This is a genomic window from Bacillus sp. EB106-08-02-XG196 (assembly GCF_013396335.1).
GTDB lineage: Bacteria > Bacillota > Bacilli > Bacillales > Cytobacillaceae > Neobacillus.
Genome location: NZ_JABWSY010000002.1, coordinates 296 through 230981, shown reverse-complemented (window position 1 = coordinate 230981; position 230686 = coordinate 296). Strand labels below are relative to the sequence as shown.

General features: G+C 38.0%; 254 protein-coding genes, 1 other RNA gene, 1 pseudogene, 1 riboswitch and 1 other annotated feature (1 of these 258 only partly in view). Of the genes and pseudogenes, 210 read left to right on the top strand and 46 right to left on the bottom strand.

All coding sequences use genetic code 11. The annotated features are described in order from the left end of the window. From MLOOGBEN_RS04690 to MLOOGBEN_RS04680, 3 genes and pseudogenes are all read left to right on the top strand, one after another. Positions 1-2213: the 3' portion of a vitamin B12-dependent ribonucleotide reductase gene (locus MLOOGBEN_RS04690; RefSeq protein WP_179157104.1), read on the top strand. Its footprint begins 337 nt before the window's first position; the window shows 2213 of its 2550 coding nt (coding positions 338-2550); its start codon lies beyond the left edge, outside the window; it ends in the stop codon at positions 2211-2213. Positions 2214-2342: 129 nt separating this feature from the next. Next, positions 2343-2786, top strand: a pseudogene (locus MLOOGBEN_RS04685) (TnsA endonuclease N-terminal domain-containing protein); the annotation flags it as partial. Positions 2787-3266: 480 nt separating this feature from the next. Next, entirely contained in the window at positions 3267-3500 is a 234-nt protein-coding gene (locus tag MLOOGBEN_RS04680; RefSeq protein WP_179157102.1) for a hypothetical protein, read from the top strand. Positions 3501-3545: 45 nt separating this feature from the next. Here the strand turns inward: MLOOGBEN_RS04680 and MLOOGBEN_RS04675 are convergent, their stop codons facing one another. Next, positions 3546-4796, bottom strand: coding sequence for a hypothetical protein (locus MLOOGBEN_RS04675; RefSeq protein ID WP_218781036.1), 1251 nt, complete (start codon positions 4794-4796; stop codon positions 3546-3548). Between the two features lie 774 nt (positions 4797-5570). On the opposite strand from MLOOGBEN_RS04675, the gene MLOOGBEN_RS28885 reads away from it, so the two are divergent. Further along, the gene (locus MLOOGBEN_RS28885; RefSeq protein WP_218781035.1) at positions 5571-6386 is read left to right on the top strand and encodes a hypothetical protein; all 816 of its coding nucleotides are present in this window, start codon (positions 5571-5573) and stop codon (positions 6384-6386) included. 27 nt (positions 6387-6413) lie between these two features. Further along, positions 6414-6929: a CBO0543 family protein gene (locus tag MLOOGBEN_RS04670; protein WP_179157100.1), complete on the top strand. Its 516-nt coding sequence runs from the start codon at positions 6414-6416 to the stop codon at positions 6927-6929. A 492-nt stretch (positions 6930-7421) separates the two neighbouring features. Here the strand turns inward: MLOOGBEN_RS04670 and MLOOGBEN_RS04665 are convergent, their stop codons facing one another. After that, positions 7422-7775, bottom strand: coding sequence for a hypothetical protein (locus MLOOGBEN_RS04665; protein ID WP_179157099.1), 354 nt, complete (start codon positions 7773-7775; stop codon positions 7422-7424). Positions 7776-7799: 24 nt separating this feature from the next. On the opposite strand from MLOOGBEN_RS04665, the gene MLOOGBEN_RS04660 reads away from it, so the two are divergent. After that, the gene (locus MLOOGBEN_RS04660) at positions 7800-8102 is read left to right on the top strand and encodes a hypothetical protein (protein ID WP_218781034.1); all 303 of its coding nucleotides are present in this window, start codon (positions 7800-7802) and stop codon (positions 8100-8102) included. Between the two features lie 235 nt (positions 8103-8337). Here the strand turns inward: MLOOGBEN_RS04660 and MLOOGBEN_RS29575 are convergent, their stop codons facing one another. The 3 genes from MLOOGBEN_RS29575 to MLOOGBEN_RS04645 form a co-directional block, all read right to left on the bottom strand. Next, entirely contained in the window at positions 8338-8982 is a 645-nt protein-coding gene (locus tag MLOOGBEN_RS29575) for a collagen-like protein (protein WP_218781033.1), read from the bottom strand. A 334-nt stretch (positions 8983-9316) separates the two neighbouring features. Beyond that, positions 9317-9691: a competence protein ComK gene (locus MLOOGBEN_RS04650; protein WP_368737761.1), complete on the bottom strand. Its 375-nt coding sequence runs from the start codon at positions 9689-9691 to the stop codon at positions 9317-9319. A gap of 830 nt (positions 9692-10521) precedes the next feature. Further along, positions 10522-11700: a chromate transporter gene (locus MLOOGBEN_RS04645; RefSeq protein ID WP_179157097.1), complete on the bottom strand. Its 1179-nt coding sequence runs from the start codon at positions 11698-11700 to the stop codon at positions 10522-10524. Between the two features lie 270 nt (positions 11701-11970). Between MLOOGBEN_RS04645 and MLOOGBEN_RS04640 the strand changes: the two genes are divergently transcribed. The 6 genes from MLOOGBEN_RS04640 (at position 11971) to MLOOGBEN_RS04615 (ending at position 18725) form a co-directional block, all read left to right on the top strand. Further along, positions 11971-12705: an urease accessory protein UreH domain-containing protein gene (locus MLOOGBEN_RS04640; RefSeq protein WP_179157096.1), complete on the top strand. Its 735-nt coding sequence runs from the start codon at positions 11971-11973 to the stop codon at positions 12703-12705. A 175-nt stretch (positions 12706-12880) separates the two neighbouring features. Then, entirely contained in the window at positions 12881-13087 is a 207-nt protein-coding gene (copZ, locus tag MLOOGBEN_RS04635) for a copper chaperone CopZ (RefSeq protein WP_179157095.1), read from the top strand. A 232-nt stretch (positions 13088-13319) separates the two neighbouring features. After that, positions 13320-14006, top strand: coding sequence for a response regulator transcription factor (locus tag MLOOGBEN_RS04630; protein ID WP_179157094.1), 687 nt, complete (start codon positions 13320-13322; stop codon positions 14004-14006). Then, positions 14007-15377 carry a HAMP domain-containing sensor histidine kinase gene (locus MLOOGBEN_RS04625; RefSeq protein WP_179157093.1) on the top strand — a complete coding sequence of 457 codons (1371 nt, stop codon included), beginning with the start codon at positions 14007-14009 and terminating at the stop codon, positions 15375-15377. A gap of 105 nt (positions 15378-15482) precedes the next feature. Next, entirely contained in the window at positions 15483-16196 is a 714-nt protein-coding gene (locus tag MLOOGBEN_RS04620) for a hypothetical protein (protein WP_179157092.1), read from the top strand. A 39-nt stretch (positions 16197-16235) separates the two neighbouring features. Continuing rightward, positions 16236-18725, top strand: coding sequence for a heavy metal translocating P-type ATPase (locus tag MLOOGBEN_RS04615; protein ID WP_483296376.1), 2490 nt, complete (start codon positions 16236-16238; stop codon positions 18723-18725). An 85-nt stretch (positions 18726-18810) separates the two neighbouring features. Here MLOOGBEN_RS04615 and MLOOGBEN_RS04610 read toward each other — a convergent pair whose 3' ends face one another. Then, positions 18811-20562 carry an urease accessory protein UreH domain-containing protein gene (locus MLOOGBEN_RS04610; protein WP_218781032.1) on the bottom strand — a complete coding sequence of 584 codons (1752 nt, stop codon included), beginning with the start codon at positions 20560-20562 and terminating at the stop codon, positions 18811-18813. A gap of 196 nt (positions 20563-20758) precedes the next feature. On the opposite strand from MLOOGBEN_RS04610, the gene splB reads away from it, so the two are divergent. Further along, positions 20759-21784: a spore photoproduct lyase gene (gene splB / locus MLOOGBEN_RS04605; RefSeq protein WP_179157091.1), complete on the top strand. Its 1026-nt coding sequence runs from the start codon at positions 20759-20761 to the stop codon at positions 21782-21784. Between the two features lie 89 nt (positions 21785-21873). Continuing rightward, positions 21874-22758 carry a patatin-like phospholipase family protein gene (locus tag MLOOGBEN_RS04600; RefSeq protein ID WP_179157090.1) on the top strand — a complete coding sequence of 295 codons (885 nt, stop codon included), beginning with the start codon at positions 21874-21876 and terminating at the stop codon, positions 22756-22758. Positions 22759-22784: 26 nt separating this feature from the next. Here MLOOGBEN_RS04600 and MLOOGBEN_RS04595 read toward each other — a convergent pair whose 3' ends face one another. After that, positions 22785-23177: an SA1362 family protein gene (locus tag MLOOGBEN_RS04595; protein WP_368737757.1), complete on the bottom strand. Its 393-nt coding sequence runs from the start codon at positions 23175-23177 to the stop codon at positions 22785-22787. Positions 23178-23504: 327 nt separating this feature from the next. Here MLOOGBEN_RS04595 and MLOOGBEN_RS04590 point away from each other — a divergent pair, with 327 nt between their 5' ends. The 16 genes from MLOOGBEN_RS04590 to MLOOGBEN_RS04510 all read left to right on the top strand — a co-directional run bounded on the left by MLOOGBEN_RS04590 (position 23505) and on the right by MLOOGBEN_RS04510 (position 35629). Beyond that, complete coding sequence (locus tag MLOOGBEN_RS04590) at positions 23505-24002, top strand: YqhR family membrane protein (protein WP_179157088.1); 498 nt, start codon at positions 23505-23507, stop codon at positions 24000-24002. Positions 24003-24104: 102 nt separating this feature from the next. Continuing rightward, the gene (gene pepQ, locus MLOOGBEN_RS04585) at positions 24105-25166 is read left to right on the top strand and encodes a Xaa-Pro dipeptidase (RefSeq protein ID WP_179157087.1); all 1062 of its coding nucleotides are present in this window, start codon (positions 24105-24107) and stop codon (positions 25164-25166) included. 20 nt (positions 25167-25186) lie between these two features. Next, entirely contained in the window at positions 25187-25747 is a 561-nt protein-coding gene (gene efp, locus MLOOGBEN_RS04580; RefSeq protein ID WP_179157086.1) for an elongation factor P, read from the top strand. 192 nt (positions 25748-25939) lie between these two features. Further along, positions 25940-26389, top strand: coding sequence for a PCYCGC motif-containing (lipo)protein (locus MLOOGBEN_RS29570; protein WP_306430722.1), 450 nt, complete (start codon positions 25940-25942; stop codon positions 26387-26389). 10 nt (positions 26390-26399) lie between these two features. Next, the gene (locus MLOOGBEN_RS04565) at positions 26400-27053 is read left to right on the top strand and encodes a c-type cytochrome (RefSeq protein WP_179157084.1); all 654 of its coding nucleotides are present in this window, start codon (positions 26400-26402) and stop codon (positions 27051-27053) included. 309 nt (positions 27054-27362) lie between these two features. After that, a complete protein-coding gene (locus tag MLOOGBEN_RS04560) occupies positions 27363-28427 on the top strand; it encodes a hypothetical protein (protein WP_179157083.1) in 1065 nt (354 codons plus the stop codon). A 14-nt stretch (positions 28428-28441) separates the two neighbouring features. Continuing rightward, positions 28442-28906 carry a cytochrome c maturation protein CcmE gene (locus tag MLOOGBEN_RS04555; protein WP_179157082.1) on the top strand — a complete coding sequence of 155 codons (465 nt, stop codon included), beginning with the start codon at positions 28442-28444 and terminating at the stop codon, positions 28904-28906. 15 nt (positions 28907-28921) lie between these two features. Continuing rightward, complete coding sequence (locus tag MLOOGBEN_RS04550; RefSeq protein WP_179157081.1) at positions 28922-30904, top strand: heme lyase CcmF/NrfE family subunit; 1983 nt, start codon at positions 28922-28924, stop codon at positions 30902-30904. Between the two features lies 1 nt (position 30905). Next, positions 30906-31409, top strand: a complete 504-nt coding sequence (locus tag MLOOGBEN_RS04545) for a cytochrome c-type biogenesis protein CcmH (RefSeq protein WP_179157080.1) — start codon at positions 30906-30908, stop codon at positions 31407-31409. 12 nt (positions 31410-31421) lie between these two features. Then, on the top strand, positions 31422-31799 hold the full coding sequence (locus MLOOGBEN_RS04540) for a hypothetical protein (protein WP_179157079.1): 378 nt from the start codon (positions 31422-31424) through the stop codon (positions 31797-31799). Then, positions 31796-32791, top strand: a complete 996-nt coding sequence (locus MLOOGBEN_RS04535) for a hypothetical protein (protein ID WP_179157078.1) — start codon at positions 31796-31798, stop codon at positions 32789-32791. The genes MLOOGBEN_RS04540 and MLOOGBEN_RS04535 overlap by 4 nt, the downstream gene beginning before the upstream one ends. 23 nt (positions 32792-32814) lie before the next feature. Continuing rightward, positions 32815-33519, top strand: a complete 705-nt coding sequence (locus MLOOGBEN_RS04530) for an ABC transporter ATP-binding protein (protein ID WP_179157077.1) — start codon at positions 32815-32817, stop codon at positions 33517-33519. Further along, positions 33519-34193 carry a heme exporter protein CcmB gene (locus MLOOGBEN_RS04525; RefSeq protein WP_218781028.1) on the top strand — a complete coding sequence of 225 codons (675 nt, stop codon included), beginning with the start codon at positions 33519-33521 and terminating at the stop codon, positions 34191-34193. Before MLOOGBEN_RS04530 ends, MLOOGBEN_RS04525 begins: the two co-directional genes overlap by 1 nt. Positions 34194-34196: 3 nt before the next feature. Beyond that, positions 34197-34958, top strand: a complete 762-nt coding sequence (locus tag MLOOGBEN_RS04520; RefSeq protein WP_179157076.1) for a cytochrome c biogenesis protein — start codon at positions 34197-34199, stop codon at positions 34956-34958. A 13-nt stretch (positions 34959-34971) separates the two neighbouring features. Then, entirely contained in the window at positions 34972-35097 is a 126-nt protein-coding gene (locus tag MLOOGBEN_RS04515) for a CcmD family protein (protein WP_095247147.1), read from the top strand. A 22-nt stretch (positions 35098-35119) separates the two neighbouring features. Further along, positions 35120-35629 (top strand): TlpA family protein disulfide reductase, encoded by a 510-nt coding sequence (locus tag MLOOGBEN_RS04510; RefSeq protein WP_179157075.1) that lies wholly within the window; start codon positions 35120-35122, stop codon positions 35627-35629. A 49-nt stretch (positions 35630-35678) separates the two neighbouring features. Here MLOOGBEN_RS04510 and MLOOGBEN_RS04505 read toward each other — a convergent pair whose 3' ends face one another. Next, entirely contained in the window at positions 35679-36353 is a 675-nt protein-coding gene (locus MLOOGBEN_RS04505; RefSeq protein WP_179157074.1) for an SIMPL domain-containing protein, read from the bottom strand. A 141-nt stretch (positions 36354-36494) separates the two neighbouring features. Between MLOOGBEN_RS04505 and spoIIIAA the strand changes: the two genes are divergently transcribed. The 22 genes from spoIIIAA to spo0A all read left to right on the top strand — a co-directional run bounded on the left by spoIIIAA (position 36495) and on the right by spo0A (position 55940). Next, positions 36495-37418: a stage III sporulation protein AA gene (spoIIIAA, locus tag MLOOGBEN_RS04500; RefSeq protein ID WP_179157073.1), complete on the top strand. Its 924-nt coding sequence runs from the start codon at positions 36495-36497 to the stop codon at positions 37416-37418. After that, positions 37419-37934: a stage III sporulation protein SpoIIIAB gene (spoIIIAB, locus tag MLOOGBEN_RS04495; RefSeq protein ID WP_179157072.1), complete on the top strand. Its 516-nt coding sequence runs from the start codon at positions 37419-37421 to the stop codon at positions 37932-37934. It begins immediately after the preceding gene. An 11-nt stretch (positions 37935-37945) separates the two neighbouring features. Then, positions 37946-38149 carry a stage III sporulation protein AC gene (gene spoIIIAC / locus MLOOGBEN_RS04490; RefSeq protein WP_007084610.1) on the top strand — a complete coding sequence of 68 codons (204 nt, stop codon included), beginning with the start codon at positions 37946-37948 and terminating at the stop codon, positions 38147-38149. A 16-nt stretch (positions 38150-38165) separates the two neighbouring features. Then, positions 38166-38555, top strand: a complete 390-nt coding sequence (spoIIIAD, locus tag MLOOGBEN_RS04485) for a stage III sporulation protein AD (RefSeq protein ID WP_095247152.1) — start codon at positions 38166-38168, stop codon at positions 38553-38555. Positions 38556-38593: 38 nt separating this feature from the next. Further along, entirely contained in the window at positions 38594-39793 is a 1200-nt protein-coding gene (gene spoIIIAE, locus MLOOGBEN_RS04480; protein ID WP_179157321.1) for a stage III sporulation protein AE, read from the top strand. A gap of 11 nt (positions 39794-39804) precedes the next feature. After that, positions 39805-40422 carry a stage III sporulation protein AF gene (spoIIIAF, locus tag MLOOGBEN_RS04475; RefSeq protein ID WP_179157071.1) on the top strand — a complete coding sequence of 206 codons (618 nt, stop codon included), beginning with the start codon at positions 39805-39807 and terminating at the stop codon, positions 40420-40422. A 4-nt stretch (positions 40423-40426) separates the two neighbouring features. Continuing rightward, entirely contained in the window at positions 40427-41077 is a 651-nt protein-coding gene (gene spoIIIAG / locus MLOOGBEN_RS04470; protein ID WP_179157070.1) for a stage III sporulation protein AG, read from the top strand. Positions 41078-41092: 15 nt separating this feature from the next. Beyond that, the gene (locus MLOOGBEN_RS04465) at positions 41093-41653 is read left to right on the top strand and encodes a SpoIIIAH-like family protein (RefSeq protein ID WP_179157069.1); all 561 of its coding nucleotides are present in this window, start codon (positions 41093-41095) and stop codon (positions 41651-41653) included. Between the two features lie 131 nt (positions 41654-41784). Beyond that, on the top strand, positions 41785-42297 hold the full coding sequence (gene accB, locus MLOOGBEN_RS04460) for an acetyl-CoA carboxylase biotin carboxyl carrier protein (RefSeq protein ID WP_179157068.1): 513 nt from the start codon (positions 41785-41787) through the stop codon (positions 42295-42297). A gap of 14 nt (positions 42298-42311) precedes the next feature. After that, positions 42312-43667 (top strand): acetyl-CoA carboxylase biotin carboxylase subunit, encoded by a 1356-nt coding sequence (gene accC / locus MLOOGBEN_RS04455; protein WP_179157067.1) that lies wholly within the window; start codon positions 42312-42314, stop codon positions 43665-43667. Positions 43668-43684: 17 nt separating this feature from the next. Further along, positions 43685-44092 (top strand): Asp23/Gls24 family envelope stress response protein, encoded by a 408-nt coding sequence (locus tag MLOOGBEN_RS04450; RefSeq protein ID WP_179157066.1) that lies wholly within the window; start codon positions 43685-43687, stop codon positions 44090-44092. Positions 44093-44489: 397 nt separating this feature from the next. Continuing rightward, complete coding sequence (nusB, locus tag MLOOGBEN_RS04445; RefSeq protein WP_179157065.1) at positions 44490-44888, top strand: transcription antitermination factor NusB; 399 nt, start codon at positions 44490-44492, stop codon at positions 44886-44888. Positions 44889-44919: 31 nt separating this feature from the next. Further along, positions 44920-45774 (top strand): bifunctional methylenetetrahydrofolate dehydrogenase/methenyltetrahydrofolate cyclohydrolase FolD, encoded by an 855-nt coding sequence (gene folD, locus MLOOGBEN_RS04440; RefSeq protein ID WP_179157064.1) that lies wholly within the window; start codon positions 44920-44922, stop codon positions 45772-45774. A gap of 13 nt (positions 45775-45787) precedes the next feature. Further along, positions 45788-47146, top strand: a complete 1359-nt coding sequence (xseA, locus tag MLOOGBEN_RS04435) for an exodeoxyribonuclease VII large subunit (RefSeq protein ID WP_179157063.1) — start codon at positions 45788-45790, stop codon at positions 47144-47146. Beyond that, positions 47136-47369 carry an exodeoxyribonuclease VII small subunit gene (locus MLOOGBEN_RS04430; RefSeq protein ID WP_179157062.1) on the top strand — a complete coding sequence of 78 codons (234 nt, stop codon included), beginning with the start codon at positions 47136-47138 and terminating at the stop codon, positions 47367-47369. Before xseA ends, MLOOGBEN_RS04430 begins: the two co-directional genes overlap by 11 nt. 3 nt (positions 47370-47372) lie before the next feature. Then, a complete protein-coding gene (locus MLOOGBEN_RS04425) occupies positions 47373-48266 on the top strand; it encodes a polyprenyl synthetase family protein (protein ID WP_179157061.1) in 894 nt (297 codons plus the stop codon). A gap of 147 nt (positions 48267-48413) precedes the next feature. Further along, positions 48414-50306: a 1-deoxy-D-xylulose-5-phosphate synthase gene (gene dxs, locus MLOOGBEN_RS04420; protein ID WP_179157060.1), complete on the top strand. Its 1893-nt coding sequence runs from the start codon at positions 48414-48416 to the stop codon at positions 50304-50306. 3 nt (positions 50307-50309) lie between these two features. Further along, complete coding sequence (locus tag MLOOGBEN_RS04415) at positions 50310-51149, top strand: TlyA family RNA methyltransferase (protein ID WP_179157059.1); 840 nt, start codon at positions 50310-50312, stop codon at positions 51147-51149. Positions 51150-51296: 147 nt separating this feature from the next. Then, a complete protein-coding gene (ahrC, locus tag MLOOGBEN_RS04410) occupies positions 51297-51746 on the top strand; it encodes a transcriptional regulator AhrC/ArgR (RefSeq protein WP_179157058.1) in 450 nt (149 codons plus the stop codon). A gap of 14 nt (positions 51747-51760) precedes the next feature. Continuing rightward, positions 51761-53461 carry a DNA repair protein RecN gene (gene recN, locus MLOOGBEN_RS04405; protein ID WP_179157057.1) on the top strand — a complete coding sequence of 567 codons (1701 nt, stop codon included), beginning with the start codon at positions 51761-51763 and terminating at the stop codon, positions 53459-53461. A 99-nt stretch (positions 53462-53560) separates the two neighbouring features. After that, complete coding sequence (gene spoIVB, locus MLOOGBEN_RS04400) at positions 53561-54859, top strand: SpoIVB peptidase (protein WP_483296375.1); 1299 nt, start codon at positions 53561-53563, stop codon at positions 54857-54859. Positions 54860-55148: 289 nt separating this feature from the next. Beyond that, complete coding sequence (gene spo0A / locus MLOOGBEN_RS04395; protein WP_179157055.1) at positions 55149-55940, top strand: sporulation transcription factor Spo0A; 792 nt, start codon at positions 55149-55151, stop codon at positions 55938-55940. A 69-nt stretch (positions 55941-56009) separates the two neighbouring features. Here the strand turns inward: spo0A and MLOOGBEN_RS04390 are convergent, their stop codons facing one another. Continuing rightward, positions 56010-56144 (bottom strand): YycC family protein, encoded by a 135-nt coding sequence (locus MLOOGBEN_RS04390; protein ID WP_179157054.1) that lies wholly within the window; start codon positions 56142-56144, stop codon positions 56010-56012. A 36-nt stretch (positions 56145-56180) separates the two neighbouring features. On the opposite strand from MLOOGBEN_RS04390, the gene MLOOGBEN_RS04385 reads away from it, so the two are divergent. Next, positions 56181-56909, top strand: coding sequence for a glycerophosphodiester phosphodiesterase (locus tag MLOOGBEN_RS04385; RefSeq protein WP_179157053.1), 729 nt, complete (start codon positions 56181-56183; stop codon positions 56907-56909). A gap of 11 nt (positions 56910-56920) precedes the next feature. Here the strand turns inward: MLOOGBEN_RS04385 and MLOOGBEN_RS04380 are convergent, their stop codons facing one another. Continuing rightward, entirely contained in the window at positions 56921-57154 is a 234-nt protein-coding gene (locus MLOOGBEN_RS04380) for a DUF2627 domain-containing protein (protein WP_179157052.1), read from the bottom strand. A gap of 184 nt (positions 57155-57338) precedes the next feature. Between MLOOGBEN_RS04380 and MLOOGBEN_RS04375 the strand changes: the two genes are divergently transcribed. The 17 genes from MLOOGBEN_RS04375 to MLOOGBEN_RS04295 all read left to right on the top strand — a co-directional run bounded on the left by MLOOGBEN_RS04375 (position 57339) and on the right by MLOOGBEN_RS04295 (position 77553). Then, positions 57339-59414, top strand: coding sequence for a sigma 54-interacting transcriptional regulator (locus tag MLOOGBEN_RS04375; RefSeq protein ID WP_179157051.1), 2076 nt, complete (start codon positions 57339-57341; stop codon positions 59412-59414). 130 nt (positions 59415-59544) lie between these two features. Continuing rightward, positions 59545-60453, top strand: a complete 909-nt coding sequence (gene yqiS, locus MLOOGBEN_RS04370) for a phosphate butyryltransferase (RefSeq protein ID WP_179157050.1) — start codon at positions 59545-59547, stop codon at positions 60451-60453. Between the two features lie 38 nt (positions 60454-60491). Further along, positions 60492-61586, top strand: a complete 1095-nt coding sequence (gene bcd, locus MLOOGBEN_RS04365; RefSeq protein WP_179157049.1) for a branched-chain amino acid dehydrogenase — start codon at positions 60492-60494, stop codon at positions 61584-61586. 99 nt (positions 61587-61685) lie between these two features. Further along, positions 61686-62789, top strand: a complete 1104-nt coding sequence (gene buk / locus MLOOGBEN_RS04360) for a butyrate kinase (protein ID WP_179157048.1) — start codon at positions 61686-61688, stop codon at positions 62787-62789. Positions 62790-62809: 20 nt separating this feature from the next. After that, a complete protein-coding gene (gene lpdA / locus MLOOGBEN_RS04355; protein ID WP_179157047.1) occupies positions 62810-64231 on the top strand; it encodes a dihydrolipoyl dehydrogenase in 1422 nt (473 codons plus the stop codon). A gap of 39 nt (positions 64232-64270) precedes the next feature. Continuing rightward, on the top strand, positions 64271-65266 hold the full coding sequence (locus MLOOGBEN_RS04350) for a thiamine pyrophosphate-dependent dehydrogenase E1 component subunit alpha (protein WP_179157046.1): 996 nt from the start codon (positions 64271-64273) through the stop codon (positions 65264-65266). Between the two features lie 12 nt (positions 65267-65278). Then, positions 65279-66262 (top strand): alpha-ketoacid dehydrogenase subunit beta, encoded by a 984-nt coding sequence (locus MLOOGBEN_RS04345; protein ID WP_179157045.1) that lies wholly within the window; start codon positions 65279-65281, stop codon positions 66260-66262. 168 nt (positions 66263-66430) lie between these two features. Continuing rightward, entirely contained in the window at positions 66431-67726 is a 1296-nt protein-coding gene (locus MLOOGBEN_RS04340) for a dihydrolipoamide acetyltransferase family protein (RefSeq protein WP_179157044.1), read from the top strand. 126 nt (positions 67727-67852) lie between these two features. Further along, positions 67853-69736, top strand: coding sequence for a methylmalonyl-CoA mutase subunit beta (locus MLOOGBEN_RS04335; protein WP_483296374.1), 1884 nt, complete (start codon positions 67853-67855; stop codon positions 69734-69736). Then, the gene (gene scpA / locus MLOOGBEN_RS04330; protein WP_179157042.1) at positions 69717-71915 is read left to right on the top strand and encodes a methylmalonyl-CoA mutase; all 2199 of its coding nucleotides are present in this window, start codon (positions 69717-69719) and stop codon (positions 71913-71915) included. The genes MLOOGBEN_RS04335 and scpA overlap by 20 nt, the downstream gene beginning before the upstream one ends. After that, the gene (gene meaB / locus MLOOGBEN_RS04325; RefSeq protein WP_179157041.1) at positions 71916-73037 is read left to right on the top strand and encodes a methylmalonyl Co-A mutase-associated GTPase MeaB; all 1122 of its coding nucleotides are present in this window, start codon (positions 71916-71918) and stop codon (positions 73035-73037) included. 75 nt (positions 73038-73112) lie between these two features. After that, positions 73113-73550 carry a BrxA/BrxB family bacilliredoxin gene (locus tag MLOOGBEN_RS04320; protein WP_179157040.1) on the top strand — a complete coding sequence of 146 codons (438 nt, stop codon included), beginning with the start codon at positions 73113-73115 and terminating at the stop codon, positions 73548-73550. 195 nt (positions 73551-73745) lie between these two features. Next, positions 73746-74522 (top strand): transporter substrate-binding domain-containing protein, encoded by a 777-nt coding sequence (locus tag MLOOGBEN_RS04315; protein ID WP_179157039.1) that lies wholly within the window; start codon positions 73746-73748, stop codon positions 74520-74522. Between the two features lie 74 nt (positions 74523-74596). Further along, on the top strand, positions 74597-75256 hold the full coding sequence (locus MLOOGBEN_RS04310; protein ID WP_179157038.1) for an amino acid ABC transporter permease: 660 nt from the start codon (positions 74597-74599) through the stop codon (positions 75254-75256). Next, on the top strand, positions 75249-75971 hold the full coding sequence (locus MLOOGBEN_RS04305; RefSeq protein ID WP_179157037.1) for an amino acid ABC transporter ATP-binding protein: 723 nt from the start codon (positions 75249-75251) through the stop codon (positions 75969-75971). The genes MLOOGBEN_RS04310 and MLOOGBEN_RS04305 overlap by 8 nt, the downstream gene beginning before the upstream one ends. 59 nt (positions 75972-76030) lie before the next feature. After that, positions 76031-77014, top strand: a complete 984-nt coding sequence (locus MLOOGBEN_RS04300; RefSeq protein ID WP_179157036.1) for an aromatic acid exporter family protein — start codon at positions 76031-76033, stop codon at positions 77012-77014. Positions 77015-77037: 23 nt separating this feature from the next. Continuing rightward, positions 77038-77553 carry a L,D-transpeptidase gene (locus MLOOGBEN_RS04295; RefSeq protein ID WP_179157035.1) on the top strand — a complete coding sequence of 172 codons (516 nt, stop codon included), beginning with the start codon at positions 77038-77040 and terminating at the stop codon, positions 77551-77553. A gap of 44 nt (positions 77554-77597) precedes the next feature. Here the strand turns inward: MLOOGBEN_RS04295 and prli42 are convergent, their stop codons facing one another. Beyond that, positions 77598-77693 carry a stressosome-associated protein Prli42 gene (gene prli42, locus MLOOGBEN_RS04290; protein ID WP_179157034.1) on the bottom strand — a complete coding sequence of 32 codons (96 nt, stop codon included), beginning with the start codon at positions 77691-77693 and terminating at the stop codon, positions 77598-77600. Positions 77694-77855: 162 nt separating this feature from the next. Here prli42 and mce point away from each other — a divergent pair, with 162 nt between their 5' ends. From mce to MLOOGBEN_RS04265, 6 genes are all read left to right on the top strand, one after another. Next, positions 77856-78260: a methylmalonyl-CoA epimerase gene (gene mce, locus MLOOGBEN_RS04285; protein ID WP_179157033.1), complete on the top strand. Its 405-nt coding sequence runs from the start codon at positions 77856-77858 to the stop codon at positions 78258-78260. Between the two features lie 6 nt (positions 78261-78266). Further along, on the top strand, positions 78267-79817 hold the full coding sequence (locus MLOOGBEN_RS04280) for an acyl-CoA carboxylase subunit beta (RefSeq protein ID WP_179157032.1): 1551 nt from the start codon (positions 78267-78269) through the stop codon (positions 79815-79817). A 72-nt stretch (positions 79818-79889) separates the two neighbouring features. Beyond that, the gene (locus tag MLOOGBEN_RS04275) at positions 79890-81011 is read left to right on the top strand and encodes a tripeptidase T (RefSeq protein ID WP_179157031.1); all 1122 of its coding nucleotides are present in this window, start codon (positions 79890-79892) and stop codon (positions 81009-81011) included. Between the two features lie 271 nt (positions 81012-81282). Further along, positions 81283-81582: a hypothetical protein gene (locus MLOOGBEN_RS28875; protein WP_218781027.1), complete on the top strand. Its 300-nt coding sequence runs from the start codon at positions 81283-81285 to the stop codon at positions 81580-81582. Beyond that, a complete protein-coding gene (locus MLOOGBEN_RS04270; RefSeq protein ID WP_218781026.1) occupies positions 81548-82450 on the top strand; it encodes an aryl-sulfate sulfotransferase in 903 nt (300 codons plus the stop codon). The genes MLOOGBEN_RS28875 and MLOOGBEN_RS04270 overlap by 35 nt, the downstream gene beginning before the upstream one ends. A 70-nt stretch (positions 82451-82520) precedes the next feature. Next, positions 82521-83798 carry a DNA polymerase IV gene (locus MLOOGBEN_RS04265; RefSeq protein ID WP_179157029.1) on the top strand — a complete coding sequence of 426 codons (1278 nt, stop codon included), beginning with the start codon at positions 82521-82523 and terminating at the stop codon, positions 83796-83798. Positions 83799-83840: 42 nt separating this feature from the next. Here the strand turns inward: MLOOGBEN_RS04265 and zwf are convergent, their stop codons facing one another. Continuing rightward, complete coding sequence (zwf, locus tag MLOOGBEN_RS04260) at positions 83841-85310, bottom strand: glucose-6-phosphate dehydrogenase (protein ID WP_218781050.1); 1470 nt, start codon at positions 85308-85310, stop codon at positions 83841-83843. A 198-nt stretch (positions 85311-85508) separates the two neighbouring features. Between zwf and rnz the strand changes: the two genes are divergently transcribed. Further along, entirely contained in the window at positions 85509-86432 is a 924-nt protein-coding gene (gene rnz / locus MLOOGBEN_RS04255; protein ID WP_179157028.1) for a ribonuclease Z, read from the top strand. Between the two features lie 30 nt (positions 86433-86462). Here the strand turns inward: rnz and namA are convergent, their stop codons facing one another. Genes namA through proC form a run of 3 tightly spaced genes read right to left on the bottom strand, consistent with a single transcriptional unit; the run spans position 86463 to position 89549 of the window. Continuing rightward, on the bottom strand, positions 86463-87482 hold the full coding sequence (gene namA, locus MLOOGBEN_RS04250; protein ID WP_179157027.1) for an NADPH dehydrogenase NamA: 1020 nt from the start codon (positions 87480-87482) through the stop codon (positions 86463-86465). Positions 87483-87510: 28 nt separating this feature from the next. Further along, positions 87511-88650, bottom strand: a complete 1140-nt coding sequence (locus MLOOGBEN_RS04245) for a glycosyltransferase family 2 protein (protein ID WP_179157026.1) — start codon at positions 88648-88650, stop codon at positions 87511-87513. Positions 88651-88703: 53 nt separating this feature from the next. Beyond that, positions 88704-89549: a pyrroline-5-carboxylate reductase gene (gene proC / locus MLOOGBEN_RS04240; RefSeq protein ID WP_179157025.1), complete on the bottom strand. Its 846-nt coding sequence runs from the start codon at positions 89547-89549 to the stop codon at positions 88704-88706. A gap of 51 nt (positions 89550-89600) precedes the next feature. Further along, positions 89601-89826 (bottom strand) — a binding site (T-box leader). A gap of 196 nt (positions 89827-90022) precedes the next feature. Here proC and MLOOGBEN_RS04235 point away from each other — a divergent pair. Together MLOOGBEN_RS04235 and MLOOGBEN_RS04230 are read left to right on the top strand one after the other, a co-directional pair. After that, positions 90023-90982, top strand: a complete 960-nt coding sequence (locus MLOOGBEN_RS04235; protein ID WP_179157024.1) for an MBL fold metallo-hydrolase — start codon at positions 90023-90025, stop codon at positions 90980-90982. A gap of 9 nt (positions 90983-90991) precedes the next feature. After that, complete coding sequence (locus MLOOGBEN_RS04230; protein WP_179157023.1) at positions 90992-91789, top strand: SDR family NAD(P)-dependent oxidoreductase; 798 nt, start codon at positions 90992-90994, stop codon at positions 91787-91789. A 38-nt stretch (positions 91790-91827) separates the two neighbouring features. On the opposite strand, the gene MLOOGBEN_RS04225 is transcribed toward MLOOGBEN_RS04230, so the two are convergent. Continuing rightward, positions 91828-92022 carry a YqzH family protein gene (locus MLOOGBEN_RS04225; protein ID WP_179157022.1) on the bottom strand — a complete coding sequence of 65 codons (195 nt, stop codon included), beginning with the start codon at positions 92020-92022 and terminating at the stop codon, positions 91828-91830. A 167-nt stretch (positions 92023-92189) separates the two neighbouring features. Here MLOOGBEN_RS04225 and MLOOGBEN_RS04220 point away from each other — a divergent pair, with 167 nt between their 5' ends. Both MLOOGBEN_RS04220 and MLOOGBEN_RS04215 read left to right on the top strand, forming a co-directional pair. Further along, on the top strand, positions 92190-93449 hold the full coding sequence (locus MLOOGBEN_RS04220) for a Y-family DNA polymerase (protein WP_179157021.1): 1260 nt from the start codon (positions 92190-92192) through the stop codon (positions 93447-93449). A 58-nt stretch (positions 93450-93507) separates the two neighbouring features. After that, the gene (locus tag MLOOGBEN_RS04215; RefSeq protein WP_179157020.1) at positions 93508-93843 is read left to right on the top strand and encodes a YolD-like family protein; all 336 of its coding nucleotides are present in this window, start codon (positions 93508-93510) and stop codon (positions 93841-93843) included. Positions 93844-93901: 58 nt separating this feature from the next. Here MLOOGBEN_RS04215 and MLOOGBEN_RS04210 read toward each other — a convergent pair whose 3' ends face one another. Beyond that, a complete protein-coding gene (locus MLOOGBEN_RS04210) occupies positions 93902-95026 on the bottom strand; it encodes a cupin domain-containing protein (RefSeq protein WP_179157019.1) in 1125 nt (374 codons plus the stop codon). Positions 95027-95107: 81 nt separating this feature from the next. Beyond that, on the bottom strand, positions 95108-96058 hold the full coding sequence (locus MLOOGBEN_RS04205) for a fumarylacetoacetate hydrolase family protein (protein WP_179157018.1): 951 nt from the start codon (positions 96056-96058) through the stop codon (positions 95108-95110). 212 nt (positions 96059-96270) lie between these two features. Between MLOOGBEN_RS04205 and MLOOGBEN_RS04200 the strand changes: the two genes are divergently transcribed. Both MLOOGBEN_RS04200 and MLOOGBEN_RS04195 read left to right on the top strand, forming a co-directional pair. Beyond that, positions 96271-97464 (top strand): FAD-dependent monooxygenase, encoded by a 1194-nt coding sequence (locus tag MLOOGBEN_RS04200; RefSeq protein ID WP_179157017.1) that lies wholly within the window; start codon positions 96271-96273, stop codon positions 97462-97464. 79 nt (positions 97465-97543) lie between these two features. After that, positions 97544-98038 (top strand): DinB family protein, encoded by a 495-nt coding sequence (locus tag MLOOGBEN_RS04195; RefSeq protein ID WP_179157016.1) that lies wholly within the window; start codon positions 97544-97546, stop codon positions 98036-98038. 62 nt (positions 98039-98100) lie between these two features. On the opposite strand, the gene MLOOGBEN_RS04190 is transcribed toward MLOOGBEN_RS04195, so the two are convergent. Beyond that, positions 98101-98307: a CDGSH iron-sulfur domain-containing protein gene (locus tag MLOOGBEN_RS04190; protein ID WP_179157015.1), complete on the bottom strand. Its 207-nt coding sequence runs from the start codon at positions 98305-98307 to the stop codon at positions 98101-98103. Between the two features lie 133 nt (positions 98308-98440). Here MLOOGBEN_RS04190 and MLOOGBEN_RS04185 point away from each other — a divergent pair, with 133 nt between their 5' ends. Next, complete coding sequence (locus tag MLOOGBEN_RS04185; protein WP_179157014.1) at positions 98441-98773, top strand: iron-sulfur cluster biosynthesis family protein; 333 nt, start codon at positions 98441-98443, stop codon at positions 98771-98773. A 57-nt stretch (positions 98774-98830) separates the two neighbouring features. Here MLOOGBEN_RS04185 and MLOOGBEN_RS04180 read toward each other — a convergent pair whose 3' ends face one another. From MLOOGBEN_RS04180 to MLOOGBEN_RS04170, 3 genes are all read right to left on the bottom strand, one after another. After that, positions 98831-99742 carry an alpha/beta hydrolase gene (locus MLOOGBEN_RS04180; protein ID WP_179157013.1) on the bottom strand — a complete coding sequence of 304 codons (912 nt, stop codon included), beginning with the start codon at positions 99740-99742 and terminating at the stop codon, positions 98831-98833. Positions 99743-99774: 32 nt separating this feature from the next. Further along, complete coding sequence (locus tag MLOOGBEN_RS04175) at positions 99775-99924, bottom strand: hypothetical protein (protein WP_179157012.1); 150 nt, start codon at positions 99922-99924, stop codon at positions 99775-99777. A gap of 173 nt (positions 99925-100097) precedes the next feature. Continuing rightward, on the bottom strand, positions 100098-100238 hold the full coding sequence (locus MLOOGBEN_RS04170; protein WP_179157011.1) for a hypothetical protein: 141 nt from the start codon (positions 100236-100238) through the stop codon (positions 100098-100100). Between the two features lie 279 nt (positions 100239-100517). Between MLOOGBEN_RS04170 and MLOOGBEN_RS04165 the strand changes: the two genes are divergently transcribed. The 4 genes from MLOOGBEN_RS04165 (at position 100518) to MLOOGBEN_RS04150 (ending at position 103499) form a co-directional block, all read left to right on the top strand. Beyond that, the gene (locus MLOOGBEN_RS04165) at positions 100518-101705 is read left to right on the top strand and encodes an acetyl-CoA C-acetyltransferase (RefSeq protein ID WP_179157010.1); all 1188 of its coding nucleotides are present in this window, start codon (positions 100518-100520) and stop codon (positions 101703-101705) included. 29 nt (positions 101706-101734) lie between these two features. Further along, positions 101735-102424, top strand: coding sequence for a CoA transferase subunit A (locus tag MLOOGBEN_RS04160; protein ID WP_179157009.1), 690 nt, complete (start codon positions 101735-101737; stop codon positions 102422-102424). A 23-nt stretch (positions 102425-102447) separates the two neighbouring features. Next, positions 102448-103104: a CoA transferase subunit B gene (locus MLOOGBEN_RS04155; protein ID WP_179157008.1), complete on the top strand. Its 657-nt coding sequence runs from the start codon at positions 102448-102450 to the stop codon at positions 103102-103104. A gap of 140 nt (positions 103105-103244) precedes the next feature. Continuing rightward, positions 103245-103499, top strand: a complete 255-nt coding sequence (locus MLOOGBEN_RS04150; protein ID WP_179157007.1) for a YqkE family protein — start codon at positions 103245-103247, stop codon at positions 103497-103499. 21 nt (positions 103500-103520) lie between these two features. Here MLOOGBEN_RS04150 and MLOOGBEN_RS04145 read toward each other — a convergent pair whose 3' ends face one another. Together MLOOGBEN_RS04145 and mciZ are read right to left on the bottom strand one after the other, a co-directional pair. Beyond that, positions 103521-104432 (bottom strand): aldo/keto reductase, encoded by a 912-nt coding sequence (locus tag MLOOGBEN_RS04145; protein ID WP_179157006.1) that lies wholly within the window; start codon positions 104430-104432, stop codon positions 103521-103523. Positions 104433-104494: 62 nt separating this feature from the next. Further along, the gene (mciZ, locus tag MLOOGBEN_RS04140) at positions 104495-104626 is read right to left on the bottom strand and encodes a Z-ring formation inhibitor MciZ (RefSeq protein WP_179157005.1); all 132 of its coding nucleotides are present in this window, start codon (positions 104624-104626) and stop codon (positions 104495-104497) included. Between the two features lie 74 nt (positions 104627-104700). On the opposite strand from mciZ, the gene MLOOGBEN_RS04135 reads away from it, so the two are divergent. The 19 genes from MLOOGBEN_RS04135 to MLOOGBEN_RS04045 all read left to right on the top strand — a co-directional run bounded on the left by MLOOGBEN_RS04135 (position 104701) and on the right by MLOOGBEN_RS04045 (position 121035). After that, positions 104701-105255 carry an NUDIX hydrolase gene (locus MLOOGBEN_RS04135; protein WP_179157004.1) on the top strand — a complete coding sequence of 185 codons (555 nt, stop codon included), beginning with the start codon at positions 104701-104703 and terminating at the stop codon, positions 105253-105255. Further along, positions 105252-106415 (top strand): endonuclease Q family protein, encoded by a 1164-nt coding sequence (locus MLOOGBEN_RS04130; RefSeq protein ID WP_179157003.1) that lies wholly within the window; start codon positions 105252-105254, stop codon positions 106413-106415. Before MLOOGBEN_RS04135 ends, MLOOGBEN_RS04130 begins: the two co-directional genes overlap by 4 nt. A 162-nt stretch (positions 106416-106577) precedes the next feature. Next, positions 106578-107222, top strand: coding sequence for a stage II sporulation protein M (gene spoIIM / locus MLOOGBEN_RS04125; protein ID WP_179157002.1), 645 nt, complete (start codon positions 106578-106580; stop codon positions 107220-107222). A gap of 110 nt (positions 107223-107332) precedes the next feature. Beyond that, positions 107333-107809, top strand: coding sequence for a ferric iron uptake transcriptional regulator (fur, locus tag MLOOGBEN_RS04120; protein ID WP_179157001.1), 477 nt, complete (start codon positions 107333-107335; stop codon positions 107807-107809). Between the two features lie 150 nt (positions 107810-107959). Next, positions 107960-108187 carry a YqzK family protein gene (locus MLOOGBEN_RS04115; protein ID WP_179157000.1) on the top strand — a complete coding sequence of 76 codons (228 nt, stop codon included), beginning with the start codon at positions 107960-107962 and terminating at the stop codon, positions 108185-108187. A gap of 6 nt (positions 108188-108193) precedes the next feature. After that, the gene (gene xerD / locus MLOOGBEN_RS04110) at positions 108194-109087 is read left to right on the top strand and encodes a site-specific tyrosine recombinase XerD (protein WP_179156999.1); all 894 of its coding nucleotides are present in this window, start codon (positions 108194-108196) and stop codon (positions 109085-109087) included. 210 nt (positions 109088-109297) lie between these two features. Next, positions 109298-110482: a phosphopentomutase gene (gene deoB / locus MLOOGBEN_RS04105; protein ID WP_179156998.1), complete on the top strand. Its 1185-nt coding sequence runs from the start codon at positions 109298-109300 to the stop codon at positions 110480-110482. Positions 110483-110495: 13 nt separating this feature from the next. After that, complete coding sequence (locus tag MLOOGBEN_RS04100; RefSeq protein WP_179156997.1) at positions 110496-111317, top strand: purine-nucleoside phosphorylase; 822 nt, start codon at positions 110496-110498, stop codon at positions 111315-111317. Positions 111318-111339: 22 nt separating this feature from the next. Further along, positions 111340-112644, top strand: a complete 1305-nt coding sequence (locus tag MLOOGBEN_RS04095) for a pyrimidine-nucleoside phosphorylase (RefSeq protein ID WP_179156996.1) — start codon at positions 111340-111342, stop codon at positions 112642-112644. Positions 112645-112768: 124 nt separating this feature from the next. Then, a complete protein-coding gene (locus tag MLOOGBEN_RS04090; RefSeq protein ID WP_179156995.1) occupies positions 112769-113938 on the top strand; it encodes a D-alanyl-D-alanine carboxypeptidase family protein in 1170 nt (389 codons plus the stop codon). A gap of 123 nt (positions 113939-114061) precedes the next feature. Beyond that, positions 114062-114412 (top strand): anti-sigma F factor antagonist, encoded by a 351-nt coding sequence (spoIIAA, locus tag MLOOGBEN_RS04085; RefSeq protein ID WP_045517427.1) that lies wholly within the window; start codon positions 114062-114064, stop codon positions 114410-114412. Next, entirely contained in the window at positions 114413-114853 is a 441-nt protein-coding gene (spoIIAB, locus tag MLOOGBEN_RS04080; protein ID WP_179156994.1) for an anti-sigma F factor, read from the top strand. A gap of 12 nt (positions 114854-114865) precedes the next feature. After that, positions 114866-115624 carry an RNA polymerase sporulation sigma factor SigF gene (gene sigF, locus MLOOGBEN_RS04075; RefSeq protein WP_179156993.1) on the top strand — a complete coding sequence of 253 codons (759 nt, stop codon included), beginning with the start codon at positions 114866-114868 and terminating at the stop codon, positions 115622-115624. An 86-nt stretch (positions 115625-115710) separates the two neighbouring features. After that, complete coding sequence (locus tag MLOOGBEN_RS04070; RefSeq protein WP_179156992.1) at positions 115711-116331, top strand: stage V sporulation protein AA; 621 nt, start codon at positions 115711-115713, stop codon at positions 116329-116331. Beyond that, positions 116321-116743 carry a stage V sporulation protein AB gene (locus MLOOGBEN_RS04065; protein ID WP_179156991.1) on the top strand — a complete coding sequence of 141 codons (423 nt, stop codon included), beginning with the start codon at positions 116321-116323 and terminating at the stop codon, positions 116741-116743. Before MLOOGBEN_RS04070 ends, MLOOGBEN_RS04065 begins: the two co-directional genes overlap by 11 nt. A gap of 60 nt (positions 116744-116803) precedes the next feature. Continuing rightward, positions 116804-117403 (top strand): stage V sporulation protein SpoVABEA, encoded by a 600-nt coding sequence (spoVAEA, locus tag MLOOGBEN_RS04060; protein ID WP_179156990.1) that lies wholly within the window; start codon positions 116804-116806, stop codon positions 117401-117403. Beyond that, a complete protein-coding gene (locus MLOOGBEN_RS04055; RefSeq protein WP_368737756.1) occupies positions 117366-118850 on the top strand; it encodes a spore germination protein in 1485 nt (494 codons plus the stop codon). The genes spoVAEA and MLOOGBEN_RS04055 overlap by 38 nt, the downstream gene beginning before the upstream one ends. A gap of 157 nt (positions 118851-119007) precedes the next feature. Beyond that, on the top strand, positions 119008-120312 hold the full coding sequence (lysA, locus tag MLOOGBEN_RS04050; RefSeq protein WP_179156989.1) for a diaminopimelate decarboxylase: 1305 nt from the start codon (positions 119008-119010) through the stop codon (positions 120310-120312). A gap of 372 nt (positions 120313-120684) precedes the next feature. Further along, entirely contained in the window at positions 120685-121035 is a 351-nt protein-coding gene (locus MLOOGBEN_RS04045; RefSeq protein ID WP_179156988.1) for a GNAT family N-acetyltransferase, read from the top strand. A gap of 26 nt (positions 121036-121061) precedes the next feature. On the opposite strand, the gene MLOOGBEN_RS04040 is transcribed toward MLOOGBEN_RS04045, so the two are convergent. Beyond that, on the bottom strand, positions 121062-121583 hold the full coding sequence (locus MLOOGBEN_RS04040) for a DUF309 domain-containing protein (protein WP_179156987.1): 522 nt from the start codon (positions 121581-121583) through the stop codon (positions 121062-121064). A gap of 129 nt (positions 121584-121712) precedes the next feature. Further along, positions 121713-121802, bottom strand: coding sequence for a YjcZ family sporulation protein (locus MLOOGBEN_RS04035; protein ID WP_179156986.1), 90 nt, complete (start codon positions 121800-121802; stop codon positions 121713-121715). 198 nt (positions 121803-122000) lie between these two features. Here MLOOGBEN_RS04035 and MLOOGBEN_RS04030 point away from each other — a divergent pair, with 198 nt between their 5' ends. From MLOOGBEN_RS04030 to MLOOGBEN_RS03945, 18 genes are all read left to right on the top strand, one after another. Then, complete coding sequence (locus MLOOGBEN_RS04030) at positions 122001-122756, top strand: segregation/condensation protein A (RefSeq protein WP_179156985.1); 756 nt, start codon at positions 122001-122003, stop codon at positions 122754-122756. A gap of 5 nt (positions 122757-122761) precedes the next feature. Further along, complete coding sequence (gene scpB / locus MLOOGBEN_RS04025; RefSeq protein ID WP_179156984.1) at positions 122762-123349, top strand: SMC-Scp complex subunit ScpB; 588 nt, start codon at positions 122762-122764, stop codon at positions 123347-123349. A 99-nt stretch (positions 123350-123448) separates the two neighbouring features. Then, positions 123449-123868 (top strand): hypothetical protein, encoded by a 420-nt coding sequence (locus MLOOGBEN_RS04020; protein WP_179156983.1) that lies wholly within the window; start codon positions 123449-123451, stop codon positions 123866-123868. A 31-nt stretch (positions 123869-123899) separates the two neighbouring features. Beyond that, positions 123900-124388: a YpuI family protein gene (locus MLOOGBEN_RS04015; protein ID WP_179156982.1), complete on the top strand. Its 489-nt coding sequence runs from the start codon at positions 123900-123902 to the stop codon at positions 124386-124388. Between the two features lie 131 nt (positions 124389-124519). After that, a complete protein-coding gene (locus tag MLOOGBEN_RS04010; protein WP_179156981.1) occupies positions 124520-125410 on the top strand; it encodes a superoxide dismutase in 891 nt (296 codons plus the stop codon). A 139-nt stretch (positions 125411-125549) separates the two neighbouring features. Beyond that, entirely contained in the window at positions 125550-126695 is a 1146-nt protein-coding gene (locus MLOOGBEN_RS04005) for a D-alanyl-D-alanine carboxypeptidase family protein (RefSeq protein ID WP_179156980.1), read from the top strand. Next, a complete protein-coding gene (locus tag MLOOGBEN_RS04000; RefSeq protein ID WP_179156979.1) occupies positions 126688-127275 on the top strand; it encodes a nucleoside recognition domain-containing protein in 588 nt (195 codons plus the stop codon). Before MLOOGBEN_RS04005 ends, MLOOGBEN_RS04000 begins: the two co-directional genes overlap by 8 nt. A 7-nt stretch (positions 127276-127282) precedes the next feature. Continuing rightward, on the top strand, positions 127283-127819 hold the full coding sequence (locus MLOOGBEN_RS03995) for a spore maturation protein (RefSeq protein WP_179156978.1): 537 nt from the start codon (positions 127283-127285) through the stop codon (positions 127817-127819). Positions 127820-128047: 228 nt separating this feature from the next. Then, positions 128048-128785, top strand: a complete 738-nt coding sequence (gene rluB / locus MLOOGBEN_RS03990) for a 23S rRNA pseudouridine(2605) synthase RluB (protein ID WP_179156977.1) — start codon at positions 128048-128050, stop codon at positions 128783-128785. Between the two features lie 104 nt (positions 128786-128889). Next, on the top strand, positions 128890-129414 hold the full coding sequence (gene resA, locus MLOOGBEN_RS03985) for a thiol-disulfide oxidoreductase ResA (protein WP_179156976.1): 525 nt from the start codon (positions 128890-128892) through the stop codon (positions 129412-129414). A 23-nt stretch (positions 129415-129437) separates the two neighbouring features. Beyond that, positions 129438-131069 (top strand): cytochrome c biogenesis protein ResB, encoded by a 1632-nt coding sequence (gene resB / locus MLOOGBEN_RS03980; protein WP_179156975.1) that lies wholly within the window; start codon positions 129438-129440, stop codon positions 131067-131069. Then, positions 131070-132254: a c-type cytochrome biogenesis protein CcsB gene (gene ccsB / locus MLOOGBEN_RS03975; RefSeq protein ID WP_179156974.1), complete on the top strand. Its 1185-nt coding sequence runs from the start codon at positions 131070-131072 to the stop codon at positions 132252-132254. A 171-nt stretch (positions 132255-132425) separates the two neighbouring features. Further along, positions 132426-133142 (top strand): response regulator transcription factor, encoded by a 717-nt coding sequence (locus MLOOGBEN_RS03970; protein ID WP_179156973.1) that lies wholly within the window; start codon positions 132426-132428, stop codon positions 133140-133142. Continuing rightward, on the top strand, positions 133139-134920 hold the full coding sequence (locus MLOOGBEN_RS03965; RefSeq protein WP_179156972.1) for an ATP-binding protein: 1782 nt from the start codon (positions 133139-133141) through the stop codon (positions 134918-134920). Before MLOOGBEN_RS03970 ends, MLOOGBEN_RS03965 begins: the two co-directional genes overlap by 4 nt. 215 nt (positions 134921-135135) lie before the next feature. Beyond that, positions 135136-135687, top strand: a complete 552-nt coding sequence (sigX, locus tag MLOOGBEN_RS03960) for an RNA polymerase sigma factor SigX (RefSeq protein ID WP_179156971.1) — start codon at positions 135136-135138, stop codon at positions 135685-135687. Then, complete coding sequence (locus tag MLOOGBEN_RS03955; RefSeq protein ID WP_179156970.1) at positions 135662-136828, top strand: hypothetical protein; 1167 nt, start codon at positions 135662-135664, stop codon at positions 136826-136828. The genes sigX and MLOOGBEN_RS03955 overlap by 26 nt, the downstream gene beginning before the upstream one ends. Before the next feature lie 613 nt (positions 136829-137441). Next, on the top strand, positions 137442-138164 hold the full coding sequence (locus MLOOGBEN_RS03950; RefSeq protein ID WP_179156969.1) for a peptidoglycan DD-metalloendopeptidase family protein: 723 nt from the start codon (positions 137442-137444) through the stop codon (positions 138162-138164). Between the two features lie 91 nt (positions 138165-138255). Next, positions 138256-138387: riboswitch (FMN riboswitch) on the top strand. A 168-nt stretch (positions 138388-138555) separates the two neighbouring features. Beyond that, positions 138556-139125, top strand: coding sequence for an ECF transporter S component (locus MLOOGBEN_RS03945; RefSeq protein WP_306430720.1), 570 nt, complete (start codon positions 138556-138558; stop codon positions 139123-139125). 111 nt (positions 139126-139236) lie between these two features. Here the strand turns inward: MLOOGBEN_RS03945 and MLOOGBEN_RS03940 are convergent, their stop codons facing one another. Further along, the gene (locus tag MLOOGBEN_RS03940) at positions 139237-139485 is read right to left on the bottom strand and encodes a ferredoxin (RefSeq protein ID WP_024030326.1); all 249 of its coding nucleotides are present in this window, start codon (positions 139483-139485) and stop codon (positions 139237-139239) included. A 232-nt stretch (positions 139486-139717) separates the two neighbouring features. Between MLOOGBEN_RS03940 and MLOOGBEN_RS03935 the strand changes: the two genes are divergently transcribed. From MLOOGBEN_RS03935 to MLOOGBEN_RS03915, 5 genes are all read left to right on the top strand, one after another. Then, entirely contained in the window at positions 139718-140764 is a 1047-nt protein-coding gene (locus MLOOGBEN_RS03935) for a YpbB family protein (RefSeq protein ID WP_179156968.1), read from the top strand. Then, on the top strand, positions 140755-142263 hold the full coding sequence (locus tag MLOOGBEN_RS03930; protein ID WP_179156967.1) for a RecQ family ATP-dependent DNA helicase: 1509 nt from the start codon (positions 140755-140757) through the stop codon (positions 142261-142263). The genes MLOOGBEN_RS03935 and MLOOGBEN_RS03930 overlap by 10 nt, the downstream gene beginning before the upstream one ends. Beyond that, positions 142260-142868, top strand: a complete 609-nt coding sequence (locus MLOOGBEN_RS03925) for a CPBP family intramembrane glutamic endopeptidase (RefSeq protein ID WP_179156966.1) — start codon at positions 142260-142262, stop codon at positions 142866-142868. Before MLOOGBEN_RS03930 ends, MLOOGBEN_RS03925 begins: the two co-directional genes overlap by 4 nt. Beyond that, positions 142861-143517: a LysM peptidoglycan-binding domain-containing protein gene (locus MLOOGBEN_RS03920; RefSeq protein WP_179156965.1), complete on the top strand. Its 657-nt coding sequence runs from the start codon at positions 142861-142863 to the stop codon at positions 143515-143517. The genes MLOOGBEN_RS03925 and MLOOGBEN_RS03920 overlap by 8 nt, the downstream gene beginning before the upstream one ends. An 87-nt stretch (positions 143518-143604) precedes the next feature. Further along, the gene (locus MLOOGBEN_RS03915) at positions 143605-144060 is read left to right on the top strand and encodes a DUF2663 family protein (RefSeq protein ID WP_179156964.1); all 456 of its coding nucleotides are present in this window, start codon (positions 143605-143607) and stop codon (positions 144058-144060) included. A 30-nt stretch (positions 144061-144090) separates the two neighbouring features. Here MLOOGBEN_RS03915 and MLOOGBEN_RS03910 read toward each other — a convergent pair whose 3' ends face one another. The 3 genes from MLOOGBEN_RS03910 to MLOOGBEN_RS03900 are packed head-to-tail and all read right to left on the bottom strand — an operon-like array spanning position 144091 to position 145180. Then, complete coding sequence (locus tag MLOOGBEN_RS03910) at positions 144091-144660, bottom strand: manganese catalase family protein (RefSeq protein ID WP_179156963.1); 570 nt, start codon at positions 144658-144660, stop codon at positions 144091-144093. 32 nt (positions 144661-144692) lie between these two features. Further along, on the bottom strand, positions 144693-144953 hold the full coding sequence (locus MLOOGBEN_RS03905; protein ID WP_179156962.1) for a spore coat protein CotJB: 261 nt from the start codon (positions 144951-144953) through the stop codon (positions 144693-144695). Continuing rightward, positions 144950-145180 carry a spore coat associated protein CotJA gene (locus MLOOGBEN_RS03900; RefSeq protein ID WP_179156961.1) on the bottom strand — a complete coding sequence of 77 codons (231 nt, stop codon included), beginning with the start codon at positions 145178-145180 and terminating at the stop codon, positions 144950-144952. The genes MLOOGBEN_RS03905 and MLOOGBEN_RS03900 overlap by 4 nt, the downstream gene beginning before the upstream one ends. A gap of 140 nt (positions 145181-145320) precedes the next feature. On the opposite strand from MLOOGBEN_RS03900, the gene MLOOGBEN_RS03895 reads away from it, so the two are divergent. The 16 genes from MLOOGBEN_RS03895 to fni all read left to right on the top strand — a co-directional run bounded on the left by MLOOGBEN_RS03895 (position 145321) and on the right by fni (position 159418). Continuing rightward, positions 145321-145953 carry a CBS domain-containing protein gene (locus MLOOGBEN_RS03895; protein WP_179156960.1) on the top strand — a complete coding sequence of 211 codons (633 nt, stop codon included), beginning with the start codon at positions 145321-145323 and terminating at the stop codon, positions 145951-145953. 57 nt (positions 145954-146010) lie between these two features. Beyond that, positions 146011-146253 (top strand): hypothetical protein, encoded by a 243-nt coding sequence (locus MLOOGBEN_RS03890; RefSeq protein ID WP_179156959.1) that lies wholly within the window; start codon positions 146011-146013, stop codon positions 146251-146253. Positions 146254-146323: 70 nt separating this feature from the next. Continuing rightward, on the top strand, positions 146324-147094 hold the full coding sequence (locus MLOOGBEN_RS03885; RefSeq protein WP_179156958.1) for a metallophosphoesterase: 771 nt from the start codon (positions 146324-146326) through the stop codon (positions 147092-147094). 42 nt (positions 147095-147136) lie between these two features. Beyond that, positions 147137-148057, top strand: coding sequence for a MerR family transcriptional regulator (locus MLOOGBEN_RS03880; RefSeq protein ID WP_179156957.1), 921 nt, complete (start codon positions 147137-147139; stop codon positions 148055-148057). 70 nt (positions 148058-148127) lie between these two features. Continuing rightward, positions 148128-148706, top strand: a complete 579-nt coding sequence (locus MLOOGBEN_RS03875) for a genetic competence negative regulator (RefSeq protein ID WP_179156956.1) — start codon at positions 148128-148130, stop codon at positions 148704-148706. Between the two features lie 214 nt (positions 148707-148920). After that, on the top strand, positions 148921-150198 hold the full coding sequence (locus MLOOGBEN_RS03870) for a Glu/Leu/Phe/Val family dehydrogenase (protein ID WP_179156955.1): 1278 nt from the start codon (positions 148921-148923) through the stop codon (positions 150196-150198). 86 nt (positions 150199-150284) lie between these two features. Further along, complete coding sequence (locus MLOOGBEN_RS03865; RefSeq protein ID WP_179156954.1) at positions 150285-151265, top strand: YpdA family putative bacillithiol disulfide reductase; 981 nt, start codon at positions 150285-150287, stop codon at positions 151263-151265. Positions 151266-151274: 9 nt separating this feature from the next. Next, complete coding sequence (locus MLOOGBEN_RS03860) at positions 151275-152231, top strand: asparaginase (RefSeq protein WP_179156953.1); 957 nt, start codon at positions 151275-151277, stop codon at positions 152229-152231. Positions 152232-152325: 94 nt separating this feature from the next. Then, the gene (gene prsW / locus MLOOGBEN_RS03855) at positions 152326-153015 is read left to right on the top strand and encodes a glutamic-type intramembrane protease PrsW (RefSeq protein ID WP_179156952.1); all 690 of its coding nucleotides are present in this window, start codon (positions 152326-152328) and stop codon (positions 153013-153015) included. A gap of 111 nt (positions 153016-153126) precedes the next feature. Next, positions 153127-154050, top strand: a complete 924-nt coding sequence (sleB, locus tag MLOOGBEN_RS03850) for a spore cortex-lytic enzyme (protein ID WP_179156951.1) — start codon at positions 153127-153129, stop codon at positions 154048-154050. Between the two features lie 13 nt (positions 154051-154063). Then, entirely contained in the window at positions 154064-155413 is a 1350-nt protein-coding gene (ypeB, locus tag MLOOGBEN_RS03845) for a germination protein YpeB (RefSeq protein WP_179156950.1), read from the top strand. A gap of 64 nt (positions 155414-155477) precedes the next feature. Further along, complete coding sequence (locus MLOOGBEN_RS03840) at positions 155478-155657, top strand: YpfB family protein (RefSeq protein WP_179156949.1); 180 nt, start codon at positions 155478-155480, stop codon at positions 155655-155657. A 160-nt stretch (positions 155658-155817) separates the two neighbouring features. Further along, a complete protein-coding gene (cmk, locus tag MLOOGBEN_RS03835) occupies positions 155818-156492 on the top strand; it encodes a (d)CMP kinase (RefSeq protein ID WP_179156948.1) in 675 nt (224 codons plus the stop codon). Positions 156493-156494: 2 nt separating this feature from the next. Next, complete coding sequence (locus tag MLOOGBEN_RS03830; RefSeq protein ID WP_179156947.1) at positions 156495-157076, top strand: lysophospholipid acyltransferase family protein; 582 nt, start codon at positions 156495-156497, stop codon at positions 157074-157076. Between the two features lie 131 nt (positions 157077-157207). Continuing rightward, positions 157208-158347 carry a 30S ribosomal protein S1 gene (rpsA, locus tag MLOOGBEN_RS03825; RefSeq protein ID WP_179156946.1) on the top strand — a complete coding sequence of 380 codons (1140 nt, stop codon included), beginning with the start codon at positions 157208-157210 and terminating at the stop codon, positions 158345-158347. 12 nt (positions 158348-158359) lie between these two features. Further along, on the top strand, positions 158360-159418 hold the full coding sequence (gene fni, locus MLOOGBEN_RS03820) for a type 2 isopentenyl-diphosphate Delta-isomerase (RefSeq protein ID WP_179156945.1): 1059 nt from the start codon (positions 158360-158362) through the stop codon (positions 159416-159418). A 31-nt stretch (positions 159419-159449) separates the two neighbouring features. Here fni and MLOOGBEN_RS03815 read toward each other — a convergent pair whose 3' ends face one another. After that, on the bottom strand, positions 159450-159593 hold the full coding sequence (locus MLOOGBEN_RS03815; protein ID WP_095247280.1) for a YpzI family protein: 144 nt from the start codon (positions 159591-159593) through the stop codon (positions 159450-159452). Positions 159594-159703: 110 nt separating this feature from the next. Here MLOOGBEN_RS03815 and MLOOGBEN_RS03810 point away from each other — a divergent pair, with 110 nt between their 5' ends. The 28 genes from MLOOGBEN_RS03810 (at position 159704) to ypjB (ending at position 184907) form a co-directional block, all read left to right on the top strand. After that, complete coding sequence (locus tag MLOOGBEN_RS03810; protein WP_179156944.1) at positions 159704-160312, top strand: YphA family membrane protein; 609 nt, start codon at positions 159704-159706, stop codon at positions 160310-160312. Positions 160313-160545: 233 nt separating this feature from the next. Further along, positions 160546-161856 carry a ribosome biogenesis GTPase Der gene (der, locus tag MLOOGBEN_RS03805; protein WP_179156943.1) on the top strand — a complete coding sequence of 437 codons (1311 nt, stop codon included), beginning with the start codon at positions 160546-160548 and terminating at the stop codon, positions 161854-161856. Between the two features lie 22 nt (positions 161857-161878). Continuing rightward, positions 161879-162934, top strand: a complete 1056-nt coding sequence (locus MLOOGBEN_RS03800; protein WP_179156942.1) for an NAD(P)H-dependent glycerol-3-phosphate dehydrogenase — start codon at positions 161879-161881, stop codon at positions 162932-162934. A 522-nt stretch (positions 162935-163456) separates the two neighbouring features. Beyond that, a complete protein-coding gene (locus MLOOGBEN_RS03795) occupies positions 163457-163642 on the top strand; it encodes a DUF2768 domain-containing protein (protein ID WP_179156941.1) in 186 nt (61 codons plus the stop codon). A gap of 21 nt (positions 163643-163663) precedes the next feature. Beyond that, positions 163664-164374: a hypothetical protein gene (locus tag MLOOGBEN_RS03790; RefSeq protein WP_179156940.1), complete on the top strand. Its 711-nt coding sequence runs from the start codon at positions 163664-163666 to the stop codon at positions 164372-164374. 285 nt (positions 164375-164659) lie between these two features. Beyond that, complete coding sequence (gene spoIVA, locus MLOOGBEN_RS03785) at positions 164660-166138, top strand: stage IV sporulation protein A (protein ID WP_045517337.1); 1479 nt, start codon at positions 164660-164662, stop codon at positions 166136-166138. 362 nt (positions 166139-166500) lie between these two features. After that, on the top strand, positions 166501-166773 hold the full coding sequence (gene hbs / locus MLOOGBEN_RS03780; protein ID WP_066060959.1) for a non-specific DNA-binding protein Hbs: 273 nt from the start codon (positions 166501-166503) through the stop codon (positions 166771-166773). Positions 166774-166920: 147 nt separating this feature from the next. After that, entirely contained in the window at positions 166921-167487 is a 567-nt protein-coding gene (gene folE / locus MLOOGBEN_RS03775) for a GTP cyclohydrolase I FolE (RefSeq protein WP_133367205.1), read from the top strand. Between the two features lie 12 nt (positions 167488-167499). Next, a complete protein-coding gene (gene mtrB / locus MLOOGBEN_RS03770; protein ID WP_179156939.1) occupies positions 167500-167736 on the top strand; it encodes a trp RNA-binding attenuation protein MtrB in 237 nt (78 codons plus the stop codon). A 151-nt stretch (positions 167737-167887) separates the two neighbouring features. After that, a complete protein-coding gene (locus MLOOGBEN_RS03765) occupies positions 167888-168709 on the top strand; it encodes a heptaprenyl diphosphate synthase component 1 (RefSeq protein WP_368737755.1) in 822 nt (273 codons plus the stop codon). Positions 168710-168713: 4 nt separating this feature from the next. Next, positions 168714-169418, top strand: coding sequence for a demethylmenaquinone methyltransferase (locus MLOOGBEN_RS03760; protein WP_179156937.1), 705 nt, complete (start codon positions 168714-168716; stop codon positions 169416-169418). Positions 169419-169462: 44 nt separating this feature from the next. Next, positions 169463-170425, top strand: a complete 963-nt coding sequence (gene hepT, locus MLOOGBEN_RS03755; protein WP_179156936.1) for a heptaprenyl diphosphate synthase component II — start codon at positions 169463-169465, stop codon at positions 170423-170425. Between the two features lie 191 nt (positions 170426-170616). Continuing rightward, positions 170617-171063 (top strand): nucleoside-diphosphate kinase, encoded by a 447-nt coding sequence (ndk, locus tag MLOOGBEN_RS03750; RefSeq protein WP_179156935.1) that lies wholly within the window; start codon positions 170617-170619, stop codon positions 171061-171063. Positions 171064-171303: 240 nt separating this feature from the next. Next, a complete protein-coding gene (gene aroC, locus MLOOGBEN_RS03745) occupies positions 171304-172476 on the top strand; it encodes a chorismate synthase (RefSeq protein WP_179157317.1) in 1173 nt (390 codons plus the stop codon). Further along, entirely contained in the window at positions 172476-173546 is a 1071-nt protein-coding gene (gene aroB / locus MLOOGBEN_RS03740) for a 3-dehydroquinate synthase (RefSeq protein ID WP_179156934.1), read from the top strand. The genes aroC and aroB overlap by 1 nt, the downstream gene beginning before the upstream one ends. A gap of 211 nt (positions 173547-173757) precedes the next feature. Continuing rightward, positions 173758-174132 carry a chorismate mutase gene (gene aroH, locus MLOOGBEN_RS03735; RefSeq protein WP_179156933.1) on the top strand — a complete coding sequence of 125 codons (375 nt, stop codon included), beginning with the start codon at positions 173758-173760 and terminating at the stop codon, positions 174130-174132. A gap of 42 nt (positions 174133-174174) precedes the next feature. Continuing rightward, the gene (gene hisC / locus MLOOGBEN_RS03730; protein ID WP_179156932.1) at positions 174175-175287 is read left to right on the top strand and encodes a histidinol-phosphate transaminase; all 1113 of its coding nucleotides are present in this window, start codon (positions 174175-174177) and stop codon (positions 175285-175287) included. Positions 175288-175298: 11 nt separating this feature from the next. After that, complete coding sequence (locus tag MLOOGBEN_RS03725) at positions 175299-176408, top strand: prephenate dehydrogenase (RefSeq protein ID WP_179156931.1); 1110 nt, start codon at positions 175299-175301, stop codon at positions 176406-176408. Between the two features lie 25 nt (positions 176409-176433). After that, entirely contained in the window at positions 176434-177723 is a 1290-nt protein-coding gene (aroA, locus tag MLOOGBEN_RS03720) for a 3-phosphoshikimate 1-carboxyvinyltransferase (protein ID WP_179156930.1), read from the top strand. A gap of 106 nt (positions 177724-177829) precedes the next feature. After that, entirely contained in the window at positions 177830-178729 is a 900-nt protein-coding gene (locus tag MLOOGBEN_RS03715; RefSeq protein WP_179156929.1) for a hypothetical protein, read from the top strand. Positions 178730-178759: 30 nt separating this feature from the next. Beyond that, the gene (locus MLOOGBEN_RS03710; RefSeq protein WP_179156928.1) at positions 178760-180025 is read left to right on the top strand and encodes a tetratricopeptide repeat protein; all 1266 of its coding nucleotides are present in this window, start codon (positions 178760-178762) and stop codon (positions 180023-180025) included. Positions 180026-180060: 35 nt separating this feature from the next. Continuing rightward, the gene (locus MLOOGBEN_RS03705; protein ID WP_179156927.1) at positions 180061-180627 is read left to right on the top strand and encodes a ReoY family proteolytic degradation factor; all 567 of its coding nucleotides are present in this window, start codon (positions 180061-180063) and stop codon (positions 180625-180627) included. 108 nt (positions 180628-180735) lie between these two features. After that, positions 180736-181200 carry a YpiF family protein gene (locus MLOOGBEN_RS03700; RefSeq protein WP_179156926.1) on the top strand — a complete coding sequence of 155 codons (465 nt, stop codon included), beginning with the start codon at positions 180736-180738 and terminating at the stop codon, positions 181198-181200. Positions 181201-181340: 140 nt separating this feature from the next. Beyond that, entirely contained in the window at positions 181341-181847 is a 507-nt protein-coding gene (locus tag MLOOGBEN_RS03695) for a QcrA and Rieske domain-containing protein (protein WP_218781025.1), read from the top strand. 3 nt (positions 181848-181850) lie between these two features. Next, entirely contained in the window at positions 181851-182525 is a 675-nt protein-coding gene (gene qcrB / locus MLOOGBEN_RS03690; protein WP_179156925.1) for a menaquinol-cytochrome c reductase cytochrome b subunit, read from the top strand. A gap of 65 nt (positions 182526-182590) precedes the next feature. Next, positions 182591-183364, top strand: a complete 774-nt coding sequence (locus tag MLOOGBEN_RS03685) for a menaquinol-cytochrome c reductase cytochrome b/c subunit (RefSeq protein ID WP_179156924.1) — start codon at positions 182591-182593, stop codon at positions 183362-183364. A gap of 75 nt (positions 183365-183439) precedes the next feature. Beyond that, positions 183440-184033: a lipoprotein heptaprenylglyceryl N-acetyltransferase LhaT gene (gene lhaT / locus MLOOGBEN_RS03680; RefSeq protein WP_179157315.1), complete on the top strand. Its 594-nt coding sequence runs from the start codon at positions 183440-183442 to the stop codon at positions 184031-184033. A 79-nt stretch (positions 184034-184112) separates the two neighbouring features. Beyond that, positions 184113-184907, top strand: a complete 795-nt coding sequence (ypjB, locus tag MLOOGBEN_RS03675; protein WP_256988858.1) for a sporulation protein YpjB — start codon at positions 184113-184115, stop codon at positions 184905-184907. Positions 184908-185064: 157 nt separating this feature from the next. Here ypjB and MLOOGBEN_RS03670 read toward each other — a convergent pair whose 3' ends face one another. Continuing rightward, on the bottom strand, positions 185065-185937 hold the full coding sequence (locus tag MLOOGBEN_RS03670) for a YitT family protein (protein WP_179156923.1): 873 nt from the start codon (positions 185935-185937) through the stop codon (positions 185065-185067). A 182-nt stretch (positions 185938-186119) separates the two neighbouring features. Between MLOOGBEN_RS03670 and MLOOGBEN_RS03665 the strand changes: the two genes are divergently transcribed. From MLOOGBEN_RS03665 to MLOOGBEN_RS03580, 18 genes are all read left to right on the top strand, one after another. Beyond that, positions 186120-186464 carry a nucleotide pyrophosphohydrolase gene (locus MLOOGBEN_RS03665; protein ID WP_179156922.1) on the top strand — a complete coding sequence of 115 codons (345 nt, stop codon included), beginning with the start codon at positions 186120-186122 and terminating at the stop codon, positions 186462-186464. 6 nt (positions 186465-186470) lie between these two features. Beyond that, on the top strand, positions 186471-187274 hold the full coding sequence (gene dapB / locus MLOOGBEN_RS03660; protein WP_179156921.1) for a 4-hydroxy-tetrahydrodipicolinate reductase: 804 nt from the start codon (positions 186471-186473) through the stop codon (positions 187272-187274). 10 nt (positions 187275-187284) lie between these two features. Further along, positions 187285-187704, top strand: a complete 420-nt coding sequence (gene mgsA / locus MLOOGBEN_RS03655) for a methylglyoxal synthase (protein ID WP_179156920.1) — start codon at positions 187285-187287, stop codon at positions 187702-187704. Further along, a complete protein-coding gene (gene bshB1, locus MLOOGBEN_RS03650; RefSeq protein ID WP_179157313.1) occupies positions 187694-188410 on the top strand; it encodes a bacillithiol biosynthesis deacetylase BshB1 in 717 nt (238 codons plus the stop codon). Before mgsA ends, bshB1 begins: the two co-directional genes overlap by 11 nt. Next, entirely contained in the window at positions 188407-189534 is a 1128-nt protein-coding gene (bshA, locus tag MLOOGBEN_RS03645; RefSeq protein WP_179156919.1) for an N-acetyl-alpha-D-glucosaminyl L-malate synthase BshA, read from the top strand. Before bshB1 ends, bshA begins: the two co-directional genes overlap by 4 nt. Positions 189535-189545: 11 nt before the next feature. After that, positions 189546-190745 carry a CCA tRNA nucleotidyltransferase gene (locus tag MLOOGBEN_RS03640; RefSeq protein ID WP_179156918.1) on the top strand — a complete coding sequence of 400 codons (1200 nt, stop codon included), beginning with the start codon at positions 189546-189548 and terminating at the stop codon, positions 190743-190745. Further along, positions 190730-191707: a biotin--[acetyl-CoA-carboxylase] ligase gene (locus MLOOGBEN_RS03635; RefSeq protein WP_179156917.1), complete on the top strand. Its 978-nt coding sequence runs from the start codon at positions 190730-190732 to the stop codon at positions 191705-191707. Before MLOOGBEN_RS03640 ends, MLOOGBEN_RS03635 begins: the two co-directional genes overlap by 16 nt. Before the next feature lie 258 nt (positions 191708-191965). Then, positions 191966-192802 carry a 3-methyl-2-oxobutanoate hydroxymethyltransferase gene (gene panB / locus MLOOGBEN_RS03630; RefSeq protein WP_179156916.1) on the top strand — a complete coding sequence of 279 codons (837 nt, stop codon included), beginning with the start codon at positions 191966-191968 and terminating at the stop codon, positions 192800-192802. Beyond that, a complete protein-coding gene (panC, locus tag MLOOGBEN_RS03625) occupies positions 192799-193668 on the top strand; it encodes a pantoate--beta-alanine ligase (protein ID WP_179156915.1) in 870 nt (289 codons plus the stop codon). Before panB ends, panC begins: the two co-directional genes overlap by 4 nt. Next, the gene (gene panD, locus MLOOGBEN_RS03620; RefSeq protein ID WP_179156914.1) at positions 193668-194051 is read left to right on the top strand and encodes an aspartate 1-decarboxylase; all 384 of its coding nucleotides are present in this window, start codon (positions 193668-193670) and stop codon (positions 194049-194051) included. The genes panC and panD overlap by 1 nt, the downstream gene beginning before the upstream one ends. A 125-nt stretch (positions 194052-194176) precedes the next feature. Then, the gene (dinG, locus tag MLOOGBEN_RS03615) at positions 194177-196984 is read left to right on the top strand and encodes an ATP-dependent DNA helicase DinG (protein WP_179156913.1); all 2808 of its coding nucleotides are present in this window, start codon (positions 194177-194179) and stop codon (positions 196982-196984) included. A gap of 47 nt (positions 196985-197031) precedes the next feature. Further along, the gene (locus tag MLOOGBEN_RS03610; RefSeq protein WP_179156912.1) at positions 197032-197886 is read left to right on the top strand and encodes a ComEC/Rec2 family competence protein; all 855 of its coding nucleotides are present in this window, start codon (positions 197032-197034) and stop codon (positions 197884-197886) included. A gap of 34 nt (positions 197887-197920) precedes the next feature. Then, the gene (locus MLOOGBEN_RS03605; protein WP_179156911.1) at positions 197921-198091 is read left to right on the top strand and encodes a YpmA family protein; all 171 of its coding nucleotides are present in this window, start codon (positions 197921-197923) and stop codon (positions 198089-198091) included. 138 nt (positions 198092-198229) lie between these two features. Further along, entirely contained in the window at positions 198230-198703 is a 474-nt protein-coding gene (locus MLOOGBEN_RS03600; protein WP_179156910.1) for a cell wall elongation regulator TseB-like domain-containing protein, read from the top strand. A 32-nt stretch (positions 198704-198735) separates the two neighbouring features. After that, the gene (locus MLOOGBEN_RS03595; protein ID WP_179157312.1) at positions 198736-199923 is read left to right on the top strand and encodes a pyridoxal phosphate-dependent aminotransferase; all 1188 of its coding nucleotides are present in this window, start codon (positions 198736-198738) and stop codon (positions 199921-199923) included. A 127-nt stretch (positions 199924-200050) separates the two neighbouring features. After that, positions 200051-200755: a DnaD domain-containing protein gene (locus MLOOGBEN_RS03590; protein WP_179156909.1), complete on the top strand. Its 705-nt coding sequence runs from the start codon at positions 200051-200053 to the stop codon at positions 200753-200755. A gap of 72 nt (positions 200756-200827) precedes the next feature. Continuing rightward, positions 200828-201490 carry an endonuclease III gene (gene nth / locus MLOOGBEN_RS03585; protein WP_179156908.1) on the top strand — a complete coding sequence of 221 codons (663 nt, stop codon included), beginning with the start codon at positions 200828-200830 and terminating at the stop codon, positions 201488-201490. Next, a complete protein-coding gene (locus tag MLOOGBEN_RS03580) occupies positions 201483-201899 on the top strand; it encodes a YpoC family protein (protein WP_179156907.1) in 417 nt (138 codons plus the stop codon). Before nth ends, MLOOGBEN_RS03580 begins: the two co-directional genes overlap by 8 nt. Before the next feature lie 21 nt (positions 201900-201920). Here MLOOGBEN_RS03580 and MLOOGBEN_RS03575 read toward each other — a convergent pair whose 3' ends face one another. Beyond that, the gene (locus MLOOGBEN_RS03575; RefSeq protein ID WP_179156906.1) at positions 201921-204452 is read right to left on the bottom strand and encodes a penicillin-binding protein 1A; all 2532 of its coding nucleotides are present in this window, start codon (positions 204450-204452) and stop codon (positions 201921-201923) included. 42 nt (positions 204453-204494) lie between these two features. Then, positions 204495-205106: a Holliday junction resolvase RecU gene (recU, locus tag MLOOGBEN_RS03570; RefSeq protein ID WP_179156905.1), complete on the bottom strand. Its 612-nt coding sequence runs from the start codon at positions 205104-205106 to the stop codon at positions 204495-204497. A 182-nt stretch (positions 205107-205288) separates the two neighbouring features. Here recU and MLOOGBEN_RS03565 point away from each other — a divergent pair, with 182 nt between their 5' ends. The 3 genes from MLOOGBEN_RS03565 (at position 205289) to MLOOGBEN_RS03555 (ending at position 207307) form a co-directional block, all read left to right on the top strand. Further along, positions 205289-206263: a DUF2515 family protein gene (locus MLOOGBEN_RS03565; RefSeq protein ID WP_179156904.1), complete on the top strand. Its 975-nt coding sequence runs from the start codon at positions 205289-205291 to the stop codon at positions 206261-206263. 214 nt (positions 206264-206477) lie between these two features. Further along, the gene (locus tag MLOOGBEN_RS03560) at positions 206478-206864 is read left to right on the top strand and encodes a hypothetical protein (RefSeq protein ID WP_179156903.1); all 387 of its coding nucleotides are present in this window, start codon (positions 206478-206480) and stop codon (positions 206862-206864) included. A gap of 86 nt (positions 206865-206950) precedes the next feature. After that, positions 206951-207307, top strand: a complete 357-nt coding sequence (locus tag MLOOGBEN_RS03555; RefSeq protein WP_179156902.1) for a DUF1798 family protein — start codon at positions 206951-206953, stop codon at positions 207305-207307. A 48-nt stretch (positions 207308-207355) separates the two neighbouring features. Here MLOOGBEN_RS03555 and yppF read toward each other — a convergent pair whose 3' ends face one another. Then, on the bottom strand, positions 207356-207565 hold the full coding sequence (yppF, locus tag MLOOGBEN_RS03550; RefSeq protein ID WP_179156901.1) for a YppF family protein: 210 nt from the start codon (positions 207563-207565) through the stop codon (positions 207356-207358). A gap of 186 nt (positions 207566-207751) precedes the next feature. Between yppF and MLOOGBEN_RS03545 the strand changes: the two genes are divergently transcribed. After that, positions 207752-208327 (top strand): YppG family protein, encoded by a 576-nt coding sequence (locus tag MLOOGBEN_RS03545; protein WP_179156900.1) that lies wholly within the window; start codon positions 207752-207754, stop codon positions 208325-208327. Positions 208328-208410: 83 nt separating this feature from the next. Here the strand turns inward: MLOOGBEN_RS03545 and MLOOGBEN_RS03540 are convergent, their stop codons facing one another. Both MLOOGBEN_RS03540 and MLOOGBEN_RS03535 read right to left on the bottom strand, forming a co-directional pair. After that, positions 208411-208890 (bottom strand): Hsp20/alpha crystallin family protein, encoded by a 480-nt coding sequence (locus MLOOGBEN_RS03540; RefSeq protein ID WP_179156899.1) that lies wholly within the window; start codon positions 208888-208890, stop codon positions 208411-208413. Between the two features lie 114 nt (positions 208891-209004). Then, positions 209005-209703: a Crp/Fnr family transcriptional regulator gene (locus MLOOGBEN_RS03535; RefSeq protein ID WP_179156898.1), complete on the bottom strand. Its 699-nt coding sequence runs from the start codon at positions 209701-209703 to the stop codon at positions 209005-209007. A 120-nt stretch (positions 209704-209823) separates the two neighbouring features. Here MLOOGBEN_RS03535 and MLOOGBEN_RS03530 point away from each other — a divergent pair, with 120 nt between their 5' ends. The 8 genes from MLOOGBEN_RS03530 (at position 209824) to MLOOGBEN_RS03495 (ending at position 219135) form a co-directional block, all read left to right on the top strand. Then, positions 209824-212100, top strand: coding sequence for a DEAD/DEAH box helicase (locus MLOOGBEN_RS03530; RefSeq protein ID WP_179156897.1), 2277 nt, complete (start codon positions 209824-209826; stop codon positions 212098-212100). A 68-nt stretch (positions 212101-212168) separates the two neighbouring features. Beyond that, positions 212169-213419: a ribonuclease H-like domain-containing protein gene (locus MLOOGBEN_RS03525; protein WP_179156896.1), complete on the top strand. Its 1251-nt coding sequence runs from the start codon at positions 212169-212171 to the stop codon at positions 213417-213419. Positions 213420-213852: 433 nt separating this feature from the next. Then, entirely contained in the window at positions 213853-214266 is a 414-nt protein-coding gene (locus MLOOGBEN_RS03520; RefSeq protein ID WP_179156895.1) for a CotD family spore coat protein, read from the top strand. Between the two features lie 98 nt (positions 214267-214364). Then, positions 214365-214925, top strand: a complete 561-nt coding sequence (locus tag MLOOGBEN_RS03515) for an SLOG family protein (protein WP_179157311.1) — start codon at positions 214365-214367, stop codon at positions 214923-214925. A gap of 113 nt (positions 214926-215038) precedes the next feature. Then, positions 215039-215341 (top strand): cell division regulator GpsB, encoded by a 303-nt coding sequence (gene gpsB, locus MLOOGBEN_RS03510; protein ID WP_179156894.1) that lies wholly within the window; start codon positions 215039-215041, stop codon positions 215339-215341. 80 nt (positions 215342-215421) lie between these two features. After that, positions 215422-215816, top strand: an RNA gene (rnpB, locus tag MLOOGBEN_RS03505) — RNase P RNA component class B. A gap of 182 nt (positions 215817-215998) precedes the next feature. After that, on the top strand, positions 215999-217141 hold the full coding sequence (locus tag MLOOGBEN_RS03500; protein WP_095247340.1) for a THUMP domain-containing class I SAM-dependent RNA methyltransferase: 1143 nt from the start codon (positions 215999-216001) through the stop codon (positions 217139-217141). 68 nt (positions 217142-217209) lie between these two features. Continuing rightward, positions 217210-219135, top strand: coding sequence for an ATP-dependent DNA helicase (locus MLOOGBEN_RS03495; protein WP_095247341.1), 1926 nt, complete (start codon positions 217210-217212; stop codon positions 219133-219135). A gap of 34 nt (positions 219136-219169) precedes the next feature. Here MLOOGBEN_RS03495 and MLOOGBEN_RS03490 read toward each other — a convergent pair whose 3' ends face one another. From MLOOGBEN_RS03490 to MLOOGBEN_RS03465, 6 genes are all read right to left on the bottom strand, one after another. Continuing rightward, entirely contained in the window at positions 219170-219469 is a 300-nt protein-coding gene (locus tag MLOOGBEN_RS03490; RefSeq protein WP_095247342.1) for a metal-sulfur cluster assembly factor, read from the bottom strand. A gap of 13 nt (positions 219470-219482) precedes the next feature. Further along, complete coding sequence (locus MLOOGBEN_RS03485; protein WP_179156893.1) at positions 219483-220727, bottom strand: hypothetical protein; 1245 nt, start codon at positions 220725-220727, stop codon at positions 219483-219485. A gap of 14 nt (positions 220728-220741) precedes the next feature. Beyond that, on the bottom strand, positions 220742-220948 hold the full coding sequence (locus MLOOGBEN_RS03480) for a DUF2249 domain-containing protein (protein ID WP_132089388.1): 207 nt from the start codon (positions 220946-220948) through the stop codon (positions 220742-220744). A 24-nt stretch (positions 220949-220972) separates the two neighbouring features. Then, entirely contained in the window at positions 220973-221206 is a 234-nt protein-coding gene (locus tag MLOOGBEN_RS03475) for a DUF2249 domain-containing protein (RefSeq protein WP_179156892.1), read from the bottom strand. A 28-nt stretch (positions 221207-221234) separates the two neighbouring features. Then, positions 221235-221927, bottom strand: a complete 693-nt coding sequence (locus MLOOGBEN_RS03470) for a Crp/Fnr family transcriptional regulator (protein ID WP_179156891.1) — start codon at positions 221925-221927, stop codon at positions 221235-221237. A 130-nt stretch (positions 221928-222057) separates the two neighbouring features. After that, the gene (locus MLOOGBEN_RS03465; protein ID WP_179156890.1) at positions 222058-222207 is read right to left on the bottom strand and encodes a hypothetical protein; all 150 of its coding nucleotides are present in this window, start codon (positions 222205-222207) and stop codon (positions 222058-222060) included. Between the two features lie 124 nt (positions 222208-222331). On the opposite strand from MLOOGBEN_RS03465, the gene MLOOGBEN_RS03460 reads away from it, so the two are divergent. From MLOOGBEN_RS03460 to MLOOGBEN_RS03450, 3 genes are all read left to right on the top strand, one after another. Further along, on the top strand, positions 222332-222565 hold the full coding sequence (locus MLOOGBEN_RS03460) for a DUF2249 domain-containing protein (RefSeq protein ID WP_179156889.1): 234 nt from the start codon (positions 222332-222334) through the stop codon (positions 222563-222565). Between the two features lie 197 nt (positions 222566-222762). After that, positions 222763-224271: a carboxypeptidase M32 gene (locus MLOOGBEN_RS03455; RefSeq protein ID WP_179156888.1), complete on the top strand. Its 1509-nt coding sequence runs from the start codon at positions 222763-222765 to the stop codon at positions 224269-224271. Positions 224272-224335: 64 nt separating this feature from the next. Further along, complete coding sequence (locus tag MLOOGBEN_RS03450) at positions 224336-225244, top strand: DMT family transporter (RefSeq protein WP_179156887.1); 909 nt, start codon at positions 224336-224338, stop codon at positions 225242-225244. A 19-nt stretch (positions 225245-225263) separates the two neighbouring features. On the opposite strand, the gene MLOOGBEN_RS03445 is transcribed toward MLOOGBEN_RS03450, so the two are convergent. The 3 genes from MLOOGBEN_RS03445 to MLOOGBEN_RS03435 are packed head-to-tail and all read right to left on the bottom strand — an operon-like array spanning position 225264 to position 227575. Next, positions 225264-226928 (bottom strand): b(o/a)3-type cytochrome-c oxidase subunit 1, encoded by a 1665-nt coding sequence (locus tag MLOOGBEN_RS03445; protein WP_179156886.1) that lies wholly within the window; start codon positions 226926-226928, stop codon positions 225264-225266. Continuing rightward, positions 226928-227404 (bottom strand): cytochrome c oxidase subunit II, encoded by a 477-nt coding sequence (locus tag MLOOGBEN_RS03440; RefSeq protein WP_179156885.1) that lies wholly within the window; start codon positions 227402-227404, stop codon positions 226928-226930. Before MLOOGBEN_RS03440 ends, MLOOGBEN_RS03445 begins: the two co-directional genes overlap by 1 nt. Positions 227405-227425: 21 nt before the next feature. Then, positions 227426-227575 (bottom strand): cytochrome c oxidase subunit 2A, encoded by a 150-nt coding sequence (locus MLOOGBEN_RS03435; protein WP_063251174.1) that lies wholly within the window; start codon positions 227573-227575, stop codon positions 227426-227428. Between the two features lie 675 nt (positions 227576-228250). On the opposite strand from MLOOGBEN_RS03435, the gene MLOOGBEN_RS03430 reads away from it, so the two are divergent. The 3 genes from MLOOGBEN_RS03430 (at position 228251) to MLOOGBEN_RS03420 (ending at position 230422) form a co-directional block, all read left to right on the top strand. Further along, on the top strand, positions 228251-229339 hold the full coding sequence (locus MLOOGBEN_RS03430; RefSeq protein ID WP_179156884.1) for a type III polyketide synthase: 1089 nt from the start codon (positions 228251-228253) through the stop codon (positions 229337-229339). Positions 229340-229342: 3 nt separating this feature from the next. Continuing rightward, on the top strand, positions 229343-229915 hold the full coding sequence (locus tag MLOOGBEN_RS03425) for an isoprenylcysteine carboxyl methyltransferase family protein (protein ID WP_179156883.1): 573 nt from the start codon (positions 229343-229345) through the stop codon (positions 229913-229915). Between the two features lie 360 nt (positions 229916-230275). Continuing rightward, positions 230276-230422, top strand: coding sequence for a hypothetical protein (locus MLOOGBEN_RS03420; protein ID WP_179156882.1), 147 nt, complete (start codon positions 230276-230278; stop codon positions 230420-230422). Positions 230423-230686 lie beyond the last annotated feature (264 nt).

Genomic DNA, 230686 nt, shown 5'->3' with positions numbered 1-230686 from the left:
CAGGAGCGATTTGGCGATCTCTAGATGTAATTGAAAAGCCTCTAGAGCTGTTTTATGAGCAAATTGCAAAAAGAAATGCAACTGGACTTGCCTCTGTTGAAGAAACAGAAGAGAAGCGAATTGAGTGGTTTGAAAAGTTTTACAATGAGCTCGTTTCGATGAACTTCATTCCTGCAGGCCGTGTTCTTTATGGAGCAGGAGCTGAAACAGATGTTACATTTTTTAACTGTTATGTAATGCCGTTCGTCCCAGACTCACGTGAAGGGATTTCTGATCATCGTAAGCAAGTTATGGAAATTATGAGCCGCGGCGGCGGTGTAGGAACAAATGGTTCAACACTACGACCTAGAAATACCTTGGCAAGAGGCGTAAATGGTAAATCATCTGGTTCCGTATCGTGGTTAGATGACATTGCGAAATTGACACATTTAGTTGAGCAAGGTGGATCACGGCGCGGAGCTCAGATGATAATGTTAGCCGACTGGCATCCAGATGTTATTGAATTTATTATTTCAAAGATGCAAAACCCTAGAATTCTACGGTTTTTAATAGAAAATACAAATGATGAAACAATTAAGAAACATGCTAAGGACAAACTTAAATTCACTCCATTAACTGCCCAAGAGAAGGCGATGTATCAAGGCATTGTGAATTATAAACATATTCCAGGCACTGGTGGTTTTGGTGAAGAAATTATTGCTGAGGCCGAAGAGAAGCTTCAAACAGGTGGTAACTACACCGTTCATAATTCGGAATTCTTAACAGGAGCGAATATCTCAATATGTTTAACGAAGGAATTTATGGACGCGGTTGAAAAAGATAGTGAGTATGAGCTTCGTTTTCCATATGTTGAACATTATAGTAAAGAGGAAATGAAGTTTTACAATGAAGAATGGCATAAAGTTGGAGACGTACGCGAATGGGAGAGACTCGGTCACAAAGTACGGGTTTATAAGAAAATTCAAGCGAAAGAGCTATGGAATCTAATTAACATTTGTGCAACTTACTCAGCAGAACCAGGAATATTCTTCATCGATAATGCAAACGACATGACAAATGCAAAAGCATACGGACAGCAAGTTGTGGCAACTAACCCTTGTGGAGAGCAGCCTCTCGCACCATTTTCTGTTTGTAACCTTGCAGCTGTTAACCTTGCGGAAATGGCTGATAAGGAAACGAAAACTGTAGACTTTGAGAAGTTAAAGAAAACAGTAGCTGTTGGCGTTAGAATGCAGGATAACGTTATTAATGCTACACCATACTTCCTCGAAGAAAATAAAAAGCAAGCTCTTGGTGAGCGCCGCGTAGGTCTTGGTGTAATGGGCTTACACGATATGCTTATTTACTGTGAAACAGTGTACGGTTCAGAAAAGGGAAATAAACTTGTTGATCAAGTTTTTGAAGTAATTGCAACAACAGCTTACAAAACATCAGTAGAATTAGCAAAGGAAAAAGGAAGCTTCCCATTCTTAAATGGTGAAACACGCGAAGATACAAACCGTTTACGTCAAGCATTCATTGATACAGGATATATGAAAAAAATGCCTGAAGATGTTCGTCAATCTATATTAGAAAATGGAATAAGGAATTCACATCTGTTAACTGTTGCTCCTACAGGGTCCACTGGAACAATGGTTGGTGTATCAACTGGATTAGAACCTTATTTCTCATTCTCTTATTTCCGAAGTGGACGTCTGGGTAAATTTATCGAAGTGAAAGCGGATATCGTTCAAGAATACCTAGATAGCCACCCAGAAGCAGATGCTGATAATCTTCCAAGCTGGTTTGTTGCAGCGATGGAACTGGCACCTGAAGCCCATGCAGATGTTCAATGTGTCATCCAGCGTTGGATTGATAGTTCTATAAGTAAAACTGTTAATGCACCTCAAGGATATAGTGTGGAACAAGTTGAAAAAGTTTACGAACGTCTTTACAAAGGTGGAGCAAAGGGTGGTACTGTATACGTAGATGGATCACGTGATTCACAAGTCCTGACCCTTAAAGCAGAAGAAAACGAAATTCCAACATTCAAAGAAAAAACGAAACAGCACGTGGTACTTGTTGATACCATCAGTGACCTGCGTTCAACAGATGTAACGATTGGTTCTGAAGTAGGCAACACATGTCCAGTTTGCCGAAAAGGTAAAGTAAAAGAAATCGGCGGCTGTAATACATGTTCAAACTGTGGTACCCAGCTTAAGTGTGGTTTATAAAAACAAGAAACGAGGATGTCCTGTAGTTTTGAAATAATGTTGCGATGTTTGTAAAAAAGTCGCGATGTTTATAAAAAAGTTGAGAAGAAATGCCTCTTTGGATATTATTGTCTAAAGGGGTGTTTTTTTATGTCTAAAAGAACAAGAACATCTAAAATCGACAAATGGATTAAAGAAGGTCGTGGATCTGGGAGTGGCTCAGATTATAAACCGTGGTTGAATATTCAAGATGTCTCTTCGTTAGGTCGCTCAACTCGATTGAAAGGAATCAAAACAGGAAGGCAGCACGAATTTTTGTCCGATTTGGAACGAAATTACTTTTATTTAACTGAATACTCGGATTTTGTTATTGATATAAGAGAACAATTTCCTTTATTTCCGTTGGAAGAAACAATTGTCATTGCAGATGAGTTAGGTATTAAACATCCTACAGATCCTAAAACGAATGAACCAATTGTGATGACAACGGATTTTTTATTAACTTTAGATAAAGGACAAGGTGTGTCTGAGGTTGCCCGAACAATCAAAATGAAAGAAGAACTATTAAATGAGCGGGTTCAATACGGTTTTCAGAATTATTTTTTAGAGTAACATTTGAATTATTCGGAGTATGCAGGTTATCACGTTGTGAAGGGAAATTGACATCAAGCCATTCTCTATCATGATTATATAAATAAGTAAAAGTTTTCTTTAACTCCGTTATGGTAATGCGTGGGAAGAGAAGTTTGAAAAGTTAATGAATGAGAATATAAGTCGTAAAGAAATTGCGTCAGAATTAGATGTAAGTCTAAAGACAATTTATAATCTAATTGATCTTCAAATAACATCCCCAGAACTCACTAAAAAATATCGTGCAGAATTATTAGAGTGGAGAGAGAAATTCCCGAATGCTAACCGAAAGCAATTTCAAAATTGGGAAAAATCTAAAAACTGTCGAGATGTACTTTCTTACCAATATCTATATATATAATAAAATATGGTAAAATTATAAATATCCAAATTAATGGTAATGATTATCTTTAAGTTATTAATACAATTTGTAAGGAGGAAGATATGAGAAAATATATCGTATTATTAGGGGCTCTTTTAATGGTATTGTCATCATTTTATATCATGTATAAAATAAACCAACCCGTTGTAGGAGCTATTGGGAACGGAACGATTGCTCCTATGGTTTGGGTGACTCTGATTTTTACAGCAATTGGGGGAGTTTTTTTATTAGTTTTTGGCATATTGTTGTTTTTAAAAGAAAATAAACAAAAAATAAATAGAGAAATTAAACGGTAATATAAAACGAGCTTGGAATTCCAAGCTCGTTTTATATTGATTATCTTAAAATCCTGAAACAACTGTTGCAGTAGTGCCACTCCAATTTGTATAGTACAATAAATCCCTTGCAGTTTGACAATACTGAGCAGCTGATTTACTTAAACTTAAACGTGAATAAGTTGCATATGATGTTGACGTTAAACCTGCAAAAGTTGCAAGTGCTCCACCATAGTAAAGTGAAATAGCTACCCATCCAACAGGTCCAGTACCATATCCAGCTACGATGGTTACTAGTCCCATTAAAACGCCAAACCAACCAGCTACTTCAGTCCATGTAGCGTATTCCATTCTTTGAATAACATAACTTTCATAAGAAGTAATAGCAGATTTAAATTTAACCATGGTATTAGCATTTTTAGTGTTATTATAAGTTGTTCCTGTAATTTTTACATATTTATGCCCAGTACCACTCAGAGCTTGAGCAACAAATGCTCCTGTAGATAAATTGTGATTATAATAATTATCAAATGCTCCACGAGCTTCTACAGTAGCTAGTGTTGTTATTGGAGAATTAGAAGTATTTTCTTGTATAACTCCGCTTAATGCTTCATGATCAATTTGAATTGAACCATTTTTAAATTTAAGTACTCCTGCTTCTTGGAGCTTCTTACTCATCTCTCTCATTTCTTTCATTTTTTCAAATGTTATTCCATCAATATCTTTTTCAGTCACTTTAAAATGGTTGTTTTTTATTAATTTCTTAAGATGGGTAGTTACGGTATTTTTCTCGGTATCTGTTAAAGTTTTTATTTTTGGCTCAGTTATCTTGGTGGATTTAGTTACATTCTCTATGGTTTGAGGTGTATCAAATTCTTTGACTTGGAATTTATGTTTAGCTTTTCCTGTAGAGTAGTCATTAGTAAAAACATCAATCTTAAATACAGATTTTTGAAATTCACCTTCTAAGTCATAAAAATCCTCTAGAGCAGTAATTTTTGTTTGAATTGAATTTTTCCCTTCAGTAATTTCTGTAATAGAATTAACTTTTTTACTTCCGATGTTCTCGTATAAACCATCGTTATTTTGCTCAGATGATAAATTCTCCATCTCAAAACTTTCTACAGTTATGTGGCTTGTTGTTTCATCTGATGTTTGAGCAGGGCTAATACTGGGTGCAGTAATACCAAAGAATAGTACAAACGTAAAAACTAGTTTTAATAACTTCATTTCCTCCACTTCTTTTTCTATTTTTTTCAAATCTGCCCAATATATGGGAACTAAAATGAATGATAACACATAAACTTGAATTAACATGTTGGGAAATTTTTGCTAAATTTTTGTCGAAGACGGTACAACTGTGAAAAAATTTATCAAGTACCAGGCGGGTATGATTTAATATCAATTTCAATCATTTGTCTTCTTTGTGCCTTCTCCTTTAAATCTCTCAATACCATCCCCTCCAAATAAAAAAAGAAACACCTAAATCAACTAAAAAAAATAGTTGGCTGGGGTGCTTTCCACTAAAAATATACTCTTTCTGATTACGGCCATTGAAATGTACCAAAGAATGACAGACTGTTTACCACTGCAATCCATCTGATGATAAAAGATATAAAACCATAGTTTTGAGAATCAAAATGTTACAAAAAATTGATTGACTTTCAATAAGATTAGTCTTCTGCAAACGGTCCAGATTAACTCATGTATAACGTAGTAGACTTATACTGCGTAATACATATGTTCAGTTTTAAGTGGCTTTGTGAAAGAATGTACTTAAGCTAACGGTCAGATTACTTCAGTAAGGATTATTGTAACTGGATTGGACAAACTATTCCTAAATATATTTTAGGTTGATGAAAATGACCAAAATTGTTCCTTTTTTTTTGTGTTTAATTAGAGTCTACATTTCTGGGACAAATAATGAAACAGTATATGTTAGTCCGAATGATATGTCCACGCCCTCTTGAGGAATTGGAAAAAGCTATCCCTTTTGTAAATACTACTATTCATTCAAGGGAAAATAAGGAAAATTATTTAGACTTATTTATTTAAGGAGATAATATGCTATATTTTTTTCAAATTTTTATCATGGTGGTTATTGTAGGATGGTTATTAAAAACAAAAAGAGTGAGTTGGAATTCGTTTTGGACAATATTCACTATTGCATTGATAACTGTAGATATAATAGAAATTTTTATTAATTTGATCTTTAATCTTTATAAATTTCCAACTAATATTTTATCTGATCCTGATAAAGACAATTTTTTGGGGATACTTTGTGCTGATTCTATAATTTTACCTTTAACAGCGATTTTATTTTGTTATTGTGTTAAAAGTCATCCTTTTAAAACGAGTATTATTTTCACGATAGTTTACACATTTCTGGAGTGGATATATCTTAAACTTGAGTATCTTATATATCTAAATTGGAAACTTCATTATTCAGCATTGGCATACATAATTGGATTTTCATTTTTTTCGAAATATGCGAACAAACTTATCGATAGACCCTATAAAGTTCCATATTATATATCAATTACATGCTTCGCCTACTTTATCCTTGTTATACCTGGAGCTATTCCTGACGTACTACTCAATATGTATAATTTTAGACCGGGACTTGTACAAGACTTTTGGGTAGATGATAGAATTTCGGATTTAGGTTCTTGTCTCGTAATAGCTAACATAGTTGGATTCATTATTCCAAGGGTGCCAGTAAAGTACAAAAAACTTTCTTTTATTGTTTTAGCAATATTATCAGTATCATTCGGTTTGATTTCTTATTTTAATGGATGGCTTATCTATAATAAGTGGAATCATTTCTTAACTATTATTCGTTATTGTTTTCCTTTTCTTATTCTATATTTTTATGACAAATGGCAAATAAAGCTTCGTTATACCTAATAATTTCTTACAAAGTGGGAAGCAAATATGATACATCTTACGATTAAGTTTCTTTTTGTATTAGCCGCAATTAAGTGGGGAGATTTAAGGGGATGGAAAAAGTATTACCCTACGATTCAGTTTTTTATAATTGGTGATTTATTTTATAACCTGATATTCCATGATTATCGATTATGGAGGTTTGAAGAAATAATACCTTTATTTAAGTATGATATATTTCTTATTCTATCTTTTATGTTCTTAAGATACCCTGCAACTGTATTTATTTACTTAGGTAGGTTCCCAAAAGAAAAAGGAAAACCAATATTGTGGTACTTGTTCTGGGTGTTAATATATATTGGATTAGAAACTATTGACTTGAAAATAGGTTTAATAAAACATTATAACTCTTGGAACATTTGGTGGTCGCTTGTTTTTGATATGCTATTATTTGCATTACTAAAAATTCACCTTCATAAACCTCTATTAGCATGGGGACTTGCAATATTAAGTAGTATAGTATTATGGAACCTATTAGGAGTACCCTTTCATATTTTAAAGTAATATTTATGTATTTTTCTTATAATAATTTAAAAAATTGTTAAATATTGTGCTTAATGTAATGGATGCGGTGCTTAAATAAGAGTATCACCTTTTTTAATTCAATTATATTTTAAAGTGATCGTCTTTTCATATTAGACGACATACTGCGTAACAAAGGATGGTATATAAACTAACTGACCAGGTTAGTTAAAAAAGGTGGGGTTAAGTAAATTGTTATGCGATAAGTCCTACGGTATTTCAGTCCCTATGGTAAATATGCAAGGGAAGTCTAAGGGGGTATAATGAATCTATTTTGTGCAGAAGAAAATTTCCTGTGGAGAAATATAAAAGAAAATGGAACATGAATTTGTTAAATACTAGGCGGTCGAAGTTGGAATTAATAAATAATGGGTACTTAAAAATATAAGCCTTTCTGGCTTCGGCCTCGTGGTTCTTAGCAAATAAAAAAGCAGCAGAAACTAGAGATGTATCTACTGCTAATAAATTTTTTGATTATGAGTTGGTAATCGCTTCTAATCTTTTAGAAGCGTATCGGTATTGTTCTTTATAGTGGTTAACTACTGTTTCGAGTGCATTTTCTGATTTATCTTGTATATTGTTTTCTGGAACCCTTACTGGATTAGTGGTATTAAGTTCCTTAGGTAATGTAAGTAACCGATTCATTATTCCATTTATTAAATGATATTTATCTTTTAATAGTTTAAAAGTAATATCCGCCGGAACATATTCTGTAGAAATATATTTTTCAAAATCTTTTTTAGATACTTTGTATGATTCTATGTAACCTGATACCAATACCATAATAGACATGTTCTTAGCAAAAGACCTCTTTGCCACATACAGCACCAGCCTAACACCTGAACAAGCCGTATGGCTAACCAAAGCAATACTAGAACAAAAAACAGTCGGATAAATCGCAGCCGACCTAAACGTCCCAGTCGAAAGAGTGAAGTCGTGGAGGAAGGAGGCGATAAAGAAGATAAGGAGGAAGTGGTAAAGGTGGCTGACGCTACAGAAGAATTTCTAGAAAGATTAGGTACACCTCTAGAAGATTACTTGTCACAATATATGCCATATATAGAGGCTAAGCGTTATAGTGAGCAATATATTGAAAGTTGGACCTTTATTTCGGAGGGGGTAAAATCTTTACAATTTCAACTAATGTCCCACTAATGTTTAATTTTATAGAGTTAAAGTCATTAGAATTATAGTTTAATATAATCACCTCGTGGTTCTTGGATCACATCCATGCACATAGATGCTGAATTAGACGATAGGAGAGTTATTCACAGTACCGAGTGAATAACTCCCTCTTTTTTTGTTAAATATCCTTATTTTGATAGACCAGAAACTGTCCCCCTGGTTCTTCTTTAAAGTGTTACCGCACTGGGGGTCAGGGCCAAGTTTACTATCTACAGAACAGTACAGTTGGAGAACCGGATGGTAATATAGTTCCTATACCGGTTCCTGTGCTTCCTCCACCGACTGGCAATGATGGAATATTTACTTTATCACCGGCTCCAGATACGGGAGTACATGACCCATTAAGTGTTATTAAAGAGCCTTTTATTTCAGTCTTTACCATACTGTTTATTTTTACATTTGATGAGCCGTTTATGTTTATAGATGTACCCGTCAAATCAATAGCTCCTCCGGGTCCTTGTAGGGATAAGCCATTATCTGTCACTTCGATAGAATATAGACCATTTGGACTTTCAAACTTCCCGTTAAAAACACCTGTTTCCCCTTGCGGTCCCTGTAGGCCAGTTGGACCTTGTGGACCTATTGCCCCAGTATCTCCTATTTCACCCTTAACACCGGGATCACCTTTTGGGCCAACCTGGTTCCAACTAATCTTAACTTCATGATTTTGACATTCCTTAGCCTCATCAACCATTTTAAGAAGACCGTTATTCTGGTTAACACAGGCATAGTAAACAGTATTGCTATCTTCAGCAAATACTTCCACCATCGAAAAAGCAAGAACTACGGATAATGCAATGAAAAACATACGTACAAACGAGTTGTCAAAACTCTTCTTCATTTGATTCATTAGACCCATCTCCTTGTTGGTAGTTATAAAGTCCTTTTCTTGCTTTGATACAATTGCAAGCTGTGCTGCTCAAATAAGTAATTAGTACGATTTACGTTATTGCTATTACTACAGGTGGTGGAAATTAACTTACATAATAATGTAATTCACAAGTCCTAAATTTAGAACTGGTGGTTTAATAGGGGGTGGTTCGTGAACACATCCATGCACATAGATGCTGAATTGAACAATAGGGGAGTTAATCACGGTTAAAGGTGGTTAACTCCCCTATTTTTTACGTCTAAATATAATTATATGAGTTAGCCCAATGCCTTCCGTGATGCATCGCTATTATTCACACCAACATATCATGCTTCATATCACCAAGTGTGTTATTCGGATAATGATGTGAAAACCTGATAACGCAATAGGCAGCGTGGTGCATTTGTTTTTTCATGGTATGATGTGAAACAACTAATGTTAGTGTTAGATTGTTTTTAAAGGTGATAATTGACTTGTTTGGATTTTTTGGATGTGGTTCGAAGGTTCTGCCGTGGTGATAGAATATCCAATTGCATTCATGGACTTTGGGTGAGTGGGTTGGGAATGCATAGATTCCCTCAAGTGGGTTAATTGGGATTAGGACTTTGTTATGTGCACCGGTTTGGTGGCAGACTGCTAGTCGTCTACCGTCATATGTAGAACCGCCTTCGAGACATGCTGGTTTAATTAGCTGCAGCGGAGTTTTTTTACATAAAGCTGTTGATTCATTTCAACAACGATTTTTGCATAATCAATATGGTTAGCAGGTAAAAGGATTATTGCCAATCATTACAACATACCATTCAAGTTACCCAAACGATGCAAACAGAAATGAACACGCTTAGTGAGAAAGATATTCAACTCCTCGAAAAGATGTTGAGGTAATGGTATGAAAGAAGTAGCGTATCAAAAAAACATGTTACTAAGCTCTCTGTTAAACGAGTCATTAGAACAGCAAATAGACCGTTTTTAAGGAGAGAATACTGTCAAAGCTCAATTAGCTTTTCTCTTACTAACTCGGAATGAAAAAAAGGAAGAGTTTGAAGAGATTCATGATTGTATCAATGCAGAAAAAGGAATATCGCTAGTGGAAATTATCGAATGGGGTTACGTATTTTGGCTTTAACACAAAAAAAAATTAATCGTTTTCATACGTAAGTTGTTTGGAGAAGTCCCCTTCTAAAGAGAGGGGCTTTTTGTTTTTTTATCGTATAGCCAAGTTGAACAAGAGCGACAAATACAATGAGCTATTTGCTGCGTAGTACAACGATACTGTTCAAGAAACAGGATATTCAGCAATCGGGCGCTTTTCTTGAGGTTCGGATTTCTGAAAATGATCAAACTTTTTTACAAAAAATGCGCAATGCTTCACAAATCAAGAACCCGTTTTGATCAATCTTTTTTTCAAAACGGGTTCTTTTAAGTTAACGTAAAATGTGGGTTTGTAAGATGTTTTTGATCAAACTTTATTTTAAAGCTACAATGTCCTTTTGGGGCATCCTCGTTTTTTTACAATGATTATCCGATCAAATTTAGTAAGTAACCTCCGATAATTCCAGTAACAACAATCACCCAAGGTGGCAGTTTCCAATAGGCAAGCATGCTAAACAATAGGGCTGCAAAAGCAAAATCAATTGGGTTTAGGATTGTACTCGTCCAAATAGGATCATAAAAGGCAGAAATTAATATACCCACAACGGCTGCATTTACCCCCATTAATGCCCCTTTGATTTTTGGATTATGGCTTAAACTATTCCAAAACGGTAATGTACCTAAAACCAGCAAAAACGCAGGGAGGAAGATCGCAATGGTTGCTAGCAATCCGCCTGCCCAGCCACCCATTACGGCACCTATATAGGCAGCAAAGGTAAACAATGGTCCTGGTACAGCCTGGGCAGCACCATATCCAGCTAGGAAGGCTTCTTTACTGAGCCATCCGCTAGGAACAAATTCGCGCTCCAATAATGGTAAAACCACATGACCGCCGCCAAAGACCAAAGAACCGGAGCGGTAAAAGCTATCAAACATTGCAACCCAGCTTGAGGCACTCAACTCTCTTAAGATAGGAAGCAAAATCAATAATCCAAAAAATAAACCTAAACAAACAGATGCAAACTTTCGAGAAATCGGAAACTGTATATTCGCAGAGGAATCTTCAATCTGCCCCTTGTAAATAAAGTATCCAACAGCCGCTGCTAGTAGAATGATCCCTACCTGTGTGAGAGCTGTTTGCCATAGGAGAGTACCTATCAATGCAAACAGGGCAATTGTTTTACGGGAAAGATCAGGGGTTAGTTTTTGCGCCATACCCATAATGGCATGGGCAACAACACCAACTGCCACTATTTTCAATCCATGAATCCATCCCGTATTACCAATTTCCATCCCTTGTAGAATAAGAGCAAAAAGGATTAGTACAATGACTGAAGGAATGGTAAAACCAATAAATGCTAGTATCCCCCCTAATAACCCGCCGCGCATTACGCCAATTCCAATTCCAACTTGACTGCTGGCTGGACCAGGCAAGAATTGACATAATGCGACTAAGTTGGCATATCCCTGTTCGTCTAACCACTTTCTCTTTCGAACATACTCTTCATGAAAATATCCTAAATGAGCAACTGGACCCCCAAACGATGTTAAACCAAGCTTGGTAGAAACAAACAGGATTTCAAGTAAAAGATTATTTTTTTTCATAAAAGACCCCTTTATAGTTTCAATTAAAGCTAATATGCTTATTTGGCACACACGAATTATAATCAATCCATATTTAATTATATCTCCTTATCTTAGTGTCTTATGTTTTTTGTTCGTAAAAAATATTAAAGATTCATTACAAAGTAGAAATGAAAAAGAGAAGTTGTTGAAAAATTGTCGAAATCTCTACATACAGTCTTCATATAATCTGAGTACTATTGAAATAGTAGTAATTAGTAAATCCCCCATTACTAGAATTCAGGTGACCCAATGTATAATCTAATGAGTCAATTTAGTTCATTTGTAAGCAAACCGTTTTTTATCATAGCTAATAACTTGGAATCGTTACCAATTATATTTGCGCTGCTTTTGGGAATGGTCGGTGCACTTGCACCCTGTCAACTGACTGGAAACATCAGTGCTTTAACACTGTATGGCAACCGATCCTTTCAACAGAAAATTGTGTGGAAGGATGTCATCTTTTTCACTTTAGGAAAAGTAGCCGCCTTTTCATTATTAGGAGGACTTGTATGGATTTTAGGAAGAGAAATTCAAGATAGCCTTATATCGTATTTTCCATGGATCCGCAAAATTATGGGACCATTACTCATTATTGTTGGGTTATATATGTTAGGATTTATCAAACTAAAAGGGACAATTAATTTATTTAAAGGAAATAAAGATTACAAACAAGAAACTCCATTTGGTTCATTTATGTTAGGTTTTAGTTTTTCGCTAGCATTTTGTCCAACGATGTTTATCCTGTTTTTTGTTACCTTAATGCCGATTGTTTTGTCCAGCACATACGGATTTATCCTTCCTTCCATATTTGCATTAGGGACTGCTTTGCCGCTAATCATTTTTATTTTTATTATATGGTACCTAGGCGGGGGCGGGGTATTAATGAAAAAGGGAAGAAAGTTTGGGAATTCCATACAAAAAGTTTCAGGAATACTGATTATACTGTTAGGAATATTTGACGCCATTACCTATTGGTCTTTGTAACTACTTTTGGATAAAAATAAGGCTGTATGAACAAAGTGTGAAAGTTGGAAAATAATAAAATGAACGTATAAAAAACACTTTACATAGGGTAGGGGGGTATGGTTAAATATAGTTAAGAACCTTACCTATATTACAAAATAAACAAAAGTGTTAATTGCGAAAGGGTGTAAATAAAATGGAAAAAGTTACTTTAAACGTACTAGGAATGTCTTGCAATCATTGTGTAAAAGCTGTTGAAGGCAGTGTTGGTGAACTTAACGGAGTAAGCTCTGTAAAAGTTAACTTAAAAGCTAATACAGTTGATGTAGAATATAACAACCAAGAGGTATCACTAGATAAAATCAAAGAAGCAATTGATGATCAAGGTTACGACGTAGAGTAAAAATAGGAAAAGACACGTTCTAGGAAAGAATTATTAATTGGTACAAGAAAATTAATGAATAAGTACAACGTGGAGGCCGCTTCTGCTTTTGAAAAAATGAATGAAAGTAAAACTATAGTAATCCTTCAAAAAGGCTGACACATAATTGTCAGCCTTTTTCACATTTTTCACTATCTTTAACTATTATACTTATTTTACAAGCAATCAAATTTAATAAGCCGGGTGAAATCATATGAATCATATTTTACTAATTGAAGATGAGGAAAGTGTGTCAACTGTCATAAAAGGATATTTAGACAAAGAAGGTTATACGGTTCATTGTTCATCCACTGGGCTAAAAGGGTTGGATCTTTTAAAAACAGCAGATTTTAAATTAATTATTCTAGATTTAATGCTGCCTGATATCAGCGGTGAAGAAGTTTGTAAAATCATACGTCAATCATCTGATGTGCATATCTTTATGCTGACTGCAAAAGGATCATTAAATGACAAAATAGAGGGATTAAATATGGGTGCTGATGAGTATTTAATAAAACCATTCAGCCCAAGAGAATTAACTGCCAGAGTAAATGCTTTATTTAGGAGAATAAGCTCCAAGTTCCCTTCATCTAAGATTATTTTCGACGATGGTTATTTATCGATTGATTGTGATAAAAGAACAGTCCGAATTTTGGGGCAAGAGGTTCCGTTTACACCTAATGAGTTTGATATTATTTGTGCACTAGTTTCAGCAAAAGGAAGTGTGTTATCGAGAGAACAGTTGATTGATAAAATCTTTGGTGCAGATTTTAGCGGTTATGATCGGACCATTGATGTGCATATAAAAAATATTCGTAAAAAGATAGAAATAGATACCAAGAACCCAAAATATGTCCTTACGGTTATGAAAGCAGGATATAAGTTTGGCGGTGAGAGGTAAGTGCAATCTATCAGCAGAAGATTAAGTATTTTATTGGTATTATCGGCGGTTGCTGCTATCCTGCTGGTTACTATTTTTGTTAATATGACAGTTTCCAATAAATTTAACGAATACATGATTGAAATCCAGAACAAGAGGTATGAAAGAATTGTTTCCTATTTCGAAGAAGCCTACAAAAGGGAAGGTAAATGGTCCTCAGATACAGGTGTAGAATTAATGCATGAGGCATATATGGGAAATTATTGTTTGACACTTTTAGATAGCCGTAAACAGGCAGTCTGGGGAATGGACCCTGACGACTTAAATACTCAAATCCATATTGGGGAAATGTCAGGACATGATAGTGGTGTGTATTCTACCAAAACGTTTGACATTAAAGTGGATGGAAACGTAGTTGGTTTTGTCGATATTGGACAATATTCTTCTGTGCTTTTATCAGAAGAGGATCTAACCTTTAAATCTTCTATAAACAAAAGCATTTTTGCCAGTGGTGCACTTACCCTCATTATCATTATTAGCTTAAGTCTATATTTTTCAAAACAATTTTCAACACCGATTCGGGAAGTAGCCAAAATGTCTGTTAGCTTATCTCAAGGTAACTTTGATACAGTTTCAAATAGTAAAAGTAATATTGAAGAATTAGAGGATTTAAGAAAGAGTGTGAACATCCTTGCAGGAAAATTAAAGTATCAGGACGCGCTTCGAAAAAGGTTAGTATCGGATATTACGCATGAGATTAGGACGCCTTTGAATGTCCTTCAAAATAATCTTGAGGCCATGATTGACGGCGTAGTTCCAGTAACAAAAGAGGGATTAAATTATCTAAATGAGGAAGTCATTCGGTTTGGAAAATTAGTAAATAACTTAAACCTGTTAAAAGAGTTTGAATCGGAGAGCATCAAGCTTAATTATGAAACGATTCACCTAGAGGATTTAATTACAGAGATGAGTAAAGATTTTTTCATCGGTTCTGATTGTAAAAATATTTCTATCGAATATGATATTCAACCAGATGAAACCTATCAAATGATTTGTGACAAAGATAAGATAAAACAAGTAATAATTAATTTATTTTCAAACTCTATAAAATTCACTGAAAGCAATGGAAAAGTACTGATTAAACTATATAAAGAAAATAAAAAGATCATCTTAGAAATAATGGATAACGGAATTGGTATTAAACCGGAAGATTTACCCTTTATTTTTGAAAGGCTGTATAGAGGTGATAAAAGCAGGAATCAAATTGAAGGAAATGGGATTGGATTAACGATTGTTAAGAATATCCTTGAGCTTCACAATTCGTTAATTGAGGTAGAAAGTGAAGAAGGAGTAGGAACTTCAGTGAAGGTCTATTTTAATTCAACAAATTAACGCATATCTGTGACCAAAATTTGACACTCTTATATTCTTCATATTGTCTTCATAACACTTTACTATTCTAATGTTGTTAGCATTAAACATGAGGAGTTGTAGAGAATGAAAAAGAAGATAGTTACCTTGCTAGTTTCGAGCGCAATATTAACAGCCTTCACGGGTTGCAGCAGACCAGTAACAGGAGATAAAGAGGCAGATAATGCTCTTCTTGCCTTTAACAAAATTGTTAAGGCTTACCCTGATAAAAAAGGGTTCCATGAAGCTCTAAAACATTGGGGCTTTGAGCTTCCAACAGGTGAAAAGTTTGAATGGAGTAAAGATATGTCAGCTAATAAGGCGGATTTTGCTATGGTTATGCTAGCGGATCCTCTTGTAGAAGCAGGACTTGATATTAAAAAACTTGATGAAAACGAATGGCTTTATGAACCTGCTGCTAAGGACGATAAAGGAAATGATTTACCTAATCGTCTTATTAAACCCTACAATGTATCAGATAAAAAACAAGCTTCAAATGGTTCAGAAGATTCCATGAGAAGACTCTTAAAGGCTGATACAGACAATGTTAAGTATCATAAGGATGTACAACATTTTGATCTTAGCCTTGGAGAAGGCAACCAAGTTCAGTGGACAGAAAAGCTAGGTACAAATGATGCTGATATGATCTTTGTGTTAAATGCGGAGCCCCTTGTAGAAGCAGGAATAGATATCAATAAACTTGAAGACAGCGGTTGGGTCTTTAAAGAAGCAAGTGAGGATGATATGGGAATGGGAGCAAGTCCAGACCAAATCGTTAAAATCTACGATATTAAAAAATAATAAATAAACCACCCCTGATATCTTGGGTGGTTGTCATATTTGATAGAAAAGATTGGAGTGAGTGGGTTGGAACAGAGTCTTAAAATAGGTGGAATGACCTGTGCTGCTTGTGCCAAGCGAATTGAAAAAGTAACAAAAAAGCTTGAGGGAGTTCAAGATTCAAACGTGAATTATGCAACCGAGAAACTTAGCATTCAGTATGATGAAAACATCGTATCGCTCCCAGCTATTCGTGCAACGATTGAGAAGGCGGGGTATGAGGCTATTATTGAGTGTGCTAATAGGGTACTGCAAATAGAAGGAATGACCTGTGCAGCATGTGCCAAACGAATTGAAAAGGTTACTAGTAAGCTTGATGGCGTGCTGGAATCAAGTGTTAATTATGCAACGGAAAAATTATCAATAAGCTTTGAGCCTTCTAAGGTGAGAGTTTCAGATATTAAACAAGCAATTGAGAAGGCAGGATATAATGCAACTGAAGAGGAAACAACAGTTGATAGTGATAAAGAGAGAAAAGAAAAGGAAATCAAGCTGCTATGGAAGAAGTTTGTGATTTCTGCAGTCTTCACCGTGCCACTGCTTGTTATCACAATGGGCCATATGTTTTTTGAACCGCTTGGTTTTAAACTTCCAGCGATTATTGATCCAATGGTGAATCCGCTATACTTTGGCCTCATTCAATTATTATTGGTACTTCCAGTGTTATTTGCTGGCAATAGGTTCTTTACGGTTGGCTTTAGCTCTTTGATCAGTAGAAGCCCCAATATGGACTCTTTAATTGCTATGGGTACTTCTGCAGCATTCCTTTATGGAATCTTTGCTATTTTTCAGATATATGGCGGGAATATCGATTATGCTTACGATTTATATTTTGAAGCGGCCGGCGTTATTATAACCTTAATCCTGCTAGGTAAATATTTAGAAGCCGTTACAAAAGGAAAGACCTCTGAGGCAATAAAGAAACTAATGGGACTAGCCCCTAAAACAGCAATTATTATTCGTAATGGTAAAGAAGTAGAAATCGCAATTGAGGAAGTAGAAGTTGGTGATATCATTGTCGTTAAACCAGGAGAAAAAATGCCTGTAGATGGCGAAGTAATCGAAGGGATGACGTCTGTTGATGAATCAATGCTGACTGGTGAAAGTATGCCAGTAGAAAAAAATATAGGCGATGCTATAATCGGAGCAAGTATCAATAAAAATGGATTGATAAAATATAAAGCTACTAGAGTTGGGAAAGATACTGCATTAGCACAGATTATTAAATTAGTAGAAGATGCGCAAGGTTCAAAGGCCCCGATTGCAAAGATGGCAGATATTATTTCTGGATATTTTGTTCCTGCGGTAATTGGAATCGCGATTGCGGCGGCATTGGCTTGGTATTTCTTTGCGGGTGAAACGGGAGTATTCTCTTTAACAATTTTTATCTCTGTTCTTGTTATTGCCTGCCCATGTGCATTAGGATTGGCAACCCCAACAGCTATTATGGTAGGTACTGGAAAGGGAGCTGAATATGGGGTATTAATTAAAAGCGGTGTTGCCTTAGAGACTGCTCATAAAATTAAAACCATTGTCTTTGATAAAACTGGGACAATAACTGAGGGCAAGCCAAAGGTTACGGATGTTGTTATGAAGAGTGAGAGTGAAATTACAGAGGAATACCTGCTCCAATTGGCCGCTTCTGCTGAAAAAGGTTCAGAGCATCCATTAGGTGAAGCGATTGTGAAAGATGCTGAGGAAAGAGGCATAGAATTTAAAAACTTAGACTTTTTCAAAGCAATTCCTGGTCATGGAATTGAGGTTGAAATGGATGGTAAGAACATTTTACTCGGAAATCGAAAGCTTATGGTTGAAAGTGAGATTTCGCTAAAAGACCTTGAGGTAACATCTGATAGGCTTGCTGGCGAGGGTAAGACTCCAATGTATGTGGCAATAGATGGTCAGATGGCTGGAATTATCGCAGTAGCAGATACCGTTAAAGAAAATAGTAAAAAAGCAATTGAACAGCTTCATAAGATGGGCATTGAAGTTGCCATGATTACCGGCGATAACAGAAGGACGGCAGAGGCGATTGCCAAACAGGTTGGGATTGACAGAGTGTTAGCGGAAGTCCTGCCTGAAGACAAAGCAAACGAGGTTAAAAAGATTCAGGCAGAAGATAGAAAAGTAGCAATGGTGGGCGATGGTATAAACGATGCTCCTGCTCTTGCACAGGCGGATATCGGTATTGCCATTGGTTCTGGTACAGATGTTGCTATGGAATCAGCAGATATTGTTCTTATGAGAAGTGATCTAATGGATGTACCAACTGCCATCCAATTAAGTAAAAAAACAATCTCAAACATAAAACAAAACTTATTTTGGGCATTCGGTTACAACACCTTAGGAATACCAATCGCGATGGGAGTACTCTACTTATTTGGAGGACCGCTGCTAAACCCAATCATCGCAGCCGCTGCCATGAGCTTAAGCTCAGTATCTGTTCTACTAAATGCTTTAAGACTAAAAGGATTTAAACCAGCTAAATAATAAAAAATGGCAGCGAATATGAATCGCTGCCATTTTTTATTGGGTAACTATTGTAGGTATTTAGCTCTAATTTCCTCTAGGTCGACTATATTGATATCATCACCACTTCTATCATTCCAAGTATTTCTTTTTCATTTAGGTAGATACCATAGGAACCACTATTACTAATAGTAAATTCAATATTATTGACCCCTTTTGTACCGGTAAAATCGGTAATAATTTGCATTGTTGATGAATTCAGAATCATAAAGTACCCTTCTGCATTATCAAAGGATGAGAGATCTAAAGTCACTTTTGTATTGATCCCTTTATTAACCACCATAATAAGCGGCTCAAATTCATATCCAGTTCCTTTTATTGAAATTGTCTGCTCATTACCAGCCACTTCAGCTTTTTTAACTAATCGTTCTGTTGCTACCTTACTAAAATCGTCACCGTAGATACTAGGCTGAGCAGGTTCCGCTGGGAGTGCCTTAACAGCAGAATCAAGCCCCTCCCCGTCGCTGCCGGAAGCTGTAATAGCTTCTAAATCATCTACAACTTTAATTACTCCACGCTTCATTCCCATCCAGCAGCTGAAATTAAGCTCTTCACTCCCTGGTGTGAATTCAATTAGATTATTTCCACTTTGCAGCTTCTGTTGAATATCCATACCAGGCACTACAATCGTATTATTACAGCTAGTAATTTCTTCACCATTTATAACCCATTTAAGCGGCATTCCCTTTTGCACATAAAGAGTTTTTGGAGTATAGCCATAAACATTAGCAGTCATATTCAAGACCTGAACTCCATCTTTAATTGTTGCTTTAATCTCATCGGTCGAGGATGAGGAGGCGTTTGCATCGCCGAAGGCTCCCACACTGGACATAATAGCCATTGGGCTGATATTCATGCCTGCCAAGGCAAGCCCTCTGTTACTCATAATAAGGCCGAGCATAATTATTAACATACCGCTAAACTTTAGTATTTTTTTTGTATACCCTTTGCTCAACAACCCTGATAATACTCCAAATGTCAGCATGAGCGGGACTGTTCCAATAGAGAACATAAACATCGATAAGGCACCTGCAACAGCACTGCCTGTTCCTAAAGCAAAAATTTGCATGGTTTGTAAGGGTCCACAGGGCATTAATCCGTTTAGAAGCCCGACATAAAATGGTGCTCTTGGTTTACTCATTGCTCTACAAGCAACATTTGGCAATTTAATTTGGAATTTTCTAAAGGCCTTAAAACCAGCCATATTAAAGCCCATCATAATCATGAAAACACCAGCAAATAACTGCAAACCGGCTTTAGCGGTTAGGGACAGAGCGAAAACTGAACCAATAGCACCAATGACCCCGCCAAGTACCGTATATGCGACCACTCTTCCGGCGTTATATAAAAGTGCTGGCTTTATTGCTTCAAATTTATTCTTGCTTTCTTTTCCAATACTTTGCGAAAGCATGATTCCACCGCACATACCTACACAATGGATTGAAGTAATCACTCCAACTACAAATAATACAGCATAGGAAGCATTATTTAGTTGTGATTCCATATCGTAATTCCCAGAGTTGATTCCTAGTAACACAACGGCTGCTACTGCAATCATGATGCCAATAAACTTAAAGTCTTTAGGACTTTCAGTGCTATAACCTACACTCTCAATAGCGTTTTTAATTTTTTTTAAATCACAGAAATGATCATCATATTCAATTTCCGCAAATTGACCGCTAAAACTAGCTTTTACATCGAGGACCCCATCTAATTTTCTTACGGTCCTCTCAACCCGCTTCTCGCAGGATGTACAGGTCATTTCATATACCTTTATACGTTCTTTTATTACACTCATAAATTTCCCTGCCTTTACTAATTAATGAAACCAACTAAAAGATAGGTAAAGTATAGAGAATTTTTATGTTGATGATATGAAGAAAGAGAGTAGTATAGTGAACAATTTGTAGACAAAATATATCCAAATTTTGAACCATGTTAAAAATTATTAAAAGACCATACTATAAAAAAATAGTTGGAAAAGAGGATGGAATTTGGAACCTTTTATGCCGCAATTAGTTTATTTTGAACCAAGGGCCCTAGAATACCCTCTTGGAAGAGAATTAAAAGAGAAATTTGAAAAATTGAATCTTGAAATTCGTGAGACGACCTCTCATAATCAAATTCGTGATTTGCCGGGTGATAATGAAAATCAAAAATACCGAAATGCAAAATCAACCCTTGTGGTCGGAATCAGAAAGACATTGAAATTTGATACTTCTAAGCCTTCAGCAGAATTTGCTATACCTTTAGCCACTGGCTGCATGGGGCATTGCCATTATTGCTATTTACAAACAACTCTTGGCAGCAAACCATATATTAGAACCTATGTAAATCTAGAGGATATCTTTGAACAAGCTCAAAAATACATGGATGAGCGTAAGCCTGAGATAACCCGATTTGAAGCCGCTTGTACCTCGGACATTGTTGGAATAGATCATTTAACACATTCATTAAAGAAGACGATTGAATTCATTGGACAATCAGAATTTGGGCTGCTCCGCTTTGTAACGAAATTTCATCATGTAGACCATCTTCTAGATGCCAATCATAATGGAAAAACAAGGTTTCGTTTTAGTGTGAATTCGCGGTATGTGATAAAGAATTTTGAACCAGGTACATCTTCCTTTGAAGATCGGTTGTCAGCAGCAAGGAAGGTAGCAAAGGCAAATTACCCATTAGGGTTTATTATCGCCCCCATATATTTGCATGAAGATTGGAAGGAAGGCTATCGTGAATTGTTTGAGAGGTTAAGTGACGAGCTTTCAGGCATAGAAATACCAGATTTAACGTTTGAACTCATTCAACATCGCTTTACAAAACCGGCAAAGAATGTAATTGCAAAGAGGTACCCGAAAACCAAACTAGAAATGGATGAAGAAAAGCGTAAATATAAATGGGGCCGCTATGGAATTGGAAAATACGTCTATCCAACAGAAGAGGCCAATGAATTGGAAACCACCATTCGCCAATATATTAATGAATATTTTCCAAATGCAGTTGTTGAATATTTTACATGAATAAATTATTTTTTTACTTGTACACCGTACTATTTCATGAACCTCCAGCTTAAAGATGTAACAATGAGTTACCTTTAGGAGTGGCTGCCATGAAAATAGACGGTGTTTTTTCTGGAGGAGGAATAAAAGGATTTGCCCTTATTGGGGCTATTCAAGAAATTGAGAAAAGAGGTTTTCAATTCGAAAGAGTTGCAGGGACCAGCGCTGGGTCGATTGTGGCCGCATTAATTGCAGCAGGCTATGGAAGTAGTGAGATAGAACAACTTCTTGATGAATTGGATTTAACAAAATTTCTCGATGCCCGAAAAATGATTATTCCGTTTCCACTTGCTAAATGGCTTTTTGTTTATTGGAGGTTAGGCTTGTATAAAGGGAATGAATTAGAAAAATGGATTGAAGAAAAATTAGCAGCTAGGGGAGTAAAAACTTTTTCAGATTTACCGCCACAAAATTTAAGAATCATTGCATCAGACCTTTCTAATGGCAGGTTGATGGTTCTTCCAGATGATTTGGCTAAATATGGGATTCCTCCTGAGTCATTTTCAATTGCAAAAGCAGTAAGAATGAGCTGCAGTATTCCATATTTTTTCGAACCGGTGAAATTGAAATCGATGGATGGAGTAAATGTGATCGTTGATGGCGGGGTATTAAGCAACTTTCCAATGTGGCTTTTCGACCGTGAAAATATCCAAAAGGTGAGGCCGGTAATCGGAATTAAATTAAGTGCAGATGAATACGAACATGAAAAACATAAGATTAAAAATGCTATTCAATTGTTTGCTGCTCTGTTTGAAACGATGAAAGATGCACATGATTCACGTTATATATCAAAAAAACATGCAAAAAACATTATTTTTATTCCCTCGGAGGGGGGAATGTCTATCGAGTTCCATATAACAGATGAAAAGAAACAGGAATTGTTTAAGATAGGCAGAGAGGCTGCTATAAAGTTCTTTAAATCTTGGTGTTACTAAGAAAGGATATAAAAAAAATCGAGCGCTTATAAGGACGCTCGATTTTTCTTTTTGCCTTTTTTACCATCGATAACTGTTAAGTGAACAGGGGATTTCTTTTTAGTCATTTTGCTTCTCTTTAAAGAAGTTAGTGATCCAAAAGATGTACCTTTTGCAGGCTGTTCGCCGCCTTTAGTCAGTAAACGTTTTTTCGACTTCTTAGCTGCTTTGATAAAGGCCTGCTGCTCTTTATTCCTAGGATTTGACCTGCGAATTAGTCTGAAAACAAAATAAATGGCTAAACCAACCAATGCGAACACTACGATATTCTTAAGGAAACCAATAGGGTCACTTGTAAATGCTGCAATAATGCCAATTATTCCTAAAACAATAACACTACCAACCAAAGGAACGGAAATCCGATTTTTCAAGAAAGCCACCTCCCTAACAGCATCATAATCATTTTCTTAATTTTTTAAACTCAAAAATAATAATGTTTTCAATATTTTATTCAGCATGAAGCTGTAATATAAACACTACTCGACTAGTTCTTTCGTATTGCATTCAAAAAATAAGATTGTAGGTTATAAAAAATTGTATTTACTTATATTTAATTCTACTCCATATATGAAAAAACCTCTAGGATGACATAATATTTCCAATTAAAAAATTTATTCTATGCAAGTGATTGACAAGGGAAGGGCATAATAGGGTTGAATTCATTTCGATAAGAAATTAAATTTACAACCTTAAAGGAGGTATTTAATATGACTAAAATTCCTGAAAAGTCAAAATATCCAAAACCAATGTCTTTTGTTACTGTTGTATTTTGGACGGGTTTGTTTGGAGGTCTATTTTGGGGGACGATTGGTTTTTTTGCATATTACTTCAATTTCACTGAAATTCGACCTAATATCATACTAGGTCCATGGGCGTTAGGGGATTGGAAAAATGAATGGCTAGGAACGATCATATCAATTATTTTACTTGGGATTTTATCGGTTGGTGCAGCCTTTATTTATTCTATTGCACTAAAAAAATTCAACGGTATTTGGTTGGGCTTAGGGTATGGTATTGTACTATTCTTAATCGTGTACCTGGTGTTGAATCCCATTTTTTCAGACATGAAGCCATTTTTAGACTTAAGTCGTAATACGGTAATTACCTCAATTTGTTTATATTTGGTTTATGGATTATTTATTGGTTATTCCATTAACTATGAGTATGAAATCAATCATATGGAAGAAAATGAGACAGCCTCTTAACGCTTTATTAGTCTTTATGGACTGAGATGTGTTAAAATATTTTTGATATTATGGAATTATGCAATATTTGCTGCTGGATTACATACGGGAGAGTGGGAGAAAATGGGAAATATAGATAAATTAAGATCAAGTTTTTCTACATATGGAATTGATGGTTTTTTAATTACAAGTCAATTTAACCGTCGCTATATGACAAACTTCACTGGTTCGGCTGGGGTAGTTCTTATTAGTGCTGATAAAGCACAATTTATTACGGACTTCCGTTATGTTGAACAAGCATCCAACCAATGCGAAGGATATGAAATTGTTAAAATGACCGGCACGCTTGTTGATGAGGTTGCAAAGCAAGCCAAAAAACTCGGTATAAAAAAACTTGGGTTTGAAGAGGACCATTTAACATTTGCTACATATAAAGCTTATGAAAAAGAAGTTGAAGCAGAACTTATCCCTGTTTCAGGGGTTATTGAAAAGTTACGCTTGATTAAGACTGACTCAGAGATTAAGATATTAAAGGTGGCAGCGGATATTGCTGACGCTGCGTTTAAGCATATATTGGATTTTATTCGTCCAGGGAAAACGGAGCTTGAAGTATCCAATGAATTAGAGTTCTTTATGAGAAAAGCAGGAGCAGCATCTTCTTCTTTCGATATTATTGTTGCGTCAGGGTATCGTTCAGCACTTCCACATGGAGTTGCAAGTGACAAAGTCATTGAAACAGGAGACTTTGTAACCTTAGACTTTGGTGCCTATTATAATGGTTATGTATCTGATATTACAAGAACAATATCAGTGGGAGAACCTGAGGCTAAGCTGAAGGAGATATACGACATTGTCCTAGAAGCGCAGCTTAGAGGAATGGCTGGAATAAAGCCTGGCATGACAGGTAAAGAATCAGATGCACTTACAAGGGATTACATAACAGAAAAGGGTTATGGAGAATACTTCGGCCATTCAACCGGTCACGGTATTGGTCTCGAAGTCCATGAAGGTCCAACGCTTTCAATGCGTTCAGATATGGTTCTAGAACCAGGCATGATTGTTACGGTTGAACCAGGTATCTACATACCAGGCCTTGGCGGTGTTCGGATTGAGGATGATACTTTCATCACGAAAGACCATAACGAAGCTTTTACACATTCCACAAAAGAACTTATTATTTTGTAATAGACATAGGAGGATAAAACATGAGTATTTCTGTTAATGATTTTAAAACCGGGCTAACCATTGAAGTGGATGGCGGCCTATGGCGCGTACTTGATTTCCAACATGTAAAACCTGGTAAAGGTGCCGCATTTGTTCGTTCTAAGCTTCGTAACCTTCGTAATGGTGCGATTCAAGAAAAAACATTCCGTGCCGGTGAGAAGGTAGAAAAGGCCCAAATTGATAATCGTAAGATGCAGTATCTATATGCAAGTGGCGATCAGCATATTTTTATGGATATGGAATCGTACGAACAAGTTGAATTGCCAGCAAACAATATCGAATATGAATTAAAGTTTTTAAAAGAGAACATGGAAGTCCACATCATGATGTTTAACTATGAAACACTCGGTGTAGAACTGCCAAATACTGTTGTGCTAGAAGTTACTGAAACAGAGCCAGGCATAAAAGGTGATACATCTTCAGGTGGAACCAAGTCTGCAACTCTTGAAACAGGACTTACAGTACAAGTTCCTTTCTTTGTCAATCAAGGTGATAAATTAATTATCAACACAACAGAAGCATCCTATGTTTCGCGTGCATAAAAAATAAGTCCCAAAAAACTAAGGCCGCTATACAAGGCCTTAGTTTTTTGTTTATTTCATGCTGAAAAGTTTATTACTTTTCCTATTGTGAAAACTTCACTAAATAGTAATAATTAGTTTCCATTCAAGTGATTAGTTTTTGTTAAAATTAAGTAGAATTACAAACATATAAACAAAAGGGGTGACACAGCAATGAAAAAAATTCTCTCTCTCTTGTTTCTCTGTGCGGCTATCGGTCTACTAGTAGCAGCCTGCGGTAACTCCAAAGAGACAAATGTGACTTTAGATAAAAAACATTTACCATTACCAGATTATGTTTTAAACTCATCTGATTTGATTCAGGAAACGTATGCTATGGTATCGAACTACCCAGAAGTAGTAGCAGGTGTACCTTGTTATTGCGGCTGTTATGCACAAGACGGGCATGAAAGTAATCTGGATTGCTATATTGATTCATTTGGAGAAGATAATGCCGTTACCGGCTGGGATTCAATGAGTATATCCTGAGACGTCTGTATAGATATCGCCCGGGAGGCGGTAGAAATGCATTTAGACGGTAAAAGCCCTAAGAAAATATATGATTTAATCACTACTAAGTATCAAGATTTTGGGGAGCCTACTCCGACGCCAGAACCTAAGTAAGGGATAACCTATGAAAAAAATACTATATGGCCTTTACATCATTATCTTTATAGGGATTATTATTTGTATCGTTAATAGTGATATTTTTAGCAGCAAGGATGCAGAAGCAATTGCTGCAGGTGAAAAGGTTTATAACAAGCAGTGCCTGATATGCCATGGTGAAAATGGCAAAGGTGAAGGTAAAAATGCTGGCACCGCCATTAATAATCAACAGTATTTAAATACAGTTAGTGACGAAGACATTTTCAATAGTGTTAAATTTGGCAGAGAAGGTACAGGAATGCCTAGCTATGGACCAAGACTTTCAGAGGTTGAATTAAATAATGTTGTTGCTTATATAAGGAATTGGCAGTCTGAAGAAATAGATTTTGAGGTTCCTAAAACGTTTGCAGGTAATATTGTTAATGGTGAAAAACTTTATAATTTATATTGCATTAACTGTCATGGCGAGGCAGGCAGCGGTAAATTAAAGATGGGAACAGCTCTATCAAATCCACAATTCTTGAAATTTACTTCGGATAAGCAAATTTGGATTGGTACAGCATATGGCCGTGATGATACCAGAATGGCAGCATCATTAAAGGGCTCGGACGGAGTAAGACAGCTTGAGAAAGAAGAAATTACGGATATTGTAACGTATATCCGTTCATTAGAAGCAAAATAACGAAAACCCTGGATCTTCGGATTCAGGGTTTTTTAGTATGCAATTTAATTAACAAAACGTTCATTTTCAAGCCAATTAGTTAAATAGTTTTGGGTTTATAGTACTAGTTGAGATAAAAAAATAGGGGGGTTTTTATGGCAGAAAGATAAATGTGAACATTCTGTGGGCATTTTTTGACAAAAACGTAACGTTTATACCCCTTTTACAAAATGTTCATAAGTGAATCAACTATACACAGATGATTAATATTATATTTATTTCAAAGAGGGCTATAGTGAAAAATAGCTTAGGAGCTCAAGGAGGATTAACATGCTTAAAAAAAAGTTGTTGGCTTTATTTGTAATTACTTCATTTTTATCAAGTTTTATCATTTCAAACGCTAAGGCCGAAACAACCTTTCAGCCAGAGAAGTTTCCCTATACGGAAATGCAAATTCAGGTAATGCCAGAGTTTGATTATCCAGAAGGTTGGGCAAAAGATACCCCATCTTTACTAGTGGGACAATATGGAACTTTTACAAACAAAAGCGGACAAGATTTTGATGGGAAAGTTGAATTAGCTGTTCCAGCTAGTGAAAAAGGATTCCAAGCATACCTAGTTGCTGAATTTCCAGAAGACAACAAGCCCGAAGTACAACGGCCATTTGATGTGAATAAAGAAAAGAGAACTATTTCTTGGAAACCTTCAAAAGCAATAAAGAATAATGAATCATATAGATTCGTTGTCGAGTATTATACGAGCGCAGTAGATGTAAAAGATAAGAGAAGCTTTACATACGAATATAGTAACCCAACAGAGATTGGAACATTAGACGTAATCTTCTATGCTCCAATGGAAGCAAAAGAGATCACACTAGAACCGAAGGCACCAAATATTACGAAAAGTGAATATGGTGAAGAGTTATTCTACTACCAATACAAAGATGTAAAAATAGGAGAAAGCTATGAATATTCATTTTCTTATCAAAAAGATGGTTTCAAATCTACTTTAGATGCTATTAATGAGAAACAACCTCCTAATGATGAAAACCATACTAGTGTTAATGGTACAGCAACAGATCAAATTTCTGGCGGATCAGGTGGATCAACTGAATCAGGTGGAAATCGACCGCTAATTGGCATTGGTGGTGCTGTCGTTATTGGAATCGCCATTATCATAGCCGGTGTGTTTGTTTACTTGGGGTTAAAAGGAAAATCATATTCTGCACCTAAAGCATCTAGTTCTAAAGCAGCGATCCAACACCCGAAAAAGCAACTAGGTAAAAAAGAAACGAAGTCAATTAGTGTTGACGATAAAAAGGAATTACGTAAAAAGCTTTTAGCGGGAAAGATTGATCAGGAAACGTACGATGAAGAAATGAAAAAATTAATTTAATGGGGTGAATGGGTGTGAAAAAGAACACAATCGTTATGCTGGGTGGTTTTATTATCGCAGGGGCAATCGTTTTCTTACTTATGGCAGCTACACCAGGATCAAGCGGCATCGAATTAACAATGAAAGATCTTTTGGCTAACCAAGAAAAACATAAAGATGATTTTGTAACGGTAGAAGGACTATTAATCGAAGAATCTATTAAATGGAACCCAGATAAAATCGAATTGAAGTTTGATTTAGAAGATAACGAGGGAAACCTAATGCATGTTATCCATAACGGCACAAGGCCAGATAACTTCTCTGAGGGTGTTATTGTTATTCTCCAAGGCGCACCTACTAAGAAAAATACATTTGTCGCTGAAACAGTTAAAACAAGATGCCCTTCTAAATATGAGGGTGAAGATGTTGAAAACTATGATCCTGAAGCACATAAAAAATTATTAGATCAGCCACCAACAGAACCAGAAAGTGCAAAATAATAAGAAGGTGACGATATGTACTTATTTGCTAATGCAACAATTTATATAGGCTTAGCGCTAGCAATCTATTCACTCCTCATCATCACGCTGGGGATTAGCACTAAGAATCAAAAATTAATTAATAGCGGTAAGGGTGGAGTAATCGCTATCCTAGTCTGCGCCTCTATGGCAATGCTTTCCTTATTTTATTTGCTAGCTACATCCCAATTTCAATATGAATATGTTAGTGATTACACCAGCAGTGAACTTCCAATTATTTATAAACTTACAGCACTATGGGCGGGGAATTCAGGCTCATTGCTATTATGGACTTTCTTCCTAGTTCTTTACACTGTAATGATTGCCTTCTCACGCAAAATGAGAGGAAATCCGATGGTTCCGTATATTTCCGCCATTCTATTAGGAAATATCGTATTTTTCTTTTTAATCCTTGGATTTGTTGCTAAACCATTTATACTGTTGGATCAAGTTCCAATCGAAGGTCATGGCTTAAACCCAATGCTGCAAAACCCGGGAATGATTATCCATCCTGTTACACTTTACCTTGGTTATGTAGGACTTGCTATTCCGTTTGCCTTTGCAATGGCAGCACTGTTATTGAAAAACGTGGATGACTTCTGGATTAAAATGACTAGACGCTGGACAATTATAGCTTGGTTGTTTTTAAGTCTAGGTAATATTTTTGGCGGCCAGTGGGCTTATGTCGAGCTAGGCTGGGGCGGTTACTGGGCATGGGATCCAGTTGAAAATGCATCCTTTATGCCATGGTTAACGGCAACTGCGTTCTTGCACTCCGTTATGATTCAAGAACGAAAAAACATGTTAAAGATTTGGAACATAAGCTTAATCATTACTTCTTATGCATTAACATTGTTTGGAACATTCCTTGTTCGAAGTGGTGTTCTTACATCGGTTCACGCATTTGCTAACTCAAATCTAGGATTATACTTCTTAATCTTTATGGGTGTAATGGTTATAGGGGCATTGTATGTCTTAATGAGCCGTTACAACCTGCTTAAACGCAGTGCCGGTGAGTTCAATTCCTATATTTCTAAAGAAAGCAGTTTCTTAATTAATAACTTATTGTTAGTGGGAGCGGCGTTTGGGGTATTCTGGGGAACAGTATTCCCATTAGTATCAGAAGCTGTACGAGGTACAAAGGTTACAGTAGGGATGCCATTCTTTAATACCGTTCAAGCTCCTATTCTATTATCTATGATGTTTGTAATGGCGGTATGTCCATTGCTGGCATGGCAAAGGTCATCATTAAAAAACTTAAAGAAAAACTTCTTGATTCCAGCAATTCTTGCTGTTGCAGCAATGGCTTTAATGGTTGTACTAGGAATACAAAAAGCCTGGGCAGTAATCGGCTTTGGAGTTATCGTTCTTCTCTTAATTACTCACTTCCTTGAGTTTTATCGTGGAGTTAAAGCAAGAAGGAAAATGACAAGTGAAAAATTTTATCTTTCACTTTATCGCTTGATGACCAAAAACCGCAGGCGCTATGGTGGTTATATTGTCCACATCGGTATTGCGTTTATCGCGATGGGTATTATCGGATCGCAAAACTATGATGTACAAACTATGAAAACAGTAAACTTAGGGGATTCCATTGAAGTGAAGGATTACCGTATTAATTACGAGCGTCTTGATCAAAAAAAGGAAGGTATAAATGATATCGTTTACGCGGAAATGACGGTTTTCAAAAACGGTAAACGAATTGGAAATATCCAGCCTGAAAAAGTTTTCTATGGCAACTGGGATCAGCCATCATCAGAAGTTGGACTAATCACATCCTTAAAAGAGGATTTATACGTTGTATTAAGTGATTGGGAAGATGATGGAAAAGCAACCTTTATTGTGAAAGTTAATCCAATGATTGCATGGCTATGGATTGGATCCTTTATGATTGTTATCGGCTCGCTGTTTGCCGTGTGGAATGGAAAATATCAAAATATTACTCCAAGATACACAGGAGTACGCAAAGAGGTGTCTTAATGTGAAAAATAAAATTTATATTGGACTCCTTCTAATTGCCTTTATTTTTCAGGCTACAACCTTTCAAGCAGGAGCAAAAGAGTTCGACTACAAATCGAAGGAATTCGAAGCAGCTGCGTCTCAATTCATGTGCACCTGCGGCTGTGGTCAAGACCATTTTGAATGCGATCCTAAGACTTGTAATCTCACAATTGGTTTTAAGGAAGACATCGTTGAAATGATGAATAAGGGCTGGGATAAAGACAAAATTCGTGAATACTACGTCAATATTTACGGTGAAGAAATTTTAACAGCCCCAGAAAAAAGCGGGTTTAGTTTAGTTGCTTGGATAATGCCTTTTGCAGCGTTAGCCATTGCGGGGGCAGCGATATTCTTCATCATTCGTAAATGGGTGAAGAAAAAAGGAACGGATGAATTAACCCTAGACAACGAAAAGGTAAAGGATGAGGTGGAAGAAGAAATCCTCTCGTCTATGATTGAAGAAGAACGCAAAAAGTATCTTTAGGATGTGAACATAATGCAAGAAATCTCGATCATTTCAATGGTATTTACAGCAGCCCTTGTGCTCATTTGTTTATTTCTCGTTCTTGCACCCTTCTTTTCTTGGAATTCGTATTTAAGTTTTGCGAATATGGGTCAGGATTCTGCTTCCAATAAAGAAGTGCTTTTATCCACACTGAATGAACTAGAGTTTGAATACAAGATGGATAAAATTTCACACGCAGATTACAAAAATCTTAAGAAGCAATATGAATCCCAAGTAGTCAGCATTATGAAGGAAGAAGAAGAGCAAATAACATCTCAATCCGTTGACAAGGATTTAATGGCTGAAATAGAAAGTGAAATTGAAGCGACAATGAAGAGTCATAAAAATAATAAGGGGGGAGGAAAGTGATTAAGAAAGTCACCGTTTTCCTCCTCGGACTGCTGCTGCTGATTCCATTAAATGGAATGGCAGCAGGGGAATCAGCGATATCCGTTGATATGCATTACCTAGTCGTCAGCCCTGCAGAAGATGGTTCAACTAATATGATGAATATGGTGAACTATACCAATACTTCATCAGAGGAAGTTAAAGGTGACGGCAAGGGTGAAGCAGTACTGAATGTCACTATTCCGACAGGAGCAACTGGATTTACCTTTTTAGATAACAAAATTGCTCAAAAACAGGTTGATACAGGATTCATTACAACAGATCCTATCCCAGCCAATCAGACCGTTGTTTTGCCATACAGCTACAGAATCGCAAAGGGCGAGGAAATTAACCTGAACTTCGACTATCCTGTTCAGATGATGCAAATTCTTGTTCCTGAGGGAATGGGTAGTATTGAATTTAAGAACATTACTGCTACCAATCAAGGGCTATTCAAGATGGATGATCAAAATTATCAGGGATACAGTGTTGAAGGCATCCAAGCAAAACAAGCCTTTACAATGATTTATAACAAAGATAAACAGCCATCAGCAAGTGCAGCTCAAGGTACTACAGAACAAGGTGTAAGTGAAACTAGTGGAAATGTAACAAAAACAGCACCCGCCTTCCATAATCCTGGTCATCTTCGCATGTGGTCACAATCTCCGCTGCGCAGTTGGGACCCACATGTGTTCTTAATTGTAATGGCTGCCATTATTATCGCAGTGTTGTCCTATTTTGCTTACTTTAGAATGAAAGCAAGAGCAGAAGAGAAGAGACTTGGTGCTGACAAAGAAGAAAATGCATTTAAGAATTTAATGGCAAAGCAAAAGGCGATTATGGATAAAATCCTTGAATTAGAAGAAAATTTCGATGATGGAAATATGTCAGAAGAGGATTATCAAGCCAAACTTTCTGCATATAAGCAGCATTTAGTACAAGTTAAGATGAATTTACGCCAATTTGTAGAGTAACGTCGGAATGCGAGGGATACTTGATGATTGAAATAAAGAAGCTTACAAAGCAAGCCGACAATAAGTTAATTCTTCGAGGTGTTGACCTATCAATCAAACAAGGTGAAACAGTTGCTATTCTTGGTCCAAATGGAGCGGGAAAGAGTACACTTTTAAAAGTGCTGGCAACATTAATAAAGCCTTCATCAGGCCTTGTAAAGATTAACGGATTGGATCTTAAAAAGGATCATATAGAAGTGAAAAAACTGTTTGGATACTTACCGCATTCCAGCTTGCTGTACGATCATTACACACCGCTAGAAAATTTACTGTTTTTCGGTGAGTTATATGGTGTCAAGGACGTTGAAAATAGAGCAAGACAATTGGTAAAAGAAGTAGGCTTGTCATTCTTCATTAATGAACCAGTAAAGAATTTCTCCCGTGGGATGATCCAAAGAATTGCAATAGCAAGGGCCATTATCCATGATCCGAAAATCATGCTTCTTGACGAACCGCATACTGGATTGGACCAAGGTGCGATTACGATTCTAAATCATGTTGTTCTTTCCATGAAAGAAAAGGGATGTACGACATTAATGGTTACTCACGATTTCAAACAAGCAGCTGAAATCTGTGATCGAATTATTATTGTGAAGAACGGAAAGATAGCTGATGATTTTAGCATTAATAATAAATCATTAGGCTTAGTTTCTGAAAAATACCAGGCATTAGTGGAGGGAGTATCGTAATGTTTAGAGCAGCCCTCACAATTGCCAAAAAAGATATCTATTCTGAACTCAGAACAAAACAAGTTTTGGGTACGATGATTATTTTTGCTGGGTTAGTCATCTTAGTCCTAAGCTTTGCTTTTGATCCAGCAAACAATACGACAAAAGCAGTGATTCCAGGTGCTGTTTGGATCATCATTGTATTTTCGGGAATTTTAGGCCTTAATCGCTCGTTAATATCTGAGCAGCGAAATGATACAATGCATGGTTTATTAGTTGCACCAATGGAAGCCTCTAGTATTTATTTAGGCAAATTCATGGCAAACTTCTCGATGATTTTAATAGTAGAAATTGTCGCGGTTCCCTTCCTATTTCTACTATTTGATTTTAAAGTAAATGGCAGTATTTTATATTTTATTTTAGTGTTGTTTGTTGGGAGCTTTGGATTCATTGCAATTGGAACTTTCTTGGCCGCATTAGCTTCCAATTCTAAGAGCAGTGAGATGTTATTACCGCTTTTGCTCTTCCCAATGACAAGCCCGGTATTAATTGGTGTTACCCAAGCAACAAAAATTATTCTTACTAATATGGAGAAATTACCAAGTGCTATTGCTTGGCTGCAATTGGTCGCAGCCTATGATGTAATTTTCTTTGTACTATGCTTTTTACTAATTGAGTACGTTCTGGAGGTTTAATAGATGAGTATGAATCTTGAAAGAGAAAAGGCGCCTCTTCCTATAACAGATTTGGCACCGATAAAAAGTTCGCTGGTTACCAAAATATTATATGGTGGAATGGTAGCTACGATGTTGGCGGCATTCTACTTTATTTTCCTTTATGCAGAAATAGAAAAGACAATGGGAGCCGTACAAAAGATATTTTATATGCATGTTCCATCAGCATGGGTAGCTTTTTTAGCTTTCTTTGTAACATTTGTCTTTAGTATTCTATTTTTAATAAAACGCAAACGGATTTATGATACATACGCCTATGTATCTGCTGAAATTGGTGTTGTATTTACAATCATTGTTCTAACGACAGGACCTATATGGGCAAAGTCTTCATGGAATACATGGTGGGCTTGGGAACCACGCCTAACCACAACACTAATCCTATTCTTCCTTTTTGTAGCATACTTGATGGTTCGTCAGATGGATGGAGTTTGGGATAAAAAAGCTAGATTAGCTGCAGTATTTGGAATTATCGGATTTGCTGATGTTCCAATCGTATTCTTTGCGATTCGCTGGTGGCAATCTAAATTCCACCCAATCGTATTCGGAGATGGTCCATCACAACAAGGCGGCGGAATAGCACCAAGTATGCTCGTTGCTTTATTAGTTACGATTACTGCTTTTACTTTCCTTTATGCCTACCTTCTTCATAAGGGTGTTTCTTTTGAAAATATGAAAATTAAAGTTGACCAGTACAAAGAAAAATTACGTGAGAAATTAGAAAACTAGGAGGAATTTTATTATGGAATTCATGTATGGAGCCTATTCAGTTGTTTGGTTAGTTATTTTTGGTTATATGCTTCTTATTGGAAAGCGTCATAGCAGCCTGAAAAAAGATATTGAGTTTTTAAAACAACTAGATAAATAAGGGGTTGTTAGGAGGAAGCATGATGAGCAGACGAGTCATAAACTTACTCGTATTGTTTCTATTAATTGGAATGTTTGGCTTTTTTGGATATAGTTTGGCTAGTAAAGGTGACAATACCGATGTTGGTGACCAAGCCTATAATTTCGAACTCCCAAATTTAGATGGAACCAATACGAAGCTCTCTGATTACAAAGGCGAAATAATCATCTTAAATTATTTTGCATCATGGTGTAAACCGTGTGTGGATGAAGCTCCAGAACTTGAGGCATTTGCAAGGGATTACGGCGATAAATACCGATTAATTATGATTAACAAAGGCGAAACAATGGACCGAGTGAAAAAGTTCCTAGAAAAATATAACACGCCTGCCGTTTATGTGTTTGACTACAATTCCAAAATTGCAAAAAAGTATAATGTAACAGGGCAGCCAGAAACATTTGTCATCGATAGACAAGGAGTAGTAAGAGAGCATTACAATGGTCCGGTTACATCAGCCCAATTATATGGAATGGTAAAGAAGTACGATCAATAATAGTTTAAAAAAAGGATTGAACCACTTTTACAGTGATTCAATCCTTTTTTTATCCACTTATAGGATGATATTTAAAATCAGCTGAAACACTTGCTTTAATTAGAAGTTGTCCCGGTAGAATTTGTGTTGAACTGACTCCTTTTGCAAACGCAACATGTTGGCTCTCAAAGGGCTGAATAACGTCTGTGCCTTCTGTCACAAGAATGGGCGTGGGATTGAGTGTGACTCTTAAGGTATTGGCTATGGTTGTTGCTTTGCTGCTTGCATTGTTTAAAGCCATGACAAGTGCTTGTTGGTAATAAGAATCCTTGTATCTCGTTGTAAATTGAACATTAGCAACATAATTTGCTCCGTTCTGAACCGCAGTATCTACTACATTTCCTATAATAGATAAATCATCGATTTTTACCTCCAAGATATGAGTTACTTTATATCCTCGAAATATTTGTTTTCCTTGGTCATAGTCATAGTTGGGTTCAATTCGATAATCAAACGTTTGTATTTGATTTCTATCAATACCTAAAGCAATGAGAGAATCAATCACCTTGTTTCCAACAATTGAATTCTGCTGCTGAGCACCAATTAGTTCTTTACTTTCAGTTACTACTCCTAAATTAACGGAGGCTGTATCTGGCTGTACGGCAATTTCTCCTTCACCCTTCACTTTTATTATGTTGTTCCTTTGAGATAGTGTATTCCGGTCTCCAGGATGCTGAATGTACATGAATTTTCCCCCTCAATAATATTCCTTACTACATAAATTACGTTTTACTTTATGAAGTATTCCTAGCAATCTAGTCATATTGCGCATCGAAAGGCATACATTTTAAATAATGAGACAAGCAACCCGCAAGGAGGAAGAAATGTGGAAACGATCCTAAAATTCTTACCAAAAAACATTGCAGATCAAATCAGTAAAATCCCTCCTAGTCAAAAAGAAGAATTGGAAGAAATCAGAATTCGTATCGACCGCCCAATAGAAATTACGATGAAAGGAGCTCCAATGTTTCTATCGTACATTATTCGGCAAGAAGATGCTTTCCACTTATTGAATAAAATCAGCCAATTCTCGATTTATACACTTGAGGAAGAGTTGAAACGGGGGTATATAACGGTTTCAGGCGGGCATAGAATTGGACTCGCAGGAAAGGTCATCCTTGAAGAAGGAAAGGTAAAGGCGATAAGGGATATTGCTTCTTTTAACATCCGGATTGCCAAGGAAAAGATAGGTATTGCAGAGAAAATTACCCCCTTTATTTTCAATCATTCATGGATGCATACGATGATTGTTGGTCCTCCACAAACCGGAAAAACAACATTGTTACGGGATATCGCTAGAATTATTTCATCTGGAAACCAAGAAAAAGGGATACATGCATATAAGGTAGGAATTGTTGATGAACGCTCGGAAATAGCGGGATGTGTACAGGGAATCCCTCAAATGACGTTCGGGCACCGGTTAGACGTGCTCGATGCCTGCCCGAAAGCCGAGGGGATGATGATGATGATTCGTTCAATGAGTCCCGACGTGCTGGTTGTAGATGAGATTGGTCGAATAGAGGACGCCGAAGCCATTCAAGAAGCTGTTCATGCTGGCATAAAACTAATCATGACCACTCATGGCACAAGCCTAGAAGAAGCGAAAAATAGACCTTCACTAAAGTCTATTATAGACCAAAACATCTTCCAGCGATTTATTGTCCTAAGTAGGGCTCACGGACCAGGAACAATTACACATATTTTGGATGGTAATGGAAAAGAACTCAGTCAAAAAGTGAGAGTGACGTAAATGGTTAAAATAATTGGTGCCATTTTTATTATTCTTGCTACTACTTGGACAGGATTTGAAGTTGCCAAACATTTAAGTGAACGTCCGAGACAGCTTAGGCAATTAAGATCTGCTCTTCAATCACTTGAAGCTGAAATCATGTATGGTCATACACCTTTGCATGAGGCTGCGAGGCGATTGGCAGCACAATTATCAAAGCCATTATCATCCTTCTTTGAAGGTTTTGCAAAGAAACTCACAGATACGGAAACAACAGTAAAGGATGCCTGGGAAGACAGCTTGAAGGAGGTTTGGAAGCAGACTGCTTTCAAACAAGGTGAATTTGAGATTATGAAACAATTTGGGGAAACCCTGGGTCGGCATGATCGCTTTTCCCAGCAAAAACATATTATGCTAACTCTTTCCCATCTCGAAAGAGAAGAAGCGGACGCAGTTGAAAACCAAGCAAAATACGAAAAGATGGTAAAGAGTTTAGGGTTCTTTTCAGGATTATTACTGATTATTTTATTAATTTAGGGGGAAAAGCAATGGGTTTAGAAGTGGATATTATTTTTAAAATAGCCGGGGTGGGAATAGTCGTTGCATTTTTGCACACAGTTCTTGACCAGGTTGGGAAAAAGGAATATGCCCAGTGGGTTACTTTATTCGGCTTTATTTACATTTTGTTTCAAGTCGCTTCAATTGTGGATGATCTCTTCCAGAAAATAAAATCTGTATTCTTGTTCCAATAGAAAGGAGGGCTTTGCCATTGAGATTATTAAAATAGTTGGCGTGGCTCTTGTCGCAACCTTCCTTGCTTTAATAATAAAAGAGCAAAAACCTAATTTCGCCTTCCTGTTAATTGTATTTGTAGGCTGCAGCATTTTTTTGTTTTTAGTTGATAAAATCTACGAAATTATTCATATGCTTGAAAAGCTGGCAGTGAATGCAAATGTCAATTTAGTTTACGTAGAAACCATACTAAAGATTATTGGAATTGCCTATATTGCGGAGTTTGCCTCTCAAATTACAAAGGACGCAGGTCAGGGTGCAGTAGCTTCAAAAATCGAACTTGCTGGAAAAGTGTTAATTCTTGCGATGGCAATCCCAATTTTAACGGTCATGATTGAAACCATAATTAAGCTAATTCCCAGTTAGAAAGTTCATTTTCGTTTGAATACAAGAGGTGAAAAATGATGAAGCAAAGGCTGCAGATTATTCCCATTATTATTCTATTATTTATGTTTTTTACTTCAACAAGTGTACAAGCTAACGAAGAAGTGAATGATGCCTCCACACCTCTTTCGCCACAGGATTTAGTAGACGCACAGCTTAAAACAATGGATTTAACAGAGCTTAAACAATATTGGGAGGATATTCAAAGTAAATACGGCGGCTTCCTCCCAGAAAGTCAGAAAGGAAGTTTGTATGATTTTGTAAAAGGAGATAAGAAATTCTCCTTCAAGGAGTGGACACAAGGAGTTTTAAAATTCCTATTTCACGAATTTGTTATAAATGGAAAATTACTTGGTTCTTTAATCCTTCTTACGATATTCAGTATGTTTCTCCAATCTATGCAGAATGCGTTTGAAAGCAGCACGATTAGTAAAGTTGCCTATTCCATTGTCTATATGGTCCTGGTAATTATTGCGTTAAATAGTTTTCATATCGTAATTGAGTATACCAATGAGGCAATTGGGAGCATGATTTCCTTCGTGCTGGCACTTATACCGCTTTTGTTAGCCTTGATTGCATCATCGGGCGGAATCATCTCAGCAGCTTTCTTCCATCCTGTTATTTTGTTCTTAATGAATATCAGCGGGATGTTCATGCAGTATGTCATCCTTCCGCTGCTTTTTTTAGCCACTCTATTGAGTATTGTGAGTACGATGTCTGACCAATATAAGGTGACGCAGCTTGCACAGCTGCTTAGGAATTGGAGTATTGGCTTAATGGGGCTTTTCTTGACTGTTTTCCTTGGAGTTATTTCAGTCCAGGGTGCGTCTACAGCGATAACAGATGGAGTTGCCATCCGTACGGCAAAATTTGTGACTGGTAACTTTATTCCTGTCATTGGCAGAATCTTTACTGATGCGGCAGACACAGTAGTAAGCGCCTCTGGATTGTTGAAGAATTCTGTTGGAATAGCGGGTGTCGGCATCCTGCTCATCATAGTTGCTTTCCCGGCTATTAAAATCCTAATGATCGCGTTTATTTATAAAATTGCGGCTGCTATTTTACAGCCACTAGGCGGGGGACCCGTTATTAAATGCTTAGATATTATTAGTAAAAGCGTTATTTATGTTTTTGCTGCACTCGGCATCGTCTCTCTCATGTTTTTTTTAAGTATTACAGTTATTGTCGCAGCAGGGAATCTAACGATGATGATGAGATAGGGGAGAACGTTATGGAATTTTTAATAGAATGGGTAACGAATATTATTCTTTTTATCCTCTTGGCAACCGTTATTGATATGCTGCTTCCAAATACAAGTATGCAAAAATATACAAAAATGGTTACGGGGCTTCTGCTAATAGCCATAATCCTTACGCCTATTTTTAAGTTAATCTCTAAGGATTTTGAAACTGCGATGGCTCAGATTCCCTCTTTCCAGAGTCCAGGAGAAAAAAATATGGAAAATTTAATAGAATTGCAGAAAAAAGAAATACAAGCCTCTAATCATGCATATATTTTAGAAACAATGGCTGCCCAGCTTGAAAAGGGAGTAGAAGAGGAGTTGATGGAACAATTTGGTTTGGAAATCGCAAAAATAGAACTCACAACCCAGGATGATAGTCAAGAATCATTCCCTGAAAATCTTGAAATGGTTACAGTTCGCCTAAAGCAGCCTGAATCAAAAGTTACAAAAGTCGAAGCCGTACAACCAGTAAGCATTGATACGGGAACGCCTCTTCCATCTAAAGATCAAACAGAGGAATCAGAAAAAATCGCCGCATTTCTTTCGCAACAATGGAATGTAACCGATAAAGTAATTGAAGTCTCGGTTGAAGGGGGGATGAAATAGCAGAATGGAAAATAATAAGGGACCATTTTCATGGCTTAAAAACCTAGTCTCAAAGGGTGAACCTTCTGATAAAAAGTCTGGGAAATATCAATATATGATTCTGGTACTATGTATCGGTGCAGCCTTTATGATTGTTGGTAATGTCCTGTTCTCGGATAAATCTGCTCCACTTGACAGTAAGGCAGTAACTACGAGCCAGTCAGAAACGTCAGAGGTTGAGGCTTTTAGCCTAAAGAAAGATTCTAATAATAAAACAATTTCTGGTTACGAAGAAGAATATGAGAAACAGCTAAAGAAGGCACTGGAAGAAATGCTGGGTGTAGACGATGTAATGGTAGTGGTGAATATTGATTCAACTGACAAAAAGGTGCTTGAGAAAAACAAAGTAACAAAATCTCAAACAACAGAGGAAAAAGACAACGAGGGTGGAGAACGGAAGGTTCAGGATACCTCCACGGATGAGCAATTAGTCATTATTCGTGAAGGTGAGAAAGAGGTACCGATTGTAGTTGAATATCAAAAACCAGCCATTCGCGGCGTATTAGTAGTAGCTAAGGGTGCAGAAAATATTCAAGTCAAAAAGTGGATTATTGAGGCAGTAACAAGAGCGCTTGATGTACCTAGCCATCGCGTTGCCGTAATGCCTAAAAAATAAAAGGGGGATTTATAAATGCTATTGAAAAAACAAACAGTTTGGTTATTAACAATGTTAAGTTTGGTGGTTGTATTATCCGTTTACTACATCACATCTCCTGAACAAAAGAGCAATGAACTTGCAGCAGTGAAGCAAGAAGAGAAAGCTGATCAAAAAGAAACGAAAACAGATACTGAAACGGAAGTTAAGGATGGCGACACCGTTATTTCTCAGGTTGCTGGTGACGAAGAATTTGAAGCACTTCGTTTGGAGCTTCAAGATGAGCGCAGCGAATTAAAGGAACAATTAAACACTGTTGTGGCAACCACTGATCTTCCTGCTGACCAAAGAAGTGAAGCGGTTGACCAAATGAAAAAATTAAGTGAAATTGCTCAAAAGGAAGAAATGCTTGAAACATTAATTAAAGCCATGGATTATGAAGACGCATTAGTGAGAGCAGATGGTTCAACGGTTAAAATTATTGTAAAGTCTAAAAAAGAATCTTCAAAATCAGAAGCAAATGCGATTATACAAATGGTTAAAAAAGAAATTGGTGAAACAAACTTTGTAGCTGTAGAATTCCAGCCAACTAAATAAACCAAACAAAAAGGAAAGCCGTCGGCTTTCCTTTTTTTAAGGATTGAAAAGAAGAATATTGAACTTCAACAAGGTATTAGCGTATAGTATTAGTAGTTAGTATTAATCTAGCAGGACAAGGAGTGTTTAGATTGTTAAAAGTACAAGAAATTCGTGAATTAATTAAATTAGTTGACCAATCCAGCATTGATGAATTCGTATATGAAAATGAAGGTTCCAAAATAAAAATGAAAAAGAACACTGAAACAAAAGTAACAACGGTACAATCAGTACCACAAGCATCAGTTGAGGCTGTTCCTGTAATTCAACCAGCAGCACCAGCTGCAGTTTCTGCAGCACTTGTGCAAGAAGAAAAGCAGGAAGCAGCAAATAATTTTGCAGCGACTCCAGCTGATACATCAAATTTACACAAAATCACTTCCCCAATGGTAGGGACTTTTTATGCCTCACCAACACCAGAAGCAGATGTATATGTAAAAGCAGGTTCAGGTGTTACCAAGGATTCTATTGTATGTATTGTCGAAGCAATGAAATTATTTAATGAAATTGAAGCTGAAGTTAATGGCGAAATCGTTGAAGTTCTAGTGAAGAATGGTCAATTAGTAGAATATGGGCAGCCATTATTTTTAGTAAAGCCAGAATAAGGAGCGATAACAGGATGATAAAGAAACTGTTAATTGCAAATAGAGGAGAAATAGCTGTCAGAATTATTCGTGCCTGCAGGGAAATGGGCATTGAATCTGTTGCCGTTTTCTCCGAGGCAGACCGTGAAGCGTTGCATGTACAGCTTGCAGACGAAGCCTATTGCATAGGACCGACATTATCAAAAGATAGTTATTTAAATGTGACAAATTTAATTAGTGTGGCAAAACTAACAGCTTGTGACGCCATCCACCCTGGATATGGTTTTCTAGCTGAAAACGCAGATTTCGCTGATCTTTGCCGTGAATGTAATATTACCTTCGTGGGACCTAGTCCCGAGGCGATTACCAAAATGGGAACGAAAGATATTGCAAGGGAAACCATGCGTAAAGCAGGGGTTCCAATTGTACCAGGTTCAACGGGAATCATAAATGATATTGATGAAGCACTTGAGCTTGTTAAAAGAATACAATACCCTGTAATCATCAAAGCAACTGCCGGCGGAGGCGGTAAAGGTATCCGTGTTGCAAAAAATGAACAGGAACTCGTTAAGGGTATTAATATTACACAGCAAGAGGCTCTGACTGCGTTTGGTAATCCTGGAGTATACATAGAAAAGTATATTGAGGATTTCCGTCATGTTGAAATACAAGTTCTAGCAGACTCCTATGGAAATACTGTCCATTTAGGAGAAAGGGACTGTACGATTCAACGGAGGCTGCAAAAACTTTTAGAAGAGACTCCTTCACCAGCATTAGATGGGGAAATTCGTGAAGAAATGGGAAATGCAGCAGTAAAAGCGGCAAAAGCAGTTGATTATTCAGGCGCGGGAACGGTAGAATTTATATATGACTACCGCAATCGTAAATTTTACTTCATGGAAATGAATACTAGGATACAGGTGGAGCACCCAGTTACTGAAATGGTTACAGGTATTGATCTTATTAAGGAGCAAATCCGCGTTGCTTCGGGAGAAAAATTAACGGTAAAGCAGCAGGATGTTACGTTTACTGGCTGGGCAATTGAATGCCGAATCAATGCAGAGAACCCTGAAAAGAACTTCATGCCTTCAGCAGGAAAAATAAATATGTACCTGCCTCCTGGTGGTTTTGGTGTTCGAATTGATTCAGCTGCATACCCAGGCTATACGATTCCACCTTATTATGATTCTATGATTGCAAAGGTCATCACATACGGTAATAGCAGGGAAGAAGCAATTTCACGAATGAAACGTGCGTTAAGTGAATTTGTGATTGAGGGTGTCCATACTACCATACCATTCCATTTAAAATTGCTTGAGCATGAAAGTTTCGTAGAGGGACAGTTCAATACGAAGTTTCTAGAGTTACATGATGTGATGAAGTCTATCTAAATCTGGGGGTGTACTTTATGAGCGAATATAATGTACTGGAAATGAATCAAGGTAACAGTGGCCACGGTAAAGTTGAAATTGCACCAGAAGTCATTGAAGTCATTGCAGGTATTGCTGCTTCCGAGGTCGAGGGAGTTGCACAAATGCGTGGGAACTTTGCGACAGGTGTAGTTGAACGGCTAGGGAAGAAAAACCACGGTAAAGGTGTTAAGGTGGAATTATCAGAAGATGGAATCACAGTTGACGTATACTGCTTAATGAAATTTGGGGTCTCTATTCCAACTGTAGCAGGGAAAATACAAGATAACATCCGACAAGCATTGCTCAACATGACAGCCCTAGAGGCAGAAGCAGTAAACATACACGTCGTTGGTATCTCATTCGAAACCCAAAAACCAGAACCAGAAGTAGAAGAAGAGATTTAATGATTTTATAAAGGCTGTGTTACAGTTAATTGTTGGTTTAGTTAACTCGTTGATTTCGTTCCAGGCACGAAGACTCCTGCGGGAGGACGGGGCAGGGGGAGACCCCGCAGGCGCTAAAGCGCCGAGGAGGCTCCCCGGACCGCCCTAAGGTGCGCGAAGTGACTGGAACGAAAATCAACAGACTAGTTAAACACAGCTAAAACCAAAGGAGAAAATCCTTTGGTTTTTTTCTTTTTTTACGGTTATTAGTATACTGCTTCTAGGTAAAAATAAGGTATTACAGTGCGAATCGATTTTAGTTATGCTATTATCTTTTTATGTGCAAAACAATATCATGCAATTGTTGTATGAAATTAGACAAAAATTAATTATTATCTCTAAAGGAGTTAACTGTATAATGAAAAGAAGAACTGCAAGGGAAAAGGCGTTACAAGCTCTTTTTCAAATCGATGTAAGCAATACAGAGCCAGCTTCTGCAATTGAACATGTTTTGGAAGGGGAGTCAGGAGATGACTACCTAACTAAGCTTGTGTTAGGAGTGGTTGAAAATAAAAATGAAATTGATCCATTAATCGTAGTAAACCTTGAAAAATGGACGATGGACCGTTTAGCAACCGTAGACAGAAACTTATTAAGGTTAGCCGTCTATGAATTAAAATATTTCAGAAATGAAACACCTGAAAATGTTATTTTAGATGAAGCAATAGAAATTGCTAAAATCTACGGCGACGAACAATCCAGCCGATTTATTAATGGTGTACTATCTAAGGTGAAACAGCAGCTGATTAGCGAATAAATAAATTGCCAATTACAGGAGGGGAAACATTATGACTGCAACAATTATTGATGGTAAGGAAATAGCCGCAAAGAAAAAAGTAGAAATTGCTGAGGAAGTCCGTAAATTAAAAGAACAAGGAGTTACACCTGGACTTGCTGTCATTCTCGTTGGAAATAATCATGCGTCCAGAACATATGTAACAAATAAAGAAAAAACTTGTCAAGACCTTGGTATGCACTCTGTACTAATTGAGTTACCGGAAGAGACTTCCCAGGAAGAACTTCTGTTAAAAATCGAGGAATTGAATGGAGACCCCGCAATCCACGGAATTCTTGTTCAACTGCCACTGCCAAAGCATATTGATGAAATTAAAGTAATTGAAGCAATCTCACCATTAAAAGATGTCGACGGATTCCATCCCATTAACATTGGACGAATGATGACTGGTCAAGATGCTTTCTTACCGTGTACCCCTTTTGGAATCATGGTGCTCTTAGAGGAGACTGGTATATCTGTTGCTGGCAAACATGTAGTAGTTGTAGGGAGAAGTAATATTGTTGGAAAGCCAGTTGGTCAATTATTTCTTAACCAGCATGCAACTGTAACCTACTGTCATTCAAGGACAAAGGATTTACAGGCTCAAACATCACAGGCTGATATACTTGTTGCGGCAGTTGGTATTGCTAATTTTATTAAAGCCAATCATGTAAAAGAAGGTGCAGTCATTATTGATGTAGGGATAAACAGAAATGAAGCTGGAAAGCTTTGCGGGGATGTTGATTTTAACGAAGTTGTAGAAAAAGCCGGTTATATTACTCCAGTTCCAAAGGGAGTAGGTCCAATGACCATTACGATGCTTATGTATAACACTCTTAAATCAGCAAAAAATACGCTGCAGTCCTAAAAAGGAGTTCGTAATGGAGGAAAAAAAGTATTTATCTGTATTGGCATTAACAAAATACATAAAAAGAAAATTTGATGCTGATCCCCATTTGCAGGATGTCCATGTTAGAGGTGAAATATCAAACTTTAAACAACATTCGAGCGGGCATATGTACTTTACCTTAAAGGATGAAAAAGCACGGATTTTGGCTGTCATGTTCTCCAGCCAATCACGGACAATGAAGTTTTCGCCAGAAAACGGCATGAAGGTGGTTGTGAAAGGAGATATTTCTGTCTATGAACCAAGCGGTCAATATCAAATATATATAAAGGAAATGCAGCCAGATGGGATTGGGGAGTTATTTTTAGCCTATGAACAGTTAAGAAAAAGACTTGAAGCGGAAGGTTTATTTTCGATAGAACGTAAGAAGTCTATTCCAAGCTATCCTAAGACGGTAGGCGTCATTACCTCCCCAACAGGAGCTGCAATAAGAGATATTATCACCACGATAAAAAGACGTTATCCGATTGCGAATATTCTAGTATTACCAGCACTCGTACAAGGTGAAAATGCCGCTCCTTCTATCGCTAAAGCTATTGAGAAGGCAAATAAGCTGGATGACCTTGATGTACTTATAGTTGGGCGTGGCGGCGGCTCAATTGAAGAATTATGGGCTTTTAATGAGGAATTGGTCGCTAGAGCGATATTTCAATCTGTACTCCCAATCATTTCTGCTGTTGGACATGAAACAGATTTTACCATTGCAGATTTTGTTGCAGATATGCGTGCGCCAACGCCGACTGCAGCAGCTGAGTTAGCTGTACCTCATATCGAGGAATTAATGGAAAGACTGCTGCAGCGGAAAACCCGTATGCTCCAGTCTATGAATAGCCTATACCGATATGAGAAGCAACGGTTAGACAGAGTACAAAAATCCTATGCTTTTCGGTATCCACAGCGTCTTTACGAACAGAAGCTTGAGCAGGTAGATAAATTAACAGAACTGCTTGTTCGCGGCGCTTCTCGATTGTCAGATGTAAAAAGGTCACAGCATCAAACGGTTCATAATCGTCTGATGCGAAACCATCCAAGGGTAGCTTTACTCGATGCAGCGGGCAGGTTTGACCGCTCACAAAAAGATATCGGGAGGGCAATGGAGAAAATTCTCTTAAAGAAACAAACAGAATTCGATAAGGTTATTTCAACCCTTCAAGCCTTAAGTCCGTTAAAAATAATGGAACGTGGATACAGCCTCGTCTATTCTACTGAAAATGAATTAATAAAAAGTATTAAACAAGTTAAAGAGAACGAACCACTTCAGATTCAATTATCAGATGGCAGCCTTCTCTGTAATGTACAGAACATAAAGGAGAGCGAAAACCGTGACGAATGAACAAAAGATTTCCTTTGAGGAAGCAATGAATAAGCTTGAGCAAATTGTGGATAAGCTTGAAGAAGGAGATGTCCCTTTAGAAGAGGCAATTGTCTTTTATAAAGAAGGGATGGAACTATCTAAGCTTTGTCATGATAAGCTTAAAAGTGTTGAAGAACAATTAACACAGATTATTACGGAGGACGGACGGAAACAAAACTTCAAGATAGAAGAGGAGGAATAGGCTTTGAGTACTAAAGTTCTAGATGCTTTTACACAAGAACATAAACAACTGCTTGAATCAGAGCTTCGAACCTTGGTGCAAAAGCTGAAAGCACCTCCTATTATTAAAGAAGCCATGCATTATTCCCTTGAAGCAGGCGGTAAAAGAATTCGTCCTTTATTAGTATTTGCAACCATTGCTGCTTTTGGAAAAGACCCTAAACTTGGGCTGTTAGCAGCTTCAGCAATAGAAATGATTCATACTTATTCATTAATCCACGATGACTTGCCAAGTATGGATAATGATGACCTTAGAAGAGGGAAGCCAACGAATCACAAAGTGTTTGGCGATGCAATCGCTATACTAGCTGGAGATGCCTTATTAACCTTAAGCTTCGAGGTAATTGGCCAGATTCCAAACGAAAATGCTTCGAGTGAGACGAAACTCCGATTGGTAACCGAAATGGCCAAAGCTGCAGGCAGTGAAGGAATGGTTGGCGGTCAAGTGGCGGATATGGAAGGAGAGGGAAAAACTCTAACCATTGAAGAGCTTGAGTATATACATATACATAAAACAGGAAGACTCTTAAGATTTAGTGTCATTGCAGGTGCATTGTTAGGTGGGGCAAACCACGAGCAACTTGAGAACCTTTCTTCTTTTGCCCATCATCTTGGGCTTGCATTTCAAATACAGGATGACATTTTAGACTTAGAAGGCAATCCAGAGTTACTAGGTAAACCTGTTGGAAGTGACACCACTAATAATAAGAGTACCTATCCACAGCTGTTAACGATGGAGGGTGCGAAAGAAGAGTTACAAAAGCAATTAGATTTGTCCAAACAATACTTAGAAAAGACTGGACTTACTATCAATCTGCTTAGTGAAATTGCAGACCTTGTGGCATCTAGAGACCACTAATATAACTGGTATTTGAACAACAAAGTAATTGTGTTATAATTGTTGTCAATGTAGAAAACGTTGTTAATGCCGTTACCACTAATAGTGTTAGCGGCTATTTTTAAATAGTAGACTGAAAGAAAAAGTATGAAAGTGAGTGGTCCTAAAATGGATCTGTTATCAATAAAAGACCCTTCCTTTTTAAAAGGGATGTCAAATCAAGAATTAGAGGCTTTAAGTCAAGAGGTACGCAAATTCTTGATTGAAAAGCTGTCTGTAACTGGAGGCCATATTGGACCGAATTTAGGTGTTGTCGAATTAACAATTGCTTTACATAAATGTTTTGACAGCCCCAAAGACAAATTTATTTGGGATGTAGGACATCAGTCCTATGTTCATAAAATACTGACAGGCAGGGCTGGCGAATTTGATACATTGCGTCAATATAAAGGACTGTGCGGCTTTCCGAAAAGAATTGAAAGTGAGCATGATGTATGGGAAACAGGACATAGCTCGACATCTCTTTCTGCGGCGATGGGAATGGTCATAGCAAGAGACTTGAAAAAAGAGAGCTCCTTTATTGTGCCGATTATTGGTGATGGTGCGTTAACAGGTGGAATGGCATTAGAAGCATTAAACCATATTGGTCATGAAAAGAAGAATATGATCGTCATCCTGAACGACAATGAAATGTCAATTGCTCCTAATGTTGGTGCTCTTCATAATATCCTTGGTCAATTACGCACTGCTGGTAAATATCAGTGGGTTAAAGACGAGTTAGAATTATTCTTAAAAAAGGTTCCGGCTGTTGGTGGAAAACTCGCAGCAACTGCCGAACGTGTTAAAGACAGCTTAAAATATTTATTTGTTTCAGGCATGTTTTTTGAGGAAATGGGCTTTACGTACTTAGGTCCAGTAGATGGGCATGATTTTGAAGCATTATTTGAAAATTTCCGCTATGCCAAAAAAACGGAAGGGCCAGTCCTTCTCCATGTGATTACGAAAAAAGGAAAAGGTTTCCATCCAGCTGAAAGTGATACAAAAGGTACATGGCATGGAACAGGACCATATAAGATGGATACAGGTGCCTTTGTTAAGTCTGATAAGGCACCACCGGCATGGAGCAGCCTAGTTAGTGAAACAGTTCGTAAGCTTGCACGCGAGGATGAGCGAATTGTGGCAATTACCCCTGCAATGCCTGTTGGGTCTAAGCTTGAGGGCTTTGCTAGTGAATTCCCAGAGAGAATGTACGATGTTGGAATAGCTGAACAACATGCTGCTACGGTAGCTGCTGGATTAGCCACCCAACATATGAAGCCATTTTTAGCCATCTATTCGACATTTTTACAACGGGCATATGATCAAGTTGTTCATGACATTTGCCGTCAGAATCTAAATGTTTTCATTGGAATTGATCGGGCTGGGTTAGTAGGAGCAGATGGTGAAACCCATCAGGGCGTATTTGATATTGCCTTTTTAAGACATGTACCTAATATGGTATTAATGATGCCTAAAGATGAAAATGAAGGGCAGCATATGGTTTATACGGCTCTAAATTATGATGATGGTCCAATTGCGATGAGATTCCCTCGAGGAAATGGTTTAGGTGTTCCAATGGATGAAAAGTTCAAGAGCATTCCAATTGGCACCTGGGAGGTTTTAAAGGAAGGCGAAGACGGTGCTATCTTAACCTTTGGTACCACAATCCCAATGGCAATGGAAGCAGCAGAAGTTCTAGAAAAACAAGGAATTTCAATAAAAGTAGTGAATGCGCGTTTCATAAAGCCATTAGATGAAAAAATGCTCAATCAGTTATTCTCAAAGAATACACCTATTCTAACCATTGAAGAAGCGATTCTTCAAGGCGGATTTGGAAGCAATGTTTTAGAATACGCACATGATCAAGGTTTTTATCATCAAGCAATTGACCGAATGGGGATACCAGACCAATTTATTGAGCATGGTGATGTTAATTCACTGCTAGAGGAAATAGGGATGACTACTTCTGAGGTTGTTAAAAGAATGACTATACTTGCGCGAAAAAAACAACAAAGGGCATAACGAATGAAGAACAAAGAGCGTTTAGATGTTTTATTAGTTGAAAGAGGTTTAGCTGAAACTCGGGAGAAGGCAAAGCGTTCCATTATGGCGGGACTGGTTTATACAAACGAGGAGCGTTTAGATAAACCTGGAGAAAAAGTTAAAGTAGATATCCCGCTTATGATAAAAGGAAATGTGCTCCCCTATGTAAGTCGCGGCGGTCTTAAGCTAGAGAAAGCGTTAAAGGTCTTTGATGTGACAGTCAAGGATAAAATTATGCTCGACATTGGTGCTTCTACGGGAGGTTTTACTGACTGTGCTCTGCAAAATGGTGCCAAAATGTCCTATGCCTTGGATGTAGGATATAATCAGCTTGCATGGAAGCTGCGGCAGGATGACCGTGTAGTGGTTATGGAAAGAACCAATTTTCGATATGTAACACCGCAAGATTTATCAGGAGAAATGCCCAATTTTGCAACCATCGATGTTTCTTTTATTTCCTTAAAGTTAATCTTACCTGTTTTAAAAACACTTCTTGTCCCTGACAGTGATATTGTTGCGCTCGTCAAACCGCAATTCGAAGCAGGCCGTGAGCAGGTGGGAAAAAAAGGTATCGTTCGCGATGAAAAAGTACATTTACAGGTTGTTAATAAAATTGTAAATTTTGCACTTGAACAAGGATTTAATGCGGTTAATTTATCCTTTTCTCCTATCACAGGAGGAGACGGGAATATTGAGTTTCTCCTTCACCTCAGGTGGGTAGGGGAGCAAGATAATGGTCAAAATCAATTACCTTTTGAGCCTTCACAAATAGTGAAAGACTCCCATCTAGAATTTAAATCGAAACAAGATATAGAAGGATGAGCATATGCTTATCCTTCCTTTTTGATTTGACAAGTTTTTCTCTTGAATAATCATTGTACATCCTAGGCAAAATGGGCTAACATATTGGTATAAGCGACATTTTTGTACAAAATACTCAAATGTTCTGATGATTACGGGGTGAATGATTTGAATAAAGGTCAACGTCATATAAAAATTAGAGAAATTATCACCAATAATGATATTGAAACACAAGATGAACTGGTTGATGAGTTAAAAAGTGCTGGGTTTAATGTAACACAAGCAACGGTTTCAAGGGATATTAAAGAACTGCACTTGGTTAAAGTCCCATTGTTAGATGGCAGATACAAATACAGCCTTCCAGCAGATCAACGCTTTAATCCATTGCAAAAATTAAAAAGATCGTTAATGGATGCATTTGTTCGTATAGATTCTGCTGGACATTTACTTGTAATGAAATGTCTGCCAGGAAATGCTATGGCAATCGGTGCATTACTTGATAACCTTGACTGGGAAGAAATCTTAGGAACCATTTGTGGGGACGATACGATTTTACTCATCTGTCGTACACCTGAAGATACAGAGACAATCACAAATCGGTTCCTTGACATGCTGTAATTGGGGGGAGCACCATGTTATCAGAATTATCGATTAAGAACTTTGCCATTATTGAGGCCCTTTCCATTTCGTTTGACAAGGGCTTGACTGTATTAACTGGAGAAACGGGTGCAGGAAAGTCAATTATTATTGACGCCATTCATCTGCTGGTAGGAGGCAGAGGCTCTGCTGAGTTTGTTAGACATGGGGAAGATAAGGCAGAAATTGAGGGGCTATTTCAAATAGATGACCACCATCCGGTATTTTCAAAAGCATTTGAGTTTGGAATTGAAATTGAAGAAGGTATGGTCGTATTACGAAGAGATATTTCCCGGACTGGCAAAAGTGTTTGTAGAATCAATGGTAAGCTCGTGACCATTTCCACTCTCCGGGAAGTGGGTTCGACCTTAGTTGATATACATAGTCAGCATGAACACCAAGATTTAATGGATGAGAGCAGGCATCTTCTCTTACTTGACCAATTTGGGTTTGAGGAAATATCTCGTTCCCAGGCAGAATACCAAGAAGTGTTTCATCGCTATGAACAAACTTTTCATAAACTAAAGTCTTTGAGTGAGAATGAGCAAAAAACAGCACATCGATTAGATTTAATTCAATTTCAATTTGACGAGATTCAAAATGCAAATTTAAAGCTGAATGAAGATGAGCAGCTCTTTGAAGAAAAAAGAAAGCTTGTGAATTTTGAACGTGTTTTTGATGTAATTCAATCCAGTTATAATGCCCTTACAGGAGAACAAAAGGGGCTGGATTGGATTAGTTTGGTAATGGGACAGCTTGAAGACGCTCAAGCATTGGATTCCGCTTATAAAGAATTATATGAATCCGTCATGAATAGCTTTTACCAACTAGAGGATGCTTCCCGCACATTGAGAAATGAACTAGATGAATTAGAATATGATCCACAGCGGTTAAATGAAATCGAAGAAAGATTAAATGAAATTAATCAGTTAAAACGGAAATATGGAAAAACAATTGAAGAAATTTTAGAATATGCAGCGAAAATTGAAGAAGAAATAGAAACATTACAAAATAAAGAAACACATATAGGGCAATTAGAGAAACAACTAGCCTCCATCAAAAAGGATTTAAGTCTAGAAGCCAAACAGCTGACCGAGCTCCGAAAACGCTGGGCTGGAAAGTTGACAAAACTAATTCATAATGAGTTAAAAGAACTATACATGGCAAAAACAGTCTTTGAAATCCGCTTTGAATCCGTCTTGCCACATTTTACAAAAAACGGTGTGGATCACGTGGAGTATTTTATTTCAACCAACCCCGGTGAGCCTTTAAAGCCATTATCAAAAATTGCCTCTGGCGGTGAACTATCGAGGATAATGCTAGCACTTAAAAGCATTTTTTCGAAACACCAAGGAGTTACTTCTATTATTTTTGATGAGGTGGATACTGGTGTCAGCGGCAGGGTTGCACAATCGATAGCTGAAAAAATTTATAATGTAGCTGTCGATTCACAGGTATTATGTATTTCTCATTTGCCGCAAGTGGCTGCAATGGCAGATACTCATTTGTTTATTTCCAAAGTGACAAAAGGCGGGCGAACCAAAACTTCGGTCAGTCCACTTTGTATGGAAGAAAAAATAAGGGAAATTGGCAGAATGATTTCAGGTGTTGAAATTACCGATTTAACGAAAAAACATGCTGAAGAATTGTTATTTTTAGCATCTGAAAATAAAAAAATTGAAAAGCTTCCCAATTAGGGGAGCTTTTTTATGTTGTCACAGGTTATAAATGCTGCTGATGGAGGCAAAATTAAAGATGTAGCCATTTCGATGTAGAGTGAAACAGAAGCGAGGAGAGTGAAGATTTTGAAGTTAGAAATAATTAGAAAGATCATTGGTGGAATTCTCCTTGTTTCATTAATCAGCGTTCTTTATTTTCAGCCATTTCAGCAGTACCTTGATATACCAAAGACCATTACAGTCTTTGAAGGACAAGATTATACTTTTCAAAAGGCTGTACCGGTATCAGCCTCTTTAGTATCTCACAATTCAACTATCACACTTGAACAAGATCAAAAAAATGTATCCTTAAAAGCAAATGATTCAGGCAAAGAAGAAATGCTATTAGAGTTTGCAGGGATACCTGTTAAAAAGGTCGATGTAAATGTCTTAAAGGATTTCAAAGTCCAGCCAGGAGGACAATCCATTGGTGTTAAATTAAATACGGTTGGCGTATTGGTCGTAGGTCACCATTTAGTTAATACTGAGGATGGAAAAAAGTCACCTGGTGAAATAGCAGGAATCAAAATCGGTGATATTATTACAGAAATCGATGGTACGAAAATTGAAAAAATGACAGATGTGGCTCCCTTTGTACAAAATGCAGGACAAAGCGGAAAAGCATTAGATATGGTTATTAGCAGGGAAAGCGGTAAGTTCACAACGAAACTAACTCCCTTGAAAGATAAGGGAGAAAATTCCTATAAGCTTGGATTATATATTCGTGATTCAGCAGCAGGAATTGGGACTATGACATTTGTTCATCCACAATCTAAAAAATATGGTGCCCTCGGGCATGTCATTTCGGATATGGATACGAAAAAGCCAATTGTAGTAGAAGATGGTCAAATCGTTCGGTCTACTGTTACCTCCATTGAAAAAGGCAGTAATGGCGACCCAGGAGAAAAGCTTGCACGATTCTCTTCAGATCGTGAAATAGTTGGGAATATCACAAAAAACAGCCCATTTGGCATTTTCGGCGTGTTAAATAAAGAGTTAAAGAACGGAATTTTGGACAAACCACTGCCAATCGCCTTATCTCACCAAGTGAAGGAAGGGCCAGCAAAAATTCTAACAGTGGTGAATGATGACAGGGTAGAAGAATTTGAAATTGAAATTGTCAGCACGATCCCGCAGAAATTTCCAGCAACAAAAGGCATGGTTTTAAAAGTAACTGATCCAAAGCTATTAGAAAAAACTGGAGGAATCGTTCAGGGGATGAGCGGAAGTCCTATTATCCAGGATGGAAAGCTAATTGGAGCAGTAACACATGTCTTTGTCAATGATCCAACCTCTGGTTATGGAGTACACATTGAATGGATGTTAAATGAAGCAGGAATTAACATATACGAAGAACCTAAAGAAAAAGCTAGCTAAAACTCAGTCATTCAAACAAAATAGGCGATATCGCCTATTTTGTTTTTTTTGCATTAACGTAAAGTTTTTTCGACATTTTTTTGGAATAATTAGGCATATATGCGAATTTAGTCGAAATTTAAAGTAAAACAAAGAAAAGATGAGATTTTCTCACTATTTTAAGAAATATTAAAAAAACTAGAGGAATTTTAGTTGCATTGTCGAATTTCTAATTTAGAATAGAATTAAGAGAATAAAAAATTAATGTTAAATAGAGATATGACCATTTGGATTTGAGGAGGATATAAAAGTGAAAAAGATTAAAGTTTGTGTCGTGGATGATAATAGGGAGTTAGTTGGATTATTAGAGGACTATATTTCTTCCCAAGATGATATGGAAATTGCGGGTATTGCACATAATGGTCAGGATTGTTTAGAACTTCTTGAATCAACGGATACGGATGTACTCGTTTTAGATATTATTATGCCTCACCTAGATGGTTTAGCTGTTCTAGAGCGCTTAAGAGAGCTGAAAAAGGGTGCAATTCCAAATGTTATTATGTTGACTGCATTTGGACAAGAAGACGTTACAAAGAAGGCAGTAGAGCTTGGTGCCTCGTATTTTATTTTGAAACCTTTTGATATGGAGAATTTAGGTAACCATATCCGTCAAGTAAGCGGTAAAAGCAGTCAGGTAAGCAGGAAGGCAGCTTCAGGAAATTATCGTTCACACACTGAAAATAAACCAAGAAATCTAGATGCCAGCATTACAAGCATTATTCATGAAATTGGTGTTCCAGCACATATCAAAGGATACTTATACCTGCGTGAAGCCATTTCAATGGTTTATAACGATATAGAATTACTTGGCTCCATTACGAAGGTGTTATACCCTGATATTGCAAAGAAGTATAACACCACAGCAAGCCGTGTGGAACGTGCAATCCGTCATGCTATCGAAGTAGCGTGGAGCCGCGGAAATATCGATTCCATTTCATCATTATTTGGTTACACAGTAAGCATGTCTAAGGCAAAGCCTACAAACTCCGAGTTTATTGCTATGGTTGCGGATAAGCTTCGTTTAGAGCATAAGGCTTCTTGAAAAGACCAATAATATAATGAAAAAAGCCTTCATTTCGGGAATGAAGGCTTTTTTATGTCCTAAGTACTTTTATTTTTCCTTTTCTAGTTCCATTAATTTTTGAATAAGTATATGCTGAGGCATATGCATAAGCTGTTCTATGGGAACATTTAATTTTTCGGCAAGCTTAATGGCAGTTTCAGGTGATAATTGTAATGGTTTCATTGTGATCCTCCATTTATTTAGTTAGGAAGTGAAAAAATGACACAGATTTTTGCGCATCGAGGTTATTCTTCAGCTTTTGCTGAAAATACAATGAGTGCATTTATTGCTGCCGAAAAGGCAGGAGCCGACGGTTTAGAGCTGGATGTCCAATTAACAAAGGACGGTGAAGTGGTTGTTATTCATGATGAAAAACTTGATCGGACAACGACTGGTAAGGGCTTCGTGAGAGATACTACATTTAAAGAAATAAGAAAATTAAATGCCAATAAAAAAGGTGTGAATAAAGAGCCAATCCCCTCATTGGTTGAGGTTCTTGAATGGATGCAATCCAATCAACTTGTTTGTAACATAGAGTTGAAAAATAACCTATTTCCGTATGAAGGAATGGAAGAAAAGGTAATTCAGCTTGTTCGAAGATTTAATTTGAGTAATCGGATTATTATTTCTTCTTTCAATCATTACAGTATTGTCCTAAGTTATCGGACTGCACCTGAAATCGAGACAGCGCCTCTATTTAATGAGCGAATCTATATGCCATGGGTTTATGCGCAATCCATTCGCGCACAAGGGATTCATCCGAAGTTAGCGTCGGTAACAGATGAAATTATCAAAGGTGCAATTGAAAATGGAGTAGCAGTCAGACCCTATACCGTTAATAAAGATGCTGATATGCAAAGGCTTTATAAACTAAATTGTACGTCGATTATTACAGACGACCCAGTAAAAGCTCTGAAAATCAAGAAACAATACGAAAAGAGACCTTAAAAGGCCTCTTTTTATTTTTTAAATCTAGTCTGTACCTTGTTTCTTTTTCTGTCGCGGTGAAAAATGAACCCTGCGACGAAGGCTAAACCACCAAGGAATAGGATCAGACCTAAAAGAAATTGCAGCCATAAGAAAGGGATTGGACTTTGAAGAATCCCAAATGTCATATCACGCATTAATTTAATCCCAAAGCCAGCTAAAAAGCCTGGAATAACTAATATTAGTAAAGCAATAATCCGCTTCATAATTAAATCCTTCCAATTGTTTAGTAAGTCGTAAGAATAATACCCTCAAGGAAATATTAGTACAAAGATAAAATTTGTCAAGGTAACTAAATAAATATAAAATAGAAATTGAAAAATATTGCATATTTTCGATTATGTTGTATGAAAAAATCTTCTTTTTCAACTATAATAAAGGGGCGGAAAAATGCAAAATGTTATGATTGTTGGCGCCGGTAAGGGTGGTACAGCGGTCCTTAAGCTGCTCAATGAAACAGAGGTCCTTAAGGTTAAGGCTGTCATTGACAAAAATTTAGATGCACCGGGTATCTATTTAGCGCAGAGTGCTGGTATTAAAATCGGAACTGATTGGAAGCAGTTTTTAAGTGAAAATATCGATATTATTATTGAAGTAACAGGAAATGAACATGTGTTTCAAGAGTTAAGGAGCGCTAAGGACAAAAAAACTGTTTTAATTCCTGGCAGTGTTGCATTTCTTCTTGCAAGGCTTCTTGAAGAAAAGGAAGAATTAATTGTTAAACACCAAAATGCCTCCTACCAGCAAGAACTAATTTTTAATGCCACAAATGATGGGATGCTCGTGATTGATGCAAAGGGGTTCGTGATTTTATTTAATCGACGAGCCGAGGAAATGACAGGTGTGAAACGGGACCAAGCAATTGGGAAATACGTGGTAGAAGTAATCCCGGAAAGCAGACTGCCTTTAATCCTTGAAACGAGAAGAATAGAGACGAATCAGGAAATGGTATTAGGGAATGGAAGGAAAATTATAACAACCCGTATTCCTATCATCGAAGAGAACGGGACCCTAATAGGGGCATTCGCCGTTTTTAAAGATATCACAGAAGTAGTCAATCTAGCCGAGGAAATTACCGATTTAAAAGAAATCCAAACTATGCTTCAGGCGATCATCCATTCTAGTGATGATGCTATTTCAGTAGTCGATGAAAATGGCAGGGGTTTGCTTATTAACCCGGCATATACGCGTCTTACTGGTCTTACACAAGAACAGGTTATAGGACATCCAGCGACTGCAGATATATCCGAAGGTGAAAGTATGCATATGAAGGTACTCCAAACAAGAAGAGCGGTCCGTGGTGTTCCGATGCGAGTGGGTGCAAATAAACGGGAAGTAATAGTCAATGTGGCGCCGATTATTGTTAAAGGTAAATTAAAAGGCAGTGTCGGGGTTATTCATGATATGTCAGAAATTAAAATGCTAAACAGGGAATTGAACCGTGCCCGTCAAATCATTCGCACGCTTGAAGCGAAGTATACCTTCGAGGATATTATCGGCAGTTCTGAAGAAATGACTCTTGCGATTGAACAGGCGAAGTTAGGGGCAAAAACGCCTGCGACAGTTCTGTTACGGGGTGAGTCTGGTACAGGAAAAGAATTGTTTGCCCATGCTATACATAATGCAAGTGACCGAAAGTACAACAAATTTATTCGCGTTAATTGTGCAGCCATTTCTGAGTCCCTTCTGGAAAGTGAATTATTTGGTTATGAAGAAGGAGCTTTTTCAGGGGCAAAAAGAGGAGGAAAAAGGGGTTATTTTGAAGAGGCAAATAACGGAAGTATTTTCCTCGATGAAATAGGCGAACTTTCTGCCAATACACAGGCGAAATTACTCAGGGTATTGCAAGAAAATGAAATCACACGTGTAGGCGGTACAAAGCCAGTTCCGATAAATGTTAGAATTATTGCGGCAACACATGTGAATCTTGAAAAAGGAATTGCAAAAGGCTCTTTTAGGGAAGACTTATATTATCGTTTAAATCGTATGCCAATACATATACCGCCACTCCGAAGTCGGAAGGAAGAGATTCCTGTACTGTGTGAAAGGCTAATTGAAAAAATTAATTTGGATTACGGCAGAAACGTCGAGGGAGTTACCCAAGCTGCTCTCTTAAAATTAGTAAATTATGATTGGCCGGGAAATGTACGGGAATTAGAAAATATTCTCGGCAGAGCGATAATTTTTATGAATTATTATGAAACATTCATAAATGTACATCACCTGCCAGAATTGAGACCTAAAAAAACGGGAAGTAAACCGCTAATAGCAGACCATAGTGAATCAATCCAACAGGATCGTTCCTTAAATGCAATGGTAGAAGATTATGAAGCAGAGATTATCCAGCAAATGCTTCACCGTTTTAATGGTAATAAGACGGCAGCTGCTAAGGCACTAGGCTTATCGGTAAGGAATCTTTATTATAAGCTAGAAAAATATAAACTTGAAAATAATAGCACGCAATAAATTTCATGGTGTGAAAAAAATTGCACTTATTATTATGGCGATTAAAGCGTTTTCAGTGATTTCAACTTGGCACGGATTTTGCATATTAAAATGATGGAGTTGCAGTTGAAGAGAAAGGGTTGATGACAACTTGTTGCTTGAATCACTGATACAAAAAGCAACCCAGCTGGATGGTAACACGGTAGCTGTTGCAGTAGCAGAAGATGAAGAAGTCATCGAAGCAGTTATCGAGGCATTAAACCGGAATCTCGCCAATTTTATATTATTTGGTGATAAAGAAAAAATTAATATGATAGTAAACCTTAAGAACAAAGACTACCAAAAAAGTAACAGGAAGCTTACTGTTATTCATGCAGACTCAAACGAGAGGGCTGCAGAGCTGGCAGTTAGGGCTGTATCAACGAAGGAAGCAACCGTGTTAATGAAAGGGAATATCCCTACTGGCGCTCTTTTAAAAGCAGTTCTAAATAAAGAGTACGGTCTTAGGACGGGAAATGTTCTATCACACGTGGCTGTTTTTGAGGTTCCAGATTTCAGTCGGTTTACCATCGTTACGGATGCAGGGATGAATATTGCCCCTGATTTAGAGCAAAAGGCTCAAATGATAAAAAATGCTGCAGCCTTGGCTAGGGCAATTGGAATTGAATGTCCAAAGGTTGCTCCTATAGCTGCTGTTGAAGTAGTGAATCCGGCCATGCAAGCGACAATTGATGCTGCTGCATTAAGTGTTATGAATAAACGAGGGCAAATCACTGGCTGTATTGTAGATGGTCCATTAGCATTAGATAATGCCGTTTCTGCTTTAGCTGCTGAACACAAAGGAATTCATAGTGAAGTAGCTGGTAGAGCTGATATTTTATTAGTTCCCACAATTGAGGTTGGAAACGTCTTATATAAGTCATTAATTTATTTTGCAAAGGCAAAAGTAGGGGCTGTTATTGCAGGCGCAAAGGCTCCCATCGTATTAACTTCTAGGGCGGATTCGGCGGAAAGTAAGCTTTATTCACTTGCACTCGCCATCTGCTCTGTAACCAAATAGAATAGAGTGTTGTTTTCAAATTTGAGGAGGATGTTAACATGGAAATTTTTAAGTACTTAGAACAATATGATTACGAGCAAGTTGTATTTTGCCAAGATAAACAATCTGGATTAAAAGCAATTATTGCCATACATGATACAACTCTAGGACCAGCACTAGGCGGTACTCGCATGTGGACATATGAATCAGAAGAAGCTGCAATCATTGATGCATTACGATTAGCCAAAGGAATGACTTATAAAAATGCTGCAGCTGGTTTAAATCTTGGCGGTGGTAAAACTGTTATCATTGGTGACCCGCGTAAGGATAAAAGTGAAGAATTGTTCCGTGCTTTTGGCCGTTACATTCAAGGGTTAAATGGAAGATATATTACAGCTGAGGATGTTGGTACAACGGTTGCAGATATGGATTTAATCCATGAAGAAACAGACTATGTTACTGGTATTTCACCAGCATTCGGTTCATCTGGAAATCCTTCACCTGTAACAGCATATGGGGTTTACGTTGGAATGAAAGCAGCTGCAAAAGAAGCATTCGGTTCTGACTCTCTAGAAGGAAAAGTAGTTGCGATTCAAGGTGTTGGGAATGTTGCTTATACTCTTTGTAAATACTTGCATGAAGAGGGTGCGCAATTAATCGTTACCGATATTAACAAGGAAGCTATTCAGCGTGCAGTAGAGGATTTCGGTGCTCGTGCAGTGGATCCTAACGAAATTTACGGCGTTGAATGTGATATTTATGCGCCTTGTGCACTAGGTGCAACCATTAATGATGATACGATTCCACAGCTTAAAGCTAAAGTTATTGCGGGTTCTGCTAATAACCAGTTAAAAGATACTCGTCACGGTGATCTTATCCATGAAATGGGTATTGTTTATGCTCCTGACTACGTCATTAATGCTGGCGGTGTTATCAATGTTGCAGATGAACTTTATGGGTATAACCATGAACGGGCAATAAAAAAAGTGGATCAAATCTATGCGAGTATCGAAAAGGTAATTGCTATTTCAAAGCGCGACGGCATCCCGACTTATGTTGCAGCAGATAGAATGGCCGAAGAAAGAATTGAAAAAATGCGTAATTCACGCAGCCAATTCTTGCAAAATGGCCATCATATTTTAAGTCGCCGCTAGGATTTTCGAAAATAGGAAGGGTAGAACGCTGAATGGGTAATTCAGCGTCTTTTCCCTTTAATAGATGTGAAATGTAAAAAAAAATGGAGGTCAAATACCTTGCCTGATAAGAAATATCGAATGCTCGTCATCAACCCAGGTTCCACTTCAACTAAGATTGGAGTCTTCGATAATGAAATTTCCATTTTAGAAAAAACAATCCGTCATGATTCAGAAAAAGTTAATTCATTTGCCAATATTATTGATCAATATGAATTTAGAAAGAATACCATTTTGGAAACACTGGATAACGAAGGGATTAATATTTCCAAGCTTAGTGCTGTTTGTGGGCGCGGAGGGCTGCTTCGTCCGATTGAAGGGGGAACCTATGCAGTCAATGAAACCATGCTCAATGATTTGCGGTCTGGTTTTGCTGGACAGCATGCCTCAAATCTAGGTGGTATAATCGCTCAAGAAATTGCATCAGGACTAAATATTCCATCCTTTATTGTTGATCCTGTGGTTGTTGATGAATTAGAGCCTCTTGCCAGGGTTTCTGGATTTTCATTAATTGAAAGAAAAAGTATCTTTCATGCACTGAATCAAAAGGCTGTTGCACGCAGAGTGGCTAAAGAATTAGGGAAGAAATATTCCGAATTAAACCTAATCGTCACGCACATGGGCGGTGGGATTACAGTTGGGGTACATAAGCAAGGGAAAGTCATAGATGTAAATAATGGTCTCCATGGTGATGGTCCTTTCAGTCCTGAACGAGCTGGAACTGTTCCTGCTGGGGATTTAGTTGCTCTTTGTTATTCTGGGCAATATTACCGCGAAGAAATAATGAAGAAGCTTGTTGGCCAAGGAGGCCTAGTAGGATACCTTGGAACGAATGATGCCGTAGAGGTCGAAAAAAGGATTGAAAACGGAGACGACCAGGCCGCTCTCGTTTACGAAGCAATGGCTTACCAGGTAGCAAAGGAAATTGGTGCAGCAAGTGCGGTGTTAGCTGGAAAAGTAGATGCGATTGTACTGACAGGCGGTCTTGCATATGGTAAAGGTTTTGTGAAATCCATCACCGATAGGATTAATTGGATTGCAGATACGATTGTCCATCCAGGTGAGAATGAGCTTCAAGCACTGGCGGAAGGTGCATTAAGGGTTTTACGCGAGGAAGAAGCTGTTAAAGAATATCCTGGCACGTTTAAAACAGCAAAAATCTAACAATTTGGGGAGGAAATACAGTGTCACAAGAATACGATTTAGTCATTCTTGGCGGTGGTACCGGCGGTTATGTAGCTGCCATTCGTGCCTCCCAGCTTGGCTTGAAAACAGCAATAGTTGAAAAAGGGAAACTTGGAGGAACCTGTCTACATAAAGGCTGCATCCCAAGTAAAGCTCTTCTCAGAAGTGCTGAGGTTTACGCGACAGCTAAGCACAGCGAAGATTTTGGTGTTATCACAAGTGAAGTATCCTATAACTTTATGAAAGTTCAGGAAAGAAAGAATAAAATAATCGATCAACTCCATAAAGGCGTACAACATCTCATGAAGCAAGGGAAAATTGATGTTTATGAGGGACTTGGCCGCATTTTAGGACCTTCTATTTTTTCACCAATGCCGGGGACGATTTCAGTTGAAATGAATAATGGCGAAGAAAATGAAATGCTCATTCCGAAAAACGTTGTCGTTGCGACTGGTTCAAGACCTAGGACGCTTCCTGGACTTGAAATTGATGGTGAACTTGTCATTACCTCTGATGAAGCATTAGAGCTTGAGACATTACCTGCATCCATTATTATTGTTGGCGGTGGAGTGATTGGAATTGAGTGGGCGTCAATGCTTTCTGATTTCGGTGTTGAAGTAACTGTTATCGAGTATGCGGATCGGGTTATTCCGACTGAAGATAAGGAAATTTCTAAGGAAATGCAGCGCCTGATGAAGAAAAAGGGGATAAAGCTTGTAACAGGAGCGAGAGTCCTTCCTGAAACACTTGTAAAAGGTGATGGCGTCACCATTTCAGCAGAAGTTAAAGCTGGTGTGAAGGAATTTAAGGCTGAAAAACTCCTTGTATCTGTAGGACGCCAAGCAAATGTCGAAGGAATTGGATTAGAAAATACAGAAATCCAGGTAGAAAAAGGATTTATTGTTACCAATGAATTCTACCAAACAAAAGAATCTCATATTTACGCAATTGGAGATGTAATTGGCGGCTTGCAGCTTGCGCATGTTGCCTCCCATGAAGGGATTATTGCAGTGGAGCATATTGCTCGGAAGGATCCGTCAGAGCTTAATTACAATCTAGTTTCAAGATGTATATATAGTAATCCTGAGGTGTCCAGCGTTGGGATTACCGAAGAACAGGCAAAAGAAAAAGGTCATAAAGTAAAAGTGGGTAAATTTTCATTCCGAGCAATCGGAAAGGCTCTTGTATTTGGAGAATCCGATGGCTTTGTCAAGATTGTTGCTGACGAAGAGACTAATGATATTCTAGGGGTGCATATGATTGGTCCACACGTAACGGACATGATTACAGAAGCAGGATTGGCAATGGTATTGGATGCAACTCCATGGGAAATTGCTCATACGATTCACCCTCATCCAACTCTATCAGAAGCGATTGGAGAAGCTGCATTGGCAGTTGATGGAAGAGCAATCCATTCTTAAATAATAATGGACGTACGAACATATGGGAGGTAAGAATAAATGGCTGAAAATCGTCATCATTCATTAGGTTTAAGTGATGAAAAGGTTTTGGAAATGTATGAAACTATGCTTTTAGCCCGCCGGATTGATGAACGGATGTGGTTATTGAATCGTGCGGGTAAAATACCATTTGTTATTTCTTGTCAAGGACAAGAAGCTGCTCAAGTAGGTGCAGCATTTGCGCTTGATAAGGAAAAAGACTATGTACTGCCGTATTACCGGGATATGGGTGTGGTGTTAACCTTTGGGATGACTCCTAAGGAACTTATGCTTTCTGGATTTGCGAAAGCGGAGGACCCAAACTCAGGCGGCCGGCAAATGCCTGGGCACTTTGGTCAAAAGAGAAATCGCATCGTTACTGGTTCATCTCCTGTAACCACTCAGGTTCCACATGCTGTCGGTGTAGCGTTAGCAGGAAAAATGGAAAGGAAGGATCTGGTGACCTTCGTAACCTTTGGTGAGGGTTCGTCAAACCAAGGTGATTTCCATGAAGGAGCTAACTTTGCTGGAGTTCACAAATTACCTGTCATATTCATGTGTGAAAATAATAAATATGCGATTTCTGTCCCAATTGAGAAACAATTAGGATGTGAAAAAGTGTCTGATCGTGCAATCGGCTATGGTATGCCAGGATTTACTGTTGATGGAAATGATCCATTAGAAGTGTATAAAGTGGTGAAGGAAGCTGTCGACCGCGGCCGTCTTGGTGAGGGTCCTTCATTAATAGAAACAATCTCATACAGACTGACACCACACTCTTCTGATGACGATGACCGTTCGTACCGTGCTCCTGATGAAGTGGCTAAAGCGAAAACGAAGGATCCGATCATTACCTTCGGTGCCTATTTAAAAGAAACAGGTGTGATGAATGATGAGTTGGAAAAAGAAATCAATGAACGTGTGATGAAGCAAGTGAATGAAGCCACTGATTATGCTGAAAATGCACCGTATGCAGCACCTGAACACGCGCTGAAATACGTTTATGCGGATAAGTAAGGGGGATGTAACATGGCAGTAATTTCTTATATAGATGCGGTCACAATGGCCATTCGGGAAGAAATGGAACGAGATCCAAAGGTTTTTGTCCTTGGTGAAGACGTTGGGGTAAAAGGCGGGGTTTTTAAAGCCACACAAGGTTTATATGAACAATTTGGTGAAGAGCGAGTGATTGATACACCACTTGCTGAATCTGCAATTGCCGGGGTAGGAATCGGAGCAGCTATGTATGGAATGAGACCGATTGCTGAAATGCAATTCGCTGATTTTATTATGCCTGCAATAAATCAAATTATTTCAGAAGCAGCAAAAATTCGCTATCGCTCAAATAACGACTGGAGCTGTCCAATGGTTATTCGTGCACCTTATGGCGGCGGAGTCCACGGGGCACTTTATCATTCTCAATCCGTTGAAGCGGTGTTTGCGAATACACCAGGTTTGAAAATTGTTATGCCTTCAACTCCATATGATGTGAAGGGATTATTAAAAGCAGCTATCCGTGATAATGATCCAGTGTTATTCTTTGAGCATAAGCGTGCATACCGTTTAATCAAAGGAGAGGTTCCGACAGATGATTACACACTTCCAATTGGAAAAGCGGATGTGAAGCGTGAAGGTGATGACATTACTGTTATTACCTATGGCCTTTGTGTTCATTTTGCCCTCCAGGCAGCAGAAAAATTAGCTAAGGATGGAATATCTGCACATATTCTTGATTTAAGAACAGTTTACCCGTTAGATAAAGAAGCAATTATTGAAGCGGCTTCTAAAACTGGTAAGGTGTTATTGGTTACAGAAGATAATAAAGAAGGCAGCATTATCAGTGAAGTATCTGCAATCATTGCTGAAAATTGTTTATTTGATTTGGATGCTCCAATTATGCGTCTAGCTGGTCCTGATGTCCCAGCAATGCCATATGCACCAACAATGGAGAAATTCTTTATGGTCAATCCTGATAAAGTTGAAAAAGCAATGCGTGAGCTTGCAGAGTACTAATACGAAAAGCGGAGGCGACTTGGGCAGCCCCGACAAGCGTAAGACGAGCCGGCATGAAGGTTGCTTTTTAACCTTCTTGACGGATTGGCTTATGACCGAGGAAAAAGTGATTTATCTTTTTCCCTCGAGGGGCTAGTCGCCGCAGCTAGACAATAGGAGGTTTGGATATTGGTTATTGAACAAATTAAAATGCCTCAGTTGGGGGAAAGTGTAACCGAAGGAACAATCTCTAAGTGGCTTGTTTCTGTAGGGGATAAAGTAAATAAATACGACCCATTGGCTGAAGTAATGACAGATAAAGTAAACGCGGAAGTTCCATCTTCCTTCACAGGTACAATAAAAGAGCTAGTAGCGGAAGATGGAGATACACTTGCGGTTGGTGAAATTATTTGTACCATTGAAATTGAAGGCGGTAATGCTGAAAAAACGGAAGTTAGTGAGCAAAAAACAGAAGCAGCTGAAACAGCTGCTGTTTCCGAGCAAGCAGATCAAGGTAACAAAGCTCGTTATTCTCCTGCAGTTTTAAAAATTTCTCAAGAAAATGGCATTGATCTAAATCAGGTGACAGGCACCGGTGCAGGCGGCCGTATAACAAGAAAAGATTTATTGAAGTTGATTGAAACAGGAAATATCCCTGCTGCTGGTGCAAAGGTTGAAGCACCAAAGCAGACTGAGGTGCAGCAAGTTGCAGCCATTGAAACGGCATCAGCGGTTGCTGCTCCAAAGCAAGGGGCACCTGCTCCAAGTATTCCTGTTGCAGCAGGCGATATCGAAATACCTGTAACTGGCATCCGTAAAGCAATTGCCGCCAATATGCTTCGAAGTAAGCATGAAGCACCTCATGCTTGGACAATGATTGAGGTCGATGCAACAAATCTTGTGGAATACCGCAATTCTTTAAAGGATGAGTTCAAAAAGAAAGAAGGCTTCAATCTCACTTTCTTTGCCTTTTTCGTAAAAGCAGTAGCGCAGGCATTAAAGGAATTCCCACAAATCAACTCCATGTGGGCTGGAGATAAGATTATCCAGAAGAAAGACATCAATATATCTATTGCAGTCGCAACCGATGATGCTTTATATGTACCTGTTATTAAGCAAGCGGATGAGAAAACAATTAAAGGGATTGCCCGTGAGATTTCCGAACTTGCTGTAAAGGTAAGAACCAATAAACTTCGCTCAGAAGATATGCAGGGTGGCACCTTTACTGTCAACAATACTGGCTCGTTTGGCTCGGTTCAATCAGCTGGAATTATCAACTATCCGCAGGCAGCGATTCTTCAAGTGGAATCCATTGTCAAGCGCCCAGTAGTTATGGACAACAATATGATTGCTGTTCGCGACATGGTAAACCTATGTATGTCACTAGACCACAGAGTATTAGACGGATTAGTTTGCGGCCGATTCTTACAACGGGTAAAAGAAATTCTTGAAAATACCTCAAAATCAACAACATCTATATATTAGTAAAATAACCGCCGCCGATCATATGGCGGCGGTTATTTTTATTGCTTGATATGTCTATCTATCTTACAATAAAACTAAGTGAAATTTATTGAATATTAGTTTAATTTTCGATCTCAAGGAAGGGGGATGTTGCGTTTGGATAACTTTCGAAATCAATTTTTTCCATTAAAGACGAAAGAAGATTGGAAAGCAAAAGCGGAGGAATCTTTAAAGGGTAAAAGTATTGAAGCCTTGAAAAGTCCTACATATGAAAATATAATTTTGGAACCGCTTTATTCTCAGCAAGATGATCAGAAAGCACCGGACTATCCGGGGGGTTCAGATTTTCGTAGAGGCATTGACCCATTAGGTTATGTAACAAATGATTGGAAGGCAGCGCAGCGAATTTCTTATCATTCTGTTGACGAACTAAAGGAAAAGCTCCATGTGGGCGTTGAAAAAGGACAAACAGCTCTTTCATTTGAAGTTTCAGAGGAACTTCTTGAATCCAAAGAAACTTTAAATGATGTACTTGGGGATTTACCTTCTACATTCCCATTTGCAGTTAATGGGAGAGATATGCAATCAGCATTGCTGGCAGTATTAGCAGAAAGTGAGGAAAGCGCTAATCAAGTAAGTGGATATATTGGCAGCGACCCATTGTCTTTGTTTGCAGAGGAAGGACTCATTGATGAAGATTTTTTCAAGGGTTGGATAGAAGATATAAGGCTTGCAAGTCTAAAACTACCAAATTTACGGTCAGTTTTAGTAAATACCTCACCCTACCATCAAGGCGGAGCCAATGCTGTTCAGGAATTGGGGATTGCGGCCGCAACGGGTACATTCTATCTTCAAATGCTGCTTGAAGGCGGAATGAAGCTGGAAGATATTCTTTCGAAAATGGTATTTCAATTCTCAATCGGCAGCAATTTCTTTATGGAAATGGCCAAACTTAGAGCAGCTCGAATTCTTTGGAACAAAATAACCAAAGTATATGGAGCAAAAGCTGAGGACCGGGGAATGCAGATTTCTGCCGAAACATCTATGTTTACAAAAACGGTTTATGACCCGCATGTAAACATTCTCCGTGCAGGAAATGAAGCATTTGCAGCGGTTGTTGGCGGAGTTCAGTATCTGCACGTAACGCCATTTGATGGTATAACGGGCAGTTCTCAACAATCTGAACGAATTGCGAGAAACACCCAAAACATTCTGAAGGAAGAAGCTCATCTTCGTACAGTTGTTGATCCTGCTGGAGGCTCTTGGTATGTTGAAACATTGACCACTGAGCTAGCAGAAAGAGCGTGGAAGTATTTCCAACAGATTGAAGCAAATGGCGGTATGCTGGAAGTATTAAAATCCGGATGGTTACAAGAAGAAATTTCTTCAGTCCATACACAACGCAAACAGGATATTTTCACAAGAAAACAAAGCATTATCGGTACAAATGTATATGCAAATCTAGTAGAAAATACGGTTCAAGTTAAAGAACATGTCACTGAACCAACTAAGATCAATCCTAATGCAATTAGCATAAAGGCAATTAAGAACATCAGATTATCAGAGCCATATGAAGAATTACGTAATAAGAGTAAAGGTATTGAAAGGAAGACAGGCTCTAAGCCACAGGTTGGCTTGATTTGCCTCGGTGAGTTAAAACAATACAAACCCAGGTTAGATTTTATGCGGGGTTTCCTCGCAGCTGGCGGATTAAAAGCTATCGACAGCGATCCAGTTACTTCTTTGGAAACTGTCAAACTATTTATCTCAAGTCAAGAAACTAAGTTTTTCTGTCTGTGCAGCAGCAATGATCTATACGAATCTCTAGGACTTGAAATGATTAAAGTACTGCGTAAAGAATTCCCAGATAATATTTTTTATTTAGCGGGATTGCCTGAAAAAGACATGCAATCACAATGGACGAATGAAGGTATAAGGCAGTTTATCCATATAAATAGTAACTGTTTTGAACTTCTTTCAACCATTCTTTCAGAAATGGAGGTGGGGTTAGATGAATACACAAAAGCCTGATTTTCAAAGTATTTCCCTGTTTGAAGAACAAGACTTTATAACAAAAGAGCAATGGCTGGACAAGGTTGATAAGCAAATAGATACGTCTATTAATGATTTGCTGTTTGAAACGAATGAACAAATTCAACTAAAACCACTCTATACAAAGGAAGATCGTGAAGGACTGCAGCATTTAAATGACCTCCCTGGGGTACCGCCATTTACTCGCGGGCCTTACCCAACGATGTACGTGAATCGTCCATGGACAGTAAGACAATACGCTGGGTTTTCTACTGCTGAGGAGAGTAATGCTTTCTATCGCAGAAATCTAGCGATGGGTCAAAAAGGCTTGTCCGTTGCCTTTGATTTAGCCACACACCGCGGCTATGATTCTGACCATCCACGCGTCGTTGGCGATGTTGGTAAAGCTGGGGTTGCTATTGATTCTGTGTTAGATATGAAGACCCTTTTTGATGGAATTCCGTTGGATCAGATGTCAGTATCCATGACCATGAACGGTGCTGTGCTCCCGATCCTAGCCTTTTTCATCGTTACTGCTGAGGAACAGGGGGTCACACAGGATAAGCTGTCTGGAACGATTCAAAATGATATCTTAAAAGAATATATGGTCCGTAACACGTATATCTATCCGCCTGAGATGTCGATGAAAATCATCGCAGATATCTTTGAGTATACTTCTAAATACATGCCGAAGTTTAATAGTATCAGTATTTCTGGCTATCATATGCAGGAGGCTGGTGCTCCTGCTGACCTGGAATTAGCTTACACCTTAGCAGATGGGCTGGAGTATGTACGCACAGGACTTAAGGCTGGAATTGACATTGATAAATTTGCACCACGGTTGTCCTTTTTCTGGGCGGTGGGCATGAATTATTTTATGGAAGTTGCGAAAATGCGGGGTGCTCGTTTAATTTGGGCAAAAATGATGAAATCATTCGAGCCGAAAAACGAGAAATCTATGGCCCTCAGGACACACTCCCAAACATCAGGCTGGAGTCTAACGGAACAAGACCCATTTAATAATGTAATGCGGACCTTGCTTGAAGCACATGCCGCGGCTATGGGGCATACACAATCACTCCATACTAATGCTTTGGATGAAGCAATTGCTCTGCCAACAGATTTCTCAGCTCGAATAGCCCGAAATACACAATTATTTTTACAAGAAGAAACGAATATCACCAAAGTTATTGATCCTTGGGCAGGTTCTTATTATGTAGAAAAGCTTACCGATGAATTGGTAAAAAGAGCCTGGACACATATTGAGGAAATTGAAAATCTTGGCGGTATGGCAAAAGCAATCGAAACAGGCCTTCCAAAAATGAGAATTGAAGAAGCTTCAGCTAGAAGACAGGCACAAATAGATTCTGGCAAAGAAACTATTATTGGGGTTAACCGGTATCGCCTCGAAAAGGAAGAAGCAATTGATATTTTGGATATTGATAATACCGCGGTTAGATTAAAGCAAATTGAAAAATTAACAAACTTAAAAGCAGGCCGCGATGAAGCAAAGGTAGCAGAAGCTCTGGCTGCTTTAACAAAGGGTGCCGAAACAGGGGAAACCAACCTGTTAGAGCTAGCTGTTCAGGCTGCAAGAGTCCGGTCAACCTTAGGTGAAATTTCCGATGCGATTGAGAAAGTTTCCAGCAGACATAAAGCGATTATTCGTTCTATCAGCGGCGTCTATAGTAAGGCATATACAAACGAAGAAGAAATATCTGAAGTAAAACTTATGACGGATGATTTCCTTGAGAATGAAGGCAGAAGACCGAGGATTCTCATTGCCAAAATGGGGCAGGACGGTCATGACCGCGGCGCCAAAATCATTGCCACTGCCTTCGCGGACCTCGGGTTTGATGTTGATATCGGTCCATTATTCCAGACCCCGGAAGAAACGGCCATGCAGGCAGTTGAAAATGATGTGCATGTCATCGGAATGAGCTCACTGGCAGCAGGTCACAAGACATTATTGCCGCAGCTTGCGGAGGAGTTGAAAAAGCTTGGCCGTGAGGATATTTTACTTGTAATCGGCGGGGTTATCCCTGCTCAGGATTATCAATTTTTATATGAAAATGGCGCCTGCGCCATTTTTGGACCGGGGACGATAATCCCAGTTGCTGCCCAAAAGGTAATCAAGGAAATTTATAAACAGCTTGGGTATGAGGAAGTGTCACAATAAATGTCTGAGGATATGAAACCGGAATGGAGCAACCCAAATGAACCGGAAAAATTCTCAACACTTATCAAAAAAGGGCAAGAGCAGGAAGGCCAGTCTTTAGTCATCGAAAAAAACATTGTCTATCGTAAACGTCAGTCAAAGGAGCCTTCTGTTGAAGAGTTAGTTGAAGGTGTACTGTCAGGGAATAGGGGCCAGCTTGCCCGTGCCATCACTTTGGTTGAAAGTAATGCTGAACAGCATTTCCATAAGGCTCAGGAGCTCTTGCAAAAGCTCCTGTCTCACAGTGGGGAATCAATTCGAATCGGAATTACTGGTGTCCCTGGTGCTGGGAAGAGCACTTTTATTGAAACGTTTGGCACTTATCTTTGTGACCTTGGGCTAAGGGTCGCTGTACTGGCAATTGATCCAAGCTCTAGTCTTTCAGGTGGAAGTATCCTTGGGGATAAAACCAGAATGGAACAATTATCGCGTAATCCAAGGGCTTTTATTCGACCCTCGCCAACGGCAGGTAAATTGGGCGGTGTACATCGAAAGACAAGAGAAGCGATGTTGATATGTGAAGCAGCAGGTTTTGATGTGATTTTAATCGAAACCGTCGGTGTGGGGCAAAGTGAAGTAATTATACGCGACATGGTTGATTTTTTCATGCTCCTTGTCCTGACAGGTGCTGGTGATGAATTGCAAGGGATGAAGAAAGGGATTATGGAATTAGCAGATGCGGTCCTTGTTCATAAAGCAGACGGAGCTAATAAAGAAAAATCGGAGCAGACGAGAAAAGAATATAGCCGTATTCTTCATTTTCTTCAGCCGGCTACGAAGGGATGGGCGTCCAAAGCGTATACCTGTTCCTCATTAACAGGGGAAGGTATTAAAGATGTTTGGGGAGTCATTAAGGATTTTGAAGAGAAAGGAAAGTCCCGAGGAGTATTTGCAGAAAGACGAAAAGGACAGCAGCGTGATTGGATTTATTCGTTGATAACAGATCAGCTTCATTACAGCTTTTTCCATCATCCAGAAGTAAAGCTCCAGCTTCCACAATTAGAAAATGAAGTAATGGCAGGAGAAAAAACAGCAGCAACTGCAGTGGAAATCTTATTTAATGCATTCTTATCAAAAAAGTAAGTACTGTTCAATTGGAAAAAACACGTTTTTACTGTTATTATATAGTTATATCGACATAAATTAGGAGTGAAAAGTATGAGCATGGATTTCAATTTTTTCATGAATGATGTTGTGACTCAAGCACGTAAGGAGATCGCGGCAGCTGGTTATAAAGAACTTAAAACACCTGAAGAGGTTGAAGAAGCGCTTGGGCAAAAAGGTACAACCTTAGTAATGATTAATTCTGTATGTGGTTGTGCCGGCGGCATTGCACGTCCAGCAGCGGCTCATGCCCTTCATTATGATAAACGTCCAGACCATCTTGTTACCGTTTTTGCAGGACAAGATAAAGATGCAACAGAAAAAGCACGCAGTTATTTTACAGGTTACCCGCCTTCCTCGCCATCATTTGCTCTATTAAAAGATGGAAAAATTGTTTCAATGGTTGAAAGACACCAAATCGAAGGATACGACCCAGCAACAGTAGTGGCAAGACTGCAAAAAGAATTCGAAGAAAACTGTGAAGAACTATAAAGTATTGTCAAAAGGGCTAATCTCTTAACGGGGATTAGCTCTTTTTTTATTTTAAAAAAGTAATAATAAATTTTTATAAATATACTTGCATAATTATTTTATCCTGTGTTAAAATTCATTACGTTGCATAAATATTAATCTTTAAGCCTATTAAAACTAAACTTGAATTTTCAGAAAATTATAGGAGGAAAACAAATGAAAAAGATAATTGGTTTATTCATAACAATGATTTTAGCAGCGGTTGTACTTGCAGGCTGTGGCGAAGGCAAAAATGACAATGCAGGTGAGAACAAGACACTCGTAATGGCAACCTCAGCGGACTATGCGCCGTTTGAATATATCGAATCGGATAAAAGTGACGAAATTATTGGCTTTGATGTAGATTTAGCAAAAGCGATTACTGGAAAACTTGGCTATGAGATGGAAATTAAAGATATGGATTTTGGCGGTTTAATTCAGTCACTTAAATCTGGACAAGCTGACTTTGTGTTAGCAGGGATGACTCCAACAGAAAAAAGAAAGAAAAACGTTGATTTCAGTGATATCTACTACACAGCTCAGCACATGATTATCTCTAAAAAAGACAATGGAATTGAAAAAGTAGAAGATTTAAAGGGTAAAACAGTTGGCGTACAGTTAGGTTCTATTCAAGAAGGTAAAGCAGATGAAATTAATAAAACAGTTGCAATAACAGTTGAAAATCGTAACCGTATCCCAGAATTAATCCAAGAATTGAAAGCTGGCCGTTTTGACGCGATCATTATTGAAGACACAGTAGCTAAAGGATATCTTGAAAAGGAAGCGGATTTTACTAGCTTCACGATCAGCGATGACCCCGAAGAAGCAGGCTCTGCGATTGCCTTTCCTAAGGACAGCGAGTTAACTGATAAATTTAATAAAGAGCTTCAAAAAATGAAAGAAAACGGTGAGCTGCAAGAATTGATTGCTAAGTGGTTTGGTGGGGAAAACTAAATCTGCAACCAAGACGTTCAGAAAGTCTTCTGAACGTCTTACTAATTTCAATACATAGAGAGGACGGCAGATGAATGAACTTAGATTTCGGACAATTCATTCCTTCAATGCCATACATTTTAGAGGGAATATTTGTTACCCTTAAAATTGTCATACTGGCAGGGATAATAGGCTTTATTTTAGGAATTATCCTTTCTTTATTTAAAATTAGCAAATATAAATTTCTTGGCTGGCTTGCTGACGCCTACACCTCGATTTTCCGAGGTACTCCGCTCGTATTACAGCTCATGTTGATTTATTATGGTTCTCCACAGTTAATTGGGTATCAAATTGAACCTTATACAGCTGCGATACTATCCTTTGCTCTTAATTCTGGTGCTTACATATCTGAGATTATTAGAGCAGGAATTCAGGCAATTGATAAAGGACAGAAGGAAGCTGCGATGGCTCTGGGTGTTCCTTACTCGAAAATGATGTGGGATATCATTTTACCGCAGGCTCTTAAAAATATCCTGCCTGCTTTAATGAACGAATTTATTACATTAACAAAGGAATCTGCGATTGTGACTACTATTGGTGTAATGGATATCATGCGCCGTTCCTATCAGGTTGGGGCAGAAAATTATTCATTTTTCGAACCACTTTTAATAGCTGGACTGATTTATTACTTAATGGTCGTGACCTTGACGTTCCTTGGAAAAGTGGTTGAAAGGAGAATGAGACGCAGTGATTAAGGTTGAAGATTTGCATAAAAATTATGGAAAGCTCGAGGTTTTAAAGGGCATTACCACGACCATTGAAGCGGGAGAAGTGGTTGCCATTATTGGACCATCCGGATCAGGAAAGTCTACCTTCCTTCGCTGTATGAATCTTCTTGAAAACCCAACAAGCGGAAGAATATTGGTAGGGGGACAGGATGTTACGGATAAAAAGACTAATATTATGAAGGTACGGCAAAACGTTGGAATGGTTTTTCAACATTTTCATTTATTCCCGCACAAAACCGTTTTGCAGAATCTTACCTATGCACCGATTAAGGTAAAAGGGTTAGCAAAGGCTGAGGCAGAAAAAATAGCCTATGATTTGTTAGATAGAGTAGGATTAGCGGAAAAAGCAAATGAATATCCGACAAGATTGTCTGGGGGGCAAAAGCAGCGTGTTGCCATTGCAAGAGCATTGGCAATGGAGCCGGACGTTATGCTTTTTGATGAACCAACTTCGGCGCTTGATCCCGAAATGGTAAAAGAAGTACTGGAAGTAATGAAATCCCTCGCTCATACTGGGATGACGATGGCGATTGTGACCCACGAAATGGGTTTTGCCCGTGAAGTGGCGGATCGAGTCCTATTCCTGGATGGTGGAGTATTAGTCGAAGATGCAAAACCGCAAGAATTTTTTACAAACCCGAAGAGCAAGCGTGCACATGATTTCTTGCAAAAAATGCTCTAATAAGGATAAGCTAAAGATGGTCTATATGGATCATCTTTTTTATTTTGAGGAGAATTGCAATGAAATATCGAATTGGTTATCGGACGATTAAAACCGCTTTAGGGACAGCTATTTCTATCTTAATTGCTCAGCAGTTAGGTTTAGACAACTTTGCCTCAGCGGGAATTTTAACTATTTTGTGTATTAAGGTAACGAAAAGAAAATCTGTACGTGCTTCTTGGGATCGATTTTTAGCTTGTGTTTTAGCTATGGCATTTTCAAGTCTATTTTTCGAGGTTATCGGATACCATCCAATCGTAATTGGAATTATGCTATTATTCTTTATCCCAACTGTTGTAATGTTCAAAGCTAACGATGGAATCGTCACGAGCAGTGTAATTATTTTACATATCTATATGGCTAACAATTTATCTGTAGATCTTTTTATTAATGAGCTTGGTGTTATTATTATCGGAATTGGAGTAGCACTCATTATTAATCTCTATATGCCAAGTGCAGATAATAGATTAAAACAATATCAATTGAAATTAGAGGATAATTTTAAAGTGATTTTTTGTGAAATGATCAAATTCTTAAGAACAGGGGAAAGTAATTGGTCCGGACAAGAAATTACGGAAACGGCTAATTTACTAGAAGAAGCAAAATCATTTGCCTTTCGAGATGTAGAAAACCACTTTTTAAGGGATGAAAATGACTATTTTCATTATTTTAAAATGCGAGAAAAGCAATTTGAAATTATTGAAAGGGTTTTACCGATTGTTACATCCCTTACGGTTACGTTACCCCAAGGGAAAATGATTGCCGAATTTCTGGAAGAACTGTCCAAAAATATTCAGCCAGGAAACACAGCTCATATTTATCTAGGAAAATTAAAAGAGATGAAAAAGGAATTTGAAGAAATGGAGCTTCCGAAAACAAGGGAAGAATTTGAAGTACGAGCTGCACTGTTGCAGTTAGTAAAAGAAATGAATGAATATTTAATCATTAAAAGTTCCTTTAAGACATCAAAATGGAATAAACAAAGGAAAACGGAAGCAAACTAAGGAAAAAATGGCAGGTGGATTTTATGATAAAGATACTATCGCCAATCCTGTTTGCTTTTTTTATTTCTCCCCTTTGGCCGCTTGGTCCTAACCCACTCCCTGGCGACCCTTTTGTTATTGTCAATAAAACGACAAATGAATTGGCTTTAATTGATGATAATAGGGTCCAAACCGTTGTGAGTGTTGGAACTGGAAAAACCAAAGATTTAACTCCAGAGGGACTATTTACGATTACGATAAAAGCAGAGGATCCCTACTATCGCCGGAAGGATATTCCAGGTGGAGACCCTGAAAATCCCCTTGGTTCCAGATGGATTGGCTTTGATGCGCAAGGTACAGATGGACGAATTTACGGAATTCATGGAACCAATCAGCCGGCATCCATTGGAAGGTATGTTTCACTAGGCTGCATTCGTACACAGAATGAAGTCATTTCCTCCTTGTATCCCATAATTCCATTAGGTACGAAAATCTTAGTCACTTCAACGAATAAGACTTTTGAGCAGCTCGGAGTAGAAAATGGAGCCATTGATAAATAGTAAAAGGGACTGTTCTTCGGACAGTCCCTTGTCTATGTTTTTAATTAAATAAATTGTGCAATCCCGATTAGGAGAGTTGAGGCTAACATCGCGATTAACATTAAGTATACGACTATTTTTCTTGTTCTTTTCTTATTCAAAGTGGGTTCCCCCCTTTATATTAATAGCTTTATTTCTATTTTACAGGGAAAAGCCCAATTGAACAATGGAACAACATCTCAATTTGGGAAGGAATTATGAATTTTTTAGCGAATAAGATAATTGTCGAAACTATTATAATTTTGAAAAATAGAGGGATAAAAATGATTGAAAAAGTAGACCACATCGGAATTGCTGTTCGAACGCTTGAGACTTCACTTCCTTTTTACACAGATGTACTTAATTTGCCATTATTAGGTATTGAAGTAGTAGAGAGTCAAAAGGTTAGAGTTGCGTTTCTTAAGGCAGGAGAAACCAAACTTGAGCTGCTTGAGCCAACTTCGGAGGAAAGCACAATTGCCAAATTTATTGAAAAACGTGGTGAAGGAATACACCATGTCGCACTTGGCGTTGATTCAATTGAAGAAAGAATCAAGGACATGAATGAAAAAGGAATTATGATGATTGATAAGGAGCCTCGGATTGGTGCAGGGGGGGCTCATATTGCTTTCATGCATCCAAAGTCAACATCAGGTGTTTTAGTCGAGCTATGCGAAAAGAAGGGATGAGGGAATATGATAGATATCTATGAAAAAATTAATGAATTGTATGATAAGCGCCGGGAAGTAGAGCTTGGCGGCGGTGACGAGAGAATTGATAAACAGCATGAAAAGGGGAAATTAACTGCAAGAGAAAGAATAGAGCTTTTAGTGGATAAAGGGTCTTTCGTAGAATTAAGTCCATTTATAGAGCACAGAACCAATGACTTTGGTTTGGATGAACAGAAAGGACCTGGTGACGGTGTTGTTACTGGTTATGGAAAAGTAAATGGCCGTCCAATCTACTTATTTTCACAAGATTTTACTGTATTTGGTGGTGCACTTGGGGAAATGCATGCCAAAAAAATTGCAAATGTTATGGATTTAGCTGCTAAAAACGGTACACCGTTTGTCGGCTTAAATGACTCGGGTGGTGCACGAATCCAAGAAGGTGTAGTCTCGCTGGATGGTTACGGACACATTTTTTATCGAAATGCGATTTATTCAGGGGTAATTCCGCAAATATCCGTCATAATGGGTCCATGTGCTGGCGGAGCGGTCTATTCACCTGCTATTACCGATTTTGTTTTTATGGTTGAAAAGACAAGTCAAATGTTTATTACAGGTCCAAAAGTAATTGAAACCGTAACGGGTGAGAAAATTTCTGCAGAGGATCTTGGAGGAGCACATGTTCATAATAGCATTAGTGGAAATGCTCATTTTGAATCTCCTTCTGAGCAGGAAGTTTTAGAAGAGGTTCGTAAACTTCTAAGCTACCTGCCGCAAAATAATGAAGAAAAACCTCCAAGACTTGATGTGGAAGAGGAAAATGATTATCGACCAGACTTAACAGATGTTATTCCATTCGATGCAGTCCGTCCATATGATGTCCGTAAGGTAATTGAACAAGTTTGTGATGCAGACTCCTTTATGGAAATTCAAAAAAACTTTGCGAAAAATATCGTCGTAGGTTTTGCCCGAATTAAAGGCGAGAGTGTTGGGCTTGTTTGCAACCAGCCAAAAGTGATGGCAGGCGGGCTTGATATTAATTCATCCGATAAAGCTGCAAGATTTATTCGTACGTGTGATTCGTTTAATATCCCGATTATTACCTTTGAGGATGTTACAGGTTTCTTTCCGGGAGTTAAACAGGAGCATGGGGGGATTATTCGCCATGGTGCGAAAATATTATTTGCTTATTCAGAAGCCACTGTTCCGAAGCTGACAGTTATTTTAAGAAAAGCTTATGGCGGGGCATATGTAGCGCTTAATAGTAAGTCTATTGGGGCGGATCTAGTCTATGCATGGCCTAATGCAGAAATTGCGGTAATGGGTCCACAGGGTGCTGCCAATATCATTTTTGCGAAAGAAATCCAAAATAGTGATAATCCTGAACAAGTAAGGCAGCAAAAAATTGAAGAATACCGCGAAAAGTTTGCCAATCCGTATGTGGCGGCGAGCAGAGGCATGGTCGATGATGTCATTGACCCGCGTGAAACGAGAATAAAAATTATCCAGGCATTAGAGATGCTTCGAAATAAAAAAGAATCTAGACCGTTCAAGAAACACGGCAATATCCCACTGTAAAGCTTTCATTTGATGACAGGTTTATGAAAGAGTATACTCTATTGTGAGTACATAAAACGGAGGGTTATTCAGATGATTAATCATGAACGTCTTTTGAATGAATTTTTAGAGCTTGTCCAAATTGATTCAGAAACCAAATACGAAACTGAAATTGCGAAAGTGTTAAAACAAAAGTTTACCGATTTAGGTCTTGATGTGTTTGAAGACGATACAACGGCCGTAACGGGTCATGGAGCCGGAAACTTAATTTGTACCCTTGCTGCGACTAAAGGCGGCGTAGACCCTATTTATTTCACTTCTCATATGGATACAGTTGTTCCGGCACGAGGTGTTAAGCCATCCATTAAGGACGGCTATGTGGTTACGGATGGAACAACGATTTTAGGTGCCGATGATAAAACTGGCCTATCTGTTATGCTTGAAACCATTCGTGTCTTAAAGGAACAAAATATTCCTCACGGACAAATCCAATTTGTGATAACTGTCGGTGAAGAATCAGGACTTGTAGGTGCAAAAGCGCTTGATTCCTCCTTATTGAAGGCAAAGTATGGCTATGCATTAGACAGTGATGGACTAGTAGGAAATATCGTGGTTGCCGCTCCGACCCAAGCTAAAATTAAAGCAGTTATTTATGGAAAAACCGCTCATGCGGGTGTTGCTCCAGAAAAGGGAGTTTCTGCAATTACGATTGCAGCAAAATCGATTGCGAGAATGTCATTAGGCAGAATTGACTCCGAAACCACAGCAAACATCGGCCGCTTCGAAGGCGGCACACAAACGAATATCGTTTGTGACCGTGTGGATATTCTAGCAGAAGCCCGTTCACTCATTGCTGAGAAAATGGAAGCACAGGCTGCTAAAATGAAAGATGCTTTTGAAACAGTAGCTGCTGAAATGGGTGGAAGAGCTGAAGTTGAAGTTGAGGTTATGTATCCAGGATTTAAATTTGGCGAAGGCGATCAGGTAGTTGAAATCGCACGTAAAGCGGCAGCGAAAATTGGCCGCAGCTGTGAATTACAGCATAGCGGCGGCGGCAGCGATGCAAACGTCATTGCAGGCTTTAACATTCCAACGGTTAACCTAGCAGTGGGTTATGAAGATATTCATACCACAAATGAACGTATGCCAATTGAAGAATTAAACAAGTTGGCAGAAATGACTATCGCGATTATCGAGGAAGTTTCTAATCAATAAGTGATATTTAGGGGGAGCCTTCGGGTTCTCCTTTTGTTTTGCTAGAGTACTTGCCAGATTCTTGAGTAAGTTTTAATGATAATTAGTACATCACCGATACATATATACTAAAAAATCACCTAATAATATATAAATACTAAGATCCATTTAAGGAGATAGATTAGCATGGAGATCGACAAAAAATTTTTTAATTAATAATTTAGTAATTGAAGATAATTATGTAACTCCATTTCAAAGTACATCACCCGACGGAACGAATTATGTATTAGGTGTGAAAAGTAATGGCAGCGTTGTGGCTGTACCAGAAGTTCATTTTATACGTCCGAAATGGCACTTACCATATCAAGCAATTGGATATTCCAAAAATGAAAATGACTTTTACTACTACCAAGGCAGAAGTGCGGTGATTATGAATCATTATGGGTATGTTAAGCATTGGATTCAAGAGGAAAATAACATTCAAAATTTTAGACGTTATGAGAATAAATTAGGCCAAAATAGGTATGTTTTACACGGTGCAAGTACACGACACACCCATGCCAAAAGGAAACGCGGGATATTGGTTATGTGAGTTGGTTGTTCTGGATGAAAACTTTAAGGAAATTGATCGTCAAAGAATAAAAGCTTCTGGAAGAATTAAAGATGATTATCCAATGGAAAACCATGATTATGTCTATATTGATGATGGACATTACATGATTCCAACTGCTTACCCAAATACGGTGGATAATATTCCGAACGTTAACGGTTCATATAAAGTATTTAATAATGTTATCCAAGAAGTGAAAAATAGCCAAGTCGTTTTCCATTGGGAATCCATTGATTATCCCGAATTATTTAAACTAAGTCATTATCTTAATGATCCAGCGGATTGCCCGTCAACAGGGGAGAAATATTTAGATTACGCTCATATAAATTCAATGTTTATCGATGAAAGAGACCAGAACTTACTTGTGTCATTTAGACATATTGGTTTCGTGAAAATTGACAGACAAACGGGCGCAATTTTGTGGATGCTTGCTAAAAATCGCTGCGATATTAAAGGGATTGATGAAAACATGATTCCTTCTATGCAACATGATGCCCGTTATAACTACGATCATTCAATTACTTTATTTGATGATTCAGGAAGTACAACTGATAACGCTAGAGTTATGAGATATTGGATTGATGAGAAAAAATTAACGGCAATAAAAGTAAAAGAGTATGTTTGCCCATATGGAAAAAGCCAATCACAAGGAAGTGCCACTTTAATCGATGAGGAAAATGAAATATTTGACATTGCATATGGTGGTGGACATCCTAATATCTCTTTCCATGAATATTCCTTTAAATACAATAAGGAATTAATGTTTGTAAATTTGCCTACTCAGGAAACAAGTGTAGTTTACAGGGTTTTTAGAGACAATAAGGGGACACAAAAAAGAAATAAGGATTAGTAGGAGGAGGCCAACGGGGTCTCCTTTTTGCTATACTAGAGATATCATTGTTATTAGGAGAAGTGGTCACGTGAAGGAAATGTATCCTAAGAAGGGTAGAGTCATACTGCATGTTGATATGAATAGCTTTTACGCTTCGGTGGAGATGGCTTATGACCCTGAACTTAAGGGTAAGCCAGTTGCGATTGCTGGAAACGTGGAGGAACGCAGGGGGATTATTATTACCTGCAGCTATGAAGCTAGAAAATTTGGAGTCAAGACTACGATGCCGCTGTGGGAAGCAAAGAAGCTTTGTCCGCAGCTAATCATAAGGAAGCCTAATTTCGACCGTTATCGGACGGCATCTATCGCCATGTTTGAAATTCTCAGGAATTATACAGAGCTAGTGGAACCTGTATCGATTGATGAAGGGTATATGGATATAACCGACTCTTATGAACTTGGCAGCCCTATTGAAATCGCCAAAAGTATTCAAAAAAGAGTTCTCGAACAGCTAGATTTGCCCTGCAGCATTGGAATTGCACCCAATAAATTTTTGGCAAAGACAGCGTCTGATATGAAAAAACCGATGGGCATAACGATTCTTCGCAAGCGTGACATCCCTTCTGTTTTGTGGCCGTTAAATACGAGTGAGATGCATGGTGTTGGTAAAAAGACTGCTGAAAAGTTAACAACCATTGACATTCAAACGATTGGAGAATTAGCAGCTGGTAATGAAATACAGTTGAAATCACTTCTCGGCATTAATGGAATCCGTATTAAGGAAAGGGCAAATGGAATCGATAATAGAGCGGTAGATCCTGAATCGGTATCTGATTTTAAAAGTATTGGAAATTCAACGACGCTTCCTAAAGATACGAGCAACCAACAAGAGTTATTTCGAGTATTAGAATCGTTGGCGGAAACCGTTTCGGTAAGGCTAAAACGAAAAAATGTATTTGCTACGACCATAGGGATTACCATTCGTTTCAAAGATCGAAAAACAATCACTCGAAGTAAAAAACTTTCCAATCCCATTCATCAAAAAGAAGATATTGCTTCGTTTGCAAAGCAGCTTTTTCTCAAGCATTGGAATGGAAATGCTGTCCGGTTGTTAGGTATAACAGGCTACGATTTAGTCGAACAAGACCTTGCCTTCAAACAGCTTGATATATTTTCATTTGAAAATGATGCAAAAAAAGAGCCGTTACTTAAAACCCTTTCCACTCTCCGTGATAAATATGGGAAAAATATCATTGAAAATGCCGGCGCACGAAAAGTCAACAATGCTCATAGCGTAGGAACGGGAACAAGTTTTAATAAAGATTTTCTTCGTACATTCCCGCAAAAAAAGAAGGAAGAGAATTAAAAGCTCCGCCATTGTATGAAGAACAATGCGGAGCTTTTTGTATTATTTACAGATATCTACATCTAAAGCTGTTACAGGCCACCAGAAAAATCCGTCTTTTTCTAACATCTCATCAGCAGCTTTCGGTCCCATTGAACCAGATTCATAATTCGGATAGTCCTCAGCTTTCGTTTTTTCCCATACTTCAGAAATTTTATCCACAAAGGCCCAAGAATAGGCGACTTCATCCCAGTGTGTAAAGTTGGTTGCATCACCGCGCATGCAATCATAAAGGAGCTTTTCATACCCTTCAGGAGTGTTCATTGCATGAATGCCTGTATTAGCAAAACTCAGTTTGACTTCCTGGGCATCGAGATGTCCACCAGCTTTTTTGGCGTTAAGGTGAAGGGTAATTCCTTCCTCAGGCTGAATATGAATAACAAGCAGATTCGGGTTCAACAGTTTCTCAGGCTGATAATAAAGGTTCATTGGAATGTCTTTAAATTGAACAACAATTTTGGTTGACTTTGTTGTCATTCTTTTCCCAGTTCGGATGTAAAAAGGTACACCTGCCCAGCGGAAGTTATCAATCATAATCTTCCCGGCCACGAAGGTTTCAGTGTTTGACTCTTTGTCGACCATTGGCTCGGAGCGATATTCTGGTACCTGTTCATCTTCTACCATTCCGGATCCATATTGCCCACGAACAAAATATTTATTTATTTCTTCCCCTGTGATCATTCTTAATGAACGAAATACTCTAACCTTCTCAGAACGAACCTCATCTGTTGTCAACTTAATCGGCGGTTCCATGGCAAGCAGTGCTACCATTTGCATGATATGGTTTTGAACCATATCCCGGAGAGCTCCGCTTGTTTCATAATATCGGCCTCGTTCTTCTACACCAAGAATCTCGCTTGAGGTAATTTGAATATTAGAGATATAACGGTTATTCCATAAAGGCTCAAAAATGGCATTGGCAAAACGAATAACTTCAATATTTCTGACCATTTCTTTCCCTAAATAGTGATCAATTCGGTAAACCTCTTCCTCTGAAAAAGCTGTTCGAATTTGCTCATTCAACTCTTTTGCTGATTCCAAATCATGTCCAAATGGTTTCTCAATGACAAGTCTTTTGTAGCCTTTTACATCTGTTAATCCATCCGATTTTAAATGTAAGGCGATTGGACCAAAAAATTCAGGTGCCATTGCAAGATAGAAAATCCGATTTCCTTCTAACTCGTATTTTTCATCAATTTGCTCTGCTAAACTTTTTAGCGCTAAATAGGAGCTTGAATCTGATACATCATGAGACTGATAGTAAAAATGAGCCGCAAACTCATCGATATCATCCTTTTTTCCTAGAGCGGTTAAAACAGATTCCTTCACAGAACTTTGGAAATCTTCAGTGGATAATGGTCTCCTAGCCACGCCAATGACCGCAAATTTATCTAACTTTCCTTTTTGAAACAAGCGGTAAAGGGAGGGAAATAGCTTTCGAATAGCTAAATCTCCTGTTGCACCAAATATCATGATTAATGAAGTCATATTTCTAGATTGTTCCACTGTAATTACCTCTCCTTATATGTATTCAACTTAGATTTAGCCAAAAACCTCTGAAGCATGTATTGAAATCTAAATCCCTTTAAAAGAGAATACCATGGATAGAGGGCATTTATGCAAGTGATATGCTATAGTATTTATAACTTTATTCGACAAGGAGCGGTAATATTGGACATATTTTTTTTGGGAACGGGTGCTGGTATACCGGCTAAGCTTCGAAATGTTACTTCCATTGCCTTAAAATTACTCGAAGAACGAGGATCCATTTGGCTGTTCGATGCGGGTGAAGCGACACAGCATCAAATCTTACATACATCGATAAAACCCCGCAGAGTAGAAAAAGTCTTTATTACCCACCTTCATGGCGATCATATCTATGGTCTTCCTGGGTTGTTAGCGAGCCGGTCTTTTCAAGGCGGAGAATCAGAAGTGACGGTTTATGGACCAAAAGGACTGAAAGAATATATTACGATAAGCCTTTCAGTCAGCCAAACCTATTTAAAATACCCACTTAAGATTGTAGAAATAGATGATGGGGTTATTTTTGAAGATGAACAGTTTATTGTGGAGGCAAGACTTTTAGATCATGGCATTCCTTCATACGGATATCGGATTATTGAGAAGGACAGGCCAGGAACACTTTTAGCGGATAGGCTTGTCGAGGCTGGAGTAGAGCCTGGACCCATTTTTCGGAAAATTAAAGAAGGGGAAACGGTTACGCTTGAAGATGGAACAGTCATCGTGCCGGCAGAATTTCTAGGTCCGGATCAAAAAGGACGGATTGTCACGATTCTTGGCGATACAAGGTACTGCGAAAATGCTATTTCCTTAGCGCGGGATGCGGATTTATTAATTCATGAAGCAACTTTTTCAAAAGGGGAAGAAAAGCTTGCCTTCGATTATTGCCACTCAACTACTCATCAGGCTGCGAAAGTGGCAAAACTTGCTGGCAGTAAACAGTTATGTTTGACACATATCAGTTCACGCTACGACCGGCATGCCTGGCAGGAACTAGTCACGGAGGCCAAGGAAGTATTTGCAAATACAGACATTGCTGAAGACTTTAAAGAAATAAATATACCTTCAAAATAAAAAAGACGGCAAAAAGCCGTCTTTTACTCGTTATATCCAGCCGCGCTCATACTGTTTTGGTCCTTCAATTGTTACACCTAGTTCTTTTGCAGCTGTTCTTGGCCAGTATGGGTCACGTAATAATTCGCGAGCTAAAAATACTAAATCCGCACGCTCATTTTGAAGGATTTCTTCTGCTTGGATACCAGTGGTAATTAATCCCACGGCACCTGTAGAAATTTCGGCACCAATTCTAATCGTTTCTGAGTAGGGAACTTGATAGCCAGGATAAATATCAATATGCGCAGGTACGACTGCCCCTGAGCTTACATCAATTAAATCCACACCTTGTTCCTTCATCCATTGACTAATAAACACGTAATCTAGGGGTGTTAATCCCTCTTCATGATAGTCATTAGCTGAAACGCGGACAAATAGCACACCGTCCCAGACTGTTTTGATTGCTTCAATAATCTCACGAAGGAAGCGATAACGATTTTCAGCAGATCCACCGTATTCATCTGTTCTTTTATTTGTTAGCGGGGAAAGGAACTCATTAATTAAATAGCCGTGCGCACCATGCAGCTCAATCACATCAAAACCAGCTTTAGCTGCCCGTTCAGCAGCCTTTTTAAATGCTTCAACGGTTTCGGCTATATCTTCTTTGGTCATTTCCTTAGGAGTTTTCATTTTTTCATTAAAAGCTAAGGCCGAAGGGGCGAAGCTTTCACCTTCTAGATTTGCCTTTCTACCCGCGTGAGCAAGCTGGATACCTGTCTTAGTCCCATGCTCCTTCATCATGCTGACAAGTTCAGTGAAGCCTTCAATGTGGTCATCACTCCAAATTCCTAGATCCCTAGGTGAAATCCTGCCCTGTGGGGTAACCGCTGTTGCTTCAACGATTATTAATCCAACTTGACCAACAGCTCGGCTTGTATAATGCGTGCGGTGCCAGTTCTGAATATGACCATCTTCGTTATGACTCGAATACATACACATCGGCGCCATTACGATTCGATTTTTAAGGGTAACATCCTTAATCGTAAAAGGGGAAAATAATTTAGCTGACATCATGAGCCTCCTATTAAAAATTTGTGATTTACTCTTTCTCTCTTAACTCGCTTAATTTATATATTGTACCTCTCCACATGATTCCGCCGCGTTTAAAGGTTAGAAGGCTTGCCCGAATAATCGAATAGATAAACAGCAGGGCAGTTAAGGGTAATACTAGAAACATAGCAGGTGAAAATATCGTCAGTTTTTTTATTACTAGCAGATAATGAATACCGCTTAATAAAATATTTCCTAAGCTTAATAAGGCTACGGTTTTATCGGAAGAAAATATCGTAATAAAAGGAAGAACATTGGTAATAAAGACACCGAAAATCGCAAAAAGTACCATGCTAACCCGGTAATGTAATCCGGCAAATGTATTTTTTTCGAGTCCAACAAACGCTTCCCGTAAACTCCCGTACCATTCCACCTCAATCAGCTCTAGTGCCGTGACAATCCTTTGACGATAGCCTTCTTTTTTCATTTTCATTCCAAGCTGTAAGTCGTCATCTGGCCGCATTTTCACTCTCTCATGTGTTCCGAAACTCTGATATGCTTCTTTTGAAACCAGGTTAAAGGCACCAATTCCAGTACCAACCTTTGACTTTGGGTTATTGGCAGCCCAAGGTCGTTTAAAATAGGAAAATCCAAACATAAAAAAAGCAATAAAAGATTTTAACCAGAATGGATTCGCACTCAAGTTTGGTGCAGCAGTCAAATGGTCCAGCTCGTGCCTCTCGAAATAATGAAGCGCCTTAGCAAATGTCTCTTTATCAAACTTCACGTCCGCATCAGTAAACAATAGCCATTTTCCAGAAGCCTGAAGGAATCCTTTGTATAAGGCGTTATTTTTTCCAAGCCAGCCTTCAGGCAATTCTTCTATATGAATAACTGTAATCCGATGATCTTCCTGTTGCAGCTCATCCATTAAAAGCCCTGTGGAATCCGTTGACCGATCATTGACGAGTATCCACTCAACGTTTTTGTAAGTTTGCTCTAATTGGCTGAGGATACTAGATTTTATTTGCCCGGCTTCATTACGGGCTGCAACAATCACCGACAATAAAGGCCCATCCTCCAAGCTTTTTTCTGCCTCTAAAGCCTCTATTTTTCGTAAACCTATGAATCCGTCGATGAGAAAAACTGTCCAGACCAGGATACCCATTGAAAATAATACCGCTAGCATCTTGTAACACTTCCTAGCCTTTTTTTATCCTAGTTTAAATCAATGGAGACAAATTAGGAAGTTGGTTCGGTAATTTCTAGCTGTTCACTTAATGCTGCGCCCATTTTTTTTGATTGCGCCGTTGCTGCTTTAATACACGAAATGAACGCCTGCTGAACTTGATGTTCTTCAAGCACTTTAACCCCAGCCTCAGTTGTTCCGCCTGGGCTTGTTACATCCCTTCGTAACTGCTCAGATGATTTTGCCGAGTTTTTCACCATTTCTGCAGCTCCAATTAATGTTTGTACGATTAATTCACTTGCCATTTCCTTATCGAGTCCAACTTCTACGGCACTTTTTTCCATCGCTTCAATAAGGTAATAAATATAAGCAGGCCCGCTGCCTGAGAGTCCTGTTACAGCGTCTAGCTGCTCTTCTTCAACAAAAGTAGTTAAGCCGACAGTTCCAAAAAGATTTTTCATTAATTCAATCTGATGAGGGGTAACCCGTTCGTTTACAGCAACAGCAGTAGCTGATTTACCAACGGCAGCGGATGTATTTGGCATTGCTCTACCTATGGCAATCGGTAATCTCGCTAATGTTTCAATCGTACTCATGGAGACTCCTGCTAAAACTGAAACCACCAGCATTTTTTCATTCAGATATTCACGAATGGATTGAATAGCCGTTGCGGCATCCTTAGGCTTCATCGATAATATCACGATATCAGCGCCTGCAAACATTTCGTTTAAATCGTAGGTTGTACGAATCCCATACGTATCACCCAGCTTTTTCAGCCTCTCTGCATTTGAATTGTTCGTAACCCAAACATTTTTTCTATCAATCAAACTATTTTCAAGAATGCCTGAAATAAATGCCTCAGCCATCGAACCTGCACCGATAAATGCTAATTTTTTCATGGGAATTTCCTCCTCCAACTTCTTAATAAAATACAAAAAGACCCCTCGTCCAAAAAGGACGAAAGGTCTATGCTTCCGTGGTACCACCTTCATTAACCCCCAAACTAAAAATGCTTTAAGGGTTCACTCGACTCCGGGTAACGTCGGATTTACGTTAGGTTTTCCTAAGTGCTCATAAGGCAGGTTCAATGATAAAGAGGGCTGTGAAGTCTTTCAGCCGGTGAACTTCACTCTCTTTTGCCATTATTCATTTACTAGTCTTAGTCATCGCAATTTATTAATCAAATTTTACTAGTGATTATGCAAGATAACGGTCCTTCTGTCAAGGAATAAGTTTCTGAATTTTTTATTTATTTTAAATTTAATATGCAAAAATAATGACATTTACTTGGAAAATCGCTACACTTTACATTATATATAATTGTCAAAAAATGTTCACATTCTATTTGAAAATAATGATAGGGGTTTTTTGAATGGCAGAATGGAAGGATGGAATTGCGAAATTGACCATGCCGACTCCTTTTAAGGTCGGGGATGTTAATGCTTATTTAATAAAAGGGGATCGTCTGACACTGGTTGATGCGGGCATTAAAACGAAGGCATCCTGGAATTCTTTCAAAGCACAGCTGGCTGATTTGCATGTAAGCACGGATGATATTGAGCAGGTGATTATTACCCATCATCATGCGGATCATGTTGGGATGCTGGATTTTTTGTCTGATAAGATTGAGGTATATGGTCATCTGCTGAATGAACGATGGATTAAACCAACAGAGGCATTTTTGCAAGAGCAAGAGAATTTTTTTCGTGGACTATTTCTTGAATTTGGGTTACCACAAGAATATTTTCCGTCCCTTTCAACGTTAAGACAGTCATTCAGGTATTCTTGTAACCGTTCATTGACAGGAGAATTGGTTGAAGGAATGGTCCCGCCGGGGTTAAAGGAATGGAGTGTCATTGAGACACCTGGACATGCCCAGAGTCAAATTGCTCTATTTCGAGAAAGAGATGGAATTCTTATTGGCGGGGATTTGATTCTCGCACATATTTCACCCAATCCTCTCTTAGAGACACCAGCACTAGGCAAAAAGGAAAGACCAAGACCGCAGCTGCAGCATAATGATTCGATGAAAAAGCTGTTGTCTTATCCGATTCAGTTCGTCTACACAGGACATGGGGAGGAAGTCTTTCAATTAAGAGAACTAATTGAAAAAAGACTTCTTCATCAACATGAACGGGCGATGAAGGTTAATAATTGGCTGAAAGAAGAGCAGCAAACCGTATTTGAAATTTGCAAAACTCTTTTTCCTGCTGCGTACAAGCGTGAATTGATCTTGACCTTATCGGAAACAGTGGGACAACTTGACTATTTAGCATCTATCGGCGAGATTAGTAGTAAGGACCATCAACCTGTCCTGTATCAAGCTAGATGAGGTGTGTGTATGGCAAGGGGACAACTTAGGGATAAAAATATTGTTATTACTGGTGCATCCGGGGGAATTGGGGCTGAAATCGCCAAGAATTGTGCTGCAAGTGGTGCCAACCTTATCCTAATTGCAAGAAGCATAGAAAAGTTAAGGCTGTTGCAAACGGAATTGCAGCAAAAGCATCAAGTTAGGGTGGATGTCCATCAGTTAGACGTCTCTGATACCGACAAAGTGAAGGAAGTTTTCAGCGAAATAACAGCGAAAATAGACCATATTGATATTCTTGTGAATAATGCAGGTTTCGGTGTTTTCCGTGAAGCACATGAGGCAACCATGGACGAAATCAAAGGGATGTTTGAAGTGAATGTTGTCGGGCTGATGGCCTGTACAAGTATGGTGCTTCCTAAAATGCGTGAACGCCGTTTCGGCCATATTATTAATATCGCATCTCAGGCGGGGAAAATCGCCACGCCAAAATCAAGTGTTTATTCGGCCACCAAGCATGCGGTTCTCGGTTATACCAATTCCCTTAGAATGGAGCTTAGTGATTATAATGTTCTGGTCACATCTGTAAATCCAGGACCGATTGCAACAAACTTTTTTAACATTGCTGATGAAAAAGGCACGTATGTTAAAAATGTTCAAAAGTTTATGTTGCAGCCAGAATATGTTGCACAGAAAGTCGTGGACAGCATGCTAACGAAAACGAGAGAAATCAACCTGCCGCGCTGGATGAACATGGGCAGCGTCGTTTATGTTCTTTTTCCAAGACTTTTCGAAACAATTGGCAAAAAAGCATTTAACAAAAAGTAAAACCGCTGTTTAGCGGTTTTTTTTGTGGAGTAAATCTTTCATCCTGTTAAAAATTCGTACACTGTATCATTCACAGCTTCGTATAAATCTACAGCAGGCTGTTCGACTTTTATTTGAATAATTCGGTCTGCAAGCTCCTCTAAATCTTCACTGTTCATTGGCAGTGAATCCACCTCGGAATAATATTGTTTAAAGCAATTTTTTATCATTTTGATTATCAATTTTTTCTCCATGTACGTGCACCTCACTCACCATTATACCGTTTTTGCCTCCAGAAAAATAACCATAATCATGAAACATGTCAAAAAATTCCTATTGAATACGAACGCATATTCGCTTAAGATATGTATATAATATAGGGAACTAATGTTCGATTTTTGATATGAAGGAAGGAAAAGTCATGGTGGATTACAGCACGTTACCGCACAATCAAATTTTATGTGTTGACATGAAGAGCTTTTATGCAAGCTGTTCCGCTGTCATGCTTGGCCTTAATCCCTTGACTTGCTATCTAGCTGTGGCCGGTAACAAAGAGCGGAATGGAAGTGTTGTGCTTGCTGCTTCCCCTCGTATGAAGAAAGAATTTGGAATTAAAACAGGTTCTAGGTTATTTGAGATTCCCGATGATCCGCGAATTCAAATCGTCGAGCCGAAAATGGCAACTTATTTGCGTATTTCTACTGAAATTACCCGTCTATTTAATCGTTATGTACCAAAGGAAGCCATCCATACGTATAGCGTTGATGAAAGTTTTATCAAAGTGGATGGAGTACTGCATTTGTGGGGAGACGCCTTTACGGTTGCAGCCAAAATAAAGGATGATATTGAACGTGAATTCCAACTTCCCTGTGCAGTTGGAATTGGCCCTAATATGTTATTGTCAAAGCTTTGCCTCGATCTTGAAGCAAAGAAGCATGGAATCGCCGAATGGAAGTATGAGGATGTCCAGAGCAAGCTTTGGCATGTTTCTCCGCTAAGAGAGATGTGGGGCATCGGCCGGCGTGTCGAAAAAACATTAAATGGGATGGGCATTTTCACAGTTGGCCAGCTGGCTCGATATGATTTAGAAGCACTGGAAAAGAAATTTGGAATCATGGGCAATCAGCTTTATCATCATGCCTGGGGAGTAGACCTTTCAGACTTGGGAGCACCCCTGATTGAGGGGCAAATCAGCTTTGGAAAAAGCCAAATTCTTTTAAGAGATTATAAAGAGGAGGAAGAAATAAAGCATGTGATTTTAGAAATGTGTGAAGAAGTAGCCCGAAGAGCGAGATCTCGCCGCAAAGCCGGGAGGACAGTCAGCCTGAGTGTTGGCTATAGTCAAGACGAACTCGGCGGCGGCTTTCATCGCTCAAGAACTATCAAGCAGCCGACAAATGTAACCATGGATCTTTACCGTGTTTGTCTCGAGTTATTCCACGAACATTACACAGGAAAGACAGTAAGGCAAATTGCCATTAGTATCGGAAATATCGTTGATGACCGCGAGTTTCAGCTCGATCTTTTTGATATGGGTGCGTATAAGCGGCGGGAGCTTGGCTATGTGGTTGATTCTGTCCGCAGACGCTTTGGTTCAGGTTCCCTGCTGCGGGCTGTTTCCTATACAGCTGCCGGGACAGCTAGGCACCGGGCCACACTTGTTGGAGGACATAAGGGATAAACAGAAAAGCGTAAGTCCCTAGGCACAGGAGTTGGACAACGAAGAGAGGAGGGAGCGAATGATTCGCGACCGCGGAAGAATCAAATGGGTTTCAATGATGCTTCCCGAGCATGTTAAATTGCTCAGGGATTGGGTAAAAGAAGATCAGTATGAAGAGCAGAAAGAAATGGATGAGCAACAGCTCGAACTCATGAATGCTACCTTATCTGAAGCAATCGAATTCGACCAATTCGTAACCATTACTCATTTTCGAAATCGAAATTATGAACTTGTTATAGGAAAAATTCATTATTGGGACGAAATGACACAAAGGCTTCATATCGTCGATCACTTTGAAGAAGTACACCGCATCCCGATTGCAGCCATTGCGGATATAAGGATTACAGATGTGTAAATATTAAAAAAGAGCTGATCCATTTAAGATCCGCTCTTTTTTGAAGTTACCCAAACTATTAACGGAAGTCCGCCTTAAATTCACCAGTAATTTTTTGGCGGCCGTTATTTTCTTCAAATGATTGCTCTTGTTCTAAGTCGAAACGGTTCATAATTGGTAAATCATTGACAGAGAAGAGGTAAGAGTCTTCAGATGCAGAGTGTTCATACCAGGCCCAGTTTGGAACGACGAAGTAATCGCCTTGTTTCCAATCGAAGCGGACGCCGTTGATTACGGTGAAACCTTCACCTTTGTGTATTTGGTAAACAGTTGAGTGTGTATGGCGTAATGCTTTTGTTTGGAAACCTGCTGGTAAATGCTGCATTCTAGTGCCAAGCGTTGGGTTAGCCGATTTACCTGTAGTTGGGTTAATGTACTCGACTGCAAATCCATGGTGTGGATTTGGATCAAATTCCATCAAGCCTTTAATTCCTTCTACCGTACGATCCCATTTATAATTAGCAAGTGGAGCAACGGTGAATTTATCATCACCAACAGGGCGAACCATGCCGCCTTGATAACGAATCTCTGAAAAGTTATCTGGAATATCTGGCTGCTGTAAACCTTCTTCATAAGGTTCAAAGAAGGTACCGCCGATTGCGTAAAGAGTAGGAATATCTAAAGCATCCATCCAATACATAGGCTCTGTACCTAAATGTTCATGCCCATGCCATAAGCCCTTCGGAGTAATTAAAAAGTCGCCTTCTTCCATGAAAACACGCTGACCCTGTACAATCGTGTATGCACCCGTGCCTTCAGAAATAAAGCGCAATGCACTTTGTGAGTGACGGTGAGAGGGAGCTTTTTCACCTGGTAATAACATTTGAATAGCTGCATAAATCGTTTGAGTAGTAGATCCCCATCCCCAAGGTTCACGATAAGTTAAGCCAGGATTTTGGAAATAGATTGCACGACGTTCACCGCCGCGTTCTGGTGTGAAGATTTGAGCTGCTTCATTCATTTTCTTTTTCAATAATTCACTGCTCCAAAGATAAGCTTGTGCTTGAGGCTTTGGATTTTTGTGCATAATTGCAGGAATTGCTTCCCAAAGTGGACCTAAGTTGTATTGTTGAATATCTCTCGTGTAATCGGTTACAACGGAGCTTTTCATAAACTCTTGAACTTCTGGATTTACTTCAGCCATTTCACATTCCCCTTTACTATTGAAAATTTATAGAAAAAAGGGGGAGCAGCGTATTGCTGCTTGACCCCTTACAATGCCTAATTAAACAGTGACTGCCGCTTCTGTTGCCTTTACTTTATTTTCAAGTGCACCAATTTGGTCAATCTCAATTCGAACTACGTCTCCATCTTTTAAGAATTGCGGAGGATTCATAGCAACCCCAACCCCCCCAGGAGTTCCTGTTAATACGACATCTCCAGGCTCTAGTGTCATTAGATTAGATAAGAAAGATACTAATTTTTGAACGGAGAATACTAGATTAGCAGTATTCGTTTTTTGACGGACTTCCCCATTTACTTTAAGTACAACATCTAAGCCGGATGGATTTTGTAATTCATCAGAAGTTACTAAATATGGTCCCATTGGTGCACTGCCGTCTACTGTTTTTCCTTGTAACCATTGAAGAGTGCGTCGTTGAATGTCACGATAAGTTACATCATTTGTAATGGTATAACCTGCTACATAATCTAATGCATCTTCTTCTGCAACATTGCGTGCTTGTTTGCCAACAACAAAAGTAAACTCTGCTTCATAGTCAAGCTGGTCAGAAATTGGATAGTGTGGAATATCGTCCTCAGGCCCTAAAATGGTATTAGCAAATTTCGCGAAAATAACTGGGTTCGATGGGAGCGCGCGGCCCATTTCTAAAATGTGCTCACGGTAGTTATGACCCACACAAATAATTTTTCCTGGTTTTTGAACAGGTGCTTCTACCTTAACTTCCTCGAGTGTGTAAATTGCTTTTTTATCGAAGCTTTCAGGATTAGCGAGAATGAAATCGATTGCATTTTGAGCTAGTTCCAGCGATTCTTTACCACCTTGGTATAACTCATCCGTATTTTCTGGTACATATGCTTTTGCAATTGCTTCGTATCGGTACTTTCCTTCTGCTTTTAACTGTGCTTGATAAGCATAGTTTAAGTCGATTACTTTGTTATCAATGATTGCCCCTGCACGTGTGTGTCCAGCGACAGTAAAATTAATAAGTTTCATGGTTGTCCTCCTTGATTTCACTAATTATGAAATTAGTTCACTATTTATAAAAAATATTAAAAGATTTCAAAAGGATTGTCAATATTATTTATTTTCAGAAAAGGGTGATTTTTTTGTTGACGAAACACTGAAAAATGATTTAATGTTTTCTTATCAGGTAACTAAGTTCTCTATTTGTGGAAGACAATAACTTGATCAAGGGGGAAATGTCAATGACTAATGTAAGCGACATCATTATAGTAGGTGGAGGAATCGGTGGTTTAGCAGCAGCATTATCAATTCAAGAAACAGGTAAATCAGTAGCCGTTTTTGAGCAAGCACCTGAATTTGGTGAAGTGGGTGCAGGGATCCAGTTAGCACCAAATGCGTTAGAAGTTTTAGACCGTTTAGGTGTAAAGGAAGAAATCTTAAAGCATGCGGTAGTACCAAAACGTCTGGTACTAAAAGATGTATATACAGCAAAAGAATTAGCAACTCTTGATTTAGGGGAAGGTTTCCAAAAAGAATTCGGTCAGCCCTATATCGTATTGCATCGCTCTGACTTACACAGAGTTCTTTATGAAGCATGTCAAAAAAGCAGTAATATCAAATTCTTTACAAACCAAATGATTCAAACGGCAGAACAAAATGGTGATACGGTAACAATTGTTAACCAAAATGGTGAAACGTTTAGTGCAGAAGCAGTTATTGGTGCGGATGGGGTAAAATCAAACATGCGTAAGCAGCTAGTTGATGATAATCCAGTAAACTCTGCATATGTAGCTTACCGTGGGACGATTCCAATCGAAGAAGTGGCTAGTACTGCAAATTTAGACTTAGATGATGTTATCATGTGGATTGGACCAAACCTGCACATGGTGCAATACCCAGTTCGACGTGGAGAGCTTTACAACCAAGTAGTAGTATTTAAATCATATGATGCTAATGTAGAAGACTGGGGAACTCCAGAAGAAATGACACGCCGTTTTGAAAATTGTCATCCAAAAGTTGAGAACGCTTTAACTTACATTAACCGACAATTCCGTTGGCAGATGTATGACCGTGAACCAATCGACAATTGGACAAATGGCAACATTACGCTATTAGGAGATTCTGGTCATGCTATGCTTCAATATTTAGCCCAAGGCGGCGTTCAAGCACTCGAAGATGCATTTGTATTAGGTGAGAAGTTAAAAGAACGTAAAACCTATGAAGAAGCATTTAAAGCATACCAAGATATTAGGATTCCACGTTCCGCAATGGTACAAGGATCAGCTCGCAGATGGGGAGAAATTATTCATGCTGAGGATCCAACTGCACTAGCACTTCGTAACTTTATTTTCGAACATCACAAACCAACTGATTACAATGTTGTTGATTTCCTATATGGATATTTCAAGAAAAATTATGAACGTGTAAATTGCTAATGAAAATAAAACGCGTTAGAGCTGGCTCTAACGCATTTTTAAATTTTTGTTTTAAGTGAATTGAAGGAGGACGTAAACGATGGCAACGGCAGTACTGAATGAAAAATTAGAAGTATTTAAAAAGAGTATAGATGATATTACAACGGTATTGAAAAAAACGGATGAGGCTGCACTTTATGTGAAACCATCTGAAACAGAATGGTCCGCAATGCAAATAGTTTCTCATGTTTTAGAAGCTGTAGATTTTTGGGTTGATGATTTGGAAGCACTACTAGTGGTTCCAGGAGCAAAATGGGGACGTAATCACGAACATGTACGTCGTTTAGCTGCTGTAGATGAAAACGTTGTATTTCGAATTAAGAAAGAGGATGCCATCACTGCGCTACAAAACTTAGTCCCGAAAGTAGAGAAAGCTCTTGTAAAAGTGGAAGAAGAGGATTTAGTAAAAACAGCACCAAGCTATAATCCAAACTTTGACGGAAAACCTTTATCATTTTTAGTCGACCATTTAATCGTTAAGCATGTAACGGGACATTACGGGCAACTCGTTCGTCATTTAGAAAAAGTTCAGTAAGTTGAAAAAATATAGTACTCAAAAAAGGACTCCTTTGAGGAAGTCCTTTTCTGTTGTTTGCATTAATCCTCTTTTACAACTCGCACTTGAGAGTCAAATTTCCCTTTATGAGAACCATCGCAAAAAGGTTTGTTGTTGGAAAGCCCGCAACGGCAAAGAGAAAAGGCAGGCTTTGTTTCCATTACATTTCCAGCTCCATCCAGCAATTCCACCTCACCAGTAATCCGCAGTGAACCATTATCATTTACTTTAATTTGAATCTTCGACATCTCCTGACACTCCTTTAAAAGTATTATTTTCAGAATATATTGAATAGTGGGGAAGCGCAAGCAATCAAAAACAATAGCTGCAATAAAAAATTATGTTACAATCATCGTATGTCAACTGGGGGGAGTTTTAAACATGGAGATTATGATAACTGCTGCAGCAACTGAGAAACTTAATAAACGAATTAATGGCCGTGAAGGCTATTTGAAACTAAAGTATGACACAGAGGATTGCGGATGTGCCGTAAACGGTGTAATCGCCTTGTGGTTTGTACCGGAACTTGATGCTGACGATATTACGTTCGAGACAAATGGACGAAACATTTATATAGAAAAGTCAAAAACAGTTTTCTTTGATGAAAAGATGACAATTGATTTTTCAATTGCAAGTAATACCTTTCAACTAAAAAGTCCACAGCAAATCTTAAACGGATACATGAGTTTTGTTGTGACAGAAAAAGCAGACTGACCCACTTGGGCAGTCTGTTTTTTCGAAACGCAGATAAAAAGAAATTCTATCATGTGTTTATGCATTCTCAACGTATTTAGACAAAAATTTATCAATGACTCTGCGATAATCATCAGGATTTTCGTTAAAAGACTGAGCATGGCGGCCCTTTGCAGCGAGATAAAGCATTTTTGGACCTTGCTTTTTCTCATATAATTCCTTCGTCATGGCTGGAAGAATAAAATCATCGTTTTCGCTGTGAATAAAAAGAATAGGATGTTTAATATTTTCAATAACTGAGATGGGTGAGACATGACGGATCGAATATTTTTCACGAAAGCGTAAAATAAAATCTGCAATCGGAATTAACAGCGATGGAATCATCTTGTATTCTTTTTTGAGTTGATAAGAAAGCTGCTCTTTCAGGTCAGAGAACGGGCAGTCTGCAATATAAAAATCAGCACCATCCTCAAGCATTCCAGCATACAACAGCATCGTAGCCGCTCCCATTGATTCACCATGGATACCGAGTGTAAGAGTCGGTCCCTTCTCCTTTTTCAACCAATCAATAACAGCTTTTAAATCAAACTTTTCATAGTGACCAAAGCTGGTTGTTTTTCCCCCAGACTCTCCGTGGCGCCGATGGTCGTAAATGATGGCATTAAATCCTCGCTCTAAAAAAAGATTCATATATTTTATTGAATTAATTTTTGTTTCTGTCACACCATGGGAGATAATCACATAGCGATTGGACTCGTGCGGCTCAACCAGCAGAGCTTTTATAGGATAGCCGAAGGGTGACTCAATGATTACCTCGCGTTTAGGAAGTGACTCGAAATGTTCGGGAATGAATCTCCCCGCTTCCTGTTCACGCTGTACAATAAATTGCTCATCCTTCTTCTTCATATACATAAGCCGATTAGTAAAATAAAAACCTAAAGAAAATGTAAATAAGAATGAAAGTAAAAGAGCTCGTAACGCTTTTCTCACAAATACACCTCCAAAAGGTCCTCGAATAGTAATTATTTGGTAACATTGGCTTTTATTTTAACATAGGAAAAGCCGCTAACTCCATGTAGCGGCTTATGAAAAATATAATTATGTCTAGCTCCAGCGCCTAGAGGCTCGGGGTCATAAGCATGTCTAGTTGCGGCTCCTTGGGACTCGAGCAATAAGCCGCCCCCTGAAGAAGGCAAAAAACGCCTTCATGCAGGGTTCGTCTTATTGCTTCGTCCCAGAGCAGTCGTCTCCACTTTTCTAACAATCCGTCAAGAAGGTTAAAAAGCAACCTTCTCGCCGGCTCGTCTTATGCCTGTCGCCTCTGAGCAAGGCGCTTCCGCTTTTCTTATTGCTCAGCATTTTGTCTCTTAGTAGGATGAATTGCTTTTTCTATTTCCTCGGCAGAAATCATTCGCTTTCCTGTACCTGCAGATTCGGCGTAATCCTTACCTTTTTGGCTGAATCCTTTATCTCGTTTTTGGCTCATAATCGTCAGACTCCCTTCGAAGTGGTTTCATTTAATAAGGTGCTTATATGGGAGCTTGATTATTCATGTTAAAAAACTATAACGGTTGGGCAAGAGGCTTGAAATAGCCGCTTTCAATCTGACTCTATAGAGGAGGGAGGAAGGAAGGAAGATTTCATTTCTAGAGGTATTAAATTCTAAAAAGTCAAAAATAAATGAAATTTTGACAAAATAAGAGGATTTTCTGTGTCCGGGCTCGAAATAGTATAAGGTAATAATACATAAAAGGAGAGATAAAAAATGAGCCAAACAGAAGTAGTAATTGTTAGTGCAGTACGTACAGCATTAGGAAGTTTTAACGGAAGCTTAAAAAATGTATCAGCACCTGAATTAGGGGCAACTGTTATCAAGGGAGCACTCGAACAAGCAGGCATAAAACCAGAACAAGTGGACGAAGTTATTTTAGGAAATGTGCTGCAGGCTGGTCTTGGTCAAAACCCTGCAAGACAGGCTGCTATCAGAGCAGGAATACCTGAAAGTGTTTCCTCAATGACAATCAATAAAGTCTGCGGATCAGGATTAAAGGCTGTTCACCTGGCGACTCAGGCAATTCTAGCAGGGGATGCTGAAATTATTGTTGCTGGTGGAATGGAGAACATGAACCAAGCTCCTTACATATTAAAAAATGCCCGTGAAGGCTTTAAAATGGGTGATCAAAAATTAATAGATACTATGACTAGCGACGGATTGACTTGTGTTTTTAATCAATATCATATGGGAATTACAGCTGAAAACTTGGCAGAAAAATATTCCATTACGAGGGAAGAGCAGGATCAATTCTCTGCATGGAGTCAAGAGAAGGCTGTTAAGGCAATTGAGGAAGGTAAGTTTAAAGATGAGATTGTCCCTGTTGTCATTCCTCAGCGCAAAGGAGATCCAATTGTTTTTGATACGGATGAGTATCCGAAAAAGGGCAGCACAGCCGAAAAACTTGCCGGATTACGTCCAGCCTTCAAAAAAGATGGCAGTGTAACAGCTGGAAATGCATCCGGAATCAATGATGGAGCAGCAATTTTAGTTGTGATGAGCAGGAAAAAAGCGGACGAACTAGGGATAAAGCCATTAGTAGTGATTAAAGGAAATGCAAGTGCTGGTGTTGATCCAAGCATTATGGGAATCGGTCCAGTTCCAGCGGTAAAAAAGGTTTTGGAAAAAACGTCTATTTCTATGGAAGAACTCGAGTTAATTGAAGCGAATGAGGCATTTGCTGCCCAATCACTGGCTGTTGACCGTGAACTTCATTTTAATAAAGAAATATTAAATGTTAATGGCGGTGCGATTGCACTTGGTCACCCAATTGGCGCAAGCGGTGCAAGAATTCTTGTAACGCTGATTCATGAAATGAAACGGAGAAACGCACAAAAGGGATTGGCAACACTTTGTATTGGCGGCGGTCAAGGGGTAGCAACGATCGTTGAGCTAGCGTAAAGCTTAAAAATGAGGGGAGAACAAGCACGATGAAGAAAATTAGTACATCCTTCCAGGAAGCGGTCGCGGATATACAAGATGGAGCCACGTTGATGGTCGGCGGTTTTGGTTTGTGCGGAATTCCTGAAAATCTAATCTTAGCGTTGGTAGATAAAGGAGTAAAGGATTTAACTGTCATTTCGAATAACTGCGGAATTGATGATTGGGGCCTTGGGCCGCTTTTGAAAAATAAACAGATTAAGAAAATGATAGGCTCCTACGTAGGAGAGAATAAAGAGTTTGAGAGACAGGTTTTAGCAGGCGAGCTTGAAGTAGAACTGACACCACAAGGCACGTTAGCGGAAAAAATAAGAGCAGGCGGTGCGGGAATTCCGGCATTCTATACTCCTGCAGGGGTAGGAACACCGATTGCCGATGGTAAGGAAACAAAGGTCTTTAATGGTAGAGAGTATCTGCTAGAGGAGGCGTTGACTGCTGATTTCAGCCTTGTTCGGGCGTGGAAGGGCGACAAGATGGGAAATCTCGTTTATCACAAAACAGCAAGAAACTTTAATCCGATGATTGCTGCAGCCGGAAAGGTAACGATTGCTGAAGTGGAAACACTCTGTGAAATCGGGGAACTTGATCCGAACTTTATTCACACACCGAGTGTTTACGTTCAGATGATAATAGAAGGCAAGCAGGAAAAAAGGATTGAGCGAATGACAGTTACAAAATAGATTGCTGGAAGGAGAAAGTACCAATGGTCTCAGTTAGAGAGAGAATTGCAATAAGGGCAGAGAAAGAAATCGAAGACGGTTTTTATGTGAACTTAGGAATTGGGATGCCAACGCTGGTAGCTAATTTTATATCCGAAAATAAGCAGGTTGTTCTGCAATCGGAGAATGGATTACTTGGAATTGGTCCTTATCCAACGGAGGAAGAAGTCGATCCTGATTTAATAAACGCTGGAAAAGAGACGGTAACTGCCATTAGTGGTGCATCCTATTTCGATAGTGCTGAATCATTTGCGATGATTCGCGGCGGACATATCAATTTGGCTATCCTAGGAGGCATGGAGGTTTCTGAGAATGGAGACCTCGCAAACTGGATGATACCTGGTAAAATGATTAAGGGAATGGGCGGTGCGATGGATCTTGTCCATGGAGCTCAGAAAATCATTGTCATTATGGAGCATGTAAACAAGCGCGGCGAATCAAAAATATTAAAAGAATGCACACTGCCGTTAACCGGAAAAGGTGTCGTTCATCGAATTATCACCGAACGGGCGGTAATGGATGTAACTCAATCAGGATTAAGGCTTGTTGAAGTTGCCTCAGGGTATACAGTTGACGATGTTGTGAACTCAACAGAAGCTTCCTTGGCAGTGGATGAAAACGTAGTTCTCGAAGCTTATTAAGAAAGTCCAGCAGGCTGTTTATCATAACAGCCTGTTTTTTCTATTGGCTGTGTAACACAAATCAACAGCCCAATTTAACACAGCCTTTCTATTATAATGCTATAATACATATGAAATCATGAAACATGGGGGAGTTTAGGATGAAAAAGAAATCGAAACAAAAAAATCAATCTAAACCAAAAAAAGAAGAAACAGCGGTAACGCTTAAAGATATGATCAATCCAGAATTAATCAAACAGTTAAAAGAACAGCAGGACCAGCTCAAGGCAGCAGAAGAGCGTAAGAAAGAAGCAGAAGAGCAACGGAAACGAGAAGAACGCCGTTTAAAAGAGAAAAATAAATCTTTCGAAGAGCTGCTCAACGAGAGCGGCATGAACTGGAAGGAATTTAAATAGGAGACCAAATCGGTCTCCTGTTTAACGATGTTCTTTATAAAATGCTGCCTTAGAAAATGTTTTTATCAGAGCTATTTCATCTTCGGTTAAAGACTGGCTATTAATAGCGTGGGAATTGGCTCTTACTTGTTCTGGACTACTGGCTCCGGCAATGACCGAGGCAACAGCAGGATGTGCCAAATTGTATTGAAACGCTATTTCAGTAAATGAGCGGTCACCTGCTAGCTTGTCCTTTAGGGCTGGTAAGACATGAAGAAGCTCTTCCTGACTATAGTCTTGATATCCTTTCTGTGACACCTTTTTGAGCATTTTATCGGTTAGAAGTCCTTTTGCGAGAGGACCACGGGTTACTGCACTAACTCCATGCTCATCCAGAAATGGCAAAGCTTCCTCCTCTGCACGGCGGTCCAAAATACTATATTGCATCATCACAGAAACAAGATAAGACTTTTTTACATACTCACGAATGACATTTGGGCGTATGGAGGAGATTCCATAATAGCGAATAAGTCCCTCCGCCTTTAATTCTTCAAAAGCCTCTATCACATCATCAATCCGATCCTCAATTGTCCCGCCGTGTAGCTGGTATAGGTCAATATAATCGGTGCCAAGTCGTTTCAAGCTTTGTTTGACTGCTTCCTTAATGTACGATTTGGACGGATCCCAAGACCAGCCTGATTTGTCGGATTTCCAACGGTTTCCAACCTTTGTTGCAATAATTACATTATCACGAACTTCCTTTAAAGCTGTCCCAATGATTTTTTCATTTTCACCAAAATCATATAAATCTGCAGTGTCAAAATAATTTATTCCTTCTTCCAATGCAGCCTCGATAATCTCTCTAGCTGCTTTCTCCTCTATGCCAATCGACATACAGCCTAAGCCTAATTCCGTAACCCATAAATCTGAGTTTCCCAGTTTTCTCTTTTTCAAAAGTATCACCCCGTCCTTTCTATAATTTTAATAAAGTCCGGGGAAGACTACAAATGGAAAGGCTATTTTGGAGCGACTTTATCAATCCATTCAGTAACTGTGGAATAATCCTTATTGTATTCCTTTAGCTTTTGGACAATTTCCCATCCCTTACCAACAAGAATAATTCCCTTTTCATGCACGTATACCTTCATCCCATACCCCTCCAAATAATGTATGGTAAAATGTATGAGCAGCAAGTAACGAAATAGAACAGGAGCTGATATAGATGAGTAATCTTATTGAAAAGACAATACATAGCGAAGAAATTTTTTCAGGTAAAGTCATAAGTCTTCACCTTCAGGATGTTGAGCTTCCAAATGGAAAGCAGTCAAAAAGAGAGATAATTAAACACCCAGGTGCTGTCGCTATTTTGGCTATCACCGACGATAAAAAAATTGTTATGGTAGAGCAATTTCGTAAAGCACTTGAGCGGACGATTGTTGAAATACCAGCAGGAAAGTTAGAACAAGGCGAAGAACCTGCTCTTTGTGCCCGTCGGGAGTTAGAGGAAGAGACAGGGTATGAATGTGAAAGTCTAGAGCTGCTCGTCTCATTCTATACATCACCTGGATTTGCAGATGAGATTGTTCATTTATATGTTGCCGAAGGATTAACGAAGAAAGAAAATGCAGCAGCACTTGATGAAGATGAATTTGTGAACATTGAGGAATTAACACTGGATGAAGCCATTAAGTATATAAAAGAACAAAAAATTTATGATGCTAAAACCGCCTATGCCGTTCAATATTTACAGCTGCAAGAGGCATTAGTAAAAAAATGAACCGCTATTATGTAGATTTACATATTCATATTGGAAGAACCTGGACTGGTAAGCCTGTAAAAATAACAGGTGCGAAATCATTAACGTTTACTAATATCATCAAGCATGCAAGGCATGAAAAAGGTCTGAATATGATTGGAATTATTGACAGCCACTCACCAGAAGTAATCCTTGAAATGGAAAGCCTTGTTTCGAGTGGAGACATATTTGAACATCCAGATGGAGGCTTAGCATTCGGTGATTTAACGATAATCCCCGGTTCCGAGTTAGAAATCTATGACGAACAATGCAATGGTCCGATACATGTTCTTGTGTTTTTTCCTACAATTTCTATTATGAGGGAGTTCTCTAATTGGCTGTCTGGGCACTTGAAAAATGTCCAGTTGAGTTCGCAGCGGATTTACGCATCAGGTCTCGATTTGCAAAAAAAGGTTAAAGAATTAGGCGGAATCTTTATTCCTGCACATGTGTTTACTCCTTTTAAAAGTCTATATGGTAAAGGTGTCAATACATCGTTAACAGAAGTATTCGACCCAGACCTGATTGATGGGATTGAGCTTGGTTTGAGTTCTAATACCATGATGGCAGATCAGATAAAAGAATTACACAACTATACTTTTGTGACTAATTCCGACGCGCACTCCTTAGCGAAAATTGCCCGCGAATATCAGGTGATATCGATGAAGGAACCATCATTTAAAGAATTAGGAATGGCATTAAGGAAAGAGGACGGACGACATATTCTAGCGAATTACGGATTAGATCCGCTCCTTGGTAAATATCACAAAACTGTCTGTGCAGAATGTTTACATCCAGCTAGTGAGGACGACCAAATTTGTACTCAATGCGGTAACAAAAAAATCATTAAAGGTGTAGCCGACCGAATTCTGGAGTTAAAGACTGCTGAAAAGAGTCCAGAAGGGCGTCCTCCCTATGTCCATCAAGTCCCGCTAGATTTTATTCCGGGACTAGGACCAAAATTACTCGAAAAACTCCTGAATCATTTTGGTTCTGAAATGGCAATTTTGCATGAAGTACCGTCACAAGCATTAAATGAGGTGGTTCCACCAAAAATTGCTGAATTAATCATGAAAGCAAGAGAAGGTAAAGTTACTTTAGCGGCAGGCGGCGGAGGAAAATACGGCAAAATTGCAGACTAATTTAATATTTCTATTAAAAAACCTGGCAGAGATACTAAATCTGCCAGGTTTTTGATTTTTACGCCCTCTTTTAAAAATGAAAATCTATTAATTTATCGTCATAGAAATACTAGAAAGGCATAAAATGTAATAACTGATTAGGAGAAATAGGAGGGACTGCATATGAAGAAACGATTTTACCAGAACGATGCCGCTAGTTATTTCCGTGAGCATTCCTCAATTTTTTTATTTATTGTCATATTATTTTTAATGGGTGTAATCTTCGGAGCAATTGTTGTGAATAGCATGAGCATTACGCAAAAGGAAGATTTATTTTATTACTTATCACAATTTTTTGGTCAAATTCTTAATGGGAAAGTTGCAGAAAATAATGATTTATTTGCCCAAAGTTTTCTCCATAACAGCAAGTTCATTGGGCTCATTTGGATACTGGGAATTTCGATTATTGGACTGCCGGTGATTCTCATTCTATTATTTATTAAAGGTCTAGTGGTAGGTTTTACTGTTGGTTTCCTCGTTAGTCAATTGGGATTGAAGGGATTTTTACTTGCGTTTGTATCCATTCTCCCACAAAATTTGATTATCATTCCCGTTTTCATTTTGATGGCTGCTTTATCGGTAATATTCTCATTGAGAATGATTAAAAAACAATTCTTTAAGACATCTGGACAACCAATCTTGCCATTTTTTAAAAACTATATTCTCACCTTCATAGTTGCTGTAATTCTTATTTCTGCTGCCTCAGGAGTAGAGGCTTATGTATCACCATGGCTGATGAAAACAATGATGGGGTCGCTCGATTTATAAAAATTATCAGCTAATAATAAATATAATCTGTTGTTTATAATAATTTTATTTTGACACCTCTTTCTCATCTGTTATAATGAGAATAGCAGCGGCGAGGGAGGGACTTCGGTATGGAAACTAGGATTGAGAGAATTAAAAAGCATTTGCATTCGTCAAGTTATAAGCTAACACCTCAACGTGAAGCAACCGTTCGGGTTTTGTTAGAGCATGAAGAGGATCATTTAAGTGCAGAAGATGTATACCTCCTCGTTAAAGAAAAGTCGCCTGAAATTGGATTGGCAACTGTTTATCGTACACTTGAGCTATTAACTGAATTGAAAATTGTAGATAAAATTAACTTTGGTGATGGAGTTTCCCGTTATGATCTTCGCCAAGAAGGGGCAGCACATTTTCATCATCATCTTGTTTGTATTGAATGTGGAGCAGTTGATGAAATTCAAGAAGACCTGCTTGAAGATGTGGAGGCAGTGGTGGAACGCAGATGGAATTTTAAGATTAAAGACCACCGTCTCACATTTCATGGTATTTGCTATCGGTGCCTAGATAAAGGAAAAGCAGAAGAAAAAGCAGAAGAAAAAGCAGAATAATAATCAAAGGTCCTTTTTAATTAAAAGGGGCTTTTTTCATTTCTCTTTCCCAATTCTCATAAAATATATTCGCCAAAACACTACCTTTAGGTATAAAAGGTGGACAAATTGGCATATCTTTTACTAGGATGATTGTTTGGGGGAAGGTAAATGTTCTCTTTTATTAAAGTAGTACTACAAACCTTAAAGGTTTTTATCATATTCACCGGGTGCACGATACTCTTTTATTATGGTATTATGTGGGTAAATGAGGAGTACCAAAATTACCATCGTTATGATTCACCAGAAGGCTCTGCATTAAAGGTTTCCACACTAAATAAGGATGAGAATCCTTTCTGGCTGGATCGGCTGATTTTGTTTTACTTAAATGGGGAGTAGTATTCAATGGGTGAATATTTGAAAAATTTTATGCAGTTTTTACTGGTAGATAAGAGGGTGGCAAAGAATACGCTGCTATCATATGAACGAGATTTGAAAAACTATCTTCGCTACTTAATAAACGTTGAAGCAATTGAAACTTTAAATCATGTACAGAGGGTTCATATAGTTCAATTCTTAAATTTTTTAAAGGAGCAAGGGAAATCTCCGAAAACCTTGGCTAGGCATGTGGCTTCCATACGTGCTTTCCATCAATTTTTATTACGTACACATGCTGCGAATCAGGATCCATCAATCTTTATTGAGATTCCTAAGTCAGAAAGGTCAATACCGAAAGTTTTAAGTTTAGAGGAAGTAGAAAAACTTTTAGATATATCTAATGGACAAGGGCATTTTGCATTAAGGGATAAGGCAATGCTAGAAATCCTTTATGCTACAGGTATTCGTGTCAGTGAACTTATTCATATTGATGTAGAACATGTTAATTTAACAATGGGTTTCGTCTCTGTCATCGGAAAAAGCAATAAAGAGCGAATTATTCCTGTAGGAGGACCAGCAGCAGTAGCATTAAAAAGGTACCTTGAGTATGGAAGACCAAATTTTCTACTGGAGAATCGTACGGAAGATTCATTATTCCTAAACCACCATGGAAAGCGGCTATCGCGTCAAGGATTTTGGAAAATTTTAAAAAAACTTGCAAATGATGCTGGCATTAAGAATGAGTTAACACCGCATACACTCCGTCATTCATTTGCGACACATCTTTTACAAAATGGAGCAGATATAAAAGCAGTCCAAGAAATGCTGGGACATGCTGATATTTCTACTACGCAAATTTACACGCAGTTCTCGAAGACGAGGTTAAAGGATGTATATAGTAAATTCCACCCAAGGGCTTAATAGGATTCTAGTTTCATAAGAATTTAAAAATGTCGGAAAGCTGCCATATTTATGTGCAGCTTTTTCTTGTAATTTTACTAGAGTTTAGTAAAATATAGAGGTCAGACTTCTGACGTTAATTTTTTAAGAGTGTAAATAATCCTATTTTAATAAGGGTAATCTATTTTTATTAATGAGCAAGGTTATTTTAGAAAAAGGAGGAAGACTAGAATGGCATTAAATACATATAAACGAATATTTTTAATTGTGATGGACTCTGTTGGGATTGGTGAATCACCTGATGCAGAAAAGTTCGGTGATCAAGGTGCAGATACCCTTGGGCATATTGCTGAAAGAATGAACGGTCTAATTATGCCCAACATGGGAAAATTAGGTTTAAGCAATATTCGAGAAATCAAGGGGATTGAAAAAACTGAAAAGCCCTTGGCCTACTATACTAAAATGATGGAGGCCTCGAACGGAAAGGACACCATGACAGGCCACTGGGAGATTATGGGGTTGAATATCCAAACACCTTTCCGAGTATTCCCTGATGGTTTCCCAGATGAACTTCTTTCCGATTTGGAAGAACGTACGGGAAGAAAGATAATTGGCAATAAACCTGCTAGTGGAACAGAAATTCTCGATGAGCTTGGGGAAGAGCATATGAAAACGGGAGCATTGATTGTCTATACTTCTGCAGATTCTGTACTCCAAATTGCAGCACATGAAGAAATTGTTCCAATTGAGGAGCAATATAAAATATGTAAAATCGCGCGCGAGTTAACCCTTGATGAAAAATACATGGTCGGCCGTGTTATTGCTCGTCCATTCTTGGGTGAACCAGGCAAATTTAAGAGAACAGCTAATCGTCATGACTATGCATTAAAACCATTTGATAGAACGGTTATGAGTGAGATGAAAGATGCAGGTTTAGATGTAATTGCGATCGGGAAAATCTCAGATATTTATGATGGAGAAGGAGTTACCCAGTCTCTAAGAACAATTTCTAATATGGATGGTATGGATAAGCTAGTACAAACACTGGATATGGATTTTACGGGTATGAGCTTCTTAAATTTAGTTGATTTTGATGCACTTTATGGACATCGCCGCGATCCAGAAGGCTATGGAAAAGCACTTGAAGAATATGATGTCCGATTACCAGAAGTGTTTGCTAAGTTAAAAGATGATGATCTATTAATCATTACAGCGGACCACGGAAATGATCCAATAGCACCAGGAACGGATCACACACGTGAATATGTACCATTAATTGTTTATTCAAAGAAAATGGCAGAAGGTAAAGAACTTCCTATTCGCGAAACCTTCGCTGATATTGGGGCAACAGTTGCAGATAACTTTAAAGTGAAAATGCCTAACTTCGGAAAAAGCTTTTTAAATGAACTAAAATAAAAGGGGTATGAATATGAATATCGAAAAAATTCAAAATGCAGCAGACTTTTTAAAAGAGAAATATTCAAATACACCAAAAATCGGACTTATCTTAGGCTCTGGTCTTGGTGTTCTAGCTGATGAAATTGAGAATCCTGTTAAGATACCATACAATGAGATACCTGATTTTCCAATTTCAACTGTTGAAGGTCATGCCGGACAGCTTGTTTTTGGAATTTTAGAGGGTGTAGAAGTGGTTGCGATGCAAGGTCGTTTCCATTTTTATGAAGGGTACGGTATGGACAAAGTAACCTTCCCTGTACGAGTGATGAAAGAATTAGGTGTGGACATGTTAATCGTAACGAATGCTGCGGGTGGTGTTAATGAAAGCTTCGAAGCGGGAGATCTTATGATTATTAGTGATCATATTAATTTTACAGGTGCTAATCCTTTAATAGGTCCAAATGATTCAAAATTTGGTCCCCGATTCCCTGATATGTCAGAAGCCTATACAAAAGAATTGCGGAATGCAGCGAAAGAGATTGCTGCCCGCTTAAATATTAATATAAAAGAAGGAGTATATTTCGGATTTTCGGGACCAGTCTATGAAACTCCAGCAGAAATTAGAATGGTTAGAACACTAGGAGGAGACGCTGTTGGTATGTCAACAGTACCTGAAGTGATTGTTGCCCGCCATGGCGGGATGAAGGTCCTTGGAATTTCTTGTATTACGAATATGGCTGCAGGAATTCTAGACCAGCCTTTATCACATGAAGAAGTTATTGAAACAACAGAAAGAGTAAAAGCTAATTTTCTATTATATATAAAAGAAATTGTTAAAAGCATAGCTAAATAATCTTGTAAAAGTGGTGATTTGTATGAGAATGGTTGACTTAATTGAGAAAAAAAGAGATGGACTTGAACTAACTACAGAAGAAATAAAATATATTATCAATGGTTACACAGATGGTTCTATACCAGATTATCAGGTTAGCGCTCTAACGATGGCAATCTTTTTTCAAGGGATGACAGAAAAAGAAAGAGCGGATTTAACGATGGCAATGGTTGAATCTGGTGATCAAATTGATTTATCACAAATCGAAGGAATTAAAGTAGATAAGCATTCAACTGGCGGAGTAGGGGATACAACAACACTTGTACTGGGACCGCTTGTTGCAGCGCTTGATGTACCGGTTGCAAAAATGTCAGGGCGCGGTTTAGGACACACCGGCGGAACGATTGATAAATTAGAAGCAGTAAAAGGCTTTCATGTTGAAATCGAGAACGAGGAATTCATTAATTTAGTTAACAAAAACAAAATTGCCGTAATTGGGCAAAGTGGTAACTTAACACCTGCTGATAAAAAGTTATATGCGTTAAGAGACGTAACAGCAACCGTAAATAGTATTCCATTAATTGCAGGCTCAATCATGAGCAAAAAAATCGCAGCAGGTGCTGATGCCATTGTTCTAGATGTAAAAACGGGTGCTGGTGCCTTCATGAAGACAATTGATGACTCAAGAGAACTGGCGAAAGCAATGGTAGGTATAGGAAACAATGTTGGAAGACGAACGATGGCAGTTATTTCTGATATGAGTCAGCCGCTCGGATTTGCGATTGGAAATGCACTTGAAGTGAAGGAAGCGATTGATACCTTAAAGGGTGAAGGTCCGGAGGACTTAACAGAGCTTTGTTTAACTCTGGGGAGTCACATGGTTTACTTAGCAGAAAAGGCAAGTTCTTTAGCAGAAGCACGCACGATGCTTGAACATGTCATTAAAGATGGCTCTGCACTTGAAAAGTTTAAAGTCTTCCTGAGCTCACAAGGTGGAGATGCATCAATTGTTGATGATCCTTCAAAAATGCCGCAAGCTCAATTTACATTCGAGCTGGAGGCGAAAGAAGATGGTTATGTTTCTGAAATTGTTGCGGATGAAGTAGGAACAGCTGCAATGAAATTAGGAGCAGGAAGAGCGACAAAAGAGTCCATAATTGATTTAGCTGTAGGTCTTGTTTTAAGAAAGAAAATCGGCGATCAGGTGAAAAAAGGTGAATCGTTAGTAACAATTTACAGTAATTTTGAAGATGTAAGTGAAGTAAAAGCAATGCTTTATGAAAATATTATCATTTCTTCTCAAAAAGTTGAGGCGCCAATCTTAATTCATGAAGAAATAACAGAATAGAGCCTATGAGTAGAGGTCCAGGAAAAAATCCTGGACCTTTTTATTTTATTGTAAGGAAAATATTGTATAAAGTTGGTGGATTTGGAAAAAATGGAATCTATATAAAGAATGGAGGGTTATGCGAATGAAACGATATATTTCTTTACTAGTAATAGCCTTGTTACTTACAAGTTTATGGATTCCATCTGTATCAGCAGAAGAAAAAACGAGTACCGATATAACAGATAATGTAAGATCCGCTATTTTAATTGAGCGTGACACGGGTCAAATTCTTTATCAGAAAAATAGTAATGAGGAGCTCCCGCCTGCAAGCATGACAAAAATTATGACCATGCTTCTAATTATGGAAGCAATTGATCAAGGAAAACTCAAATGGGATGAAAGTGTCCGAACTAGTGAATATGCTGCCTCAATGGGGGGGTCGCAAATCTTCCTTGAACCTGGAGAAGAAATGACGGTAAAGCAAATGCTCCAAGGTATTGCGATTGGCTCTGGAAATGACGCATCGGTAGCTATGGCCGAGAAAATTGCTGGATCAGAAGAAGCCTTTGTTGACATGATGAATAACAAAGTAAAAGAACTTGGTTTAAAGAATTCGATTTTTAAAAATACTACTGGTCTTCCTGGAAGCGGTCATTATAGTTCCGCACACGATATGGCGGTAATGGCCAAGGAGCTATTAAAATATGAAGACATAACAAAGTTTACTGGAATGTATGAAGCGTATCTTCGTGAGAATACGGATAAAAAATTCTGGCTTGTTAATACCAATAAATTAGTTCGCTTTTACCCAGGAGTAGATGGATTAAAGACAGGATTCACTGCTGAAGCGAAGTATTGTCTGACAGCAACCGCACAAAAGGATGGTATGCGAGTCATTGCTGTTGTATTTGGAGCACCGACTTCAAAAGAAAGAAATGCCCAAGTGACAAAGATGCTAAATTATGCGTTTGCCCAATACCAAACGCACCCAATGTTCAAGCGAAATGAAGTAATTGGCAACGCTCATGTTAACAAAGGGAAAGACAAGAAAGTTGAGGCCGTAACAAGTGAACCTCTATCTTTACTTACTAAAAAAGGTGAAAAAACAGAGGATGTTAAACAAAAAGTTACACTTGATAAAAACCTTAACGCTCCCATTCAAAAAGGAGATAAGGTTGGAAGTATTCAACTTGTGAAAGATGGAAAAGTAGTGCTTGAAAGTGAGTTAGTTGCGAAAAACAACGTAAAAGAAGCAACCTGGTGGACGCTTTATAAACGTTCATTCGGTATGTTCACAAAAGCAGGAAAGTAGTATAACTAATTGTCGAAACCTAACTTTTTTTAGCAAATTTCAACTAGTTTTGTCTTGATAGAAGGAGATTGCTCTAACGGTAACGAATTGACTCACTATACCAGATGAAGGAGGCTAGGGATAGTGAGTCTTAACATTGAAATGGAAATAAAACATGATGTTTTATTGCTGCGATTAAGCGGCGAGCTCGATCATCATACAGCGGACGAATTACGAGAACAAGCTGCTAGTGCAATTGAAAAAAATGATATTCGTCATATAGTTTTGAATCTAGAACAGCTTTCATTTATGGACAGCTCTGGGTTAGGTGTCATTTTAGGGCGGTATAAGCAAATCAAGCAGGTGCATGGTGAAATGGTCGTTTGTGCGATTTCCCCAGCAATACAACGATTATTCGATATGTCGGGGATGTTTAAAATTATCAAGCTGGAACCGACTGAAGAGTTTGCATTGCAAAGATTGGGGGTGGCCTGAGTGAAGAATTCAATGAATCTTCAATTCAGTGCTTTAAGTCAAAATGAATCATTTGCCCGTGTCACGGTTGCTGCATTTATTGCACAGCTTGACCCTACAATGGATGAACTGACTGAAATCAAAACTGTTGTTTCTGAAGCAGTAACTAACTCTATTATACATGGTTATGAAAATGACCCTGACGGAATTGTTTATATCCAGGTAACCATTGAAGATAATGTAGTGGATATTTCGATTAAAGATGTCGGACAAGGTATTGTAGATGTGGAGGAAGCTCGACAGCCATTATTTACAACGAAACCAGATTTAGAAAGATCTGGTATGGGATTCACTATCATGGAAAATTTCATGGATGAGGTTGAGGTTCTCACACAGCCAGGTAAAGGAACCGAAGTAAGACTAAAAAAGCATTTACACACAAGCAAAATGCTATGCAATTAAGGAGACTTGCCAATGGATGTGGAGGTCAAAAAAGATAAAGCGCAAACGTATTTAAAGGACCATGAAGTTAAGGAACTTATTAAGAAAAGCCAAGACGGAGACCAAGCGGCAAGAGACCTTATTGCTGAAAAAAATATGCGTCTTGTTTGGTCCGTTGTCCAGCGGTTTCTAAATAGGGGATATGATCCAGATGATCTTTTTCAAATTGGATGTATCGGACTGCTGAAATCTGTAGATAAGTTTGATCTTTCCTATGATGTGAAATTTTCTACCTATGCGGTTCCAATGATTATTGGTGAAATACAAAGATTCATACGTGATGATGGGACGGTAAAGGTTAGCCGTTCATTAAAGGAAATGGGCAACCGAATTAGAAAAGCGAAGGATGAATTATCGAAAACATATGGAAGAATTCCAACGGTTAACGAGATTTCAGCGCATCTTCAGCTTTCACCAGAGGATGTTATTCTAGCCCAAGAGGCAAGTAGGACGCCATCTTCGATTCACGAGACAGTATATGAAAATGATGGAGACCCTATTACATTATTAGATCAGATTGATGACGGAAATGAAGGCAAATGGTTCGATAAAATTGCCTTAAAAGAAGCGATTCGAGAATTGGACGAACGTGAGCGGCTCATTGTCTATTTACGTTATTATAAGGATCAAACGCAATCGGAAGTAGCGGTGAGACTGGGAATTTCTCAGGTGCAAGTGTCAAGACTCGAAAAAAAAATATTGCAGCAAATGAAAGACCGAATGGATCTCTGATGATCCATTCGGTCTTTTTTTAGTAAAAATATAATTTTTGCTCATACTAGATATACAAGGAAATCATTGTGTGGGGAGTGAATGTTTTGGAAAAAACAGTCTACATCCGCATGCGGAATCGTGTTATGGCAAAACCGGAGGAAAGTATCTATTTAATGGATATAGCTCAGATTATTGCTCCAGAAACAGTAATCGCTGAATTAAAAAAACTAAAAGTCCATCAAATATCCGAAAAGGACAAAAACATTATTATCATTGATGTGATGAAAGTAATTAGATTGATTTCAAGTTTAATCGAGGATGTAGAAGTTCAAACCATTGGACCAGCACAAACGATTATAGAAGTGATAATAAAGAAAAGACAAATGTCGTTTCCTTTTTTTATCTTAATCTGGTTTTTATTATTTTTTGGTTCAGCTATGGCCATTATGAATTTTCATGACGATGTCAGTATGCGAAGTGTTCAAGAAAAGTTATACAGAATTATTACTGGAGTGGAAGATTCTAAGCCATGGATATTTCAAATTCCTTACTCCATTGGGTTAGGTCTTGGAATGATTTTATTCTTTAATCACGTATTTCAAAAAAGGATTAACGAAGAACCCAGTCCCCTGGAAGTAGAGATGTTTAACTATCAAATGGATTTAGATAACTATGTGATCATTCATGAAAACAAGGAAAGTATGAAAGAGACTAATGACAATTAAAGTGATAGCAGTTATGTTTATTGGATTTGCAGGTGGATTAGCAGTTGGTTCAGGTTTTGTAGCTTTCTTAACAGTACTCGGAATCATCCCGAGGCTGACACAGTTATCTAAAACCATGAAAATGATCCGACACTATGAATGGGCTGTTTTTTTGGGGGCTTTAACGGGTGTAGCTGGGAGCTTGAGAGATCCAATTTTAGGCTTATCTCCATACTTTATGCTGCCTCTTGGGTTAGTCGGAGGTGTCTTTGTTGGAATGTTAGCCGCAGGGCTCACAGAGGCTTTAAATGTATTTCCTGTTCTTGCAAAGAGGTTAGGGATTGATGGGAAAATTATCATCCTAATAATGGCGATTGTATTAGGAAAAATAGCGGGGTCAATTTTTCAATGGGTCTATTTTGTTCATCATTAACGTCGGGCAGTGTCTAGCTCTAGGCGCCTTCTGCATTTCAATTTGAAAGGACATCCAAGAATGAGTATTCGCAGGCGGGTTATATTAATTACTGATGGTGATGAGTATGCAAAGAGGGCAGTAGAGTGTGTCGCCCATGAAGTAGGCGGGCGTTGTATTACACAGTCCCATGGGAATCCTTCTGCTCTGACAGGGGAGGAACTTGTAAAATTAATTAAAAAGGCAGCAAATGACCCAGTATTAGTAATGTTTGATGACAGCGGACTTGTTGGGGAAGGTGCAGGTGAACGAGCGTTGAAATATGTCGCCGCCCATAAGGATATTGAAGTTTTGGGTATTATTGCTGTTGCTGCAAAAACCCATCAGGCAGAGTGGACAAGAATAGATGTAAGTTTCGATCGAGATGGTGAATTAACTCCTTATGGTGTAGATAAACATGGAATACCAGAGCTTGAGATTGGAAGATTAAATGGAGATACCGTTTACTGTCTTGATGAACTAGATGTTCCGATTATCGTTGGAATCGGAGATGTAGGTAAAATGGCGCGGCGTGACCACTATGAACGCGGGGCACCCATTACAAAAAAAGCAGTAGAGTTAATACTCGAAAGGAGTGGGTTTCGTGACGAGAGAGAATCAAACGGCTTGGCCGATACCTGAGTCACTGCAAGAAATTGAACATTACATGAAACAGCGAGTCGGTTTGGGCATAAGTTTTGACTTTGGTGTCCGAAAACTAAAAATTCTCAAAAAAGATGTGCATTTTTACTGGATAACTGGTTTATGTGATACTCAATTCATAATTGAAACTGTAGAAGAATTAGTGCGCATAAATGACCATGAGAAATTGTCTGCAGACCTTGTTAAAATTGTTGAAAACCGGCTCGTCAATCAATCGGTCAGTCCGATTAAAACACTTGATGAAATGGTCACCCAGGTTCTATCTGGTTTAATAGTAGTTGTTGTAGAAGGTGCAGATACTGCCTTCGCTGTTGACGTCAGAAGCTACCCAGGCCGGTCACCACAGGAACCAGACACAGAAAAAGTAGTAAGAGGCTCGCGTGACGGGTTTGTTGAAAATATTGTTATTAATACTGCGTTAACAAGAAGAAGAATACGCGATGAACGACTTCGTATGGAAATATTAAAGGTAGGGGAACGATCAAAAACAGATGTTGCAATTGGATACTTAGAAGACGTAGCAGATCCTGATTTAGTGAATATCATTCGGAAAGAGCTCAATGCCATTAAAATTGATGGGATACCGATGGCAGATAAAACAATTGAAGAGTTCATATTAAAACAAGGATTTAATCCTTATCCGTTAGTAAGGTATACGGAAAGAGCAGATGTAGCTGCTGCTCATATATTAGAAGGACATGTAATTATATATGTTGATACTTCGCCAAGTGTAATTATCGCACCAACTACTTATTTCCATCATGTCCAGCATGCTGAGGAATTCCGTGAGGCTCCGGTTATGGGGACCTTTATGCGCTGGTCTCGGTTTCTAGGTATTCTAACATCGATATTTTTACTTCCTTTGTGGCTGTTGTTTGTATTAGAACCTTCCTTATTACCGGATAGGCTCTCTTTTATAGGCCCAAATGAACAAACGAATATACCAATAGTCTTCCAGATAATATTAGCTGATTTTGGACTTGAATTTTTAAAAATTGCAGCAATACATACACCTACTCCGCTATCCACAGCGATGGGTTTAATCGCTGCTGTATTGATTGGTCAGATTGCTATTGAAGTTGGTTTGTTTGTTCATGAAGTAATCCTCTATGTTGCGGTGGCAGGTATAGGATCATTTACTACACCGAGCTATGAACTAAGTGTTGCAAATAAAATAGGCAGAATAATTTTAGTCATTCTCGTATCGATTTTCCATACACCAGGTTTTGTAATTGGTTCTACCTTGTTGTTTATTCACCTAGTTACTACACGCACTTTAAATACACCGTATTTTTGGCCATTTCTCCCATTTGAACCAAAGGGATTCTTACAAATTATTTTCCGACGGGCCATTCCAGGATCAATCCTTCGTCCAAGCATTGTACATCCTAGGAATCGCTATCGTCAGCCGCCGGATGGAGAATAATTTATTGCGGAAAAGATTCGGTTATGCTAAAGTATTTTTAATTATCTAAAAGGATAAAAATAGGCAGTATCCTTTGTGGATTCTGTCTATTTAGTTATTACTTTTTTAAGCACGTACCATAGACTAATAAAGAGTCTTTACGGAGAGAGGGAAGGGAATGTATTTTTACGGGACAACGGGCGTAAACGGCAAGGGTAATTTGGAAATAGGCGGAGTAGATGCAGTAGAATTGGCCGAGCAATTTGGAACTCCTCTCTATGTTTATGACGTTTCATTAATGAGGGAAAGAGCTAGAGGATTTAAAAAGACCTTTGAAGAGCAAAATGTAAAGGCACAGGTTGCATATGCCAGTAAGGCCTTTTCTACAATCGCTATGCTTCAGCTTGCTGAGGAGGAAGGGTTATCTCTTGATGTAGTCTCAGGCGGAGAGTTATATACTGCTATTGCTGCTGGATTTCCGGCTGAAAGAATTCACTTTCATGGAAACAATAAAAGCAGAGAAGAATTAAAAATGGCGTTAGACAACAAAATTGGCTGTATCGTAGTTGATAATTTTTATGAATTGGAACTTTTAAAAACAATCTGTATGGAACAAGATGCAACAGTAAGCATATTACTCAGGGTTACTCCTGGAATTGAAGCACATACTCATGATTATATTTTAACTGGTCAGGAAGATTCGAAATTTGGTTTTGATTTACAAAATGGACAAGCGGAGGAAGCTTTAGTGACTGCGCTTCGTTGTAATCACTTTGATGTGTTAGGATTGCATTGTCATATTGGATCCCAAATTTTTGAGACAACCGGCTTCTTGCTCGCTGCTGAAAAAATTGTTGGTAAAATGAATCAATGGAGAAATACACTTAACTTTGAAGCAAAAGTACTTAATCTAGGCGGAGGTTTTGGGATTCGCTATACTAGTGAAGATGAACCGTTGCTACCTTCACAATATGTTAGTGAAATTATTAAAGACGTTAAGAGATTAATTCAGGAATACTCGATGACAATGCCAGAAATTTGGATAGAACCTGGTAGGTCACTTGTTGGTGACGCGGGTACAACACTATATCAAATTGGTTCTTCTAAAGAAGTTCCTGGTGTGAGAAAATATTTAGCGGTAGATGGCGGGATGAGTGACAATATTAGGCCAGCCCTTTATCAGGCGAAGTACGAAGCGGTACTTGCTAATAGGCCATTAGCAGAAGCATCGAGTAAGGTTTCTATTGCTGGTAAATGCTGTGAATCTGGTGATATGCTGATTTGGGATTTACCACTTCCGGAAACAGAAGATGATGATCTTCTTGCTGTTTTTTGTACGGGTGCCTATGGATATTCGATGGCAAATAATTATAATCGTATTCCACGTCCAGCAGTAGTCTTTGTTGAAAATGGGAAAGCAGCACTTGTTGTAAAAAGAGAAACATACGAAGATTTACTTCGATTAGACCTGCCATTAAAATAAATGAGCTGCCGCCAAAGCGGCAGTTTATTTATTTGGGCCAATGGATTATTTTTGATATATAGTGTAGAATGACAACATGTACGCTATCTTCAAATTATATTTGGAGGTTAACTTATGAAGAATAGTAATTGGAAAGTCTTTGGTATTCTTTTAGGACTAGCACTTATTTGGGGGATTATCTATTGGGTTTTTATTGTACCGAAATAATGATACTTGGGATTGATAGATAAACATTTATTATGTATGATTGACAATAATGAAACACTTTACGAATTTGACTACATATTATAAAGAAAACTGTTTATTTATGATTTTGTTGGAAAAAATATATTATCCCTAACTGGGTTTACTTAATATAATGAGGGAGCTATTATGTTAATTCGTTATAAGAAAACATTTGAAAAGATCGCCATGGGCTTGTTGTCCTTTATGCCGACTGAAAAGGACTTAAAGAAACTCCAATTCACCATTAAGGAGTATGAAACGGAAGAGAACTTACAGCTCTTTCTTTGGAAGGAAGAAGATATTATCGGTCTTATTGGGGTTCAAATAAACGATGATAATTCTGAGTTAATGATTCAACATATTTCTGTCAATCCCTCACATCGTTATCAAGGGGTTGGAAAAAGAATGGTTAAAGCTCTGAAGGATATGTATCCCGACAGGCAAATAACCGCAAATGACAACACAGCACCATTTATTGAGAAATGTGACTTTTGCTAACTAAAGCATTGAAAGGCGACGAGACTTTATTCGTTGCCTTTTCTATTCCTTAGTGCTTCCATACGTTCTTCAATGACTATTGTCCTATCTCGTAATTTATGTCTATGCACGATTGATTCATTCTCTAAGTTACTTCTCTCTCCCCAGATAAAACCTAATTCTTCACATTCCTTAATACATGCTTTTAAAAGAATAGGATCAATTACAGGTAGATTAATGCTTTGATAGCTTACCTCTTTTCCGATTTCCTCAAGAAGTTTTGTGAGTGAAGGGAATAAAACATTCACATCTAAGCCCTGTATGGTTAAACCATTTGCCTTAAAGGACAAGATTTTAATAGCTTTTTTCAGAGTTCTTTCAGCACCTTTAAAATTTCCCCGGCGATGATGGTACCTTGACACCGCTAATAGGATGAAGCCGACCCAGATGGAATCCTTTTGCTTATCGCTAGATTCCTTCCAATACTCCTCTAGAATTTCGTGGCATTCAAAATAGTCTCGATCACCATTAAAATGAACTAAAAATTGAACATAATGCTCCGGGTACAAAAAATCACCCCTATATAGTTAAGTTATGTACAGTGTAGCATATAATTATTATTTCTTCAGAAAAATTCCAAAAGAAAGAGCCCACCCCAAAAGGCAGGCTTTGTTGCTAGCTTACTTTGGCGTTTCTAATTAAAACCAGGAAGCACCTACAATAATTAACAGAATGAATAGAACCACGATTAAAGCGAATCCGCCTCCAAAACCGTAACCTTCAGCCATTTTCAAATACCTCCTATAATGTTTTGTTTTCTTTTCATTCTCATCATATGTAGGGTGTTTGTCCAGTGTTATAGGTCAACATCCCATTTTCAAATTTTAGGATGGTAATGATTTTTCTATTGGATAACGTATTTGAATCCTCTATACTAATAATAGTCATGATTTTTATGAAAATTACTTCAAGGATTCTGGTGAAAGATGATACACTATAATGTAAAAATTGACGCATTTGAAGGACCATTGGATTTACTCCTCCATTTAATTAATCAACTTGAAATAGATATATATGATATTCCTGTTGCCCAAATAACAGAGCAATACTTAATCTATATTAAAACAATGACTGAACTTAAATTGGATATTGCCAGTGAGTTTTTAGTAATGGCAGCTAGCCTTTTAGCGATAAAAAGTAAAATGCTGTTACCGAAGCATGAAGAGGAGTTGGATGACTTCAATTCAGAAATTACTTATGAAGAAGACCCTCGAGATGAGCTAGTTGAAAGATTAATTGAATATCGAAAATATAAAGAAGCCGCGCATGATTTGAAGACGCTGGAGGAAGAACGCGGACTTATGTATACGAAACCTCCAAGCGACCTTTCGGATTTTGCCAAGGAAAAACAACCACAAAAAACAGAAATAAACATCACCCTATATGATATGTTGGCTGCTTTTCAGAAACTTTTAAGAAGAAAAAAGCTGCAACGGCCATTGGCCACAAAAATTGCCAGGCAAGAAATATCCATTGAAACAAGAATGACTGAAATAATGAGTGAGTTAAAACATTTAAAAGGCCGGAAAAACTTCAATGATTTATTCCCAATTCCTGCAAAGGAACATATTGTTGTGACGTTTTTGGCAGTTTTGGAGCTAATCAAAAGAAAAGAAATTGATGTAGAGCAAAATGAAAACTTTGGGGACATCTTTGTTCATGCAATTCAAGAAGGAGTGTAAGGGGCTTGGAGATAATAAATTGGCATAGCATTTTAGAGAGTCTTTTATTTGCGGCTGGTGATGAAGGACTTACTTTAAAGCATGTTGCAGAGGTCCTGGAGGTAGAGGAACTAAAGGCTAAAGAAATAGTAAAAGAATTAATACAGGTGTATGAAAAGGATAGCAAACGTGGAATCATGATTGTTCAGCTTGCAGGTACGTATCAGCTTGCCACAAAAAAAGAAAACGCAACGTACTTAAAAAGGCTTGTGGACTCACCTAATACTGCTGCCCTCTCACAAGCAGCTTTGGAAACATTGGCGATCATTGCCTATAAGCAGCCGATCACTCGAGCTGAAATTGAAGAAATACGCGGAGTAAAAACGGAGAGACCACTTCATACCCTAATGACAAAAGCCCTCATTAAGGAAGTTGGAAGAGCGGAGGGAACGGGGAGAGCCTACCTATATGGGACCACTAAAGAATTTCTTGATTATTTCGGTTTAAAAAACATTGAGGAATTACCCAAGCTGCCTGATAGAGTCGAAGAAGAATTTGTCCAAGAAGAAGCAGACCTATTCTTTGATAAGTTTCAGGAGAGTATTAATTCTTAAAAATAAACAATTTATTTTAGATGTGATAAAATAGAAATAATATTCAAAGAAGTTCCGAAGATTCAACTGATAGTTAATGACCAAAGGGGATTGATTTAATTGTTAATTAAAGAATGCATCGGATACGAATTGGAAAAGGAAAAATCAAATACTTCAGAAGACTTCTTTAATAGAAGTGAAGTTACATTTTTCGAAGATTCTGAGGAAAAGACCCTGCATGTTTTATATGTTAGATACTTTGAGGAATTCTTCTCGGAGTTCACTCCTTATCAGCAAAACCCAATTTTCACGAAAGACAATATCCAAGTAACCTTCAAGGACATTGTTGCCTTGGTGTGTTTAATCAAAAATCCTGGATTGCGCAATCGCAAACGCTTATACATTAATTCGAAACAGGAATTCGCTTCTTATTTTCAAGATGTTGACTTTGAAAAATTACCTGAAATAGTACTTGCTGTTAAGCAAAAGAATAAATTCGAGCTGCGTTCTCCGCTCGATTACATTAAACAGCCGAGATAGTGGTTAATAAACAATTCAAAGGGGTGTTTGGATGGGAAATTCATTGGTTAAATCGCAGCTTAAAGATGTAGGAGGGTTTTTAACTACTACTATTAGTACTCTAGAAAGTTATTTAAATGAAACAACCATTTCGCAGATGGAGCAACAGTTATCTGGAGATTCGAATTATTATAAAATAGTACTGTCAAACTTGAGAAAATTGCTTGTTTATTGTGAAGAAGGGTTGGATGCGTGCTCAGTTATTTTGCTAAGTGAACCGTTCCAGAAAGCAACAGCAGAAAAAACTCTTTATCGAATTTTTCATCAATGTATTGAAGAGTTCTTCTCTCCTAAAAATGATGCTTGGTTTGAGGATAGTCGTTCCGCATATACAGGAAGAAATTCAATCAAATTTTATAAAAGCGTACCTGAAAGTGTACAAGAATTAGTGAAAGGACTCGAGGGAGAATTTCAAAGAGTCAGAGAAGAACTTGAATACTATGAAACAGATTACCGTACGAAAATGATTCAATCGAAATAAATGTTTTCTGAAACTGTCCTTTTGTAAGGGCAGTTTTTTCTGTTATATAGGTTCGTCTCATATGCATAATTGTTCATAATCGCAAATAAATTTCATACCTTTTAGGTAGATTCGAAAAAGGGTGGGATACAATGAATCGATTTAGTCAGTATGTTCGTGAACTATTTGAATGGAATGAAGAAATGAAGAGTTTCTTAGAAACAGAAGATGTGAAAGATAATTTAGAGTTATGGGAGCAGTTGGAGCATTTCACAGAGTTAATTGAAAACACAGGACAATCATTATCAGATAATGAAATGCTCAGTTTACAAACAAAAGCAGAGGAAATTCATGAACAAATGGAAGGTTATTTTTCTCGTAAAGAAGGAGTGGGGAGTATCTGGGTTGAGAAAAAAACTGTCCCGCCAGGAGGCCATACACTTCCGGATCTACCTTACGCCTACAATGCCCTCGAACCTTATATCTCGGAAGAAATCATGAGATTGCACCATGATAAGCACCATCGATCTTATGTAGAGGGATTAAACAAAGCGGAGATGAATTTAAAAAAAGCTAGAGACAACAATGATTTTTCGCTAATCAAACATTGGTCTAGAGAATTAGCTTTTCATGGCTCTGGGCATTATCTGCATACGATTTTCTGGAAGAACATGATACCTAAAGGAGGGGGAAGCCCTCAAGGACTCCTCAAGAGAGAAATTGAAAATTATTTTGGCAGTTTCGATAAATTTAAAAAGCAGTTCTCTGAAGCAGCAAAACAGGTTGAAGGTGTGGGGTGGGCTATTCTTGTATGGTCGCCATGGGCAAGGCATCTTGAGATTTTACAATCAGAACGGCATATGCTGCTAACGCAATGGGACACCATTCCACTCCTGGTTCTGGATGTTTGGGAGCATGCTTATTATCTACAATATAAGAACAAACGCGCTGAATACGTTGACAATTGGTGGAATCTAGTTAACTGGAATGATGTTGAAATGAGGTTTGATAAAGCATCTGAAATAAAATGGCCAGCATTTTGAACGAAGGCAATCGGCATGAAGTCGATTGCCTTTTCATTTTCTTTTAGGACAAATTGTCATATCAGACCTTGTCCTGCATAAAATTTTAGAAAGCTAGTATTGATGCTAGAAATGTTAACGAAGGGGACGAGGTAAACTTATGAGAATGATTTGGAAGCTAGTCATTTTTGCCCTCATGGTCTCACTATTCATTGCAAACATTCCTCAAAAGGTGGATGCTTCGGTTTCCGTAAGTGCACGAGGTGCAGTACTAATGGAGCAAGAATCTGGGCGTGTCCTATTTGAGAAAGATGCCCACACAAAAAGAAGAATCGCCAGTATTACGAAAATAATGACTGCGATTCTTGCTATCGAATCGGGAAAAATGAATGAAATAGTGAAAGTAAGTGAACAAGCTACCCGAGCCGAGGGTTCGTCTGTGTACTTAAAGCCTGGAGAAAAGATTAAGCTTGAGCATTTGGTATATGGTCTGATGCTTAGGTCTGGCAATGACACTGCGGTTGCCATTGCTGAACATGTCGGAGGAAGCTTAGATGGGTTTATTTATTTGATGAATCAAAAAGCCAAAGAAATTGGCATGTTGAATACGCACTTTTCTAATCCACATGGTTTAGATGATCATGAGGACCACTTTTCAACTGCTTATGACATGGCACTACTGACGCGCTATGCAATGAATAACAAAACATACCAAAAAATAGCTGGAACAAAGAATTATAAAGCACCGAATCCTACAGAAAATTGGGATCGTGAGTGGAAAAATAAAAACCGCTTACTTACAAGGTACAAGTATACGACGGGTGGGAAAACAGGTTATACAAAACGTGCAAAAAGGACATTAGTTACAACGGCAACTAAAGGGGATATGAGTTTAATAGCAGTTACCTTGAACGCTTCAGATGATTGGAATGACCACATAGCCATGTATGAAAATAGCTTTAAAACCTATGATATGGCAGAAGTGATATCAAAAGGAAAAATAGATATTAAAACGAATAAATATTATCAAAAACACCTTTATGTAAATAAATCGATTGTTTATCCAGCGACAGATAAGGAAATGGACATGTTCTCCATAAAGTATAAATTAAATAAGCCGGGAGAAGACTGGGACGAATCGAATCATAATGGAGAAGCAGTTGGTAAAGCACAAATTTTCCTTGATGGTAAAGTGGTAAAAGAAACACCTATTTATTATCAAGGTGGTCCTGAGAAGAAAAAGGGTCTATTTGATTCCTTAAAAGATTTATTTCTATCCGTAATTGGCGTGAAATTAAATGGTTAATTACATTTGGGTATTTATGACAATTGTTGGATTCGTGTTTGCTATGATAAACGGAACAATGGAAGAAGTAAATAAGGCAATATTTGATGGCGCAAAGGAAGCTGTGACACTTTGTATTGGGTTAATCAGCATTCTTGTGTTCTGGTTAGGGATGATGCGGATTGCACAAGAATCGGGATTACTAGATTTGTTGTCTAAGTTATTTCGTCCATTCGTTAAAAGAATATTTCCTGATGTGCCAACCAATCATCCTGCCATGGGGTATATATTGTCTAATATGATTGCGAATATGTTTGGGTTAGGAAATGCTGCTACACCGCTTGGAATCAAAGCGATGGAGGAATTAAAACAATTAAATGGCGGCAAGAATTCAGCCAGCAGGTCCATGGTCACCTTTTTAGCAATAAATACTGCAAGCATTACCATTATTCCTACAACCGTTATTGCAATCAGGATGAACTACAATTCTGCCTCCCCGACTGAAATTGTGGTACCAACCTTAATTGCCACCATTATCTCAATGCTTGGAGCAGTTATGATAGATCGTTATTTTTATAATCGACGAAGTCGTAAAGGATGAATGCCGCATGGAATTTCTATCACTTATTTCCCTAGGTTTTATTCCTGTCTTAATAGGTTTTATCCTCCTTTATGGAACCATAAAACAAGTTCCGACTTATGAAAGCTTTGTTGAAGGAGGAAAAGAAGGAATCAAAATTGCCGTCTCCATTATTCCGTTCCTTGTAGGCATGCTTGTAGCGATTACTGTCTTTCGGGCCTCAGGTGCTCTAGAAGCATTAATGAATTGGATTAGACCAGCAATGGAGGCAATCGGAGTCCCGGCAGAAATTATTCCCCTCATCCTCATAAGGCCAATTTCTGGAACGGCAGCACTTGGTATGACAAGTGACCTAATTGCTGTTTACGGTCCAGATTCTTTTATTGGCAGACTAGCATCTGTTTTGCAAGGAAGTACAGATACGACTTTTTATGTGTTAACCGTATATTTCGGAGCTGTCGGAATCAAAAAAATGGGCGATGCCCTTAAGGTAGGGCTTCTGGCAGATGTAGTCGGAATTATTGCAGCAATTGTGGTCGTAGTACTTGTATTCGGTGCACAATAAAATGATGGGAAAGAGTATGGATTAAAAAATAAGCAGGTTCCTAAGTGTGTGAAACATTATTAGGAGCATGCTTTTTTGTATTTCATCCGTTTAAAAAGCCGTTACTTTGAAAAAGGACAATTTTGTGTCATAATTCATTAGGGAAGAATAACAAATTTGTTTCCAAATAAACTGTGGTGCCCCGCACCCAGTATTCAAAATAATGGTAAACAGCTGAGGTGGATCATATTGGAAAGATTGCAAAAGGTAATTGCTCGAGCAGGGATAGCTTCAAGAAGAAAATCTGAAGAATTAATTAAAGAAGGAAAAGTAAAGGTTAATGGGAAAGTAGTGACAGAGCTAGGTGTGAAAGTTACACAATCTGACAGAGTTGAAGTCAATGGTGTACAGATTGAAAAGGAGGAACCCGTTTATTTTCTTTTATATAAACCGCGCGGCGTCATTTCAAGTGTAAGTGATGATAAAGGAAGAAAGGTGGTAACGGATTTCTTTCCGTACCAGCGAGAGAGAATTTTCCCAGTGGGACGTTTAGATTATGATACTTCCGGATTATTGCTGCTAACAAATGATGGGGAGTTTGCAAATTTACTTATGCACCCTCGTAATGAAATTGAAAAAGCGTATGTCGTGAAAACGAAGGGTATTCCATCAAAGGAGAATCTTAGAAAGTTAGAAAGAGGAATTCATCTTGAAGATGGAAAAACGGCTCCGGCTAAAGTCAAAATACTTTCAGCAGATAAGCAAAAGCAAACTTCTATCATTGAAATAATCATCCATGAAGGCCGTAATCGCCAGGTTCGGAGAATGTTTGAAGCAATTGGACATGACGTTTTAAAACTAAAACGAGAACGCTATGGCTTTTTAACTTTACATGGATTATCCGCTGGGGATGCTAGAGAATTGACACACCATGAAGTGAAGTTATTAAGAGGATTATCTTTAGAGTCTACGAAAAAAAATTCATAAAGATGTCACAATTGCGGTGGGGAGAATTTACTATGAGCACAGTGGAAAATGTTATAATTTAGACTAACTGTGTCGTAATTGTGACTTTTAGGGAGGGAGAAATTATGAAAAAACGGCGATTGATAATGAGGACAATGATTTTGTCCATTTTAGCGGCTGCCGTAGCCTACACGCTATATGCCAATCTAACAAAAGACAGTAGAATGAAGGTTGAAGTTGGTAAACAAGCTCCGGATTTTGTGTTGGTAGATATGGAAGGTGAAAAGCATAAGCTTTCTGATTATAAAGGTCAGGGAGTATTTTTAAATTTTTGGGGAACCTGGTGTAAGCCTTGTGAAGCAGAAATGCCTTATATAAATAATCAATATAATCATTTTAAAGATAAAGGTGTGCAAGTGTTGGCGGTTAATGTCAGTGAATCTGAATTGGCCGTTAATAAATTCATTGAACGTAAGCAACTCGATTTTCCTAATGTGATAGATACTGACGGACAGGTTCAAGCTGCATATGGAATTAACCCGCTTCCGGCAACATTTTTAATCGATAAAGACGGGAAAGTAGTTAAATACCATACAGGACAGTTAACAGAAGCCACTGTCGCGGAGTATATGGAGAAAATTAAACCTTAAGGGGTTGTAGGGAGTTTTTTGCAATGAAAGATGTTAAATGTGAATGCGGACATGTGAATCCACACGGTACCGTATTATGTGAAGCATGCGGAAAAGTATTAGATGAACAATCAAAAGATAAATCACTGCTGGATATGCGCTATGAAGGCAGTGCCCGCCGCTCACAAACATATAATAAGACCATAGTTGATAAAATATGGAACTTCTTCTCTTCCGTCAAGGTAGGTGTATGGCTTATTGTCATCACGCTAGTTGCTTCTGCAGCTGGGACGATTCTTCCACAGGAAATGTACATACCTCCTACAATGCCGGCTGAAGAATATTACGAGGACCAGTATGGCTGGTTTGGAAAATTATACTATCAACTAGACTTTAATAATTTGTATAGTTCATGGTGGTATTTAATTTTAATCGCGATGATAGGAATTTCCCTTGTTATTTGCAGTCTTGACAGGGTTGTCCCGCTGTATAAGGCATTAAAGGCTCAACGAGTAACAAGACATGAAGGATTTTTAAAACGTCAGCGTCTGTTTGGCATAAGCGAGAATGGGGATCAAAAAGACTTAGCAAGCGTAAAGCAGCGTTTAAAGGATAAACGCTATCATGTACGGGAAGAAAACGGAGATTTGCTAGCTGAAAAAAATCGTTTTTCTCGCTGGGGTCCATATGTAAACCATGTGGGATTAATTATCTTCTTAATTGGCGGCATGCTGCGGTTTGTTCCCGGAATGTATATTGATAGTGTCTTATGGCTGCGTGAAGGTGAAACAAAGATTGTCCCTGAAACGGATGGACAATATTATGTTGAAAACAAGAAGTTTATTCTCGAAAATTACGATAAAGAAAAGGATAAAACCTTTGAAGCAGCGATTGACCGCGCTGGGATGGTTGTTAAAAATTATCAAACAAATGCTGTATTGTATAAAAGAGTCGGACCAGCAATTCCAGGGGAACAGCCTGAATTAGAGGAAGTTAAAGAACACAAAATTCGAGTGAATCAGCCTTTGAAATTTGAAAGCTTTGCTTTATATCAAGTAGACTACAAGCTTGATGAATTAAATACAATGTCCTTCGCTTTAACAAACAAAGACACCGGCAAAACGTTTGGTGACATAAAAGTCAATCTTTATGACCCAAAGCCGAAATATGACCTTGGAAATGGATATGCAGTTGAAGTTTTGAGTTTCTTCCCAGATTTTGAATTTGCTGAAAGCGGGGAGCCAACAACAAAGTCCAGGATACCCAATAATCCTGCTTTTGTATTCAAAATGATATCACCAGAAGTCCCCAAAGGGGAAACAAGTTTTGTTGCGATACAGCAAACCATTGAGCCATTAGGGGATAACCAATATAAAATGGCTTTCAAAGGAATTGAAACAAAAAATGTTACTGCCTTAACGGTTCGTAAAGATTTAACGATATGGATTATTATTCTGGGTGGAATTCTGTTTATGATTGGTGTAATCCAAGGTGCTTATTGGAATCATCGTAGAATATGGATACAAAACAAAAATGGCGAAATTTGGATCGCTGCTCATACTAATAAGAATTGGTACGGATTAAAAAGAGAAATTGAATCGACACTTTTGGAAACGAAGCTAATTATTCCTGATGATCAAGTTCAAATGGAAAGAAATGATAAGGAGGGTGTCTAGTTGGTATCATTAAGCAGTAATTTACTTTATATTGCATTTATCCTTTATTTAGTAGCGACCCTCTTCTTTGGCGGGGCCATTAAGGCCAAGAAGAATATCGAAGAAAAGAAAAGTACGAATCGATGGGGGAAAATTGCAGTCGTAGTAACAATTGTTGGCTTTGTCTCTCAGGTTGGATACTTTATTACAAGATGGATTGCAGCAGGACATGCACCTGTTAGTAATTTATTTGAATTTACAACCTTTTTTGGAATGTGTCTTGTAGGGGCATTCATCGTTATTTATTATATATATCGGACACCTCTTCTCGGATTGTTTACCATGCCTGTTGCAATTCTTGTAATTGCTTATGCGAGCATGTTTCCCAGGGATATCTCACCATTAATACCTGCATTGCAAAGTGACTGGCTTCATATACATGTCACGACAGCCGCTTTAGGTGAAGCCATTTTAGCAATAAGCTTTGCTGCTGGATTGATTTATCTTGTAAAGGTAATTGATCAATCTAAAGCTACGAAGAGAACCTTTTGGCTTGAAGCGGTGATGTTCGGGCTGGTAACAACCTTAGGATTTGTTCTTGTATCCAGTTTATTCTCTGCTATGGATTATAAAGCAGAATTTAATTGGATTGATAAGAATGACTTTGAGGCAAAAATTGAATATACCATGCCAGCGATTACTGGTCCTCATGAGGGTGAACTCTTAACCAGTGGGAAATTTGAACCGCTTGTAGAAATGCCTGCCTTTATAAATGCGAAGAAAATGAATTCAGTTATTTGGTCGTTTATTGGCGGGTTTATCCTTTATGGATTAATTAGATTAATTATAAGAAAACGTATTTCGGCAGCATTGAAGCCTTTAGTTAAAAATATAAATTTGGATTTTGTAGATGAAATAAGCTACCGGTCTGTATTAATTGGATTCCCCGTATTTACCTTAGGTGCTTTGATTTTTGCGATGATTTGGGCGCAAATTGCCTGGACAAGATTCTGGGGCTGGGATCCTAAAGAGGTTTGGGCACTAATAACATGGTTATTCTACGCAGCATTTTTACATCTTCGCCTTTCCAAGGGATGGCATGGTGAGAAATCAGCCTGGCTTGCCGTTATTGGTTTTGTGATAATTATGTTTAATTTAGTCGCGGTAAATCTGGTTATTGCAGGACTTCATTCCTACGCTGGATAATAATTTTTAGCCAATAGTCTTTACTTTTTCCAAGTAAAGGCTATTTTGCAAATATTTATATAGAAAAAAGGTCGTTTGTCATAAATCTGACACTTTTTGTAAAGACAATTACCTTAAATTATAGATAATAATTATCACATTTTGTAAAATAACAGCATGGGGGGATTATTAATGGATAAAGACGTAAAGATTTTAGTGGTAGATGATGAAGAAAGAATTCGCCGTTTATTAAAGATGTATTTAGAGCGTGAAGAATATACAATTGATGAAGCAGAGGATGGTAATGAAGCGTTAACCAAGGCAATTGCAAATGATTATGATGTCATTCTTTTAGACTTAATGATGCCTGGCAAGGATGGGTTAGAGGTTTGCCGTGAATTAAGAGAAAAGAAGGCTACGCCTGTTATCATGCTAACAGCTAAAGGTGAAGAGGTTAACCGTGTACAGGGCTTTGAAGTGGGTACAGACGACTATATTGTAAAACCATTCAGCCCAAGAGAAGTAGTACTACGGGTAAAGGCTCTATTAAGAAGGTCATCACAAACTAGTTATCTCCAAACAGATACAACTACAAAGGATGTTATTGTGTTCCCGCATTTAACAATTGACAATGACGCACATAGAGTTTTGGCTGATGGTAAGGAAGTAAGTTTAACTCCAAAAGAATATGAATTACTATATTTTCTTGCGAAAGCGCCAGACAAGGTTTTTGACCGGGAGCAATTACTGAAAGAAGTATGGCATTACGAATTTTTTGGAGATTTGCGTACGGTTGACACACATGTTAAGCGTCTTCGTGAAAAGTTAAATAAAGTCTCTGAGCAGGCAGCAAGAATGATTGTAACTGTTTGGGGAGTAGGCTACAAATTTGAGGTAGTTAATGAATGACCTTTTTACGAAGTGTAGTTGGAAAGCTTTGGCTAACCATCATATTTTTGGTTGCCTTTATCCTTTTCATCTTAACTGTAATGCTCCTAGAATTCTTTGAGAATAACAATATTACGGAAACCAAAAATGATTTAACTCATCAGGCTGAGAAAATAGCTAAAGTATTGGAGAATCATCCGGATGAGCAATTTCCGTTAGGTTTAGAAATCTCATGGGAAATTATTGATGAATTCACAAAGGTAGTTATCATTAAAAATAACCGTGAAGTCTACTTCTCTCCTAACTCTGAAAAGTCAGTGAAATTATCATTACAAGATATACGCAATGATGTTGAGATGTCCAAAGTCTTTGAAGAGGACGTAACGGTTGAAAAAGTGGCAAAGCTTTCATCGAATGATTCAGGGAAGGATATTGCTAAATATTCGATTATTGGTGTACCGCTGCACATGGATGATGAGGAAATTGGCGCGGTATTTATTTATCAATCCTTGGAAATCATTCAAGAAACTACACACTCAACCACTAATTTTATCTTACTTGTTGCGGGTGTAGCAATTATTCTGACAACTATTTTTGCCTTCTTTTTATCTAGCAGGATTACGGCTCCTTTAATAAAAATGAGGGAAGCTGCCTTCGAAGTGGCTAGGGGGAAATTTGATACGAAAGTTCCAATCCTGACTCATGATGAAATTGGGGAACTTGCCACAGCATTTAACCAGATGGGCAGGCAGCTTAAGTTTAATATGAATGCCCTGAGTCAGGAAAAGGAACAGCTTGCAAGCATCTTGAGCAGTATGGCGGATGGAGTTATTACTTTTAATCGGGACGGAACAATCCTAATTTCCAATCCGCCAGCTGACCGTTTTTTACAATATTGGTACTATGAAAAAGGAGGACCTGGATCTCCTTCAGAAGAAATTCCAACACAAGTAATGGAGCTTTTTCAACAGTCTGTTGATACAGAGACAGAGCAAGCGGGGGAAATTTCTCTTCAAGGCCGTCATTGGGTCATCCTGGTTAGTCCGCTATACAGTAACAGATTTATTCGTGGAGCTGTTGCGGTACTAAGAGATATGACAGAAGAACGGGTGTTAGAAAAAATGAGAAAAGATTTTATTGCAAACGTTTCTCATGAGCTAAGAACACCAATTTCCATGTTACAAGGCTACAGTGAAGCCATTGTAGATGATATTGCTGAATCTCAAGAAGAGAAAAAGGAAATGGCAAAAGTAATCTACGATGAATCATTGAGGATGGGAAGACTCGTTAATGAGTTGCTTGATCTTGCGAGAATGGAAGCCGGGCATATTCAATTAACGCTGGATGATGTGAATCTTACTGCGTTTATGAATAGAATTGTTCATAAGTTTCAAGGGCTGGCTAGAGACAATGAGATACATTTAAGTGCTGAGTTGGAGAATGATATTCCAAACATCTTATTTGATCCAGATCGGATTGAACAAGTATTAACGAACTTGATTGATAATGCTATCAGACATACACCACAAGGCGGCTCAGTTAGGTTACATGTAAGGAATGATGACTTCGGTATAAAAGTGGAAGTATCTGATTCAGGTTCTGGGATTCCTGAAGAAGATTTGCCTTTCGTATTTGAACGTTTCTATAAAGCAGATAAAGCAAGAACTAGAGGCAGAGCTGGTACTGGATTAGGACTAGCTATCGCGAAAAATATTATTGACGCGCATCATGGTCATATTTCAGTACAAAGTAAAATAGGACAAGGAACGACATTTGCCTTTTTACTTCCACGAAAATGAGAAAAATATGGCGATTTCTCTTGATTCACGGGAAACAATTAAAAGCGGAAGCCCATAGGCGATGAAGCTAGATAAAAATAATAAAACTTTAAACTCATCTATAGTGGTGAGTTTTTTGTTTTGCCTTCACTTTTTTTTATAAAAAGTCTATATTTAATATGTGAAACTTTTTGTACATAAGTATCGACTAATTCTATGAACGGGGAGGGGAATGGATGGACTCCGTTTTCGAAGAGCTATATCAAAAATATCATCATGACGTTTTTCAATTTCTATTTTATATGGTAAGAAACAAAGAACAGGCAGAGGATCTAGTCCAAGAAGTATATATAAGGGTATTTAAATCTTATCATCGCTTTGAAGGGAAAAGCAGTGAAAAAACATGGCTATTTTCTATCGCGCGAAATGTTGCCATTGATTCATTTCGTAAGCAAAAGGGATGGAAGGGAAGACTCCTTGAAAAATTTGATTGGTCACAAAGTCAGATAAAAGATGATTATCCGATACCCGAAGAAATTACAATTCAAAGGGAAGAAATCAAATGGATTTATCAATGTTTGGACCATTGCACTGTGGATCAACGTTCTGTTGTCATATTGCGTTTTTTTAACGATTTATCAATTAATGAAACAGCAGAGGCTCTCGATTGGACGGAAAGTAAAGTGAAAACAACACAACATCGTGCATTGAAAGTATTGAAAAGGCACATGGAAATATTTCATGATAAGGAGGGATTAGAGAGTGAAGAAGTCGGAGTGGAGCGATAAGCAGCTCGAAGAATTACTTAGGCAAATGCCCAAAATAGAAGACAATCGCAATCCTCGTGACATATATCAAAATCTTTCTATAAAAAAGAGAAAAAGAACAGCATGGCTAATTCCAGGGTTTGCAGCAGCAGCTGCATTACTCCTTTTTTTCATATTAATTCCTAGGTTTTTAGAAGGAACACATTCTTTTGATAGCGCAAAACAGGAATCTTCAAGTGAGGAAAAGATTAGCCTTGCTGACGATAAAGCATCAATACTGGATAATAAAGAAGAAGATGGGTTATCAGGTGCAGAACCTAAAATGCTGATGACTGAAATGAATAAAAGTGCAATATACGATGATGAGATAGAGAACGGAAAGGTAATCACTTATTGGGTACCTGATTCGCAGGCACAAATACTAGTCCCTGTATCAATTATTGTCCCTCAAGATGATAACAAGAATTGGCTGTCTCTTTTTACTGATTCAATGGGACTGTTAAAGGAAGAGGAATGGGGATTGACAGATTATTATCCACTAAACGCCACGTTGGAATTGGATAACACGAATAATACCGTGATTGTCAATGTGCCTAGTGACCATAAATATGGGCAAGGTTCTGCAGGTGAACAGATTTTTTTAGATATATTGGAGAAAACAATAGCTTCGAATAGTCAGGTAAATAAGATTAAACTCAAAACAAATGGACAGCCTGGAATAGAATTTGGTAATTATGGTGTAATGGATGAATTGGAAGTTAATCCAGAAGGTAAACATGGATATTTCTTATATACACCTGATGGATTAGAAACCACCTATCTCGTACCTTCGACTGAAATGTTTCAAGATATAAATTCAGCTTTCGAAGCAATGAAGACTGACCAAGAGGAAGGCGGCCTAGCAGCCTCAATAGGTTCATCCTTTCAGATGAAGGAAGTTTCAATTCAGGATAACAAATTAATCATTCATATGGATGAAAACACACCAATGGAGGATAACCTTGCTACGGTTTATGCCTTTGAAGCCATTTTATTAACTGCAAAAGAATTTGGGATAGAGACGATTATGGTAGTGAACGCTCCTATTAAGCTTTTAGGACCATTTGATTTGTCACAGGAAATGAAGGTTCCGTTGGCACCTAATCACCGCCCAATCGAATAATATAAGATTAAAAAGATTGACCTGTAAAAGGTTAATCTTTTTTTTAGGCTCTTTTCGTAAACTTTGGTACTTTCTGTACTAATTACTCTAAATTATGGCAACTTCGGACAAGTTTGTTGAACTTTAGAGGCATCATGCCCGAACCTGTGGCAACTTCGGACAAGTTCGATGAACTTTAGAGTCATAGTGTCCGAACCAGAGGTGACTTCAGACAAGCTTGATGAATCTAAGAGTCATGGTGTCCGAACTTGTGGCAACTTCAGACAAGTTTGATGAATCTAAGAGTCATGGTGTCTGAACCAGAGGCAACTTCAGACAAGTTTGATGAATCTAAGAGTCATGGTGTCCGAACCAGTGGCGACTTCAGACAAGTTCGATGAATCTAAGAGTCATGGTGTCCGAACCAGAGGTGACTTAAGCAAAAAACGTTATTAACCAATAATAAAAACAACAATCTTTGCGAAAACAGCCTTTTTTAATGAATAAAAAACCATATCTCTCCAAATTATAACAAGTATGCTTAACCGCTCTGACCAACAATATGTTCTAAATAACATTCGGTAGACATATGGTTTGTGGAGGAGAGGACAAGATTAAGGAGGAAAACAATCAAATGCGAGACTACATAAGGCGGCTTTTAATTGCCGCAATTATGGCGCTTTGTGTCAGCTTATTATTCTTAGGTGGAAAGCAGACTGAAGCGAGTATGCAGGAATCAAAGGAAATAAAAGCTGGATGGATATGGCCCGCTGATGGTGTCATATCTGATACATATGGAACAAGGCGTGGAACACATAAGGGAATCGATATAGCGGGCAAGTTAAACGCTCCTGTTATCGCTGTAGAGGATGGGGTTGTGGGCAAATCCTATTATTCAAAGACTTATGGGAATGTCATATTTCTTAAGCACCCAAATAACTATGTTACCGTTTATGCCCACTTAAATAAGCGGCTTGTAAATACAGGTCAAGAGATTAAACAAGGTGATAGAATTGGGATGATGGGAAGAACGGGTGAATCAACAGGTGTTCATCTTCACTTTGAGAGTCATCAGGTAGAATGGACATTTGATAAGAAAAATGCAATTGATCCAGAAACGCTGCTTGGTCATACTGAGGTAGGTGTGGCAGTAAAAGGTGGAATGGCAAGTAGCACCAATATTCTTGCAGCAAGTACGTATGTAAATAGCGAAAAGGTACATTATATTGTACAAGCGGGAGATACACTAACCTCCATTGCAAAGAAAAGCAATTTATCAGTTGCGGAGCTAAAAGAAGTCAACCAACTAAAGTCAGATCTTATCCTGCCTGCACAAGTTTTAGTCATTCAAAAATAATTAATATTACACTAACCTTCACAATTGGTTAGTGTTTTTTTCTTTTCAATACGAATACTTACTAGTATAATGAGGGAGTAATTAAATAACGATCTATCTTCGGGGCAGGGTGAAATTCCCGATCGGCGGTATTAGAGTTAAACTCTTGAGCCCGCGAGCCTTTATGGCAGGATTTGGTGTGATTCCAAAGCCGACAGTATAGTCTGGATGGGAGAAGATGGAGGTTCGCGACGTTCAAAAAATGCTGGTATACTGAACGTTTATTAAGAGCGCCTTTGTAAAACTCCCTCAAGATTACTTTCTTGAGGTTTTTTATTTTTACTAGGACACCTTAAAAGCTGCTGAACCTCTCTTCCTAACTTGATGGATCAAAAAGGAGAGAGGAAAAAGAATGAAGAAAAAAATGAGTGTCAAAGCAATTGTATCAATTGGAATGCTGAGCAGTATCGCATATCTTTTAATGCTGATAAACTTCCCGCTTCCACCATTTCCAAATTTCTTATTTATTGATTTCAGCGATATCCCAGCATTAATCGCTGCATTAATTTTTGGACCTGTTGCAGGAATATTAGTTGAGTTTTTCAAGAACGCACTCAATTATATTGCTACTGGAAGTGCAACTGGAATTCCGGTTGGACATATTGCGAATTTCCTTGCAGGTATTCTGTTTGTATTGCCAACCTACTATGTATACAACAAAATGAGAACCCGAAAAGGAATGACATTCGCACTGATTGCAGGAACCCTTATTATGGCGGTAATGATGAGCATTTTAAATTACTTATTTATTTTACCGGCATATACCTCGCTGTTGAAGTTTCCTGACATGCGAAATTTAGTGGTGCCGTGGATTTTACCATTTAATATCATTAAAGGCATAATCATGTCTTCTATATTTATGCTGCTATTCATCAGAATGCAGTCATGGATTAATAAATTAACAATTGTAAAAAGTGCTTAAAAGCAAAGAAATCAGGCTTGCTGCCTGGTTTCTTTTATTTGATTGAGAATAAATAACCCCCGCCAAAGGATGACGAGGGTAGCAGCTTAACAATATTTTAATGACAAAATATTATTCGAATTTAGTTGGATTGCCGTCAAATGCTTCGTCAGCAACTTTAATTGAATCAGTTGGACAGCCTTCGAAAGCATCCATCATGTCATCAATTAATACATCAGGGATTTCTACAATACCCTCGTTATCATCAAGAGTTACAAATGCAATACCCTCATCATCATAATCGTAAATGTCTGGTGCTGCTGCTCCACATGCTCCGCATGCAATGCAAGTTTCTTTGTCAACAATCGTGTACTTTGCCATGAAAAAAAAACCTCCCAATAAAATAACTTACTCATTCCATATTAAATGGAAACGCATTACTCATTCCTATTGTAAAACTGAATGAGTAACTTTTCAATAGTAAAATACTCTATAGGATTTGGATTACCTAATCTTCCACATTTTTTAGCAACACGACTACCACTTTCATGATAGAATAGGGATAGAAAAATAGGTGATTTTGTCGATTATAAGCAAAAAGTGGTGGAATGGAATGTGTGAAATAGAAAATATTTTATTATATTGTTTGAAACAATTAAACGGTGAAAGAACAATTTATTCCATCTATCACCTTTTAAATGGGAAAAAATCATCACAAACACTTCAGGATGCACATTTATTTTCACTTAAAAGGTACTTTCGAATTCTTGAACCATTAACGCGCGAATCTTTTGATAAAATTTTCAACCACTTACTTGAGGGAAAAATGGTGGAAGCCTCTGGGGATCAAAGATTTAAACTTACCTCTAGAGGACAAGCATACTTATTGCAACATCCACAGCCATCGTATATAAATGGTTGGAAGTATCAACTTAATACATTGCTATTTTGGGAAAGACTGTCCCTGCTGGTTCAAGTAGCTTCTAATATTATATTTAAAGAAACGAAATACATCCCCATTCAAAAAAATTCTGAGGTTCATAACTGGTTGAAGGACTTTTTAAAATCTACCTCGATACCAAAGCAAAAGCTAGGGGAGATTCTCTATTCAGAATTAGTGGGTATTTTTGAACAGAAAAAAGATATCAACCCTTCCGTATTGGTTTTTAGATTAACGGGATATCAACAAATTGGATTGACCTCTATGCAAACGGCGAAAATGCTGAATTTTGATTTACTTCAATATCATCTCGCCTTTATCAATTGCCTCCATTGCTTAATCCAATGCATTGAAAAAAATCCTGCTCGTTATCAGGTGTTATCATCGCTGTTAGCAAATTTTGAACAAAAAGATTCCTTAACTCTTTCTTCACGTAAAACCTGGGAACTTTTAAATCAAGGTTTTTCCCTGGAGGAGATCGCAGGTATTCGTCATTTAAAAATAAGTACAATAGAAGATCATATTGTAGAATTTGCTTTAAATATTAAAGGATTTTCCATTAATTCCTATGTGGTGGAAGAAACCCAACAGAAGATCTTAGAAATTTCACGGCAAGAATCTACTAGGCAGCTTAAAGTAATTAGGAACATTTTTAAAGAGACTTCCTACTTTCAAATTAGACTCGTTCTGGCAAAGTATGGTGATAGACAATGGAATTAGAAAAACTTTTATTTACGCATTTTGGTTATCAAACATTTAAAACGGGGCAAAAGGAAGTGATCTCGTCTTTGCTCGGGGGGAACCATACGATTGCGATGCTTCCTACAGGCACAGGTAAATCTTTATGTTACCAGCTTCCAGGGTATTGTCTTGATGGGCAGATATTAATCATTTCTCCTCTGTTATCTCTAATGCAGGATCAGGTGGAGCAATTAATGAAATTTGGTGAAAAACGGGTTATTGCTTTAAACTCTTTTCTTGCTTCTGATAAGCGAGGCTATGTATTACGGAATTTAACAAAATTTAAATATATTTTTGTTTCGCCAGAAATGTTAAGCCTGCCTGCTATTATGAAAAAGCTGCAAGCCCTTAACATCTCGTTATTTGTAGTGGATGAGGCACATTGCATTTCACAATGGGGCTACGATTTCCGTCCAGATTATTCTAAGCTGGGAGATTTTCGAAAGAAACTCGGGAGTCCGCTAACCCTTGCATTAACAGCAACCGCCACCAAAGAGGTAAGAGAGGATATTATCCAATCTCTTGATTTAGAGGAATTTAGTAAGATTGATTCGACGATTGACCGTCCGAATATTGCCTTTTATGTTGAAGAAGTACCTAATTATAAGGATAAGCAATCCCGTTTGATAGAATTAGTTCTTCAGTTACAAAAGCCGGGAATTATATATTTTTCAAGTAAAAAGGTTGCGGAACAAATGGCTTCTCTATTAGTAGAGAAGGGGATTAAGAGAGCAATGGCTTACCATGGAGGCCTAGACCAGGAACAAAGAATCTTAATACAGCAGCAATTTATTCACGGACAACTTGATGTGATTTGTGCAACAAGTGCTTTTGGTATGGGGGTTAATAAAGAAAACATTCGATTTATCATCCATTACCATATGCCAATGCAAATCGAATCATATCTGCAAGAAATTGGCCGAGCTGGGCGTGATGACGAAGCTAGTATTGCAATATTATTATATTCACCTGGTGATGAACAGCTTCCTATTCAGCTCGCGGAAGGAGAACTACCCTCTGATCTGCAAATTGATTGGCTGTTCGCACATTTAGTTCACAGTGAAATATCGAATGAATATTTCTTAGAAGGTAACCAGTATTTAAGGGAGCAAGGAGGCTTTTCTGAGGTCCAATGGCGTATTATTCAGGACTTAATCAAAAACCCTCAAGGCTCTTCCGATTTAGAACAGTTAAAGCGTACAATAAAAGAATTCGTAAATGAAAGATTAAAAGTAAAGAAAGATAGTATTAATTTTCTAAAAAAATGGATTAAGTCAAAATCATGTAGAAGAGATTTAATTCTGAATTATTTTGAAGAAGTTGCTGTTAAAGGGAGTGTCAGGAATTGCTGCGATATTTGCGGAATCCACTTTGATCAATATCATGCACCTGAGAGAGAACAAACGAATCCTATGTATGAAGGAATGTGGAAAGATTATCTAGCCAATATTCTACTAAATAGTGAGTTGAGTAAATGAAAAATAAATATAATGAATTAATCAAAGGATTAACCGATAGAGAAATACTCTTTCATTTATACATGACCCAAATCATACTCCTAGTTATTACTATTGTTTTAGGTTTTCTTTTGTTTGATCAATTTTCATTTATGAAGGCAATTGATTTTTCTGATATAAGAATTTTATTGATCGGCGTTCCTGCAGGGGTTGCAGTTGTCATGTTAGATATTCTATTAATGAAATGGCTTCCGTCATCTTATTATGATGATGGCGGTTTGAACAAAAGAATTTTTAAAAATAGAAGTATCCTCCACATAGCCTGGATTGCTGCATTTGTAGCAATCAGTGAAGAATTACTATTTCGAGGAGTTATCCAAACAAAGGTTGGACTAATTCTAGCAAGTCTTATATTTGCTGTCATCCATTATCGATACATTTTTAATTGGTTTTTATTTACTAATATTGTAGTTCTTAGTTTTTTCATAGGTTACATGTATGAATGGAGTGAAAATTTAGCTCTAACAATAGTTATGCACTTTACCATAGATTTTTTATTAGGACTTTATATTAAATATAGACACTCCAAAGAGATAGTTGAACAGGAGGGACTGTTTCATGAATAAAGAAGAACCTTTCAGAACCGAGGCGGAAAGGCTTAAACGGCGTATTGAAAAAATAAACGAAGAAACAACCGAAGGTCGTGAAAAATTACCCCCAAGAGAACAGATTCATAGGGCGAAGAGAACGAAAACAAAATTGAAGGTAAAGTATCCGATTATTCGAATATTGGTATTATTTTTTATCCTTCTTCCTATCGTTATTTTTAGTGCTTACTCCTATCTTGAGGAGGGAAAAAGCAAAAAGACAGAAAAAGTCACAGGTGAATCTTCTGGATATGAAGTTATTAATTTTGAAAAGTCTGAAACAGAAAGCAACAGTATGAACAAAGTTGCTGAGGAAAAAGAAGATAATTCGACTGTGGAGAATGAGGAAGATGTAATAGAAGTCCAACAGCCAGTCAGCTCAGAAACTCCGATACTGGATCCCGTTTCAGAACAAGGAAATAGTAGTGTACCGAACACTGATAAAAATAGCAGTGCTTCTACAGAAACAATCATTACCCATACCGTCAAAACGGGAGAAAATCTCTATCGTATTTCTTTGAAGTATTATCATTCAAAAGCTGGAGAGGAAATCATCCGAAAAGCGAATAATTTAAAGGGAAATGAAATCATAGTCGGACAAGTCTTAAAAATCCCCGTGAAAAAGTAACCGATCAATTTTTGATCGGTTTTTTTAAATGAATTTTTCATAATTTATCGGACAAGTTCATATTTATGTTAATGAGGTGTTGATAGTATGGATAAAACAATTTGTTCACTTGCGCATACGGATGAAGCAACGAAACAAATGCTAGAAAACGTCCGAAAAAGAAAGGTTAAGTTTGATACCGCTAAAAGATGGCACTATTTATCTATTTATTCTATGCTGCTGTTTGCTTTCCTATTTTTTAGTTATTTCTATTTTATGATTGCTAAACAATACTCTTATTCTTTTTTTGCGATGTTTTCTGCTTCTGTTAGTGATGCCATTAATATCAGTTTGCTGGCTGGTACAGTCATATTGTATGGTGCGATGAATGTATTAAGGCAGCAGAAGGATAAAAAGGAGAAAGAATACCAGGAATTAAGGTGTGAAATTGTCAATCGCAGTAAGGATTTATGGAAAAAGGAAGAGCATTGGAAAAATCGCCATGTAGATTTTGATGTAATAAAGAAAACCTATGATATTAACCTTTATCACGAAAAAAAATAAGAAGCAGCTTGAGTCTGCTTCTTCTAGACATTAAAAAAATATCTTCTTCCCTTGTTCATCCTTTAATATTTCGACTGCTTCAAGGAAACGTTGTGAATGAATGATTTCTCTTTCGCGGAGGAACCTTAAACCATCATTTAAATCTGGGTCATCGCTTAGATTAATGATCCATTGGTAAGTAGCCCTTGCTTTTTCTTCTGCTGCAATATCTTCATATAGGTCAGCAATTGGGTCACCTTTAGCTTGTATATAAGAAGCAGTCCATGGCACCCCAGATGAATTTTCGTAATAGAGAGCATTATCATGTATGGCATAGTGATCACCTAATCCGGCTGCCTTCATCATTTCTGGTGTGGCATCTTTCGTAAGTTTATAAATCATAGTGGCAATCATTTCCAAATGCGCAAATTCCTCTGTGCCAATATCTGTTAATAAACCAATTACTTTATCAGGTATGGAATATCGCTGGTTTAAATATCTTAAAGCCGCAGAAAGTTCGCCATCTGCACCGCCATATTGCTCAACTAAATATTTTGCTAATGTTGGATTACAAGTACTTACACGGACCGGATATTGAAGCTTTTTCTCATAAATCCACATACAAATCCCTCCCTCTGATTATAAAATTAGATTTAAACTTGCCAAGGCCATGGAGGTGAGTTCCAGTTCCATGGGTGTCCGGAATAGCTGTTGCCATACTGTTGAAGAGGACCAAATTGACTTTCAAATGCCTTTTTTATCGTTTTTCTTTCTTTTGCATAATGGTTGAATTGTTTTATGGCTTCAAGGTCGTCGGGGTGTGTGTCTAAATAAAGTGTTAATTCGACTAAGACAAAATCAACTGCTTGGAGCTGTTCCATTATTTGATAATATTCTGGCGGGATTTGTTTCATCTTGGAATTCCCCCCTTTGCCTTCTCAAATGGGTTGAAATAGGGGTCGTAAAATGGTTTCCAAAGTGTTCCTGCTCTCAGTGCTTCCTGTGGTGAGAATTGTGGAAGATTAGGTGGTTGAAATCCCATATATATATTTGGGGGAGTTGAATAAGTTTTTTCTAGAATCGGCTTGCAGGGGTCAAATGGACTAGCAATAGGATGCCAGGTTTTATATAGAGTAAACATAGTAGCCCTCCCTTAATTAACATCATTAATAAATATGAAAATATTTCTCTTTCATGACATAAATCTTTGCTATGCAGCAGGGTATTTCATCAAAATGTTGAAGTATAATAAGGTTATTAATAACTTTGAGGTGATTAAAAGTGTTTGTGAAAAATATGATGATTCCAAATCATGCTTGTGTTACTGTGCAGGAAAACACATCATTGGCAGAAGCTTTAGAACAATTGGAAACCCACCAGATTGATGGAGTGCCAGTTTTACTAGGTGAAAAGTATCTAGGTGTTGTTACACGCTACAAAATTTATGAGAACTACTTTCTGTCCGGAAAACAGAAGGATGAATATTTAAGCAGCGTCGCAGTTAAAGATATTGCTACATATCAAGAGAAGTACCTACTAGGTGAAGAAGTATTTGAAAAGACCCTGCTTGACTTAAAAGACTTCCCGCTGTTAGCTGTAGTTGACTCAAATCGTAAATTTCTAGGGGTTGTAACACGATCTGATGTCCTTTCAACTTTTCAGAGTGCTTTCGGAGTAAATCGCCCAGGGGTAAGGATTGCTTTTACATCAGTAGAAACAGAAGGGCGAATTGCTCGACTTTCTGAAATTGCTCATCACTTCCATGAACATATTATTTCGCTCGTCACGTTTGACGAGACTGATAAATTAGTTCGAAGAATTGTCATGAAGGTAGAAAAGAAAGATAATATTGATAGGTTTACAAAGAAACTTGAAGAACAAGGTTTCCGTATTTTGAGCATTCAAGAAGATTAGTAAATCTGAATGGAAAGAATCCAAATCCTTCTCATACAATGAATGGGGGGGATTTTTGTGTTGAGGATCATTTGGCGGCTATTATTTATTTTTGTGTGTGGATATTTGTTTATTGAATGGTTTCCAATTACTTATCCATTTCATCTTGCTGATATTTTGGTCGGACCGATTATTTATCCATTGGAATTTTTTGCTGCCTCATTAGCTTTTTTCTTAGGATTAGTCATCAGTCTGCAACTATTTCGAGAGCTTCTTCAACTTACTTTTAAAAAAGTGAAGCAAAAACGGAGCAAACGTTAGTCCTGTTTGGTTTTAGTTTCCTTTATGGTATGATTTTAGCTAGAACATTAAAATTGGAAAAGGGGAAAATATGGGTTATATTATCGTTTTGCTTCTGATCATGGGAGCAGGTCTAATCTTGTATATGGTAAAAGAAGCTTTCCTTAATCATGTGGTACATCATGAGATGACTTTCGAAGATTTTCCAAGTTCCTTTGGATCTGTATCGATTTTCTTTATCTCAGATATTCACAAGCGTCTTATTTCCGATGATATTATCACAGCTGCGATGGGGAAAACAGATATCGTGGTAATTGGCGGCGATTTGATGGAGAAGAAGGTTCCCTTTGAAAAAGTAAGAATGAACCTTGAGAAATTAAAACAATTAGGACCCGTGTATTTTGTTTGGGGCAATAATGATTATGAAACGGATTTTCGTAAATTAGATGCCATTCTTTTGGATTATGGAGTAAAAGTATTGGATAATACTGCAGCTATTTTTGAATCGGCAAAAGGTGATAAATTATCATTACTGGGTGTAGATGCCTTAAATCAAGAAAGAGACAGACTTGACTTGGCATTAATAGATGCTGAGGATAATAGCTTTAAGATATTGGCAAGTCATTACCCTGACATTACGGACAAAATAATGCCAGAACATAAAATCAGCCTCGTGTTAAGTGGTCACACCCATGGAGGACAAATACATATTCTAGGTTATAGTCCATATAAAAAAGGTAAAGTAGAAAAATTAGAAAACACTACGTTGTTAATTAGTAATGGTTATGGCACGACAGGCGTACCACTAAGATTAGGAGCACCTGCACAATGTCATTTGATTACGATTAAGAACGAGCAGTAATACTCATTTTATGAATGGTTTGGTAATATCGGGGGAATTAAGATGGGTGACCAAGAAGGTAAATATAATATTAAAGCTGCTGCATTAATGCTGGGAATTCAACCTGGAACGCTAAGAGCATGGGAAAGACGTTATCAAATGATAGCACCAGTTAGAAATGAAGCAGGACATCGATTATATACAGAGGAACATATAAAAATTCTAAAGTGGTTAATAAAGAAGGTGAATCAGGGATTTACTATCAGTCAGGCGATTTCTTTAATGGGACATAATCAGATACATATCGATTCCGAAGCATTAAACCTAAATCTAGGTAATCCATTAATCAGTTTAAGTGATGGTCTGTATGACGCCTTAATCCACTTTGAACAGGAAAAGATAAACGAAGTAATTAATTCAATGTTTAGTATTTTCACAATGGAAAAAGTAATCATAGATATTTTCAGTCAAATCTTTAATAAAATTGAGGAATCTTTTAATGGAGGAAAAATAACCAAAGCTCAAAGGAATTATTCAGCATCATTCTTACAAGCACGAATTTCAACCATCATTAATAGTTTTCCATATAATGCTCATCTTACCAAAGCTGTATGTCTTACATTCTCACAAATAGGGGATGATGTTATAGGAATAGGACAGCTAATGTTTAGCTTTTATTTAAGAAAACGCGGAGTAGAAGTAATAAATATAGGTGCATTTCATTCTGAAGAGGATATTTGGGAAACATTAGAGATTATCCATCCTGATTTATTTATCGTCTCATGTGAAAATCAAAAAGACTTAGATGGCACACTTTCACTTGTTGAGCTGCTATCCAAAAATCATCAAGACTTTTCCGTTGGTATTTGTGGTGAAGCAATTACATCAATGAAACCCTCTGATAAGGAACAGTTTTCAACCTTTCTTCTTGGACAAACCGTAAATGAATGGGAAATGTGGCTAATGGAACGGATGGTATTTTAGACAAAGCACCAACCAACGCCATTGACATACACTAGGATAAGAGTTATGTCACGGCAGGGGGCAAAAGATCATGCGCTTAGAACGCTTAACAGTCAATAAGATAAAAATTTTTTTAACCTCTGATGATTTAATGGAAAGGGGACTTTCCAAAGACGATATTTGGAAGGATTCAATAAAATGGCATCAACTCTTCCACGACATGCTGGAAGAGGCAAGCGAGGAATTTGATGTTGAGATTCAAGGGTCTGTAGCAGTAGAAATTTTTTCCTTACAGGCTCAAGGAATGATAATGATCATTACGGTTGATGAAAATATTGAAGAAGAAGTATTATTTGATGGCTTTGTAGAAATGCAGGTTAGAGTTGAAGGGTGTGAAAACCTGCTATATCAATTCGATAGTATAGAAGATATTATCGATCTTTCTCACAGGCTGACACCACTGCAAGTTAGCGGCGGCAGTTTATTTTCCTATAATAATCGATATTACTTACTTATGAATAATCTAGACTCTTCATTAGTCGAAAAAATTGCAGCTTATTTATCTGAATACGGAAATCCTTCCATTCTTAGTACGCATGTACTTGCCGAGTATGGCAATCAAATTATTAAGGACAATGCGGTGGAAACGATACTAAAATATTTCAAATAGCTTTTTGTATCCTCAAGACAATGTAAGGAGTCCGCCGCTCCTTTTTTGTTTGATTAGAAAAACAACCCCTTTTTATTAAAATGGCAACGTTTACAAAAAATACTCAAAAAGTAGTGAAAAGTGTATTTTTCATCTTGCATAAATCCATTTGTCGTGTATACTTGTCTCTGAAAGCGACAACATTAGTTAAAGTGATTTTCTAGGAGGTTTACAGATGGTAGCCGAAAAAAGTAATGAAAAAACTAATCAAGAGGAAGAGAATAATGTTTTAACTTCAACACAGACAGTTATACATAAAGCTCTTGAAAAGTTAGGTTATCCTGAAGAAGTATATGAGCTCTTAAAAGAGCCATTACGTATGATGACAGTAAAAATACCAGTAAGAATGGATGACGGTTCAATAAAAATTTTTACCGGTTATCGTGCACAGCATAACGACGCTGTCGGTCCAACTAAGGGCGGAATTAGGTTTCATCCCAATGTATCAGAAACTGAAGTTAAGGCTCTTTCTATTTGGATGAGCTTGAAGTGTGGAATTGTTGATCTTCCATATGGCGGTGGAAAAGGTGGAATCATTTGTGATCCGCGAGATATGTCATTTAGAGAGCTAGAAAGGCTAAGCCGTGGATATGTACGGGCAATCAGTCAAATTGTTGGGCCAACAAAGGATATTCCGGCACCGGATGTTTTTACAAATTCTCAAATTATGGCTTGGATGATGGATGAATATAGTCGTATAGATGAGTTTAACTCTCCAGGATTTATTACTGGTAAGCCTCTTGTTCTAGGGGGCTCACATGGTCGTGAATCTGCCACTGCTAAGGGTGTAACAATATGTATCCGTGAAGCAGCACAGAAAAAAGGGATACAAATTGAGGGTGCTAGGGTCGTTGTTCAAGGCTTTGGTAATGCAGGAAGCTTCTTATCTAAATTTATGCATGATGCAGGAGCTTTGGTTGTTGGTATTTCTGATGCTTATGGCGCATTATATGATCCGAATGGACTTGACATTGATTACCTGCTAGACCGTCGAGATAGCTTTGGTACGGTAACGAAATTATTCAATAATACGATTACGAATAAAGAATTATTAGAACTTGAGTGTGACATTCTTGTACCGGCTGCAATTGAAAATCAAATTACAGCTGAAAATGCACATAATATTCGTGCAAGCATAGTGGTAGAGGCTGCAAACGGTCCTACAACACTTGAGGCAACTGAAATACTAACAGAGCGTGGTATTTTACTTGTACCAGATGTACTTGCATCTGCTGGCGGAGTAACGGTTTCCTACTTTGAATGGGTTCAAAATAACCAAGGCTATTACTGGTCTGAGGAAGAAGTAGAAGAAAAACTCGAAAAAGTAATGGTAAAATCATTTAATAATATTTATGATACAGCACAAACACGCCGTGTAGATATGCGCTTATCCGCTTATATGGTTGGGGTAAGAAAAATGGCAGAAGCAAGCCGATTTAGAGGCTGGATATAAAAGCTTTATGATTGAAACATATTGGAAAAACTCCTATCATTGCGGGTAGGAGTTTTTTTGTAGAATAATATATTGAGGTGATCAATTTGCAATTAGAAGATATTATTATTGTCGGAGGGGGACCTTGTGGATTAGCTGCTGCTATTGCCTTCCAAGAAATTGGGCTTAACCCGCTTATTATTGAAAAAGGAAATGTGGTAAATGCCATCTATCATTACCCAACACATCAAACATTTTTTAGTACTAGTGAAAAGCTAGAAATCGGGGATGTTCCATTTATCACAGAAAGCTATAAACCGAAACGAAATCAAGCACTAGTATATTATCGGGATGTTGTGAAGCGTAAACAACTGCGTATTAACTCTTTTGAAAAGGTATCAAAGGTGTTGAAAGTAGGAAATGGTTTTCAAATAGTTACCAATAAACAGATTTATCAAACAAAGTTTGTGGTGATTGCTACAGGATACTATGATCACCCGAACTATATGAATGTGCCAGGGGAAGATTTGCCTAAAGTATCTCATTACTTTAAAGAAGCACACCCGTATTTTGATAAGGATGTTTGTGTTATCGGAGGCAAGAACTCCAGTGTAGATGCAGCTCTTGAACTAGTTAAAGCTGGTGCTAGAGTTACTGTTTTATACCGAGGGAAAGAATATTCCTCGAGCATAAAGCCATGGATTCTCCCGGAATTTGAGGCATTAGTTCGGAACGGTACCATAACCATGGAGTTTAATTCTGATATTATTGAGATAACAAATGAACAGGTAAGATATAATAAGGATGGAGAAGATAAGACCATATACAATGAATTCGTTTTTGCGATGACGGGTTATCGACCAGATCATCAATTCTTAAAAAATATGGGGATTAATATTGACGAGGAAACGGGAAGGCCGCTTTATAATCCTGACACCATGGAAACGAATATGGAGGGTATATATATCGCAGGAGTAATTGCAGCAGGTAATAATGCTAACGAAATATTTATTGAAAATGGCAGGTTTCATGGAGATCTTATTGCTCAATCAATCAAAGAAAAACCTAAAAAATTGAATAAAGGGTGAAAATAATATATGAAAAAGGTTGTTTTGTTAACAACTGGCGGAACAATTGCCAGTAAACCCAACAAAGATTCAGGTAAATTAGCTTCTGGGGAGCTAACGGGTGAAGAGCTGGCAGCGATGTGTAATCTGCCGAAGGATATTGAGGTGGTTGTCGAATCCGTATTTCAAAAGGCAAGCATACATATTACGTTTGATGATTTAGTGGTTTTAAAGAATAAAATCAAACAATATTATGAGGACGATAAGGTTTCCGGTGTAGTGGTAACGCATGGAACAGACACACTTGAAGAAACAGCTTACTTTCTTGATTTAACCATATTGGATCCGCGTCCAGTTGTCATTACAGGGTCGCAGCGGTCTCCTGAAGACTTAGGAAGTGATGTCTTTATAAACCTAAGACATGCTATATATTCAGCCTGTTCAGAGGATTTACGGAATGCTGGTGCTGTTGTCGTGTTCAATGAACGAATATTCGCTGCCCGATATGTGAAAAAAGAGCATGCCTCCAATATCCAGGGATTTAACGTCTTTGGATTCGGGTACCTGGGTATTATTGATAATGATGTAGTCCATATTTTCCAAAAGCCAATTAAGCGTGAATATTTTGCTATTCAGTCACCTATTCCACAAGTCGAAATTATAAAATGTTATATTGGAGCTGATGGGAAATTTATTAAGGCTGCCAGAGAATCCGGAGTCAGAGGGATTATCCTTGAAGGTGTGGGACGAGGTCAAGTAGCTCCTCAAATGATGGTGGAAATAGAAAAATCTCTTTCAGAAGGAATTGTCATGGTGATTACAACGAGTGCTGAAGAAGGTTCTGTGTATACCACTTATGATTATAAAGGCAGTGCGTATGATTTATACAATAAGGGTGTAATCCTTGGAAGTGATAATGACTCCAAAAAAGCAAGAATTAAATTAGCGGTTGCACTTGCAAGCGGAATAGAGAAAATAAACTTTTAATAGACAAATCGAAAATGGATATAATCTTTGATTCAATTAATGACAATATCATGTTAGGATTAAGTTAACGAATTATTTGAAATGAGGACTATCCATGCTGGGAATATTATCAGCCGGCATCGCCCCTGGTCTGGCCTTGCTGAGTTATTTTTATTTAAAAGATGAATATGAGTCAGAGCCAATTTCCGTCGTTTTTAGGACCTTCATGTATGGTGCTCTTCTGGTGTTTCCAATCATGTTTATTCAGCATGTGCTTCATACGGAGAATATTATTAAATCTGGATTTATTGATGCATTCCTTTCCTCGAGTCTGCTAGAAGAGTTTTTTAAATGGTTTATCCTGTTCTATGCGATTTACCAGCATGTTGAATTTGATGAACCGTTTGATGGGATTGTATATGGCGTGGCTGTTTCTCTTGGTTTTGCCACTGTTGAAAATATATTTTATTTAGTTGCTAATGGAATTGAACATGCAATGGCAAGAGCCTTGCTCCCTGTCTCAAGTCATGCCTTATTCGGAGTCATTATGGGATTTTACATTGGAAAAGCAAAATTTACTGAAGGCAAAAAAACAAAGTGGGTATTAATATCATTACTTTTACCGTTCATCCTGCATGGTTCTTATGATTATATTTTAATTTCACAAGAAAACTGGCTATATATTATTTTACCTTTCATGATCTTCCTTTGGTGGTTTGGCTTAAGAAAGGTTAAAATGGCGAAAATATTAACGACAAACCATAAGAAAAAACAATATTCAGCACAAAATTCCTTTCATTCTTAAAGAGAAATTCCCTTCATTCTAAATGAAGGGGTTTTTTTTTGAATAAATTTGCCATTAAAACAAAAAATAGGCTTACATCTAAAAAGATTTACAACTGGGGGTTACTTTACCATGAAGAAGAAAATTGTTAAATTTATTTTTCCACTCTTAATCTCCCTTTGTATGGTGCCATTTACGTTTCTAGAGGACGACAGGGCATATGCATTCTCTAACCAGGTTATTCAACAAGGTGCTGTTGGAGATGATGTCATCGAGCTTCAATCTAGACTTCAGTATTTGGGCTTTTACAATAGGAAAATTGATGGTGTGTTCGGGTGGAGCACCTATTGGGCACTAAGAAATTTCCAATATGAGTTTGGATTGCCAATTGATGGCCTTGCAGGTACAGAGACAAAGGCAAAATTAGCTAAAGCAAGCAAATATAATAAGCAGTTTGTAAAGGAACAAATCAACAAAGGTAATAAATTTACTCATTATGGTGGAGTGGACCAAAAAAAGCAGAGTGCACCAAACCCTAAAGCACAACCGAAAACACAACCAAACGCTCAACCAAAAGAACAACCAAATGCTCAACCGAAAGCACCAGCTAATACGGCTAATCCTAAACAGGCTGCACCAAAGCCTGCTGAACCAAAAGCTCCACCCAAAAAACCAACGGCAGCGAATACGCCAGGTGGTTTCTCAAGTAACGATATCCAATTAATGGCGAATGCTGTGTATGGGGAAGCCAGAGGTGAACCATATACAGGACAAGTTGCAGTAGCTGCCGTTATCCTAAATCGTGTTAATAGCGCATCCTTTCCAAACACTGTTTCAGGAGTTATTTTTGAACCGGGTGCATTTACCGCCGTTGCGGATGGACAAATTTGGCTGACACCAAACGAACAAGCTAAAAAAGCAGTACTAGATGCAATAAATGGCATTGATCCAACTGGGGAAGCCCTATATTATTTTAATCCGGTCACAGCTACAAGTAAGTGGATTTGGTCAAGACCACAAATTAAACGAATTGGGAAACATATATTTTGCGAATAGAGGGGTGAAAAGGATGATAAGAGGAATAATTATAGGTGTTCTAGCGGTAGGTGTTGCAGGTACTGCCTACTGGGGTTATCAAGAACATCGCGAGAAAAACGCAATTTTAATCAATGCTGAAAATAATTATCAACGTGCCTTTCACGATCTTACCTTTGAGATGGATTTACTTCACGATAAGATTGGAACAACTCTTGCAATGAACTCAAGATATTCCTTGTCACCTTCATTAGTAGAGGTTTGGCGATTAACTTCGGAAGCCCATAGTGATGTCGGTCAACTTCCGTTAACATTGCTCCCGTTCAATAAAACGGAGGAATTCTTGGCTCAAATTGGAAAGTTTAGTTATCAAACAGCAGTAAGAGATTTAGATAAAGAACCATTATCAGAAGAGGAGTATGAAACATTAAAGGTTTTATACAAGCAATCTGGTGAAATTCAAAATGAGCTTCGTAAAGTACAGCATATGGTATTGGAAAACAATCTACGCTGGATGGATGTTGAACTGGCGTTAGCTTCAGGAAAAGAAAAAACCGACAATACGATTATTGATGGGTTTAAAACAGTCGAAAAAACGGTTTCCGGCTATGATGAGAGCGATTTTGGCCCTAGCTTTACAAACATGCAGCAGAAAGATGATAATTTTAAGAAAATTAAAGGAAAAACCATTTCTGAAAAAGAAGCGATCAGTATTGCAAAAAAATATATGAAATTTGATGGGAATTCAGAAGTAAAAGTCACAGAGAGTGGTAAGGGCTCAGATTATGGTTTTTATAGTGTATCAATAAAAAATAAGAAAACTGGTCAAGAGGGCAGTATGGATATCACGAAAAAAGCAGGATATCCAATCTGGTTTATTAATCACCGAGAAGTAGAAACACAGAAGATTAGCTTAAATGATGCAAATCTTAAGGCAGCAGCCTTTCTAAAAGATAATGGTTATAAAAATCTAGAGTTGTTTGAGAGTATGCAATATGATAACACAGGCGTCTTTAATTTTGTTACGAGTGAGAACAATATTAGAATTTACCCTGAGGCCATTAAGGTTGAGGTAGCACTTGATAATGGAAATATCATTGGCTTCACAGCAGAGGAATATTTAAAATCCTTCCAAACTAGGGAAGTAGAAAAACCAGTGCTAACCAGTGAGCAAGCTCGCGCGAAAGTAAATCCTAACTTTAAAGTGATGGAAGAGAGACAAGCGATTATCGTGAATGATCTAAACAAGGAAGTACTGTGTTATGAATTCTTAGGAACGATTGATGATGATACCTATCGAATTTTCATTAATGCCAAAGATGGTACCGAAGAAGAAGTAGAAAAATTAAAGAACGCTGAGGAAGTCTACGACGAAGTAATTTAAGTTTTTAGAATAAAACCATACTATCACTCCAATAATAGTAGTAATTGGTAATTGGAGTGATGGTATGAAAATAGTAGAAAGAATATTAATAAAGGTAGTTATTATCCAATTTATCTTTCTTTTTCTAGCGCAGCTATTCTTACATCAGTTAGATATTTTTCCACAGTTAGAACAGTTAACAAAATATGAGGGAGTAAATGAAAATACATTTACTGAGATATTACAAACCTTTAACGGTAATTAACAAAGCAGAATTCCTGCTTTTTTTTTTATTCTTAAAATGGGAAAAGTAATAAGAAATTTAAATATAAAAATGTTTAAAAAAAGAGGCTTCCACCTTTCTTATGGTAAAATAAAAATATAGGTCTACGAGACGATCATGAATGAATGACTTAGGAGGATTTATGGAAAACAAAATATCAATTGCCATTGACGGCCCTGCTGCAGCCGGCAAGAGTACAGTAGCAAAAGTTGTTGCAGAAAATTTATCCTACATATATATAGATACAGGTGCTATGTATCGCGCTTTGACTTACAAAGCATTGGCTAATAACATTAATTTAGAAGATGAAAACAGTTTATTAAACACTTTCCTAGCAACAAAGCTAGAACTTTATCCATCCCCAAATGGACAAATGGTGTTTCTTGATGGGCAAGAAGTAACAGAAGCTATTCGAACATCAGAAGTAACAAATTCTGTTTCTCTGGTAGCTACGCACCAAAGGGTTCGTGAAGAAATGGTGAGAATGCAACAATCCTTTGCAGTAAATGGTGGGGTTGTGATGGATGGTAGAGATATAGGGACCCATGTGCTTCCAAATGCGGAGATTAAGATTTTCTTGCTTGCGAGTGTTGAAGAAAGAGCAGCTAGACGCCATACGGAAAATCTCCAAAAAGGCTATCCTTCTAATCTGGAACAGTTAAAGGAAGAAATTGCCCGTCGTGATAAAATAGATTCTGAACGAGAGTTTGCACCATTAAAAAAAGCAGACGATGCAATTGAAATTGACACAACATCCTTGGTTATTCCTGAAGTAGTAGAAAAAATAATGGCCCTCGTGCATGAAAGGGTTGGATAAGTGTGACGTTTTATACGTTTGCTAGATCGGTTGTCGCTGGTTTTATTAAACCGTGGTACAGAATTGAGGTTATTGGACTAGAGCATTTTCCTAAAGATAGAGGAGTGCTCTTATGCACCAATCATATTCATAATTTTGATCCTTTAGTCGTTGGCATTTCAACGCCTAGACCAGTCCATTTTATGGCAAAGGAAGAAATTTTTAAAGTTCCTGTTTTGGGTAATGTCGTTAGAAAGTGTAATGCATTCCCAGTAAAGAGAGGGATGGGGGACCGAGAGGCATTAAGAGCGGGATTAAAGGTATTAAAAGACGGAAATGTTTTCGGGCTCTTTCCTGAAGGGACCAGAAGCAAAACAGGTGAGATCGGAAAAGGGTTATCGGGAGCGGGCTTTTTTGCACTAAGAACAGATGCTGATGTGGTGCCTTGCGCCATTATTGGACCATACAAAAGTTTCGGTAAATTAAAAGTGGTTTACGGAAAGCCGATTGCAATGGAAGATATGAGAAGCAGGAAAGCCTCTGCAGATGAGGTAACTGAATTAATTATGTCAGAAATCCATAAACTTATAAAAGAGTACCGATAGGTTCTGCTTGACAAAATAAGCTATTTGTAAGAAGTTAATAAAAAGAGATTTTATTAGAATATTCACTCGTTTTTCATGTAATTAGAAAATATATATTTAACATGCAGTAAATGGATTAAGGAGGAATACATATGTCGGAAGATATGAATCAAGTAGAAGTGAAAAACTATACCATTGGAGATAAAGTCTCTGGACAAGTCACCAAGGTAGAAGAAAAACAGGTAATAGTAAATATTCAGGATAGTAAACATGACGGTATTATCCCTATAAGTGAGCTTTCCAGCCTTCATGTTGAAAAAGCCTCTGATGTAGTGTCTGAAGGTGATGAATTAGATCTTGAAGTACTAAAAGTCGAAGAGGATGCTATTATCTTATCAAAAAGAAAAATCGATGCGGGGAAAGCTTGGGTAAATCTTGAGAGACTTTTCAATAGCGGTGAAGTATTTGAAACTGAAGTGAAAGATGTAGTAAAAGGTGGTCTTGTCGTTGATCTTGGCGTACGAGGATTTGTTCCTGCGTCTTTAGTAGAAGCACATTTTGTTGAAGATTTCACAGATTATAAAGGTAAGAATCTTACTTTTAAAATTGTTGAACTTGATAAGGAAAAAAATCGTTTAATCCTTTCTCACCGTGCAGTAGTGGAAGAAGAGAAGGGAAAACACAAGAAAAATATCTTAAATAGTATTACTCCTGGACAAGTTATTGATGGTACGGTACAAAGAATTACAGACTTTGGTGCATTCGTTGATATTGGCGGTATTGATGGACTTGTTCATATATCCCAATTGTCATATCAACATATTGATAAACCATCAGATGTAGTCCAAGAAGGTCAAAAAGTAAAAGTTAAGGTTTTGAATGTGGATCGTGATAATGAAAGAATTTCTTTATCTATCAAAGAAACACAGCCAGGACCATGGTCTGATGTAGCTGAAAAAGCACCAAAGGGCAGCACATTAACTGGGACCGTTAAACGATTAGTATCATATGGTGCCTTTGTTGAAGTTTTCCCAGGGGTTGAAGGTCTTGTTCATATCTCACAAATTGCTCATAAGCATATTGGTACACCACATGAGGTATTGAAGGAAGGACAAGAAGTACAAGTAAAAGTGCTAGATGCGAACGAGCAAGAGCAGAGACTCTCTCTTAGCATCAAGGACCTCCTCGAAAAAGATGCTGATGAGAACTTCGATTACGAACTTCCTGAAGAATCTAAAGGTTTCCAGCTGGGTGAAATGATTGGCGATAAATTAAAGAATCTAGGAAAATAATGGTGATAATCAGTGTCAAGATCTGAACGGAAATGGGACCATATTCGCTATGCCCTAGAAACAGGGCAAAAACGATTAACAGCATTTGATGATATTCAATTTATTCATCAAAGTTTACCAAACATTAATGTTTCGGATGTTTCTATTCACCAAAAAGTTGGCGGACTTTCTTTAAGTTCGCCAATTTTTATCAATGCAATGACAGGCGGCGGAGGCGATAAAACCTATTCTCTGAACAAGCAGCTAGCAATGGTAGCGAGGGAAGCAGGTCTTGCAATCGCAGTGGGGTCACAAATGTCAGCATTGAAGGATAAATCTGAGAGATATACATATGAGGTTGTTCGAAAAGAAAACCCTTTTGGAGTTATAATTGCTAACTTAGGAAGTGAGGCAACTCCTGATTTAGCAAATGCAGCTATTGAAATGATTGAGGCAAATGCCTTACAGATACATTTAAATGTAATCCAGGAGCTTGCTATGCCTGAAGGAGACCGGGAATTCTCTGGAGCTTTAAGGAGAATTGAAAAAATTGTAAAAGAGGTTAACGTTCCCGTTATTGTTAAAGAGGTTGGATTTGGTATGTGCAAAGAAACTGTTGAATCTCTTTCATCTGTGGGAGTTTCTGTTGTAGATGTCGGGGGATTCGGAGGAACCAACTTTGCCGAAATAGAAAACAAGCGTAGTGATAAATCTAAATCCTTTTTTAATCAATGGGGAATTCCTACAGCAATCTCTATTTCTGAAGCTGCACATGCATCCATCCCCCTAACAATCATTGGTTCCGGTGGATTTTCCTCAAGCATTGATATTGCAAAAGGAATAGCATTAGGTGCGAGTGCTGTTGGCTTTGCGGGTTATTTCTTGAAGATTCTTGTTGAAGAGGGAATTGATTCTTTAAATGAAGAAATTTCATCACTTCATCATGGATTAAAAATAATTATGACTGCATTAGGAGCCAAATCTATTTTAGATTTACAAAGTGCTCCATTAATGATATCTGGTCAAATGCATCATTGGTTAACTCAGAGAGGAATCGATACCAAAACATACAGCCAGCGTACTATAAAATAAGCTCCCGCAGCCTTGCGGGAGCTTATTTTTTTTAACTATACTTATTATCGTTTAATCCTCTTGCTTCTTCAGGGCTTTGAAGCTTAGTTGCTCCAGGATAATGTAACGCCTGGTCACGGTCTGATTCAACTTTTCCACTTGCTTTTAACTTTTTTTCTTGTCGATCCTTTCCCATTTCTCCACACCTCCTACTATTAACATGATTTTCTTGCTTAAAGATTATTCAGGGAAGTATGAAACTACATAAAGAAAACCGATAATGGAAATAATAGGAGGTGTATGATAATGGAAGGTTCATTGTTTTATTGGATACTTTGGTTGTTTTGGGTTTCCATAACTTTTTTTATGAACAAGCAAAATCCGTATCGTGCAAAATTAGCTGCTTGTATTTTAGTGGTCATTATTCTTTCAGATGTACATTTTACGGTGGATAGTTTTCAGTTTTTTGCTAGTGGATTATTTTTGCTGCTATTATCTTATATTATTTTAAGTAAGAAAAAGCTGGGTTCGTTGCTATACGCCTTTATTTGTTCATTTATTGTAACCACTTCATACGTTACCTTTAACTTATTTGTCATTTTTGACCCAGTCTGGGTTGTGTTTCAAAAGGAATGGATGATGGGATTTTGTTTAAGCTGTCTGGCCATTATTTTGCAGAAGTCATTAAAAGATAGATTGTTGATTATTGTTAGCGGCACTATGCAGGGAGAGATACTCTATGCTTTTTACCTAAGTAAATTTGAATTTTCCTACCCAATAGGGGCAATCGCTTACCTAGATGTCTCGGCTCTAACAATTTTGCTGCTAGTAAGCTGGAGCGCCCTAGAAAATGCCGGTACATACTTTCAAAACCATTATCATTTTTTGGAAAAGGGCAAGCAAAAGTCATCTTAATATATTTTTGTCTTTCATAGCAGTCCAGCTTCAGGCGCCTTGCGCTTTTAAACTTTACCATTGCAGGAAAGGATTCACATTGCTAAAATAATATGGTTAGACCCTTCTTTTGGATAGAAGGGTTTCTTTATCATTAGTACGCAATTGCTTAATTATATAATTGAGTTTCTCTGCTTTAACGATAAAATAACAAAATATTGATAAATATATGGATAGAAAGGATGGCGATTATTATGGTAAAACCTGTTATAGCCATTGTAGGGCGACCGAATGTTGGGAAATCGACCATTTTCAACAGAATTGTTGGAGAGAGGATATCTATCGTTGAGGATATCCCTGGAGTAACGCGTGATCGAATTTATAGCTCCGGGGAATGGTTGACACATGATTTTAATGTAATTGATACGGGTGGTATTGATATCGGGGATGAACCTTTTCTCGAGCAAATTCGCCAGCAGGCTGAAGTAGCCATTGACGAAGCAGATGTTATCATTTTTTTAACAAATGGCAGAGAAGGAGTTACTGCTGCAGACGAAGAGGTTGCAAAGATATTATATAAATCCAAAAAACCTATTGTATTAGCGGTTAACAAAATTGATAATCCTGAAATGCGTGAACAAATCTATGATTTTTATTCTTTAGGATTTGGAGAACCTATACCAGTATCAGGCTCTCATGGACTCGGATTGGGAGACCTTCTGGATGAGGCAGCTAAACATTTTCCAAAGGATAAGGGTCAGGATTATGATGCAGATGTCATTAAATTTTCTTTAATTGGCCGGCCAAATGTTGGGAAGTCATCGTTAGTCAATGCAATTTTGGGAGAAGAACGTGTTATTGTAAGTGATATTGCTGGAACAACAAGAGATGCTGTGGATTCACCTTATACGTATAATGGCGATAGGTATGTCATTATTGATACAGCTGGAATGCGGAAAAAAGGAAAAGTCTATGAGAGTACCGAAAAATATAGTGTACTCCGTGCATTAAGGGCAATAGAACGGTCTGATGTTGTTTTAGTTGTTATTAATGCGGAAGAAGGAATCATCGAACAGGATAAGAAAATTGCCGGATATGCACATGAAGCTGGCAGGGCAATTGTTATTGTAGTCAACAAATGGGATGCTGTTGAAAAAGATGAAAAAACAATGAAGGAACTTGAACAGAAAATTAGAGAGCATTTTCTCTACTTAAGTTATGCTCCGATTGTTTTCTTGTCAGCAAAGACGAAAAAACGTATTCATACACTATTACCAATGATTAATACAGCTAGCGAAAACCATTCAATGCGTGTCGAAACGAGCGTGTTAAATGATATAATTATGGATGCGGTAGCCATGAATCCAACACCAACGGATAAAGGTCGCCGATTAAAGATTTATTACACCACTCAAGTAGCTGTTAAACCGCCAACCTTTGTTGTTTTTGTTAACGAACCAGAATTAATGCATTTCTCTTATGAGCGCTTCTTAGAAAATCGAATCCGTGAAGCTTTTGGATTCGAGGGAACCCCGATAAAAATTTATGCCAGAGAAAGAAAATAATTTTACGGTGGGAGTGATCTAAATGCGGGAAAAGAAAGAAGCTGTAGCCGTTATTGGTGCTGGAAGCTGGGGAACAGCCCTTGCGATGGTCCTTGCAGACAATGGACATGAAGTCCGATTGTGGAGCCATAATGAATCCCAAGTTCAAGAAATTAATCAATACCATACGAATAAAAAATACTTGCCAGAAATACAGCTGCCAGAATTGATAGTCGGTTATGCGTCATTAAGGGACGCTTTGGCAGAAATTAAAACAGTTATTTTAGCGGTACCAACAAAAGCTATCCGCGAAGTACTTGGGAAGGTACGCACTGTTCAAAACTCACCTTTGACCATTGCACATGTTAGTAAAGGGATTGAACCTGATTCCCTTTTGAGAATATCAGAACTGATCAAAGAAGAAATGCCAACGGAGCTTTTAAAAGCTGTTGTTGTCCTTTCAGGCCCAAGCCATGCTGAGGAAGTCAGCAGGAGGCACCCAACAACTGTTACGGTTTCTTCTGAAGATATGAGTGCCGCAGAAGAGATTCAAGATTTGTTTATTAACCATAATTTTCGAGTTTATACGAATCCAGATGTTATTGGAGTTGAAATCGGCGGCGCATTGAAGAATATCATTGCCTTGGCTGCCGGAATAACGGACGGGCTGGGGTATGGTGATAATGCGAAAGCTGCATTAATAACAAGAGGTTTAGCGGAAATAGCCAGACTAGGAACCAAAATGGGGGCTAACCCATTAACGTTTTCTGGTTTAGCAGGTATAGGAGATTTGATTGTAACCTGTACAAGCGTTCATTCAAGGAACTGGAGAGCTGGAAACCTGCTTGGTAAAGGGAATAACCTAGAAGAGGTTCTTGATAACATGGGAATGGTTGTAGAGGGTGTAAGAACAACGAAAGCAGCCTATCAGCTTGCCCAAAAGTATAACGTGAGTATGCCGATTACATCTGCCCTTTACGATGTATTATTTAATGGGAAAAACGCAAAAGATGCGGTTGATGTATTAATGGCCCGTGGTAAAACTCATGAAATGGAAGATTTGGTGAATATTCTTGAGGAAAGAAACCTTGAAGATTAAAAATTGTGCATTTTTCTCTGAAAAATAGGCATTCATTGAGTGCGTTTCCCCGCATGGTTGCATACAATGCAAGCGAAGCACACGTGTAGTATGAACCAAATGAATGGGTTGTTTAGTCACTAAGACTGAAGTAAGGAATTCGCCCCTCTTTACTTCAGTTTTTTTGTTTAGTAAAGGCTCTTTTCGTAAACTTTGTTGCTTTCTATACAAATTATTCTAAATTAATCGCTACTTCGGACAATTTTGATGAACTTTAGAGTCATGGTGTCCGAACCAGAGGCAACTTCAGACAAGATCGATGAATCTAAGAGTCATGGTGTCTGAACAAGAGGCAACTTCAGTCAAGATCGATGAATCTAAGAGTCATGGTGTCCGAACCAGAGGCAACTTAAGCAAAAAACGTTATTAACCAATAATAAAAACAACAATCTTTGCGAAAACAGCCTTAGTAAAAAAACAAAAATTTTCATGAAAACATCTTCCTTATGGTATAATAGCTTTCGGAATAAGGGGGGTGTCCTAATGTCACCAGGTATGCTGAAAATGTGGATATCAATTGCGGGGATGGGTCTTATGTTCCTGGCGATTTTTACAATATATCTAAGTCGTTATAAGTTAAAAGGCATTCTAAAGGTTTTAACTGCTGTTTTAGCTTACATTTTTTTATTTATTTCAGGTATTACATTATTTGTTGTCCTTTTTACATAATACAAAAAAACAGGTGATTGTATGAATTGGAAAGTCATTTGCACGTTACTAATCTTTACAACTTTGATGTTATCAGGATGCATGTATCCCTCAGAGAAGTTAGCAGAGAATCAAATCCCATATACCGACCAAATCCAAGCAGTTCAACAAGCGGTGAACACCTTTAAGGAGGATAATGGGGGAATTCTGCCGATAAAAACAAGAGATGCAGTGACTCCAATCTATCAAAAATATCCGATAGATTTTAAAAAAATCGCTCCCAAGTACATTGCGGAGCCCCCGGGGAATGCCTTTGAAAGTGGCGGGATATTCCAATATGTTCTTGTAGATGTTGAAACCAATCCAACTGTAAAACTGTTAGACTTGAGGATGGTTGATACGATTCGTGATATCAAACTGAGGATTAAATCCAATGGCTATCCGCCATATAAAGACAAACTTGCTGATAATGTATATACGATTGATTTTAATGAATTAGGATATAAACAGGAGCCATACGTCGTTAGTCCATATTCTAATCAAAATCTCCCATTTGTGGTCACAACAGATGCTGAAGTCTATGTCGATTATCGGCAGGATTTATACCAGCAGCTAAAAAAAGCAGAAAAGCCGGTAAAACCGGGTGAGGATATACGGAATATACTTGTGGAAGATTCTATGTTTGTTCCTGCCTATTCTTTGCCATACACAATTGATGATGAGAATAATGAGCCAGTTTTTTTAAAGCAATAAGAATGTCAAATAGTCATAACCCTTCACCTGCGAAATATATTGTAGGAGTAGGGTTTTTTTTTGGGCAAAAATGGATCACTTGTACTTTGCCTCGGGAACCCTCATCCGTTCAACTGTTCAGACACAACAGATACCTGCATATTCATGGAATATTTATTTAAGGGGGTAAAAAATTTATAAAAAAGTGTCATAACAATATAGGACAACGTCATAAATATATATTGTCCAAAAATATCTTGATGGATAATATTATCCCACTTTACTCTATGATCGGGAGGGGATCACTTGGAAAAGGTTGATATTTTCAAAGATATTGCCGAAAGAACTGGCGGTGATATTTATTTAGGAGTAGTAGGTGCTGTTCGAACAGGAAAATCCACATTTATTAAAAAATTTATGGAGCTTGTGGTTTTACCGAATATAGACAATGAGGCAGAGAGATCAAGAACAGTCGATGAACTTCCTCAGAGTGCAGCCGGGAAAACAATCATGACCACAGAGCCAAAGTTCGTTCCGAACCAAGCGGCAACTGTGCATGTTGATGAGGGTCTTAATGTAAATATTAGACTGGTTGATTGTGTTGGTTACACTGTCCCAGGTGCAAAAGGCTATGAGGATGAAAATGGCCCTAGGATGATTACTACCCCTTGGTACGAGGAACCTATCCCGTTCCATGAAGCCGCTGAAATTGGAACGCGAAAAGTGATTCAGGAGCATTCTACAATTGGGGTAGTGGTTACTACGGATGGGACAATTGGTGAAATTCCAAGAAGCAATTACATTGAAGCTGAGGAACGAGTCATTAACGAGCTGAAGGAAGTTGGCAAACCGTTTATTATGGTTGTCAATAGCGCCCAGCCATATCACCCTAGCACTGAAACACTTAGGTCTAGCTTAGCGGAAAAGTATGACATTCCTGTCCTCGCAATGAGTGTTGAAAGCATGCGTGACAGTGATGTACTTAATGTTCTTAGAGAGGCTCTATATGAGTTTCCAGTCCTTGAAGTTAATGTTAACCTGCCTAGCTGGGTAATGGTGTTGAGAGAAAATCACTGGCTGCGTGAAAGTTATCAAGAAGCTGTTAAAGAAACAGTTAAAGATATCAAGAGATTAAGAGATGTTGATCGGGTCGTACAGCAATTTAGCGACTTTGACTATATTGAGAGAGCTGGGTTAGCTGGAATTGAAATGGGTCAAGGTGTTGCAGAAATTGATTTATTTGCTCCAGACGAACTTTACGATGATATTTTAAAAGAAATTGTCGGGGTGGAAATCAGGGGGAAAGATCATCTCCTTGAGCTTATGCAGGATTTTGCACATGCAAAAGCAGAATATGACCATATTTCTGATGCATTAAGAATGGTCAAACAAACGGGCTACGGAATTGCGTCGCCGTCACTTTCAGATATGAGCCTGGAAGAACCTGAAATTATCCGACAAGGTGCAAGGTTTGGAGTTAGGCTGCGAGCGGTTGCCCCATCAATTCATATGATAAAGGTTGATGTTGAATCTGAGTTCGCTCCGATTATCGGTACAGAAAAGCAAAGTGAAGAGTTAGTGCGTTATCTAATGCAGGACTTCGAGGATGATCCATTATCCATTTGGAATTCTGATATATTTGGACGTTCGTTAAGCTCTATCGTTAGGGAGGGTATCCAAGCCAAGCTTTCCTTAATGCCAGAGAATGCAAGATATAAACTAAAAGAGACGTTAGAGAGAATTATTAACGAAGGATCAGGCGGTTTGATTGCAATAATCCTTTAGGCTTAAAGACTCCATTTGGAGTCTTTTTTCTTTTTATTACAAATATCTACACCCATAATTACGAAATTTAGTAGAAATTTGTAGAAATGAAGAAAAGATTACCATTATTTCATGAATTATTCTTGATAAGCGTAAATGATTGTGATAATCTTTTATCAGACTTACGTTTGGTGCTTAAAACCTTTATATAATAAGGTTTTTATTAAAAAAGTAGATTAAAATATCAAAAACTGCATTTTTTGATTACTTTTCCAATAAAACCGCACTATGACGTATAGAAATTAGAAAAATTGTTTAGAAATGTAGATAAGTAATCTTATTTATGATTCTTAACTTATAATCATTGGGAGGAGGTGAATAGCATGAACAAGACAGAACTAATTAACGCAGTTGCAGAAGCAAGCGAGCTTTCTAAAAAAGACGCTACAAAAGCAGTTGATGCTGTATTTGATGCAATTCTAGATGCTTTGAAAAATGGTGATAAAGTCCAACTAATCGGTTTTGGAAACTTTGAAGTACGCGAACGCGCAGCACGTAAAGGACGTAATCCTCAAACTGGTGAGGAAATCGAAATTGGTGCAAGCAAAGTTCCTGCTTTCAAACCAGGTAAAGCACTTAAAGATGCAGTAAAATAATTACATAAATTTATTGCCTCGGCAAAAAGGTCATGGTAAACCACCATGGCCTTTTTTCTTTGGGTTTCTTACTTTGAACATCAATTTTGTTGTGCTAATATGTATTTGTCATATATACTTGGTTGATATATAGTAGGGGGAATATGCATGTCTGAAGTGAATCGTACCCAAATTGAAGAAGCAGTACGTTTAATATTAACAGCGATTGGTGAAGATCCGAGCAGGGAAGGCTTGCTTGATACTCCGAAACGAGTAGCAAAAATGTATGAAGAGGTTTTTAGCGGTCTTAATGAAGATCCGAAAAAACATTTCGAGACCGTATTCAGTGAAGACCATGAAGAATTAGTTCTAGTGAAGGACATCCCGTTCTATTCCATGTGTGAACACCATCTAGTACCTTTCTTTGGAAAAGCACATGTGGCCTATATCCCAAAAGATGGACGAGTGACAGGGTTAAGCAAATTAGCAAGGGCAGTAGAGGCAGTCGCTAAAAGACCTCAGCTGCAAGAGAGAATCACCTCTACTATTGCTAATAGTTTGATGGAAAAATTAGCTCCACATGGAGTAATGGTTGTTGTTGAGGCAGAACATATGTGTATGACAATGCGCGGGGTGAAAAAACCGGGGTCAAAGACAGTAACAACTGCAGTACGGGGCAATCTTGCAAATGATACCATTGCTCGTTCTGAAATATTATCTTTAATTAAGAGTTAGTGGGGTGATACTATGGAAAAACGACAATCTCAAAGCAACGATTTTGTTGTGATTAAAGCTGTTGATGATGGAGTTAATGTTATTGGATTGACGCGAGGCACTGACACAAAATTTCATCATTCTGAAAAGCTGGATAAAGGCGAAGTGCTTATAGCTCAATTCACCGAACATACATCAGCAATAAAGATTAGGGGAAATGCAAAAATAATGACTCAATTTGGCGAAATTGAAAGCGAAATGAAAAAGTAGCCAGTCATTCGTTTTACATTTTTATTTCATATCGGTGGAAATGTATTTATTTTGTGAAATTCTGCCCATACATAAGCTTTTATGATATAATTGTCACTGCCTTGTTTACACAAAAGGATCGTAATAAATATATTAATTCGGGGAAGCAAGGGTGATTAATTTGCCAGACATTCGACAAAAGTTTACAGACATTAAGGAGCAAGTTGAGCAAAAAGTATTTCATCCTTACTTGCTAAAATATATTGAGAAGCCTGTTATTGATGAAGATAAACTGCTTATTCTTGTGTCCATTATGGATCGACTCGAATTGTCTTACAATGAGTTAAAAAATTATACGATGACAACTATGCTCATCCAGATTGCCCTTGATACCCATGAGCATATATCTAATGCAAATGTGGATGAAAAAAATAGACAATTAACGGTCCTGGCTGGGGATTATTATAGTGGTTTATATTATAAACTATTGGCAGATTCTGAAAATATCATCATGATAAAAGAACTCTCAAAAGGGATAAAAGAGGTTAATGAACATAAAGTTTCTGTCTATCAAAAGGAACTTTACGATATTGAAAACCTAATGACAAGTATAAAGAGAATTGAAAGCTCTTTACTTGTGAAATTCTCTGAATGTTTTAAAGTGGACTTATGGAATGAATTTATAGCCAACTTATTTTTTTTCAAGCGCTTGCTTAACGAGAAGAACCTGTTTTTGGAAGCTAGAAGCAGCTATTTGTTTGAATACATGAAAGATATTACTAGTCCAAATAAAAACCTTACAATAAAAAATCTATCAGATAAACAGCAAAGAGATTTGCTTGTGATTTGTGATCGTTATCTTGATTCTTCAAAACAATTCCTATTAAAAGGAATAAGTCAGCTGCCATATTTAAATGATATGCTTGAAGCTAGAATTACTTCGATCATTAATGAACATCAACCAATTGCGAAAACTTTAGTGGAAGAAGGGTAAGCAAATGCAGCAATCTAAGGAACAACGAGTTCATAAGGTCTTTGAGAAAATATCTGATAACTATGATAAAATGAACTCGGTTATTAGTTTTCAGCAGCACATCAAATGGCGTAAGGACACCATGAAAAGGATGAATGTCAAACCAGGTTCGAAAGCGCTGGATGTATGTTGTGGAACAGGGGACTGGACGATTGCTTTAGCTGAAGCTGTTGGTCCTTCCGGTGAAGTGACTGGATTGGACTTTAGTCAAAATATGCTAAATGTCGGGATTGATAAGGTAAAAAGCCTAGGCTTAAAGCAGGTTAACTTAATTCATGGGAATGCGATGGAACTGCCTTTCCCTGATAATAGCTTTGATTATGTAACGATAGGATTTGGGTTACGAAATGTTCCTGATTACCTTCAAGTATTAAAAGAAATGAATCGTGTTTTAAAACCAGGAGGCATTGCGGTTTGCCTTGAAACCTCCCAGCCTACTTTAGCAGGGTATAAACAGCTATATTATTTTTATTTTAAATTTATCATGCCTATGTTTGGCAAGCTATTTGCAAAGAGCTATAAAGAATACTCCTGGCTCCATGAATCGGCCCGCAATTTTCCGGGAATGAAAGAATTAGCTAGAATGTTTGAGACTGCCGGCTTTAAAGATGTTTATTATAAGCCATATAGTGGTGGTGCTGCAGCCGTACATTTCGGATATAAAAAGTAAATAAAAATAGACATGCAAACAGGATGAAAAGCTGGTGAATACAAATGAAATTAAAGATGATGTATTCATTTTTGAATTCAGATATAAATACAATCGAAAGAAAATTAGAAGAGACCATTCAGGCGGATTCTCTTCTTTTGAAACGGGCTTCTTTGCATACCCTTCAGGCAGGAGGTAAAAGAATTCGGCCTGTTTTTGTTTTATTGGCTGGTAAGTTTGGTCACTATGATATTAATATAATGAAATACGTTGCTGTTGCTTTGGAGCTTATTCACATGGCTTCATTAGTACATGATGACGTCATTGACGACGCGGACTTGCGAAGAGGTCAGCCAACAGTTAAGGCAAAATGGGACAACAAGACTGCCATGTATACGGGGGATTTTATCTTTGCGCTCTCACTTGAATTGATGAGTGAACTAAATAAGCCCTTAGCTCATAAAATATTAGCCAATACCATTGTTGAGGTAACAGTTGGTGAAATTCAACAAATAAAGGATAAGTACCGTTTTGATCAGAATCTTAGGGATTATTTGCGCCGAATCAAAAGGAAGACAGCACTGCTCATTTCTGCAAGTTGTCAGCTTGGTGCTATTGCTGCAGATGTTGAAGAGTCCACTCATAAAAAACTGTACTTATTTGGTTATTACGTTGGAATGGCATTTCAAATTACAGACGATATCTTGGATTTTACTTCCTCAGAAGAGGAGCTGGGAAAGCCTGCAGGCAGTGACCTGCTTCAAGGGAATATTACAGCTCCCGCTCTATATGCAATGGAGAATGAAAACATTCGCAGGGAGATTGAAAAGGTTCACGAGGACATGGAGCCTGCTCATATTCAAAAAATTATCACCCTTATTAAAGGATCCGGTGCAATTGAAAAGTCGATCGCATTAAGCGATTTGTACTTAGATAAAGCACTAGCTGTACTAGAAGAGCTGCCAGCTAATCGTGCCAAAAAAACACTGCGCGATATCGCAAAATTCATCGGTCGAAGAAAATATTAAAAAGAAAGGAGCTAATCTGTGATTAGCTCTTTACTTTTGAACCCCAAACGTCTACCCTTTTTATTAGATTACGGGCTCTCGTCAAGGCGCTTCCGCTTTTCTGACTTGCGAAATATTCGAAACAATGTTAATATTTTCGGTGGGTTGTTCTTATTAACATCCATATACATACATAACTAGGAGTGGAATTCATGGAAAAAACATTTTTAATGGTGAAGCCTGATGGTGTACAACGTAATTTAATCGGAGAAATCGTTGCTCGTTTTGAAAAAAAGGGCTTCCAATTAGTTGGCGCTAAATTAATGAGCATTCCGACTGAACTTGCTGAGGAGCACTATGGTGAGCACAAAGAACGTCCATTCTTTGGTGAATTAGTAGATTTCATCACATCTGGTCCTGTTTTTGCTATGGTTTGGCAAGGTGAAAATGTGATTGCTACTGCGCGTCAAATGATGGGGTCAACAAATCCTAAAGATGCTGCACAAGGTACAATCCGTGGCGACTTTGGCTTAACAGTTGGCAAGAATGTTATTCACGGTTCAGATTCACCTGCAAGTGCAGAGCGTGAAATTGGATTATTTTTTAAAGATGGCGGCGTTGTTGAGTACTCTAAACTAGTTAACGAATGGATTTACTAATTTAGAGATAAAAGGCACTTGTATGCATATACAGGTGCCTTTTTTGTATGCGCATACATAAAAATGATTAAAATATTTCAAAAACAATAGTGTACAAATGGGGTAACTGTTATTATCATTAAATAAATAATCATCTATCAATTTATGCTATTTTCAGATAATTATACTAGGTTTATTAGTCTAATTATGGTATATTGATAAAAATCCTTTAATGAGTTGAAGGGGGAAAGTGTAATGGGAATGAGATATTTAACAGCTGGAGAATCACACGGTCCGCAATTAACAACAATACTAGAGGGACTGCCAGCAGGAATGCCATTATTAGCTGAGGATATTAATACAGAGCTTGCAAGAAGGCAGCAGGGATACGGCCGCGGCAGGCGAATGCAAATTGAAAAGGATACAGTTGAAATCACATCTGGAGTACGACATGGGGAAACACTTGGATCTCCAGTTGCTCTAGTAGTAAAGAATAATGACTGGAAGCATTGGACGAAAATTATGGGAGCAGACCCATTATTAGAGGGACAAGAGGATGAAGTAAAACGAAAAATAACTCGTCCAAGACCAGGACATGCAGATTTAAACGGAGCTATAAAGTATGGTCATCGAGATATGAGAAATGTTCTTGAGCGTTCATCTGCACGAGAAACTACTGTAAGAGTAGCAGCCGGTGCAGTTGCTAAGAAACTATTATCGCTAGTCGGTGTTACACTTGTTTCCCATGTTGTTGAAATTGGCGGCATTAAAGCCAAGCCAAATACAAATTTATCAATTGAAGAGATAAAGGAAAGAACGGAGCTTTCATCTGTACGCTGTGCAGACCCTAGTGTAGAACAGGAAATGATGGATGCGATTGATAATGCTAAGAAAAATGGTGATTCAATTGGTGGAGTTGTTGAAGTCATTGCTTCAGGTATGCCTTCAGGAATAGGAAGCTATGTGCAATATGATAGAAAATTGGATGCAAAGCTCGCAGCAGCGATAATAAGTATTAATGCCTTTAAAGGTGTAGAGTTTGGAATAGGCTTTGAAGCTGCAAGAAAGCCTGGAAGTGAAGTGCATGATGAGATTGTTTGGGACGAAGATAATGGTTATACGCGAAAGACGAACCGTCTAGGCGGTTTTGAAGGCGGTATGACAACAGGTATGCCAATTGTCGTTCGAGGAGTAATGAAGCCAATTCCAACGCTATATAAGCCACTCATGAGCGTTGACATCGATAGTAAGGAGCCATTTTCTGCAAGTGTAGAGCGTTCTGACAGCTGTGCTGTTCCTGCAGCAGCGGTAGTGGCAGAAAATGTGGTCGCATGGGAGCTTGCTAATTCTCTTATTGATCAATTTTATAGTGATCGGTTCGAGACATTTGCTGCTGAAATTAACCGTCAGCGTGAATATGCGAGGGAATTTTAATGAAAGCCATTGAAATTCAAACAAGTTCCAAAAGCTATAATGTGTTTGTAGGTGAAGGCGTAAGAAGTGAAATAAGTACTTTTTTAAAGAATCATTTTACAAATCTGACTAGAATATTAATTATTACAGATAAAACAGTTGGCAGGATTCATCTTGATAAAGTATTACCCTTTTTAACTGAATGGAATCCAGTTGTGTTTACTGCTCCTAGTGGTGAAAAAGCAAAAACGTTCGAAGTCTTCTATGACGCCTTATCCGTGGCATTAGAAAACCGTCTAGATCGAAAATCTGCCATACTCGCTTTTGGCGGTGGTGCAGTAGGTGACTTATCTGGTTTTGTTGCTTCAGCGTTTATGAGGGGAATACCATTTATCCAAGTTCCAACTACCATCCTTGCTCATGATAGTGCAGTTGGGGGAAAAGTTGCTATTAATCATCCTTTAGGAAAAAATATGATTGGGGCTTTTCATCAGCCTGAGGCTGTTTTTTATGATTTAGAATTACTCCATACACTGCCTGAGCAGGAAATTCGTTCTGGTTTTGCAGAGGTTATTAAACATGCACTTATTTACGATGTTAGCTTTTATAAAAGGTTAAAATCAGATATCAATAATCTTAACTCTTTAACTACTGAACAATTATTTGAATCCCTTACAAAGGGAATTCAAATAAAAAACGAATTTGTCTCAAAGGATGAAAAAGAGACAGGAATTCGAGCTTATTTGAATTTTGGACATACATTAGGACATGCAATTGAAGCAGAAATGGGCTATGGTAATTTTACTCATGGTGAAGCTATAATGATTGGTATGATTTTTGCGTTAAAGGTCAGTAAAGAGGTTTCAGGACTATCCTTTAATACAGAAGAATTTATTACCTGGGTTCGAGGGCTTGGGTACCAAACAGAAATACCAGCACATTTATCGGTTGAGCATTTACTTTCAAAAATGAAGCAGGATAAAAAGTCTGCAGGTGGTTCAGTAAAGTTTGTATTGTTAGAGCAAATAGGGAAACCGAAACTTCACGAGCTTTCGGATGATTTTCTAGTAGATCAGCTCAAGAATTTTTAATAAGGCTATTTTCGTAAACATTGTTGTTAAAATCCAAAAGCCGATTTTAACGAGAAACAACCTATATTTATGTTTGAAATAAAGTTTGAAAGCTCTTTTCTTAAAATGAAAGGCCTTTTTGCAACATATCATAGTTCATTCAAGCGCTTTTCGTCTCCAAAAGCAACAAAGTTTAAGAAAAGAGCTACTAAAAACAAGGGGTGCTTTTCATATGATTAGAGGGGTGAGGGGAGCAATCACCGTTGATTGCAATACCGAGGAAGCAATCGTATCTGCAACAGAAGGGCTTGTAAAAAAATTGATTGATGAAAACAATATTCTACCTGAGCAGGTAGCATCTGTTTTTATTTCAACAACAGAAGACTTAAACGCTGTTTTTCCAGCAAAAGCACTGCGTAAATTTGCCGGCTGGACCTACGTCCCTGTTATGTGTATGAGAGAATTGCCAGTGCCAAATTCTTTGGAAATGTGCGTTAGAGTTATGATGCATGTAAATACGGCTGTAACACAGGAAGAAATTGTGCATGTTTATTTAGGGGGGGCAAAGGTATTAAGACCTGATTTAGGTAATACCTTGGCTAAATAGACAGCATTATAATATATCATCTTTAGGATGGAGTGGAGATAAATGAGATGGAAAAAGCAGTTATTAACACTGACTCCATATCAGCCAGGTAAATCAATTGAGTCAGTTAAAAAACAATATAATTTAGAACAGATTGTTAAGCTAGCCTCAAACGAAAATCCGTTTGGGTGTTCAAATAAAGTACTTTCTGCACTAAAAAACAATCAACCAGGCTTTGCTATTTACCCTGATGGCTACATGACCACTTTAAGGGAATCTGTAGCTACTTTCTTAAATGTAAGTCAAGATGAATTAATATTTGGGAATGGTTCGGATAACATTATCCAAATTATTTCAAGGTCATTATTACATCCAGGGGCTAATACGGTAATGGCGACACCTTCTTTTTCCCAATACAAGCATAATGCTGTAATTGAAGGAGCAGAGATTAGGGAAATTCCATTACTTAATGGTGAACATGATTTAGAACAAATGTTTGCTGCTATTGATGAAAATACCAATGTTGTCTGGGTTTGCAGCCCTAATAATCCTACAGGTACATATGTAGCAGAAAATAAATTGATTGCCTTTTTAGATCAAGTTCCATCCCATGTTTTAGTTGTGTTGGATGAGGCCTATTATGAATACGTAGTTGCTGATGATTACTATGATTCAATTGAATTAACAGGCAAATATCCAAATTTAATTGTGTTACGAACATTTTCTAAAATATACGGACTTGCTTCATTAAGAGTTGGCTATGGTGTTGCCAACCGTTCAATAATTCAAGCACTTGAACCTGCAAGAGAACCGTTCAATGTTAATTCATTTGGACAGATTGCAGCTATAGCTGCTCTTGGAGATCAAGAGTTTGTCGAAAATTGCAAAGAGAAAAACAGACAAGGTTTGACTAAATTTTATGAATTCTGCGAACAACACGAACTAGAGTTTTATCCTTCTCAAACAAATTTTGTTTTAATAGATATTAATGCCGATGCTGATCAAGGATTTCAATTTCTATTAGAAAAAGGTTACATCGTTAGATCTGGAAAAGCATTAGGATTCCCTTCTTCATTAAGAATTACTGTTGGTTCAGATGAACAAAATGAAGGTGTGTTAAAAGCACTAGGTGAATTTTTAACACAACAAAATACAGCTAAGCTCAGTGGAAAGTAGGCGGACTACCAATGAAAGGCCGAGTTTTTGTTATTGGGCTTGGGTTAATTGGCGGTTCTTTAGCTTTATGTATTAAGAAAGAGCATAAAGACGCTATCATAATAGGCTATGATATTCATCAAGAACAGGCTAGGCTTGCTAAAATGCTAGGAGTTATTGATGAAGTGGCTGATCATATAGCAGAAGGTGCTAAAGCCGCAGATTTAATTATTATTTCCGCACCAGTAATCGAAACGGAAGCGATTATTCACTTATTGTCAGATCAATCGTTAAATCCAGATGTAATCATTACTGACACCGGAAGTACAAAAAGTAAAATAGTTGCTAATGCTGCAAGCCTTATGAAAAAAGGATACACCTTTATCGGAGGTCATCCGATGGCTGGGTCACATAAAAGTGGTGTGTCAGCTGCAAAAGAAATCCTTTTTGAAAATGCCTTTTATCTCCTAACACCAGAGGAACATGTTGAAAACTCCAAAGTGGAAATGTTGAAGACATGGCTCAATGGCACAAATGCGAAATTCTTAAGTGTGACACCGGAAACCCATGATTATTTAACAGGTATCGTCAGCCATTTCCCTCATATCATTGCAGCCTCTATAGTGCGTCAAACAGAGAGGTTAGCTGGAGAAGAGAGTCTTATTCCGCGATTAGCAGCAGGAGGGTTTAGAGATATTACTAGGATTGCTTCTAGCAGCCCAGCAATGTGGAAGGATATTTTACTGCATAATCGTGAGGTTTTGATAGAGTTAATTGATAAATGGAAGGAAGAAATGGATTGGGTTAAGGTGTTACTCGAGCAGGAAGATAGTGGTGGAATTTTCCATTATTTTCAGCAGGCTAAGCAATACCGGGATGGCTTGCCTGTAAGAGAAAAAGGAGCAATTCCTTCATTTTACGATCTATTTGTTGATGTTCCGGACTACCCTGGTGTGGTTTCTGAGGTTACAGGATACCTGGCAAAAGAAAATATAAGTATAACAAATATTCGGATATTAGAAACTCGAGAGGACGAAATCTACGGAGTCCTTGTAATTAGTTTTCAAACAGAAGAGGACCGCCAGCGGGCAGAAAAGTGTATTCATAACTGCTCAAGCTACGCGACCTCAATTGGAACATAATTTGATTTGGAATATAGGTGATGAAATGGAATTAATAGAATTGCAGCCAACTATGAATGGTTTAAGGGGTATGATTGAAATACCCGGTGATAAATCAATTTCACATCGTTCAGTTATGTTTGGTTCTATAGCCCAAGGTGTAACAAGGGTGACAAATTTTCTGCCAGGCGATGATTGTTTAAGTACAATTTCTTGTTTTCGAAAGTTAGGAGTCGTAATTGAAGAAAATGAGAATGAATTAACTATCCATGGAAACGGATTTGATGGATTAAAGGAACCTAATGAGATATTGGATGTTGGGAATTCTGGAACAACCATTCGATTATTATTAGGGATTTTAGCGGGAAGACCATTCTTCTCTTCACTCATAGGTGATCACTCGATTGGCAAAAGACCTATGACAAGAGTGACGGAGCCACTTAGAACAATGGGTGCGCAAATTGATGGTCGTAAGAATGGAGAATTTACTCCCCTTAGTATTCGCGGTGGACATTTAAATCACATTCACTATAACATGCCTGTTGCTAGTGCTCAGGTGAAATCTGCGCTAATTCTTGCAGGTCTTCAAGCCGAGGGAGAAACAATCATAATCGAAAAAGCAGAATCGCGAGATCATACCGAAAGAATGATTCGGAAATTTGGTGGTGAAGTCGGGAAGGATAATCTTACAATTACGGTAAAAGGCGGTCAAAAGCTGAAAGCCTCTGATATTCTAGTTCCTGGAGATATTTCTTCAGCAGCTTTTTTCCTAGTTGCCGGTGCAATTGTTCCTGATAGTGAAATTGTCCTTATGAATGTAGGACTAAATCCGACTAGAACGGGCATCATCGAGGTCATGAATCAAATGGGTGCCAATTTAGAAATTCATAACCATGATGAAGATGCTTTTGAACCAGCTGGAAATATTACGATTAAAACATCAAGTCTTAAAGGAACAGTCATTGAAGGTGATGTGATCCCAAGACTAATTGATGAAATCCCAATCATTGCCTTATTAGCTACACAAGCAGAAGGAACCACAATTATAAAAGATGCATCTGAGCTTAAAGTCAAAGAAACAAATCGAATTGATACGGTTGTGCAGGAATTATCGAAACTTGGAGCTTCAATAGAAGCTACTGAGGATGGAATGATTATTCATGGCGGAACTACTCTTAGAGGCGGAACCGTGTCCAGTCATGGTGACCATAGAATCGGAATGATGCTAGCGATTGCTTCACTGCTATGTAAGGACGAAGTTCAACTTGAAAACCCAGAGGCCATTTCGGTTTCTTACCCTAACTTTTTCAGCCATCTTAATAGCTTGAAAAAATAAAGCTGCCACTTGGCAGCTTTTTTTGAGTCTGTATTTTCCTGTCATAGTTTTTAAGATTGGCTCATAGCTTGTCTTAAGAACTTTAAAGCTAGGAAGGGGTGGTAGGATGGAGTATATTATTGAAAATGCCAACATTCTTAAGGAAACTGAACTTACAAAATCATCGTTGTTGATTAAAGGAAACCACATAGCTGCAAAATATGCTCAAATTCATCATAAGAAATTAATGAAAATGAATGCAGAATCTTTTATTATGACCCCATCTTATGTGCTTTTAGATTCAAGTATCCCTCTAAATGCTTCCTTTAAGGAATTTCGGAAATATATGATTGAGAATTTCCTTTTGAAAGGGTGTACCACCTTACTTACCTATATTTCGATTTCTTACGAAAGTGAATTAACAAAAAAGATAAATGAAACAAAAACGACACTTATGAGTAGTCCAATTGACTTTCTTATTAGTGTTAAAATTCCTCTGCGCCTTTTAACTCCTTCATTCATTAGGAAGTGTAAGAAAGAAAGAGTTCCTGCAATTTTTATAGATGTTGATCATTTCAGTGAACTAACTAAAATTCCTTGGGGTTGGATTAGGGAAGCTCTTTTTCCGTATAATTGTCCACTTGTTCCAATATTTTCTAATGAAGGAAAGAAGGAAGCAAGGGGTGCTGTGTCGAAATGGAAAGGAATAATGGAAAGTGAAAAAATACCCGCAATATATGAGGAACTAAGAGAGAATCAACCGTTGTCACTTCAAGTGTTAAACAAAATGGGCTTATATCCACAAAAGGCAAGCTTACTGCATGGAGCAGAAGTAAGCTATAATTTATATATTAAGGCTAGAGAAATCATGAATGTTGATACAGCGGCTTTATTTCTTTATCATAGTAATAGACTTGTAGTAACAGTAAACAAGGGAAAAGTAATACGAGCAGGGGAAGAGGTTTTATTTAAACCAGGATATGGAGAATATGTTAGGGTGCGTACCCCATCTTATTTTGCATTATAGTCAATCAAGGGAACCGAGAGGATAGAGAACATGGACAGAATAAATAAAATTATCTCAATGTTGGAAAGCGGTCAACATATTGAAGCCATAAATGAATATAATGTTGTATTAACCAAAGGTCAGCCCGATGAAAAATTCATCCTTGCAGAAGAAATGTTTCAGTTTGGATTCTTAGATGAATCAAAGGCGCTAGTCGAAAATCTTTTGGCTATCTATCCTGAAGAGGGAGAACTCCTCGTCTTACTAGCTGAAATATTAGTGGAGTCTGGGAATGAGGAACAAGCAATTCTAGAATTAGAAAAAATCTCCGAACACGACCCCAGCTTTGGACAATCTCTCTTGCTTTTAGCAGACTTATATCAAGTTCAAGGATTATATGAGGTATGTGAAAGAAAGTTGCAGAAAGCTAAAGATATCCTGCCAGATGAGGTTATCATTGATTTCGCCTTAGGTGAACTCTACAGTGAAATAGGAGAAGTTACAAAGGCATTGATTTCATATGAAGCAGTTCTAAAGGAGTATCACGAAATTGCTGGTGTAAGCATTTTTCAACGAATGGCAGAGCTTTTGAGTGCCTCGGGGGAATTTGAAGAAGCATTAGCCTATTATGACAAAGCAATTGATGAGAAATTAGAAATTAATACGCTGTTTGGATATGCCTTTACAGCACTTCAAGCAGGATATAATCGGACTTCAATTGAGAAATTCGAGGAATTAAAAGGGCTTGACCCAGAATACCATTCCCTTTACTTACATCTAGCAAAGGCGTATGAACGGGAAGAAGAACTTGAAAATAGTCTAACGGCGATTCAAGAAGGCATTAAGCAGGATGAATTTAATAAAGATTTATATTTCTTTGGTGGTAAAATTGCCATTAAGCTTGCAAAACCTGAGTTAGCTGAACAGTACTTCCGTGAGGCACTTGCATTAGATCCAGGTTTCACTGAAGCAGCGCTAACACTAAATAAGCTCTTTTTTCACCAAGAAAGGTATGAAGCAGTAATTGATTTAATCTCCCAGCTAGACTTTGTAGATGATGAGGAACCCCAGCTCCTTTGGGACTCTGCCCTAGCATATGAAAGGTTAGAGGAATATTCCAATGCATTAGACAAATATGAAAGTGCATATACTTTTTTTAAGAATAATGAAGCTTTTTTGAACGATTACGGTTATTTTCTAATTGAGGAAGGAAAAACCGACCTTGCTGCCGAAATTTTTAAACAGTTACAAAAAGGTGATCCAACAAATGGAGAGTATGCTGATTTGCTTGACCGTCTATTAAGTAGAGAGAATTAATAAAAAGCTGAATATACAGAGGAGGGAAACTATATATGGCAACCCCTGTTTCTGTCAACGAGAAAAAGGACTTTATTCGTTGGTTTTTAAATCATTATCAATTAAAAAGAAGAGAGTGTGTTTGGATTCTTAATTATTTAATGAGTCACGACCAATTAATGGAGAAGGTTCATTTTGTAGAGCAAGCACAGTATTGTCCACGTGGTCTGATCATGTCAACTCACTGCGTAGATAAAGTACCATTTCGCTTTTATAAAGAGAATGTAATGACCACTGATGCTGAAAAATCCTTCCATGATATTCGGTTAAATCGTGACGAAGATATTTTTATTCAATTAAACTTTCATGCTTCTAATCAAGCGCATCAATATGCAGCCGTATTAGAGGAAAACCCATTTGTACCAAAGCACCTGCAAGTAAATGAAAAAGACGGTATTGTAGCAGAACAATTTTTACAAAACAGCATTGAGCGGTTTCAACGGGAGAAGTTGCTTCAACTAATTGATGAAGCACTTGATAAGCAGGATAAAACAGCTTTTCGCGCATTAACTGAAAAGCTAAATCAACTAAAAGAAACAGAGAAAAACGGAAGCCTGCGATAAGCAGGCTTCCATTTTTTATATATAGAATTCTTTTCCCTATTTCCTTTTATGTTTTTTTGAAAAAGTGATATGATAGAAGTAATGATGTGAAAAGGGCTGGTGTCATAAATGAAGTGGGTTTCAAAGGATATAGAAACATATTTAACTGCAAAGGAATACGTTGATACAGCAGTCATTCCCTTATACTCGGTTTCATTTGGGAATGAAATGAAGCAATCAGCCTCAAGTGCTGAATTTATTACGTTACTTACCAGTTACTTAGAAAGACAATTTACTGGAAGACTATTGTTACTTCCACCTTTTACATACCTAAAGAGTGATAAACCAGAAGACATAATAAAGCAGATGAAGAAATGGGAAGAAAATATTAAGAGGAACGAATTTAAGCATATTTTTTACATAACTTCAGAGAGTGATTGGAAAATATATGAGAAGGAGCTTGCCGGCTCATTAATTTGGCTTCCGTCTCTGCCGCTTGAGCATCTGAATGATCAACAAAAGATTTCAATGATTGAGAGCCAAGTGAAGCAGTTGTTAAGTCTTTTTACGCAAAAATGGAGTGAAAAGGAATAATTCTTTTCTGAATAACATGTTTTTAAAATAGTATGATATTGACCTAGGAAAAAGTTTGATATATCATTGTTATGTCCTAGTTTTATATGTGTTTAATTTATGTCCGATGGACTTAACTTGTGAATAGAGGGGGGATAAGCATGAGTAAGCATCGCGTATCAAGAAGACAATTTTTAACCTACACACTTACAGGTGTAGGAGGGTTTATGGCGGCAGGAATGTTAATGCCAATGGTTCGTTTTGCAGTTGATCCAGTATTAACGGCGGAAGCAGGTGGAGATTTTATTGCAACTCCATTGAAAATTTCCGACATTACAAATGAACCACAACGAGTTGATTTCACGTTTGAGCAAAAGGATGCTTGGTATACTTCAGACGTTTCAAATACTGCCTGGGTTTATAAGGATGAACAGGATAACATAGTTGCCCTATCTCCTGTATGTAAACACTTAGGTTGTACGGTTGGCTGGGGTACTGGGGATCATTCTGATGAATTCTTCTGTCCATGTCACTTTGGAAGGTATACAAAGGATGGAACAAACGTTAAGGGAACTCCGCCAATTGCACCGCTGGATGTGTACCCATTCCAAGAAAAAGACGGTTTACTTTATTTAGGTAAAGCTGAGCCTAAGAAAAAGGAGGCGTAATCATTGTTAAACAAAATTTACGATTGGGTAGATGAACGTTTAGATATTACGCCTTTGTGGCGCGATATCGCAGATCATGAAGTACCTGAGCATGTCAATCCTGCGCATCACTTTTCTGCGTTTGTTTACTGCTTTGGCGGTATGACATTCTTTGTTACTGTAATTCAAATTCTATCTGGTATGTTCTTAACGATGTATTATGTACCGGATATTAAAAACGCATGGGAGTCTGTATTCTACCTTCAAAATCAGGTAGCCTTCGGACAAATCGTACGCGGTATGCACCACTGGGGTGCTAGTTTAGTTATTGTAATGATGTTCTTACATACATTACGCGTTTTCTTCCAAGGCGCTTACAAAAAACCTCGTGAACTAAACTGGATTGTTGGGGTTCTTATTTTCTTCATCATGCTAGCTTTAGGTTTAACAGGTTATTTATTACCTTGGGATATGAAAGCGTTGTTCGCTACAAAAGTTACATTGCAAATTATTGAAGCAGTGCCGTTTATTGGTGTACACCTGAAAACGTTACTATCGGGTCATGAGACGATTGTTGGTGCTCAAACCTTAACTCGTTTCTTTGCGATTCACGTGTTCTTCTTACCTGCTGCTTTATTTGGATTAATGGCAGCTCATTTCATGATGATTCGTAAACAGGGTATTTCTGGACCACTATAATACTCTTAAATTGATTCTGATCTATTAATAATCTTAATTTACGAATAAAGGAGGGGGATTGTTCGATGCATCGCGGTAAAGGAATGAAGTTCGTCGGTGACTCACGTGTATTGGCACCTGAGGCCCGTACGAAAAAGAATATTCCAAAGGATTACTCAGAATACCCTGGTAAAACAGAGGCATTTTGGCCTAACTTCCTTTTGAAAGAATGGTTGGTAGGTGCAGTATTTCTTGTTGGGATACTATGTTTAACAGTTGCACATCCTAGTCCACTTGAAAGGATTGCGGATCCATCAGATACAGGATATGTTCCAATGCCTGACTGGTATTTCTTGTTCTTATATCAATTACTGAAGTATGAATTTGCTGCTGGACCATATACAGTAGTTGGTGCTATGGTTATCCCTGGACTAGCTTTTGGAGCATTATTATTAGCTCCATTCTTAGATCGCGGACCAGAACGTCGTCCATCGAAGCGACCGTTGGCAACTGGATTTATGTTGCTGGCAATTGCTGGTATCACCTACCTAACATGGGAGGGCGCGAGTAACCATGACTGGGAAGCAGCAAAAGAATATGGTAAAATCGTAGCAACCGCTGACATTGACAAGACAACTGAAGAATACAAAATTGCTTCAGATAATACCTGTTTATCTTGTCACGGTGATGCCTTCCAGGGTGGAGCAGGTGCACCAACTTTAGTTGGCACTGGATTATCTGCTGATGAAATTGCAAAAATTGCAAAAGAAGGTGTAGGTACTATGCCTCCTGGAGTTTTCAAAGGTGACGACGAACAGCTTAAAAAGCTTTCTGAATACATCGCAAACTTAGGGAAATAATAAATGATTAATTTAAAGCTGACGGAATCACGTCAGCTTTTATTATTAATAAAATCAATGAAAAGAGGAAGAGAAGTGAAATGGATTTATCCCCTCTTAGCAAATAAATCATTTTTACTACTGTTGTTGATTATCAATATTGCTGGAACGATTTACGGGTATGTGTGGTATGGCTGGCAATTAAAAGAGACTCCAGCTATTTTTCTAATATTTGTTCCAGACAGCCCGACTGCTAGCTTGTTTTTTGTCTTTGTAGTCGCCGCTTTCCTGTTAAAAAAGAATTGGCCCCTTGTGGAAGCACTTGCAATTGTTACTTTATTTAAGTATGGAATATGGGCTGTCGTAATGAATCTGCTAGTCTTTTTCGCACAGGGAGAGCTAGATTGGATTGGCGTAATGTTAATTTTCTCTCATTTTGCTATGGCAGTTCAAGCCATATTGTATTCTCCCTTTTATCGTTTTAAATGGTGGCACCTAATAGTCACAGCGATTTGGACATTACATAATGATGTTATTGACTACGTATTTTTTATGCTGCCACGATACCACATGTTAAATGAGGTTACACCAGAAATTGGTTATTTTACTTTTTGGCTTTCGATGGTATCAGTAGGTATTGGCTATTATTTTGTTATACGCCCTAATCGATTTAAACTAGAACTAAAATAGTTTATTGATAGGATAAAAGATGGTCTAACCTTGTCCACCCTTTCATACATTTTATTAGTAATGATAGGGGGGACAAGGTTTGAAGTATAAATGGTTGCTAATATTTGTTATTGTCATTATGCTCACTCCCATGACGGTAAGTGCTCACCAGCACACACCGATAGAGAAGCTAGATAATATCTCAGATGAAGCGCTGCAAATGATTAAATTTCAGAGATATGAAGATGGCAAAAAGCTGCTTAGTTATTTTTCAGCGCAATTCACGGATATCAAAAGCAAAGAACATCCTTTTACGATGGATGAATTAAGAATTATTAACGTATCCCATGATGAGGCAATGGAAGCAGCAGCCAGCTCAAATATGGATTATGAGGAAAGAGTCCAAAAGCTTACGAAGTTCCGTCTTGTAGTGGACGCAATTGCTACTAGCCATCAGCCACTTTGGACAGAGATGAAGTATCAGATTATGACTGCCTTCCAGGAAGCTAGAATTGCTGCCAGCACAGGTGATTCTGAACATTTTCACTCTAATTTTAATACTTTTATGTCCTTATATAATGTTATTTATCCAAGTATGAAAATTGATGTCTCTGCAGAAAATATTCAAAAAATAGATGCTCGTATCAATTTCATTGATGAATACCGTTCAGAGGTTGTTAGTAATGTAAAAAGCCAAGAGGAATTAGAAGGCCTTGAAATGGATTTAAAGAATCTATTTGATAATATGGATGAGGATGAGGCAGATCCATCACTATGGTGGGTTATCATTTCTACAGGCAGCATTATCATCCTAACTTTATCTTATGTTGGCTGGAGAAAATATCTGGGTGAAAAGAACATGAGAAAAAACCGTTCCAGCGTTCATAAGGATTAATAAAAGCAATGTCCAACAGGACATTGCTTTTTAGCTGTCTAGCGCAAGCGGCCTAGGGGCTCGGGGTCATAAGCCAATCCGTCAAGAAGGTTAAAAGGCAACCTTCTCGCCGGCTCGTCTTATGCCTGTCGCCCCTGGGCAAGGCGCTTCCGCTTTTCTATATTTCAATAGGCTTTTTATTTTCATCTAGTGTAAATCCTTCTCCGTGGACATCATGGACAACAGTGACAGAAACAAACGCGTGTGGGTCTACTGAGGTAATTAAATTTTTTAAACGAACGATTTCGTTTTTAGCTACAACACAGTACAAAACTTCTCTCTCTAGTTTAGTAAAAGAACCATATCCCTTTAGAACAGTAACGCCTCTTTCCATTTCATCCATAATTTTTTTTGCGATATCATCATTTCTATCAGAAACAATCATCGCACCTCTTGCTGTATAGGCACCTTCTTGAATAAAATCAATAACCCTAGCTCCAATAAATACTGCTACTAGTGTATACATTGCCTCTTTATAATTGAGATAGGTAAGAACAGAGGCCGCGATCACACCAATATCAAAGATAAACATAGTCCTTCCCATGCTCCAACCTGCATATTTCTGGACCAGTCGTGCAATGATATCGACTCCACCTGTCGTACCACCATAGCGAAAGATAATTCCTAATCCAATTCCAAGAAAAACACCCGCAAACAGTGCAGCTAGTAATAAGTCATCTTTTAGCGGCATGTCAATCGAATAACGCTGGAATATCCATAAAAAAACGGATAGACCAACCGTGCCAAGAAGTGTGTAAATAAAAGCATTTCTACCGAGTAATTTCCAGCCGACAAAAAAGAGAGGGATATTTAAAATTAAGTTTGTATAAGATGGATCCCATTTGAACATGAAGTATAGAAGAAGAGTTATACCTGTAAAGCCGCCTTCGGCAAGTTTATTTTGCATATTAAAATTGACCAGTCCAAAAGACATAATCGCTGTTCCAATTAAAATAAATAAAACGTTTTTCAATTTAAGTCCAAATATCATATTCTTTTCTCCTCTACCACAATTTTCCTTAGCCAGCGGCTTTTATTATAGCGAATTAATAGTAGAAGAGCAATTTTAGGCTGGAAAGTGATACTTAATGCGAAAATATTTGTAAAACTAACTTTTTTTAGCTAATGTATTTAGTATAGTTGTTTTACAATTATTAAAAGAGGTGAGTATGTGTGGTCAATGGCAAATCTATCAAAGACCTGCAGAAGGATGTAGATACATACATAAGTCAATTCAAGGAAGGGTATTTTAGTCCGCTTGCAATGGTAGCCCGGCTAACGGAAGAGCTAGGTGAGCTTGCTAGAGAAGTCAATCATCAATATGGTGAGAAGCCTAAGAAATCCAGCGAAACGGAAAAGGCTATTGAGGAGGAGCTGGGTGATCTTCTTTTTGTTATTATTTGTTTGGCCAACTCATTAAATATTGACTTGGAAGAAGCACACGAATATGTCATGAATAAATTTAATACCAGAGACAAGGACCGCTGGACGAGGATAGAAACGAAGGATGAGGAGTGAAGAGGTATGGAAACGGTGAAAATTATTATAGCGGGACCACGCGGACGGATGGGGAGCGAAGCTGTCAAAATGGTAACCAATACGGAACATTTTGAGTTAGTGGGAGCAGTAGACCATAAACACGATGGCCATATGTTAAGTGACTTAGAGGGTTTTCATTCAATGAAAAATGTCCCTATTTATTCAACCATTGAACAGTGCCTGCAAAATGTTGAGTGTGATGTATTAATTGACCTAACTACACCTGAAGTTGGCATGCATCATGCCAGAACAGCACTTCATCATAATGTGAGACCTGTGGTGGGTACTACTGGTTTTACAAAAGCTGACTTAGAAGAGTTGGAGGGTATATGTAAGGAAAAGGGACTAGGCTGTATAATAGCACCAAATTTTGCACTTGGCGCTGTTTTAATGATGAAGTTTTCACAAATGGCTGCAAAATATTTTAATGATATTGAAATAATTGAACTACACCACGATCAAAAGCTTGACGCTCCATCCGGGACTGCTGTTAAAACTGCTGAAATGATTGCGTCAGTAAGAGAATTCAAACAACAGGGCCATCCTGATGAGAAAGAAACAATAAGTGGTGCAAGGGGTGCAGAGTTCAACGGAATGCACATTCACTCAGTGAGATTGCCAGGCTTAGTTGCCCATCAACAGGTTTTATTTGGTTCAGGTGGTCAAACGCTATCCATTCGTCATGATTCCTATAATCGCGCCTCATTTATGTCTGGTGTGAAAATAGCCGTAGAGACGGTAATGAAGCAAGACCTTTTTGTATATGGACTTGAAAATATTCTAGAATAGGAGCACTAATATGAATATAGCCTTAATTGCACATGATAATAAAAAGAATGATCTAGTACAATTTGTGACAGCTTACCAAACTATCTTTTCAGAGCACACCCTTTTTGCAACGGGGACTACTGGTCTTAGAATACAAGAAGCAACAGGATTACCTATTACTAGATTTCAATCTGGCCCTCTAGGCGGAGATCAGGAAATCGGTGCGATGATTGCAAAAAATAAAATGGACGCGATTTTCTTTTTCAGAGACCCACTTACAGCTCAGCCGCATGAACCTGATGTGACCGCACTCGTTCGCCTATGTGACGTGTATTCCATACCCCTGGCTACAAATATGGGGACTGCGGAACTATTGATTAGAGGATTAGATAAAGGTTTCTTAGAATGGAGAAACATTGTTCATGAGACCGGTGAAAGAGATGAGCGATAAGCCCTTACATATATTAGCATTCGGTGCCCATGCTGATGACGTCGAAATTGGCATGGGAGGAAGTATCGCAAAACTGACAGCAAGAGGGAAAAGAATTGGTATTTGTGATTTAACGGAGGCTGATCTTTCTTCTAATGGGACGATTGAGATAAGGAAAGCGGAAGCAAATCAAGCAGCTGAAATATTAGGAGTATCTACGAGACTGTCACTTGCATTTCCAGATAGAGGCCTGCTTCTGCAGGAGGAATTCATTAGGAAGATTGCTTTCGTCATTAGAAGGTATCAACCACAAATTGTCTTTGCTCCTTACTTTGAAGACCGCCATCCTGATCATGGAAACTGCGCCCGCCTTGTGGAAGAGGCAGTCTTTTCTGCGGGTATAAGGAAATACCGTACCGAGGATAGCCAAGCACCCCACAAGGTTTCAAAAGTGTATTTTTATATGATAAACGGCTTCCATAAGCCAGATTTCACTATTGATATATCAGATACGATGGAGTATAAAATTGCAGCCTTAAGGGCTTATAAAAGCCAATTTGAGCAAACAGAAAATAGTGTTAAAACGCCACTGGTAAATGGTTATATCGAAACCGTTGAGGCAAGGGAAAGGCTATTTGGTCAACAAGTTGGAGTTAATTTTGCAGAGGGGTTTAAATCAAAGGTGCCAATCCTCTTGAATTGTGACTTGATGGGAGATTGTAAATGAGGAAACTTAAAATTGGGATTACCTGTTATCCTACTGTTGGCGGCTCGGGAGTGGTGGCGACAGAATTAGGGAAAATGTTAGCTGAGAAAGGGCATGAAATTCATTTCATCTCGTCTAGCATGCCGTTTAGGCTTAATAGAATGTATCATAATATTTTTTATCATCAGGTTGAAGTGAATCAATACTCTGTTTTTCAATATCCGCCCTATGATATTGCTTTAGCAAGTAAGATGGCCGAGGTTGCTAATAGAGAAAATCTAGACATTCTTCATGTTCATTATGCAATTCCACATGCCGTTTGCGCGATCTTGGCAAAACAGATGTCAAAAGTGGATGTAAAGATTGTCACCACTCTGCACGGTACAGACATAACCGTTCTTGGGTACGATCCATCCCTGACAGAAGCCATTAAATTTGGAATTGAAAAATCGGATGTAGTAACCGCTGTTTCAAGGTCTTTAATTGAGCAAACCCAAGAACTTATTCAGCCAGACAAACAAATAGAAACGGTCTATAACTTTATTGATGAAAGAATTTATCAAAAAAGAGAAGCAAATCATTTAAGAAAAGAATTCGGAATTAAAGATAAAGAAAAAGTCGTCATCCATGTTTCAAATTTTCGACCAGTTAAACGTGTTCAGGATGTTGTAAAAACCTTTGCAAAGATTTCTGCTGCTATGCCGGCAAAGCTTTTGCTTGTTGGTGATGGGCCTGAAATGACGCCTGTGTGCAGACTTGTAAAGAAACTAGGATTAACAGAAAAAGTTCACCTCTTAGGTAAACAGGAAAACCTAGATGAATTATACTCCATCAGTGATATAAAGCTGTTATTATCTGAAAAAGAAAGCTTTGGGCTGGTGGCTCTCGAGGCAATGGCCTGCGGTGTACCTTGTATCGGAACGAATGTTGGCGGGCTGCCTGAAGTCATTCAGCATGGAAAGACTGGATACATTTGTGAATTAGGGGATATTGACGATATTTCTAAGAAAGCTATCATGCTATTAAGTAATCAACAAATTCATGAACAATTTGCCAGTAATGGATTATCTGTTGTGAAAACAAAATTTAGAGCCGAACAAATTGTCGGGAAATATGAGCAATTATATTATAAGCTCTTAAACTAAGGGTGATTTGGATGAAGAGGCCTTTTTTAGCAGCTGTACCAGTATTAGAAAGGCTAGAGACTGCTGGTTTTGAAGCATATTTTGTGGGGGGGTCTGTCAGGGACTTCCTTTTAAATAAAGAAATTAATGACGTAGATATTGCCACCTCGGCAACCCCCGAAGAAGTAAAACAGATATTTTCGAAAACTGTCGATATTGGAATCGAGCATGGTACGGTTCTAGTTTTGTATCAAAATGAAGGATATGAAATTACTACGTTTCGAAGTGAAGCAGCATACGAGGATTTTCGCAGACCGAAGGAAGTTGCATTTATTAGGAGCCTTACGGAAGATTTGCAGCGGAGAGATTTCACCATGAATGCTATTGCGATGGATAAGGATGGAAATCTTATTGATCCTTTTCAAGGACAAAAATCAATAATGAACAAAGTTATTCAGACTGTCGGAAGAGCAGAGGATCGATTTCAAGAGGATGCACTAAGGATGATGCGTGCTGTTCGTTTTGTAAGTCAGTTGTCGTTCAAAATTGAAGAAGAAACACTAAATGCACTGAAAGAATTGGTACACTTACTTGAACATATTGCTGTCGAACGAAAACAAACGGAGTTCGATAAATTACTATGTGGTGTTAATCGAAAACAAGCCTTGGAGTTAATTCTTCAAACCAATATGTATTCTTACTTACCTGGGTTATCAAGCCAAGAGGGTGCTATTAAGTTAGTGTTAGAGTATGAGCATGAACGTTTAAACCCACGTGAGATGTGGGTATTACTCATATTCTGCCTAAAAGTAGAAAAAAAAGACGTAGAGGAATTTCTCAGAGACTGGCGAATCCGATTGAAGGAAATTAGGGAGATACAGCTTATTTTACATTACTTAAATAAGAGATTCATAACGAGTTGGTCTACATATGATTTGTATACAGCAACGAAGGACATTTTCGTATCATCTGAAATTCTATATCTCACTATTAACAACATCAAAGGTAATGATACCATTCAGCACTATATACGACTGTATGAAGGTCTTCCAATAAAAGATCGAACAGAAATGGACCTAACAGGAACTGACTTAATGGCATGGTTTAACAAAAGCGGTGGACCATGGGTGAAAGAATTATTGCTTAAGGCTGAGCAAGCGATTTTAGATGGCAGGATTACGAATAATAAAAAGATCATAAAGGAGTGGCTGATGGAGTGCAATCACAACTAAGGAAAGAACTGCTTGACGCCTTTACAACTGCTGGCGGTTCCTATTTGTCTGGCCAGCATATAGCAGAGTTACTCGGCTGCTCCAGAACAGCTGTATGGAAACATATTGAAGAGCTCCGAAAAGAAGGTTTTGAATTAGAAGCAGTGCGCCGCAAAGGGTACCGAATTGTAAAAACACCTGAAAAAATAACAGCTGATGAACTAAGACTGGGTTTAAAAACTAAATTTATTGGTAAAAACGTCCACTATGAGGAAAGTGTAGAATCCACGCAAAAGATTGCACACCGTTTAACTTATGAAGATGCACCTGAAGGGACAGTAGTTATTGCAGAAGAACAGCTGTCAGGCCGCGGAAGAATGAACCGCAAATGGCATTCACCCAAGTATACAGGCATTTGGATGAGTATTATTCTAAGACCAAACATACCGCTGCCAAAAGCTCCTCAATTAACGCTATTAGCAGCGGTGGCAATTGTTCAGGCGATTGAGGACCTTACAGGGGTGCTTCCACAAATAAAATGGCCAAATGACATCCTGATCAACGGGAAAAAGGTAACGGGAATTCTAACTGAACTTGAAGCAGAGGCAGATCGAATTAATTCAATTATCATCGGAATTGGAATAAATGTTAATCAAACGATAGAAGACTTTCCACCTGAGTTACAAAAGATAGCAACCTCGCTTCTTATTGAAAAAGGTGAAAAGATATCCCGTGCTGACATAATAAAGGGCATCTTTATGAATCTTGAAAAATTATATTTACTATACCTAGAAGAGGGTTTCCTTCCTATTAAGCTCCTATGGGAAAGTTATGCCATAAGTATTGGCAGGAAGATAACTGCCCGCACACTTACTCATTCCATTGTTGGAAATGCCCAAGGTATTACAGACGACGGAGTATTAATCATTGAAGATGAACAAGGAAAAATACACCAAGTGTACTCTGCGGATATAGAAATATAGGAGTTCAGTTATTAACGAAAAGAATAGCTTGCGGTTTTCTGAATTATTTCTTATAATTCAAATAATGGGCGGTATCCTTGAGAGCTGCACCTGAAACTATTTTTTCACAATTTAAAAAGGTTTCTGCCTAGATCCGTAGTACGGACCGGGACAGAGGGATAGAACATGTAAAAGAGTACCAAGATCCTCTGCCTTCAGAAGGATCTTTTTTGCGCTCTTTTTTATTCCCCTCTTCCTACTAAAAAGGAGGGAATGTTGATGAAGCAAAGTACAGATTTCTTAAAAATGAAAGAAAATAAGGAAAAAATCGTCATGCTTACAGCGTATGATTATCCATCTGCGAAACAAGCAGAACAGGGAGGAGTCGATTTAATTTTAGTTGGAGACTCTCTTGGGATGGTCGTGCTGGGATACGATTCCACTGTACCCGTGACGATGGAAGATATGATTCACCACGCAAAAGCAGTAAAACGAGGAGCGAAAGAGACGTTTATTGTCGTAGATATGCCATTCTTAACCTATCATTTGTCCATTAAGGATACCATGCTAAATGCAGGCAGATTGATTCAGGAAACAGGTGCTCACGCTGTAAAGCTTGAGGGAGCAGATGATGTAATAGAAAAGATTTCAGCTCTTACTAAGGCAGGAATTCCAGTTTGTAGTCATCTTGGATTAACCCCACAATCCGTTGGCGTATTAGGCGGTTATAAAGTTCAAGGCAAAGACGCAAAAGCAGCAATGAAACTGTTGGAAGATGCGAAAAAGTGTGAGGAAGCAGGGGTATTCGCGATTGTGCTTGAATGTGTACCAAAGCAGCTTGCGGAGGAAGTATCAAAACATGTTTCTATTCCAATTATTGGCATAGGAGCAGGGGCAGATGTGGATGGTCAAGTACTCGTTTATCATGATATTTTAGGTTACGGTGTGGAAAGAGTGCCTAAGTTCGTAAAACAATATTACAACTTAAACCCGTTCATTATTGAATCCATACAAGCGTATGTAAAGGAAGTAAAATCAGAACAGTTTCCCGAAGATAAACACTCCTTTACAATGAAAGAACGTGAACTTAGCGGACTTTACGGAGGTATTAAATGAGAGTCATTACCACGATAAAGGAAATGCAGGCAGAAATAAAAAAACTGAAGTCTAATTCAAAATCAATCGGGTTTGTGCCAACCATGGGATTTTTACATGAAGGTCATCTAACACTATTAAATAAAGCAAGGTTAGAAAATGATAGTGTTGTTTTAAGTATTTTTGTAAATCCACTGCAATTTGGACCAACAGAGGATTTTTCAACCTACCCCAGAGATTTTGCCAGAGATCAATCATTGGCTGAATGTGAAGGGGTAGACATCATTTTTTATCCATCGGTAGATGAAATGTATCACCATTCTTCATCTGTTAAAGTGGTAGTTCAGGAACGTACCGATGTTTTGTGCGGGAAATCTAGACCGGGCCATTTTGATGGTGTGGCGACTGTCTTAACAAAGCTTTTTAATATTGTGATGCCAACAAGAGCTTATTTCGGGATAAAGGATGCACAGCAAGTTGCCGTAGTTGAGGGATTAATTTCCGATTTTAATTTTCCGATTGAATTAATTCCTGTAGACATTGTCCGTGAAGAAGATGGCCTTGCAAAAAGCTCTCGTAATGTTAATCTCCTGCCTGAAGAAAGGTCACAGGCTGTAGTTCTATATAAAAGCTTAACAACCGCTAAGAAGGCCATAGAGGGAGGAGAACGGAACCCCCAAACAATTAAGGACCAAGTCTCAGATATGATTCGTTCAGAGACACATGGACAAATTGATTATGCAGAGATCTACTCCTATCCTCAATTAAAAGAAATAGAGAATTTAGAAGGCAAATGTATCATTGCGCTGGCTGTTAAATTTTCAAAGGTTCGATTAATAGATAATATCATCTTAAATGTTAGGCAGGAAATTGGAGGAGAAAAATAATGTTTCGGAACATGATGAATGGGAAAATCCACCGTGCTACGGTAACTGAAGCTAATCTAAATTATGTTGGAAGTATTACCATAGATAAAGATTTGCTAGATGCCGTGGGTATGGCGGCTAATGAAAAGGTTCAGATTGTTAATAACAATAATGGTGCTAGACTTGAAACCTATATCATTCCTGGAGAGAGAGGCAGCGGTGTAGTTTGTTTAAATGGTGCAGCTGCCAGACTAGTTCAAAAAGGTGATATTGTTATAATCATCTCTTATTGCTTAGTTCCTGAAGAAAAAGTTCAAAGCCATCAGCCTAAAGTAGCTATTATGGATGAATGTAACAAGATAAAAGAAATGATCCATGCTGAACCTGCATTAACCATTATGTAATTAATCCCCTTTACCCGGGGATTTTTTCTTTTTTTATGTTTATTTTATATACTGTAAGTATGGTTTTCTTTTTCTTTTACCTTTTTTGTGATACCGTTTTAATGAAGGTTTGAGGTGTTATGTAAATGTTAAATAAATTTGTTGTAGTAGACTTGGAAACTACAGGAAATAACCCCAAAAAGGGGGATAAAATAATCCAATTTGCTGCTGTGGTCATTGAAGACGGGAAAATCACAGAAAACTTCTCATCGCTTATCAATCCCAAAAGGTCAATCCCTGCTTTTATTGAAGAATTGACACACATAGACGATGAGATGGTAAAGGACTCGCCATTATTTGCAGAAATAGCCCCCAAGGTTAATTCATTATTAGAAGGTGCCTATTTCGTTGCTCATAATGTATTATTTGATTTGTCATTTTTACAGGAAGAATTAATCCAAGCAGGATTTGAGGGCTTCTACGGCTCAGTCCTTGATACAGTAGAAATGGCGAGGATCATCTTTCCTACAGCTGACGGCTATAAGCTTTCTGACTTAGCTGTAAGAGAGGACCTGCAGCATGATCGCCCGCATCAGGCTGATAGTGATGCGCAGGTTACGGCAGAACTGTTTCTAATTCTTGTTAATCGGTTATCTCAATTACCAGTAATGACTCTTAATCAGCTTTCACAGCTTTCAGGAGGACTTAAAAGCGATTTACAACTATTAATTGATGAAATCATTTTAGAGACAGACTCAAGCAGCCAAAAATGGCATGAATACCTTGAAATATGTAATACACTTGCGCTGAAAAAGCTTCAAAGTCATTCATCATCATCTAGCAGGCATTATAAGGATGATTATCAATTTCCACTCAGTGAAGAAGATAAGGTGAAGATGGTTAATAAGGGTTTTACCTCTTATGAAAAGAGAATAGGACAATTTCAAATGATGGATGGGGTTTACCAGACTTTTCAATCTGGAATGCATACACTCATTGAGGCAGGTACGGGTGTAGGGAAGTCTCTAGGCTATCTGCTGCCCGTTGCGTATTATGCAAAAGAGAGCAGGCTCCCTGTCGTGGTAAGTACGCATACCATTCAGCTTCAAGAGCAAATTATTCAAAATGAAATGCCTTTGTTAACAAAGATTCTTCCTTTTGAAGTAAAGTCAGTTTTGTTAAAAGGAAGAAACCATTATATTAGTTTAGAGAAATTCGCCCTGTCCTTATTGGAGGAAAATGATAATTACGATACCACTTTAACGAAAATGCAAATCCTGGTATGGCTGACAGAAACCAATACGGGTGACCGTGATGAGCTTAATCTCTCTAGCGGCGGCAATATTTTTTGGAATAAAATTAAGAATGAACAAACAATTTTTGCGATGAATAAACTTTGGCAGGAGAAGGATTTCTATTTACGTGCAAAGAACGAGGCTCAGGATGCGGATATTATTATTACCAATCATTCGCTGTTATTAAGTAATCTATCTGCTGAAAAAACATTTTTGCCAGAGTTTGATTATGCCATTATCGATGAAGCACATCATTTTGAAAAGGTTGCAAGCCAATATTTTGGCCGCACATTAGATTACCTCACAACCCGTTTACTGTTAAGTCAATTTGGACAATATGAACAGCGGCTTTTATTTCATGAACTAGAATCGATCCTTGATGTCTTAATAGCAAACAAGGGAAATTTAACTTCAACAATAAAAATAAATCAACTTGCAGCCGACCTTTCCTATGAAATGGACGAATTTTTTAAGCTGACTGCCCTTTATGCCAAATCAAGCACTACTGAAAGACGGGGCATAAATCGAGCAAAGGTACGGTTTTTGCGTGAAAAAGGAGGCAAAGAAAAAACGGCTCTTATCCATAGCGCAGAGAGGTTTGCCTTTCTTCTGAAAGATTTACAGAGTGCCATCACGGAGCGTTTAGATATAATTAAGAATCATAAAGAACATCTAACAAGTAAGCAAAAAGGAAAAATGGAAGAAATCATTTCCTTTAGTACCGATCTAGAAGAACTAAGAATCACCGTTCAAGATTGCTTTATTAAAGAATCTAATGATGTAAAATGGATTGAGATTGATTTCCGTTCTCAACAGAATGTAACCACCTTCTATGCCCAGCCTGCATTCGTAGCGGCTTCGTTAAATGAAAGGTTTTTTAGTGTTAAAAAAGGAGTTGTGTTAACTTCAGCTACCCTTACAATTAACAACTCGTTTGACTACATGATAAATGAAATTGGACTCGACAAAGACACTACTGTGACAATGAACATACCTTCTCCCTTTGATTATAAAAATCAGGTGAAACTGTTAATACCTGAAGATTTACCAGAGGTGAATGCAACCGGTCTAGAGGATTATGTCATTGCGATTACGGAGCATATTATCACGGTCGCAGAGGCAACAAAGGGTAGAATGCTGATTCTCTTTACGGCTCATGACATGTTAAAGAAAACATATGAGCTTATAAAAGAAAGTGGATTTCTAAATGATTTTGCGATGATTGCGCAAGGGATTACAAGCGGAAGCCGCTCAAGATTAACGAGGAATTTTAAACGTTATGAGAAAGCCATTTTACTAGGGACAAGCAGTTTCTGGGAGGGGATAGATATCCCGGGTGAGGACCTATCATGCTTAGTCATTGTCAGATTGCCATTTAGCCCGCCTGACGAACCGCTGACAGAAGCTAAATGTCAAATAATTAAACAACAGGGTGGGAATGCCTTTACGGAGTATTCTCTGCCTGAAGCAATACTAAGATTTAAGCAGGGCTTTGGGCGTCTAATCCGCAGTGATAAAGACCGGGGAATTATGATGGTTTTTGATAAAAGGATCATTACTGCAAAATATGGCAAGGATTTCTTGAAGTCAATACCTTCCGTACCGATGAAAAAAGGAAATATTGACGAATTAGTCGAAATAATTTACAAATGGCTATAATGAAATTGGGAAAAATTACACATCCTATTAGTATTGGAGGTATGTGTATGAGAAAATTATTAATTGTGGCAGCAATTTTTTTCCAATTAACTTCGATTGGAAGTGCCTCTTCTTATAATTATGGTAATGTAGAAAGTATCGATTTGAATTTGAAGGACCATGAAATTGCTGTCACTTTTTTGGGCTTAGGTGACGGAGAAGCGACCCTGATTCAAGGCTCCAATGGCGAGAATATTTTGGTTAACACGGGTGGAGAAGAAACAAGTGATGAATTGCGGGATGTGCTCAAAACTTACGGTGTTAAAGAAATTTCAACCCTTATCATCACAAACACTCAAAATCTATTTCTTGACCAACTTACGCAAATCATTTCAAAATATAATGTAAAGCAATTGATTGCAACAGCTGAAATTGTAAAGGAATTAACGAATATGTCACTTTCTTTTTCGGGGGTTAAAGTGGTTCCTTGGACAGAGGGAACAACACAAGTCCTTTTCCCCGATTTGTCTGCAGAAGTTCTTTATGCAGGTATAGGAGAAAATGAAGGGATAGACTTTACCCTGCAATTTTTTAAGCATCGTTTATTTCTGATGACCTCGTCAAGTCAACAAGTAGAAGAAAATTTATTAAAGAAAAATTTAGATGATGTTACTATTTTTAAAGTGCCAAACTGGGCTAAGGAAGATTCATTATCGGAGAAATTAATTCAACATGTTAATCCGCAAATTTCAATTCTATTTGAATCAGAGCAGCATCAACCTGACCCCGATATTATCTATGACCTGCAGGATACATGGTCTGAAGTGTTTTTCACAAAAAAGCATGGTACCATTACGTTAAAATTTACTGAAAATAACTATGAAGTATTCACTTTTCCAGTAGAAAAGGAAGACTTTAGCTGATATTATTGCTTTAAAGAGATAAAGGAGGAATACAATGGAATCAAAAATAGAAGTCCTCTCAAGTGTTAAACTTCAGCATAGTCCGGACTTATACAAAATTGTTGACGCCCTTAATCGAACATTAAAACAAAAGGACTTAATGTTTGGACTGGCACTCGATCAAGAAGATCAAAGTAAAGCTATTTTTACCATTTATCGTACATAAAAGATGTAAAGCGGAGGCGACTGTCCAACTTTGACAGACGATTACAAGCCGGCACTGCAAATCCTGCACTTTGGATTTGTAGGGACGGATTGAAACGACCGAAAAGTTAGGAGCCGCAGCTGGAAGAAGTGGAGTACAATGAAAAAAATTATTTTATTTCTAGTTTTATTTATAGTAATTTGTGTTGGTGTTTTTATTAAAGTATATGCAACTGCCCAGGAACCTCTAAATTCTGCAGAAGAAAAGGCTGTTTCATTGGCAAAGGAAAAGGTCGAGCTAAACGATGTCGAGGATTTTCATATTTATCATGGAACAGAGACTGTTAATATCCTAGAGGGGAAAAATAAAAAAGGTGAAAATATTATCGTTTGGATCCCTGAGAAAAGCAAGAAAGTGATGTGGGATAAACGTAAAAACGGCATTTCTAAAGAAGATGCTGTTCAAAGAATGTTGGAAGAAAAAAATCCCAAAAAGATTATTTCCGTTAAATTAGGAATGGAAAATAATATCCCTTTATGGGAAATTTATTACCGTTCTGAAAATAATTTAATAAATTATTATTATGTACACTTTAAAACAGGTGAGTGGCTAAAAAATATCGAAAATTTATAGCTTGTATAGGAGCAGGAGGAATAGAAATGGCAGTGAAATTAGCAAACAGAGTAATGGCGCTTACACCGTCAACAACATTAGCAATTACAGCAAAGGCTAAAGAATTAAAGGAACAAGGGGAGGATGTAATTGGTTTAGGTGCGGGTGAACCTGATTATAACACTCCACAACATATATTAGACGCAGCAGTCCGGTCTATGAATGAAGGACATACGAAGTACACCCCTTCTGCAGGCTTGCCGGCCTTAAAGAAGGCAATCATTGAAAAGTTAGAAAGAGACCAAGGGCTTACTTATAAACCAAATGAAATCATTGTAGGGAACGGAGCAAAACATGTTTTATATACGCTTTTTCAAGTTCTCTTAAATGAGGGTGACGAAGTCATCATCCCAACCCCTTACTGGGTAAGCTATCCTGAACAAGTTAAATTAGCCGGTGGCGTTCCGATTTACGTAGAGGGATTTGAGTCACAACAATTTAAGATTACTCCTCACCAATTAGAATCGGTGATTACAGAGAGAACTAAGGCAATTATAATCAATTCTCCCAGTAATCCTACAGGTGTTATTTATTCCGCAGAAGAACTTCAGGAATTAGGCAAATTATGCCTTGAAAGAAATATTTTAATCGTATCTGATGAGATTTATGAAAAGCTCATTTATGGTGAACATAAGCATGTATCCATTGCACAGTTATCTCCAAATTTAAAGGAGCAGACTATTGTCATAAATGGTGTTTCAAAATCACACTCCATGACAGGCTGGCGTATTGGTTATGCTGCAGGAAATAAAGAGGTTATAGAGGCCATGACAAACCTAGCAAGTCATAGCACATCTAATCCGACCACAACTGCTCAGTATGCCTCTATAGCTGCCTATAACGGTCCACAAGAGCCTGTAGAAGAAATGCGTCAGGCATTTGAACATCGTTTAGAAGTTGTTTATGATCAACTTGTTGCGATTCCAGGATTTGCTTGTGTGAAGCCTCAAGGTGCATTTTATTTATATCCAAATGTAAAGGCTGCAGCTGAATTAACAGGATATCAAGATGTAGATGCATTTGTTGAAGCTTTGCTTGTAGAAGCAAAGGTAGCGGTTATCCCTGGCTCCGGATTTGGTACACCAGATAATATCCGTCTTTCCTATGCAACCTCACTTGACCTCTTAGAAAAGGCTGTGGCAAGAATAAAGGATTTTGTTGAATCTAAGCGTCAACGGTAAAATATTGGATTTTTAATAAAAAGTCTGCGATTGCAGGCTTTTTGCTTTTTTTATAATATCTGGATATTTCAATTCTCTTACTGTGAGAGGTTGTTCATGGTATACTAAGCAAGAGGTGTCGCAAAACATGAAAACAAATATATTATCATGGCTTCAAGAAGGTAATATAACGGTTCCTGCTTTATTATTTTCTGAGTACCGAAATATGAATCTAAATGAATACGAACTTGTTCTTTTATTAAATATTATGACTTTTATAGAAAAGGGAAACGACTTTCCCACTCCAGAAGAACTATCATCTCGGATGACGATTACTGTTTCAGAATGCAATGAAATGCTGAGAAGATTAATTCAAAAAGGATTTATACAAATAATAGATCAATACTCTTCAGAAGGAATCAGGTTTGAGAAATACTCTGTAGGATCTTTATGGGAAAAACTTGTAGACCAGTTTTTAATGAAAAATAAACAAACTCAAGAGGTCACTAAGAAAGCAGATGAAAGTGATCTATACACATGTTTCGAGAAGGAATTTGGACGTCCATTATCCCCGTTTGAGTGTGAATCACTGGCAATGTGGATGGATGACGACCACCACGATCCTGTAATCATTAAGGCAGCATTACGAGAATCGGTCATGTCTGGAAAGTTAAATTTCCGTTATATTGACAGGATTCTTTTTGAATGGAAAAAGAATGGCATAAAGACAATTGAACAGGCGAAAAATCATGGGCGAAAGTTTCGCCAAAAGCAGACGCCAAATCGGCCGGCGCAAGATTCTCAAGCCTCAACAACTAATTCTGTGCCTTTTTACAACTGGCTGGAGCAATAAAATTTACTAAACGAGAGGAGAAATTCTCTCGTTTGTTTCCATTTATATCACTAACTGGCAGGTGAAGTTATTTTGTTAAACAATACACAAATTCGTTTTTGTCTCGATCAAATGGGCGAGATGTTTCCTGATGCTCATTGTGAATTAGTACATTCAAATCCTTTTGAGCTGGTCATTGCGGTGGCATTGTCTGCACAATGTACGGATGTTCTCGTCAATAAGGTTACCAAGGAATTATTTAAGAAATACAAAACACCAGAGGATTATTTAGCGGTTCCTCTAGAAGAACTGCAAAATGATATTCGCTCCATTGGACTCTATAGAAATAAGGCTAAGAATATTCAGAGTCTAGCACGTCTATTATTGGATGAATATGACGGTGAAGTGCCGAAGGACCGTGATGAATTAACGAAACTTCCGGGTGTAGGAAGAAAAACGGCAAATGTGGTCGTATCAGTGGCTTTTAATATTCCTGCTATCGCAGTAGATACTCATGTTGAAAGAGTAAGTAAGCGGCTCGGTATATGCCGCTGGAAGGATTCTGTGCTCGAAGTAGAAAAAACATTAATGAAAAAGGTACCAAAAGACGAGTGGTCTGATACCCATCACAGATTGATTTTCTTTGGCCGCTACCATTGTAAAGCTCAAAATCCACAATGCCCAAGCTGCCCTTTATTAGAGCTGTGCAGGGAAGGGAAGAAGAGAATGAAGGGCAGGGAAGCAGTGAATGGATAATCAACAATTAATCCCTTTTTTAGAGGAACTAGACTTAGAGGTTCCGGCTGAAACTGAAAATGAAGTCATTTCATTCCTTTTAGCTGAATGGAATCTACTAAAAACTGAACTAGAAACCCTTTATCGTAATCGGGACCAACAAACTACACTTAAAGGGATGAAAAAAGGGGTCGGCTTGTTTATACATTTTTTATATTGGTCCAATGATAGACAAGTCAAGCTTAATGAACTTGAGCCATTGGGAAGCATAGAAATGAAACCAGTTAACCTTGATGAAAGATTAGGTTTTATCATAAGAAGACCAAACCTATTTCATTCCTACCGTCAACTATCCGAGTTGATGACAGAGCAAGAAAAACTATTGGCAAAGAAAAATATTGTAAAAAAGCGTCTAAGCCAAAAGGGCTAGACGCTTTTTTGTATCCGAGATTTATCCTCCACTGGTGCCATTACCATTACCATTGCCGTTTCCATTTTCATTTCCGGCTCCGGGCTCTGTGGTTCCGGGTTCATCTCCATTTCCATCGCCATCCCCTTCAGGATTTCCATCACCCTCACCATTGCCGTTTCCATTTCCATTACCTTCATCCTCTTCTTCTTGCTGCGGTAATGGTATATCAACTGTAGTGGCGGCCGGATCGCTTCTCTTGTCACCAATAATAGCAATGATACTGATGCTATACTTTGTACCTGGTACTGGATTCTGAAGAGTAACTACTTTTTCTGATATTTTCGATGTCTGTGGTGCAGCACCACCAGAAATGGTAACCTCGAATTCGACACCGGTATTCTCAGGATGGTTGTAATCCCAGGTTAGTGTGACTTCGTTCTTTTCAGCATTATAGAGTGCTCTAGGGTTACTAGGAGCGTCAATCTTGTTGTATTTTTCTGATACCTTTTTTGGTGCATGACCTTTCACGGCATACTCCACAATAACCTCACTATCAGGTGTAAACTCACTTGCTAATGCAGGCGGTTTAGAACCTTTTTCAACTCTAACCTTTTGCACGCTATCTGGAACAGTGAAGTCAGGTGTCTGGATATCCTTTGACACATATTCCATTAAATTCTTAAAGATTAGTTGGGCGATTCTTTGGTCTGCACCTGATTGTATTGGCGTTTTACGACTCGAATAACCCGTCCAAACGGACGCAGTATAGTTGGTTGTATAACCCGCAAACCAGGCATCAGGCACAACCCTGCTGCTTGTAATATTCCACTTTTTCATTTCATCTTCTGTATAGTTAGTTGTACCAGTTTTCCCTGCGATTGGAAGTCCTGGAACTCTTGCCGTTGTCCCAGTACCTGGTGAAACCATAACGCTCTTTAACATATCAGTAATCATGAAAGCAGTAGAATCCTTCATGACAAGCTTTGATTCAGGTGCAGTGTCAAGGACTGTACCATCTCTAAGCTCAATTTTCTTCACGGCATAAGGCTTTGTATACATTCCGTTATTTCCAAATGCACTGTAGGCTCCTGCCATTTGGAGAGGCGATACCCCTACTGTTTTTCCTCCAAAACCGCCAATGGCATAGGATTCAAAAATTTCTTTCAGCGGTATACCTAAGTTGATAGCAAATTCTTTCGCTTTTTCTAAACCAACCTGTTGAAGCGCCTGAACCGCAGGAGTATTTCTTGATAACTGTAATGCCGTACGCATTGAGATTGGACCCATGTATTTGTCATCCCAGTTGCCAAACTCTTGCCCAGTTGAATACTTTATTGGTTTATCATCGATCGTTTGATAGGTACCCCAATTGAGATATTCAATAGCTGGCCCATAGTCCAGTACAGGTTTAATTGTTGATCCAGGCTGTCGCTGTGTATCAATCGCATAGTTAAAGCCTCGGCTAACCTCTTGGTTTCGTCCGCCGCCAATCGCACGAATTTCACCTGTCTTGGTATCAATGAGAGCGATACCTGCTTGGAATTCTGCATCTGGATAGTTAATGACTTCATCTGTATTTAAAATGGTATTCACATGTAATTGTGCATTTTTATCAAGTGTTGTATGAATTGTTAAGCCATCAGAAAAGATATCAAAGTCTCCTTGAGCCTCTACTTCATCGATAACAGCATCGACAAAAGAATCAAAAGGCTTTTCGTCTCTAACTCTTTCCTCTTCTTTAACCAATGAGGCTGTCACTGGAACACTTTTTGCTTCTTCCATTTGTTCTTTTGTGATATAACCATGCTGCTCCATTAACATTAGTACAATATTACGTCTTTTTTCTGCTAAATCAGGATGGTCAAATGGGTTGTAATTATTTGGACTTTGCGGCATTCCTGCCAGCTGCGCAGCTTCTGGCAGAGTGAGCTCACTTAATTCTTTGTTATAATAAATTTTTGCAGCCGTCGCAAGTCCATGGCTGTTTTCAGAAACAAAGACTTTGTTTACATACATTTCAAAAATTTGATGCTTTGTATATTTTTGTTCAAGCTGATAGGCCATCCATGCTTCCTGAACCTTTCGCTTCAAGGTTTTTTCAGGAGTTAAAAATGAATTCTTGATGACCTGCTGTGTAATCGTACTTGCTCCTTCAGAACCAAAACCTTCCCTGAAATTGGCTACAACGGCCCCAGCCAAGCGGATAGGGTCCAAACCATGGTGCTTATAAAAACGAACATCCTCCACTGCTAAAACGGCATCTTCAACAAGTTTTGGTATATCCTTATAGTTTACGTATTCACGGTTTACTGAACCAACTTCTGCAATTAGCCCGCCATCTTTATCTAATACTTTAGAGGAGATGGGGTCTTTTAATAATTTCGGATCAAGTTTAGGAGTATCCTTTACTAAATAAGCAAAAGTTCCAACGCCAGCCAAAATACCAATAATGCCAAGGGCAACAAGTATCAGAAAAATTTTCTTAACAATACCGCTAGGTTTTTTCTTCGCTTTTTGTTTTCCTTTAGATTGTTGGAGTTTTTTACGGCGCTCCTCTCTCGATTCTGCCATGATCAATTTCCTTCCTTTCATACTTCAAACATTTTCTATTATCTAAAAATGAAAAAGAGTATCGATTATTTTAATATAGTCAATTCTGGGTTGAAATCCAAGCGGAATATAAACTCCTCTTTGCTCGATTTCTTCCTTTGTAATTGATTTTCTACCCCCATTTTTCATTCTTTCCCAAAAGGATAACAAGTGTTTAGCTTCTAGTAAATATACTTGTTCAAATTTGGAAAACCTGAGAATAACAAAACAAATTCCACCCTGTGAAACAACTTCCTGCATATGATCGATTTGATGCTGATGGAAATTTTTCAAAGGAAACGAGGTTGGATTTGCTGTTTCCTTTGCCTCAAAATCGATGTATTTACCTTTATATACCCCGTTATAGTCAGTGGTGGAAGCTTGTTTAAAATAGGCTTCTTTGATGACGGCTGCACTTCTTTTAGGGTAATCCACCTGAACTATTTGAACGGGTGTAGGCTTTTTATGAATGACAGCAATATTTCTCACACGGTAATATTCATTCGTATCGTTCAAATCATCCTCGAGTGTCATCCCTCTATTACTAAAAGAGTGATTACTGGGTTTCTTTACTTTGGATTCCGTTTCAATTTCTTTTGGAACGTATCTTTTTCCGTTTGGATAATTAAATTTCATGATAAGCACCTCTCAAGCTATTACTTATCATATCAAATCTAATCGCTAAGGGGTGTATAAAATTATTAGGTAAACGCACGCTAATAAAAATAATGTACCGTGCCTTTATAAAAAAAGCATGATTCTTTTTTCATAAATAATCAAGTCTCAAAAACTACCTATTATGAAAGTAGAAGGTGAATATGAATCATCTTACCATACATGAGATAGAGACTATCAGTCAAATGAAAGCTGAAACGGCCAAAAAGAATCTAGATAATATTTCGAGGACAGATGCTTATTTTTCCTATTTTAAAAAGAACCCAGATATTATTTGGTCATTCCTTGCCAGTATGGTATCAAGGAATGGCGGGTGGAATATGTGTGATTTGGAAGGGCATGTTTTTCGTGAAATATTAGAGCCTAAAACAAAGAAAGAACTTTTTCTAACTTTTGAACGGGCCAATTGGCTAATTTTCCACGATGTTTACCCTCAATTACTGGTCTATCAATATTCGACGAAAATAAAGCGGCCAATGTTTCATCTTCTTCCGTACTTTAAATGTTCTGAATTTATTCAAAAAGAGTGGGAGAGGTACTGGAAGGAAGGTAATCGTGAACGCCTTACCACTTCGTTAATAATAAATGAACAAAATGTTATTCATACACCTGTTATTGGCCATCCAATTTATAAAAAGCGTGTTTTTCAATCGTGGATTTTTAATGTACAGGATTGGCTACATTTCAGCTGTGTCCTATTTCCTACGTGCGGGGGAGAATTATATGGTGCAAGTGTAAATGGCTTTAAGTCACTATCAAAACGAATTAATCTTGGAAAAAGATTAGCAAGAATCTTGACCCATCCTCGGCTTTTCCCCTTTTTTTTCGAATTTGCTGATAAAACACCGCATACTGGGTCCCGAAATGATTATGAACAATATTTTAAAACAAAGACGAACCGTAATACACCGATATTAAGAGCAACCTTTCCCATTATTGAACATAATCATTATGAATACGAGGATTGGAGCAAGAATCGAGTGATATCCCCAGCTTGGCTATATTTTCAATCAAGACACCGCAACCCTATTCACCTAACAGATTGGTATTATGAAAAATCAAACCAGCTTGACTTAATGCTTGCCCTACACAAAACATCACATATAAAGAAAATATAAAAGCAAGGCGCTATGCCTTGCTTTGTTATTACTCCGCTGGACGATTTGGTCCTTCGAGTTTTTTATCACCATAGCCAACTTTATTATCCACTTGTGCTGCGCCAGATTTTTTGTTTTGTTTCTTTTTTGACATTATCAACACCTCCAATTTTAGCTTGTTCGATTTTCCATTTTTCATGCGAAAATGAGACAGTGTCGAATGGGAAGGTAATAAATGCCAAATCGGCACTTTCTTTGGCGAAACGCTTCTAGTTTTGTCAGTGGGGAAGGAAGCGGTAAAAAGAAAGAGAATAGTACAGTATATAAACGCGAGGAGGTTCTAAATTTGATGAATTCGTCATTGCCAGAAAAGGAAAAGCTGCTTTCTATGCTGACAGAGATATATGATCAATTAGAAGAATTGGAGATTGTTCTAGAAGCATCTTTCTCCGACCTTCGCATTCAAATGAATCATGAAGAGCAAAAAAAATTATTGGAACCGGTTCATAGACTCTCAATGCTTGAAATGCAATTAGATAAGATAAATCCACCATCCCACGAATCTACAGCAGATCATAGTAGTTCCGTAACCAGAGCACTAAAACTTGAAATGGGCTTTTAATTACCTATAGAATAAAGATAGAATCCATTGAGTAGCTTTATTAAAAGCTGCTTTTTATTTTGCAAAAAAGAGAGGAATTATGGGCGATGTCTGAAGAAATTCTCCAATTAACCAAAAAGCTGCTACACTATAACACATTATTTATTGAATATTTCGAGGAAGCTCGAGAGAAAGGGACTTCCCATGATTTTCATGAGGTAATAAAGCCGTTTGCCAATGAAGTAAAAAGTACTTCAATTGAATGGAGTACTTTAATGAAGACTTGGTTAACGAATAGCCCGCAAAAACATATACATCCAAAACAAATCAATACCACCTTTGAACATATGGAACAATTATCCATTCAGGCATTTTTTCCGAAAACAAGCCGGTCAAGATTTTTAAATGCCAATCGTACGGTTGAATTTTTTCTATTAGAAATAGTAAAGGAACTAGAAAAATAAAACAGAGATGCAACTTTTGCATCTCTAAGGCTTGTCTAGCTGTTATTTTTATGAATTTTCGATGAGGGAGTCTTCCTTAAAGTCGTCTGGAATTACTGCGCCCTGTGATTCGAGCTCACGGACAAGAAGACGGTATTCTTTAATGTTAATCTCGTTGTGAATATAAGCTTTCTTAGCAAAATCCATTAATGCATTTACGTCATCAGTGTTGTAATCCCGACTTTGATTAAATTTGCTTTTAAGTGAGCGAATGTCCATATGTAATTCCTCCTTCATCATTTTTTTAATAGTAACATGAAAAAAAAGGATTCCTAGTTTTTAAAATATTTAAACTTTAGACAAAATTCCCCTCATTTTGACATTGAAATCTATATGCAAATATGCACCCATCATCTCCTTCCAACATAGTTTGTAGTAATGAAAACGCGGAGGAGATGTTTGCCCATGTTTGGTAAAAATAGATCAAATTATTATCTAAATCTGGGATACTCGGGGCAAATGAATTACAGGAGACCAATCCATTATCCAGCACAGTTTCAGGGTGTTCCTCGTAATCAACCATACCAAAACCAACCTGTACAAAGCATGGAATGGTACCCATATCAGCAGCAAAATCCATACTATCAACAGCCATATCAACAATCCTATCCACAACCATATCCACCATTTGATGTAACCTTTCAACCTGGTGGAATGCCTCAGCAAACGCACAATCCAGCTGGACAGTATCCTCCTAAAGATGCACAATTTTTATTTCAAAATCCGCTGCAGCCTAAAGAGGAAATGACACCGAATCAGTATTCGCCGCAAATGAATGGTTATCCAGTCATGAACCCTTATCCAAAACCAAATGGAATGCTGAAACAACCAGGGGGGATTCAGTCACTTATGAATTCTTTTAAATCTCAAGATGGAACAGTGGACGTTAATAAGATGGTGAATACTGCAGGACAAATGGTAAATGCAGTAACTCAGGTCTCTTCATTGGTAAAGGGTATTGGAGGAATATTTAAAGCATAGAAAACGTAGAAAGACGGCCAAAAGCCGTCTTTCTAATTGGGGTTTTGTCGAAAAATATTTGGGTTGATGATGCTTTTAGGTTATTAATCCTCAATATTTATAGTTTTTCCTCTAACAATTGGAATGGTAATGGTAAGTAATCCATCACGATAGGAAGCTTTAACCATTTTTTCGTTAATGACTACAGGTAATGAAATGGTTCGGGATAGCCTTTCGTGTGAGATCCTTTTTTGGAAAAGGTGATTGTTAAGATTTTCTGATGTTTCACTTTCATTATTTACAATGGAGATTGTTAATTGATTGGGTAAGATATTTAGTTCTATTTGATCTTTTTTAACCCCTGGAAGCTCGGCTGTAATCATATATTTATCCTCTGATTCCCGTACCTGAATAGGAAAAGCACCACCAGGAAACGGACTGCTAAAAAATTCATCAATGGATTGTAGAAATCCCTTTACTGGTTTTTCATGAATTAAGTCATTCATGTTTCTAAAAAAATCTCGAAACTGCTCAGGCTTGAATTTTTTGTTATTATTTTGGTCACTTGGAGGTATGGATGACATCATACTTTCCCTCTCTTTCCAAATTTTCTCACCATATTATATGCTTATGCCTAATGTTTGTGCTCTGTCATAAAAGAACCGCAGCAATTGAAATGCTGCGGTTCTTTTATTACTTTATATTAAATTTATTTCTGAAAGCAGGACATCGATATCAAGGATCATATTTCCATGATCATCGACTTCGATTAGTTCATCTTTTTTCATTTTTGTCAGCGTTCTACTAATCGTTTCACGAGTCGTTCCAATCATACTGGCCAAATCACGGTTAGTAAACTCAGACTTGAGCAGGATCGTCCCGTCCTCTAATTCCTTTCCATGCTTTTGCCCAAGGCGAATGAGGAGTTTGATTATCTGCTCATATGTATTGTTAAGGATTTGTTCTTCTAACCGGTTCTGCAAATCAACAATTTTTTCACCAAGTACTTTAAAAACTTTAATGCTTAATTCAGGGTACTCAATAAGAACACCTTCAAATTTTGAGATAGGCACTGCAATTAACGTTGACGGTTCAAGAACTTCGGCATAAGCAGGGTAACTGCCTTTTCTGAAGAAACCTACATGAGGAAACATTTCCCCTTTTTTCATAATGGCAACTATTTGTTCTTTCCCATGAATATCACTTTTATATATCTTTATTTTTCCGTCATAAATAAAATAAACATTTTCTAAGGGATCACCTTGAAGAAAAACATGACTTTGCTTTTTCCATTCTCTTGCAATGGAAATATTGGCAATCTTCGATAATTCGTAGTCATCTAATTCCCTAAAAAGCGTGAATTCAGAAAGAACCTTCTTAATATCTTCAATTCTCATATTCCACCTCCACAGCCGTAATAAAATACCTTATACTATTGTAACAGACAAACAAATAATAATTAATATACTTTTTTTACGAACGTTTATTCGCTATAATGATAGCAATGAGGTGATCCCATGAAACTAAAGAAAAATTTGCAGGAAATTCTTGTTGATTTAAAAATAAATGACAGTTTTAAAGAAAATATCGTTACATGGAAGACACTCGAATCAAAGGATGCCCAAACTATCTCACTTCCAGAAAACCTTCATCCGGCATTAAGAGATTCACTTAATAGTAAGGGAATAGATAAGCTGTATACGCATCAAAGAACTGCTTATGAGAATATCATGGCCGGAAATAGTGTTGTAGCCGTTACACCAACCGCTTCGGGAAAAACACTATGCTATAATCTTCCGGTTTTACAAAGTATTTTATCCAACCCTAATGTAAGGGCACTTTATATGTTTCCCACCAAGGCTCTAGCTCAGGATCAAAAGAGTGAAATCAATGAATTAATCCAGGCAGGTGGTATTGATATCAATAGTTACACCTATGATGGTGATACACCGGCTAATATCCGCCAAAAGGTCCGTAAAGCAGGACATGTTGTTATCACCAATCCTGATATGCTCCACTCAGCCATCCTTCCACATCATACGAAATGGGTTTCACTCTTTGAAAATCTCAAATTTGTTGTGATCGATGAGCTTCATACCTATCGAGGTGTATTTGGCAGTCATGTTGCCAACGTGATCCGCAGGCTAAAGCGAATTTGTCGTTATTATGGCAGTAATCCAGTTTTTATCTGCACATCAGCCACCATTGCCAATCCGCTTGAACTAGCTGAAAAGTTAACAGAAGAAAAAATGGTCCTAATTGATAATAATGGTGCACCAAGTGGAACCAAACACTTTCTTTTTTATAATCCGCCTATTGTAAATAAGCCCCTGAATATTAGAAGAAGTGCAACGCTTGAGGTTCGTAAAATCGCTGGAGAATTGTTAAAAAATAAAATTCAAACGATTGTCTTTGCTAGAAGCAGGGTTCGGGTTGAAATAATCTTAACCTACTTGCAGGAATTAGTGAAAAATCAATTAGGCCCCAAATCTATTATGGGATATCGCGGGGGCTATTTACCTACCGAGCGCAGAAAAATTGAAAAGGGCCTTCGCTCTGGGGATATATACGGAGTAGTCAGTACGAATGCACTCGAGCTTGGAGTAGACATAGGTCAGCTGCAGGTATGTATAATGACAGGTTATCCTGGAACCATTTCTAGTGCATGGCAGCAGGCAGGGAGAGCTGGAAGAAGGCATGGGGAAGCCCTTGTCATTATGGTTGCGAGTTCAAGTCCTTTAGATCAATATATCATCCAGAACCCTGAGTACTTTTTTAATAAAAGCCCTGAGACGGCAAGAATTAATCCTGATAACTTAATTATTTTAATTGATCATATGAAGTGTGCGGCCTTCGAGCTTCCTTTTAAAGCGGGTGAGCAGTTTGGGGAAGTTGGAACAGAGGAATTGCTTGAATATCTGACACAGGAACGTATTCTTTACCAGAATGGTGATAAATGGTATTGGATGAATGATTCGTTTCCTGCTCATAATATTAGCTTGCGCTCCGCTTCACAGGAAAATGTTATCATTGTTGACCAATCAGATATCGCAAATTCGAGGGTAATTGGGGAAATGGACCGGTTCTCTGCTATGACTCTTCTCCATGATGAAGCCATATATCTTCATCAAGGAACTCAATTTCAAGTGGAGAAGCTTGATTGGGAAGAAAAAAAGGCATTTGTCACTGAAGTGGATGTCGATTATTTTACGGATGCCAATTTAGCCGTACAACTTAAAGTTTTAGAAGAGGACAAGCTTAATAGGCTGGAGTATGCAGAAATTGGCTATGGGGATGTAAGCGTCCGGGCAATGGCAACCATTTTTAAGAAAATCAAATTCGAGACCCATGAAAACATCGGTTCTGGTCCAATACATCTCCCTGAAGAAGAGCTTCACACGAGTGCGGCATGGATTTCATTAAATAAGTCTTTCGCGGAATTGGGACAAGAGCGATTAGAGCAGGGACTTGTTGGTACTGCTCATGCTTTAAATCATATTGCACCATTATTTGTAATGGCAGATCCACAAGACATTCATGTGATCCCACAGGTAAAAGCAGATCATAATGAAAAACCAACGATCTTCTTTTATGATCGATATCCCGGGGGGATCGGTTTAAGCGAGAAAATTCATTCTGGAATGTCAGTAGTCTTTGCAGAAACGAAGAAAATGATTGAAAATTGTATATGTCAAACTGGGTGTCCATCATGTATTGGGACCGATACTGTGGGTGAGACCGCAAAAAGTGATACATTAAAAATAATTCAAGCCTTTGAAAATCCTTCCAATTAAGCTCTTTTCTTTAAATTTGTTGCAAGCATTACGAAAACCACCTCCATATAAAACGAGGAAGTGTTGAAATGTCATTGAAAAATAAATTAAATCGTTTAAAACCACATATTTCAGGAGGAGCACATGCAATAAATAATCCTCCACCAGAGTCAACACGAATTGAGATACCTTTCCTGCCTAAATGGGAAAGTGAAAATGTGACCCCTTATTTATTGGACCAGGATTACTGTCTGATTCGTGAAGTAAAATATCCATTAGCACAAAAACATGGTCATTATCATTTTCAAGATTTTCTTACAGCTGTTGATATCTGGAATAAACAGCCTATAAGCCATCCATTATCAGCCGAAGGGCATCGTGCCGAAGAATTATTTTTTTTTGATACGGAAACAACTGGCCTTGGCGGTGGAGTAGGGAATACGATTTTTTTACTTGGTTACGCAAGTGTAATCGGTGAAAATCTTGTTCTAAGGCAGCATATTCTTCCTCATCCAGGTGCTGAAGTCCCTTTATACAAAAGCTTTTTGGAGAAAGTAAACTATAAAACATTAGTCACTTATAATGGGAAATCCTTTGATTGGCCGCAAGTAAAAACCAGGCATACACTTGTTAGGGATCATGTACCAAAGCTTCCAGCCTTTGGTCATTTTGATTTATTTCATGCTGCAAGAAGACTTTGGAAGCATAAGTTGGACCGTCTTAAGCTAGCGGTGGTAGAAAAGGATGTATTAGGAATCGAAAGGGAGGATGATATCCCAGGTTATTTGGCTCCAATGATTTATTTTGAATTCATTGAAAGTAAACAGCCGGATGGGATGCTTGGAATCATTAAACATAATGAAATTGATATCTTGTCACTTGTCACATTATATACCCATCTAACCTTTCAACTTTGTGGCATGGACACCAGCCAAACACGAAAAGAATCATTTGAAGTAGGCAGGTGGTATGCTTCACTTGGGGAAAAGGCTGAAGCAAGAAAAGTATTGGCGAAGCTTGTAGAAGGCACTGATTTCACTTCTTTACAGGCAAAGCTAACATTAGCCTACCAGTTTAAAAAAGAGCAAGACTGGGAAAGTAGTTTACCATTATTTTCAGAAGTGGCTGACGCAGAAAATCAACAGTTGAGCATTGAAGCATGTGTGGAAGCTTCGAAGATATATGAACATAAATTAAAAGATTACAAGTATGCCTTGGATTATTGTCTAAAGGCATTGGAAATTATGGAAAACACAAAGGCTCCAATCCAAAAAACACAGCAACAGCTTGATCTCAGGCGGAAACGTTTGGAGGGGAAATTCGCTAAATTTCCCAGGTAAGCGCAGTATTCGCTAAACCTCGATTATTTGTAACAAAAAATTCATATTTAAATACCAAAATAATAGTAATCTCATATTGTTTCTTATAGTTGAACGTTGTAAAATATAAAACTGTGAGTAAAAAACGACTATAAAACAATAATGGGGTAGATACTATGTATAAAGCAATCTTGTATTTATTTTTTGTTGTCGTTTGTTTGACTGCTGTACTTTTTTCAAGCTTAAAAGATAACTTATATTCAATGCTATAAAAAAGTAAAAGCGCTTCTAGATATAGGCGCTTATCACTATGGTTTTGAGCTAGACATTTGTCTAAGCGAAGTTAATCTTTATTAGATATATGAAAAATAGGTATTTTCATTAGTACAAGAAATACTCTCCTATCATAGGCTGTTAATGTAAACAGAATATATATTTGAAGGGAGAGCTTATATTGTATCTTGGAACTAATTTTGCGCCGCCAGTCATTCATCCGACTAAACAAGTAGTAAACCACACTTTCTCAACGACCGTGGTTCCGCATATTCATCCAACACATACAACAACTGTTAATCATCATATGTACCAGCATAAACACTATTGTCCTCAAACAGCTTCTTGTGCACAGGATTGTTGTCATCAACACATTAACTGCTGTAAAGGTGGTATGCCGGCACCTGCGCCAACGGCTGTTGCTGGAGCTCAGAGCAATGCATTACCTCCAGGGAACAACATGCCGCCTAACATGGGACCAGGCATGATGGGACCGGGTATGGCACCAGGAATGGGACCAGGCATGATGGGACCGGGCATGGCTCCAGGGATGGCACCAGGTCAATTCCCACGTCCGCGACGTTTCTTTGGATAATCAATTAACAAGGGCAAATTTGCCCTTGTTTTTTTAATATATTTTGATATGTTAATAAAAAAGACGGTAATCATCTGCCGATAAGGAGAAGAACCTTGATTAAAGTTTTAGCCATATCAGGTTACAAACCATTTGAATTAGGAATATTTAAAAACGACCATCCTTCAGTTTTCTATATTAAAGCAGCCATAAAGAAAACATTAATACCAATGATTGAAGAGGGTTTAGAATGGATCATGATCAGCGGACAGCTGGGCTTGGAGCTTTGGGCTGCAGAAGTAATCTTTGAACTGAAATCTGAATATCCTGATGTAAAGCTAGCTGTTATAACGCCATTTTTAGAGCAAGAGGCTACTTGGAGTGAAAACAACACGGAATATTATAAATCGATTCTTGCACAAGCGGATTTCATTGATTCAGTCACAAAGAAAAAGTATGAAAAACCGTGGCAGTTTGTTTTAAAAAATAAATTTTTTATTGAAAAAAGTGACGCCTTGCTTCTTTTTTATGATCAAGAAAAAGAAGGCAGCCCAAGATACATATACGAAATGGCTGTTCAATTTCAAAATAATCATTCTTATCCAATCCAGCTGATTACATTTTATGATTTACAAGTAATCGTTGAAGAAGAACAAGAGCTCCACCGTACAGATTTTTAAAGGAAATTCATATAACTACAGTTTTACATAGTTATAAGAAAGAAAAATTGACAAAATCACTTATTTTTGAAAAAATAATAGGTAATGATTGGCGAATGACTTGAGGTGAATTTATGGTGACCGATAAAGTGAAACTTACCGCTAAGGATATATTAGAAAAAGAATTCAAGACCGGTGTAAGAGGGTATAAGCAAGAAGATGTTGATAAGTATTTGGATTTAATTATCAAGGATTATGAAACATTTCAACAGGAAATAGAAGATTTGCAGCAAGAAAATCTTCGTTTACGAAAGCAGCTAGAAGAAACATCTAGAAGACAGCCAGTAACACAGCCAGCAGGAACGACGAACTTTGATATCTTGAAACGTTTATCGAATCTTGAAAAGCATGTTTTTGGTAATAAGCTATACGATTAACAGATCGTACCTTGATTTCCAAATTAGTACCATTGATTAATAGGATACAAATGCATATAATAAAAAAGTACTCATTAATTACGTTCGGGTAATCGCTGCAAGAAGCATTTGCTCTCTTGTAGAGGAAAGTCCATGCTCGCACGAGCTGAGATGCTCGTAGTGTTCGTGCCTAGTGAATTCATAAGCTAGGGCAGCCTGAATAAGGCTGACGGCCGGGAAAATACCTAAGTCCTTACGGATATGGTATGAATACCTATAAAAGTGCCACAGTGACGGAGCCTTTTCAGAAATGAAAAGGGTGGAACGAGGTAAACCCCACGAGCGAGAAACCCAAATAATGGTAGGGGCACTTTCTCTAAGGAATTGAACGAGGAGAAGGACAGATTCCTTGGAATCTGTAGATAGATGATTACCACCTAAGTACGAGGCGTTTACGCCGTTTGTAGTACTCTGGTACAGAACATGGCTTACAGAACGTTATTAATGTAAATAAAAGTTAATGGTATCGACTCTCCTTATGAGGAGAGTCTTTTTACTTTTAGAATGGTTTCTAATCAACATGCTTTTTGCATGGGCTTACTGATTTTGGTCTATAATGGTATGATAGACCAGCAAATAATCATACATAATAAGGTTAAAAGTTAAGGGTGGACGAAAATGGGAAAATATCAATTAATTGCAACCGCTGCAATGGGGCTGGAAGCATTAGTAGCAAAAGAAGTACGCGCTCTCGGTTATGAGTGTGAGGTAGAAAATGGCAAGGTGATTTATACAGGTGATGAAACCGCGATTGCCCGCAGCAATATGTGGCTGCGCACAGCGGACAGAGTAAAAATTAAAGTCGGTGAATTTAAAGCCTATACCTTTGATGAATTATTTGAGAAAACTAAAGGCTTACCCTGGGAAAAGTATCTTCCAGAAGATGCCGAGTTTCCTGTAACCGGAAAGTCTGTAAAATCAAAGTTGTTTAGTGTTTCAGATTGTCAGGCCATTGTGAAAAAAGCGGTTGTGGATCGAATGAAAAGCTACTATAAGCGAGATTCTTGGTTTGAGGAGACGGGTGCCTATTTTCGAATAGAAGTGGCACTGTTAAAGGACGTTGCTACTATAACGCTTGATACAAGCGGTCAAGGACTACATAAACGAGGATACCGTGTGGATCAAGGGGAAGCACCATTAAAGGAAACCCTAGCAGCGGCACTGGTACAATTAACGAATTGGAAACCTGATAAACCGTTTATTGACCCTTTCTGTGGCTCTGGTACCATTCCAATTGAAGCCGCCATGATTGGTCAAAATATTGCTCCAGGCTTTAATCGTGAATTTGTTTCGGAAAAATGGAATTGGATTCCGGGAAAAGTATGGGATGAAGCTCGTACTGAAGCGGAGGATCTGGCAAATTATGACCAGCCATTGGATATTATGGGGACTGATATTGACCATCGTATGATCAAAATCGCTCAGGAAAATTCCTTTGAGGCAGGTCTTGGAGATCTCATTCAATACAAACAAATGCAAGTAAGAGATATTACAACCACCAAGGAATATGGCGTGATTATTGGAAATCCTCCATATGGAGAAAGACTCGGTGAGAAAAATGCTGTTGAGCACATGTACAAGGAAATGGGACAGGCCTTTAGCAAGCTTGACACCTGGTCCATTTATATCTTGACCTCTAATGAAGAGTTCGAGCAATTTTATGGAAGGCCAGCTACAAAAAAGCGCAAGCTATTTAATGGCTTTATCCGTACTGACCTTTATCAATTTTGGGGAAAAAGACCACCCCGTTCAATTGAATAGTACGCAAAAAGAACAATTGGAGCCTATTCAAAAAGGCTCCATTTCATTCGTTTATAGGAGGGGATTATATGCAAGACCGTATTCCATTTGTAGTTTCTAAAACTGAATCCTTTTATGACAAGCTAAGTGAATGGATTGGTGACTTATTTTATGATATTTTACCCGAAGCTGGGTTTGAATTGCGTGATGAACAAATCTTTATGGCCTTTCAGCTGGAGAAAGCATTCAAGGATAAAAAAATTATGTTTGCTGAAGCAGGAGTTGGTACAGGTAAAACAATTGTTTACCTTCTCTACGCTATTATGTATGCCAGATACACAAATAGACCAGCAATCATTGCCTGTGCAGATGAAACATTAATTGAACAGCTAGTGAAAAAAGAAGGTGACATTGCCAAGCTTGAGAAAGTGCTCGGGCTCAATATTGATGTTCGTTTGGCAAAGTCGAGGGACCAATACCTTTGCTTAAAAAAGCTCGATTATGTTAGGCATGAGGACTTTAATGATGATATAGCTGGAATATATGAGGAATTACCAGATTTTGTTCATAGTGATGGCTCGATGCAAAGGTTTGAAAGATATGGCGACCGCCGGGATTATCCTACATTGTCCGATGATACTTGGGGAAAGATTAACTGGGATATGGTTCAGGATTGTTTTTCTTGCGAAAAAAGACACCGTTGCGGTCTTACATTAAATCGTGATTTTTACCGACATTCAAAGGACTTAATCATTTGTTCTCATGACTTTTATATGGAGCATATTTGGACAAAGGAGTCGCGTAAGAGGGAAGGGCAGCTCCCGTTATTGCCTGACCACTCTTCTGTGGTATTTGACGAAGGACATTTACTTGAGTACGCGGCACAGAAAGCCTTAAGCTATCGTTTCACCGATTCAACACTAGAGACCTTACTTACTAGGCTAATGGAAAATGAAGTGCGTGAAAAAACACTCTATACCATTGAGGAAGCTCTTTTAGACAATGATAAGTTCTTTAGTGCAATATCACAGTATTCTGTCCCATCAGAAGGATCAGAAAAACAAATGATTACTATGAATCCATCTCTAATCAAATATGGTACAACTCTGTTAAATCGACTTCAAGCAATTGAGGAAGAGCTTGTCTTTGAAAGTGAATTGTATGTAATTAATGAATATGACTTGAAAATTGTTGAGGAATATTTAGAGCAAATTACTTACTCGTTATCGTTATTCCTTAAAGAAATGAACGGGATTACTTGGTTTGAGGAAAAGGGATATGAACGGACACTTGTCATCATGCCTAAAATGGTTGAAGAAGTCATGAGGGACGAAGTCTTCATACAGAAAAAACCGTTTATCTTTTCATCTGCAACACTGTCGAACCAAAAGAAATTTGACTATATTGCCAATAGCTTGGGGATTAAAGAGTTTTTATCTTTTTCTGTGGATTCGCCTTTTGATTACCAGGAAAAAATGGAAGTATTTATACCGAAATTTAATCAAAATTCGATGGAAGCTAAGATTGACTATTGTATAAATAAGATTGTTCAAACTGAGGGCAGGGCACTTATTCTGTTAAACAATCAAAATGAATTAAAGAGTCTTAAACAAAGGCTTTCGGGAACAGTTCCATACCCAGTGTACTTTGAGGGGGATGAAGAAATAAGCACGCTCGTTTCAAAGTTTCAAAATGAAGAGCATGCTATTCTTTGCACCATCCATTTATGGGAAGGTTTAGATATTCCAGGCAGATCATTAGAAAATGTGTTGATATTTTCCTTGCCATTCCCTCCAAATGATCCAGTGTTTACGGCAAAAAGGAATGGTGTTGCTAACTCATTTGAAGAAGTGGATTTACCATATATGCTGCTTCGATTACGCCAGGGCATTGGTCGATTAATTAGAAGTGAAAACGATCGGGGCAGTGTTCATATCATGCTGGATGAAGATATAAATGCAGCATTGTTGCAGAAAATTAAAGATGTTCTCCCTACAGAGGCAGTTGAAGTATAATAAAAAGGGTCAGCACCGGTGGCTGACCTTTTGCTTATCTTCCTAATAACCGAAGTCCTTCTGGAGTCATTTTCTCAGGTGACCACGCAGGTTCCCAGACAAGATTTACATCCACATTTCTAGTTTCTTCTATCCCTTGAACAGCGTAGCGAACGCCAGTAGTAATGCTATCGTGAAGTGGACAACCAGGTGTTGTTAACGTCATCGTAACATCTACATCGTTTTCTTCTTTAACTTCCACATTATAAATTAAACCTAGGTCAACAACATTAATATTTAACTCAGGGTCATATACACTTTTTAATGCTTCTATTACTTTTTCTTTTAAGTTCATCCTAAACACCTCGTTATTTTTTTAGTACGCCCAGAATCGTTAATGCAATAGCGATAAAAACAATCGATAATACAAATTGTCCAATATTAAACAGGAGAATGCTCTTAAAGATAATGGAAAGAAAGACAGTAAGTACCGCAATTACAAAAATCGAAAAGAAGGGAACAACCACTTTTTCGTTCATTACATCTTTTAAAGAGGGAACCGCTTGTTTCCCCATTTCCTTACTGTATTTATAAGTCCACCATAAAAACGGAACAATTTTAAATAAGTATCCCATTATACTAAGGACAATCCAGAGCAATAAATAGAGGTATACCAATGGTCCTATTAGGTTTGAAAACTGTTCAGTCCACAATGCAATAAATACTGCTAAGTGGACGAGGTTTCCTAAACCTATGGCTGCTAAAGCAAAGGAAAACGAATGATCAAGCGTCTTCTTCAGCCTTTTTTTAATGATAATCGAGACATGCCAGCTAAAAACTGAAAAACCAACAAACAGTAAGAAAAATCCTGCTTTTAACAGATAACTTTTATCACTAAAAAAGGAAAGCAGAGTGATGACAAGACCAGACATATATAAGCCATATACATATCGTGCATGAACCATTGGAAACCCATGTGATAAAGAAAACATAGGAGCCATTTTATAAGAAAAACCGAAAATTAATAGTGTAAACCAGCCTGTTACACCCATTAAAAGATGACTTTTAAATATTGCTTGATAGTATTCAGCACCAAAACCTGTTTGGAGAGAATAAATTAATGTTATTCCTAAGAATATCGTCAAGAATAAACAAACAAGTGCACTGCCGACAAAAGCAGTCAGGATATTCGGTTTTGCCTGCTTTCTCAATGTCATAAACATTTGAAATAGAAACATTAAGATACCAAGTAACATGAGAATACCTGGTAGTAATGCGTTCTGTGGCGATATATATAACATCCAAGAAAAAGAAGCGATTCCTATTGCAGTAACAAAGAATTGGATAAATCCAAATTTCTCATTCCATATTTTTGTTAGGAAAGCAACGGGAACTAGCTGATACATCGCACCCATCGCTACCATTAGCGCCCAGCCCAAGATCAGTAAATGGGCAGCAGACCAGATTGCTGGAATACGGAAGCTGCCATTAACAACCATTTGTCCATTGATAAGTACAAGGATTTGAGATATCACAAGTGCAAGTAAACTGAAAATAATAAATGAGAAAGGAAGCTTAATATTTGTTTCACTTCCCATCGTGTTAGGAAGCATACTCTTTCACCTTCTTATCGGAAGATTTCAATTTTGAAACTTCCGTCGTTTTGTGGTTCTGTACGCTGCTTGTAGCCGAGTTCCTCTAGCTGCTCATATAGGAACATGGGTCTTCTATCATTAATGATCGTTAAGACTTCACCTTCACCTAAATTTTCCAATGCTGCTAGTGTTCTCATCATTGGCTGTGGCGGTTCTAAGCCTCGATTATCAAGTATCATATTGAATCACCTTTCTTTATGAAATTAGGCATTCTTAGTGAAAGTAACTTTCCAATGCTTCGCATCGATTTCCTCAGCCTCATGGGTAAAGCCTTTTGCTTTTAATACAGCGAACAATGGTACAGGCTTGAATGGGGCATGGAGGATAAAGATATCATTATCTTTCACTTCTTTAATGGCTTCCATAATTTTTTGGAAAGGTTCAATCTTATTCTTTAAATCTTCCCTAACATCTAGCTCAATAATCTTCTGTTCCATAGTAACAACTCCCAATATGATTGATTTTTTAATAGAATAATTCCTGTTCAAGTGCTTCACGGTCGATTAAATAGAGTCCATCTTCGCGCTGGTTAATATAGTTTTTCTTTTTTAAATGGTTAATTGTTCTGCTGACTGTTTCTCTTGAGGTGCCAATCATGTTTGCCAGCTCACGATTTGTAAATTGTGTTGTTAGCTGATATCTGCTGCCAACCTGTTCACCGTTTGACTGGCAGAGTCTAATAAGAAGTAATACGATTTGTTCAAAGGTATTATGGAGGACTTGCGCCTCTAATCTGCCTTGGAGGTCGACAATTTTCTCTCCTAACACTTTAAAAAGCTTTATGCAGAGTTCAGGATTAGCAATAAGCGTTTCTTGAAATTTGTCAATCGGAATGACAATAAGATTTGCCTCTTCTAAGACCTCCGCATGTGCAGGAAAGTTTCCTTCCCGGAAAAATCCAGCATGTGGAAACATCTCACCAGGTTCGAGTATAGAAACAATTTGTTCCTTCCCAGAAAAATCCGTTTTATAGATTTTGATTTTTCCTGAGTGGATAAAAAATACCCGGTCAAGTGGATCATCCTGCATAAATACATACATCTTCTGCTTATAAAAGCGAGTCAATGCGATTTTTATGAAAGGCTCCAGCTCTACATCAGATAATTCTTTGAATAGGGGGACATCTGATAGTCGTTTGTTTATGTCCTCTTGCTTCATTAACATCACCTTCGTATTAGTAATTCTTAATTACCTTTATTCTAGCAGTGATTGCAAAACAATTATGTGACCTCCATCATAGATAGCAAATTTCTTTGAAAATTATTCTCAATAAAAAAATCCGCAAGATTTAATCTTGCGGATCTTCTTCATGGGTAGATTCTTCGAAGCATTCAAAGCAATACATCTTTCGGTCATCAGATTGTACACCGTTAAAGAAGCCATCTAAACAATAAATCTCTTTTGAGCATGTACTGCAATAGCCAACCAATTCTTTCATTCTATCTCTCCTTTCAGTAACTATTAGCAAAATCATTCTATAGGTGTGATAGTTAGCACTATAGTGAGTATACAAATTTTCTATAATAAAAAAGAAGTTAGCAAATTAAAAGGAGTGAAAATTGATGCAAACATTCGCAACGATTATTCATGTACCAGATTATCCGCCACGTGAAAAACATTCAACTATATTTAAAGGCTTTGATGGCTTGAATTCTGGAGAATTTATGCAAATTGTAAATGACCATGACCCAAGACCTCTTCAGTATCAGTTTATGATGGAAAGACCTGAACAATTTACTTGGGAATACCTTGAAGAAGGTCCAGAGGTTTGGAAAGTTTCTATCGGTAAAAAATAATAGGGTTTCCTGAACCTCGGGTACGAACATATTTAACTTCTCTAAAACATTTTTACTTAACTTTTTTATTTTTCAGGAACATCCTCTTTCCCTAAATTTCATTTTACAACAGAATTTAATTCTGTTGTTTTTTTTATCCTTATATTTTCAGAAAAATATGATAAAATACAAATGGTTATAAAAAAGGGGGATTTAGTATGAGCCTTACGCCAGAGCAAGTTGAAAAGAAGTTTTTAGAATATGTAAAGAAGATGAGTGCCTATAATGAGGCACTTGGATTGATTTATTGGGACCTAAGGACTGGAGCTCCGAAGCAGGGAGTCGATCAAAGGTCTGAAGTAATTGGCATGCTTTCGTCAGAGGTTTTTAAAATGTCCACATCGGAAGATATGGCAGCATACATAGCAACATTATCTAAAAATGAACTATCTGAAAAAACACGTAGGGTTCTTGAGGAGTGTAAAAAAGAATACGAGCGCAACAAAAAAATTCCAGCGGATGAATACAAGGAATATGTCATTCTACAGTCCAAGGCAGAATCTGTCTGGGAGCAGGCAAAAGAAAAGTCAGATTTTAATCTGTTCAGACCTTATCTTGAGAAATTGGTAGAAATGACGAAACGTTTCATTAATTATTGGGGTCATAAAGGAAACACATACGATGTTTTACTAGATTTATACGAACCTGGTATGAAGGTTGAAGTCCTTGATCAGGTGTTTGGTAACCTGCGGGAGAAAATTGTCCCATTGGTTAAACAGATTGCTGACTCACCAAACAAACCAAGGACAGAATATCTTTTTAAAACCTTTAAGAAGGAAAACCAGCGCGCATTAAGTATAGAAATACTTGGGAAAATGGGTTATAACTTTGAGGCTGGCAGGCTTGATGAAACGGTTCATCCCTTCGCTACTGGTTTAAATCCAGGTGATGTCCGGGTAACGACAAACTATGATGAACAGGATTTTCGTACAGCTGTTTTCGGTACTATTCACGAAGGCGGGCATGCCTTATATGAACAAAGTATTTCAAAGGAATTGATTGGAACACCATTATGTACAGGTACTTCAATGGGGATTCACGAATCTCAATCTCTCTTCTACGAAAATATTGTCGGTCGTAGTTTTTCTTTTTGGAAGAATAATTATGAGCTATTAAAGACATATGCAACTGGTCAGTTTGACGACGTTTCAATTGAAGAATTCTACAGGGGAATAAATGAATCGAAGCCTTCGCTTATTAGAATCGAAGCAGATGAATTAACGTATCCTCTCCATATTATTATTCGCTATGAAATTGAAAAGGGTCTTTTTAATGGTGAGATTGAGGTAAAGGATCTTCCACAGGTTTGGAATCAGTTATATAAAGAATATTTAGGGATTGCCCCAGAGAATGATGCTAATGGAGTATTGCAGGATGTTCACTGGGCAGGGGGAAGCTTTGGATATTTCCCGTCGTATGCACTAGGATACATGTACGCTGCTCAATTTAAGCATAAAATGCTTGAAAATCTGCCAAACTTTGATCAACTATTAGAAGAAGGGAATTTGCTGCCAATCAAAGAATGGCTGACGAAGAATATTCACCAATATGGGAAACAAAAGAAACCGTTAGAAATCCTTCATGATGTAACGGGGGAAGGTTTGAATGCTCAATATCTAATTGATTATTTGTACGAAAAATATGGTAAGGTCTATCAACTAAATTAATAGAAGCTATGGAAAGGAAATAAGATTTCCCTTCTTCGTTATTACAATAAGGTGTGTGTGCCCAATGGGAAAAATAGGTCCAATTATATTTATTGCAATAAGTGCGGCTTTGTGGGGAATCATTGCCATTTTTGTTAGAAAGCTAGCATCTTTAGGTTTTACTTCAATGGAAATAGTTACTTTGAGGGTGGTTACAGCAGCTTTATTGCTAGCAATTATCGGCTTAACAAAATATCCGAGACACATGAAAATCCATTTGGCAGATAGTAAATATTTTATCGGAACGGGGATTTTCAGCATTGTACTCTTTAATTGGTGTTATTTTACTTCGATAAATCAATTGAGTCTTTCATTTGCAGTTATATTACTTTACACTGCTCCTGCATTTGTTGCTGTCCTTTCTTATTTATTTTTAAAAGAAAGTATGGATAACAGGAAGATTATTGCAGTAATAGGGACATTGATAGGCTGCGTTTTAATAGTTGGATTTAGTTTTAGGGACACATCATCATTGAATTTTATTGGGATTCTAACAGGATTAGGTGCAGGCTTCGGATACTCTTTATATACTATATTTGGCAAATTTGCATTAGAAAAATATCGCCCATTCACTGTTACTTTTTACACGTTCTTAGTTGCGGCAATAACGTTACTTCTATTTACAGACCTTTTTGAAAAAGGAAGTATTTTAGTAAGTGGTGAAGTTATTATTTACGGATTAGGTTTGGGTTTGTTTCCAACAGTAATTGCATACTTACTATATACAAAAGGACTAGAGAACATGGAGAGCAGCAAGGCATCGATTATCGCAACTGTAGAACCTGTAGCAGCTACGTTACTAAGTGTATTCCTATATAAAGAAAACTTTGGAGTTCTACAATTTGTTGGAACGGCTATAATTCTGTTATCAGTGATTCTGATTAATTTGCCTAAAACAACTTTAAAAATTCAACAAAAAAAGGCTTCACTGTAAATGAAGCCTTTCTATATTTTTACCAAGAACCCCATGTTTTAAATCCTGGTGAGCCTGGTGGTGCATTTTGAATCATATCGATAAACGGTATGGTGTATGCGAATAGAATTAGGGCTGCTGTGATACCAAGCCATAATTTCCAGTTTTCAAAGATCATTGGAGCCTTTTCTTCAAGATTTTCTGCTTCACCTACAGGGAATTCTTCTTCTCCTTTAGGTGCAAAGAACGCTAGATTAACAAAGATGATAATCATTAAAATGATTCCAAGGAAGAGAATCGATCCGCCTACGGCTTGTGCAATTTGGTAAGGAATCCATTCCATTGCTTGCGCTGAATCTCCATAAGTTGAGTAGGCAGAGCGTCGTGGACCGCCAAGAAGTCCTTGGAAGTGCATAGCACCTGACATAAAGGCCATTCCGATAAACCAAACCCAGCCTTGAATAATAGCTAATTTGTTCATTGCTTTTGTTAATATACGTCCGGTTAAATGTGGAACAAGCCAAAAGGTAATGCCAAAGAACGTCAAAACAACAGAGGTTGCAGCAGTTAAATGGAAGTGGCCTGTTACCCAAATGGTATTATGAATGACTTGGTTCATTTGGTTTGAAGCGTTGATAATACCGCCAGCACCCGCTGGTATAAAGCTTGCCATACCGATAAATGGAACGGTAAAACGAGCGTCCTTCCAAGGTAAAACCTTGAACCAGCCAAAAAGTCCAGTTGCTCCTTTAGAGCGGCCATATCTTTCAAACGATGCAAACAATGAAAATGCAGTCATCAATGATGGAATGATTACCATAAACGTTAGAACTACCTGTAAAAACTTCCAAGCTGGATCAATACCCGGTTCAGTTAGTTGATGGTGGAATCCAACCGGAATGGAAAATAGTAAAAACAGTATAAATGATAAACGTGCTAAAGAATCTGAGAAAATTTTTCCGCCAATAATTTTTGGTATGATTGCATACCAGCACATATAAGCTGGGAGTAACCAGAAATACACGAGCGGATGTCCGAAATACCAGAATAGTGTACGGCTGACTAATACATCAACAGTATCTACTAAGCCAAGTGACCATGGCAGTAACTGGAATAATACAGTAGAAGCGACACCAAGTGTAGCAACAATCCAAAGTACCGTATTAATAACAGCCATAAAGCTTAATAACGGGCTTGGTTTTCCAGGGTTTTCCCTGCGCCATCTAGCATAAGTCATAATTTGAGCAGCACCGTCAAGCCAGCTGCCGACAACAACAAATGTCATGCCTAAGTAAAAAATCCAATGTGCTTTTAATGGTGCATAGAAAGTATAAAGAACAGATGCTTCTTTAAGTAAAACCATTGTAGCAGCCATAATTGTTCCTACCGTCATTACCCAGAAGCCAATCCAGCCAATCCGGCGTGCTGCTGGAGAATGAGTACCTGCTGTACGGCTGACAGCAGCATATTGAAATCCCATAATAAAGAACGTTGTTAAAACAAGTCCCATTAAAACGCCATGTACGGTTAAAATTTGATAATAATCAATACCCCACGGAAGCTCAAATTTGCCCGAACGGACCAGGGTTTGGAGTAATCCCATCAACCCTCCTAGTGTAAGAGCAATAAAGGCAACATAAAAGTGTGCCATCGCAAGCTTGCCATCACGTGGATCAACTTTTAATTTTGTTGTTTGGCTAGACATTATTTAACCACCTTTATCTTAGAGCTCATTAAATGGTGACCGGTACCGCAGTACTCGTTACAAACCACTAAATATTCGCCTTCTTTATCAAACGTTGTAACAATCTCATTTATGTAGCCTGGTTCAAGCATCATATTGATATTTGTTCCAGCAACTTGGAATCCATGAATAACATCCTTCGTAGTTGCCATTACTTTTACTTTCGCTCCAAATGGAACCTCGACCTCAACTGGATTATAGGAGAAAGCTGAAGCAACATACACTAATTCATAATCCCATTCTTTTCCTTCAACCTTGTTTAATCCAGGTTTATCAAATGGTGCCTGAGTATCAACCTTTTTTGGATCTATAGTCGTTAAGCAGCTTGGCGGCTTGTTACCTAAGTAAAAAGCGCTTACACCTACAACTGATAAGAAAACAACAAGAGCGCCTATTCCGAAGATAAGCCAAATTTTTTCAAACTTATGCATATGCATGGTTTTTTCCCCTTTCTTTATTTAAAAACGGTCTAAGAACAAGAAATAGACACTTACCCATGTGACAACTAAAAAGATTCCCAAAAAGAAAACGGATGCCAGTGTCCCTTTAAGAGAAGAGCTGTCTTCAATTTCTGTTTTTTTATTTGTTTTCAGTTCCGCTTTCGCCATCCCCCAAGACTCCCTTCATAAAAATTAATTAAATAATAAGTTCTCTTTCATAATACAAAACAATTGTGAGGAAAAAATAACAAATTTCAGAGTTCACAAAATGTTCATTCCTTAGGTAATTACTATGTTAATAGTAATAAACTGATATAACAGTGATTTATATCACAATAGTGGTAGGTCAGTTGTGACTAAAATGTGAACTATCACTTATTACCTGTGATAAAAGTAATTGATTATGACTGTCTTGAAGAGAATAGCTTGTTTTTTCAATGATTGTCACAATTCTGAAACTTTTAAATAGAATGGAATAGATGCAACAGAATTTCGAGAAGCGAGCGTGTTATTGATGGAAAAATATTATTGTGAACCATGCCGTCTCCTCTATAACCAAATAGAATTTTGTAAAGTCTGTGGATCCTTGGCAGATAAAAAGATAAAGATTGAAGTTCAGAACCAATCTAAAAAATAGTGAAAGATAATAAAGCTCCACGACATAAAAGTTAAAATTGGAAAAGTTTTCGTAATGATTAGTTGCTGCATCTCAGTTATAATCAAGGAGCACAACAACAACCTTCAAAACGTTGGCTTCCCTCTAGCAGGGAAGCTTTTTTTTTGTACATACATCTCCTTTTTTTTGGTAAAAATACCATTACCTACATTGAAGGGGAATAAACGATGCCAACAATTCTTTCAGTAGCAGAAGCAGTCCCGGAATTTAAGATAAAACAAGAGCAGGCAATAGACTTTGCCAGAGAACTTTTTTCAGATCGTTTTAAGGATATCGAAAGATTGCTTAAAGCTTTTCAAAATGGACAAATAGAAAAAAGGCACATCGTTAAAGAGATTGATTGGTATAAAGAAGACCGTTCCTTTGCGGAAAAAAACAATGCCTATATAGAATCTGCTGTAACCCTGGGAATGCAGGCGATTGTGAACTGCCTTGAAAATGAGACATTTTTGACCAGAAAGATTAACTGCGAAGAAATCGATGCGATTTTCTATATCTCAACAACAGGTATGGCAACTCCGAGTATCGAAGCTAGAATAATGAATCATTTGCCATTTCGGGAACACACCAAAAGAATCCCCATTTGGGGTCTTGGCTGTGCTGGGGGAGCGGCTGGTTTATCGAGGGCATTTGAATATTGCACTGCATTTCCGGATGCCTTGGTTGTGGTGCTTTCAGTTGAACTCTGCAGTTTAACCTTCCAGCGTAATGACTATTCAAAAAGTAACCTAATTGGAACGTCACTATTTGCTGATGGGGTTGCTTGTGCATTGATTTGTGGTAATGAAGTAAGGATTGATGAATTAAGTGCTAAAAGGACTGCACCAGCCATCATTGATACTCAATCTACGTTAATGCCTGACTCTTTAGATGTAATGGGATGGGATATAAGGGATCAAGGATTATTCGTGGTATTCTCCCGAGATATCCCCAGTATTGTAGAGGAGTGGCTAAAACCTAATGTAAGTAAATTTTTAACTCAGAATAGGCTGGAACTGGCTGAAGTTGCCCATTTTATTGCCCATCCTGGCGGTAAAAAAGTTATAGATGCTTATATCAAATCGTTAGGTATACCACCTTCAATGACCGACATTTCACTTGATGTATTAAAGCAATATGGAAACATGTCGTCGGCAACAATCCTTTATGTTCTTAGTAGATTTATGGAATTAGGTGGTGAAGCAGGGACATTTGGACTTTGTACGGCGCTGGGACCGGGATTTAGTTCTGAATTGCTCTTATTGAAATGGGGGTAAAGGATGATTCCTTTTTTTCTATTTATTTCAGTTTTAATTATTCAACGTTTACTTGAGTTAGCAATTGCCCGCAGAAATGAAAAGTGGATGAAGGAGCGGGGGGCGATTGAATTTGGTATGAAGCATTATCAATATATCGTCCTGATGCATTCTTTATTTTTTGTTGTCTTCCTTTTTGAAAAAGTTACCTTTTCTCGTGAGTTATCTTCTTTTTGGCCGTTATTAGCAGCAGTATTTGTAAGTGCGCAGCTAATCAGAGTGTGGGCGATTTCGGTACTTGGCCGTTATTGGAATACAAAAATCATCGTTTTACCAAATGTTGAGGTTGTCAAAAAAGGACCATACAGGTTTATCAAACATCCAAATTATTTAGTTGTCTCGATTGAACTCCTGGTTGTACCTTTAATGTTTGGTGCATACATAACAGCTTGCATGTTTACGCTATTAAATGTGCTCATGCTGTCAATCCGCATACCGGCTGAGGAAAAAGCGCTTCAGGAGCTAACTGAATATGAAGGAAGCTTTCAAAGCTGTAATCGCTTTTTGCCGAAATTGTTAAATAAATATGACAATTGACTTTTCTATGTTGAAAATGATTATCAACTATGATATTCTATTTTTAAAGAAGAATGAAAATCATTCTCACTTCATTTGAGCGGATAGGAAGGTGTATCTTATGGCTTTTGCATTTGTAGGTGGAACGGTAATCATATACGCATTTGTCATGAAGCACGTCTTGAAAAACGTAACTCATTAAGAGATATTTGTTACATTAAGTCTGGGAGCAATCCTAGTCTTTTTTTTTGTTCGGAAATTGGAGTGACCGAAGAGCATGTGGAAAAGGCAATTGGGTAACTCCAGGTTGTCTGGAGTGACCGAAGAGCATGTGGAAAAGGCAATTGGGTAACTCCAGGTTGTCTGGAGTGACTGAAGAGCATGGGGAAAAAGCAACTGGGTCACTTCATGTTGTCTGGAGTGACCGAAGAGCATGGGGAAAAGGCAATTGGGTCACTCCAGATTGTCTGGAGTGACCGAAGAGCATGGGGAAAAGGCAATTGGGTTACTCCAGGTTGTCTGGAGTGACCGAAGAGCATAAGGAAATAACAACTGGGTCACTCCAAGTTGTCTGGAGTGACCGAAGAGCATGTGGAAAAGGCAATTGGGTAACTCCGGGGGGACTGGAGTGACCGAAGAGCATGTGGAAAAGGCAATTGGGTAACTCCAGGTGGTCTGGAGTGACCGAAGAGCATGGTGAAAAGGCAATTGGGTAACTCCAGATTGTCTGGAGTGACCGAAGAGCATGGGGAAAAGGCAATTGGGTTACTCCAGGTTGTCTGGAGTGACCGA

What these genes read in the sequence shown, in the direction of transcription:
- MLOOGBEN_RS04015 (WP_179156982.1), top strand. Translation starts at nt 123,900, where the DNA reads ATGGGAAATTCATTGGTTAAATCGCAGCTTAAAGATGTAGGAGGGTTT.
- panB (WP_179156916.1), top strand. Translation starts at nt 191,966, where the DNA reads ATGAAGCAAAGTACAGATTTCTTAAAAATGAAAGAAAATAAGGAAAAA.
- MLOOGBEN_RS04230 (WP_179157023.1), top strand. Translation starts at nt 90,992, where the DNA reads ATGGCAAGGGGACAACTTAGGGATAAAAATATTGTTATTACTGGTGCA.
- MLOOGBEN_RS03600 (WP_179156910.1), top strand. Translation starts at nt 198,230, where the DNA reads ATGAAAAAAATTATTTTATTTCTAGTTTTATTTATAGTAATTTGTGTT.
- MLOOGBEN_RS04010 (WP_179156981.1), top strand. Translation starts at nt 124,520, where the DNA reads ATGAATCGATTTAGTCAGTATGTTCGTGAACTATTTGAATGGAATGAA.
- MLOOGBEN_RS04565 (WP_179157084.1), top strand. Translation starts at nt 26,400, where the DNA reads ATGAAAAAAATACTATATGGCCTTTACATCATTATCTTTATAGGGATT.
- mtrB (WP_179156939.1), top strand. Translation starts at nt 167,500, where the DNA reads ATGGAAAAACGACAATCTCAAAGCAACGATTTTGTTGTGATTAAAGCT.
- scpA (WP_179157042.1), top strand. Translation starts at nt 69,717, where the DNA reads ATGAATACACAAAAGCCTGATTTTCAAAGTATTTCCCTGTTTGAAGAA.
- MLOOGBEN_RS04350 (WP_179157046.1), top strand. Translation starts at nt 64,271, where the DNA reads ATGGCTGAAAATCGTCATCATTCATTAGGTTTAAGTGATGAAAAGGTT.
- gpsB (WP_179156894.1), top strand. Translation starts at nt 215,039, where the DNA reads ATGGTGACCGATAAAGTGAAACTTACCGCTAAGGATATATTAGAAAAA.
- MLOOGBEN_RS04450 (WP_179157066.1), top strand. Translation starts at nt 43,685, where the DNA reads ATGAGCGAATATAATGTACTGGAAATGAATCAAGGTAACAGTGGCCAC.
- recN (WP_179157057.1), top strand. Translation starts at nt 51,761, where the DNA reads ATGTTATCAGAATTATCGATTAAGAACTTTGCCATTATTGAGGCCCTT.
- MLOOGBEN_RS04645 (WP_179157097.1), bottom strand. Translation starts at nt 11,700, where the DNA reads ATGAAAAAAAATAATCTTTTACTTGAAATCCTGTTTGTTTCTACCAAG.
- MLOOGBEN_RS03920 (WP_179156965.1), top strand. Translation starts at nt 142,861, where the DNA reads ATGAATAAAGAAGAACCTTTCAGAACCGAGGCGGAAAGGCTTAAACGG.
- MLOOGBEN_RS04300 (WP_179157036.1), top strand. Translation starts at nt 76,031, where the DNA reads ATGAAATATCGAATTGGTTATCGGACGATTAAAACCGCTTTAGGGACA.
- der (WP_179156943.1), top strand. Translation starts at nt 160,546, where the DNA reads ATGGTAAAACCTGTTATAGCCATTGTAGGGCGACCGAATGTTGGGAAA.
- MLOOGBEN_RS03445 (WP_179156886.1), bottom strand. Translation starts at nt 226,928, where the DNA reads ATGTCTAGCCAAACAACAAAATTAAAAGTTGATCCACGTGATGGCAAG.
- sigX (WP_179156971.1), top strand. Translation starts at nt 135,136, where the DNA reads ATGGACTCCGTTTTCGAAGAGCTATATCAAAAATATCATCATGACGTT.
- MLOOGBEN_RS04065 (WP_179156991.1), top strand. Translation starts at nt 116,321, where the DNA reads ATGACAATTAAAGTGATAGCAGTTATGTTTATTGGATTTGCAGGTGGA.
- MLOOGBEN_RS04465 (WP_179157069.1), top strand. Translation starts at nt 41,093, where the DNA reads ATGCTATTGAAAAAACAAACAGTTTGGTTATTAACAATGTTAAGTTTG.
- MLOOGBEN_RS04005 (WP_179156980.1), top strand. Translation starts at nt 125,550, where the DNA reads ATGAGAATGATTTGGAAGCTAGTCATTTTTGCCCTCATGGTCTCACTA.
- MLOOGBEN_RS04035 (WP_179156986.1), bottom strand. Translation starts at nt 121,802, where the DNA reads ATGGCTGAAGGTTACGGTTTTGGAGGCGGATTCGCTTTAATCGTGGTT.
- MLOOGBEN_RS03815 (WP_095247280.1), bottom strand. Translation starts at nt 159,593, where the DNA reads ATGGGAAAGGATCGACAAGAAAAAAAGTTAAAAGCAAGTGGAAAAGTT.
- MLOOGBEN_RS03540 (WP_179156899.1), bottom strand. Translation starts at nt 208,890, where the DNA reads ATGTCATCCATACCTCCAAGTGACCAAAATAATAACAAAAAATTCAAG.
- MLOOGBEN_RS03425 (WP_179156883.1), top strand. Translation starts at nt 229,343, where the DNA reads ATGATTCCTTTTTTTCTATTTATTTCAGTTTTAATTATTCAACGTTTA.
- proC (WP_179157025.1), bottom strand. Translation starts at nt 89,549, where the DNA reads ATGAAAAAATTAGCATTTATCGGTGCAGGTTCGATGGCTGAGGCATTT.
- MLOOGBEN_RS03840 (WP_179156949.1), top strand. Translation starts at nt 155,478, where the DNA reads ATGAAAATAGTAGAAAGAATATTAATAAAGGTAGTTATTATCCAATTT.
- MLOOGBEN_RS03950 (WP_179156969.1), top strand. Translation starts at nt 137,442, where the DNA reads ATGCGAGACTACATAAGGCGGCTTTTAATTGCCGCAATTATGGCGCTT.
- MLOOGBEN_RS03605 (WP_179156911.1), top strand. Translation starts at nt 197,921, where the DNA reads ATGGAATCAAAAATAGAAGTCCTCTCAAGTGTTAAACTTCAGCATAGT.
- MLOOGBEN_RS03490 (WP_095247342.1), bottom strand. Translation starts at nt 219,469, where the DNA reads ATGAACTTAAAAGAAAAAGTAATAGAAGCATTAAAAAGTGTATATGAC.
- folD (WP_179157064.1), top strand. Translation starts at nt 44,920, where the DNA reads ATGACTGCAACAATTATTGATGGTAAGGAAATAGCCGCAAAGAAAAAA.
- MLOOGBEN_RS03435 (WP_063251174.1), bottom strand. Translation starts at nt 227,575, where the DNA reads ATGGCGAAAGCGGAACTGAAAACAAATAAAAAAACAGAAATTGAAGAC.
- MLOOGBEN_RS03555 (WP_179156902.1), top strand. Translation starts at nt 206,951, where the DNA reads ATGTCTGAAGAAATTCTCCAATTAACCAAAAAGCTGCTACACTATAAC.
- MLOOGBEN_RS04510 (WP_179157075.1), top strand. Translation starts at nt 35,120, where the DNA reads ATGAGCAGACGAGTCATAAACTTACTCGTATTGTTTCTATTAATTGGA.
- MLOOGBEN_RS03790 (WP_179156940.1), top strand. Translation starts at nt 163,664, where the DNA reads ATGAATTGGAAAGTCATTTGCACGTTACTAATCTTTACAACTTTGATG.
- copZ (WP_179157095.1), top strand. Translation starts at nt 12,881, where the DNA reads ATGGAAAAAGTTACTTTAAACGTACTAGGAATGTCTTGCAATCATTGT.
- aroB (WP_179156934.1), top strand. Translation starts at nt 172,476, where the DNA reads ATGAAAGCCATTGAAATTCAAACAAGTTCCAAAAGCTATAATGTGTTT.
- MLOOGBEN_RS04675 (WP_218781036.1), bottom strand. Translation starts at nt 4,796, where the DNA reads ATGTTAATTCAAGTTTATGTGTTATCATTCATTTTAGTTCCCATATAT.
- sigF (WP_179156993.1), top strand. Translation starts at nt 114,866, where the DNA reads ATGGATGTGGAGGTCAAAAAAGATAAAGCGCAAACGTATTTAAAGGAC.
- MLOOGBEN_RS03760 (WP_179156937.1), top strand. Translation starts at nt 168,714, where the DNA reads ATGCAGCAATCTAAGGAACAACGAGTTCATAAGGTCTTTGAGAAAATA.
- sleB (WP_179156951.1), top strand. Translation starts at nt 153,127, where the DNA reads ATGAAGAAGAAAATTGTTAAATTTATTTTTCCACTCTTAATCTCCCTT.
- MLOOGBEN_RS04515 (WP_095247147.1), top strand. Translation starts at nt 34,972, where the DNA reads ATGGAATTCATGTATGGAGCCTATTCAGTTGTTTGGTTAGTTATTTTT.
- cmk (WP_179156948.1), top strand. Translation starts at nt 155,818, where the DNA reads ATGGAAAACAAAATATCAATTGCCATTGACGGCCCTGCTGCAGCCGGC.
- MLOOGBEN_RS03935 (WP_179156968.1), top strand. Translation starts at nt 139,718, where the DNA reads ATGTGTGAAATAGAAAATATTTTATTATATTGTTTGAAACAATTAAAC.
- MLOOGBEN_RS04195 (WP_179157016.1), top strand. Translation starts at nt 97,544, where the DNA reads ATGGCAACGGCAGTACTGAATGAAAAATTAGAAGTATTTAAAAAGAGT.
- MLOOGBEN_RS04640 (WP_179157096.1), top strand. Translation starts at nt 11,971, where the DNA reads ATGTATAATCTAATGAGTCAATTTAGTTCATTTGTAAGCAAACCGTTT.
- MLOOGBEN_RS03670 (WP_179156923.1), bottom strand. Translation starts at nt 185,937, where the DNA reads ATGATATTTGGACTTAAATTGAAAAACGTTTTATTTATTTTAATTGGA.
- panD (WP_179156914.1), top strand. Translation starts at nt 193,668, where the DNA reads ATGTTTCGGAACATGATGAATGGGAAAATCCACCGTGCTACGGTAACT.
- spoIIIAB (WP_179157072.1), top strand. Translation starts at nt 37,419, where the DNA reads ATGGTTAAAATAATTGGTGCCATTTTTATTATTCTTGCTACTACTTGG.
- MLOOGBEN_RS03710 (WP_179156928.1), top strand. Translation starts at nt 178,760, where the DNA reads ATGGACAGAATAAATAAAATTATCTCAATGTTGGAAAGCGGTCAACAT.
- MLOOGBEN_RS03475 (WP_179156892.1), bottom strand. Translation starts at nt 221,206, where the DNA reads ATGGAACAGAAGATTATTGAGCTAGATGTTAGGGAAGATTTAAAGAAT.
- hepT (WP_179156936.1), top strand. Translation starts at nt 169,463, where the DNA reads ATGAAATTAAAGATGATGTATTCATTTTTGAATTCAGATATAAATACA.
- MLOOGBEN_RS03715 (WP_179156929.1), top strand. Translation starts at nt 177,830, where the DNA reads ATGGAGTATATTATTGAAAATGCCAACATTCTTAAGGAAACTGAACTT.
- MLOOGBEN_RS04590 (WP_179157088.1), top strand. Translation starts at nt 23,505, where the DNA reads ATGACTAAAATTCCTGAAAAGTCAAAATATCCAAAACCAATGTCTTTT.
- MLOOGBEN_RS04165 (WP_179157010.1), top strand. Translation starts at nt 100,518, where the DNA reads ATGAGCCAAACAGAAGTAGTAATTGTTAGTGCAGTACGTACAGCATTA.
- MLOOGBEN_RS03495 (WP_095247341.1), top strand. Translation starts at nt 217,210, where the DNA reads ATGCAAGACCGTATTCCATTTGTAGTTTCTAAAACTGAATCCTTTTAT.
- MLOOGBEN_RS04390 (WP_179157054.1), bottom strand. Translation starts at nt 56,144, where the DNA reads ATGAAACCATTACAATTATCACCTGAAACTGCCATTAAGCTTGCCGAA.
- MLOOGBEN_RS03965 (WP_179156972.1), top strand. Translation starts at nt 133,139, where the DNA reads ATGACCTTTTTACGAAGTGTAGTTGGAAAGCTTTGGCTAACCATCATA.
- MLOOGBEN_RS04155 (WP_179157008.1), top strand. Translation starts at nt 102,448, where the DNA reads ATGGTCTCAGTTAGAGAGAGAATTGCAATAAGGGCAGAGAAAGAAATC.
- dxs (WP_179157060.1), top strand. Translation starts at nt 48,414, where the DNA reads ATGGATCTGTTATCAATAAAAGACCCTTCCTTTTTAAAAGGGATGTCA.
- MLOOGBEN_RS03450 (WP_179156887.1), top strand. Translation starts at nt 224,336, where the DNA reads ATGGGAAAAATAGGTCCAATTATATTTATTGCAATAAGTGCGGCTTTG.
- MLOOGBEN_RS03725 (WP_179156931.1), top strand. Translation starts at nt 175,299, where the DNA reads ATGAAAGGCCGAGTTTTTGTTATTGGGCTTGGGTTAATTGGCGGTTCT.
- spoIIM (WP_179157002.1), top strand. Translation starts at nt 106,578, where the DNA reads ATGAAGAAACGATTTTACCAGAACGATGCCGCTAGTTATTTCCGTGAG.
- MLOOGBEN_RS04170 (WP_179157011.1), bottom strand. Translation starts at nt 100,238, where the DNA reads ATGAGCCAAAAACGAGATAAAGGATTCAGCCAAAAAGGTAAGGATTAC.
- lysA (WP_179156989.1), top strand. Translation starts at nt 119,008, where the DNA reads ATGTATTTTTACGGGACAACGGGCGTAAACGGCAAGGGTAATTTGGAA.
- MLOOGBEN_RS03860 (WP_179156953.1), top strand. Translation starts at nt 151,275, where the DNA reads ATGAAAAAGGTTGTTTTGTTAACAACTGGCGGAACAATTGCCAGTAAA.
- nusB (WP_179157065.1), top strand. Translation starts at nt 44,490, where the DNA reads ATGAAAAGAAGAACTGCAAGGGAAAAGGCGTTACAAGCTCTTTTTCAA.
- MLOOGBEN_RS03945 (WP_306430720.1), top strand. Translation starts at nt 138,556, where the DNA reads ATGAAGAAAAAAATGAGTGTCAAAGCAATTGTATCAATTGGAATGCTG.
- MLOOGBEN_RS03465 (WP_179156890.1), bottom strand. Translation starts at nt 222,207, where the DNA reads ATGAAAGAATTGGTTGGCTATTGCAGTACATGCTCAAAAGAGATTTAT.
- bshB1 (WP_179157313.1), top strand. Translation starts at nt 187,694, where the DNA reads ATGAGCGATAAGCCCTTACATATATTAGCATTCGGTGCCCATGCTGAT.
- MLOOGBEN_RS04550 (WP_179157081.1), top strand. Translation starts at nt 28,922, where the DNA reads ATGTACTTATTTGCTAATGCAACAATTTATATAGGCTTAGCGCTAGCA.
- MLOOGBEN_RS04135 (WP_179157004.1), top strand. Translation starts at nt 104,701, where the DNA reads ATGAGTAATCTTATTGAAAAGACAATACATAGCGAAGAAATTTTTTCA.
- MLOOGBEN_RS03480 (WP_132089388.1), bottom strand. Translation starts at nt 220,948, where the DNA reads ATGATACTTGATAATCGAGGCTTAGAACCGCCACAGCCAATGATGAGA.
- MLOOGBEN_RS04335 (WP_483296374.1), top strand. Translation starts at nt 67,853, where the DNA reads ATGTTGCGTTTGGATAACTTTCGAAATCAATTTTTTCCATTAAAGACG.
- MLOOGBEN_RS03695 (WP_218781025.1), top strand. Translation starts at nt 181,341, where the DNA reads ATGAGTAAGCATCGCGTATCAAGAAGACAATTTTTAACCTACACACTT.
- MLOOGBEN_RS03430 (WP_179156884.1), top strand. Translation starts at nt 228,251, where the DNA reads ATGCCAACAATTCTTTCAGTAGCAGAAGCAGTCCCGGAATTTAAGATA.
- ndk (WP_179156935.1), top strand. Translation starts at nt 170,617, where the DNA reads ATGGAAAAAACATTTTTAATGGTGAAGCCTGATGGTGTACAACGTAAT.
- MLOOGBEN_RS04190 (WP_179157015.1), bottom strand. Translation starts at nt 98,307, where the DNA reads ATGTCGAAGATTCAAATTAAAGTAAATGATAATGGTTCACTGCGGATT.
- MLOOGBEN_RS04185 (WP_179157014.1), top strand. Translation starts at nt 98,441, where the DNA reads ATGGAGATTATGATAACTGCTGCAGCAACTGAGAAACTTAATAAACGA.
- MLOOGBEN_RS04520 (WP_179157076.1), top strand. Translation starts at nt 34,197, where the DNA reads ATGAGTATGAATCTTGAAAGAGAAAAGGCGCCTCTTCCTATAACAGAT.
- recU (WP_179156905.1), bottom strand. Translation starts at nt 205,106, where the DNA reads ATGAAATTTAATTATCCAAACGGAAAAAGATACGTTCCAAAAGAAATT.
- fur (WP_179157001.1), top strand. Translation starts at nt 107,333, where the DNA reads ATGGAAACTAGGATTGAGAGAATTAAAAAGCATTTGCATTCGTCAAGT.
- MLOOGBEN_RS03940 (WP_024030326.1), bottom strand. Translation starts at nt 139,485, where the DNA reads ATGGCAAAGTACACGATTGTTGACAAAGAAACTTGCATTGCATGCGGA.
- mgsA (WP_179156920.1), top strand. Translation starts at nt 187,285, where the DNA reads ATGAATATAGCCTTAATTGCACATGATAATAAAAAGAATGATCTAGTA.
- MLOOGBEN_RS03485 (WP_179156893.1), bottom strand. Translation starts at nt 220,727, where the DNA reads ATGCTTCCTAACACGATGGGAAGTGAAACAAATATTAAGCTTCCTTTC.
- MLOOGBEN_RS04375 (WP_179157051.1), top strand. Translation starts at nt 57,339, where the DNA reads ATGCAAAATGTTATGATTGTTGGCGCCGGTAAGGGTGGTACAGCGGTC.
- MLOOGBEN_RS04245 (WP_179157026.1), bottom strand. Translation starts at nt 88,650, where the DNA reads ATGCTAGCGGTATTATTTTCAATGGGTATCCTGGTCTGGACAGTTTTT.
- namA (WP_179157027.1), bottom strand. Translation starts at nt 87,482, where the DNA reads ATGTCAGCTAAATTATTTTCCCCTTTTACGATTAAGGATGTTACCCTT.
- efp (WP_179157086.1), top strand. Translation starts at nt 25,187, where the DNA reads ATGAGTATTTCTGTTAATGATTTTAAAACCGGGCTAACCATTGAAGTG.
- MLOOGBEN_RS03705 (WP_179156927.1), top strand. Translation starts at nt 180,061, where the DNA reads ATGGCAACCCCTGTTTCTGTCAACGAGAAAAAGGACTTTATTCGTTGG.
- prsW (WP_179156952.1), top strand. Translation starts at nt 152,326, where the DNA reads ATGCTGGGAATATTATCAGCCGGCATCGCCCCTGGTCTGGCCTTGCTG.
- MLOOGBEN_RS03565 (WP_179156904.1), top strand. Translation starts at nt 205,289, where the DNA reads ATGAATCATCTTACCATACATGAGATAGAGACTATCAGTCAAATGAAA.
- MLOOGBEN_RS04680 (WP_179157102.1), top strand. Translation starts at nt 3,267, where the DNA reads ATGAGAAAATATATCGTATTATTAGGGGCTCTTTTAATGGTATTGTCA.
- pepQ (WP_179157087.1), top strand. Translation starts at nt 24,105, where the DNA reads ATGGGAAATATAGATAAATTAAGATCAAGTTTTTCTACATATGGAATT.
- xseA (WP_179157063.1), top strand. Translation starts at nt 45,788, where the DNA reads ATGGAGGAAAAAAAGTATTTATCTGTATTGGCATTAACAAAATACATA.
- MLOOGBEN_RS03700 (WP_179156926.1), top strand. Translation starts at nt 180,736, where the DNA reads ATGAAGTGGGTTTCAAAGGATATAGAAACATATTTAACTGCAAAGGAA.
- MLOOGBEN_RS03560 (WP_179156903.1), top strand. Translation starts at nt 206,478, where the DNA reads ATGCCAAATCGGCACTTTCTTTGGCGAAACGCTTCTAGTTTTGTCAGT.
- MLOOGBEN_RS04310 (WP_179157038.1), top strand. Translation starts at nt 74,597, where the DNA reads ATGAACTTAGATTTCGGACAATTCATTCCTTCAATGCCATACATTTTA.
- MLOOGBEN_RS04045 (WP_179156988.1), top strand. Translation starts at nt 120,685, where the DNA reads ATGTTAATTCGTTATAAGAAAACATTTGAAAAGATCGCCATGGGCTTG.
- hbs (WP_066060959.1), top strand. Translation starts at nt 166,501, where the DNA reads ATGAACAAGACAGAACTAATTAACGCAGTTGCAGAAGCAAGCGAGCTT.
- MLOOGBEN_RS03905 (WP_179156962.1), bottom strand. Translation starts at nt 144,953, where the DNA reads ATGAAACAAATCCCGCCAGAATATTATCAAATAATGGAACAGCTCCAA.
- rpsA (WP_179156946.1), top strand. Translation starts at nt 157,208, where the DNA reads ATGTCGGAAGATATGAATCAAGTAGAAGTGAAAAACTATACCATTGGA.
- MLOOGBEN_RS04315 (WP_179157039.1), top strand. Translation starts at nt 73,746, where the DNA reads ATGAAAAAGATAATTGGTTTATTCATAACAATGATTTTAGCAGCGGTT.
- MLOOGBEN_RS03500 (WP_095247340.1), top strand. Translation starts at nt 215,999, where the DNA reads ATGGGAAAATATCAATTAATTGCAACCGCTGCAATGGGGCTGGAAGCA.
- MLOOGBEN_RS04380 (WP_179157052.1), bottom strand. Translation starts at nt 57,154, where the DNA reads ATGAAGCGGATTATTGCTTTACTAATATTAGTTATTCCAGGCTTTTTA.
- MLOOGBEN_RS04160 (WP_179157009.1), top strand. Translation starts at nt 101,735, where the DNA reads ATGAAGAAAATTAGTACATCCTTCCAGGAAGCGGTCGCGGATATACAA.
- MLOOGBEN_RS04525 (WP_218781028.1), top strand. Translation starts at nt 33,519, where the DNA reads ATGTTTAGAGCAGCCCTCACAATTGCCAAAAAAGATATCTATTCTGAA.
- xerD (WP_179156999.1), top strand. Translation starts at nt 108,194, where the DNA reads ATGGGTGAATATTTGAAAAATTTTATGCAGTTTTTACTGGTAGATAAG.
- MLOOGBEN_RS04600 (WP_179157090.1), top strand. Translation starts at nt 21,874, where the DNA reads ATGAAAATAGACGGTGTTTTTTCTGGAGGAGGAATAAAAGGATTTGCC.
- MLOOGBEN_RS28885 (WP_218781035.1), top strand. Translation starts at nt 5,571, where the DNA reads ATGGTGGTTATTGTAGGATGGTTATTAAAAACAAAAAGAGTGAGTTGG.
- MLOOGBEN_RS03875 (WP_179156956.1), top strand. Translation starts at nt 148,128, where the DNA reads ATGCGCTTAGAACGCTTAACAGTCAATAAGATAAAAATTTTTTTAACC.
- MLOOGBEN_RS04225 (WP_179157022.1), bottom strand. Translation starts at nt 92,022, where the DNA reads ATGGAGAAAAAATTGATAATCAAAATGATAAAAAATTGCTTTAAACAA.
- MLOOGBEN_RS03900 (WP_179156961.1), bottom strand. Translation starts at nt 145,180, where the DNA reads ATGTTTACTCTATATAAAACCTGGCATCCTATTGCTAGTCCATTTGAC.
- MLOOGBEN_RS04235 (WP_179157024.1), top strand. Translation starts at nt 90,023, where the DNA reads ATGGCAGAATGGAAGGATGGAATTGCGAAATTGACCATGCCGACTCCT.
- mciZ (WP_179157005.1), bottom strand. Translation starts at nt 104,626, where the DNA reads ATGAAGGTATACGTGCATGAAAAGGGAATTATTCTTGTTGGTAAGGGA.
- MLOOGBEN_RS04275 (WP_179157031.1), top strand. Translation starts at nt 79,890, where the DNA reads ATGATTAATCATGAACGTCTTTTGAATGAATTTTTAGAGCTTGTCCAA.
- dinG (WP_179156913.1), top strand. Translation starts at nt 194,177, where the DNA reads ATGTTAAATAAATTTGTTGTAGTAGACTTGGAAACTACAGGAAATAAC.
- MLOOGBEN_RS03420 (WP_179156882.1), top strand. Translation starts at nt 230,276, where the DNA reads ATGGGGAAAAAGCAACTGGGTCACTTCATGTTGTCTGGAGTGACCGAA.
- MLOOGBEN_RS03925 (WP_179156966.1), top strand. Translation starts at nt 142,260, where the DNA reads ATGAAAAATAAATATAATGAATTAATCAAAGGATTAACCGATAGAGAA.
- panC (WP_179156915.1), top strand. Translation starts at nt 192,799, where the DNA reads ATGAGAGTCATTACCACGATAAAGGAAATGCAGGCAGAAATAAAAAAA.
- MLOOGBEN_RS03460 (WP_179156889.1), top strand. Translation starts at nt 222,332, where the DNA reads ATGCAAACATTCGCAACGATTATTCATGTACCAGATTATCCGCCACGT.
- MLOOGBEN_RS04610 (WP_218781032.1), bottom strand. Translation starts at nt 20,562, where the DNA reads ATGAGTGTAATAAAAGAACGTATAAAGGTATATGAAATGACCTGTACA.
- yppF (WP_179156901.1), bottom strand. Translation starts at nt 207,565, where the DNA reads ATGGACATTCGCTCACTTAAAAGCAAATTTAATCAAAGTCGGGATTAC.
- folE (WP_133367205.1), top strand. Translation starts at nt 166,921, where the DNA reads ATGTCTGAAGTGAATCGTACCCAAATTGAAGAAGCAGTACGTTTAATA.
- MLOOGBEN_RS03800 (WP_179156942.1), top strand. Translation starts at nt 161,879, where the DNA reads ATGCGGGAAAAGAAAGAAGCTGTAGCCGTTATTGGTGCTGGAAGCTGG.
- MLOOGBEN_RS03995 (WP_179156978.1), top strand. Translation starts at nt 127,283, where the DNA reads ATGGAATTTCTATCACTTATTTCCCTAGGTTTTATTCCTGTCTTAATA.
- ypeB (WP_179156950.1), top strand. Translation starts at nt 154,064, where the DNA reads ATGATAAGAGGAATAATTATAGGTGTTCTAGCGGTAGGTGTTGCAGGT.
- aroA (WP_179156930.1), top strand. Translation starts at nt 176,434, where the DNA reads ATGGAATTAATAGAATTGCAGCCAACTATGAATGGTTTAAGGGGTATG.
- MLOOGBEN_RS04345 (WP_179157045.1), top strand. Translation starts at nt 65,279, where the DNA reads ATGGCAGTAATTTCTTATATAGATGCGGTCACAATGGCCATTCGGGAA.
- MLOOGBEN_RS04505 (WP_179157074.1), bottom strand. Translation starts at nt 36,353, where the DNA reads ATGTACATTCAGCATCCTGGAGACCGGAATACACTATCTCAAAGGAAC.
- meaB (WP_179157041.1), top strand. Translation starts at nt 71,916, where the DNA reads ATGTCTGAGGATATGAAACCGGAATGGAGCAACCCAAATGAACCGGAA.
- MLOOGBEN_RS04090 (WP_179156995.1), top strand. Translation starts at nt 112,769, where the DNA reads ATGAAACGATATATTTCTTTACTAGTAATAGCCTTGTTACTTACAAGT.
- spoIIIAF (WP_179157071.1), top strand. Translation starts at nt 39,805, where the DNA reads ATGGAATTTTTAATAGAATGGGTAACGAATATTATTCTTTTTATCCTC.
- aroH (WP_179156933.1), top strand. Translation starts at nt 173,758, where the DNA reads ATGATTAGAGGGGTGAGGGGAGCAATCACCGTTGATTGCAATACCGAG.
- mce (WP_179157033.1), top strand. Translation starts at nt 77,856, where the DNA reads ATGATTGAAAAAGTAGACCACATCGGAATTGCTGTTCGAACGCTTGAG.
- MLOOGBEN_RS03795 (WP_179156941.1), top strand. Translation starts at nt 163,457, where the DNA reads ATGTCACCAGGTATGCTGAAAATGTGGATATCAATTGCGGGGATGGGT.
- MLOOGBEN_RS03610 (WP_179156912.1), top strand. Translation starts at nt 197,032, where the DNA reads ATGAGAAAATTATTAATTGTGGCAGCAATTTTTTTCCAATTAACTTCG.
- spoIIIAG (WP_179157070.1), top strand. Translation starts at nt 40,427, where the DNA reads ATGGAAAATAATAAGGGACCATTTTCATGGCTTAAAAACCTAGTCTCA.
- spoVAEA (WP_179156990.1), top strand. Translation starts at nt 116,804, where the DNA reads ATGAGTATTCGCAGGCGGGTTATATTAATTACTGATGGTGATGAGTAT.
- MLOOGBEN_RS03525 (WP_179156896.1), top strand. Translation starts at nt 212,169, where the DNA reads ATGTCATTGAAAAATAAATTAAATCGTTTAAAACCACATATTTCAGGA.
- MLOOGBEN_RS04295 (WP_179157035.1), top strand. Translation starts at nt 77,038, where the DNA reads ATGATAAAGATACTATCGCCAATCCTGTTTGCTTTTTTTATTTCTCCC.
- spoIIIAC (WP_007084610.1), top strand. Translation starts at nt 37,946, where the DNA reads ATGGGTTTAGAAGTGGATATTATTTTTAAAATAGCCGGGGTGGGAATA.
- MLOOGBEN_RS04210 (WP_179157019.1), bottom strand. Translation starts at nt 95,026, where the DNA reads ATGGCTGAAGTAAATCCAGAAGTTCAAGAGTTTATGAAAAGCTCCGTT.
- MLOOGBEN_RS03880 (WP_179156957.1), top strand. Translation starts at nt 147,137, where the DNA reads ATGGGTGACCAAGAAGGTAAATATAATATTAAAGCTGCTGCATTAATG.
- MLOOGBEN_RS03580 (WP_179156907.1), top strand. Translation starts at nt 201,483, where the DNA reads ATGGATAATCAACAATTAATCCCTTTTTTAGAGGAACTAGACTTAGAG.
- MLOOGBEN_RS03810 (WP_179156944.1), top strand. Translation starts at nt 159,704, where the DNA reads ATGGAAGGTTCATTGTTTTATTGGATACTTTGGTTGTTTTGGGTTTCC.
- MLOOGBEN_RS04030 (WP_179156985.1), top strand. Translation starts at nt 122,001, where the DNA reads ATGATACACTATAATGTAAAAATTGACGCATTTGAAGGACCATTGGAT.
- MLOOGBEN_RS04100 (WP_179156997.1), top strand. Translation starts at nt 110,496, where the DNA reads ATGAATATCGAAAAAATTCAAAATGCAGCAGACTTTTTAAAAGAGAAA.
- MLOOGBEN_RS03885 (WP_179156958.1), top strand. Translation starts at nt 146,324, where the DNA reads ATGGGTTATATTATCGTTTTGCTTCTGATCATGGGAGCAGGTCTAATC.
- MLOOGBEN_RS03530 (WP_179156897.1), top strand. Translation starts at nt 209,824, where the DNA reads ATGAAACTAAAGAAAAATTTGCAGGAAATTCTTGTTGATTTAAAAATA.
- MLOOGBEN_RS04000 (WP_179156979.1), top strand. Translation starts at nt 126,688, where the DNA reads ATGGTTAATTACATTTGGGTATTTATGACAATTGTTGGATTCGTGTTT.
- resB (WP_179156975.1), top strand. Translation starts at nt 129,438, where the DNA reads ATGAAAGATGTTAAATGTGAATGCGGACATGTGAATCCACACGGTACC.
- MLOOGBEN_RS03470 (WP_179156891.1), bottom strand. Translation starts at nt 221,927, where the DNA reads ATGAAGCAAGAGGACATAAACAAACGACTATCAGATGTCCCCCTATTC.
- MLOOGBEN_RS04385 (WP_179157053.1), top strand. Translation starts at nt 56,181, where the DNA reads ATGACACAGATTTTTGCGCATCGAGGTTATTCTTCAGCTTTTGCTGAA.
- deoB (WP_179156998.1), top strand. Translation starts at nt 109,298, where the DNA reads ATGGCATTAAATACATATAAACGAATATTTTTAATTGTGATGGACTCT.
- MLOOGBEN_RS03685 (WP_179156924.1), top strand. Translation starts at nt 182,591, where the DNA reads ATGCATCGCGGTAAAGGAATGAAGTTCGTCGGTGACTCACGTGTATTG.
- MLOOGBEN_RS03640 (WP_179156918.1), top strand. Translation starts at nt 189,546, where the DNA reads ATGAAGAGGCCTTTTTTAGCAGCTGTACCAGTATTAGAAAGGCTAGAG.
- MLOOGBEN_RS04530 (WP_179157077.1), top strand. Translation starts at nt 32,815, where the DNA reads ATGATTGAAATAAAGAAGCTTACAAAGCAAGCCGACAATAAGTTAATT.
- bshA (WP_179156919.1), top strand. Translation starts at nt 188,407, where the DNA reads ATGAGGAAACTTAAAATTGGGATTACCTGTTATCCTACTGTTGGCGGC.
- MLOOGBEN_RS04560 (WP_179157083.1), top strand. Translation starts at nt 27,363, where the DNA reads ATGCTTAAAAAAAAGTTGTTGGCTTTATTTGTAATTACTTCATTTTTA.
- aroC (WP_179157317.1), top strand. Translation starts at nt 171,304, where the DNA reads ATGAGATATTTAACAGCTGGAGAATCACACGGTCCGCAATTAACAACA.
- MLOOGBEN_RS04205 (WP_179157018.1), bottom strand. Translation starts at nt 96,058, where the DNA reads ATGAAACTTATTAATTTTACTGTCGCTGGACACACACGTGCAGGGGCA.
- MLOOGBEN_RS04280 (WP_179157032.1), top strand. Translation starts at nt 78,267, where the DNA reads ATGATAGATATCTATGAAAAAATTAATGAATTGTATGATAAGCGCCGG.
- MLOOGBEN_RS04115 (WP_179157000.1), top strand. Translation starts at nt 107,960, where the DNA reads ATGTTCTCTTTTATTAAAGTAGTACTACAAACCTTAAAGGTTTTTATC.
- MLOOGBEN_RS03910 (WP_179156963.1), bottom strand. Translation starts at nt 144,660, where the DNA reads ATGTGGATTTATGAGAAAAAGCTTCAATATCCGGTCCGTGTAAGTACT.
- MLOOGBEN_RS03455 (WP_179156888.1), top strand. Translation starts at nt 222,763, where the DNA reads ATGAGCCTTACGCCAGAGCAAGTTGAAAAGAAGTTTTTAGAATATGTA.
- MLOOGBEN_RS04270 (WP_218781026.1), top strand. Translation starts at nt 81,548, where the DNA reads ATGCCAAAAGGAAACGCGGGATATTGGTTATGTGAGTTGGTTGTTCTG.
- MLOOGBEN_RS04320 (WP_179157040.1), top strand. Translation starts at nt 73,113, where the DNA reads ATGAGCATGGATTTCAATTTTTTCATGAATGATGTTGTGACTCAAGCA.
- MLOOGBEN_RS04150 (WP_179157007.1), top strand. Translation starts at nt 103,245, where the DNA reads ATGAAAAAGAAATCGAAACAAAAAAATCAATCTAAACCAAAAAAAGAA.
- MLOOGBEN_RS04415 (WP_179157059.1), top strand. Translation starts at nt 50,310, where the DNA reads ATGAAGAACAAAGAGCGTTTAGATGTTTTATTAGTTGAAAGAGGTTTA.
- MLOOGBEN_RS03535 (WP_179156898.1), bottom strand. Translation starts at nt 209,703, where the DNA reads ATGAGAATTGAAGATATTAAGAAGGTTCTTTCTGAATTCACGCTTTTT.
- MLOOGBEN_RS04095 (WP_179156996.1), top strand. Translation starts at nt 111,340, where the DNA reads ATGAGAATGGTTGACTTAATTGAGAAAAAAAGAGATGGACTTGAACTA.
- MLOOGBEN_RS03575 (WP_179156906.1), bottom strand. Translation starts at nt 204,452, where the DNA reads ATGGCAGAATCGAGAGAGGAGCGCCGTAAAAAACTCCAACAATCTAAA.
- bcd (WP_179157049.1), top strand. Translation starts at nt 60,492, where the DNA reads ATGGAAATTTTTAAGTACTTAGAACAATATGATTACGAGCAAGTTGTA.
- MLOOGBEN_RS03590 (WP_179156909.1), top strand. Translation starts at nt 200,051, where the DNA reads ATGAAAACAAATATATTATCATGGCTTCAAGAAGGTAATATAACGGTT.
- MLOOGBEN_RS03870 (WP_179156955.1), top strand. Translation starts at nt 148,921, where the DNA reads ATGGTAGCCGAAAAAAGTAATGAAAAAACTAATCAAGAGGAAGAGAAT.
- hisC (WP_179156932.1), top strand. Translation starts at nt 174,175, where the DNA reads ATGAGATGGAAAAAGCAGTTATTAACACTGACTCCATATCAGCCAGGT.
- MLOOGBEN_RS03545 (WP_179156900.1), top strand. Translation starts at nt 207,752, where the DNA reads ATGTTTGGTAAAAATAGATCAAATTATTATCTAAATCTGGGATACTCG.
- MLOOGBEN_RS04630 (WP_179157094.1), top strand. Translation starts at nt 13,320, where the DNA reads ATGAATCATATTTTACTAATTGAAGATGAGGAAAGTGTGTCAACTGTC.
- MLOOGBEN_RS03970 (WP_179156973.1), top strand. Translation starts at nt 132,426, where the DNA reads ATGGATAAAGACGTAAAGATTTTAGTGGTAGATGATGAAGAAAGAATT.
- MLOOGBEN_RS03440 (WP_179156885.1), bottom strand. Translation starts at nt 227,404, where the DNA reads ATGCATATGCATAAGTTTGAAAAAATTTGGCTTATCTTCGGAATAGGC.
- MLOOGBEN_RS04130 (WP_179157003.1), top strand. Translation starts at nt 105,252, where the DNA reads ATGAACCGCTATTATGTAGATTTACATATTCATATTGGAAGAACCTGG.
- resA (WP_179156976.1), top strand. Translation starts at nt 128,890, where the DNA reads ATGAAAAAACGGCGATTGATAATGAGGACAATGATTTTGTCCATTTTA.
- MLOOGBEN_RS03915 (WP_179156964.1), top strand. Translation starts at nt 143,605, where the DNA reads ATGGATAAAACAATTTGTTCACTTGCGCATACGGATGAAGCAACGAAA.
- dapB (WP_179156921.1), top strand. Translation starts at nt 186,471, where the DNA reads ATGGAAACGGTGAAAATTATTATAGCGGGACCACGCGGACGGATGGGG.
- spoIIIAE (WP_179157321.1), top strand. Translation starts at nt 38,594, where the DNA reads ATGAAGCAAAGGCTGCAGATTATTCCCATTATTATTCTATTATTTATG.
- MLOOGBEN_RS04200 (WP_179157017.1), top strand. Translation starts at nt 96,271, where the DNA reads ATGACTAATGTAAGCGACATCATTATAGTAGGTGGAGGAATCGGTGGT.
- accC (WP_179157067.1), top strand. Translation starts at nt 42,312, where the DNA reads ATGATAAAGAAACTGTTAATTGCAAATAGAGGAGAAATAGCTGTCAGA.
- MLOOGBEN_RS03930 (WP_179156967.1), top strand. Translation starts at nt 140,755, where the DNA reads ATGGAATTAGAAAAACTTTTATTTACGCATTTTGGTTATCAAACATTT.
- MLOOGBEN_RS04540 (WP_179157079.1), top strand. Translation starts at nt 31,422, where the DNA reads ATGCAAGAAATCTCGATCATTTCAATGGTATTTACAGCAGCCCTTGTG.
- MLOOGBEN_RS04670 (WP_179157100.1), top strand. Translation starts at nt 6,414, where the DNA reads ATGATACATCTTACGATTAAGTTTCTTTTTGTATTAGCCGCAATTAAG.
- MLOOGBEN_RS29575 (WP_218781033.1), bottom strand. Translation starts at nt 8,982, where the DNA reads ATGAATCAAATGAAGAAGAGTTTTGACAACTCGTTTGTACGTATGTTT.
- MLOOGBEN_RS04220 (WP_179157021.1), top strand. Translation starts at nt 92,190, where the DNA reads ATGGTGGATTACAGCACGTTACCGCACAATCAAATTTTATGTGTTGAC.
- MLOOGBEN_RS04660 (WP_218781034.1), top strand. Translation starts at nt 7,800, where the DNA reads ATGGCTAACCAAAGCAATACTAGAACAAAAAACAGTCGGATAAATCGC.
- MLOOGBEN_RS04215 (WP_179157020.1), top strand. Translation starts at nt 93,508, where the DNA reads ATGATTCGCGACCGCGGAAGAATCAAATGGGTTTCAATGATGCTTCCC.
- MLOOGBEN_RS04620 (WP_179157092.1), top strand. Translation starts at nt 15,483, where the DNA reads ATGAAAAAGAAGATAGTTACCTTGCTAGTTTCGAGCGCAATATTAACA.
- zwf (WP_218781050.1), bottom strand. Translation starts at nt 85,310, where the DNA reads ATGATATTTGGTGCAACAGGAGATTTAGCTATTCGAAAGCTATTTCCC.